The 230,686-nt window shown below is 50.0% G+C and carries 181 protein-coding genes, 1 pseudogene and 1 riboswitch (1 of these 183 running past the window's edge); of the genes and pseudogenes, 115 read left to right on the forward strand and 67 right to left on the reverse strand.

The window, feature by feature from the left end:
* Both OIK42_RS14010 and OIK42_RS14015 read right to left on the reverse strand, forming a co-directional pair.
* Positions 1-1,875, reverse strand: partial view of a TonB-dependent receptor gene (locus OIK42_RS14010; RefSeq protein ID WP_273641649.1) — the 5' portion only. It extends 468 nt beyond the left edge of the window; 1,875 of the gene's 2,343 nt are visible here — the first part of the coding sequence; its start codon is at positions 1,873-1,875; the stop codon falls past the left edge of the window.
* A gap of 556 nt (positions 1,876-2,431) precedes the next feature.
* Positions 2,432-5,122: a glycoside hydrolase family 2 TIM barrel-domain containing protein gene (locus OIK42_RS14015; protein WP_273641650.1), complete on the reverse strand. Its 2,691-nt coding sequence runs from the start codon at positions 5,120-5,122 to the stop codon at positions 2,432-2,434.
* Positions 5,123-6,214: 1,092 nt separating this feature from the next.
* On the opposite strand from OIK42_RS14015, the gene OIK42_RS14020 reads away from it, so the two are divergent.
* The 3 genes from OIK42_RS14020 to OIK42_RS14030 all read left to right on the forward strand — a co-directional run bounded on the left by OIK42_RS14020 (position 6,215) and on the right by OIK42_RS14030 (position 11,500).
* On the forward strand, positions 6,215-8,467 hold the full coding sequence (locus OIK42_RS14020) for a TonB-dependent receptor (RefSeq protein WP_273641651.1): 2,253 nt from the start codon (positions 6,215-6,217) through the stop codon (positions 8,465-8,467).
* Between the two features lie 89 nt (positions 8,468-8,556).
* Entirely contained in the window at positions 8,557-9,762 is a 1,206-nt protein-coding gene (gene uxuA / locus OIK42_RS14025) for a mannonate dehydratase (protein WP_273641652.1), read from the forward strand.
* Between the two features lie 163 nt (positions 9,763-9,925).
* A complete protein-coding gene (locus OIK42_RS14030) occupies positions 9,926-11,500 on the forward strand; it encodes a carboxylesterase/lipase family protein (protein ID WP_273641653.1) in 1,575 nt (524 codons plus the stop codon).
* A gap of 301 nt (positions 11,501-11,801) precedes the next feature.
* On the opposite strand, the gene OIK42_RS14035 is transcribed toward OIK42_RS14030, so the two are convergent.
* Entirely contained in the window at positions 11,802-12,506 is a 705-nt protein-coding gene (locus tag OIK42_RS14035; RefSeq protein ID WP_273641654.1) for a GntR family transcriptional regulator, read from the reverse strand.
* Positions 12,507-12,778: 272 nt separating this feature from the next.
* On the opposite strand from OIK42_RS14035, the gene OIK42_RS14040 reads away from it, so the two are divergent.
* The 7 genes from OIK42_RS14040 to OIK42_RS14070 all read left to right on the forward strand — a co-directional run bounded on the left by OIK42_RS14040 (position 12,779) and on the right by OIK42_RS14070 (position 21,620).
* A complete protein-coding gene (locus OIK42_RS14040; protein ID WP_273641655.1) occupies positions 12,779-13,852 on the forward strand; it encodes a Rieske 2Fe-2S domain-containing protein in 1,074 nt (357 codons plus the stop codon).
* Positions 13,849-14,802 carry a PDR/VanB family oxidoreductase gene (locus tag OIK42_RS14045; RefSeq protein ID WP_273641656.1) on the forward strand — a complete coding sequence of 318 codons (954 nt, stop codon included), beginning with the start codon at positions 13,849-13,851 and terminating at the stop codon, positions 14,800-14,802. The genes OIK42_RS14040 and OIK42_RS14045 overlap by 4 nt, the downstream gene beginning before the upstream one ends.
* Positions 14,803-15,287: 485 nt before the next feature.
* Positions 15,288-16,313, forward strand: a complete 1,026-nt coding sequence (locus OIK42_RS14050) for an AraC family transcriptional regulator (protein ID WP_273641657.1) — start codon at positions 15,288-15,290, stop codon at positions 16,311-16,313.
* Positions 16,314-16,497: 184 nt separating this feature from the next.
* Positions 16,498-17,820, forward strand: a complete 1,323-nt coding sequence (locus tag OIK42_RS14055; protein ID WP_273641658.1) for an MFS transporter — start codon at positions 16,498-16,500, stop codon at positions 17,818-17,820.
* Between the two features lie 37 nt (positions 17,821-17,857).
* Positions 17,858-19,255 carry an aldehyde dehydrogenase gene (locus tag OIK42_RS14060; protein WP_273641659.1) on the forward strand — a complete coding sequence of 466 codons (1,398 nt, stop codon included), beginning with the start codon at positions 17,858-17,860 and terminating at the stop codon, positions 19,253-19,255.
* 36 nt (positions 19,256-19,291) lie between these two features.
* Complete coding sequence (locus OIK42_RS14065) at positions 19,292-20,128, forward strand: p-hydroxycinnamoyl CoA hydratase/lyase (RefSeq protein WP_273641660.1); 837 nt, start codon at positions 19,292-19,294, stop codon at positions 20,126-20,128.
* Between the two features lie 10 nt (positions 20,129-20,138).
* The gene (locus tag OIK42_RS14070) at positions 20,139-21,620 is read left to right on the forward strand and encodes an AMP-binding protein (protein ID WP_273641661.1); all 1,482 of its coding nucleotides are present in this window, start codon (positions 20,139-20,141) and stop codon (positions 21,618-21,620) included.
* A gap of 21 nt (positions 21,621-21,641) precedes the next feature.
* Here the strand turns inward: OIK42_RS14070 and OIK42_RS14075 are convergent, their stop codons facing one another.
* From OIK42_RS14075 to OIK42_RS14115, 9 genes are all read right to left on the reverse strand, one after another.
* Positions 21,642-22,394: a sulfite exporter TauE/SafE family protein gene (locus tag OIK42_RS14075; RefSeq protein ID WP_273641662.1), complete on the reverse strand. Its 753-nt coding sequence runs from the start codon at positions 22,392-22,394 to the stop codon at positions 21,642-21,644.
* A gap of 69 nt (positions 22,395-22,463) precedes the next feature.
* Complete coding sequence (locus tag OIK42_RS14080) at positions 22,464-23,450, reverse strand: aldo/keto reductase (protein ID WP_273641663.1); 987 nt, start codon at positions 23,448-23,450, stop codon at positions 22,464-22,466.
* A gap of 19 nt (positions 23,451-23,469) precedes the next feature.
* Positions 23,470-24,411 carry a Gfo/Idh/MocA family oxidoreductase gene (locus tag OIK42_RS14085; protein WP_273641664.1) on the reverse strand — a complete coding sequence of 314 codons (942 nt, stop codon included), beginning with the start codon at positions 24,409-24,411 and terminating at the stop codon, positions 23,470-23,472.
* 146 nt (positions 24,412-24,557) lie between these two features.
* Entirely contained in the window at positions 24,558-25,412 is an 855-nt protein-coding gene (locus tag OIK42_RS14090; RefSeq protein WP_273641665.1) for a class III extradiol dioxygenase subunit beta, read from the reverse strand.
* Positions 25,405-25,800 carry a protocatechuate 4,5-dioxygenase subunit alpha gene (ligA, locus tag OIK42_RS14095; RefSeq protein WP_273641666.1) on the reverse strand — a complete coding sequence of 132 codons (396 nt, stop codon included), beginning with the start codon at positions 25,798-25,800 and terminating at the stop codon, positions 25,405-25,407. Before ligA ends, OIK42_RS14090 begins: the two co-directional genes overlap by 8 nt.
* A 16-nt stretch (positions 25,801-25,816) precedes the next feature.
* Entirely contained in the window at positions 25,817-26,707 is an 891-nt protein-coding gene (locus tag OIK42_RS14100) for an amidohydrolase family protein (protein ID WP_273641667.1), read from the reverse strand.
* On the reverse strand, positions 26,704-27,723 hold the full coding sequence (locus tag OIK42_RS14105) for an amidohydrolase family protein (RefSeq protein WP_273641668.1): 1,020 nt from the start codon (positions 27,721-27,723) through the stop codon (positions 26,704-26,706). Before OIK42_RS14105 ends, OIK42_RS14100 begins: the two co-directional genes overlap by 4 nt.
* Before the next feature lie 40 nt (positions 27,724-27,763).
* The gene (locus OIK42_RS14110) at positions 27,764-28,846 is read right to left on the reverse strand and encodes a 4-oxalomesaconate tautomerase (protein ID WP_273641669.1); all 1,083 of its coding nucleotides are present in this window, start codon (positions 28,844-28,846) and stop codon (positions 27,764-27,766) included.
* Positions 28,847-29,536 (reverse strand): 4-carboxy-4-hydroxy-2-oxoadipate aldolase/oxaloacetate decarboxylase, encoded by a 690-nt coding sequence (locus OIK42_RS14115; protein WP_273641670.1) that lies wholly within the window; start codon positions 29,534-29,536, stop codon positions 28,847-28,849. It lies immediately after the preceding gene.
* Between the two features lie 129 nt (positions 29,537-29,665).
* On the opposite strand from OIK42_RS14115, the gene OIK42_RS14120 reads away from it, so the two are divergent.
* A complete protein-coding gene (locus tag OIK42_RS14120; RefSeq protein WP_273641671.1) occupies positions 29,666-30,880 on the forward strand; it encodes a LysR family transcriptional regulator in 1,215 nt (404 codons plus the stop codon).
* On the opposite strand, the gene OIK42_RS14125 is transcribed toward OIK42_RS14120, so the two are convergent.
* The gene (locus OIK42_RS14125) at positions 30,868-31,764 is read right to left on the reverse strand and encodes a helix-turn-helix domain-containing protein (protein WP_273641672.1); all 897 of its coding nucleotides are present in this window, start codon (positions 31,762-31,764) and stop codon (positions 30,868-30,870) included. The genes OIK42_RS14120 and OIK42_RS14125 overlap by 13 nt on opposite strands.
* 114 nt (positions 31,765-31,878) lie before the next feature.
* Between OIK42_RS14125 and pobA the strand changes: the two genes are divergently transcribed.
* Complete coding sequence (gene pobA, locus OIK42_RS14130; RefSeq protein ID WP_273641673.1) at positions 31,879-33,090, forward strand: 4-hydroxybenzoate 3-monooxygenase; 1,212 nt, start codon at positions 31,879-31,881, stop codon at positions 33,088-33,090.
* Positions 33,091-33,205: 115 nt separating this feature from the next.
* Here the strand turns inward: pobA and OIK42_RS14135 are convergent, their stop codons facing one another.
* Positions 33,206-33,331 (reverse strand): hypothetical protein, encoded by a 126-nt coding sequence (locus OIK42_RS14135; protein ID WP_273641674.1) that lies wholly within the window; start codon positions 33,329-33,331, stop codon positions 33,206-33,208.
* Positions 33,332-33,615: 284 nt separating this feature from the next.
* Between OIK42_RS14135 and OIK42_RS14140 the strand changes: the two genes are divergently transcribed.
* Positions 33,616-34,824, forward strand: coding sequence for an MFS transporter (locus OIK42_RS14140; RefSeq protein WP_273641675.1), 1,209 nt, complete (start codon positions 33,616-33,618; stop codon positions 34,822-34,824).
* Positions 34,825-35,197: 373 nt separating this feature from the next.
* On the opposite strand, the gene OIK42_RS14145 is transcribed toward OIK42_RS14140, so the two are convergent.
* Complete coding sequence (locus OIK42_RS14145; RefSeq protein ID WP_273641676.1) at positions 35,198-36,196, reverse strand: fatty acid desaturase; 999 nt, start codon at positions 36,194-36,196, stop codon at positions 35,198-35,200.
* Positions 36,197-36,548: 352 nt separating this feature from the next.
* Between OIK42_RS14145 and OIK42_RS14150 the strand changes: the two genes are divergently transcribed.
* A complete protein-coding gene (locus OIK42_RS14150; protein WP_273641677.1) occupies positions 36,549-36,941 on the forward strand; it encodes a hypothetical protein in 393 nt (130 codons plus the stop codon).
* An 85-nt stretch (positions 36,942-37,026) separates the two neighbouring features.
* On the opposite strand, the gene OIK42_RS14155 is transcribed toward OIK42_RS14150, so the two are convergent.
* Both OIK42_RS14155 and OIK42_RS14160 read right to left on the reverse strand, forming a co-directional pair.
* Complete coding sequence (locus OIK42_RS14155; protein ID WP_273641678.1) at positions 37,027-38,016, reverse strand: metal-dependent hydrolase; 990 nt, start codon at positions 38,014-38,016, stop codon at positions 37,027-37,029.
* 211 nt (positions 38,017-38,227) lie between these two features.
* On the reverse strand, positions 38,228-38,950 hold the full coding sequence (locus OIK42_RS14160) for a helix-turn-helix transcriptional regulator (protein ID WP_273641679.1): 723 nt from the start codon (positions 38,948-38,950) through the stop codon (positions 38,228-38,230).
* 326 nt (positions 38,951-39,276) lie between these two features.
* Here OIK42_RS14160 and OIK42_RS14165 point away from each other — a divergent pair, with 326 nt between their 5' ends.
* The 20 genes from OIK42_RS14165 (at position 39,277) to OIK42_RS14260 (ending at position 71,067) form a co-directional block, all read left to right on the forward strand.
* Positions 39,277-41,535, forward strand: a complete 2,259-nt coding sequence (locus OIK42_RS14165; protein WP_273641680.1) for a TonB-dependent receptor — start codon at positions 39,277-39,279, stop codon at positions 41,533-41,535.
* A gap of 72 nt (positions 41,536-41,607) precedes the next feature.
* Positions 41,608-43,263 carry a M61 metallopeptidase family protein gene (locus OIK42_RS14170; RefSeq protein WP_273641681.1) on the forward strand — a complete coding sequence of 552 codons (1,656 nt, stop codon included), beginning with the start codon at positions 41,608-41,610 and terminating at the stop codon, positions 43,261-43,263.
* Positions 43,254-44,696 carry a S10 family serine carboxypeptidase-like protein gene (locus OIK42_RS14175; RefSeq protein WP_273641682.1) on the forward strand — a complete coding sequence of 481 codons (1,443 nt, stop codon included), beginning with the start codon at positions 43,254-43,256 and terminating at the stop codon, positions 44,694-44,696. The genes OIK42_RS14170 and OIK42_RS14175 overlap by 10 nt, the downstream gene beginning before the upstream one ends.
* Positions 44,693-46,738 carry an amidohydrolase family protein gene (locus OIK42_RS14180; protein WP_273641683.1) on the forward strand — a complete coding sequence of 682 codons (2,046 nt, stop codon included), beginning with the start codon at positions 44,693-44,695 and terminating at the stop codon, positions 46,736-46,738. Before OIK42_RS14175 ends, OIK42_RS14180 begins: the two co-directional genes overlap by 4 nt.
* Entirely contained in the window at positions 46,728-47,288 is a 561-nt protein-coding gene (locus tag OIK42_RS14185; RefSeq protein WP_273641684.1) for a RidA family protein, read from the forward strand. Before OIK42_RS14180 ends, OIK42_RS14185 begins: the two co-directional genes overlap by 11 nt.
* On the forward strand, positions 47,285-48,568 hold the full coding sequence (locus tag OIK42_RS14190) for an aminotransferase class V-fold PLP-dependent enzyme (RefSeq protein WP_273641685.1): 1,284 nt from the start codon (positions 47,285-47,287) through the stop codon (positions 48,566-48,568). Before OIK42_RS14185 ends, OIK42_RS14190 begins: the two co-directional genes overlap by 4 nt.
* Entirely contained in the window at positions 48,565-49,011 is a 447-nt protein-coding gene (locus OIK42_RS14195) for a RidA family protein (protein WP_273641686.1), read from the forward strand. The genes OIK42_RS14190 and OIK42_RS14195 overlap by 4 nt, the downstream gene beginning before the upstream one ends.
* Positions 49,011-50,711 carry a M61 metallopeptidase family protein gene (locus OIK42_RS14200; protein WP_273641687.1) on the forward strand — a complete coding sequence of 567 codons (1,701 nt, stop codon included), beginning with the start codon at positions 49,011-49,013 and terminating at the stop codon, positions 50,709-50,711. Before OIK42_RS14195 ends, OIK42_RS14200 begins: the two co-directional genes overlap by 1 nt.
* Positions 50,712-50,714: 3 nt before the next feature.
* A complete protein-coding gene (locus tag OIK42_RS14205) occupies positions 50,715-52,181 on the forward strand; it encodes a S10 family peptidase (protein ID WP_273641688.1) in 1,467 nt (488 codons plus the stop codon).
* 359 nt (positions 52,182-52,540) lie between these two features.
* Entirely contained in the window at positions 52,541-55,225 is a 2,685-nt protein-coding gene (locus OIK42_RS14210) for a TonB-dependent receptor (protein ID WP_273641689.1), read from the forward strand.
* Positions 55,226-55,288: 63 nt separating this feature from the next.
* Complete coding sequence (locus tag OIK42_RS14215; RefSeq protein WP_273641690.1) at positions 55,289-56,767, forward strand: CehA/McbA family metallohydrolase domain-containing protein; 1,479 nt, start codon at positions 55,289-55,291, stop codon at positions 56,765-56,767.
* A gap of 162 nt (positions 56,768-56,929) precedes the next feature.
* Positions 56,930-58,231, forward strand: coding sequence for a jacalin-like lectin (locus tag OIK42_RS14220; RefSeq protein WP_273641691.1), 1,302 nt, complete (start codon positions 56,930-56,932; stop codon positions 58,229-58,231).
* A 212-nt stretch (positions 58,232-58,443) separates the two neighbouring features.
* A complete protein-coding gene (locus OIK42_RS14225; protein WP_273641692.1) occupies positions 58,444-58,935 on the forward strand; it encodes an RNA polymerase sigma factor in 492 nt (163 codons plus the stop codon).
* Positions 58,936-58,952: 17 nt separating this feature from the next.
* A complete protein-coding gene (locus OIK42_RS14230) occupies positions 58,953-59,921 on the forward strand; it encodes a FecR family protein (protein ID WP_273641693.1) in 969 nt (322 codons plus the stop codon).
* A gap of 5 nt (positions 59,922-59,926) precedes the next feature.
* Positions 59,927-62,806 carry a TonB-dependent receptor gene (locus OIK42_RS14235; RefSeq protein WP_273641694.1) on the forward strand — a complete coding sequence of 960 codons (2,880 nt, stop codon included), beginning with the start codon at positions 59,927-59,929 and terminating at the stop codon, positions 62,804-62,806.
* Between the two features lie 141 nt (positions 62,807-62,947).
* Positions 62,948-64,183: an exonuclease subunit SbcD gene (gene sbcD, locus OIK42_RS14240; protein WP_273641695.1), complete on the forward strand. Its 1,236-nt coding sequence runs from the start codon at positions 62,948-62,950 to the stop codon at positions 64,181-64,183.
* Positions 64,180-67,848: an SbcC/MukB-like Walker B domain-containing protein gene (locus OIK42_RS14245; RefSeq protein ID WP_273641696.1), complete on the forward strand. Its 3,669-nt coding sequence runs from the start codon at positions 64,180-64,182 to the stop codon at positions 67,846-67,848. The genes sbcD and OIK42_RS14245 overlap by 4 nt, the downstream gene beginning before the upstream one ends.
* A 249-nt stretch (positions 67,849-68,097) precedes the next feature.
* A complete protein-coding gene (locus OIK42_RS14250) occupies positions 68,098-68,946 on the forward strand; it encodes a PPK2 family polyphosphate kinase (RefSeq protein WP_273641697.1) in 849 nt (282 codons plus the stop codon).
* 215 nt (positions 68,947-69,161) lie between these two features.
* Complete coding sequence (locus OIK42_RS14255; RefSeq protein WP_273641698.1) at positions 69,162-70,265, forward strand: NADH:flavin oxidoreductase; 1,104 nt, start codon at positions 69,162-69,164, stop codon at positions 70,263-70,265.
* 466 nt (positions 70,266-70,731) lie between these two features.
* Complete coding sequence (locus tag OIK42_RS14260; protein WP_273641700.1) at positions 70,732-71,067, forward strand: EAL domain-containing protein; 336 nt, start codon at positions 70,732-70,734, stop codon at positions 71,065-71,067.
* A gap of 168 nt (positions 71,068-71,235) precedes the next feature.
* Here OIK42_RS14260 and gabT read toward each other — a convergent pair whose 3' ends face one another.
* Positions 71,236-72,537, reverse strand: coding sequence for a 4-aminobutyrate--2-oxoglutarate transaminase (gene gabT, locus OIK42_RS14265; protein WP_273641701.1), 1,302 nt, complete (start codon positions 72,535-72,537; stop codon positions 71,236-71,238).
* A gap of 1 nt (position 72,538) precedes the next feature.
* A complete protein-coding gene (locus OIK42_RS14270; RefSeq protein ID WP_273641702.1) occupies positions 72,539-73,981 on the reverse strand; it encodes an NAD-dependent succinate-semialdehyde dehydrogenase in 1,443 nt (480 codons plus the stop codon).
* A 98-nt stretch (positions 73,982-74,079) separates the two neighbouring features.
* Here OIK42_RS14270 and OIK42_RS14275 point away from each other — a divergent pair, with 98 nt between their 5' ends.
* Positions 74,080-75,030, forward strand: coding sequence for a LysR family transcriptional regulator (locus tag OIK42_RS14275; protein WP_273641703.1), 951 nt, complete (start codon positions 74,080-74,082; stop codon positions 75,028-75,030).
* A 56-nt stretch (positions 75,031-75,086) separates the two neighbouring features.
* Here OIK42_RS14275 and OIK42_RS14280 read toward each other — a convergent pair whose 3' ends face one another.
* Both OIK42_RS14280 and OIK42_RS14285 read right to left on the reverse strand, forming a co-directional pair.
* Positions 75,087-75,908 (reverse strand): helix-turn-helix transcriptional regulator, encoded by an 822-nt coding sequence (locus OIK42_RS14280; protein WP_273641704.1) that lies wholly within the window; start codon positions 75,906-75,908, stop codon positions 75,087-75,089.
* Positions 75,908-76,813: a LysR substrate-binding domain-containing protein gene (locus OIK42_RS14285; protein WP_273641705.1), complete on the reverse strand. Its 906-nt coding sequence runs from the start codon at positions 76,811-76,813 to the stop codon at positions 75,908-75,910. Before OIK42_RS14285 ends, OIK42_RS14280 begins: the two co-directional genes overlap by 1 nt.
* A gap of 413 nt (positions 76,814-77,226) precedes the next feature.
* Between OIK42_RS14285 and OIK42_RS14290 the strand changes: the two genes are divergently transcribed.
* The 7 genes from OIK42_RS14290 to OIK42_RS14320 all read left to right on the forward strand — a co-directional run bounded on the left by OIK42_RS14290 (position 77,227) and on the right by OIK42_RS14320 (position 87,101).
* Positions 77,227-79,602 (forward strand): TonB-dependent receptor, encoded by a 2,376-nt coding sequence (locus OIK42_RS14290; RefSeq protein ID WP_273641706.1) that lies wholly within the window; start codon positions 77,227-77,229, stop codon positions 79,600-79,602.
* A gap of 80 nt (positions 79,603-79,682) precedes the next feature.
* Complete coding sequence (locus tag OIK42_RS14295; protein WP_273641707.1) at positions 79,683-81,296, forward strand: tetratricopeptide repeat-containing sulfotransferase family protein; 1,614 nt, start codon at positions 79,683-79,685, stop codon at positions 81,294-81,296.
* Positions 81,290-82,156 carry an IolE/MocC family protein gene (locus OIK42_RS14300; RefSeq protein WP_273641708.1) on the forward strand — a complete coding sequence of 289 codons (867 nt, stop codon included), beginning with the start codon at positions 81,290-81,292 and terminating at the stop codon, positions 82,154-82,156. Before OIK42_RS14295 ends, OIK42_RS14300 begins: the two co-directional genes overlap by 7 nt.
* 255 nt (positions 82,157-82,411) lie before the next feature.
* A complete protein-coding gene (locus OIK42_RS14305; protein WP_273641709.1) occupies positions 82,412-84,022 on the forward strand; it encodes a 5-guanidino-2-oxopentanoate decarboxylase in 1,611 nt (536 codons plus the stop codon).
* A 12-nt stretch (positions 84,023-84,034) separates the two neighbouring features.
* Entirely contained in the window at positions 84,035-85,411 is a 1,377-nt protein-coding gene (locus OIK42_RS14310) for a YjiH family protein (protein WP_273641710.1), read from the forward strand.
* Positions 85,412-85,580: 169 nt separating this feature from the next.
* Entirely contained in the window at positions 85,581-86,720 is a 1,140-nt protein-coding gene (locus OIK42_RS14315) for an aromatic ring-hydroxylating oxygenase subunit alpha (protein ID WP_273641711.1), read from the forward strand.
* A 60-nt stretch (positions 86,721-86,780) separates the two neighbouring features.
* The gene (locus OIK42_RS14320) at positions 86,781-87,101 is read left to right on the forward strand and encodes a 2Fe-2S iron-sulfur cluster-binding protein (RefSeq protein ID WP_273641712.1); all 321 of its coding nucleotides are present in this window, start codon (positions 86,781-86,783) and stop codon (positions 87,099-87,101) included.
* Between the two features lie 67 nt (positions 87,102-87,168).
* Here OIK42_RS14320 and OIK42_RS14325 read toward each other — a convergent pair whose 3' ends face one another.
* From OIK42_RS14325 to OIK42_RS14335, 3 genes are all read right to left on the reverse strand, one after another.
* The gene (locus OIK42_RS14325) at positions 87,169-88,590 is read right to left on the reverse strand and encodes an aldehyde dehydrogenase family protein (RefSeq protein ID WP_273641713.1); all 1,422 of its coding nucleotides are present in this window, start codon (positions 88,588-88,590) and stop codon (positions 87,169-87,171) included.
* A 77-nt stretch (positions 88,591-88,667) separates the two neighbouring features.
* Positions 88,668-89,900 carry a Zn-dependent hydrolase gene (locus OIK42_RS14330; RefSeq protein WP_273641714.1) on the reverse strand — a complete coding sequence of 411 codons (1,233 nt, stop codon included), beginning with the start codon at positions 89,898-89,900 and terminating at the stop codon, positions 88,668-88,670.
* An 11-nt stretch (positions 89,901-89,911) separates the two neighbouring features.
* Positions 89,912-90,823 carry a dimethylarginine dimethylaminohydrolase family protein gene (locus tag OIK42_RS14335; protein ID WP_273641715.1) on the reverse strand — a complete coding sequence of 304 codons (912 nt, stop codon included), beginning with the start codon at positions 90,821-90,823 and terminating at the stop codon, positions 89,912-89,914.
* 92 nt (positions 90,824-90,915) lie between these two features.
* Here OIK42_RS14335 and OIK42_RS14340 point away from each other — a divergent pair, with 92 nt between their 5' ends.
* Both OIK42_RS14340 and OIK42_RS14345 read left to right on the forward strand, forming a co-directional pair.
* A complete protein-coding gene (locus OIK42_RS14340) occupies positions 90,916-91,869 on the forward strand; it encodes a LysR substrate-binding domain-containing protein (RefSeq protein ID WP_273641717.1) in 954 nt (317 codons plus the stop codon).
* Between the two features lie 126 nt (positions 91,870-91,995).
* Entirely contained in the window at positions 91,996-92,895 is a 900-nt protein-coding gene (locus tag OIK42_RS14345) for a lactate/malate family dehydrogenase (protein ID WP_273641718.1), read from the forward strand.
* A 116-nt stretch (positions 92,896-93,011) separates the two neighbouring features.
* On the opposite strand, the gene OIK42_RS14350 is transcribed toward OIK42_RS14345, so the two are convergent.
* Positions 93,012-93,767 carry a class II aldolase/adducin family protein gene (locus OIK42_RS14350; RefSeq protein ID WP_273641719.1) on the reverse strand — a complete coding sequence of 252 codons (756 nt, stop codon included), beginning with the start codon at positions 93,765-93,767 and terminating at the stop codon, positions 93,012-93,014.
* Positions 93,768-93,984: 217 nt separating this feature from the next.
* On the opposite strand from OIK42_RS14350, the gene OIK42_RS14355 reads away from it, so the two are divergent.
* From OIK42_RS14355 to OIK42_RS14385, 7 genes are all read left to right on the forward strand, one after another.
* Positions 93,985-94,527 (forward strand): DUF1285 domain-containing protein, encoded by a 543-nt coding sequence (locus OIK42_RS14355; protein WP_273641720.1) that lies wholly within the window; start codon positions 93,985-93,987, stop codon positions 94,525-94,527.
* A 287-nt stretch (positions 94,528-94,814) separates the two neighbouring features.
* Complete coding sequence (locus OIK42_RS14360; RefSeq protein WP_273641721.1) at positions 94,815-96,203, forward strand: FGGY-family carbohydrate kinase; 1,389 nt, start codon at positions 94,815-94,817, stop codon at positions 96,201-96,203.
* A 123-nt stretch (positions 96,204-96,326) separates the two neighbouring features.
* Positions 96,327-97,112, forward strand: coding sequence for a DeoR/GlpR family DNA-binding transcription regulator (locus OIK42_RS14365; protein WP_273641722.1), 786 nt, complete (start codon positions 96,327-96,329; stop codon positions 97,110-97,112).
* 305 nt (positions 97,113-97,417) lie between these two features.
* On the forward strand, positions 97,418-99,610 hold the full coding sequence (locus tag OIK42_RS14370; RefSeq protein WP_273641723.1) for a bifunctional rhamnulose-1-phosphate aldolase/short-chain dehydrogenase: 2,193 nt from the start codon (positions 97,418-97,420) through the stop codon (positions 99,608-99,610).
* Between the two features lie 9 nt (positions 99,611-99,619).
* A complete protein-coding gene (gene rhaI / locus OIK42_RS14375) occupies positions 99,620-100,915 on the forward strand; it encodes an L-rhamnose catabolism isomerase (RefSeq protein WP_273641724.1) in 1,296 nt (431 codons plus the stop codon).
* A 266-nt stretch (positions 100,916-101,181) separates the two neighbouring features.
* Positions 101,182-102,327 (forward strand): alpha-hydroxy acid oxidase, encoded by a 1,146-nt coding sequence (locus OIK42_RS14380; protein WP_273641725.1) that lies wholly within the window; start codon positions 101,182-101,184, stop codon positions 102,325-102,327.
* A gap of 153 nt (positions 102,328-102,480) precedes the next feature.
* Entirely contained in the window at positions 102,481-103,029 is a 549-nt protein-coding gene (locus OIK42_RS14385; protein ID WP_273641726.1) for a recombinase family protein, read from the forward strand.
* A gap of 7 nt (positions 103,030-103,036) precedes the next feature.
* On the opposite strand, the gene OIK42_RS14390 is transcribed toward OIK42_RS14385, so the two are convergent.
* Complete coding sequence (locus OIK42_RS14390; RefSeq protein ID WP_273641728.1) at positions 103,037-103,399, reverse strand: DUF4870 domain-containing protein; 363 nt, start codon at positions 103,397-103,399, stop codon at positions 103,037-103,039.
* A 265-nt stretch (positions 103,400-103,664) separates the two neighbouring features.
* Between OIK42_RS14390 and OIK42_RS14395 the strand changes: the two genes are divergently transcribed.
* The 7 genes from OIK42_RS14395 to OIK42_RS14425 all read left to right on the forward strand — a co-directional run bounded on the left by OIK42_RS14395 (position 103,665) and on the right by OIK42_RS14425 (position 111,532).
* Positions 103,665-104,774: a hypothetical protein gene (locus tag OIK42_RS14395; RefSeq protein WP_273641729.1), complete on the forward strand. Its 1,110-nt coding sequence runs from the start codon at positions 103,665-103,667 to the stop codon at positions 104,772-104,774.
* Positions 104,775-104,814: 40 nt separating this feature from the next.
* Positions 104,815-105,270, forward strand: a complete 456-nt coding sequence (locus OIK42_RS14400) for an Lrp/AsnC family transcriptional regulator (RefSeq protein WP_273641730.1) — start codon at positions 104,815-104,817, stop codon at positions 105,268-105,270.
* 161 nt (positions 105,271-105,431) lie between these two features.
* A complete protein-coding gene (locus OIK42_RS14405) occupies positions 105,432-106,052 on the forward strand; it encodes a YitT family protein (RefSeq protein ID WP_273641731.1) in 621 nt (206 codons plus the stop codon).
* Between the two features lie 71 nt (positions 106,053-106,123).
* Positions 106,124-107,314 (forward strand): amino acid aminotransferase, encoded by a 1,191-nt coding sequence (locus tag OIK42_RS14410; protein ID WP_273641732.1) that lies wholly within the window; start codon positions 106,124-106,126, stop codon positions 107,312-107,314.
* A gap of 104 nt (positions 107,315-107,418) precedes the next feature.
* A complete protein-coding gene (locus tag OIK42_RS14415) occupies positions 107,419-108,819 on the forward strand; it encodes an ethanolamine ammonia-lyase subunit EutB (protein ID WP_273641733.1) in 1,401 nt (466 codons plus the stop codon).
* On the forward strand, positions 108,812-109,687 hold the full coding sequence (gene eutC, locus OIK42_RS14420; protein ID WP_273641734.1) for an ethanolamine ammonia-lyase subunit EutC: 876 nt from the start codon (positions 108,812-108,814) through the stop codon (positions 109,685-109,687). Before OIK42_RS14415 ends, eutC begins: the two co-directional genes overlap by 8 nt.
* 135 nt (positions 109,688-109,822) lie before the next feature.
* Positions 109,823-111,532, forward strand: a complete 1,710-nt coding sequence (locus OIK42_RS14425; protein ID WP_273641735.1) for a hypothetical protein — start codon at positions 109,823-109,825, stop codon at positions 111,530-111,532.
* 36 nt (positions 111,533-111,568) lie between these two features.
* Here the strand turns inward: OIK42_RS14425 and OIK42_RS14430 are convergent, their stop codons facing one another.
* Positions 111,569-112,309, reverse strand: a complete 741-nt coding sequence (locus OIK42_RS14430) for a hypothetical protein (protein ID WP_273641736.1) — start codon at positions 112,307-112,309, stop codon at positions 111,569-111,571.
* Positions 112,310-112,443: 134 nt separating this feature from the next.
* Between OIK42_RS14430 and OIK42_RS14435 the strand changes: the two genes are divergently transcribed.
* Together OIK42_RS14435 and OIK42_RS14440 are read left to right on the forward strand one after the other, a co-directional pair.
* Positions 112,444-113,583 carry a sensor histidine kinase gene (locus OIK42_RS14435; protein WP_273641737.1) on the forward strand — a complete coding sequence of 380 codons (1,140 nt, stop codon included), beginning with the start codon at positions 112,444-112,446 and terminating at the stop codon, positions 113,581-113,583.
* A complete protein-coding gene (locus OIK42_RS14440) occupies positions 113,580-114,230 on the forward strand; it encodes a response regulator (protein ID WP_273641738.1) in 651 nt (216 codons plus the stop codon). Before OIK42_RS14435 ends, OIK42_RS14440 begins: the two co-directional genes overlap by 4 nt.
* A 17-nt stretch (positions 114,231-114,247) precedes the next feature.
* Here the strand turns inward: OIK42_RS14440 and OIK42_RS14445 are convergent, their stop codons facing one another.
* The gene (locus OIK42_RS14445; RefSeq protein ID WP_273641739.1) at positions 114,248-115,474 is read right to left on the reverse strand and encodes a threonine/serine exporter family protein; all 1,227 of its coding nucleotides are present in this window, start codon (positions 115,472-115,474) and stop codon (positions 114,248-114,250) included.
* 106 nt (positions 115,475-115,580) lie between these two features.
* On the opposite strand from OIK42_RS14445, the gene OIK42_RS14450 reads away from it, so the two are divergent.
* Complete coding sequence (locus tag OIK42_RS14450) at positions 115,581-116,066, forward strand: DUF6491 family protein (RefSeq protein WP_273641740.1); 486 nt, start codon at positions 115,581-115,583, stop codon at positions 116,064-116,066.
* A gap of 149 nt (positions 116,067-116,215) precedes the next feature.
* Here OIK42_RS14450 and OIK42_RS14455 read toward each other — a convergent pair whose 3' ends face one another.
* The 8 genes from OIK42_RS14455 to OIK42_RS14490 all read right to left on the reverse strand — a co-directional run bounded on the left by OIK42_RS14455 (position 116,216) and on the right by OIK42_RS14490 (position 126,700).
* Positions 116,216-117,262, reverse strand: a complete 1,047-nt coding sequence (locus OIK42_RS14455) for a succinylglutamate desuccinylase/aspartoacylase family protein (protein WP_273641741.1) — start codon at positions 117,260-117,262, stop codon at positions 116,216-116,218.
* 96 nt (positions 117,263-117,358) lie between these two features.
* Entirely contained in the window at positions 117,359-119,488 is a 2,130-nt protein-coding gene (locus OIK42_RS14460; protein WP_273641742.1) for a TonB-dependent siderophore receptor, read from the reverse strand.
* Positions 119,489-119,507: 19 nt separating this feature from the next.
* Positions 119,508-120,773, reverse strand: a complete 1,266-nt coding sequence (locus OIK42_RS14465; RefSeq protein ID WP_273641743.1) for a DUF3526 domain-containing protein — start codon at positions 120,771-120,773, stop codon at positions 119,508-119,510.
* Entirely contained in the window at positions 120,770-122,203 is a 1,434-nt protein-coding gene (locus tag OIK42_RS14470; RefSeq protein ID WP_273641744.1) for an ABC transporter permease, read from the reverse strand. Before OIK42_RS14470 ends, OIK42_RS14465 begins: the two co-directional genes overlap by 4 nt.
* Positions 122,200-122,922, reverse strand: coding sequence for an ABC transporter ATP-binding protein (locus tag OIK42_RS14475; RefSeq protein WP_273641745.1), 723 nt, complete (start codon positions 122,920-122,922; stop codon positions 122,200-122,202). Before OIK42_RS14475 ends, OIK42_RS14470 begins: the two co-directional genes overlap by 4 nt.
* Positions 122,923-123,217: 295 nt before the next feature.
* Positions 123,218-124,327: a glycoside hydrolase family 88/105 protein gene (locus tag OIK42_RS14480; RefSeq protein WP_273641746.1), complete on the reverse strand. Its 1,110-nt coding sequence runs from the start codon at positions 124,325-124,327 to the stop codon at positions 123,218-123,220.
* Positions 124,328-124,619: 292 nt separating this feature from the next.
* Positions 124,620-124,862: a hypothetical protein gene (locus OIK42_RS14485; RefSeq protein ID WP_273641747.1), complete on the reverse strand. Its 243-nt coding sequence runs from the start codon at positions 124,860-124,862 to the stop codon at positions 124,620-124,622.
* A gap of 44 nt (positions 124,863-124,906) precedes the next feature.
* Positions 124,907-126,700: a DUF885 domain-containing protein gene (locus OIK42_RS14490; RefSeq protein WP_273641748.1), complete on the reverse strand. Its 1,794-nt coding sequence runs from the start codon at positions 126,698-126,700 to the stop codon at positions 124,907-124,909.
* Positions 126,701-126,930: 230 nt separating this feature from the next.
* On the opposite strand from OIK42_RS14490, the gene OIK42_RS14495 reads away from it, so the two are divergent.
* The 5 genes from OIK42_RS14495 (at position 126,931) to OIK42_RS14515 (ending at position 135,663) form a co-directional block, all read left to right on the forward strand.
* Complete coding sequence (locus tag OIK42_RS14495; RefSeq protein WP_273641749.1) at positions 126,931-128,160, forward strand: M24 family metallopeptidase; 1,230 nt, start codon at positions 126,931-126,933, stop codon at positions 128,158-128,160.
* 116 nt (positions 128,161-128,276) lie between these two features.
* Positions 128,277-129,653 (forward strand): YcjX family protein, encoded by a 1,377-nt coding sequence (locus OIK42_RS14500; RefSeq protein WP_273641750.1) that lies wholly within the window; start codon positions 128,277-128,279, stop codon positions 129,651-129,653.
* Entirely contained in the window at positions 129,654-130,565 is a 912-nt protein-coding gene (locus OIK42_RS14505) for a DUF697 domain-containing protein (protein WP_273641751.1), read from the forward strand.
* A 178-nt stretch (positions 130,566-130,743) separates the two neighbouring features.
* Entirely contained in the window at positions 130,744-132,120 is a 1,377-nt protein-coding gene (locus OIK42_RS14510; protein ID WP_273641752.1) for an alkaline phosphatase PhoX, read from the forward strand.
* Between the two features lie 483 nt (positions 132,121-132,603).
* Positions 132,604-135,663 (forward strand): TonB-dependent receptor, encoded by a 3,060-nt coding sequence (locus tag OIK42_RS14515; protein ID WP_273641753.1) that lies wholly within the window; start codon positions 132,604-132,606, stop codon positions 135,661-135,663.
* 107 nt (positions 135,664-135,770) lie between these two features.
* Here OIK42_RS14515 and OIK42_RS14520 read toward each other — a convergent pair whose 3' ends face one another.
* On the reverse strand, positions 135,771-136,139 hold the full coding sequence (locus OIK42_RS14520) for a VOC family protein (RefSeq protein ID WP_273641754.1): 369 nt from the start codon (positions 136,137-136,139) through the stop codon (positions 135,771-135,773).
* A 205-nt stretch (positions 136,140-136,344) separates the two neighbouring features.
* On the opposite strand from OIK42_RS14520, the gene OIK42_RS14525 reads away from it, so the two are divergent.
* Positions 136,345-136,578: a FeoA family protein gene (locus tag OIK42_RS14525; RefSeq protein ID WP_273641755.1), complete on the forward strand. Its 234-nt coding sequence runs from the start codon at positions 136,345-136,347 to the stop codon at positions 136,576-136,578.
* A 38-nt stretch (positions 136,579-136,616) separates the two neighbouring features.
* Positions 136,617-138,440: a ferrous iron transporter B gene (feoB, locus tag OIK42_RS14530; protein WP_273641756.1), complete on the forward strand. Its 1,824-nt coding sequence runs from the start codon at positions 136,617-136,619 to the stop codon at positions 138,438-138,440.
* A 50-nt stretch (positions 138,441-138,490) separates the two neighbouring features.
* On the opposite strand, the gene OIK42_RS14535 is transcribed toward feoB, so the two are convergent.
* The 5 genes from OIK42_RS14535 to OIK42_RS14555 all read right to left on the reverse strand — a co-directional run bounded on the left by OIK42_RS14535 (position 138,491) and on the right by OIK42_RS14555 (position 143,336).
* Positions 138,491-139,669, reverse strand: coding sequence for a heme biosynthesis HemY N-terminal domain-containing protein (locus tag OIK42_RS14535; protein ID WP_273641757.1), 1,179 nt, complete (start codon positions 139,667-139,669; stop codon positions 138,491-138,493).
* Positions 139,666-140,862 carry a uroporphyrinogen-III C-methyltransferase gene (locus tag OIK42_RS14540; protein ID WP_273641758.1) on the reverse strand — a complete coding sequence of 399 codons (1,197 nt, stop codon included), beginning with the start codon at positions 140,860-140,862 and terminating at the stop codon, positions 139,666-139,668. Before OIK42_RS14540 ends, OIK42_RS14535 begins: the two co-directional genes overlap by 4 nt.
* Positions 140,863-140,865: 3 nt before the next feature.
* Positions 140,866-141,579 (reverse strand): uroporphyrinogen-III synthase, encoded by a 714-nt coding sequence (locus OIK42_RS14545; RefSeq protein WP_273641759.1) that lies wholly within the window; start codon positions 141,577-141,579, stop codon positions 140,866-140,868.
* Between the two features lie 2 nt (positions 141,580-141,581).
* Positions 141,582-142,511, reverse strand: coding sequence for a hydroxymethylbilane synthase (hemC, locus tag OIK42_RS14550; RefSeq protein ID WP_273641760.1), 930 nt, complete (start codon positions 142,509-142,511; stop codon positions 141,582-141,584).
* Positions 142,512-142,667: 156 nt separating this feature from the next.
* On the reverse strand, positions 142,668-143,336 hold the full coding sequence (locus OIK42_RS14555) for an alpha/beta hydrolase (RefSeq protein WP_273641761.1): 669 nt from the start codon (positions 143,334-143,336) through the stop codon (positions 142,668-142,670).
* A 174-nt stretch (positions 143,337-143,510) separates the two neighbouring features.
* On the opposite strand from OIK42_RS14555, the gene gmk reads away from it, so the two are divergent.
* The 5 genes from gmk (at position 143,511) to OIK42_RS14580 (ending at position 147,908) form a co-directional block, all read left to right on the forward strand.
* Positions 143,511-144,152, forward strand: a complete 642-nt coding sequence (gene gmk / locus OIK42_RS14560; protein WP_273641762.1) for a guanylate kinase — start codon at positions 143,511-143,513, stop codon at positions 144,150-144,152.
* An 84-nt stretch (positions 144,153-144,236) separates the two neighbouring features.
* Positions 144,237-144,509, forward strand: a complete 273-nt coding sequence (gene rpoZ / locus OIK42_RS14565) for a DNA-directed RNA polymerase subunit omega (protein ID WP_273641763.1) — start codon at positions 144,237-144,239, stop codon at positions 144,507-144,509.
* Between the two features lie 148 nt (positions 144,510-144,657).
* Complete coding sequence (gene spoT / locus OIK42_RS14570) at positions 144,658-146,766, forward strand: bifunctional GTP diphosphokinase/guanosine-3',5'-bis pyrophosphate 3'-pyrophosphohydrolase (protein WP_273641764.1); 2,109 nt, start codon at positions 144,658-144,660, stop codon at positions 146,764-146,766.
* 26 nt (positions 146,767-146,792) lie between these two features.
* The gene (gene ridA / locus OIK42_RS14575; RefSeq protein ID WP_273641765.1) at positions 146,793-147,179 is read left to right on the forward strand and encodes a deaminase RidA; all 387 of its coding nucleotides are present in this window, start codon (positions 146,793-146,795) and stop codon (positions 147,177-147,179) included.
* 93 nt (positions 147,180-147,272) lie between these two features.
* Positions 147,273-147,908 carry a peroxiredoxin-like family protein gene (locus OIK42_RS14580; protein ID WP_273641766.1) on the forward strand — a complete coding sequence of 212 codons (636 nt, stop codon included), beginning with the start codon at positions 147,273-147,275 and terminating at the stop codon, positions 147,906-147,908.
* Here OIK42_RS14580 and OIK42_RS14585 read toward each other — a convergent pair.
* Positions 147,905-148,531 carry an FMN-binding negative transcriptional regulator gene (locus tag OIK42_RS14585; RefSeq protein ID WP_273641767.1) on the reverse strand — a complete coding sequence of 209 codons (627 nt, stop codon included), beginning with the start codon at positions 148,529-148,531 and terminating at the stop codon, positions 147,905-147,907. The genes OIK42_RS14580 and OIK42_RS14585 overlap by 4 nt on opposite strands.
* A 310-nt stretch (positions 148,532-148,841) precedes the next feature.
* Here OIK42_RS14585 and recG point away from each other — a divergent pair, with 310 nt between their 5' ends.
* From recG to OIK42_RS14615, 6 genes are all read left to right on the forward strand, one after another.
* On the forward strand, positions 148,842-150,923 hold the full coding sequence (gene recG, locus OIK42_RS14590; RefSeq protein ID WP_273641768.1) for an ATP-dependent DNA helicase RecG: 2,082 nt from the start codon (positions 148,842-148,844) through the stop codon (positions 150,921-150,923).
* Positions 150,916-151,686, forward strand: a complete 771-nt coding sequence (locus OIK42_RS14595; RefSeq protein WP_273641769.1) for a class I SAM-dependent methyltransferase — start codon at positions 150,916-150,918, stop codon at positions 151,684-151,686. The genes recG and OIK42_RS14595 overlap by 8 nt, the downstream gene beginning before the upstream one ends.
* 126 nt (positions 151,687-151,812) lie before the next feature.
* Entirely contained in the window at positions 151,813-152,289 is a 477-nt protein-coding gene (locus OIK42_RS14600; protein ID WP_273641770.1) for a peroxiredoxin, read from the forward strand.
* A gap of 88 nt (positions 152,290-152,377) precedes the next feature.
* Positions 152,378-153,994 carry a carboxylesterase/lipase family protein gene (locus OIK42_RS14605; protein ID WP_273641771.1) on the forward strand — a complete coding sequence of 539 codons (1,617 nt, stop codon included), beginning with the start codon at positions 152,378-152,380 and terminating at the stop codon, positions 153,992-153,994.
* Between the two features lie 98 nt (positions 153,995-154,092).
* Positions 154,093-155,277, forward strand: a complete 1,185-nt coding sequence (locus OIK42_RS14610) for a BaiN/RdsA family NAD(P)/FAD-dependent oxidoreductase (protein ID WP_273641772.1) — start codon at positions 154,093-154,095, stop codon at positions 155,275-155,277.
* A gap of 150 nt (positions 155,278-155,427) precedes the next feature.
* Positions 155,428-156,480, forward strand: coding sequence for a glycoside hydrolase family 5 protein (locus OIK42_RS14615; protein ID WP_273641773.1), 1,053 nt, complete (start codon positions 155,428-155,430; stop codon positions 156,478-156,480).
* A gap of 118 nt (positions 156,481-156,598) precedes the next feature.
* On the opposite strand, the gene OIK42_RS14620 is transcribed toward OIK42_RS14615, so the two are convergent.
* Entirely contained in the window at positions 156,599-157,999 is a 1,401-nt protein-coding gene (locus OIK42_RS14620; protein WP_273641774.1) for a S41 family peptidase, read from the reverse strand.
* A gap of 134 nt (positions 158,000-158,133) precedes the next feature.
* Between OIK42_RS14620 and OIK42_RS14625 the strand changes: the two genes are divergently transcribed.
* Positions 158,134-159,438 (forward strand): winged helix-turn-helix domain-containing protein, encoded by a 1,305-nt coding sequence (locus OIK42_RS14625; protein WP_273641775.1) that lies wholly within the window; start codon positions 158,134-158,136, stop codon positions 159,436-159,438.
* A gap of 98 nt (positions 159,439-159,536) precedes the next feature.
* Here the strand turns inward: OIK42_RS14625 and OIK42_RS14630 are convergent, their stop codons facing one another.
* Positions 159,537-160,454, reverse strand: a complete 918-nt coding sequence (locus OIK42_RS14630; protein WP_273641777.1) for a hypothetical protein — start codon at positions 160,452-160,454, stop codon at positions 159,537-159,539.
* A gap of 298 nt (positions 160,455-160,752) precedes the next feature.
* On the opposite strand from OIK42_RS14630, the gene OIK42_RS14635 reads away from it, so the two are divergent.
* Together OIK42_RS14635 and OIK42_RS14640 are read left to right on the forward strand one after the other, a co-directional pair.
* A complete protein-coding gene (locus OIK42_RS14635) occupies positions 160,753-162,063 on the forward strand; it encodes a serine hydrolase domain-containing protein (protein ID WP_273641778.1) in 1,311 nt (436 codons plus the stop codon).
* A 171-nt stretch (positions 162,064-162,234) separates the two neighbouring features.
* A complete protein-coding gene (locus tag OIK42_RS14640; protein ID WP_273641779.1) occupies positions 162,235-162,648 on the forward strand; it encodes a MarR family transcriptional regulator in 414 nt (137 codons plus the stop codon).
* A gap of 275 nt (positions 162,649-162,923) precedes the next feature.
* On the opposite strand, the gene OIK42_RS14645 is transcribed toward OIK42_RS14640, so the two are convergent.
* The 3 genes from OIK42_RS14645 to OIK42_RS14655 all read right to left on the reverse strand — a co-directional run bounded on the left by OIK42_RS14645 (position 162,924) and on the right by OIK42_RS14655 (position 169,225).
* Entirely contained in the window at positions 162,924-166,046 is a 3,123-nt protein-coding gene (locus OIK42_RS14645) for a TonB-dependent receptor domain-containing protein (RefSeq protein WP_273641780.1), read from the reverse strand.
* 236 nt (positions 166,047-166,282) lie between these two features.
* Positions 166,283-168,079 (reverse strand): tetratricopeptide repeat-containing sulfotransferase family protein, encoded by a 1,797-nt coding sequence (locus OIK42_RS14650; protein WP_273641781.1) that lies wholly within the window; start codon positions 168,077-168,079, stop codon positions 166,283-166,285.
* A gap of 144 nt (positions 168,080-168,223) precedes the next feature.
* The gene (locus OIK42_RS14655) at positions 168,224-169,225 is read right to left on the reverse strand and encodes a LacI family DNA-binding transcriptional regulator (RefSeq protein ID WP_273641782.1); all 1,002 of its coding nucleotides are present in this window, start codon (positions 169,223-169,225) and stop codon (positions 168,224-168,226) included.
* Between the two features lie 182 nt (positions 169,226-169,407).
* Between OIK42_RS14655 and OIK42_RS14660 the strand changes: the two genes are divergently transcribed.
* The 4 genes and pseudogenes from OIK42_RS14660 to OIK42_RS14675 all read left to right on the forward strand — a co-directional run bounded on the left by OIK42_RS14660 (position 169,408) and on the right by OIK42_RS14675 (position 172,393).
* Positions 169,408-170,454 carry a UDP-glucose--hexose-1-phosphate uridylyltransferase gene (locus OIK42_RS14660; RefSeq protein WP_273641783.1) on the forward strand — a complete coding sequence of 349 codons (1,047 nt, stop codon included), beginning with the start codon at positions 169,408-169,410 and terminating at the stop codon, positions 170,452-170,454.
* Positions 170,455-171,594 (forward strand): galactokinase, encoded by a 1,140-nt coding sequence (galK, locus tag OIK42_RS14665; RefSeq protein WP_273641784.1) that lies wholly within the window; start codon positions 170,455-170,457, stop codon positions 171,592-171,594. It begins immediately after the preceding gene.
* A gap of 124 nt (positions 171,595-171,718) precedes the next feature.
* A pseudogene (ureG, locus tag OIK42_RS14670) lies at positions 171,719-172,195 on the forward strand (urease accessory protein UreG); the annotation flags it as partial.
* Between the two features lie 9 nt (positions 172,196-172,204).
* The gene (locus OIK42_RS14675) at positions 172,205-172,393 is read left to right on the forward strand and encodes a hypothetical protein (RefSeq protein ID WP_273641785.1); all 189 of its coding nucleotides are present in this window, start codon (positions 172,205-172,207) and stop codon (positions 172,391-172,393) included.
* A gap of 42 nt (positions 172,394-172,435) precedes the next feature.
* On the opposite strand, the gene OIK42_RS14680 is transcribed toward OIK42_RS14675, so the two are convergent.
* Positions 172,436-173,344, reverse strand: a complete 909-nt coding sequence (locus tag OIK42_RS14680) for a dienelactone hydrolase family protein (protein WP_273641786.1) — start codon at positions 173,342-173,344, stop codon at positions 172,436-172,438.
* 435 nt (positions 173,345-173,779) lie between these two features.
* On the opposite strand from OIK42_RS14680, the gene OIK42_RS14685 reads away from it, so the two are divergent.
* Positions 173,780-174,247 (forward strand): DUF3718 domain-containing protein, encoded by a 468-nt coding sequence (locus tag OIK42_RS14685; RefSeq protein WP_273641787.1) that lies wholly within the window; start codon positions 173,780-173,782, stop codon positions 174,245-174,247.
* A 354-nt stretch (positions 174,248-174,601) separates the two neighbouring features.
* Here the strand turns inward: OIK42_RS14685 and OIK42_RS14690 are convergent, their stop codons facing one another.
* Entirely contained in the window at positions 174,602-175,408 is an 807-nt protein-coding gene (locus OIK42_RS14690) for a hypothetical protein (RefSeq protein WP_273641788.1), read from the reverse strand.
* Positions 175,409-175,524: 116 nt separating this feature from the next.
* Positions 175,525-176,502, reverse strand: coding sequence for a GGDEF domain-containing protein (locus OIK42_RS14695; RefSeq protein WP_273641789.1), 978 nt, complete (start codon positions 176,500-176,502; stop codon positions 175,525-175,527).
* Between the two features lie 309 nt (positions 176,503-176,811).
* Here OIK42_RS14695 and OIK42_RS14700 point away from each other — a divergent pair, with 309 nt between their 5' ends.
* Together OIK42_RS14700 and OIK42_RS14705 are read left to right on the forward strand one after the other, a co-directional pair.
* Positions 176,812-177,687: an EamA family transporter gene (locus OIK42_RS14700; protein WP_273641790.1), complete on the forward strand. Its 876-nt coding sequence runs from the start codon at positions 176,812-176,814 to the stop codon at positions 177,685-177,687.
* 59 nt (positions 177,688-177,746) lie between these two features.
* Entirely contained in the window at positions 177,747-178,346 is a 600-nt protein-coding gene (locus OIK42_RS14705) for a DNA-J related domain-containing protein (RefSeq protein WP_273641791.1), read from the forward strand.
* On the opposite strand, the gene OIK42_RS14710 is transcribed toward OIK42_RS14705, so the two are convergent.
* The 4 genes from OIK42_RS14710 to OIK42_RS14725 form a co-directional block, all read right to left on the reverse strand.
* Positions 178,343-179,824: an insulinase family protein gene (locus OIK42_RS14710; protein ID WP_273641792.1), complete on the reverse strand. Its 1,482-nt coding sequence runs from the start codon at positions 179,822-179,824 to the stop codon at positions 178,343-178,345. The two genes, OIK42_RS14705 and OIK42_RS14710, sit on opposite strands and share 4 nt — an antisense overlap.
* Positions 179,825-180,099: 275 nt before the next feature.
* Complete coding sequence (locus OIK42_RS14715; RefSeq protein ID WP_273641793.1) at positions 180,100-181,026, reverse strand: DMT family transporter; 927 nt, start codon at positions 181,024-181,026, stop codon at positions 180,100-180,102.
* A complete protein-coding gene (locus OIK42_RS14720; protein WP_273641794.1) occupies positions 181,023-181,616 on the reverse strand; it encodes a TetR/AcrR family transcriptional regulator in 594 nt (197 codons plus the stop codon). Before OIK42_RS14720 ends, OIK42_RS14715 begins: the two co-directional genes overlap by 4 nt.
* Positions 181,617-181,829: 213 nt before the next feature.
* A complete protein-coding gene (locus tag OIK42_RS14725) occupies positions 181,830-183,032 on the reverse strand; it encodes an MFS transporter (RefSeq protein WP_273641795.1) in 1,203 nt (400 codons plus the stop codon).
* Positions 183,033-183,258: 226 nt separating this feature from the next.
* Between OIK42_RS14725 and OIK42_RS14730 the strand changes: the two genes are divergently transcribed.
* From OIK42_RS14730 to OIK42_RS14750, 5 genes are all read left to right on the forward strand, one after another.
* Positions 183,259-185,811 carry an efflux RND transporter permease subunit gene (locus OIK42_RS14730; RefSeq protein ID WP_273641796.1) on the forward strand — a complete coding sequence of 851 codons (2,553 nt, stop codon included), beginning with the start codon at positions 183,259-183,261 and terminating at the stop codon, positions 185,809-185,811.
* A gap of 8 nt (positions 185,812-185,819) precedes the next feature.
* Entirely contained in the window at positions 185,820-186,617 is a 798-nt protein-coding gene (locus OIK42_RS14735; RefSeq protein ID WP_273641797.1) for an outer membrane lipoprotein-sorting protein, read from the forward strand.
* The gene (locus OIK42_RS14740; RefSeq protein ID WP_273641798.1) at positions 186,617-187,948 is read left to right on the forward strand and encodes a hypothetical protein; all 1,332 of its coding nucleotides are present in this window, start codon (positions 186,617-186,619) and stop codon (positions 187,946-187,948) included. The genes OIK42_RS14735 and OIK42_RS14740 overlap by 1 nt, the downstream gene beginning before the upstream one ends.
* A 9-nt stretch (positions 187,949-187,957) precedes the next feature.
* Complete coding sequence (locus OIK42_RS14745; protein ID WP_273641799.1) at positions 187,958-188,173, forward strand: YgaP family membrane protein; 216 nt, start codon at positions 187,958-187,960, stop codon at positions 188,171-188,173.
* 127 nt (positions 188,174-188,300) lie between these two features.
* On the forward strand, positions 188,301-189,266 hold the full coding sequence (locus OIK42_RS14750) for an alpha/beta hydrolase (protein ID WP_273641800.1): 966 nt from the start codon (positions 188,301-188,303) through the stop codon (positions 189,264-189,266).
* A gap of 9 nt (positions 189,267-189,275) precedes the next feature.
* On the opposite strand, the gene OIK42_RS14755 is transcribed toward OIK42_RS14750, so the two are convergent.
* Together OIK42_RS14755 and OIK42_RS14760 are read right to left on the reverse strand one after the other, a co-directional pair.
* Positions 189,276-190,037: an MBL fold metallo-hydrolase gene (locus OIK42_RS14755; RefSeq protein WP_273642143.1), complete on the reverse strand. Its 762-nt coding sequence runs from the start codon at positions 190,035-190,037 to the stop codon at positions 189,276-189,278.
* A gap of 112 nt (positions 190,038-190,149) precedes the next feature.
* Complete coding sequence (locus OIK42_RS14760; protein ID WP_273641802.1) at positions 190,150-191,256, reverse strand: lysophospholipid acyltransferase family protein; 1,107 nt, start codon at positions 191,254-191,256, stop codon at positions 190,150-190,152.
* Between the two features lie 226 nt (positions 191,257-191,482).
* Positions 191,483-191,601, forward strand: a riboswitch (TPP riboswitch).
* Positions 191,602-191,714: 113 nt separating this feature from the next.
* On the opposite strand from OIK42_RS14760, the gene thiC reads away from it, so the two are divergent.
* The 7 genes from thiC to OIK42_RS14795 all read left to right on the forward strand — a co-directional run bounded on the left by thiC (position 191,715) and on the right by OIK42_RS14795 (position 199,676).
* Positions 191,715-193,652 (forward strand): phosphomethylpyrimidine synthase ThiC, encoded by a 1,938-nt coding sequence (gene thiC, locus OIK42_RS14765; RefSeq protein ID WP_273641803.1) that lies wholly within the window; start codon positions 191,715-191,717, stop codon positions 193,650-193,652.
* The gene (gene thiE, locus OIK42_RS14770; RefSeq protein ID WP_273641804.1) at positions 193,642-195,147 is read left to right on the forward strand and encodes a thiamine phosphate synthase; all 1,506 of its coding nucleotides are present in this window, start codon (positions 193,642-193,644) and stop codon (positions 195,145-195,147) included. The genes thiC and thiE overlap by 11 nt, the downstream gene beginning before the upstream one ends.
* Positions 195,137-195,883 carry a HesA/MoeB/ThiF family protein gene (locus OIK42_RS14775; RefSeq protein WP_273641805.1) on the forward strand — a complete coding sequence of 249 codons (747 nt, stop codon included), beginning with the start codon at positions 195,137-195,139 and terminating at the stop codon, positions 195,881-195,883. The genes thiE and OIK42_RS14775 overlap by 11 nt, the downstream gene beginning before the upstream one ends.
* Positions 195,883-196,083, forward strand: a complete 201-nt coding sequence (gene thiS / locus OIK42_RS14780) for a sulfur carrier protein ThiS (protein WP_273641806.1) — start codon at positions 195,883-195,885, stop codon at positions 196,081-196,083. The genes OIK42_RS14775 and thiS overlap by 1 nt, the downstream gene beginning before the upstream one ends.
* Positions 196,084-196,089: 6 nt before the next feature.
* The gene (locus tag OIK42_RS14785) at positions 196,090-196,857 is read left to right on the forward strand and encodes a thiazole synthase (protein WP_273641808.1); all 768 of its coding nucleotides are present in this window, start codon (positions 196,090-196,092) and stop codon (positions 196,855-196,857) included.
* The gene (gene thiH, locus OIK42_RS14790) at positions 196,854-197,966 is read left to right on the forward strand and encodes a 2-iminoacetate synthase ThiH (RefSeq protein ID WP_273641809.1); all 1,113 of its coding nucleotides are present in this window, start codon (positions 196,854-196,856) and stop codon (positions 197,964-197,966) included. The genes OIK42_RS14785 and thiH overlap by 4 nt, the downstream gene beginning before the upstream one ends.
* 288 nt (positions 197,967-198,254) lie before the next feature.
* Positions 198,255-199,676 (forward strand): sensor domain-containing diguanylate cyclase, encoded by a 1,422-nt coding sequence (locus tag OIK42_RS14795; RefSeq protein ID WP_273641810.1) that lies wholly within the window; start codon positions 198,255-198,257, stop codon positions 199,674-199,676.
* Positions 199,677-199,784: 108 nt separating this feature from the next.
* On the opposite strand, the gene OIK42_RS14800 is transcribed toward OIK42_RS14795, so the two are convergent.
* Both OIK42_RS14800 and OIK42_RS14805 read right to left on the reverse strand, forming a co-directional pair.
* On the reverse strand, positions 199,785-201,959 hold the full coding sequence (locus OIK42_RS14800; RefSeq protein WP_273641811.1) for a S9 family peptidase: 2,175 nt from the start codon (positions 201,957-201,959) through the stop codon (positions 199,785-199,787).
* A gap of 163 nt (positions 201,960-202,122) precedes the next feature.
* Complete coding sequence (locus OIK42_RS14805; protein ID WP_273641812.1) at positions 202,123-202,485, reverse strand: YkgJ family cysteine cluster protein; 363 nt, start codon at positions 202,483-202,485, stop codon at positions 202,123-202,125.
* Positions 202,486-202,864: 379 nt separating this feature from the next.
* On the opposite strand from OIK42_RS14805, the gene OIK42_RS14810 reads away from it, so the two are divergent.
* On the forward strand, positions 202,865-203,803 hold the full coding sequence (locus OIK42_RS14810) for a cation diffusion facilitator family transporter (RefSeq protein WP_273641813.1): 939 nt from the start codon (positions 202,865-202,867) through the stop codon (positions 203,801-203,803).
* A gap of 62 nt (positions 203,804-203,865) precedes the next feature.
* Here OIK42_RS14810 and OIK42_RS14815 read toward each other — a convergent pair whose 3' ends face one another.
* Complete coding sequence (locus OIK42_RS14815) at positions 203,866-206,373, reverse strand: glycoside hydrolase family 3 protein (protein WP_273641814.1); 2,508 nt, start codon at positions 206,371-206,373, stop codon at positions 203,866-203,868.
* Positions 206,374-206,828: 455 nt separating this feature from the next.
* Between OIK42_RS14815 and OIK42_RS14820 the strand changes: the two genes are divergently transcribed.
* The 5 genes from OIK42_RS14820 (at position 206,829) to OIK42_RS14840 (ending at position 212,755) form a co-directional block, all read left to right on the forward strand.
* The gene (locus OIK42_RS14820) at positions 206,829-206,984 is read left to right on the forward strand and encodes a hypothetical protein (RefSeq protein WP_273641815.1); all 156 of its coding nucleotides are present in this window, start codon (positions 206,829-206,831) and stop codon (positions 206,982-206,984) included.
* Positions 206,985-207,158: 174 nt separating this feature from the next.
* Entirely contained in the window at positions 207,159-208,505 is a 1,347-nt protein-coding gene (locus OIK42_RS14825; RefSeq protein WP_273641816.1) for a GH1 family beta-glucosidase, read from the forward strand.
* Positions 208,506-208,513: 8 nt separating this feature from the next.
* Positions 208,514-209,872, forward strand: a complete 1,359-nt coding sequence (locus OIK42_RS14830; RefSeq protein WP_273641817.1) for a glycoside-pentoside-hexuronide (GPH):cation symporter — start codon at positions 208,514-208,516, stop codon at positions 209,870-209,872.
* Positions 209,866-210,867, forward strand: a complete 1,002-nt coding sequence (locus OIK42_RS14835) for a LacI family DNA-binding transcriptional regulator (RefSeq protein ID WP_273641818.1) — start codon at positions 209,866-209,868, stop codon at positions 210,865-210,867. Before OIK42_RS14830 ends, OIK42_RS14835 begins: the two co-directional genes overlap by 7 nt.
* Positions 210,868-211,165: 298 nt before the next feature.
* Positions 211,166-212,755 carry a PAS domain-containing methyl-accepting chemotaxis protein gene (locus tag OIK42_RS14840; RefSeq protein ID WP_273641819.1) on the forward strand — a complete coding sequence of 530 codons (1,590 nt, stop codon included), beginning with the start codon at positions 211,166-211,168 and terminating at the stop codon, positions 212,753-212,755.
* Positions 212,756-212,977: 222 nt separating this feature from the next.
* Here OIK42_RS14840 and OIK42_RS14845 read toward each other — a convergent pair whose 3' ends face one another.
* Positions 212,978-213,379, reverse strand: coding sequence for a hypothetical protein (locus OIK42_RS14845; RefSeq protein WP_273641820.1), 402 nt, complete (start codon positions 213,377-213,379; stop codon positions 212,978-212,980).
* Positions 213,380-213,867: 488 nt separating this feature from the next.
* Positions 213,868-214,155 (reverse strand): YebG family protein, encoded by a 288-nt coding sequence (locus OIK42_RS14850; protein WP_273641821.1) that lies wholly within the window; start codon positions 214,153-214,155, stop codon positions 213,868-213,870.
* A gap of 93 nt (positions 214,156-214,248) precedes the next feature.
* On the opposite strand from OIK42_RS14850, the gene OIK42_RS14855 reads away from it, so the two are divergent.
* The 3 genes from OIK42_RS14855 to OIK42_RS14865 all read left to right on the forward strand — a co-directional run bounded on the left by OIK42_RS14855 (position 214,249) and on the right by OIK42_RS14865 (position 217,482).
* A complete protein-coding gene (locus OIK42_RS14855; protein WP_273641822.1) occupies positions 214,249-214,665 on the forward strand; it encodes a LexA family protein in 417 nt (138 codons plus the stop codon).
* A complete protein-coding gene (locus tag OIK42_RS14860; protein WP_273641823.1) occupies positions 214,653-215,909 on the forward strand; it encodes a Y-family DNA polymerase in 1,257 nt (418 codons plus the stop codon). The genes OIK42_RS14855 and OIK42_RS14860 overlap by 13 nt, the downstream gene beginning before the upstream one ends.
* A gap of 1,426 nt (positions 215,910-217,335) precedes the next feature.
* On the forward strand, positions 217,336-217,482 hold the full coding sequence (locus OIK42_RS14865; RefSeq protein WP_273642144.1) for a DUF4113 domain-containing protein: 147 nt from the start codon (positions 217,336-217,338) through the stop codon (positions 217,480-217,482).
* 213 nt (positions 217,483-217,695) lie between these two features.
* Here the strand turns inward: OIK42_RS14865 and OIK42_RS14870 are convergent, their stop codons facing one another.
* A complete protein-coding gene (locus tag OIK42_RS14870; protein WP_273641824.1) occupies positions 217,696-217,887 on the reverse strand; it encodes a hypothetical protein in 192 nt (63 codons plus the stop codon).
* Between the two features lie 225 nt (positions 217,888-218,112).
* Here OIK42_RS14870 and OIK42_RS14875 point away from each other — a divergent pair, with 225 nt between their 5' ends.
* Positions 218,113-221,952: an ATP-binding protein gene (locus OIK42_RS14875; protein WP_273641825.1), complete on the forward strand. Its 3,840-nt coding sequence runs from the start codon at positions 218,113-218,115 to the stop codon at positions 221,950-221,952.
* Between the two features lie 107 nt (positions 221,953-222,059).
* Positions 222,060-222,722: an SDR family oxidoreductase gene (locus OIK42_RS14880; RefSeq protein ID WP_273641826.1), complete on the forward strand. Its 663-nt coding sequence runs from the start codon at positions 222,060-222,062 to the stop codon at positions 222,720-222,722.
* Between the two features lie 119 nt (positions 222,723-222,841).
* On the opposite strand, the gene OIK42_RS14885 is transcribed toward OIK42_RS14880, so the two are convergent.
* Positions 222,842-223,555 (reverse strand): substrate-binding periplasmic protein, encoded by a 714-nt coding sequence (locus OIK42_RS14885; RefSeq protein WP_273641827.1) that lies wholly within the window; start codon positions 223,553-223,555, stop codon positions 222,842-222,844.
* A 106-nt stretch (positions 223,556-223,661) separates the two neighbouring features.
* Complete coding sequence (locus tag OIK42_RS14890; protein WP_273641828.1) at positions 223,662-224,045, reverse strand: hypothetical protein; 384 nt, start codon at positions 224,043-224,045, stop codon at positions 223,662-223,664.
* Between the two features lie 435 nt (positions 224,046-224,480).
* Here OIK42_RS14890 and OIK42_RS14895 point away from each other — a divergent pair, with 435 nt between their 5' ends.
* From OIK42_RS14895 to OIK42_RS14905, 3 genes are all read left to right on the forward strand, one after another.
* On the forward strand, positions 224,481-224,876 hold the full coding sequence (locus OIK42_RS14895; RefSeq protein WP_273639654.1) for a DUF3718 domain-containing protein: 396 nt from the start codon (positions 224,481-224,483) through the stop codon (positions 224,874-224,876).
* 483 nt (positions 224,877-225,359) lie between these two features.
* On the forward strand, positions 225,360-225,755 hold the full coding sequence (locus tag OIK42_RS14900; RefSeq protein WP_273641829.1) for a DUF3718 domain-containing protein: 396 nt from the start codon (positions 225,360-225,362) through the stop codon (positions 225,753-225,755).
* 259 nt (positions 225,756-226,014) lie between these two features.
* The gene (locus tag OIK42_RS14905) at positions 226,015-226,719 is read left to right on the forward strand and encodes a sugar-binding protein (protein WP_273641830.1); all 705 of its coding nucleotides are present in this window, start codon (positions 226,015-226,017) and stop codon (positions 226,717-226,719) included.
* Here OIK42_RS14905 and OIK42_RS14910 read toward each other — a convergent pair.
* Positions 226,712-228,178 carry a sensor domain-containing diguanylate cyclase gene (locus OIK42_RS14910; protein WP_273641831.1) on the reverse strand — a complete coding sequence of 489 codons (1,467 nt, stop codon included), beginning with the start codon at positions 228,176-228,178 and terminating at the stop codon, positions 226,712-226,714. The genes OIK42_RS14905 and OIK42_RS14910 overlap by 8 nt on opposite strands.
* A gap of 227 nt (positions 228,179-228,405) precedes the next feature.
* Positions 228,406-230,625 (reverse strand): GspE/PulE family protein, encoded by a 2,220-nt coding sequence (locus tag OIK42_RS14915; protein ID WP_273641832.1) that lies wholly within the window; start codon positions 230,623-230,625, stop codon positions 228,406-228,408.
* Positions 230,626-230,686: the final 61 nt, after the last annotated feature.

The raw sequence follows: 230,686 nt of genomic DNA on the forward strand, positions 1-230,686 counted from the left end.
CCAAAAAAGCGTCAGGTTGTCGGATACCAAAGCGCGGGCTGAAATTTCGGCACCACGTGAAGTAACGGTGGCTGCGTTTTGGATAATAAAGGCCTGCGCCTCCAGGTTAAACGACTGCGCCTGATAATTATCAAATTTAGTATTAAACAGTGAAACGTTAAATATCAGTTTGTTATCAAGTAGGGTACTTTTAAAGCCCGCCTCTACCGTTGTTGAAATTTCATCTTCAACCGCAAACGGAATATTCTCATTACCCTGATTATCAGTATTGAAACCCGGGGCTTTATAGCCCTGACCAACCGACGCATAGAGCATCAGCTCACTGCTGGATTGATACTGCATACCCAGTTTCCAGCTGATATTCGTATTATCTACGGATTCGACAAACCGGCCACGTGGTCCGCCAATGCCGATAAAGTAATCTCTTTGCATTTGCAGCACGTCAGTAGAAATTTCGTCCTGGGTAACCCTTGCCCCGGCTGTGGCGGTGAGTTTATCGGTCAGGAAGAAGTCAAACTGGCCGAATGCCGCATAGCTGGTTTGCTCTAATTCGGTAATGGAGTCGTTACCTAAAAAAACGTCGTTGCTGTATGGGCAGCCCGGTGGTGGACCAGAAATTTCTGCGCCTACACAATATGGAAACCCAACGGCAACAAATGGCGGTGGGCCCTGTACCTCGAGTCTGTTGGTCATATCCGACGTAGAATTAAAGTAGAATAAACCGGCCTGACCGCGGTATGAATCGGTTTCAGGGAAAATAAACCGTAATTCATTGGATACCTGTGAGTATTCATTGGTATTCGGGTTATCCACAATATCCCGCTTGGATGAAAAGTCGTTATGTAAATTTGTGTCGCTATCAAAATAGCGCCACGCAGCAATGTTAATAAGTTCTATGCCACTTTCAAACAGGTAACTGACTTCACCTTGCAGGCCGCCAGTTTCGACATCACGGAACATGGCGCCGTCGGAGTTATTAACCATATTTTCAGGACCGGCTACGATATTGTCTGCAGCAAGCAGGTCAACGAGCTCACTATTTGGATCGACGGTTCGGAATGTGCGGCTGTATCGCTCACCGGTACCATCGTTGGTGTTGTAATCCGCCATCAGGTAAACCGTTAGCGGGCCGTCCAGATACAAATACTTGGCTTTAATGCCGCGTTTTTCCTGGCCAAGGTCGGTGCGTACGTCATCGTTAGGATAAACGTTGTCAATCAATGGGTCCTGATCTGAATAGAGTACGTTTACCCGCAGTGCCGAGTGGTCTGACACCGGCATGTTCAGCGTGCCTTTAACTATCTGTCCGGTTGCGTCAGTCGGGGTGGTATCCCGCAGATTGTATTCCAGTGAAGCATGACCTGAGAACTCATCAAGTATCGGACGCTGGGTGGTGATGTTAATCAGACCGGCGGAGGCATTTTTACCAAACAGCAGCCCTTGTGGTCCGTTGAGCACCTCTATCGAGGCGATGTCATTAAATGGCTGTCCTGCCAGTGCATTTCGCCCCAGACTGACACCGTCAATTGCCAGTGCGACACTGGGATCAATCGTCTCGGCAAAAATTTGCGAACCGATACCACGAATTGCAAAGGTGTTGTCCTGGCCAACCTGAAGGGTAGGAGCCAGAGCAGATAGTTGAGTCAGTTCATTGATATTCTGATCATCCAGATCGCTGCCATACAGTACCTGAACGCTGACAGGCACTTCCTGAAGATTCTGGGTGGTTCTCTGTGCTTCTACCAGAATAACCTCAAAACCCTCTGATTTTTTGGTTTGTTCGGTATCTGATTGAGCATTTTCTTGCGCGCCTGCAAAAGAGCATGCAATGGCACTGGCAAGTACCGTGAGTGGTAGTCGTTTTAAGTGTTTCATAGCGGTCCTTACAGTATTCGGTTGTCAAGCCACGATCCGGGGAAACTAAATATCGCTAATGGTTGTTAATAGAAAGAATATTTATTTTACAACTTGGTAACATTTATTAAGTTAAACCAACGGGCAGGATTTTGAAGTTTATAATTTAGATTGTTGGTATAGATAAAAAAGATACTAAACAAATATTGTTTCGTAATATTGATGGTTAATGAGCTAGAAACCGACGGTTTCAGCGGTGAGAAATTTGTGCTCATCAATAATAGAAGTGCGCCAGGCGATGATGATAACGCGCACTAACATGGCCAGACCGAGGTGGACGCGTTTACAGTAATTATCGTGTTGATATTTCTGCCATGCCAATCGCCGCAGCGGCATTCAGTGTCAGGCCTGGCGAGTAATTATCTTGCGCTGACAACCTCGGGGGCAAGTAATGCATTTCCTTTCGATATCGGACAATCCCGAATCGGTGTTTTTAGGTTAACGAACCCTTCAGGTATGATGGAAATCATGCCAGGGCGGGGGCTGGCCCCGCACCTATAAAGCATGATGACAACCTTTAGGGCAAGGGCGTAACCACCACGGCGGAAACAAAGGCCTCGCCTTGTTGCGGCACAAATGACAGTTGCAGTTGACCGTCGGTAACGTCTGCTTCAGCAGTACTGATATCAGCGCTGAATGCGTCTTCTTTGGTGGCGGTAAAGGATTTTTCCATCAATGGCTTACCGTTACTACTCACGGTAAATACCGTGTCTTCGATATCGACCGGCGCGACAAACATCAGTGATACCCGATAGCGGCCGTTTGCCAGCGGCAGCGTATAACTGAACTCACCGGCGCGATAGGTTGCGGCAAGATCGCGATCATCAGTTTGACTGATTTGCGCTTTAACCGGCGGACGGCCCCAGCCAGATGCTTTATCCAACGTTTTGGCGCTTCCTCCGGAGAAAAATGCGTCTGAGCCGTATTGATGCTGTGTTGTTTTAGCGGCCATGATGGCACCAGCATCAATGTAATACGCATTGACCTGGGACTCGGCCAGTTGCCAGGTCACGCTATCACTCGCGTCATCACCGTTGGCATCTTTCGCCACAATCGTGTTGCTGCCTTGTTGCAATGCTACGTCTTCAAACACGCATACCGACTGCGGGCAATCTTGCAGTACGCCAGCAGACTTACCATTCACAACCAGCTCCGTTGCCGCCAGATTAGAATAGACTTTTACCGGTGTTTGCTGATAGGCGCGATCGATGTAGCGGCGAGAGGTAATGTGTACGACGGGCTCTTCACGCCAGTTGGCCTGATAAAAATAGTAGCTGTCTTTTTTGATTTCCCGGTCGTAGCTAATCAGTCCTTTGGTATTAATATCAATAGAATCACCTTCACGACGGGTGGTGGTGGCAAAATCAAAGGCGTTCCAGATCCATGTAGCCCATAAGTAAGGTTTCGCCGCCATGATCTGCCAGTTTTCCTCATGCACATAAGACATATATTCTTCAGGCTGGTGTTTACCGGTTGAAGCGACCGGACCACCAAGGACGTTATCGGTATGCATAGATAAGGCACCACCTGCGCCATACTCACTCACTGAGATAGGCTGCTGCGGGTACATACTTTTTATGGTGTCAAGATGCTCATCAAGGTCGGTGGGTTTTCCATAATACCAGCCGTAATAGCGATTCAGCCCCACGGTATCGGCAATGTCTGTTGTGGCTGGAACCTTTGCGTTAGCCCATCTTTTATTGGCTTCACAGCAGTTTGCCAGCGTTGAATAGCGCTCTGGATCGAGTGCCTTGGTTTGTTCGTGAAGCATCGTTAGCACCGGGGTTGGATCCGGCTCTGAGTCGCTTGGGCTGCCCAAAAAGGCAGGGATGACCGCACCAAAGTCTACTTCGTTGGCAATGCCCCAAACTGCGACCGAGGGATGATTAAAATTTTGCTTTATCATTTCTTCAAGCTGCAGGCTGGCATTTTCAAGTAACGCCTGATTCACGTCCTCGTGCTGTTCGCCATAGCGCCACACTGTTACCAGTGGAATTTCATCCCACAGTATAAGCCCTGTTTCGTTGGCGATTTCATGCACGGGTTGTCCGTGTGGATAGTGGGCTAAACGTATGGTGTTGGCGCCCATTTCAACCAGCATGTTGATGTCTTCAGCAATATCTTCTTCACTGACTGCCCAGCCTCGTCCTTCACGGTCCTGGTGATATGCGACCCCCTGCAAACGCAGTGGTTTACCATTCAGCAGTACACCTTTATCGGCCGTGACAGTAATTTCACGCAGACCGTATTGCTGATCAAGCTGGTCCAAAACAGTGCCATTTGTATCTATCACCTGCACGCGTAATGTATACAGGTGAGGGTTCTCCATGCCTTGCCATAGCTCGGGATTAGTAACCGTTAGTTGCTGTACACGCTCACTGGTTTCACTACCAGATATCGACAACTGCTGCTCACTCTGCGCAACTGTACCACTATCGCCATCGATTAACTGCGCGTTGATTGTGACAGTCTGTTTACTTTCTGTTGAGTTACTCACCCGGCTGGTGACGGTAACTGTAGCCTGATTATCACCCAGCGTGGTGGTTGCATAAACGCCAGGACCACCATAGTCCTGCATATCAAGATGAACATCCGCTGTGGTAATCAGCCTGACCGGCCGGTAGATGCCGCCGTGTACAAAAAAGTCACCGGAGATGGGCAGGGTATCTGCCGTTGATGATTCCGCGGTGGGCTTACTGTTATCGACTTTAACTACCAGTACATTTGACTTATCGGGGCTGACATAGGGAGTGGCATCAAAACGGAAACGATTGAAGCCGCCACGGTGCTCACCAACATACTGACCGTTTAACCACACTTCAGCGGTGCGGCTAACCGCATCAAATTCCAGCCAGAATTGCTTACCAGCGGTTTCTTCTGCGACGCTGAACTCGGTGCGATAGATGCCCACGCCCATCGTCATATCGACATTCGCCTCAGTATGCAAATGAGGAAAGTCGTTTTGATAATAACCCACCCTGTTCCAGCTATGAGGCACACTCACAGTTTGCCATTTCTCAGCGCTGAACTGCGGCTGGTGAATGCTTTCCGGCAGAGAGTCTGTTTGCAAAAACAGCCAGTTATCTTTTAGTTGCTGGCTGTCACGGGACTGAGTAACTGAGCTTTGCTGTTGCGACGGAGTTGAACACCCCGAAATAAGTAGCAACAAAGTCGTTATGAATAAGGCATTGCGGACTGTTAAAAACATACACACTCTCTTTGCTAAAGTAACCTTTTTAAAACTAACAAGCGGCAAGTGCTTACTCCACTTACCGCGATTTAGCCAAGAACCGAAATGGCGACAGGAATAGTCTGCTGAGCTTCAGCGCCTGGTTTCGCTTTTAGTTCGATGATTTCCAGCTCTTGTGCAGTTTGTAATGGTGCTTATTAAGGCAGTTAGTTACTGGATATCTGGTAAGGCCAATATAATGACGAAAGCATAATAAGCAACAACAGTTTAACATTAACGGGCTGCATAATTTAACATTTTAATCACAAATCAATATCTTATGTAAACTATTGTTTTTAACAATGCCTTTTATCAATAAAAGCGATATATGTTCATTAATGCCATTTAATAATACAGGGTAGACCTGTAACGCCGCATTTTCCAAACCGTGGTTATAAGATTCAAGCAGAGACAATGTGAGGTTTGTCAGGCGTTTTGGTGCATCGCATATCTTGCTGGAGTACTAGTAGCATCACTGCATCTGATTTATCAAAGGGAATCGATAAGACCCAGGAATTGCTTCGGCTTGGATAGTGATGCGATTACGACTACGAAAGGAGAACGCATAGTTTGAATACAGGAGGATTGTTCATTAACCCTGCTCAAGAAAAGTAGAGGCGCCGTTATTAAAATCACCGGTTACCTCTGCATGGCTGGTGCGATCGATTTTACGCTGCTATTGACCGTTCCGGACGCTGCTCAATCGAGAAACAAGCTTGTCGGCCTGGTGAAATAAACTCAGGATCATGACCAATCTATACTGCCTTACCAATTACTGTGATTGAAATGTTAACCTATTGTAGTGGGGTATTTTGGGGCGTGTTCTTATTAGTGTATGTAAAATAACAGCTTTTTTCAGTAATCACTTTTAGAGATACCTACTATCACTATAATCAATTTCTTTTATTTACCTTTTTGTTACATATTTTTCACCTAATTGGTCAGGCCGAAGATTGAGGTCCTGGGGCTGTCCTATAATTACTAATTACCAGATAACAGCATGTATCTAATTACTAATTGAGGGTGAACATGAGTCATAAATTAAAACTAAAATTTCTGCCTGGAACACTTATGGCAGCAAGCGCGCTTTTTAACGCATCGGCAATTGCACAAGCAGTTGAAGACGCAATTCAACCAGACGAAAGCGCAGTTCAACTAGAAGTCATTGAGGTGACGGCACAAAAACGTGTTCAGTCGAAAATGGATGTTCCCTTAGCGGTTTCTGTATTAGGTGCCAGTGACCTCGAAAGACTGGATGTAAATAATTTCAATGATGTTACTCGTGTTTCACCGTCGCTGACAATGTCGCAAGGTGATACGCCGGCAGGCAGCGTAATCCGAATGCGTGGTATCGGTACCGCCGCTTTTAGTATTGGCGCCGAGCCTAGCGTGTCGGTAGTGGTTGATGAAGTTCCCCTTATCCGTACTGCCCAGGCTTTCGGTAATTTAGTGGATATTCAGCGGATTGAGGTATTACGTGGTCCTCAGGGTACGTTGTTCGGTAAGAACGCATCTGCCGGTGTGGTCAGTATCACCACTAAAAATCCTGCGTATGAATTTGAAGGTGATGTCCAGGTAGGCATTACTGACGACGATGAGAAAAAAGCACAAATATCACTCTCTGATGCAATTAATGATGATGCGGGTTATCGAATTAATGCTTACGTCAAAGATCGTGATGGTTTTATCGAGAATATCGCCGACGGTTCTGATTTAAATGGTGAAGAAGGATACGGTTTTAGAGGAAAGCTGGTTTGGAATATGACACCGGACTTACAAGCCACCTTTATTGGGGATACTTCTCATAATGAGAGTAGTACCGGTATAACATGGTCAGAAGGTGATGAAGCCGTAACGGGTGAAGGCATCACCGCAAGCGAAGATAACCGAAAAGTTAAGTATGATTCCCCTGTCGGCTTTACTGCGGATCAGGATATGTTTGTGCTTAAGCTTGATTACATGATGCCAAATCACACCCTGACCTCTGTCACGAGTTATCAAAAATATGACTTGCTTGGTGTGGTTGACGTCGACCAATCTGATACGCCCATTGAAGACAACCCTTTCCTTAATCCGCTTGGCCTGACAGGACCACGAGTCGAGTCGATTTCAGGTGAGTCCAGCGATGCTGTGTCACAGGAAATTCGTCTTTCAGCAGACAATGTTGATGGTTTCGAGTATATGGTTGGCCTGTTTTACATGGATGCCAGTACCGACCGTTCTTACGATCGAGGCGCACTCAGATTCTTGTTAGCAGACTGGGATGCTACGGCGTCAACAGAGAGTTTTGCTTTATTTGGTCAGGCAACGTATGAGTTTACCAATAAAACGGCAATCGATATCGGCTTGCGCGCTAACCGAGAGAAAATTTCAGCCAGCTTTACTAATCGGTATGCCAATGGTTGGCAAAATATAATGCCGGAAACTTATTCTGGAGACGATAGTGAAAACGCGGTAACGGGTAAGGTCGCATTGCGTCACAACCTGTCAGATGAGCAAATGGTTTTCGGTTCAGTAAGCACTGGCTACAAAGGGCAAGCCTATGATATTTCAACGGGTTTCAATCAGACTAAAGCCGATAACCCGGTCAATAGTGAAACCTCAGTATCTTACGAATTGGGTATAAAAGGTTTTGCCCTCGATAGAAAGCTAAGTTATGAAGTGATCGGGTTTTTCTCCGACTTTGATGACTATCAGGCCCAGGCCGGTTTGCTTGATGAAAATGACGCGCCAGTGTTTAGGTTAACGAACGTGGGTCAACTCCGTACCAAGGGTATCGAGACCGACCTGTCTTACCAGGCCACCAGAGACTTGCGGTTTAACGCATCAATCGCTTATATCGATGCCACCATTGTGAGTTTTAAAAATGCCGATTGCTATGATTTTCAAACCGCAGAGCAGGGATGTAACATCGGCCAAGGCCCAGGCGGCATTGATGTTCAGGATTTGTCAGGTGAAGATCTAAACAATTCACCGGACTTAAAATATAACCTCGGTGTGGCGTATGAAACGGATGTGAGTAGTCAGAACTTTAGCTTTTTCGCGCAAGCCAACTATCAATGGCAAGACGACATCAACTACGATTTACTTGGAAACCCTGTCAATTTCCAGGAAGCCTACGGCATAGCAAACATGAGTTTAGGCATTATTGGTGCGGAAGATAAGTACAAGCTCACGTTTTATGTCAACAACCTTTTCGATCAGAATTATTCAATGGGCTATTCCGATTATTCCGCTCGATTTGAAGGTGCCACAGCAGTGGGTAAACAATGGAACCGTAATGCCATGCGTTATATGGGCATTAATTTCTCTTACTCTTTCTAATTACTGTTAAAAATCTGCAACGACATCGAATGATGCTCGTTGCGGATTATGTATTTAGCCAAAGTGTACAGAAATTTGAGGAGAACAAAATGAGAGAATCCTGGCGCTGGTTTGGTCCTAATGATCCGGTTAGCTTAAATGACATTCGTCAGACGGGGGCGACTGATATTGTCAGTGCCTTGCACAATATTCCGGCTGGAGAGGTGTGGACTGAAGAAGCGATAGTTGCCCATAAAAATATGATTGAATCCTGTTCGGCAGATGAAAGCCCCTTAGCATGGACAGTGGTGGAAAGCATTCCGGTACATGAATCAATTAAACTCAACTTACCCGGTTGCGATAAATACATTGACGCCTGGATTACATCAATGGAAAACCTGGCGAAACACGGTATCAAAGTTATTTGCTACAACTTTATGCCGGTCATTGACTGGACCCGCACCGATCTGAAGTACAAGCTACCATCAGGGGCCTATACTCTGCGATTCGATCAGCACAAATTTGCCGCTTTCGATTTATTTATTCTGCAGCGCGATAACGCAGAAGCCGATTACTCGGAGCATGAATTACTTGCTGCAAAACAGACTTATGAATCGATGAGTGAACAAGAGAAAGAGACTCTTACCGCCAACATCATCGCTGGTCTGCCCGGTAAAATGACCGACAGTTACAATCTTGACACCTTTAAAGCAATGCTTGCTCAATATCAGGATATTGATGAACAGAGCTTGAGAAACAACTTGTTCCGCTTTTTATCCAGGGTGGTGCCCAAAGCTGAAGCAGTGGGCATGAAACTGGCGATTCATCCTGACGATCCGCCGCGCTCTATGTTCGGTTTGCCGCGTATTATTTGTACCGCTGATGACCTGGATATTCTGTTTGCTGAGATCCCCAGTGAGGCGAATGGTATTACCTTATGTGTTGGTACCTACAGCAGTCGGCCAGACAATAATTTAGTTGAAATGGCCGGAAAGTTCGCCCCACGTATTCATTTCTCGCATTTACGTGGCGTAGCGCGCGATCCAGGTGAGCAGCGCTCATTTCAAGAGGCCAGTCATTTAGACGGCGATGTGGACATGATAGGAGTGGTTGAACAATTGCTGCGTGAAGAAAAGCGCCGGGAGCAGCTCAATACAGGGCAATTAAAAGACATTTTTATTCGCCCGGATCATGGCCATCAGATGCTTGATGACATTAATCGTCAGTCCAATCCGGGCTATTCAGCCATCGGGCGCTTAAAAGGCTTAGCCGAAATTCGTGGGGTGATCAGAACGGTGTCACGATTTATCGACTAGCCAGAAAAACAATGCCCATATTTTAAATACATTGTCCGTGAGCTAATTAGGCCTGGCGTTACCGCCGGGCCAAACCGTTAATTTACCGTTTACAATTGAGGGATATAATATGATTTTCAAACGCCATTTACGTTGCAGGACGCGCGTACTTGTATTTTTTCTGATGGCATTTTCAGTGACGGCTAAACAGCAAGACCTGAATCCAACGAAAGTGGTTACTACCAGTAACGGTGAAATTCAGGGCTCGATGGTTACGCCAGATATCCAGGCATTTTTGGGTATTCCCTATGCTGCGCCACCGGTCAGGGACTTGCGCTGGCGCGATCCACAGCCGGTGTCCAGTTGGCAGGGGGTGTATCATGCTGATCAATTCGGGCCCCAGTGTATGCAGCCTCAGCGCGGTATTATGACCAATCAATACTCTGGTTCTGAAGTCACCAGCGAAGATTGCTTATACTTAAATGTTTGGGCCAAAACCGGCATCGAGAAAGCCCCGGTCATTGTCTTTATTCATGGTGGTGGTTTCTTTATTGGGGCAGGAAGCATGCCTCTGTATGGTGGTGAACAGGTAGCACAACATGGTGCGGTCTTCGTTAACCTCAACTACCGTGTGGGTCCGCTGGGCTTTCTTGCCCATCCTGAGTTAACCAACGAATCATCACACAGTACCTCAGGCAACTATGGCTTTCTTGATCAGGTTGCCGCGCTACGTTGGGTACATGACAATATCGACAAGTTTGGCGGGGATCCTGCCAATGTCACGATAGTTGGTCAGTCTGCCGGCTCGATGTCAGTATTGGCTTTGCAAGCCAGCCCTTTAACAAAAGGCCTGTTTCATCGCGCTGTTGGAATGAGTGGTGCGCTTCTCGCAGCTACCGGGCCGTTTAGTTTGCGCTCGTTGGATGTGGCTGAAAATGACGGGATCAGGCTGCAAGAAATATGGAATGCAAACAACCTGGCAGAATTGCGTGCCCTGCCTGCTGACCGACTGGTAGTGCCAAGAAAACCGAGCTCGCCACCGGTAGGCCCTATTGTTGATGGCTATGTCCTGCCCACCGAAATCAGCAAAATTTTTAGCCGTAAGGCGCAAAACGACGTACCACTGTTGGTGGGTTTTACCCGCGATGAAGCCTTTGGTGGTCTTGGTCCGGTCGACAGTTTAGCTGACTATCAAAAGCGTGCTGCCGCAACGTTTGGTGAGCGTGCATCAGAGTTTTTAGCGCTGTATCCGGCATCGGATGATCGCCAGGCCATCAGTCAGGCGCGAGCCGCCGACCGTGACAATACGATCGCCTTAGGGATGGATTCCTGGGCACGTATGCAGTCCAGTTATGGTGATGCTCCTGTCTACAGTTATATGTTTTCACGGCCACATGTTTACCCGGATGATGTGATAATTACTAACCTCGATCCAGCCAGCGCTGGTGCCTATCACACTTCAGAAGTGCCCTTTTGGCTTGGCACTCTGGAAAGTTTTAACCGCTTTCGGACCTTGCGCGACTGGCGTGAAGCTGACCGGGACTTTAGTCATAAGATGATAGATTCATTGGTGGCGTTTGCCCGTACAGGCTCGCCTACCATTGAGGCATTCAATTGGCCGCAGTATGATCCGTCACAGCCTGTTTTACTTGAACTGGGTGACATCGCAAAGCCTAAACCCTGGCCAGCCGCGAAAAAGTTCGAATTTTTCAGAGCGGCACAACGCCCGCCCAAAGACGTTGAGCAGGTACGTGACTAGGCAGATGCCAGGGCAAGCAACAGTCAATATCCGAGGGAACTGGCCAGGGTAAATACCTGGTCAGTTTTATTTGTGCATGCCGCACTGCAAAGAATATGACGGGTAATGACACGTGTTTGCTAATAAACACGGGGAACACCGCCATAGCAAAGCATCAAAGATGTCATAAAGTCAGGGTGAATTTAAGCCTGGAGCGGTCTGGGGCGCTGTGGGGCATAGCTTTCCTACTACCCTGATACTCACCGGTGACGGTTAACGACTGGCGGCTTACATTGCCGCCCGGTAACAGTGTATAAGTACTCTACTGCGCAATGTTGATCAGCTTGCGGGTGTCGCTGTTATCGTTTAGTTCAACCTGGCTAAGTGTGGCATGAGCATGCTCTTTCATCACCGCTTCAGCTCTGGCTCCCTGGTGGTTTAATAGCGCTTCGAATACCGCATGGTGTTGCATATTGGCATAGCTGAAACGCCTGAACTCACGCTCAAGTTGTTCGGGATTAAAAATCAACGCGTTTACCGATGCAAAGGGTAAGTGCTCATTTAACTGCATCGCTGATTGGATTGCCGGATTGCCGCTGGCCTGAATAATCAACGCATGAAACTCTTTGTTGAGTATGTTGTATTGTTCAAGGTCATCTTCGGTGATGTAACCCTTATCGAAAATGGCATCGCCCTGCGCTAAACATTGTTCAAGTTGCGCCTGAGTCTCTGCCGTTAAGCCTTTTTCTGCGGCTTGCCGTGCAGCCAACCCTTCCAGCACGCCACGAACTTCTACTGCCCCTGATATCTCTTCATTGGTGACTTTCCTTACCTGATAACCACGACGGGGCAACTTAATTAACAAACCTTCCTGAGCCAGGGCTCTGAATGCAATACGAACCGGTGTTCGCGACACGCCCAAGAGCTCGGCGGTGGGAATTTCAGCCAGTCGCTGGCCTGCTGCAAATTCTCCCGAAACAATCTTATCGCGCAATATACTGATGACTGCTTGCCCTTCGCGTGGCATACCGACTCCTGAAAACGATTGAATAGCATTATCGGCGTCACTGCGCCTGTCTTAAATTGGATCCAATAATCCACATTATGCGTGTTAAGGAAACATATTGAAATAGCTTAAGTAACGCCTTTTCCACTGCGGGCAATAGCGTAAAGCTGACCAGGCATTTACAAAAAGACTGTTACCTATCGATAAAAATGGATCCAAAATACTCATTTTCAGTTGTTAAATGTTAAAAATGATCTTAAAGTGGATCCAATAGTTAATGAAAGGTTAAATTTATGGATGCCCAAACTTATCCGCTCAATACCTGGTACGTGGCGGCGACGCCTGACGAAATTGCCGACAAACCGTTTGCTCGCCAAATTTGTGGCGTTAAGCTGGTTTTCTTCCGCAATCAACAGCAACGTGTTGTTGCCGTTGAAGACTTTTGTCCTCACCGCGGCGCACCGTTGTCGTTAGGATTTGTTGAAAACGGCCAATTGGTGTGTGGTTACCATGGCTTGCGCATGGGCGAAGATGGCAAAACCCAATCCATGCCCAACCAGCGGGTAGCACATTTTCCCTGCATTAAACACTTTGCGGTGGTTGAGCGTCATGGGTTTGTGTGGATATGGCCGGGCGATCAAAGCTTAGCCGATGACAGTCTTATCCCTGAATTACATTGGGCCAATAGCCCTGACTGGGGTTACGGCGGCGGGTTGTACCATATTAAGTGTGACTATCGGTTGATGATCGATAACTTAATGGATTTAACCCATGAAACCTATGTACACGCCAGCAGCATTGGCCAAAAAGAAATCGACGAATCACCCGTTGCCACCAAAATGGAAGGCCAAACCGTAGTCACCAGCCGTTATATGGATAATGTCATGGCGCCGCCTTTTTGGCAGGCAGCGTTGCGCGCCAATGACTTAGCCGACGATGTGGCCGTAGACCGTTGGCAAATATGCCGTTTCTCACTACCCAGCCACATTATGATTGAAGTGGGCGTTGCTCACGCCGGAAAAGGTGGCTACGACGCCCCTGATTCGCACAAAGCCAGCAGTATTGTGGTGGACTTTATTACCCCGGAAACAGAGCATTCTATCTGGTATTTCTGGGGTATGGCCCGCGATTTTAAGCCTCAGGATCAGACCTTAACCGACACTATTCAAAAAGGGCAGGGGGCAATTTTTGCCGAAGATCTCGAGGTGTTAGAACGCCAGCAACAGAATTTGTTAGCGTACCCTGAGCGCAGCCTTTTGAAGCTGGATATTGATGCCGGCGGTGTGCAGGCGCGCAGAATGATTGAGCGCGTTATTAAGCAGGAGCAGGCGGCATCAGCACAGGCCAAAGTCGGAGAAAACCAATGATCGAAGTGACGGTTACCGACAAACAACCATTAACGGCATCGATATGCCGTTTGCAACTGGCCGCTGCCGATGGCAGCGCCTTGCCTGCCTGGCAGGCGGGGGCGCACATCGACGTGCATTTACCCAACGGCATTATTCGCCAATACTCATTATGTGGTGCGCTAAATAGTAATAGTTGTTATGAAATCGCCATTCTAAATGAGCCTGATGGCCGGGGCGGATCAAAATACATTCATAACGATCTTCAGCAAGGCGACAGGTTAACCATTAGCGCGCCAAAAAATTTGTTTCCGCTAGTGCCGGGCACCAATAACACCTTGCTGATTGCAGCCGGGATTGGAATTACCCCGATTTTAGCGATGGCCGAGCAACTGCATGCCGATGAGCAGCCTTTTGAGTTACATTTTTGTGCCCGGGATCAGCAACATGCCGCCTACTACGAGCGCATTGCACAATCCGGCTATGCCAGCCACTGTCAGTTTCATTTTAGTTTAGGTAATAGCCAAAACCGGCTCAACCCCCATCAGTTACTGGCTGACTACAACAAAGACACGCAGCTGTATATCTGTGGTCCGAATCCATTTATCCAGGACGTTATCAGTGCCGCTGAGCAACATGGCTGGCCAACTGCAAACATTCATCGGGAATTTTTTGCTGCAGAAGCTATCGACCATAGCCAGGACCAAAGCTTTGAGGTGGTCATTAACAGCACCGGGCAGGTGTTAGAGGTTGGGAAAGACGTGTCCATTCTCAATGTGCTGGAAGACAACGGCATGTTTATACCTGTGGCCTGCGAAGAAGGTGTGTGTGGTACCTGTATCACCGGCTTGCTTGAGGGCGAAGCCGACCATAAAGACGTGTTTTTAAGCGCGGATGAAAAGCAAAAAATGGATCAAATTACCCCTTGCTGTTCCCGTGCTAAAAGCAAGCGGCTGGTGTTGGATTTGTAATTCACCGGGTCGTTGTGTGCAGTAAATCGGCGTTTTGGCTAAATCATTAACGTAAGTAATAGAAAAGCTGGCTTGTTTCCCAGGCCCCCTTTTTGTTGTAACAAGCACTATTGGCAGCTAACGCTGGTGGCCGGTTCTACGTCGCCGTTACTCAAATTAGCCTAATAGCGGGCAACCGTTGGATAAGTGCACGTTGGGCGAGACCGATGCGCAGAATGGACGCGATTACGTCACGAAACTTTTATTGCGTTTAAAACAGGTATCGAGACTAAATTTAACCACTTGAAAAGATGCTTTTTTATGCACGCCGGGATCAATTTTTGCCGCAAGCGGTTACGGCTGGTGGATGGGAGTTCGAGGGTTCACAATACGGCGTGGCTTGATAAATGGTGACACGGAAAATTTTTTTGCAAAGTGGCAAAATCTGCTGCAGTAGGGCTGTCAATGCATTAAGTTAATAGGTTGTTAACTTTGAGGTTGGTTTCATGCCAGGTAAATATGAAGTCGGTACAGCGGCAAATCACTATATCAGTCAGCTTTATCATGAGGCACTGAAAAACAAGCTCGATGTTGCGAGTATGCTAAAGGCCATTGATCTTACCGAAGACGTTTTTGACAAACCCGAGGTGCGGGTAAAAACCGAAAAGCTGGCCACCTTCCAAAACCTCATTTGGCAGGCAATGCAGGACGAAAGCATGGGGCTGGCGGCGTTTCCGTTGCCAGCAGGCTCATATTTTATGATGGGTCGATTAACCGTTAACCAACCCACCCTGTACAAGGCACTGAATTTGGCGGTGCGATTTTATACCATGGTCACCAAAGCGTTTAAAATCAATTTAACGGTAGAGGGTGATAGCGCTTTTCTTGGCTTTAAATTGTATGCCCCGGAGCAGGATCCTCAGCACATGTTTGCCGAACTACTGTTGCTGGCAATGCATCGGTACGCCTCATGGTTAATTGCAGACAATTTACCCTTAATGGTGTGTCACTTTGATTACCCCTCACCATCGCATATCACCGAGTATTCCTATTTGTTTCCGGGCCCCCATACCTTCGACAGTGATAAATTAGGCTTTGCCTTTCCCGCCAAATACTTACAGCGAGCCGTGCAACAAAATGATGCGTCGCTGAAATTGTTTATGAAACGTTGTCCACAAGAAATTTTTCAGCGCTATGAAGCCGACTATAGTTTGGCCACAGAACTTCAACGGTTGCTATGGAAAAACCTCAAAGGTGGGGTTCCGTCGATTGATGCGGCCGCGGCCATGATGAATATGACCAAACGCACCATGATGAGAAAGTTAAAATCGGAAGGGACTTCTTATCAACAACTCAAAGATCAGGTGCGGCTCGATAAAGCCGTTACCCTACTGACAAAATATAACCTGCCTATTAACCAGATATCGGAAAGTGTCGGATTTTCAGAACCCGCAGTGTTTACTCGCGCTTTTTTTAACTGGACAGGCGAGAGCCCGAGTCATTACCGGGAGAAAAATGCAGTGGATAGCTGATGTTGAGCGTTCTTTGCAAAAAATCTACGCTTGTCACTATATGTCAATTAATTAGTCACTTTATGCAATTCAAGCATCAATAACACTTGGTTAACATTCCTCACATATTTGCTACAACCAGATTGTAATGAACGATATTTCGGCTGGTTTAGTGTACTGATAGTCTCGTGAGGTAACGCCAACAATGACCAACAATCCGAAACTGCAGATAGATCAGTCTGAAATGAAGGGCTTTCAGTTGTTCGTGATCCTGATGTGTATTCTGCTGAACGCGCTCGATGGCTTTGATGTGTTGGCAATCAGCTTTGCGTCCCCCGGGATTGCCAGTGAATGGAACGTAAATCGCGGTGCATTAGGCATTGTTCTGTCAATGGAATTGGTGGGTATGGCGATTGGGTCAATCACGTTGGGCAACCTTGCCGATCGCTTTGGCAGACGTCCAACCATACTGACTTGCCTGGTACTGATGACCATTGGTATGAGCGCCAGCGCCACTGCCGATTCCTTAGAGTATCTATTGGTTTTCCGCTTTCTGACCGGGCTGGGTGTGGGTGGCATGCTGGCATCCACCAATGCCCTGGTGGCTGAGTTTGCCAATGCAAAATATCGTAACCTGGCGGTGATATTAATGGCTACCGGCTATCCCATCGGCGCCATTGTCGGTGGCTCGATTTCGACCGAATTACTGGAGCTGTATAACTGGAAGGCTATCTTTGTTTTTGGTGGCGCCGTAACGGGCGGGTTTTTAGTGCTTTGCTGGTTTTTGCTACCCGAGTCAATTGACTTTCTGGCTAGCCAACAGCCCAAAAATGCGCTGCACAGAATCAATACAATATTAAAGAAAATCGGTCATCAAGCCATAGCCAGCTTGCCGGAAAAAACCCGGCAGCAAAAAGCATCGGGTTTTAAAACGCTGATTGCTGACAATCTCAGACTCATCACTATCTTGCTGCTCGTCGCGTATTTTGCCCAAATTATGACCTTTTATTACATCCTCAAATGGATCCCAAAGATCGTCGTAGACATCGGCTTTGAGCCGTCCAGTGCTGGTACGGTTCTGGTTTGGGCGAATGTCGGCGGCGCTGTGGGCTCGTTAATTTTTGGCGTGATAGCCAGTCGCTTCAGGCTGCGACCCTTACTCATCGCTATTATGCTATGTGCCTTTGCAATGGTGATGGTGTTTGGACTGGGGCCACAATCGTTGTTGCAGCTATCCATAGTGTCAGCGGTGACGGGGTTTTTCACCAATTCTGCGGTGGTTGGACTGTATGCATTAATGGCGCAATCCTTCCCCGCTGAAGTGCGCGCCAGCGGCACGGGTGTTGTTATCGGTATTGGTCGCGGTGGCGCAGCATTAGGACCGATTGTCGCGGGCTATTTGTTTCAGGCAGGGCATGGTTTATTTGATGTTTCCGTGGTGATGGGGCTGGGTGCAGTAGTCGCCGCTGTCGCTATTTATCTCCTTGGGCCGGTGCTAAGAAAACACCAACCCTATTCTCAGGTTTAAGTCCATAAACAATTACAAATATGAGTGCGAGGTTAACATGAATTTCGAGCGTAAAAATCCGCTAACCGGGGAGGTTGCCAGTCAATCTATTGCTATGCAGGCTGAAGATATGGCGGCAATTGCCGAACGAGCGCAAGGCGGTTTTGAACAATGGTCAGCGGTGGGTCCTAATGCACGACGAGCGGTGTTAAATAAGGCTGCATCGGCTTTGGAGGCACGTCAGCAGGAGTTTGTTGATGCCATGATGGCAGAAGTCGGTGCAACCGCGGGCTGGGCGATGTTTAATCTGGGTTTAGCGGCTTCAATGCTGCGTGAGGCCGCATCGCTAACCACGCAGATTGGCGGTGAAACTATTCCGTCCGACAAGCCGGGTTGTCTGGCTATGGCCATTCGTCAACCGGTTGGGGTCATTCTGGGTATTGCCCCCTGGAATGCGCCAATAATTTTAGGGGTAAGGGCCGTCTCTACCGCCCTGGCGTGTGGTAACGCAGTCATACTCAAGGCCTCTGAGCTGTGTCCAAGAACGCATAGTCTTATTATTGAAGCACTGGAAGAAGCGGGCTTTCCTGCCGGTACGGTGAATATCGTCACCAATGCGCCTGATGCGGCCGGCGAGGTCGTTGGTGCGTTGATTGATCATCCTCTAGTGAAGCGTATTAATTTTACCGGTTCAACCGAAGTGGGTCGGATTATTGCACAACGTGCGGGGGCTAATCTTAAGCCCGTGCTGCTTGAGTTAGGGGGTAAGGCTCCCATGCTGGTGCTGGATGATGCCGATTTGGATGAAGCGGTAAAGGCTGCTGCGTTCGGCGCATTTATGAATCAGGGGCAAATCTGCATGTCTACAGAACGCCTGATCGTGGATGAATCTGTAGCCGATGCTTTCGCTGCTAAATTTGCTGACAAAGTGCAAGGGATGGCCACCGGCGATCCTCGCCAGGGCAATACACCACTGGGCGCTGTGGTTGATCAAAAAACCGTAAGCAAGGTTAACGCGCTGATTGACGATGCCCTGGCCAAAGGCGCGAAAGTCATCGCCGGGCAGAAAAGTGATTCGGTATTAATGGCCGCTACGGTGATTGACCATGTCACTGCCGACATGAACATCTATCGTGATGAAAGCTTTGGTCCTGTCGTCGCTATTATCAGGGCGAAAGATGAAGCCGATGCCATTCGTATTGCCAATGACAGTGAGTATGGGCTTAGTGCGGCTGTGTTTACCCAAGACAGTGCCCGCGGGTTGCGGGTCGCGCGACACATTCATTCCGGTATCTGTCATGTGAATGGTTCAACGGTACACGACGAAGCGCAAATGCCTTTTGGTGGCGTCGGGGCCTCCGGGTATGGCCGTTTTGGCGGTAAGGCTGGTATCGATCAATTCACCGAATTACGCTGGATCACAATAGAGACCGAGAAAGGTCACTTCCCCATATAAGTTAATGAATAAATTTAATATTAAGAGGTAAGGCTAATGAGTACTGAACGCGAAGAAGATACGGTAGCGGTCAAGGTAGAAAACAACATTGCCTGGGTTAGCTTTAATCGCCCGGAAAAACGCAACTGCATGAGTCCTAAATTAAATCGGCAAATGATGCGGGTACTGGATGATCTTGAATTTCGGGATGATGTAAGCGTACTGGTACTGACCGGAGAAGGCACAGCCTGGTCAGCTGGCATGGATTTAAAAGAATATTTCCGGGAAACCGAAGCCCAGGGCTTAGGGGGAACACGTCAGGCCCAGCGTGAATCTTATGGCTGGTGGCGACGCTTGCGCTGGTATCAAAAAGCCACGATTGCCATGGTTAATGGCTGGTGTTTTGGCGGTGGATACGGGCCACTCTTTGCCTGTGACCTGGCATTTGCGGCTGAAGACGCGCAGTTTGGTTTAAGTGAAATTAACTGGGGGATATTGCCTGGTGGTGGCGCGGCCAAAGTGGTGGCTGACTTAATGCCGTTACGTAAGGCCATGTACCACGCCATGATGGGGGAAAACATCGATGGTAGGACTGCCGTTGAGTGGGGACTCATTAACGAAGCTGTCCCGGCAGAGCAGTTAAAAGCCAGAGTCACAGAGGTTGCAAACGTATTACTACAAAAGAATTTGGTTGCATTGAAAGCCACCAAAGATGCGGTACGTAGGGTGAAGGAAATGACCTACGATAACGCCGAAGACTATTTAGTACGGGCCCAGGAAGCGGCGAATAGCTTTGACGCCCATGGTCGTAAGGAAGGCATCAAGCAATTTATTGATGATAAAACCTATAAGCCTGGTTTAGGCGCTTACGATAAGTCTAAACAAGGAAAATAGTTGTTTGATCATGAACTTTTTGACACTGCAGGCTAAGTTGAGGCCGACTAAAGAAGCGGTTATCGATCTGACCTCCGATCGCTCATGGACTTATCCGGAATGGGAAAGCTTCGTCAATAAAAGCAGCTACTGGTTAACCCGGCAGGGGCTGGCATGTGGTGACAGGCTTGCGTGCCTGGCAAAAAATTGTGCCGAGTTGGTGGCGCTGCATTTTGCCTGTGAACAAATCGGGGTGCTCTTTGTGCCGTTAAACTGGCGTTTATCCGCAGAAGAGTTGCACGCCCTGATTGATGACTGCACGCCCAGGCTGATTGTTGGCGATACGATGGCCAACAAATTAGGCCTGGCTTATTTTGACATCAATACGCTCAGTGACGCGGTTTCGCTACCTGAAGGTCAATTTCAACCGCAAGACCACCGGGCTATGCCGTCACTGATTTTATATACGTCCGGCACCACCGGTCAGCCTAAAGGTATCATGCACTCGCAGGATACTATTATGGAAACCACCTTAAATATGACCTTACTGGGACAGGTGGATGAACACAGTACTTTCTTATGTGAAACGCCCATGTTCCACGTTATTGGGCTGATATCCTGTGTGCGTCCGGCGTTATATCAGGGCGGCAGGATAGTGATTTCTGATGGTTTTCAGCCACCCAGAACGCTCGCGCGGTTGATGGATGAGCAGTTATGTATTAGTCATTATTTTTGTGTACCACAAATGGCCAATGCGCTGCGTCAGGAGCCGGATTTTAACCCTGCGTCACTGCAAAACCTGAAGGCACTGCTAACCGGGGGGGCGCCTCATCCGGCGGTCCAGATCCGCCAATGGCTCAATGACGGTATTCCCATCGTTGATGGCTATGGTATGAGTGAGGCGGGTACGGTATTCGGTATGCCTTTTGATATTGCCACTATTGATACTAAGGCGGGGAGTGTTGGGGTGCCCACCCATCGTATTGAAGTGCGACTCGCTGATGCAAAGGGTCAACCCGTTGCCAATGGCGAGACCGGCGAAGTCCAGCTCAAAGGCAAGAATTTATTTACCGGGATATGGCAACAACCGCAATTGTATGCGCAATGCTTTACCGCGGATGGCTGGTTTAAAACGGGCGATGTAGCGGTTAAGGACGATGATGATTTTTATCGTATTGTCGACAGAATCAAAGATATGTTTATTTCCGGTGGCGAAAATGTGTACCCCACGGAGATTGAAGGGGTAGCAGTAAAGCTGGATGCTATTTTAGAGTGTGCGCTGGTCGGAGTCCCTGACGACCGCTGGGGCGAAGTAGGCTGTTTATTTGTGGTAGCGAAATCGAACCAGGCGCCAATCAAGCCGCAGGATATCCTTGATGCGCTGGAATCGTCATTAGCAAAATACAAATTACCGAAATACATTAAGATGGTCGACTCATTACCCCGCAACGGCGGCGGCAAGGTGATGAAACATCAACTGAAAGCGCTTTTTAGCCTGCGCAGAGATGCCTAAATGGTCGTGGTTAGCGGGCTATTAAACTGACCACAGGGCCTGAAATATTAACTGCGCAGCCAGCAGGCTCAGCATAATTTTAAAGATCCGTTTAAATTTCTCTGCTGGCAATTTATGTAGCAGTTTTAAGCCTAACCACGTGCCGAGGGTACCGCTGACAATCATTGCCATAATCAGTGGCAGCCATTGCCAGAACGCAAAACCAAGTGCGCCATAGAGCAGCGCTTTTAGGCAATGTTGTAGCGTCATGCAGCTGGAGAACGTGGCGATAAAACGCATTTTTTCGTAGTTATAGGTGTGCATTACACTGCCAACCAAGGGGCCACTGGCGCCAACGAACATTGATATAAAAGACGTCAATGCGCCAAATACGATGCGGCCCAGCGCAGACCTTTCACCCATACCAGGGGTAACGCCCCACAGCAAATACAGCACAAAGACGCCAACCAGCACTTTCATTAACTCCAGCGGCATATCTGCCACAATAAAGGACGCGAGTAACGCGCCCACTGAGCCGCCTAGCGTAAAATAAACCAACATGGATTTATCGATGTATCGGCAGGTCATGAGTGCCCGGTTGGCGTTAGAGCCCAGCTGCACCAGGCCGTGAACGGGGATAACAATGGACATCGGCAGAATCGAGGCCATCACGACCAATAATAATAGCCCGCCGCCCGCACCAAAGGCCGCGGTAATGAACGACGTTAACCCAGCCAGTACAATGAGTATACTGCCGTTAACCGCCGAGATTAGGTCGTGAGTTAGCCATTCCAATCTAGCGGATCCTGCTGTGCACAGGTGCCAGTATTACATCTGGCACCTGGTATATCTCGCTACAGGTCATTAATAATCTTCGGTATCAATTTCTGCCTGGGTGGCTGGTGGATAACGATCGCCGCTGATATTTTGGGGGGCAAAAGCGCTATTTAATTCCTGCAGTTGTGCTGCGCTCAGGCGGATTAGCGACGCCGCCATATTTTCCTGTAAATGTGCAACGTTGGTGGTACCAGGGATGGGTAACACATGCTTTCCCTGATGTAATAACCACGCCAGGCTTACTTGCCCTGCGGTGCAATGTAGTTGGCTGGCCATCTCATTCAACACCGCTAATAACCGTTGGTTTTGTTGTACATTATCATGTTGAAAACGTGGCATGCCCTTACGAATATCGCCGTCGACCAGGGTGCTCGCATCGGCGACTTTACCGGTTAAAAAGCCTCGTCCTAAGGGCGAGAAGGCCACAAAGGCGCAGCCCAGCTCTTTACAGGTATCCAGCACTGAAATTTCAGCATTACGCGTCCATAATGAATATTCTGTTTGCAGTGCTGCAATCGGATGTTCCTGATGGGCTTTGCGTAAGGTCGATGCCGACACCTCAGATAAGCCAATTGCTTTGATTTTACCTTCGTCGACCATGCGGGAAAGCTCACCAACACTCTCTTCTATCGGCACGCTTTTATCCCACCGATGCAGGTAATAAAGGTCCAGAACGTCGGTTTGCAGGCTGGTTAATGACTGCTCTATAGTGGCGCGCAGGGTTTGCGGGCGACCATCAATAACCCGTTTGCCATCGACACCTCGCATGCCACATTTGCTGGCGAGAAAAATCTGTTGTCGGTAAGGTTTGAGTACCTTACCGAGCAGCTTTTCATTGGCGCCAAAGCCATAGAGTGCAGCGGTATCAAAATGATCTACACCCACTTCCAGCGCTTGCAGTAGCAAGCGGCTGGCGTCTTTTTCTGAGGGAGGATGACCGTAGGCATGGCTAAGATTCATGCAACCCAGGCCCACTGCATTGACGGCCCGTGAATTAATCAGGCGTTGCAACATCGGTATACTCCTTTTACTGTTATTGCGTTAATTGCTGTTCCAGGTCGTGTAATACCTTATAGCAGCCTAAAACCTGGCTCACACTGGAATTCGGTTCACGCCCTTCTTTAATCGCCGCAAAAAACTCACGATCCTGCAGCTCTATGCCGTTCATTGAGACATCAACATCGGATACATCAATAGGGTTTTCTTTGCCATCCACCAGGTCGTCATAGCGGGCAATGTAAGTGCCATTATCACAGATATAGCGGAAAAACGTGCCCAGCGGACCGTCGTTATTAAAGGATAACGACAAGGTACAAATTGCGCCATTTTCAGCCTGGAGTTGAATCGACATATCCAGCGCAATACCTAATTCAGGATGAACGGGACCTTGAATAGCATTGGCTTTGACTACTTTACTGCCCGCCTGGTAGGCAAACAAATCTACAGTATGGGCAGCATGGTGCCACAATAAATGGTCAGTCCATGAACGCGGCTCACCTTTGGCATTAATGTTTTTACGGCGGAAGAAATACGTTTGTACATCCATTTGCTGGATGTTCAATTCGCCGCCACGCAGACGCTTATTTACCCACTGATGTGACGGATTAAAACGTCGTGTGTGCCCAACCATGCAGATCAGGCCGGTTTCCTGTTGGGTTTTCATCACCGCTTCGGCGTCTGCCCAACTATCCGCTAACGGGATTTCAACCTGTACATGTTTGCCGGCGCGCATGCACTGAATCGACTGCGCCGCATGCTGTTGGGTAGGGGTGCATAAAATAACCGCGTCGGCGTCTATTTTTAATGCTTCTTCCAAATCGGTAAAGACCTGTGGAATATTGTACTCATCGGCTACTTTTTGGGTTTTTTCAGCTGAGCGCCCAACCAGTGCCACAACGTCCACATCATCAATATTCTTAATGCCATCTAAATGTTTAATTCCAAAGGCGCCCGGGCCTACGACGATTACTTTCATGTTCATTTCCTCTATATTTTCGATACCCAAAATCATTGGTGCTACAGCCAGGCGGCAAAGGAACTCAGCCCCATGAGCTTAGCTGTACTAAGTGCCAAGCTAGCTAAAAATCACGGTGAGTGACAGCAGCCAACAACGCTGTAGTGTCAAGGATGCGGGGTATCGTCGTTTTCTAAGATAAGATGACCCACAGCAGTATTGGATGCCGGCACATGGTAAAACCGTTTTTTCAGGTTCACCTTGTCGTTCAGTGCGCCACGCATAATCAGCCACATGACCAGTTCAACGCCTTCAGAACCAGCAAGGTTGAGATAGTCAAAATGCGGCATTTTGGCGAGATTTTCAGGGTCATCCACCAGGCTGTCGAGAAAGTCATTATCAAATTCTTCGTTTATTAAACCGGCACGTGGCCCCTGGAGCTGGTGGCTCATGCCGCCCGTTCCCCAGATTTGCACATTCAAATCTTCATCAAAGCTTTCGACGGCTTTGCGGATGGCCTTACCTAATGCATAGCAGCGTTGGCCCGACGGGGCCGGATATAAAACCACGTTGACCGCTAATGGAATGATTTTGCAAGGCCAGGCCTCAGGCTGGCCAAACATTAGCGACAGGGGCACGGTTAAACCGTGATCAACATCCATTTTATTGATAATGGTTAAATCGAAATCCTGTTGGATGACCGATTGCGCGATGTGCGAGGCCAGTTCCGGATAACCGATAACCGGCGGCACCGGCCGCGGGCCCCAGCCTTCATCCGCTGGTGCAAAAGACGGTGCACAGCCAAGGGCAAAGGTAGGAATAATGTTCATATCAAATGCAGAGGCATGGTCGTTATACACCAGAATAACCACATCTGGTTTTTGTTGCCTGATCCATTCTTTACCAAAGTCGTAACCGGCAAACAGCGGTTGCCAGTAGGGATCCTGGGTTTTACCGTTATCGATGGCGGCACCAATGGCCGGCACGTGAGAGGTCGCCACGCCAGCGTTAATTTTAGCCATTTTTTTCTCCGGGTAAGGTGTTGTTGGCATCGGGTTTACGCCCTCCTGCCAGCATCATTTGTGCGTAATCGGGTTGACTCATGCCAGTCATGGTAGAGGCTGCGTCCTGAAAGCTAATGCCATCACAGGAAAAGATCTTGGCAAGAAAATAGATATTGCCGCCGGTTGCCATCATACGGTTGTAATCGCGATCTATCACTGCCTGCTTCTGCTCTTCGGTCATTTCCCATTCATCTAAATAGGCGCGCTCGTTGGCTTTAAATCGCTTGCGGTTTTCTGCCTTCATCAGTGACATGCAAAACTGATTCAGGTGATAACCCAGCCGCCCCATTTCTGCATCAAAAATAGTGGTGCCCGGGATATGTTTATAAGGTTTATCTAAGGACATAGTTTTTCCTTATTGTTTAAGACCAATACAAACGCATTGGATTATCAATCAACAACTTGCGCTGCAACTCAACCGTTGGGGCAAAAAGAGGGATCATATCCACCAATTGACCATCATCCGGCATATGGGTTTTCATATTCGGGTGCGGCCAGTCAGTACCCCACAGCACGCGATCCGGAAACTGCTCAACCACGGTTCGCGCAAAAGGTATAACATCCTGGTAGTGCTGCGTGGGCCCCGCCAGCGATATCCGCTCCGGGCAGCTGACCTTCGACCAGAAGTGCTCATTGTCGCGCATGAGTTGTAAAAACAACTTAAATTCCGGGCCATCAACTGGTTTAGACACATCCGGACGGCCCATATGATCCACCACGACCGTCGTCGGCAGGGAGGTAAAAAAGTCGTACAGCTCAGGCAGTTCCTGCCCCTCAAAATAAATGACGATATGCCAGTTAAGTTCTTTAATGCGATCGGCAATACGTGTTAAAGCATCAAAGGGCAGGGCATCCACCAAACGTTTTACAAAGTTGAAGCGTACGCCACGCACGCCAGCCTGGTGTAAGGCTTCCAGCTCGGCATCGCTAACGCTTTCTTTTACGGTTGCCACACCGCGCGCCATGCCACTGGAGTGATTGAGCGCATCAACCAGGGCGCGATTATCGGCGCCATGACAGGTTGCCTGCACAATCACATTGCGGCTAAAGCCTAAATAGTCGCGCAGTGCCCACAACTGATCTTTTGAGGCGTCACAGGGGGTGTATTTGCGTTCTGGTGCAAAGGGGAACTGAGCACCGGGGCCAAAGACATGGCAATGGGCATCCACGGCGCCCGCGGGTAGCGTATAGTTGGGCTTAGACGGCGACGGATGCCAGTCGAGCCAGTCAGCGTCTTTGACAAAATTGCTCATAACCCCATTCCTTTTAACTTTTTATCCAAACCCGGATAAACACGGCGCGCATTACCTGAGTATACCTTGAGCCGGTCGGCATCAGATAACTTCAAAGCATCAACATAACGCTTGGTGTCGTCAAAATACTGGCCGGTTTCAGGATCAATACCGCGCACAGCGCCAATCATTTCAGAGCCAAACAAGATGTTGTCGATGTCGATCACTTCAAACAACAGATCAATGCCCGGTTGATGATACACACAGGTATCAAAGTATACATTGCGCATCACATGTTCGCGTAACGGCGGCTGTTTGAGCATATCTGCCAAACCGCGATAACGTCCCCAGTGATAGGGCACGGCACCGCCGCCATGAGGAATAATAAAGCGCAGATCAGGGAAGTCTTTAAACAGATTCCCCTGTAAAAACTGCATAAAGGCGGTGGTGTCGGCATTCATGTAATGGGCCCCGGTAGCATGGAAGTTCGGGTTACAGGAGCCGGAAACATGGATCATGGCCGGCACATCCAGTTCCACCATTTTTTCATAAAAGGGATACCAGCTAGGATCGGTGAGCGGCGCAGACGTCCAGTGACCCCCCGAGGGGTCCGGGTTAAGATTACAGCCAACAAATCCCAGTTCGTTCACGCAGCGCTCCAGTTCGGCAATGGAGTGCGAAATAGGCACGCCGACAGACTGGGGTAACTGGCAAACGCCAATAAATTGCTTTGGATACAGATCCACGACCCGGGCGATTAAATCATTGCAGGCGGACGTCCATTGCTGTGATACGGCTTCGTCACCAATATGGTGGGCCATGGCCGAAGCGCGCGGCGAGAAAATGGTCATATCCGAGCCACGTTCAATGAGCAACCTGAGTTGGTTTTTCTCAATACTGTCGCGAATTTGATCGTCGCTAATATGCGGTACTTCCGGCAGCGCCTTACCCGCTTTATAGGCCTGGATTTGTGCTTCCCTGAACAACTGCAGTGGTTCAGGGGCGGTGGTGTAATGACCGTGACAATCAATGATCATCGGCTTTTCCTCTTAACTGAAATAGGCAAAATACGCGATACTATTCTTCGGCTAGCATGGCATCGCCGCGCATTAATAAACGTGCGGTACGTAACAGCGCCGCACGATGGACCTTAAAATGGTTAAGATCAGCACTGTTGCTGACCTCCATTTCCACCGTAAACTGTCCGGTAGGGTGTTCAACAATGATATCCATTGCACCATCAGCAATGTGCTTAGTTAACATGTCACTGGCGACGGTGCCCTGTAGCACACACGCAGTGGCAACACTGACCGAGCCGAGCACGCCAATGGCTTCATGCACCCGGTGCGGAATAAAAGTTCTGGTGTTCAGTAAGCCGCCCTTTAACGGCGGCGAAATTAAACTCATTTTGGGTACGGTTTTGTTGCTGACATCGCCTAAATTCATCCGCTTGCCGGCCTCGAGACGGATAGCCTCAACCCGGCTGCGCAAGGCCTGATTGTCTTCAAGCTCAGCCGGGCTCTCAGCGCCGGTTAAACCAAAATCCTCGGCGCGTAACAATACGACCGGCATGCCGTTATCAATACAGGTCACTCTGGTATCCTGTATGCAGTCACTGCTATTACCGGTGGGGAACAAACTGCCGCAACTGGAGCCGGCTATATCTAAAAAATCAATCAGTATGGGTGCACTGTTGCCCGGCACACCATCAATCTGTGCATTTCCCTGGTAGGTCACTTTACCTTGTGGTGTTTGCACACGGGCCACGGCAATGGCGGCGGTATTCACCATATGAATACGCACATCGGTGCTCTCTTGCTGAGCGGTAACTAACCCTTGTTCAATCGCAAACGGGCCAACCCCGGCAAGAATGTTGCCGCAGTTTTGCGCATCGCTGACCTCGGCTTTATCTACCACTACCTGCAAAAATAAATAATCAATATCAGCGTCGTCACGGGATGAGGGGCTGACAATGGCCACTTTACTGGTTAACGGATGCGCGCCACCTAAACCGTCGATCTGACGCATATCCGGTGACCCCATGAGTCTTAACAACCACTGATCGCGTAGCTGTGTGTCCCGGGGCAAATCCGAAGCCAGGAAATACAGGCCCTTGGATGTGCCGCCACGCATAATGGAACACGGGATGGCCTGTTGCATTTACCCTTCCTCGCCCTGCTTAACATACACCAGCCCTTTTTCGGCCAGGCGCTCCCGCATATTGTAAATATCCAAACCGAGCTCTCCGTTTTCGAACCGAACACGTTTGGACTCTTCATTGGCAATGCGTTGCTCTACTTTAGTCATGACACTGTCAGCTTCGTCGCGTTTAACCACAACTACGCCGTCATCGTCGGCGACAATAATATCGCCGGGACAAATAGCGGCGCCGGCACACACCACAGGCACATTAACGTTGGCGATGGTCTCTTTAACGCAGCCCTGGGCGAACACCGCTTTAGACCATACCGGGAAGTTCATTTCGGTTAACGTAGCGGTATCTCTTACACCACCTTCGATAATTAACCCTAATACCCCGCGGGCTTTTAATGAGGTAGCAAGTAAGTCGCCAAAAAAGCCGTCAACACTGGGGCTGGTGGGTTTAACGACTAATACGTCGCCAGGCTGGCATTGCTCCACGGCAACATGGATCATCCAGTTATCACCAGGAGCGACCTCACAGGTTACCGCTGGTCCGGCAATTTTAGCGCCACGATAAATTGGGCGCATGTAATGTGCTAACAAGCCTTTGCGGCCCTGCGCTTCATGCACAGTAGCAACTTCAGCTCCCTGGTAGCTGGCAACAGTTTCTGAACTGGGACGGGCAATATCGGTAACACAAACAGCCATAATTCATCTCGATGTGGATTTTGATATTAAGAGTATGCGCCAGTTTGCGTTATTTATATCTTTAGAAAACTGCCATAAGTCATTAGAATTTTCTATAATGTGTAAATTAATGGGCTTGGTGGCAGAGAGATGGAAACTGTAAATCTGAACATTCGACATTTGCTTTGTGCTTTAAAAATTATGGAGTGCGGGGCGTTGAGTCAGGCTGCCCAAGAGATTCATTTAACGCAGTCAGCCCTTACTCAGGGTATTAATAAGTTGGAGTCTCAGCTTCAGTGTTGCTTGTTTGAGCGGTCCCATGCCGGTATGCAGGTTACCGATATTGGGCATGCTTTTTTACATCGCGTAAAGCGTGCTTTTGCGCACTTAGAAGATTTCAGTGGTATTTTATTTGCTCACGACAAACTGCAGCGCAGTGCGTTTATTCGCGCCGTTAGCAGCCGTCAGCTGCGTGCGCTGATCCATATTGTGCAATTGCAAAGTTATACCGCGGCGGCGCAATTTTTGGGGTTGTCGCAACCTACATTGCATAAAACCATTAAGGATCTCGAGCAGCTTTGCCAGCAGAGTCTGTTGTCACGTTCGCCCACTGGCGTAGAGCCAGGCTGGCGGGCAAAACAATTACGTCGTTATGGCAGTTTATTTTTTGCTGAGTTACAGCAAGGCATCGATGAAATCCGCGAGGTTAACGGGCAAATGAACGGTTCGCTGCGGGTGGGGAGTTTGCCCCTGGCCCGCACTGAGATTGTGCCATTGGCCGTTCTTAAGCTAAATGATGAGTTTCCTGATGCCAGCATTTCGATTATCGATGGCCCGTATGGTGAACAATATCATAGCCTGCTGCATGGTCAGCTGGATATGATTGTCGGCGCATTGAGACCCTTGCACACCCAGCAGGATACGCAACAAATTCACCTGTTTGATGATCAGCTCAGTATCGTTGTCAGGGCTGACCATCCGTTAGCCAGTCGCCAAACGATCTCCGCGGCGGAATTACAGCAGCTAGAGTGGGTGGCGCCGGCGAAAAGCACCCCGGCCCGCAATGTCTTTAGCCAGATATTCAGTCGCCGGGGGCTGACTCCCCCCTCGCATGTTATCGAATGCAGTTCGCTGGTGGCGGTAAGGGGTATATTGTTAAATAGTCAGCGCGCCGCTCTGCTACCTGCCCGTCAGGTAGAAGTGGAAGTCCGTGCGGGGTTGCTGGCAGTCTGCCCTATGGCGCTGACCGGTACCGACAGGGTGATTGGTTTAACCCTGAGAAAAAGCTGGCGGCCAACCAAAATGCAAAGCCGCTTCCTGGAGATTCTTCAACAAACTAAAGAAGCAACAAATCAGTTCATTTGACCTTGTTGGCGGAATGCGCCAGCGGTACACCCCACCATTTTTTTAAAGAAGCGACTAAAGTACGCCGGATCGCTAAAACCTAGCACGTCAGCAATCTCCTCGGCACTTTGCTTGGTGTATATCAGCCGGCGTTTTGCTTCGATGACCAGGCGCTGGTGAATAATGGCTTTAGGCGAGTTATTTAATAACGTCTGACACAAGCGGTTTAGCTTGGAGACTGAAATATGCAGTTTATGAGCGTAATCTTTGACCGCCAGATGCTGGCAATAATGTTGCTCTATTAACTTGCGGAAATTAAGCAGAATGTCGGACTCGTGACTCACCTGACTTAGCGTCATCGCATGTAACCGTTGTTGTCGCAAAATGGTCAGTAAAATCATCTGCAGTAAATGGGTTACGGCTACATTTTGCGCTAGTTCGTCAGCGCTCAATTCATGCTTTAACAGGTTAATATACGTGCAGAACTGTTGTATTTGCTGTGGATCTTTGAACTCAACGGTTTGTGCCTGCCAGACTAACTCCGTCAACGGATTAGCCAGGTTGTTATCACCAAGGCTGAGTAACGCTTCATTTATCGACAATACAAAGCCCTGGGTATCAGGCGTAAAATGAAAACCATGCACTACGCCGGCAGGGATTATTACCAGCCAGTTGCCCGCTAAATGGTATTGCTTGTCGTCCAGCTCAACCGACCACTGACTATTAAATACCACCACTACCTGAGATAACCTGTTGTGTCGGTGTGGAGCGATTTCCCAGCCTAAACCGCGGCTTCGGTAGGCAATATCCTCGACATACACCAGATTAGGCTGCTGACGAATAAAGGCTTCACCATACAAATCGTAAAAAGGAATTACCTTATCTTCAGCGCCTGAGCTTTGCATAAAACACCTGACCCGTTGTGACGTAAAAGTACAATAATATAGTTCAGTTTTGAATTATACGCACCAAATTTTGCGGGCATTATGTGTTGGTCTCAAAATAAGGTTGGGTAAAAAATGCAATCAATTAACACAAAAGTTGCAATTGTGGGTGGCGGTCCATCGGGCTTGTTATTAGGTCAGTTACTGGCAAAACAGGGTATCGATAACATCATCATCGAACGGGTTTCCAGTGATTATGTACTGGGTCGAATTCGCGCTGGGATCCTTGAACAAGGATCGGTTGACCTCTTGCATGAAGCCGGCGTCAATGAGCGAATGGATAAAGAAGGCCATGTGCATGAAGGTTTCGATATCGCGTATTACGGTAAACGTTATCGCATCGATATAAATAAACTGACCAATGGCAAAACGGTAATGTGTTACGGCCAGACCGAGGTCACACGGGACCTGATGGAAGCCAGGGCCGCAAAAGGATTAACCACCTATTACCAGTCCAGCGATGTGGAACTGCACGAGCTGAAAACGGATCAGCCCTACGTGACGTTTAAACATAACGACGAGGTGTATAAGCTCAATTGTGACTATATTGCGGGTTGCGATGGGTTCCACGGTGTGTCCCGTAAAAGTATACCCGCAGACCAACGCACCGAATTTGAGCGAGTCTACCCCTTTGGCTGGTTAGGGGTACTCAGTGATACACCGCCGGTCAGTGATGAACTCATTTACGCTAAAACCAAGCGTGGCTTTGCATTGGCCAGTATGCGGTCGGCAACGCGTTCGCGGTATTATTTGCAGGTACCGCTGAGTGACAAAGTGGAAAACTGGAGTGACGAGGCGTTTTGGCAGGAACTAAAAATGCGCTTACCGGCTGATGCGGCAGAGAAGCTCGTTACCGGCCCGAGTATAGAAAAAAGTATCGCACCGCTGCGCAGCTTTGTTTGCGAGCCTATGCAGTATGGCAGATTGTTTTTGGTCGGTGACGCAGCCCATATCGTGCCTCCTACTGGCGCAAAAGGTCTGAATTTAGCGGCGTCGGATGTCTCGACCTTATTCAGATTATTATTGAAGGTGTATAACGAAGACGATCAGGATGCCGTTTCACGATATTCGGAAATAGCATTACGACGCGTATGGCAAACCGAGCGGTTCTCCTGGTGGATGTCGAATATGCTGCACGAATTTAAAGACGATCCGGTAAATATTCAGGATGCAAAAATCTTCGAACGCTTTATGAAATCAGAACTGGACTTTTACCTTAATCATGAGGAAGGTCAGAAAGTTATCGCTATGCAGTATGTGGGTCTGCCTTACGAAGAGGTTTTATAGTGCTAAGTAGTTCAGAACTCCATTGCCCAATGTAACACCCGTCTAAACGTTTTTGGCGGCGCTTGATTTCGGCTTGGGTGTCGCGTAGTTCGTTATGTTTCGTAGCGTTGGGGCCTTACATCTTAACTCTGGCATAAAGACCGTGCGTCATCACGTCGAGATGTTTGGCAACGTTTGCAACACAATGACCACGATCAACAACCACTTTATTGCATTCTTCGGTGGAGTCGTTTTTGCTCATGAGCATCTTTTATAGCGATCCCTGCGGGTAGCGTCCCAGCCCCAGAAACTCAGGGGATTGCCTTGCAAAAATGAGCGCGGTGAGATTCAGCGAAGGTCAGTAAAAACTAGTGCCTATTGCTTAGTCATGGCACATGTTACTGCCAAACCATCAGCTATGTAGATAGGTACTATCAGATTAATTAATTGTATTTTATTTACTATATTGTTACATAGTGCTTACAAAGGTTGGGCGAGATATTGTTCCTTGGCAGGCCATTAGTCAAAGTTACTCGGGAAATTTGTATGAACATCAAAGATTCAGAATCGGGCTTAGGTGCTACACAAAGCAGTGCATCTTTTAAACATGGCGTTATTCTTGTTTTGGCCGCGGTTATGCCTGCTATGGCGATCATTTCACTTGTGCCGGTACTGCCTTTGCTTCTGCAAGAATTTGCGCAGGTTCAAGGTTCAGAGTTTCTGGTGCCCATCGCCCTCACAATCCCTGCTTTGTGCGTCGCCGTTTTTTCTCCTATGGCTGGCTGGGTATCAGACAAGATCGGTAGAAAATCTGTGTTGTTCTTTGCACTTCTGACGTACGCAGTAATCGGATTATTACCTTTTTTTCTGACCGATCTGATTCATATTATCGTTGCACGGGTTGTGTTGGGTATTGCTGAAGCCGCTATCATGACCGTTGCTACAGCGATGATTGGCGACTACTTCGTAGGTAAAACGCGCGAACGATGGGTCGCAATTCAAATTGCCAGCGTTAGTTTAAGTGCAATCATCTTAATAGCGATTGGTGGCGCACTCGGCGAAGTACTTGGCTCACGAGGTCCATTCTTGCTTTATTTGTTAGCATTACCCATTGCGTTTTTTGTTGCCTTTGTATTATTTGAACCGAAAAAGAATGCTCTCAATTCAGCGTTGCAACACGCTCAGCTACCTTGGCTACGCATATTGCCGTTAATGTTTACCACCTTGTTTGTAGGTATTATTTTCTACACGATCATCGTAAAAATGGGCGAGATACTTGCCTTAGCCTCCGCGGTATCACCTGCAGTAATAGGGGGAATTGGCGCGGCTGCAAATATTGGCGTTGCAACAGGTTCATTTGTGTTCAGAGCTTTCAAAGGAGCCTCTGGCCAGACATTGGTTGGGATGGGTTTATTATTAGCGGCGATGGGATACTGTGGTGCCAGCCTTTCCAGCTCGCTAACATTTACCAGTATTGCGTTGGTTATTGCCTGCTTAGGATTCGGTATATTGCTGCCTGCTATGCTGACCTGGATACTTAAGGAATTGCCGGAGAAAGTGCGTGGTCGCGGCACTGGTTTATGGACAGGTGCATTCTTCTTAGGTCAATTTGCTGCACCGATTGTTGTTACTGCACTGCAGAGTCAGCTGGGGGGCTTAAGTACAGTACTACTCCTGATTGCTGGGTTATCTGCGGCCGGATCAGTGCTGGCGCTGGTTAAAGCCAGGGGAGCGCAGGGACTGGTAACTCAATAATTGTCAGTCATGACGGCAAAAACGTTCAACCGTAGTCTTTGTTAAAGTCTTTGTTAAAACCTGGGCTGGCTCACCCGCCGCGTTCCTTGTGGTGAAGGTGACGCGTCAGCGGCGATTTTGTCCCGGCTGTGGCGCCAGACGTATGACTGAGAGTGCAACATTACAGGTCGATGATGTGCTACATACCTAGATGACAGTGTTAGTACAGAAATGGCAGGTATGTTAGCTTTTTTCAGTGCAAGCCCTGGTAACAGACCTGGGTGACTTATGTGATCAAAAAATTGGGTTATAGGCCTTTCCAGTGTGTTGCCGCCAGGCAGACGCCACCGGCGCAAGCTTTGCCATTCCTATGTTTGCAAAAACCAGTGCTTATCTACACCGGATACGCATTGGCGTTTCTTAAACTTTCAAAGTCATTAAACTTGACGCCTTGTTGCTTTAACACCTCATTAATGTTCTTGCTAATCCACTGGCGAATGTAAAAAGGCTGGTTGGGAAAAAAGTGGTGTATGGTGTGTGTTTTGCCAAAGTTGAAACAAAATAACTGAAACGGCAAAAACCATTTGCTGGTAATCACATGTGTTTGCTGATGAACATTGGTCACGCCGCCATAATAGTGCATGGAGGATGTCACAAAATTCAGTGATGATGAGCGCACAATGTTTGGCAAAATCAGCACTACCATTAAAAATTCGAATACCTGCACAACCGGCAACATGGCCGCAGGTATGTGCTCTGCCATGGGCGTGAACAGGTTCAGCGTGTGGTAAATGATCATGCTGTACAGCACCACAAAGTAAGCGGTAGTAACGGGGAACCCGGCGTTAAACACGGTAGCAAAGCTAAAGCCTTTAATTTCCTCTTTATACACTTTGCGAAACAACAGCAGGCCGGCTAAACCATCAACAATCACTAACAGCCTTTTAATGGGGTTTTTAACACCGTTGCCCACCAGTCGCTCTTCGAGATCCTGTGGGGTGCCTGAATGCTGGTGGTGATGCAGGTGAATTTTTCTTCTGTACCAGGGGTTCACGGTATTTGGCCGCATTATCCACACAATTAACATCATCAGGTTGTGCATAAATGGCGAGCTTTTAAAATACTGACGATGAATGAGATCATGCTCCAGCTCATGAGAAATCGAGGCAACCACGGCAATGCTCAGTATCGTTAACCACGCGGGGATAACGGCAAAATAATACAACGCGCCCAGGGCAATCATGCTACTTAAAGACAGCACGAGCACCAGCATGCCTAATGTGTTTTGAAACGCTAAAAAACCATATTTGCTGCGCAGCATTGCCTCTTCGGTTTTAATCGCTTTCACGATAACCTTGATTTGTTCTCTGCTTTTTAATAACTGCTGATTCACTATCTACAAGCCTTTTAACTGCACCGTTTTATAATACCGTGTTTACCGCGCATTTCGAGCAGAAAATGGAATGAGTACGCTGCGCTGACAGCTTAAAAAAGTCACATCTATAAGGGTTAGTCAGGCCTGACCGGTAAAGTTGTGCTACAAAAATGCTGCGGCGTTTGCTTACTTTGCGTGTTTAAAACCCCGATTTCCCGCCCTGAGTACAGCTACATTCTTCGCGTCTTCAAGCTACATTAAATAGTGTAGCAGGAAGGTATTGGTTTCGTTGTTTACCTCCATTAAATAAAATATAACTATCAGGCGAGTTACCTGTATTTAAGCTGGTGCAGGTTGTAAGGAGACGGTCATGAATAACCGCATCATCTATTTAGTATTATTTGTCATCTCTGTATTGGTGTCGTTAACAGTAAAAATGCAGCGCGAAGCGCTTTGGGGTATCGCCGCCAGTCTGGATATTATTCTGGGCTCCATGCTCAGTTATAGCTATGTGATAGGGTTGGTGGCCTGTTACGTCACTTTTGCCAACACTATGACCACGGCAAAGCTCAACAAAGCGGTGCTTGGTATCTCTTGCGGGGCGCTGCTATATGAAGTTAATCAGGCGTTTATCGACACCATGCATTTTGATTGGAACGATGTTATCGCAACCATACTGGCTTATTTAACGCTTACCCTGATTCAGTTTTTAAGGCCTGTAAATGCAGAAGCTGACCAGCCATCGGTAATGCATTCACATTAAGCTGGTTTGCGTTGGCCGCTATCCGGATGATGTCTTAGTTACTGAAAAGGCACAGGCGCTCACATGCCCGTTATGCAGCGTGTATTTATTCAAACAGCATATCCCAGGGCACTATATTGTCGCCCTCGCGCTTGGTATTACGGTACTGAACGTGCTGGTTTGGGCTCGCGGGGTTGAGGGTAATATGCCACAACGAATGGTGTGAATCAGGCGCTATGGCGTAGCGTAAATCGCCGATGGTGTGGGTGGTGCCCGGCTCAACCACCAGCCAGTTATCGGTAAACCAGCGAAACCGCTCTACATCCTGGTATTGCGTGCTATCAGGGCTAATCGACGGAAAGTCGCTGGCGATATCAAGCGGCTTTATTGGCTCGCCAGGGTACACCCGCGGGGCGGAAAACAGCGGCAGTGCAATGGCATTAACGTAATAGTTGCCGTTGTGTTCATACAGCGTTCGCCACACAAACACGTTGCCGAGGGTGGGCATGGCTCTTACCCTTGCTATGGTATGACTGGCATCCCCCGCAATCTGCTCAACCTCGCTGATAGCGCGCTGGTGTTGAAACACCGAAAAACCAAAGTACAGTGCAACCAGTGCACTGGTGCTATACAGCCAGTTTTTACGTTGAGTAATACAGCTTGCAATCACAACAACCAGCAGTGGCAAGGTGATGAGCGGATCAATAATACTGGTAATGTCCCATGCTACCCGGTAATCGCTAAAGGGCCACAGCAACTGAGTGCCGTAAGAGGTACAGGCATCCAGGGCACCGTGCGTGGCGTAACCTGCCGTCGCCAGTAACCATACTTCTTTTAATGACTGCTTGCGGTAAAACAGCAGCCACAAAAACACTGCTACGAGCAATCCGCCAACCGGAATAAACGCCAGAGAATGGGTGAACTGACGGTGCATCTCAAGCGCAAAAAGCGGATCCTCGCTGGAACGAAATACAATGTCTAAGTCAGGGGCCATACCGCCAATAGCACCCATGACTGCGGCGCGCCTGACGCCGGGCTTTTTTGCCACAAACAACGCAGCCGTTGCACCAACTACGCCCTGGGTTACCGGGTCCATGAATTATTCTCGTGTCATTAAGGCTGAAAGTCAGCACGCTTTTTAAGGTCTAACCTCATACGTCTGTGCTGGCGAGCGGTTTAGTCTGGACTGCAATAAAATTAACACCGTACCTGCAATCTAAACTACCGTTGTTCCACAAGTAGTTTGTAATTTATTCCTGATTCTGGCCAATCATTCAATCACTGTTATTGCAGGCCCGCAATACTGACTATTTGTTTGCCGAGCGGTTTTTGAGTTCTTCCAGATAGTTGTAAATGGTAAAACGCGTAACGCCAAGTGCTTTAGCCGCGCGGTTGACGCCGCCCCTTACAATAAACAAACCGCCTTTTTGCATGGCATCCACGGCGTTGAGCTTTTCTTCGCGGTTCATTTTTTCTACCGGTTTACCGTAACGTTGAATGTTAGTTGAAATCACGTCGTCCATTAGGGTTTCGACTTTTTCGGCCGGCTTGGGCGGCGGCGCAGCACGCGGTGTTTTATGCGCAATGGAGTTTAACCAGGTGCGCGCCATGTCGGGGATTGTGGTATCTGAATTAAAGCACAGTCCGGCAAAGGGGATGCCGTCGCTGTCACGAAATACCGCTGTGGCAGATTGTAACTCCACCCCTTCACTGTTTATGGTGCGGTAATCGGTGATAATGTTATTTTGCTTGCCTTTGGCCGCTGCAATTTCTTTAGCGCCTTCAAATCCCTTGTCGTCTTTTGGTCCGGCCAGAATCGAGTCGCCGATAACGCGGTTGGTGACATGGCCATTGGCAATGGCAACCACGGAGCTCTCTGGACGGGTTAAGTCGTGCAGCACTACTTCGATGTTTTCGTACAATACTTCCTGTAATACCGATACCACGGTTTGTAACGTCGACATCACCAGTTGTCGCTCCATTTCACAAAACTGTGAGCGAACCTCGGTCGGGGTACTTTGCTGTTCCATGCCCATTATGTAGAAAGCCTCTGCAATAATTTATCCGGATAACACCAGTGTACTGAGATTTATGATTTAAACAAATTGTTTATTTTGAACATAAAACCTTTGATTAATTCAACATTATGTGTAATTTTAATGGTTCTGAACAAAAATAAATCAACCTGAAAAGCCAATGCCAGTTAACGGGTAAAGGCAAAAAAAAGTTGTTTAGGCTAATAAAAATAACAAATATGGCCGTATTGCCGGTTGGTTTGTTGAACGTAAGATATGCCGGTTTTACGTCAACAATAAATCGTTTTAGAATTCAACATAGTGTTAAATTTGGGGAAAACATGTTTAATCAAAATATTAAAAACGCGCACTTAAATGCCATTACGCGTTCGATGATTGTCGCCGCAGGCGCGATGACCTTTAGCATGGCCGCTACACCGGTGTGGGCGCAAGACGCTGAGCAAAAAGAAGACGAAGCCATTGTCGAAAATATTATCGTTACGGCGCAAAAACGGTCTGAACGGCTGCAGGACGTGCCATTATCCATTGACGTACTGAATGCCTCAAGACTGGCTGAGTCAGGTAAAGCGAAGCTGGCCGACTTTTACACCGAAATTCCGGGCCTGAGTTATGTGCAAAGCCAAATGAGTAGCGCCATTATTATGCGTGGTATTGGCACCGACGCGGGTACCAGCATTCGCCCTACCGCGAGCACAACGATTGATGATGTGCCTTATGGCTCTGCTACCAATACCGGCGTGTCGCCCGATCTGGATCCGTCGGATCTGCAACAAATCGAAGTGCTACGTGGTCCTCAGGGAACACTATACGGCGCTAGTTCAATGGGTGGTTTGTTAAAATATGTTACCCGTGACCCGGATCTTGAATATACCGAAGGCCGCGTTGAGTTAGGTGGCGCCAGCGCTGCCCATGGTAGCGAAGGTTACAGTATTCGTATGTCAGGCAGTACGCCGCTTACCGATAACTTTGCTATTCGCGCCAGCGCATTTAAACGGGAAGATCCGTCGTTTGTAACTAATACCCGTGATGGCGCAGAAAACACGACCACCGCCGAAGGGGCTCGTGTGGCCGCATTATGGCAAATCACCGACAACGTGAGTTTTCGTGGCTCGGCACTGTTCCAGAATAATGCCCAGGGGCAGTCATCTACCATCGACAGCAGCTACGATCTCACGCCTGTTGACGGTCAGTATTCCCATACGCGTATGGTGGGTGCCGACGTATTCGAAGGCGAGACCCGCTTTTATACTGCACGCCTGAATGCCGAGCTGGGCTGGGCCACATTCGACGCAATTACCGGTTACAGCGAACACCGCTCCACCGCTAAGCAGGATGTGGGTTATACCACCATTGGTGATTTAGCCCCGATTTTTGCGGGCATGCTGGGGCTACCGTTTGAAAATCCAGGCGCGCAAATTGACAACCGCTATGATGTCGATAAGCTGAGCCAGGAATTACGCCTGTCTTCACCGGAGCAAGCGTTAATGTGGCAGGTTGGCTTGTTTTATACCAAAGAAGAGGTCGACAGCCTGCAAAACTTCTATTTGGGCGACAACCAAACGGGTGATGTGTTTTTCGACGTACCGCTGCTGATTTCTTTAGGTGATAACGAATACGAAGAGTCTGCTATCTTTGCTAACACAACTTACGCTATCACTGACAAGCTCGACGTTACTGTTGGCGGTCGCTACGCCGAAAACGAGATTTCGGGTAACGGCGAAGCGGGCGGCATGCTGGCCTCTCCATCAACTACGAGCGAAAGCACAACCGATAACGTCTTTACTTATTTATTGTCGACCCGCTACAAGTTTAATGAAGAGATGATGGCATATGCCCGTATTTCTTCGGGGTACCGCGCTGGTGGCACCAACAGTGATCTGCTCACCAATGCGCCGCAAAGCTACAGCTCAGACGAACTGGTAAGTTATGAAATAGGCTTTAAAGGCGCGTTGTTAGACGGAGATTTACGTACCGACGCAGCGCTGTTTTATATCGACTGGACTGACTTGCAGTTAACGCAGTTGGATCTGGAATTTGGCTCTACCTATTCTACCAATGCTGGCGCAGCGGTCAGCCAGGGACTGGAATTCAGCATCGACTACGATATCAATGCAAATTGGGTATTCTCTACCAACTATGCGTTTACCGATGCCACTCTGACCGAAGATATTCCGGGATTTGTTGAAGGGTCAACGGCCTACGGCAAAGATGGCGATCAACTGCCGTTTACCGGTAAACATAGTGGTACTGCGGGTATCAGCCGTTTTGTTGAACTGAGTAACGGGCTTGAGTTGGCCATTAACGCGAAGGTGCGTTATACCGATGATCGTCAAATGCAGTTTACCCAGTCAGCGGCGTTACCACGCATTCAGTTACCGGGCTACACGACAGTTGATTTAAGCGCCACGCTTACCGATCTGGACTGGAAACTGACTGTGTACGCCAACAACGTTACTGATAAGGTCGGTTACGTTAATGCCAACCGTCGCTCTTCGGCAGCGCTGGGTACCGATGTTACCTACGGTCCAACGCTTATTCAGCCGCGCACAATCGGCGCCACAATAGCGTATCAGTTCTAAGCCAATACACGGCCGGTTCGCCGGCCGTGAACTCGTGTTCCTCTCCATACGTTTTTATTTAACAGGTTGATTATGAAAGTCGTAACCTTGTTATTGGCATTGTTGGTGAGCGTGCCTGTGTTAGCACAATCGCCGGCATTGCAAATAACAATGACCCCGCTATTCAGCGACGGGCAGCTTACCGCCGTGAGCATTGAGCAGCACTACAGCGGCCTGCAGGGTAAGCAGCCACTGTGGTCTGTTTCACAAACCGTAGGGCCTCTGCAAAATATCGCAGCGCGTATCCACGGCCTGTCGTTGCGTGACAGTCAGGGTAATGTACCCTTGCTCGATACCCAGCAGACTCCTGTAGTGCTAGAGGTTAGCAACCCGCAAAGCTGGCAGACAGGCCGGGCGATCAATGGCGAGGTCACGCTTCGCTATACCGCAGACGTGTCTGAGGATACCAATACCGGGCCAACCTGGGAGTTGCGCTCACAAGCAACCGGGGTAAGCGGCGCCGGGATTGCTTTTTTAGTCTTGCCCGACCTTGATACCGATCTCAAAGTAACCAGTAACTGGGTACTCTCAGCGTTTCCGTACCCGGCTTCGCAGATCGATAGTTTACCGGCAGCACCAGCAATATCGCTTAACCGCGTGCTGATGAGTTATTTTATGGCGGGCAATCTCGCCACTACGCCCGCATCTGCGGCACCGTTTTACGCCGCGTCTTTGCAATCGTTCAATGCCATATCCAACACCGAGCTACTTAACTGGTCGGCGGCGAGTTACAAACAGCTGAACCGGCTATTTAATACGGCCGGTCAACAACCGTTTACCGTGCTATTTCGCGATAATCCGCTCATTATGCAAAGCGGTACCGCGTTGCCAGACGCCTTAATGGTGGCCGCTAAAGCAGAGAACACCCAGAGCAAGCTAAAACAAATACTCATGCACGAGATGGTGCATGTGTTTTTGCATGGCCTGGCTGACGAAAGCTGGTTTCAGGAAGGCCTGGCCATTTATTACCAGGATCGCGCTGCGTTTTTACTCGGTATGCTAACCGTAACCGAGTACGCCGAGCGGATGAATAACACCTTGCTTAAGTATTACAGCAACGTGCAAAAGCACATGACCATGAGCGATGCCACGGCCGCTTTCTGGACTGATGCCAGGGCTCGTTTGCAGCCGTACAACCGCGGTGCGATGTACTTTATGATTACCGATGGTCGTATTCGCACTGCCACGAACGGCAAGCGCAACCTCGACCATGTGCTAAATCAGTTTCTAACGATGCACCGGCGCGGCGAGTCGGTGACCAAAGACGATTGGTTAACCTTGTTGCAGAGTATTATCGGTGAGCAGGCGTATGCAGATTACAACGCCATGCAACAGGGCGATATGTTAATACCCGACAACAACGCGCTGGGCGAATGCTTTGCCCTTACTAAAACCACGACACCTGTTTTTGAGCTAGGCTTTGATATTGCCAGTTTGATGCAGTCGCCGCGGATCATTCGCGGCTTAAAAGCCGGTTCGCCGGCGGCGAAAGCCGGGCTAAAAGAACACGACGTGGTGCTTAATACCCTGAGCCTTGATGCCCGGCAGGCAACGCCACAAGCACCAATTCAACTTGTCGTTCAACGCGGCAACGCCGAACAAACCATTTCGTTTGTGCCGGCAGGGCCGCAGACCACGTCCTATGCCTGGCAGGTGCGTGGCCACAATGAGGAACAATCATGTCACTAATACGACGCCTGTTATGCCTGGCCGTTGCCAGTTGCGTGTTACCGGTGAATGCGGCCAGCACTAACTGGCATCACATCCAGCAATCTCACGAGTATTCCCTTAACGATACTGATTATTCGTATCAGGCCTATTTCAATGAGCTGATGCTCAGTGAATCGGCGTCTGTTAGCGCGACTTCCTATGTTATCGACAGTGCCGCTAAACGCCCGGTGCTGTTTGCCTTTAACGGCGGGCCTGGCGCCTCCTCCTCGCCGCTGCACTTTAATGGTATCGGGCCCTGGAACAAAGAAAAAAACGCCAGTGGCGAAGAGACCTTTACACGCAATCCGGCTACTGCATTAAAGTATGCTGATCTGGTGTTTATTGACCCACCGGGTACCGGGTTTAGCTTACCCTCAGAAACGCCACGGGACCATGCAAACGTCTGGACCCCTGAGGGCGATGCTCAAACTGTTCATCGCTTTATTACTGCCTGGCTTAAGCAACACAACCGCGAGGATGCGCCGGTTTACTTAGCGGGCGAAAGTTACGGCGGATTTCGTTTGGCCACACTGCTCGGGCAGCCTGTCAGCTACGATTTACGCGGCATACTGCTTATCTCGCCCATGCTCGATGCCAGCGCAACAGAAGTTGCCGGGGGGAATATCCTGCCCTACATCCTGAACCTGCCCTCTTTTGCGGTGGCGGCGGTGCAACATGGGCTGGTTGAAAGTCACGGGTTATCCAGTCGCGAGGTGTTTAACCGCGCCAAAGCGTTTGCGTTGTCCGAGTACGCTCAGGCATTACTTATGGGCGCGGCACTACCCGAAGCGCAGGCCCGGGCGGTCGCCAGCAAAATGGCCGGCTATCTGGGGCTAAGCGCGGCCACCATCGTTGCTCACGATCTTAAAATCGACAGTGAATACTTTCGTCTTAATGCGCTAAAAGCCCAGGGCCAACAGTTTGGCCGGCTTGATGCGCGTGTATTGGCGCCAATACCTAAGAAAGACAATGACAAGCCGTCTGCCTTAAGCGATCCCTCTCTGGGATTAGGCAAGTCGCTGATTATGCGCTCTGACGCGATTACCAACTATATGCAGCAAGCGCTCGGCGTTGAGCGCAGCACCCCCTACGCCGCGCTATCGCTGGAGGTTAACCGCCAGTGGCAATACGGCAAACAGGGCTCGCCCTGGGAGGGGCCAAACTTTTATTTTAATCCCACACCCAATATCGCTGCGCAACTTAGCCAGCGGCCCAACTTCAAAGTAGTGGTACTTACCGGTTACTTCGATTTGGCCGTGCCGGCGTTAGCCCCCTGGTATGCCCTGACGCAAAGCGGCATTGCGCCGCAGCAGGTGCAATACGAAATGATTAACAGCGGTCATTCGGTGTTTGCCGAGCAGGCTGAGCAGGCGCGACTGGAAACGATTATGCAGGAGTTACTTCAACCATGATGATATGGCGTATAAAAGCCCGCCAATACACCAGGGCAACACTGGTTGCTTTGCTCACGGCGCTGGCGGTACAACCGGTCATGGCTGGCACGCAAACCTTATCGGTGCTGGCCAATAGCGAAAAAGTCGGTTTTGTAAACGTGTTGCACGAAGATCACAGAGTGTCGGTTGATTATCACGTCGACAACAATGGGCGCGGACCAAAGCTGCACGCTGACATCGCGCTCAACGACGAGGGCATGCCCGTAGACTGGCAAATTAGCGGCCGTTCTTTAATGGGCGGGCAAATAAGCGAAACCTACGAGTGGCAAAACGGCGTTGCCAACTGGCAGAGTCAGGCTGACAGTGGCAGCACAAAACAACCCGCCCCCACGCTTTATATTACGAATGACAGCACGCCCTGGGAAACCGCGCACTATGTGAAAACCGTATGGGCACAGCCCGGGCATCGCCTGGCGGTAGTGCCCGCCGGTGAACTCTCGGTAGAGCGGTTGCAGACCATTTCGCTCGATGGCGATGTTGCCGCCACCGTGTACCGAATGACAGGGCGCGGGCTTACGCCTGATTACGTGCTGTTTGACAACAACATGATGCTGTTTGCGGTACTTGGCAGCAACCAACTTACTATACGGGAAGGCTTTGAATCTGCGTTGGCACGCTTGTCAGCCCTGTATGGCGAGCTCGAAATGAGCAGGGTACAAACCCTGCAGCAGAGGCTGTCGCATAGCATTGATGGCCGCTACGCAGTAAAAAACGCGTACCTGTTTAATAGCCAGAACGGTACGCGGCAAGGACCGGTTAACGTGGTAGTAGAAAACGGCGTGATTCAGCTTATTGCGCCCGTGAGCAAGTCGGCTGTGATCAGGGATTTACCTTATTTTGATGCGCAAGGCGGCACGCTTATTCCCGGACTGCATGATATGCATTCGCACACCACCCTCGACAGTGGTTTATGGTATCTGGCTGCGGGCGTTACCAATACACGGGATATGGGCAACAATAATGCCTTCCTTGTCGATCTGATTGAGCAGCTTAACCATAAAACCCTGGCCGGGCCGCGCATTGTTAAAAATGGCTTTTTGGAAGGGCGCAGCCCTTATTCGGCGCGCTTAGGCTTTGTGGTAGACAGCGAGGAAGATGCGCTGGAAAAGGTTCGCTGGTATCACGACAACGGTTACTGGCAAATCAAGATTTACAACTCTATGAACCCCGACTGGGTGCCTGCGATTACTCGCGAAGCACATAAACTCGGCATGGGCGTGACCGGCCATATTCCGGCATTCACTAACCCCGATGCCATGATTAACAGCGGCTACGATGAAATCTCACACATTAACCAGCTCATGTTAGGCTGGCTGCTGGAGCCCGGTGAAGACACCCGCACGCCACTGCGCCTCACGGCCATGCAGCGTGCCACCGGGTTGGATCTTAATAGCGACAAGGTGCAACGTACGATTGCTCATATGGCCAATGAGGACATTGCGATTGATCCGACGGCGGTGATTCTGGAACGCCTGATGCTAAGTCGGGCAGGCACTGTCAGCGATGCCGACGCGCCTTATTTAGACCACATGCCCATTAGCTATCAGCGTTACCGTAAGCGCACCTTTGTGCCCAACTTAACGCCTGAGGTGGACACCGCCTACCGGGACAGTTTCAGCAAGTTGCTGGCGGTCATTAAACGCCTGCACGAACAGGGCGTGCAATTGTTGCCCGGCACCGACGATACCAGCGGTTTTACCGTGCATCGTGAAATAGAACTCTATGTAGAAGCAGGGCTGACGCCCGCTGAAGCGCTTATCACCGCGACTTTAGGAAGTGCTGCGTACATGGGCAACGATGAACAGCTCGGCAGCATTGAAGAGGGTAAGAAAGCCGACTTAGTGTTGCTGGCAGGCAATCCGCTCAATGATATCTCCGCCGTGCGCAAACCACGTTTGGTGATCAAAGATGAGCAAGTTTATTTTCCGGCAGAGATATACCGCGCGCTGGGCGTTGTGCCCTTTGCTGAAGAGGTGTCTTTTTCGAGCAATGAAGAGTAACAAAAAGCAGTCCATGGATACCATAGAACAACGTTTAAACGCACTCGGGTATAGCCTGCCGCCAGCCATGAAAGTGCCCGCTGGCATCACTCTCCCGTTTAGTATGGTGAGGGTGATTGGTAATCGCGCCTTAATTTCTGGCCACGGCCCGCAAGCACCGGATGGTGCGCCCACGGCAATCACCGGTACAATAGGCGATAACCTGACGGTGGAAGACGGCTATTACGCCGCGCAGCTTACCGGGTTATCGATTCTGGGCAGTCTCAAACGGACCCTGGGCAGTCTCGACCGCATTGCCTGTTGGGGTAAAATTTTGGGCATGGTGGCCGCGGTGCCAGACTTTGAGCACCATCCCAACGTGATCAACGGCTTTTCAGATCTCATTATACAACTGTTTGGCGAAGAAAAGGGCCAGCACAGCCGTAGTGCTGTCGGCATGGCGTCCTTGCCGTTCGGTATTCCGGTAGAAATAGAAGGCGAGGTTATGCTTTATCCGTCATCTGCCGAACCACATTTAACATCTGCGCATGCAGGGGAGAGTAGCCTATGAAATATGCATCTTTAACCAATCAGCCGGGCATGGGTGTCAATGCCTCGCGACGCAAGTTGTTGTCAGGCTTAGTGGCCGCTGCGCCCGCTGTGGCAGGATTGTCTGCCTTGTCAATGTCGCCCGCCCAGGCTGGCACTGTCAGTGGTGGTTTAAATAACAGCCGGCGCGACTTTGCGTTGCAAACGACCTACATTAACGGCGCCTATACTCACCCCATCAGTACCGGCGCAGGCAAAGCCATAGAGCATTATCTGAGTGGCCGCACCATGGATGCCAACAAAGACAATGTGAGTTTTTCCGGTGACCGTAAAACCGCCATGGACTTATTTGGCGAGTTGTTCAATGCCGATGCCGACGAACTTGCCTGGATCCCCAGTACCATGGTGGGAGAGAATCATGTGGTCGCCGGCCTAGGCTTGCATCAGGGCGGCCGCGTGGTGACCGACGTTTATCACTTTGGCGGGTCATTGTTTATGTACAACGAACTGGCGAAAAAGGGCCTTGATTTACACATTGTTGAGGCCCGCGATAACCGTATTCACCTGGAGGATCTGGACAAAGCCATTACGCCCGGCACTAAACTGGTTGCGCTGACGCTGGTGTCTAATATCGGTGGCTTTGAGCACGATCTTAAAGCGGTTTGCGATATTGCGCATGCCAAAGGCGCCATGGTGTTTGCCGATATTATCCAGTGCGCCGGGGCATCACCCATTGACCTGCATGGCTCGGGCGTCGACTTTGCGTCCTGTTCAACCTACAAGTGGTTGATGGGCGATTTTGGTATCGGCATCATGTACGCCCGCAGAGAAAGTCAGCAACACCTTGAGCGTAGCCAGTATGGTTATCGCCAGGAAGGCAAGTTCGTGTCGCACTATCTGCCCGGTGACACACCCGCCGATGTGCTGCTGGAAACTGAGCCACGGCCTGGTCTGGCCGGATTAGTCGAAGTGGGGACCATGGGGAGCGCTGGTGTTGCCAGTCTGGCGTACTCGCTCAACTACCTTAAAAATCTGGGCATAGCCAACATCGAAGCCTGGCGTCAGCCATTGCTGCAATATTTGCACGAGGAAATTCCCAAGCTAGGTTATAAGTCCATGACCCCAACGGATTCACGTTCACCCATTATCACCTTTGAATGTGTCGGTAAAGGCAACGCTGTCTACGAAAAAATGCAAAAAGCCGGCGTTGAAATCACCGTGTATGGCAACCGGTTCCGCATTGCTCCTTCATTTTATAACACCATGGGGGATGTTGAGACCCTCGTTAAGGCACTCGCATGAAAAACTATATCTGTGTAATTCTGACCACGCTTTGCTGCCTGGTCGGCTCATTTACCGCACAAGCCGGTAATCAACCGGTGTATTACCCGTCCAGCGGTAATGTCCCTTTTTCGAAAGCGGTAAAGGTCGGTGATACTCTTTATTTATCGGGGCTGATTGGTGCTGGTAAGGCCGGCCTGCCAAAAGAGTTTAATGCGCAAATCACCCAGCTAATGGATAACCTGCAAAGCACACTGGCCTCGTTTGATCTGACTACCGATGCTGTCTTTAAATGCACCGTAATGATTGATGACATGGACCGCTGGCCCGACTTTAACAACATTTATATCAAGTACTTTAAGGCCGATCGGTTACCAGCGCGCAGCGCATTTGGTGCTGATGGGCTGGCCATGGGCGCCATTGCAGAACTTGAGTGTATGGCGTATATGCCGGGGGCGCAGTAATGAGCGGGTTAGGCAAAAGCGTGTGGGCTGTGCTCATGATAGGGTGCGTGCTGATAGCGGCTCCGTGCAGTGCACAACAACCAGACTTTCCTGATATGCAAATCACTATTGAGCCTGTTATGCAAAATAACAGTGTCGAACAGGTTAATATGGTTATTAGCTTCGACAGTGACAGCGTCGCCGCAGGCGAGCCCTTGTTGAGCATGCCGGTGGTGTTGGTGTCGACGCCATCTGCCAATTTGCATGCAGCGGATTTACACGTGACCGATGAGCAGGGCGCGCTGACCTTGAGCGAACGCCTCGCTGAACCGGATCCGAGTGGGCAGTACCGGGAGTATATTACTGAGCGTGCTACCCAGGGCAGAATAACCGTCAGCTATGATTTTACACCGCGTGCGGTTGATGAGCTGACCCGCAACGGGCCATTGTTTGACTTTCGTCGGCAAACCGGCGGAGCAATGGGCGCGGGTGTGTACTTTATGGTGCTGCCGACCACAAAAACGCCTTATAACATTAGCCTCAACTGGCAACTCGATAACCTGCCGGCCGCCGTAAAAGGGGTATGGTCGTACGGTGAAGGCAGCCAGCGAAAAATTGGCCCGGTGGATGTTGTGCGTTTTTCTTTTTATGCGGTAGGCGCATTAAAGCAGTACCCACAAACGACAGCGCAGTATACCCAGTACTGGCTTAATCCGCCGCCCTTCGATATGACTAAGCTGGCGCGTAAAACCCAAACCCTGTTTGAGCACATGGCGGCATTTTTTGGTGACACCAATGCGTTTAAGGTGTTTGCCCGCGCTAACCCGTATCCTGCTGGTGGCGGCACCGGCCTGGGGCCATCGTTTATGTTTGGCTATGGCAGGGAGGGTCAAACCACCGATGGCGGCACCGACACCTTATTAAGTCATGAACTGGCGCATACCTGGCCGCGTCTGAATAACGACGAACCCCATGCACTAACGGCGTGGTATACCGAAGGTATGGCCGAGTTCTACTCACTGTTGATGCTCAGACGCTCCGGAGCGATGGAGACTGACGAGTTTGTTCGTCAGCTAAATCAGCGGATGGACAATTACTATGGTAGCCGCTTCCTCACGCTGACCAATGCCGAGGCGGGAGAGTTATTCTGGCAAGAGCACGATGCCCAGCGCGTGCCCTATGGTCGTGGATTAGTGTATCTGCTTAAACTCGACCAGCAGCTCAAGGACGCTTCGCAAGGCGAAGTGTCGCTGGATACGCTGGTGTTGGATGTGTATAACCGCCAACAGGCGGGCGAAACGATTGGCCTAGATGCCTGGCAGGCGATGCTCAGGCAACATCTTGGAGAGCGTGCGGTGGAGGACTTTATCGCTATGACCAACGGCAAGGTGATGACACCTGAGCCGCGTATCTTTGGATGCCTGGTCGCGAGGCCGTATCAGTTTGCACCCTTTGAACTGGGCTTTGATCCCATGCGCTTAGGCGAGGTCAGTGATTTGCGTGCAGACAGCAACGCGGCCAATGCCGGGCTACAAAATGGCGATATCATTACCGCGATTACGCCAGTAGAAGTGCTCAAAAAAAATCCTCAGCAAAAGGTTGAGATGACCGTTACGCGCGGTGATAACACCTTTGATGTGTCCTTTTTGCCCCGGCGTGCCCCCGTATCAGGCTGGCATTGGGTCCGAGATACCACGCAACAATGTGCGTTTAAGGAGTAGCGTATGATTAAACCAATTATGCTGAGCGTCGCGTTACTGACTGGCGTTTTACCATGCGCCACTGTGGTTGCAAAGCAGGGCAACGAAGCGGGTTTTACCACCGTTAAAACCACCCATCAGGGAACATTCGGGGCAACGGCGGTGACGTTCAATTCGGTGGTGGAGGGCTTTGCCCTTGAGCCGTTGGAATCGGGTCGCTTAGAAGTGGTGAGTACCAGCTATCTGCGCCAGCCTGAAAGTGCCAGCCGCCCGGTGTTGTTTGCCTTTAACGGCGGGCCGATTTCGCCTGCTGTGTATTTACATACCCTGGCACTTGGCCCCTGGCGCCTGGCGGTGGATGACAATCTCAGCGCCGATCCGGCCCAGTTCCCGCTGATAAAAAACACTTATGCGCCACTGGATGTGGCCGATGTGGTGTTGTTCGACCCGGCGGGCACGGGTTACAGTCGCTTTGACAGCGATACAACACCGCAGATGTACTTTGGTAACCATAACGACGCGGCTCAATTTGTTGCCTTTATGCAGGCCTGGTTAACCCGCCATGATCGCATGGATTCGCCGGTGTATATTCTTGGCGAGAGCTACGGCACCATGCGTGTAGCAGCGGTTGCCGAGCAGCTCAGTGAACAAAAATCAAAGGTAAACCTGCGCGGCATTTATTTATTTGGTCAGGCGCTTAACCTGCAGGAAACCGCCCAGCGCCACGATAATGTGCTGACCTATCCATTGTCGTTACCCACATTAGCCGCCCTCGGCTGGTATCACCAGCAACTGCCGGATAAGAACACCACTGACTTTGCGGCCCACATGCAGGCTGTTAACGAATTCGCCTATGGCGACTACTTACAGGTATTGCTTAAGGGGAATACCGCCAGCAACGCCGAAAAAACCGCTATTGCTGAGCGCCTTGAGGCGCTGACCGGCCTCAGTGCAGAAACTCATTTGCAGTACGATATTCGCATTACTAAAAACCAGTTTCGCGCTGAGCTACTCAAACACAAAGGCCTGGTACTGGGCGCCAATGACGGCCGGTATGTCCAGGCGCCCAGTGAGGACGCGCCGCTGCCAGATGGCTCAAGCACGATATATCCGGCGGTATTCCGCGCTTTTGACACCATTGCGGCGCAAAAGCTAGGGGTTGATACGCCCCGAGAATATGTGGTGTCTTCACCGGTAAAAGGTTTGGGAGACTGGGATTGGGGCTCAAAAGCCGGTCCGTTCGCTAAGTATCCGTATGCCAACGGCATTGCCGACGCCATGGTGCAGTATCCGCAGCTAACGGTCATGGTTGGCGCCGGACATTACGATACGCTCACCACTACCGGTGCGACCGACTACCTGCTGCGCCACGCTGACTGGCCTAAGGAGCGGGTGATGAAACGGTATTATCCGGGGGGGCACATGGCCTATACCGTAGAGGCCAACCTGGCCCAGTTCAGTGCGGACTTAAAAGCCCTTATCGCGCGCTAATCAACTGGGAAAACCCGCCTTAGATGAGGGAGCTGCCGGTTGGGATTAGCGGCTCCCCATCGCCTTTACTGACTATGTTCACTTGTGCGCTAAGGCGCTTCCCAAAAAATAAGTTCATTTTCCCTCGTTTAGCAACGCCAGACAGCACAGTGCACTGTTGTTTTGCTCATCAGCGTGGCATACGCTCACAAACCGCACTGCGCCGACGTGCTTACTGCACTGGCCGTCTGTCACAAAAACTTCATCAAACTTCGTGTCCGGTTTTAACCGTTATTGCGCTCTTCATCCATGTGACCGCCTGGCACCTAAAGTGGTGCTGCTCAATATAAAAGTTTTTACTTACGATGATGGGACAAACGATGAAACACACGCTCAACAAAACGCGCTTATCCGTGGCAGTGTTTGCTGCGCTATCTGGTATGAGCTTCTCGCCAGTACAAGCACAAACAGTTAATAACGACGACACACTGGAAGTGATTGAAGTCACGTCTTTTCGCGGCTCACTCATTAAAGCCAAAGATCTGAAACGCGAAGCGATCATTTCCCGAGACAGCATCCTGGCTGAAGACATTGCCGATTTCCCGGATCTCAATTTGGCCGACTCATTGCAACGGGTACCGGGTATTACCATCACACGTGAAGCAGGCGAAGGCCGACAGATTTCCCTGCGCGGTTTAGGCCCTGATTTTACCCGTGTGCAGGTAAATGGTATGGAGGCGATGGGGACTTCAGCGTCGCCAATGGATGCCAAAGGCAGTGTAAGTCGTACCCGGGGCTTCGATTTTAACGTGTTTGCGTCGGAGCTGTTTAATCGCATAGATGTCAACAAAACCTATTCTGCTGATCAGGAAGAAGGCGGTATTGGCGGCACAGTGGGGCTGTATACGGCCAAGCCCTTTGACTATTCCGGGTTTAAAAGCGCAGTCTCTTTACGTGGCGGCTACAACGACAACAGCGAAGAAACCGATCCACGCTTTGCTGGCCTGATTAGCAACACCTGGAATAACGTTGGCGCCTTAGTGAGCGTTGCCTACAGCGAACGTAATACCACTGAATTTGGCACCAATACCACGCGCTGGCGCCGCGAAACGGGTAAGTCAGCGGCTGATGAGAGCAACACGGCGTTACAGGCAGAACTGGACTCCGGCGAGTTATGGTTTCCGCGCGGCCATCGCTTTTCGCTGTGGAACAACCAACAACAACGACTGGGGCTAACCGGGGCGCTGCAATTTAAGCCCAGCGATGCATTTAGCCTGACCCTGGATGTCATGTATGCCCAGCTAGAGAACAACCAGAATGAACACCACTCAGCAGTAAAGGATAACAAGGTAGTAAAAGACCTTGAATGGGTAGAAAACGACGGTCAAAAAGAGGTGGTGTACGCCAGCTACGAGGACGCCACCTGGCGCAATGAAAACAGCAGACGGTTTAATGAGTCTACGTTTAACCAGTACACCTTAACTGCACAGTGGCAGCTAACTGATGATCTCAGTATGACGGGGTTGCTGGGGACCAGCTCGTCTGACTTTGAGCAGCCACGGGTTCAAAAATCGAACATACATGCCCGCAAGAAGGTCGATATTATCAGTGACTTCACCGGCGATCGTTTTTATGGCGTAAGCTATTCGCCCGACTTTGATACCACTGGCATTGAGGGTTTTGAAGTTAAGGATATTTACCTGCAGGAAAACTATATCACTAACGATTTCGACACGGCCAAAGTGGATTTTACCTATTTTACGGGTGACACCGGCGTGCTGAGTTTTGGTGCCAACTACAAAAAGTTTGAAAACAGCGAATATCAGTTATCCCAAAGCAATGCGCAAAACATTGCACCGCAAAATACCGGGGATAGCACGCTGACCGCTGATATGACGTCGGTATTTACCCAACATCCTGATGCGCAATGGATTCAGGGCGAACTGCCGGTGCTGTTAGATCATTACGGCTTAACCGACTACAGCATTGACGATAGCAGCATTACCCCTAATCACAAATCACCTGTCAGCGAAGATACCCTGGCATTTTATGTTACTTACGGCTGGGAAATGGTGCTTGGCGATAACCCGCTGAGAGTGCAAACGGGTTTACGTTATTTCGACACTGAAATCACCGCAGCGGGTATTTCCAATGGGGTTAATATAGAAACCTCACGTACCTATTCTGATGTGCTGCCTACGCTGAATATGGTGTATGAGCTAAACGATGACATGTTGCTGCGTCTGGGCGCGAGTCAGAATATTACCCGTCCATCGCTGGGTGCGGTGAGCTATAACGCGTCGGTGTCGCAAACCTCGGGCGAAGCGATTACCAGCGTATCCATGGGTAATCCAACCCTTGAGCCCTTTGAATCAACCAACCTTGATTTAGCGTATGAGTGGTATTTTGATGAAGTCGGATACTTGTCGGCAGCGCTGTTTCACAAGAAAATCGATAACTTTATTGTATCGACCACCACGGAAGTCGTGTATTCGTCGCTGGGGCTGCCAGCAGAGTTATTGCCGGCGGATAAAACCATCGACAGCATCTTTTACCTGGATCGTCCGGAAAACCTCGATTCATCAACCATCAAAGGGATAGAGCTGTCTTTCTCCCGGGATTTGGACTTTTTGCCCGCCCCCTTCGATCACTTAGGGGTTATTGCCAACTACACTTACGCAGATGGCGAAGCGCTTTACCGCAATGTGTATGGCGAAGAGGGCAATGACCAGTACAAAGCGTTCACGGGGTTGTCGAAAAACAGCTATAATTTTACGCTTTATTACGAACAGGATAACTGGGGTGGACGTATTTCAGCGGCACACCGGAGCCCTTATATCGCCAGCGCCTCGTCGACCGGCGACCAGGATGAAAGTGGTTATCACGAAACCACTTACCTCGATTTCTCAGCGTTCTATCAGGTTACTGACAGTTTGCGTTTAAACCTTGAGGGCATTAACCTCACCGATGAACGTGAAGAACTATACAGCGACTCTCACGACCGTCAGTACAATACCACCAGCAGTGGCCGAACCGTCATGGCCGGGGTAACCGTACAGTTTTAACTTACCGTGCTCCCTGCAACAGCAGGGAGCGTTTTTTCAGGTATTCAGTAAATTTGAGAAACTATGCTACATCGTATAATTGTTGGATTACTTGCAACAGCGCTACTCAATGTCTCGGGTTGCCAGTCTGGCAGCCACACTCACTCCCTCTCTTATTCTCATAATCACACACAAGCTGACGCAGAACTTGAGCCACAATGGTTGGCGGGCGATCATCATATTCACAGCCATTACAGTGTTGGCTGGGACCGGTCAGTGAGTCCGCCCAAGCCCATTCTGGCCGGTGATGCCCTTTACTCTACGCCTAAAAATGCGCGTATGGCGTCTATTCATGGTCTGGATTGGATGGTCACTACCGATCATGGCGGACCCAATCACAGCAAAGTCAATCTGGACATGGCTTACCCCGAACTCAAGGCGTCGCGAGAGGCAGTGCCACAGGTCCTGCAATTTTATGGGATGGAGCTCGACACGCCGGGGGCACGCCACAGCAGTTTGATCATTCCCCACAGTGACGAGGAAGCGCACCAGCTATTCCACATCGAAAAACACTATAATCGCCGGGAGGTGCTCGATGAGTCTACCCGTGACGATGAGTCATTTATGCTTGAAGCGCTGAGCGATATGCATAGCCACACACACCGGCCTGTAGTACTGGCCAATCATCCGGGGCGCACGGCAACGGGATTAGGCGAATACACCAAAGTGACGCCGCGGGAGCTGCGCGACTGGCACGACACCGCGCCTGATGTTGCCATTGGCATGGAAGGGGCGCCCGGCCATCAGGCCAATGCGATTAACCCTGATGGCAGCATCGACCCTGCCGGCATTCGTGGAGGTTACGATAACTACCCCACCATGGGCGGGTTTGATCAGATGACCGCCCATCTGGGTGGTTTCTGGGATAGCATGTTAGGCGAGGGCCGCCGCTGGTTTATTACCGCCACATCCGACTCGCACGCTCATTACACCGACGGTCGCACCGATTTTTGGCCCGGTGAGTATTCTAAAACCTATGTTTACGCCAATAAAACCTACGAAAGCGTGCTGGAAAACCTGCGCAATGGCCGGGTGTTTGTCACCACTGGTGATCTAATCGATGCACTCTTTGTAACCGTGACCAACACTCACACTGGCCACACCGCTAACATTGCGGATAACCTCAGCGCCGAGCCTGGTGATGAGTTGTTATTAACCGTTAAGTTCCGCGATCCTGATCGACTTAATTTTAACAACGAAAACCCACAGGTAAATCGACTCGATATTATTGTTGGCGATATCAACGGGCCGGTGGCTGACCGCACCGCAGACCGTAACCTGACTACCCGGGTGCTGCACCGTTTTTATGCCAGTGACTGGAAACGGGACGAAGATGGCTTCGTCACGCTGACGATGCCACTAAGTCAACTCTCTTCAAGTAGCTATGTGCGCATAAGAGGCACTACAAATACCAACGAACTGGAGCCACAAATCGACCCGCCGGGGGAGAACCCATGGCACGACTTATGGTTTTATAGTAATCCCGTTTTTATTCATTTTTAACTGTTGCAGACAGCGTGTCCGGACCGCACGCTGTCATAAAAAGTTCACCTAATTAACTGTCCTGAAAGTTCGTTTTGTTGTTCTACATAGTGAGTGCTTTTTAATCAATCTGACAAATTGAAAAGCATTAAACCTGATGTCATAACCAACAAAGGACATACTATGAACTTTCGTCACCCGTTGCTTTTAGCAACCGTCGCTTTATCGTTTACCAGTTTTAGCCATGCCGAAACGGGTACCTTTACCACGCTCAGTTACAATGTTGCAGGATTGCTGGAACTCTTTTCCAGCGCCGATACCGACCGCCAGCAAGCCATAGAGCAAATCAGTTGTTACGTGAACGGGTTTGACGTGGTCAATGTGCAAGAAGACTTCAACTATCACGCGGCGCTGTACGATACCTGTAATACGCACACCTACCGCACTTCCACAACCGGAGGCATGGGGATTGGGAGTGGCTTAAATACGTTAAGTTACTACGCATTTCCAACGGTTTATCGGGTGTCGTGGGATGCCTGTAATGGCGTTGATTGCCTCACGCCAAAGGGATTTACCCTCACGCAGGTTCAGCTAAGTGAAGGGGTGTATGTCGATGTGTATAACTTGCATACCCAGGCACAGGTTGCAGATGCCGATTTAAGCGCCCGCCGCGCAAATGTTTTGCAACTGGTGGATTATATCAACCAGCACAGCAGTGATAATGCGGTAATTATTGCAGGTGATACCAACACGCGATTTACCCGTGAGGGCGACAATATCCGGGCATTGCTGGATATTGGTTTTAGCGATGTCTGGGTTGATTTGGTGCGTCAGGGCAGTATTCCGCCGTCGGGAGCTGAGGCACTGGTGTGTGACCCTAAAATCACCGATTTTAACTGCGAAATTGTCGACAAGGTGCTATACCGCAGCAATGCCTTTATCGACCTTACGCCAACCGATTATCAGGTACGTGTCGATGACGTAAACAGTGACGGAGAAAAGCTCTCCGATCATCCTCCGGTCGCGGCTAACTGGCAATACAGTACCAATGAAAACATGCAATTATCTGCCTACAGCGGCGGCCATGGCGGTACTTTTTTCAGTGATGTAACCGCGGTGGATGCCAATCCCGGCGTTGCATCGGTGTGGTTACGCGCCGCTGCGCGGGTTGATCAAATAGGCCTGGTGGACGCCAGCGGCAACAGCCGTGGTTACGGTGGTACGGGCGGTAACCTGCAAGCGTTAACCTTACAAACCGGCGAGTATATCAGCGCCGTTGAGGTGTGCTTAGGGGATCGCAACAACAGCCAACGTGTTTTTTACACGGCCATCGAGACGAATCAGCAACGCGTTATCAGTGGCGGCACGGTAACCGGCAACTGCATCGACTACCAGGCGCCAAATGGCTGGCAAATTAGTGGCTTGCATGGCCGCGCGGGCGACGAGCTCGATGCGCTGGGCGTTATTTATACGCCAGTTGAATAAGCTCAGTCCTGTTGGCGTTAGTCTCTGCTGTGGCTAACGCCTTGTCACAAAACCTTCATTAAAAAAACTGTCCGGCTTTACCCGTTTTAACACTCTACCTGTTTGAGCATTGCGCCTAAGCGCGCTGTGCCAGCGCGAGCAGTGAACGACCCGGCTGTCGCAAATTTGTCATAGCAATGACATAAACTCCTATTCATTAAACAGATCTCAATATGCCGAAAGTGAACGTGAGTAGTAACGATATCCATCAGCAGATTGTCGAAGGGGCGCAACTTAATCGCTACCTTAATCGCCATGCTAACAACGCCGACGAAGCCGCTGATATTTACCAGGAGTCGATTGTCCGGGTACTGGAGCAGTCCCGCCGCCACCGCATCGAAAACCCATTGGCGTATGCCATTCGGGTGGCGCGCAATCTGTTGAGCGCCCGCAGCAGCCAAGACCACGACGAAGAAGTCGACAGTATTGCCTGCTCGCGTTATGCCCCGGCAGACCACGTTGAACATGCGCAGACTTGCGCACAGTTATCAGAGGTGTTGGAAAATATGCCGCCACTAAGGAAGAAAGTGTTTATCCTCAGACGGGTGGAGGGGGAAACCCGCCAGCAAATAGCCAAACAGCTGGATATGAGTGTTGATGCCGTTTCCAAACACCTGAGCCGGGCGATGGCAGATGTCCAAATGTACCTCGACCGGCATCAATAAGTAGCAGGATAAACCACGTGAATTCTCAACCTATTTCATCCGACGTGTACCAACAAGCTGGCGAATGGCTGGAGCGTCTCGACAACGGCCCGCTCGACAAACTCAGCAAACGGCGGTTTATAAACTGGGTGGATGCCCACCCAACCCACAAGCAGGCGTTCGAGTCGATGCTGGCTACCTGGTCGTCAGCAGCGCTTGAGCGCGCCCTCATTGATGCACAGCAAAATATTACCCTCAAAGAGCGTATCCGATACACACCACCTGTTCGCTGGTGGCAGGCGGCAGTCCTGTGTACCGCAGTAATCGTGGGCGTTATTACCTGGCAATTCTCGTCACCACAGCCGACGTTAATTATTCATCAATACGCGACAGACAATGGCGAAGTGCGCAGTGTCACCCTGGAAGATAGCAGCGTATTAACGCTGGGGGCTGCCAGTGATGTCTACGTTAGGTTAAGTGACAATCACAGGCTGGTGAATCTCAAACAAGGCGCGGCGTATTTTGATGTCACCAGTAATAAACAACGGCCTTTCGAAGTCAAAGTGGGGAGTGCCAGTGTTGTTGCCGTCGGCACCGAATTTAATATCGACAGAGGACAGTACTTTACCGATGTGGTGGTACACGAGGGCGCGGTTGAAGTCACTGGTGGTCCTGATGAATCGCCACTGTTACTCAAAGCCGGTGAACAAGTGAGAATAACCGGACGAACACTGGGGGATATTCGCCCCTTCGATATTCGCCGCACCCTGGATTGGCGTTCAGGTTGGCTGGAGCTGGATAACGCATCGCTGCATTACTTGGTGGAACGGTTAAATCGCCAATCAGCGAAAGCGATTCGTGTCGATGCCCCGGCGCTCAATGATTTGCGCGTGGCCGGTCGGTTTCGGCTCAATGAACCTCAGCAAGCCTTGAGCTTACTGGCTGAAGCCTATGGTCTCAGTGTGAATGAGACGCCAGAGTACTACACTATCTCGCGGCATCCTTAACCTCTATGCGTCAGCCTTTGGTTCGTAGCGTCCTGTTAATGGCCTTACTGACCCAATATTGCGGTTGTACCATCGCGGGTGAGATGGCGCAAGCAGCCGTTATAACACCATCGCCCGGCGATTCGCTTCATTTACCTGCGCAATCTCTGGATAAAGCGCTGGTGGCGTTTGCCCGCGCAACCAATCAAACACTGGTGTACGACCCCACGGTGGTGAGTCATTACGAGGCGCCGGCACTCACCCGGCCATCGTCAATACGTGCCGGTCTGCAGCAGCTATTGTCGCAGAGCCCGTTACAGGTAAAGGCATTTGCCAACGGCTGGATCATTACCGGAGTAAAGCAGACCACAGCCTCAGTGCAGCCGCAAAAAGTGGCTTCCTCGGCGTCAGTCATGGAAGAAGTCACGGTCACGGCCAGTTACAGCGATAGCCTCACTAAAGCGCGTCAGCAAAAGCGCTTTGCGCCGCAAAGTCAGGAAATTGTGATGGCAACTGACATTGCAGAGTTTCCCGCCCTGAATATTGCCGATGCGCTTAATCGAACGCCCGGTGTATCGGTGGAGCGCGATCGCGGTGAAGCCTTATTTGTGAGTATCCGCGGGCTGCCGACACAGTTTAATACGCTCAGTGTGAACGGTTTGCCCATCGCGGCAAATGAAAACGTGCGCACATCAGAGCAATACGGACGCCGTTTTCACTACGATATATTGCCAGCCGAACTGGTCGCCAGGGTCGAAGTGAATAAAACCTCAATGGCATCTAACTTTGCTGGTGCTATGGGCGGTAGTGTGAATATTTCTACTTACCGGCCACTGACTTTAGGCAAACAGCAATTCGCCTTTAAAGCCATGAGCAGTGAGTCACCGTTGGCGGGATACCGTGACCCGCGCGTTTCAGTATTAGGTAACTGGGTGAATAGCAGTGACAGCCTCGGCGTTATGATTGCTGCGACCTATGCTGAGCGGCATGTGCGTCAGGATCGCGTATTGTCATTCGACTGGGCCACTGAAGACGGTAACAGTATTGGCAAACAGGGAGATATTTATTATACCCCCAATATCCGCCCAACGCAGGAGCAGGAAGCCCGCTACCGGTTTGGCCTAAGCGCTGCGGTGGATTGGCAGCGCTCGCCTAATCAACGTCTATCGCTCTCTTATTTAGGTTTAGGCCAATCGATTGATTACGATGAGTATTCCTACAGTGCTGACTATGACTATACCCAGCTGGACAGCACAGTTTGGGACGGCAATATTCTGACCGGCGGCACCACGCAAGCTGGCGCGGTGCAAATTAGTCGCGAAACAGCCGGATTAAAAGACGAAAGCCAAAGCGTTACAGTGGATCATGTCTGGCGCACGGGAGGTTGGGAGTGGCAATCGCAATTGGGTGTCTCAAGCGCTACCAGTTACAACGATGACCCCATCAAACGCACCCGTCTGCGGCGCACCGGCGATGTCAGCCTGGCATTTGCTTACGACCGGCAACACCCATCAGCAATACCGTCTATTGACTATGGCAATATTGATTTGCTTGCTGCCAGTGATTTTCCTGGCCGGCGCCTGGAATGGCGCGAGAACACCATTAATGACAGTCAGCATTTTGCCAATTTTCATTTTACCAAAGCGCTGGACTGGGCAGGTTTTACCGGCCTTGAAGCCGGTTTGCTGATTCAACGGCACGAGCGAAAATACCGCCGCCGGGACGTGATTTTTACCGCTGGCATTGAGGATCAATACTTTGCGCCGTCAGCGTTTTTTACCAACAACGGTGAGTTCCTTGATAACCTTTCTCATCCCTTGCCCCGCCAATGGCTGGTGCCACATCAGGCGGTGTTCTGGTCGACCATTGATGAGCAGGCGTTACGCCGGATGGCGCCGACCCGAAGCGATCTGTTTAATTCCTATCGGGTGGTTGAAAATACCAACAGCACCTTTGTGCAGCTTAATTTTGATTACCCCTCGGTGTGGGGAAATCTGGGCGCACGCCTGGTGAATACCGCACAAAGCAGTCATGGATACTTTGTTGAAACCAGCGATGCCTCAACGCTTACGCCCGTCTCGTTTACGTCTGACTACTATCATTTTTTACCGGCGGCCAATATAACCGTAGGGGTATCACCGGCATGGCAGCTTCGGGGCAGCATATCCCGGGCCCTCAGCCGTCCCGATCTGCCCGATTTAGCGCCCCGGTTAACCCTTAACTCCGGAGATGATTTAACGGCTAAAGGGGGGAACCCTTATTTACAGCCTATTCAGGCCTGGCAATTTGACCTGGGGGTAGAGCGCTACACCCGGGGTAACGGGCTCATTGCCTTAAGTCTGTTTTACAAAAAACTCGACAGCTTTATTCAGTACGATTTGTCACAGCTTACGGTAAATCAGAAATCCTACTTACTGCAGGGTAAATCAAACGGCGGTAATGCCAGCGTTTATGGTGTTGAGTTAACCTATCAGGACGCGTTTAACCCGTTTTTACAAGCCCGGCATCAGCTTGGCTACAATCTTAACCTAACCCTTACCGGTTCCAATGCCACCTATCAGCAGGACAACCAACAGTGGGAAGACGCACTGGAAGGGGTGGCAAAGCAAACATTTAATGCCGAAATTTATTACGAAACCGCGCAATGGGCGATACGTGCAAACTACAACTGGACCAGCGAGATCCTGCAGCAAACCGCACTCAGGAATATGCCGGCCCGCTATAGCGCGCCCTTTGGCGCGTTGAGTCTGCATGCCTCCTATAAGGTGTCGCCGCAAATCATGGTGTTTGCTGAGGGCATGAATTTACTGGATAAGGCCGAGTCAGATTATGTTCTTAACGGCTACTTTACTAATTATACCTACTATGGCCGCACGCTGTCTGCCGGCGTGCGGATGATGTTCTAGGGTCTTCACATCGGTGCGTATAGCCGATCAGGCGGTTGAGTCTGCCCCGCGCTGCGCTTACACTGGCGGGGTCGGGCGCGTATTTATATTTAACCTCGCCTGAGCACAACGGAGCAACTCTTACACAAGGCCCTCTCAGCAATGAAAATCCTGCATACCTCCGACTGGCATCTCGGTCAGAGCTTTTTTACCCAGAGTCGCAAGTATGAACATCAGTGTTTTATTCAGTGGTTGCTGGCGCTGGTGGAAAAAGAACGCATTGATGCGGTAATTATTGCCGGTGATGTGTTTGATACCGGCACGCCCCCCAGCTATGCACGGGAAATGTATAACCAGTTTGTGGTCGACATGCAGGCACTAGGTTGTGCGCTGGTGGTGCTGGGCGGCAATCATGATTCGGTATCTATGCTCAACGAATCCCGTCAGTTACTGGCGCAGTTAAATACTACCGTGGTGGCCAGTACCGGCCTTAACCAGGATGAGCAGGTGTTTGCGTTAAGAGATCGCAGTGGCAAAGTCGGCGCCATTTTATGTGCGGTGCCCTATATTCGTCCGCGCGACGTGCTGCAAAGCCAGGCCGGCGACTCTGGCACAGAAAAGCGCCAGGCGCTGGGCGAGGCGATTAAACAGCACTATGCCTCGCTTTATGCGCTGGCGGTAGCTAAACGCGACGCCGCTGGTGGTAATCTGCCGATTATCGCCACCGGGCACCTTACCGCGCTTGGCGTGAGTCAGTCAGACAGCGTGCGGGATATCTACATTGGCACGCTGGAAGGCTTTGCTGCCGATGGCTTTCCGCCAGCCGATTACATAGCGCTGGGCCACATTCACCGGCCACAAAAAGTGGCTAAAAGTGAACACATCCGTTACAGCGGCTCGCCCATCCCACTGAGCTTTGATGAGCTAAGTACCGCTAAACAAGTGGTGCTGGTAACGTTTGCCAATGGCCGTGTTGAGTCGGTAACACCCACCGAGGTGTCACGTTTTCAGCCGCTGGCCACTATTCGCGGCGATCTGGGTGATATTGAGCGTGGCATCGCGGCACTCAACGCAGCGCAATACGAACGCCCGGTATGGTTGTGTCTGGAAGTCGACACCCAGGATTATCTCAGTGATTTGCAGCAACGCGTGCAGGCCATCACCGAGGGCCTGAATGTAGAGGTATTACAGCTACGTCGGGTGCGCAATAAACAGCGCCAGTTATTGTCGCAGCAGCAAAAAGAAACCCTGGCCGAACTCTCGCCCACCGAGGTATTTGAAAAGCGCCTGAGCATGGAAAGCTTTGATACCGACGAAGACAAGGCCCGGGCGCAGCGCATTACCGAACGTTTTGCCGGGATCCTCTCTGATGTTCTGCATCAGGAGGGCGAGGCATGAAAATACTGTCTTTACGATTAAAGAATTTAAATTCTTTAAAAGGGGAGTGGAAAATCGACTTCACCCGTCCGCCGTTTATTGACAATGGCTTGTTTGCCATTACCGGCCCGACTGGCGCCGGTAAAACCACCATTTTAGATGCCATTTGTTTAGCGCTGTATCATCAGACGCCGCGCCTGGGCCAGCTATCGACCTCCTCCAATGAAATTATGACTCGCGGTACGGCCGAGTGTTTGGCGGAGGTAGAGTTTGAAGTAAAAAGGGTGGCCTACCGGGCATTCTGGAGTATGCGGCGCGCGCGCAACAACCCTGAGGGCAACTTACAGCAAGCCGAAACTGAACTGGCAGAAGTCGCCAGCGGTAAAGTGCTGGCTACCCAAATTCGCCATAAAAGCGACGAGGTAAAGCGCCTTACAGGGTTGGACTTTGGTCGCTTTACCAAATCGATGATGTTAAGTCAGGGCGATTTTGCCGCCTTTTTGAATGCCGAAGAAGGGCAGCGCGCCGAGCTGCTCGAAGAGCTCACCGGCACTGAAATTTACGGGCTCATTTCCAAACGCGTGCACGAGCATCATGGTGAATGTAAACAAGCGTTAGGCGTGCTACACGCCAAAGCCGGTGGCTATGCGCTGTTGTCTGAAGAGCAAAAAGCAGAGCTCGAAGCCGAAACAAAACAACTGCAAGCCACACAAACTGAGCTGGTTGCCAGCTCAGCGGCGCTGCAGTCGCAACTCTCGTGGCTGGAAAACCTCGCTGCCGCAAAGACCAAAGCACAAGCGGCAAAAAGTAATAAAGACGAGGTCGATGCAGCCGTTGAGTCGGCGCAAAACGCGTTAGTTAAACTGGCCAACAGCGAGCCCGCCGAGCAATTACGGTTGCCCTGGGAAATGCTTAAAAACCTTAACGCTGAGGTTGCCAGGCTCGAAGGTGAAATTGCCTCCAACACCGCCAAAAAGCCCGCGCTGCAGGCCTCATTAACGGCTGCCGAAGAGGCGTTATCTCAGGCAGAAACCGCGCTTTTGGAAACAAAAGAACATAACCGGCAACAAGAGCAATTGATCACCGACAAGGTACAGCCCCTTGATGCCAATATCCTATCGCAGCAGGAAAAGCACGCCAGTCTTGAACAGCAACTGCAACACAACAAAGCTGAAGTGCGTAAGTTTCAGCAGCAGTTAGACAATGCCAATGCCACGCTTAAACAGCGCTATGCCGAGCGCGATGTAGCACAGCAATACTTAACCGCGCATAGTGAGGATGCAACACTCAGTGAGTGCCTTGGCGACTGGTCGTTACAATTGCAAACTATGCAAAATGCCGCGCAGCAGGCAACGGCGCTTAACGGTGAACTCAACCAGTTGCGTGAACAGCAAACAGCGCTTAGCCGCGATACAGCGGCACTTGCCGAAAAACAAAAAACGGCAGAAGAGTCGCTCTGCACGGTGGCAACACACGCTGAAGAAACGCATTCTGCCTGGCAACGGTTGCTGGGCGATACCTCAGAAGAGGCGCTGCAAAACGAATTAGACCAGCGACGCCGGCAACGGCTTGAGGTAGACCGCGCCCAGGATATACAGCAAGCCTATTTGCACCTTTGTGATACCCGGCAAACACTGACTTCTGAGCTTGCCGCGGTGGAACAAAAGGTAAAATCCCTCACGGCAAAGCGAGAGGAGTTAAGAACCGCGTTTAAACAGCAAAAGGAGCGGCTGGACGATATTAGCCGGTTAATTAGCCAGGAAGAAACGCTTATTCAATACCGTGCCCAGCTTAAGCCCGGAGAGGCCTGCCCGCTGTGCGGCGGTGCCGATCACGCTGTTGACGCTCAGGCGCTGGATATCCCCGAGACCATTGAACGTAAGCAACAGGCTGAACAGGCGCTTGCCCGAATAGAGGCATCCGGCACCCAGACAAGACAGGATCTCGATGCCGCAACGCGCCATCAAAAAGAGCTACAAAGTAATCTGGCATCAACCGAACAAAAACTTAATGAGCAGTCAGGCAACTGGCAGGCAAAAATAGCGCTGTTAAACAGTGCACTACCGGTAACTGATAAACCAGGGCTGCAATCCCTTAGCAGCAGCATTTCTCAACAGGCAGAGGCGCTGCAAACCCGGATTAATCAAATCAGGCAGGCGGCCACCGAATATCACAAGGCGAAAGAGCGCCTCGATGCGCAGCAACGTGAGGTCGACCGCATAGTGGCCGATCACCGACTGTTGGTGCAAAAAGAAACTGCCAGTAACGAAGCGCTAACGGCAATACAAGGCAAGTTTCAGGCAGCTGTAACGCTTAAAAGCGACACCTTAAGTACATTGCTCGAGCACATCAAAGCCCAGGGATTTACGCCGGATGAAACGGCGTTAGCACAATGGATAACGTCAAAAAAGGCCGATAACAACGAGTATTTGCGTCAGTCTAAATGTGTTGAGCAGCTTCAGCAGGCCATCATAATAGAAGAAAACAACAAAAAAAGCGTGTCAGAGCGACTCCACGAGCAAACTCAGCGCATGCAGGCGCAGCAAGATGAGTGCAGTGCATTAACCCGCTCAATAGAGGCGTTAACCGAAGAGCGTCAGGCGCTATTTGGCAAGATGAGTATCACAGAGGCTCGCCAGGGGTTAAATGAGCGTCTCGCGGCAAAAGAGCAACAAAAAGAACAATGCCGGGAGGCGTGGAGCCAGGCTGATAAGGCACTGTCGGCACTGCTTTCCTCTATATCCTTGTTGTCGGATAACTTAGCGCAGCAGTCCGCGGCGCAAGCTAACAAGCAAGCACAGTGGGAGGCGGCGTTTAAGTCGAGCCGATTTAACACCCACAGCGAGTTTGAGCAGGCTTTACTGCCACAAGCAGAACGAGCGCAACTCTCAGCCCAAAAAAGCGAGCTGGATAGCCGCTTAGCCAGAGCCACAACGCTCATTGAAGAGTCAACCAACCGGCTCAACGAACTCAATAGTCATGCACAGGCGCCCGAGTGGGCAAAAGCATCAAAAGAGCAGGTATCATCAGAATTAGCTGGCATGCAGGCCCGCCGCGATGAGGTCATTGCACAAAAAGGCCAGATTGAACAACGCCTGCGGGCCGATGCAGAGCAGCGTCAAAAACTGCAGGCGCTCACCACTGAAATAGAACAAAAACAACGGGAGTTTGATGACCTGAGCTACCTGCACGGCCTGATTGGCTCAGCCAGCGGCGATAAATTCCGTAAGTTTGCCCAGGGTCTAACGCTCGATAACCTGGTGTACCTGGCCAATAAGCAGCTCGATAAACTGCATGGCCGCTACCTGCTTAAACGTAAATCCGGTGAGGGCTTAGCGCTCAGTGTGCTCGACACCTGGCAGGGCGATGTGGAGCGCGATACCAAAACCTTATCCGGCGGCGAAAGCTTTTTGGTCAGTCTGGCACTGGCCCTGGCGCTATCGGATTTAGTTAGTCACAAAACCAGTATTGATTCGCTGTTTTTGGATGAGGGCTTTGGTACGCTGGATTCTGAAACTCTGGATATCTCCCTTGATGCGCTGGATAACCTTAATGCCTCCGGCAAAATGATTGGTGTCATCAGCCATATCGAGGCTATGAAAGAACGTATTCCCACCCAGTTAGTGGTGACTAAAAAAAGCGGCCTGGGTACCAGCGAGTTAAGCCAGGCGTTTAAAGTGCAGTGAAGTAGACTCATGCTGGCAGAAAGCATTGTATTGTGAGTTCAGTCGATGGCCGCTACACACTATGCAGATTGTCAGTGAGCCTTACTTGTTTGCGACATGGTATAAACGAATGGGCAAATCTGTATACTCGAAAAACGTGCTAACGATTGGAGATGACTTATCGTTACTCTGATGCATATGGATGGTTAACGGTTGGAGCGCTCATCCTGCCTTTTGTTTGAGTTAATATAAACAACGCAGAAAAAGTGAATGGATTTTTCCCCCTGCAAATTAGCGATGGAGATCGGAGCAATGATTGATGTTGAGCCTTATCGTATTTCACCGGGAAGCGTAGTTGAGCTCCAGGATATTTCCACACGGGAAAAGGGCGGATTAAGCAAAAAACAAGGTAAAAAGGCCGTTAATAAGCTTTCAAAGCGTTTGGTTGAGCTTCAGGAGTTGCTGTACGCAGAAAGCAAACACAGTTTATTAATTATATTTCAGGCTATGGATGCCGGCGGCAAAGATTCCACCACGCGCCGTGTATTCTGGCGCCTTGATCCATCCGGTATAAAAGTAAAAAGCTTTAAAGCGCCCACGCAACGAGAACAGCGTCAGGATTTCTTATGGCGTATTCATCATCATGCCCCTCGCAGTGGGCATATTGCCATTTTCAATCGGTCCCAGTATGAAGATGTCGTGGCTGCGCGCGTGAGAGGGTTAGAGTCTTTAAATATATGTCAAAGCCGATTTGAACACATCAATGCATTCGAACGCTTACTCGTCAGCGAGGGCACCGTTGTATTAAAGTTTTTTCTCCACATTTCTAAAGATTATCAAAGAGAACGCTTGCAACGGCGTTTGGACCGTCCTGACAAACATTGGAAATTTGCGCCCAGCGATTTAAAAGACCGTGAGCATTGGGGTGATTTTATGCAGGCTTACAGTGAAGCAATCGAACATTGCTCAGGCAGCGATACGCCATGGTATGTTGTACCCGCAGAAAGACGCTGGTATCGGGATCTGGTCGTATTACAGGCGACGGTCAATGCGCTTGAATCTTTGAATATGAGTTATCCCCAAGCAGATTTTAATCCGGACGATATTGAAATAGTTTAAGCCAGTTAGCGTTGATTGCACAACAAGCCCAAGCATTGTGATACCAGCGTGAATCGGTAGCGCTCTGATAGTTGTATTGCCTTATAGTGGACTATTCAAAATAGTCAATTGACTGTTCAGCCCCCTCTTTTATTATCTACCGATAGCGTGGTATCGCCGCTGTTACAGCGGCAGGTGCATGTCCTGCGCCTTCGCCCAATACACAAGGAATAACAATGAGTAGCCATCTGAACATACTTTTTAGCCCTTACACCGACGGTAAATTAAGCCTGAAAAACCGTATCGTCATGGCGCCTATGACCCGCCAGTTCTCACCTGATGGCGTTCCCGGTGACGACGTCGCAGCCTATTATGCGCGCAGAGCACAAGGTGGTACGGGCCTGATTATTACAGAAGGCACCACGGTAAACGACAAAGTGGCAACCATGTCGGCAAATATTCCACAGTTTCATGGTAAACGCGCGTTGGCCGGGTGGCAAAAAGTCGTGACTGATGTGCATCAGGCTGGCGGGAAAATCATGCCGCAGCTGTGGCACGTTGGCATGGCACGTGTGGCTGACAAAGCGCCATATTCTGAGCTACCCAGCGCCGGGCCATCAGGCTTGTTTAAGCCCGGTAAGCAGGGTGCTGAACCCATGACGCAGGCGCATATTGAGGCAGTGATACAAGCCTTTGCTAAGGCGGCAGCCGATGCCAAACGTATCGGCATGGACGGGGTTGAAATTCATGGCGCCCACGGTTATTTGATTGATCAATTCTTTTGGGAGGGGACCAATAAGCGTAGTGATGCCTGGGGCGGCACAATGGAAAAACGCGGGCGTTTTGCGGTAGAAATTATTAAGGCTATTCGCGCAGCGACCGGACCTGACTTCCCCATAGTGTTTAGATTTTCTCAATGGAAACAACAAGACTACGCCGCAAAACTTGCTAATACGCCACAAGAGCTGGCGCAGTTTTTACAGCCATTGAGCGATGCCGGCGTAGATATTTTTCATTGCTCACAACGCCGTTACTGGGAAAGCGAGTTTGCTGACAGCGACATGAATCTGGCAGCCTGGACTAAAAAGTTAAGCGGCAAACCAAGTATCACGGTGGGCTCTGTGGGGTTAAACGGTGACTTTTTTGGTGCCTTTAAAGGACAGGGTGCTAACACACGCCCTATCGATGATTTGTTATCGAGGTTAGACGCCGGTGAATTTGATCTGGTGGCCGTTGGTCGCGCGTTACTGCAAGATCCACAATGGGCCAACAAAATTAAACACCAGCGCAATGATGAATTACAACAATATTCCGCCGACGCTTTGAGTACGTTGTCGTAGCCTTCTTACCAACAAACCGGCATGGTTAATTTTTGTTTAAATGCCTCTGCGGGGTGCTGTCACAGCAGCGCCTGATATGCTGTGTACCCTAAACGAGTCGGGCAAAAATGATTGGCGTAGCAAGCAACGTAGAAGTAACAGAAGACGTAATGCTTGCGCGCTCAAAAAATCTCGTGCTCCCAATCCAAGTATTCTACTAAAGATGATGTGTTCATTGAGGTTTTACTGCGGGTATTCGGGGTGCTGAATCTTATCTCCTTATTCTTTGGCTGGTGCCCTGTGTATCAAATTGCCGGTATTAGTACCAAAGAGAGCTAAATTATTGCATCGAAAAGGTCAGCGCAAATGGTAGCTAAGCCGCACTATTGATGACAAAAGCTATCTTTGGTTTCGTGTAAGTAATGACGAGTTTACCACCATCTATATCAAAGAAACTGCGCTACTGGATGCAACACTTCAACTTGTTGTGAAACGCTTGCTGATTACATCGGTAATTGTGTTTTGGATAGCCATTTGGCTGGCACTCACCTTGTCGTCCTTCATACTCAAACGAGCAGAAGAGATTAACAATACACTTGCAGATCTTGATACCAGCAAGGGGCATCGGGCTATTGTTTCTGCTGCACTAACATTGGCTGATTCCTTTGATTGCGACATTAATGCTGAAGGTGTTGAAAAAACGCATCATGCAGAGTTTATTATTTCAATGGGGTGTTTTATCGGGCTGGGGTACTACTTCGCAAAGCCAATGCCAGAAGATCAAATAAAAACGATGATTAAAGCAGGTTCAGTGTTACCGTGAGTGTCGGCTGTCGTTAATAGCGTGATAAAACGATTTGGTGCTATGCAAAGCGGCGTGGGCGGGCAACTGTGAAATTACTGGCACGGCGCAGTATGCATCCAACACTATGCAGGAAGACGGCGCTGCGGAGCAGCGTCTGCCCCGCAAAATGACCATCGGACACCAATGTTAAATTTTGGTTTTGCCTGTTGCAGCCGCCTTTTCAAACAATGCACAAAACGCATTGAGCCCCTCTGCCAGGGTGGCATCATCAATAGTCAGGGGCGGTAAAAAGCGTATTACGTTGCCATAAAAGCCGCAGGCCAACAGTACCAAACCATGATTCATGGCCTCGCCGATGATGGCTTTGGTCAGGTCGACATTAGGCTGATCCGCATCGCCGTCGGTTACCAACTCTATGGCAATCATGGCGCCTTTACCGCGAATATCACCAATTAACTGTGGGTACCGAGATTGAAGCTGACCTAATGTTTCAAAAAACTGGGCTTCAATTGCCCTGGCGCGGTCGATAAGCTGCTCTTCTTCAATGACCTCAAGGACCGCAAGGGCGGCAGCGGTGGCCAGTGGCGAGCCGCCGTAAGTACCGCCCAGACCACCCACCGGTGCTGCATCCATTATATGTTGCTTGCCCACTACTGCAGATAAGGGCACACCCCCGGCAATGCCTTTGGCCATGGTCATGATGTCGGGCTCAATGCCGGCATATTCGGTACAGAACATTTTACCGGTGCGGGCAAAACCCGACTGAATTTCATCGCAAATCATCACAATGCCGTGTTCATCACACAGTGTGCGAAGTGCTTGTAAAAACGCCGGTGAGGCCTCATAAAAGCCGCCTTCGCCCTGTATTGGCTCAATGATCAGTGCGGCCACGTCAGCCGGGGCAATATCCACTTTAAACAGGTTGGTGAGGGCTTTTAGTGCGTCTTTTTCGCTAATACCATGCATGGCGATGGGAAACGGTACATGAAAAATATCCGCCGGGAAGGGGCCGAACTTATCTTTATACGGGGTTATTTTGCCGGTGAGCGCCATGGTCATATTGGTACGGCCATGAAATCCGCCGTTAAAGGCAATAACGCCGCGACGGCCGGTGTAGGCGCGGGCCACTTTGACGGCGTTTTCGACCGCTTCGGCGCCGGTGGTAATAAAAGCCGCTTTTTTAGGCGTATCACCGGGTGCTAATGCTGTGATTTTTTCGGCCAGTAATACCGCCGACTCATAGGGGTTAACCATCACGCAGGTATGGCTGAACCTGGCCATTTGCTCGCTAACGGCTTTTACCAGTTTGGGATGAGCGTGGCCGGTATTACATACCGCGATGCCGGCACCAAAATCGATGTAACGGTTGCCGTCGACATCCCAGATTTCGGCGTTTTTTGCGTGATCGACATACGCCGGATAAAGCGTGCCCTGGCCTGAGGCAATCGCCGCGTTTTTTCTGGCCTGTAGTTGTTGGTTGTTTGACATGTTAAATACCTCCTAAGCAGCGATACTGAATGAACGAATAATCATCCAGACCATATTTTGAACCTTCGCGACCGTAGCCCGATTCTTTAACGCCGCCAAAGGGTGCGGCGGGGTTTGATATAGCCCCTTCGTTAATGCCGACCATACCGAACTGCAGGGCATCGGCAAAGCGATGAATGCGGCTGATATTCTGCGAATAAAAATAGCTGGCTAAGCCATATTCGGTGGCATTGGCCAGCGCTGCGGCCTCGGCGTCGTCAGAAAATGTCATCACGGTGACCACCGGGCCAAAAATTTCCTCACTGACAATGTCCATATCAGGCGTTACATCGGTGAGCAGCGTAGGCGGGTAAAAGTTACCCGTTGTCCACTCGCCGCCGGTGTGGAGCACGGCGCCCTGATGAATAGCGGTGGTAACCAGCTTGTGCACATTTTCAGCCGCAGTATGCGTGATCAACGGGCCAATCGTGGTGTCGGCAAGCAGACCATTGCCCACTTTTAATGCCGCGATTTTTGCCGTTAGCTTGCTGACGAATGCATCTTTAACCTGCTCGTGGATAATAAAGCGGTTAGCGCAAACGCAGGTCTGCCCGGCGTTACGAAACTTAGCCAGCATTGCGCCGTTGACTGCGGCATCGATATCGGCATCTTCAAACACCACAAAAGGGGCATTGCCGCCAAGTTCCATACTCAAGCGCTTCATGGTTCCGGTGCAATCAGCGGCAAGCAGTTTGCCGACCCGCGTTGAGCCGGTGAAAGAGAACTTGGCCACGTCAGACGACGCGGTCAACACCTTACCCAGTGCCCGGGAATTGGTGCCGGTTACTACATTTATTACCCCGTCGGGGATACCCGCCTGTTTGGCCAGGAATGCCAGGGCCAGTGCCGACAGCGGCGTTTCGCTGGCCGGTTTTACCACAAACGTACAGCCTGCCGCCAGGGCAGCCGCGGCTTTGCGGGTGATCATGGCATTCGGAAAATTCCACGGCGTAATGGCGCCCACCACACCCACGGGTTGACGGCTAACGTAGATACGCTGGCTGGCATTGTTAGCGGGCAGAATATCACCGTCAAGGCGGCGCGCTTCTTCGGCAAACCATTCAATGTAGCCGGCGCCGTAGCTGATTTCGCCTTTGGCCTCAGCCAGCGGCTTACCCTGCTCAAGGGTCAGTAATTCTGCCAGTTCATCGCTATGCGCCAGCATTAGGTCATACCATTTGCGTAGCAGTTTTGCACGTTCAATTGCAGGTAATGCCGACCACGCTGCAAATGCTGACTTAGCGACATGCACGGCCTGGGTCATATGCGCTGCGGGCGCATCGGCAACGCTGGCGAGTAATTCACCGCTGGCTTTATTGGTTACCGCAAAGGTTGTGTCGCTGGTTATCCACTCACCTCCAATAAAAGAGGCGGGTTCAAACAGAGCTAAAAGAGCTGGCTTCATTAGTGATACCTGAGTGTTGTACAGAGGGCTATTGAATCAGGCTGCATAACAAGGTTAAATACCAAACATTAAACCTAAAGTTTGATGGTATAAAACTTATGAAGTTGGCCGGACGGGCAGTCACCGAATACGATATTAAATTGCTGCAGGTATTTAAATCAGTTGTAGAAAACGGCGGTTTTGCCGCGGCTGAAAGCGAATTAGGGTTAACCCGTTCAACCATTAGTATTCATATGAACAACCTCGAAACGCGCTTACGGCTGACGCTCTGCCAACGTGGTCGGGGCGGGTTTGTGCTAACGCCGGATGGTCGTCAGGTGTATCAGGCATCGCTGAGAATGTTTGAAGCGCTCAGTGATTTTTCCCATTCGGTAACGCAACTGAGCCAGCAGGTGAGTGGCGGTTTGGTTGTGCTGCATTCGGATATTCTTGATCAAACCCGCAGTCGTTTGCTCGCTGAAGTGGTGGCCTTTATTAACGCCAAAGCGCCGGCGCTGCGCATTACACTCGACGGTGACCGCATTGAAAATATTGAACGGGCGCTGATCAAGGATAAAGCCCACGTGGGGTTATTCCCGGATTACCGGCGTATGGCTGGACTGCGTTATCAAGCGGCTTTCGATGAACAAATCTTTTTATGCTGCAGCCGCGACCACCCGTTATTTTCAATGCAGGAAAGTGACATTAACGACGATGCACTACAGGCGTATCCGGCGGTCGTGCCGGGTGTAGAAATCAGTCAGGCTGGCCGCGCGCAGGTTAAAAAGCTTAACCCCGGGGCAACGGCCTATCAGTTTGATTCGCGCAAAGCACTGATTGCCTCTGGTAAATTTATTGGCTATTTACCCCAAAGCTATATGGCGCAAGAGATCCGCTCTGGCAGTTTTAAAGTGCTGTCGGCTGAGCGTTACGTGTATCACTTTTCGCAATCGGTGGTGCATAAAGAAGTACCGGCAGAGCCCAAAAAAGTGCGGCTGTTTATCGAAGCCCTGACACAATGCGCGCAGGATTACCCGCAAATTACCGATGCGCACCTTCAGCGTGGTTAGATGCTATAGGCCTGGCGGTGTCTGGTCTGTCAAACCGTGCATTTAATTAAGCTACGTTAACCCGACAATGCGGTCAGGTGACGTAAAAACAGCGAGAACAACTCAGAGTTAGAACGCAGGTTAAGCTTGGCGTATACCTTGGCGCGATGAACGCGTTCTGTGCCCGGTGAAATACACAGCTTATCTGCCGCAGCCTGAGAGGAATAGCCGGAGATAATAAGTTTGGCAATGTCTTTTTCACGTTCAGTTAATACGCCTTCACCAAAATTATCCAGCACCTCTTTTACTCGCTGGTTAACATGGCGTGATAAAGCGACTGCATCAGGTGCAACATGGCGACCACTGAGGTGGTAGTGTTTATTGACCAACTCCAGTATTAACGTTTCGAGGGCGTATAAGCTGGCCAGATCGCCGCTGCTGAAGGCCGGGTTAGGTGCGTGGCGCCCCAGGCCTAACTGAATGTGCACTCCCGGTGCCGGCACGCAAAATACATAGGCTAAGTCCTCTATCTGGCTGGGCTGGTAATAAGATTTGTAAAGCGCTGACTGACGAAAGTTATCGGGCATGAGTGCCGACCATAAATAGACGCCGGGCGGTGCGTTATCGATAACACCACGGTAGGACGGACTGGCCACATAAGTGCCATCCATAAAACGAGCAAAAAAGAGTGTCCGTTCGCGCTCTGTGAGGGCTTCGAACAGCAGAGTAGGCGGCCGATCTTGGGCGTAAGCAATAACCGATACGCTATCGACCGCTAAAAAACCACAAACCCACTCGATGAGGGCGGCGTAAAAACCGTTACCATCGAGCTCACGAACTACCCCGGGCAGTTGTTCCAGCGCTTTTTGCAGGGAGGGCTGTGCAGACAGAGTGGCCATTAGCGATCGTCTTTATGGGTGAGTAACCATTTACGAAACTGGCGGATGGCGTAATCTTCCTGGCGCTCTTCGGGGTAAAGCATGTAGAAGCATTCATCTGGCGTGTAAGTTTCGTAACAGGCCAAAATCAGCTCGCCGGAGGCCAGTGCGTCTTTGACTAAATACTCCGGGAATATCGACACGCCCAAATGACTTTTAACAGCCTGCAGCAAATACATGAAGTACTCAAAGTTTTGCCCGCCCATTTGTGAAATTTCTTTGTCGGTTAAGCCCGCTTTTCGCAGCCATTCGTCGGTGGTTGAAATCGCACTGCTTTGATGAATAAAGTTGAACTGGGTTACGTCACCCATGGTGCGTGCAGGCTGCCGGCCTTTCATATAGCGGGGGGTAGAAACCGCCAGGTAAGTATCGCGGCGATAGGGCTCAGCTTTGTAGTGGGGCCAGTCACCGTTGCCCCATAAAATAGCGAAATCGCTTTTGCGGGTGTTACGGGTCACGGTTTCGTAATCGGTGCCAAGGGTAATTTCGATGTCGGGATAGTTTACGTAAAACTCGGTTAAGCGTGGCATTAACCAGGCAATGGCAAAGGTCGGCTCGGTAACGACTTTGAGCTCCACGGCTTGTTTTGATATTTCATTTAACGAAATCTTTTGTGTGATCGTATCCAGGCTCTTGAGTATTTTGTGAACTTCCTGAGCGTATTGCTCCCCCACGGGGGTCAGGCTTAACTGGTTGTCGTAGCGATAAAACAGCGGACGACCAATGAATTCTTCAAGATTTTTCACCTGCCGGCTCACGGCACTTTGGGTCAGATGCAAGGCGTCTCCGGCATAGGTCATATTAAGATGACGGGCGACTTCGTCAAAACACTGTAAAGAAGTAATACTCGGCAGTTTTCGGGCCATTAAAACACCTCTTCTTAACGGTTGGGCGACACCTGAGTGCCGTTGATACCCGGTTAGGCAGTTGAATGCAGACCCGTCTGGCAGGCGCATCAGCATTGGTTGATGATAGTTTGCATGGCAACGGGCAGTGGTAAATACCTACCGCAACCGGCAGCGACCTCCGCTTAAAACGGCGGGCTACTCAACCCATCACCAGGCTTTACAGCATACCACGAACCCTTCTTTTCGCACCTACCATTGTGAGCTGTATTGTCGGCAAAACACGCTCAAGTTGTGGCATTCCATTTTGGAATGATGCTACAAGTTTTGATCGTTTGCTGGTGTCTCGTTGCCCCCCTAGTATGGATTTGCCAAAACGAAAAACTATAAAAATAACCGTCCTCAAACACTAATTCTTTATTGGGAAGCAAGAAATGTTGAAGCTGAGTAAAGTGAATATCGCCATCAGTTGTGCGTTGCTGGGATTACCTTTGTGTTCCCTTGCCCAGACTACGCCAAACGATGCATCAGACACTCCGGAATCAAGCAATCTGGAAGTGATTAGCGTGACCGCTACCCGCCGTGAGACCACGATTCAGGAAGTGCCATACAGTATTTCGGCTTATGGTGGTAAGTCCCTGCAGGAAAATGGAATTACCGATTTTTCTACCCTGGCCCGCAATATTCCCGGCCTTACCTTAAATGACGTAGGTCGCGGTAAAAACGGCATCTCAAACAGTATTTTTATCCGTGGTATTAATGCCAATGCCTCCAATGCTGAGAACTTCGGTTCTAAAACAGACCCTGCGGTGTCGGTCTATTTGGGTGAAACGCCCATGTCGGCCAACCTGGAGTTGCGCGACATCAACCGGGTAGAGGTGTTACGCGGTCCACAGTCGACTTTGTATGGTTCGGGATCATTAAGCGGCACCTTACGTTACATTCCAAACAAGCCGCAGTTCGATACTGTCAGTGGTACAGTCAATGGCAAGCTGGCGAAAAACGCCGAGTCTGACGGCACTGACTTTGATGGCGATGTGGTTATGAACATCCCCCTGTCTGACACCTTTGCCATACGTGGTGTGGTCGCTAAACTGCATAACGCTGGCTACATTGACGCTGACTACCTGGAAGGCCTGGATGACAATAACCAGCCTACCGGCGAGGTCTTTTCCGCGGATGACATAAACGAAGAAGATGTCATGATGGCGCGGATTGCCGCCCGTTGGGTACCGTCTGCACAAACCGATATTCTGCTTAGTCATGCATATCAAAAAGATGATATCAAAGGCTCTACGGCCACCTCTGAAGGGCTCGACGGGTATAACACCGGTGCCAAGTTAATCGGTGACTTTGAACGTGAAGTATCAATCACCTCACTGGTTATTGATCATGAGTTAGGCGACTCAGCGATGCTGACTTCATCTACCTCATTGACCCAAAATGACGCCACTAACATGCACGATCAAAGTTATGGCTATGCTTATCAGAGCTTTTGGGAGTTTTACGCTGGTATTCCCCGCGAAGTTGTCCGCGGCATAAAAAGCTACAAAACTGACACCTTTACCCAGGAAGTGCGGGTAACCGGCTCGCTGGATAATATTGACTGGCTTGCCGGCGGCTATTATGCCGAGCAGGATTACGACGAAACTGCCGAGGACTATATCTACGGCGTGGATACTTTTTATGGTATCACCAACCCTGCTGCGCCCGATCTGGGGTATCGCAACATTCAGGCTACTGAGTTTACTGACCGGGCGGTCTTTGGCGAACTGACCTACTTCATTACCGATGAATGGCAGATCACCGGTGGCTTGCGCTATTTTGATCAGGACTTCTATGCATTTCAGTCAGTGATATTACCGCCCTGTGGGTCGTTCTGCGGTGAAGGAGAGCTGGGGTATAGCTCCGGCGAAGGACAGCGCAGTTTTTCCGATACCCTGTATCGGTTAAATACCTCTTTTGATATTGATGCTGACACTAAAGTGTACCTGAATATTGCTCAAGGGTTCCGCCACGGCGGTGCGAATGGTGCGCCGGTGGATGATTTATCTACTGAGCAGATCGAGGGCGGCGTGTATGCCGAGCATCCGGATTATCTGTACTTTGACCCCGATAAAACCACCAACTATGAACTGGGCGCCAAAGGCCTGCTGCTTAACGGTGAGGTAAACTACTCGCTGGCGGTGTTTTACATAGACTGGCAGGATCCTATTCTTAACTTTAAGACTCCAAATGGTGGCTTTCCGGTTATGTTTAACGCCGACGAGGCCGAGTCACGCGGACTGGAGCTGGAAGTTAATGCAAAGCTGAGTCATTCGGTTAAATTAAATCTGGGCTGGAGTTATACCGAGGCTGAATTGACCGAAGACTTCGTGCAACCCAATGTGGCAGGCGGGGAAGCGTCATTTGCGGTAATCGCCAACGCTGGCGACGTTATGCCCGGTGTACCAAAGAATACGGTTGTAGCGAGCTTAATCCACAGCACTGAGGTGCTCAACGGAGTAGCCATGAATAGCCGTATCGGGCTGTCCTACAAGGGCAGTTTTATTACCGGCTATGACTCGCTCAGCAACGATAAAATCGATAGCTCGACCCTTCTCAACGCCTCAGTGGCAATAAGCAAAGACGATTGGACAATACGTCTGTTTGCCGACAACCTGACAAATCGTGATGATATGACCAGCAGTGCCAGTGACGAGATTTACTCTGGTGAAAAGTTTGGTCTGCAGTATCCCGATCAGCTCGGCGATCCGGCTTATCGCGTTCGTCCGCGTACTATTGGTGTGTCGGCTAGCTATTCGTTCTGATCCAGTGCCCGGTGCACAGCCTGACTGTTGGTCAGCTTGTGCAACGGGTTTGTTCAGCTACCTGTCGTCGGAGTGTATAAATGAATACAGCAAATCGCCTTAGCGCTATCAGTAAACTGCTGGACAAGGGCAACCTTGATACGGCAGCGGCTGACTGTATTCAAGTGGTAAAAGAATACCCGGATGACGCAGCTGCCTGGGTGTTGTTGTCTGAAATCAGTGCTCGCTTAAAACAGCATCGTATGGCGATAAACAGCGCCCTGAAAGCGCTCAGTATTGACCCTGACAACAGCCAGTATCTGCTGCATCTGGCTCGCTTATACAGCGGTTTAAGCGCCTGGCAGGCGAGCCGAAAAGTACTGCGGAAGTTACATGCTTCAATGGCATCGCTTACCGTTGAAGAACGCCTTGAACTGGCTTTGTTGTATTACCAAAGTGGTCAAATCGACGGGGCAATCGAACTTTATCAACAGGTAATTAATAGCGAGCCTGAAAACCATCAGGTGCGCTATAACCTGGCGTCATTACAACGCTATACCGGCGATCTCAACAGCGCCGCGGCTAACCTGGAAACGGTAATAGCGGCGCATCCTGAAGACTATGAAGCCTGCAGCGCGCTGGCTCATGTTAAACCGCACCCAGAGCCGCGAAGTGTGCTGGAACAATTAACCCGCTGCCAGCGTTATTATGAGGATAGCGGGTCAGAAGCGGCTAAGGCCGCTCTGGCATCACTTTACTATGGTAAAGGAAAGGTACTCGAAGATGCCCGGCAGTACCCGGCAGCGTTTGCGGCCTATGCAACGGGCGCGGCCCTTAAACGCGACTTACAGCGTTTTACTGTTAGCGATGAGCTCGCCCGGATTAACGCTATGCAACGTCTGGTCAGTAACGGTGACTTTGCTGCGCCAACCCAAAGCGGTAGTGATGGTCCGGTGTTTATTGTTGGTATGCCTCGCACCGGCACCACAGTTGTTGAGGGGATTTTGGGCAGCCATTCTAAAGTGAAGCGTGGCGGCGAGCTTAACTATCTACCCATGACCATTCTGGAAGCTGCCGGTGGTAGCTGGGCGGACGGGCCTCAGTCGATAACGGCCGGGACCCTCGCCAACATCGCTAACGCAGATATGAACGCTATTGGCCAACGGTATATGGCGCTCAGTGGTGATTACCTCAATTGCCAGGGAGTATTCACCGATAAACTGCCGCTTAACGCGCTATTTGTGCCGATTATTTTAAGTGCCATACCCAACGCGCGGGTAGTACAGGTAGAGCGCAATGCAATGGATACCGCGTTGAGCAATTTTAAAATGCTGTTTAAGCACGGGTATGACTACTCATATTCACTCGATGATATCGGCGCTTATGTGCCGGCTTACCAACGAATGATCAAGCAGTGGCAAGAGACCTATCCACAACGAATATTAACCTTACGCTACGAACACCTTGTGGCCCGACCGGAGGAGGTCGGTCGTCGGCTGACAGAGTTCTGTGAGCTGCCGTGGGAACCTGCTTGTTTGCAATTCCATCAACAACCGGGTGCCACACAAACGGCCAGTGCCAGCCAGGTGACAGAGTCATTGCATAACCGTTACGTGGGGCAATGGCGGCGATTTAAAGAGCCCCTCACAACACTTAAGAAAAAGTGGCAAACACAGCGGCTCAGTGCGTTAACTGAAGAGGATGTAAAATGGTAACACTGGATGTATTTCAGTCTATGTGGGCAATGGAGTTTAAACGCCCGGATGGGTTTGAATGGACCCTGCGGGAAAAGATTGCCAGGATTGCTGGCGCTGGTTTTAAAGGGGTGAGCTTTGATATTGGCTACCACAGCGAAGACACTATTCGTCAGGCAATGCCGCTGTTGCAGGAATTTGGTTTGGATCTTTGCTACAACGCGTTTGTAAAAAGCGTGCCCCATTACCGCGAAATTGTTGATTTTGTGACGTCTCAGGCCGTTAAGCCGCGTTTTATTGCGATCGTGGGGCAAATCGAGCCATGGGACCTGCATGAGGTAGCGCAAACTACCCGGCAATGGCTGAACATTGGTGCCGCAGGCGGTGTAGAAACCCACGTTGAAGTACACCGTAACTGTATGACCAACGATTTACTTTTTACCCTGCAACTGATGGACAAAGTGCCCGACTTGCTAATGGTGGCCGATTTGTCTCATGTACTTGTCAATCAGGAATGGTATTTGCCTCTTCATGAGCAAGCCCGGCAGCGCATATCACAGTTTTTAAGCAAAGCCGAAGCGTTTCATGGACGCGTGGCAACCCGCGAGCAAATTCAAGTACCGATATTGTTCCCGCAACATAAGCCCTGGTTTGAGTTATTTAAGGGCTGGTGGCAGGAAGGGTTCGAAAAATGGATCGACCGTCACGGCGTCGAATCCGACCGGCGTTGTGTGTTCTTAAGTGAACTTGGCCCGCCGGTTTATGCTATAACCGGCGAGGATGGCTACGAACTGAGTGACCGCTGGGACGAAGCGCTACTGTTAAAAAAGACCGCTGAACAATTGTGGCAAGACGCATTAAAGCGCCGCCGCCAGGCGTAACCGCTTGTCATATGGCCAGAAGGACATTGACTGAGAATTCGGTTTCTGTGTGAGTGTTTAACTACGCGTCGTCGCCTCCGGGCACCGAAACTGTTCAGCCGGCTGCATCTACTTGGTGCAATAGCTTCGCCAGCGTTTAAAAAATCCCCAGCATGTTCGTGTTGGTCAGTACAAAGGTGCGACGTAAATGAAACCTGTCGCAGACAACTAATTCGGGGCGTAATGCGCACCCACAGGGAGACATAAGATAATACAATGACAACGACAAAAACCTGTGGACAAGCTCTGGTAGAGCTTTTAAAAAATTACGGTGTCGACACTATTTTTGGTATTCCTGGTGTTCATACCATTGAGCTGTATCGTGGTTTGGAGAACGCCAATCTTAAACATGTAACCCCGCGTCACGAGCAGGGCGCGGGCTTTATGGCTGATGGTTTTGCCCGTGTAACAGGGAAGCCGGGGGTGTGCTTTATTATTACCGGCCCCGGCATGACCAATATTGTTACCGCCATGGGTCAGGCACTGCAAGACTCTGTGCCGATGTTGGTGATTTCATCGGTTAACCGCACGCACCAGTTAGGTATGGGGGAGGGGCGTTTACATGAATTGCCGCACCAACAAGGTCTAACCTCGCAGGTGTGCCGGTTTAGTCATACATTGTTAAGCCCTGATAACCTGCCAAAGGTCATGGCGCAGGCCTTTTCGGTGTTTAGCAGCCAGCGTCCGGGACCTGTGCATATTGAGATCCCTCTGGATGTATTAGCTCAGGATGCCAGTCATCTTGATGTCAGCGCCTGGCCACTGCCGGCGCCACCGGGACCAAACCCAGCCGCAATTACCGACGCTGTTGCTTTGCTCAGCACAGCGCAGCGTCCGTTAATGATATTAGGCGGCGGTGCCCGGCATGCAGGCGCGGCAGCCCAATCCCTGGCAGAGCGCTTAAATATGCCGGTTGTTAATACCTGTAATGCCAAGGGCGTAATGGCTAAAAATCACCCGCTTTGGGTGGGGAGCACGCCCTCGCACCCGGCAATCCGTAACGCCATTGAACAGCAGGCCGATGTGGTCATTGCCGTGGGCACTGAATTAGCCGAAACCGATTACGACTTCTTCTTTTTAGGTGACGTGGCCATGCAGGGGAAGGTCATTCGCGTCGATATCGACCCGGCTCAATTACTGCGTAATCATCGCGCGGATGTGGCGGTGTATGCCGATGCCACGTTGGCCCTTGAGGCCATCTGTGAGCAACTGCCCGAAGCGCTAACCCAGGCGGGTAATAACCGTGTCAGTGCGTTGCGTGAAGCGGTGACCGATCTTAAAAAAGCACAGTACACGGCGTTTTTCGAGGTGATCGATGAGGTGCTTGGCGAGTGCGTTATTGTGGGCGACTCCACCCAACCCGCCTACTATGCCCAGGCCTATTATGAAACCGCTGCACCGGGACGTTATTTTCACTCGACCACCGGCTACGGCACCTTAGGCTATGCGTTTCCGGCCGCTATTGGTGCAGCTATTGGGGCCGGTGAACTGCCGGTGATTGGTCTTACCGGTGATGGCGGCGGGCAGTTCTCACTGAACGAAATTATCACCGCTGTAGAAAATCAGGTGCCGGTGATTTACGTGGTGTGGAATAACACCGGCCACGGTGAAATTCGCCGTTTTATGGACGATGCCAGCGTCGCGCGGGAAGGCGTGAATATAGCGCCACCTCAATATACAGCGTTGGCCGAATCGATGGGCTGCAAGGCATACCAGGCCGATACCCTTGAGCAATTTTCCAGCGCGCTCAAAGCAGCCCGGCTGGCGGGTACCACGGCATTAATAAATGTCAGTGAGAGCGGCCTTAATGCCGGTTATGCGTTTTAAGGAGACAAACTCATGAGTAATAACGAACAGGCTCTCAAAATGCAAAGCGCTTCTAGCACCACGATGACATGGGTTAAATTACTCGGTTGTTCTTTATTTGGAATTTTATTTTTTCTTACGCCGATGTATATCGACGGCGCCTGGACCATTGCTCTGGGGATCCTTACCGGCCAGATTAGTGACTGGCTGGGCGAAAACATGGGCGTATTTACCACCAGTTGCTTTGTTCTGGCTGCGGTGGTGTCAGTCATTTACAACGTGTCGCCCAGGCATATGGCAATGAAGCTACCCATGGCCGACCGGTTGATTGCCTCGCACTGGTTGTGGGTAGTGGTCAATGTGAGTGCCGCGGTTATGGCCTGTATGACATTGTTTCAAATTGGCCCGCAATGGCTGATCTCCGCGCAGACCGGTGTAACGGCCTATATCGACGTCGCCGGTGCCATATTTTTGCTGGTGGGATTGGGCTGTTTGCTGTTGCCCTTTTTAACCGACTACGGCCTGCTGGAATTTGTTGGCACCATGTTGCAGCGCCCGTTTCAGAAACTATTTAACTTACCGGGCAGGGCGTCTATAGATACCGTTGCCTCGTGGGTAGGCTCATCGAGTATTGCGGTGGTGCTGACGAACGCACAGTATGAGAAAGGCTATTACAGTGGCCGCGAATCGTCGGTTATTGCCACCAACTTCTCTGTGGTGTCGGTGCCCTTTGTATTACTGACTGCTAACGTGGCAGGGCTGGGTGATTACTTTTTACAGCTGTACGGCAGTATGTTTGTTATCTGCACTTTGTGCGCGGTGATCACGCCGCGACTGCCACCGCTTTGTTGGGTCAAAAACGACTATTATCCGCCCAATGGCAAAACCCTCAATGAAGACGTCGACCACGGTGAATCCCGCCTTAAGATGGCCATGAGTCGCGCCTATGCAGTGGCCGAAAAGTCGCCGGCGCCAAAGGTGTCGTTGCAGCGCGGCTGGCACTCAATGATGGACATTTATTTGATGATGATGCCAGCAGCAATGACCATTGAGCTGTTTACACTGGCTATCTACTACCATTCATCGCTGTTTCAAACCCTGACTTACCCCCTCAGTGTATTGCTGGAACTGATGCAAATACCTGAGGCCCGGGCCGCCGCACCGGGGTTAATTCTGGGCTTGTTTGATCAGTTTGTACCCACCATTATTGCCAGCGAGCTGACATCGCTCAAAACCAAGTTCGTACTGGCCGGGCTGTCGGTTACTCAGTTAATCTTTTTTGCCGAAAGTGCCATTTTGATTATGCGTTCATCCATTCCGTTATCGGTGCGCCACCTTGTGGCTATTTTTGCCATCAGAACCTGTATAGCGCTGCCGCTGCTGACCCTGATTGCGCATCTGCTATTTTAACGCCACGGCGCGCAAATTTGTGGCCGGGAGCGATGTTCCCGGCGCTGTGCACCGCCCTTAAACACCACCTGTGTGCGTAAAACATAACATTCTGCGTATACCCGCCGGGTGCTGATTATGATTTGATGAACACATGCAAAATAATAAATGAAACAACAGGCAAGTGATAATGACCAGTACAATCCAGTTAACTAACATTCAAAGCGAAACGGTGTCAAAGCGAGGTCTGCCAGGCTTTGTATTTGCCGACAATGACATTTATCAACAAGAGCAGGATAAGATATTCGCCCGCGGCTGGGCGAGTATTGGCTGTGCCCAGCAGCTTAAAAAGCCCGGTGATATTCTACCGGTCACCATTGCCGGAGTATCCTTGATTGCCGTGCGTAATAAAAACGGTGAAGTCGGCGTATTCCATAATGTGTGCCGTCACAAAGCGGCGCCGCTGGTAGATGCCCCCTGTAACAAACGTACCCTGGTGTGTCCGTATCACAAGTGGTCGTTCAAACTGGATGGCGAACTGATGGGTGCGCCGCGATACTACGGTCGTGACAATACTCCCATCTCGGCCCAGGATAAGGCCGATAAAGGGCTTATCCCAGTACGCTTTGCTATCTGGTGGGATATTATCTTTGTGAATGTGTCAGGTGACGCCCAGCCCTTCGAGGACTTTATTAAGCCCCTGGATGAATTGCTGAGTGGCTATCCGCAGCATGATATTCAAATGATCAGTGCGACCGACTACCGGGGTGACGTCAACTGGAAGCTGGCGGTAGATAACTTTCTTGATGGCTACCATGTACCGTTTGTGCATTCTCAGGCGTGTACCGTTGAGTCGGTGTTGGAGCAGGAAGATCTCTTTCTGTCGGAAGACATTGTTGGCCTGCGTTTAGCCAATGGTGCCAGCGATAAGCCCGCTAAAACCGCGAAGCAACTGCCGCATTTTGCCGGGTTACCTGCCGAGCGTCAGGGCACGCAGCAGTGGTTTGGTATTTTCCCCAACACGCTGTTTTTTGTCGATCCTTGCTGGGTGCAAACCATCGTGGTGAAACCCACTGGCGTGACCAGCACCGCAGAAACACTGTCTGTTTACGTGACCAGCGAAGACGCAGCCAGCGATGAGTATACTGAGGAGCAGGCGCGACTTAGCGATGTGCTTAACGAAGTAAATCAGCAGGATATCGAACTGCTCGACAAGCTGCAGCATACCAGAACCTCAAAAGTGGCCGATCAGGGCAATCTGGTGCAAGCCTGGGATCAGGTCAATATGTCGTTTCATCAAATGTGGCTGCGTAAAATGCAGTGCCAATAGCCTGTTGTATCGAGCCTTTTAACCTGTATTGTCGCCCCCATGGGCGAGTTGGAGAACATTATGCCTAATATTACCTTTATACTGCCGGACGAGAGCATCAAAGTAGTGGATGCCATAGACGGTGATTCTATTATGCAAACAGCCGTGGACAATGACATTGAGGAAATCACCGCCGATTGCGGCGGCAGTTGCTCCTGTGCCACCTGTCATTGCATTATCGATGATGCCTGGATTGGTAAAGTCGGCACTGCCGATGAAGCCGAGATCGCGGTGATGGAAAGCGCTATTGAGATGACACCAAACAGTCGACTGTCTTGTCAGATTAAGGTGACCGATGCACTTGAGGGGCTGATTGTGCATGTACCGGAAAGTGAGTGGTAGTCAGTGGTTAGGGTGCGCAGACAACTATTCGCTGCACACCCCCCTGGTTGTTTTATTCAGCACTGTGTCAGATGATCAGTGCTTTGGTTTCGGTATATTCGTGCAAACCTGTTAGCCCCCATTCCCGGCCATTCCCCGACTGTTTGTAACCGCCGAAGGGCGCATCGGTATTAAACAGCGCGCCTTGTATATAACACTGACCCGCGCGAATACGTCGGGCAATCTGTTTGGCTTCGTCGGCATCTTTAGCAAACACGCCGGAGGATAAGCCATATGGCGTGTCGTTGGCGATGGTGATGGCCTCCTCCAGAGTGTCGTAAGGCATAATGCATAACACCGGCCCAAAGATTTCTTCGCGGGCAATGGTCATTGTGTTAGTGACCGCGGAAAAGATGGTCGGTGCCACATAGGCGCCGTCGCTAAGCGCCGCATCAAGTGGCTCGTTGCCACACACAAGCCTGGCTCCTTCGTTTATGCCCAATTCAATATACTGTTGAACCCGGGATTGCTGGGCATGGGAGCTGAGCGGGCCCATCATGGTGTCAGGGTGGCGTGGGTTACCGGGTTGCCATTCGGCGGCGACTTCAGCGGCAATGCGCTCGGCTGCTTCGAGCTGCCCGGCAGGCACCAGCATACGGGTGAGCGCACAACAGGTTTGCCCGGCGTTAATCATGACATCTTCTACACCATAACGAACTGCTGCTGCCAGATCGGCACCAGGGGCAATAATATACGGGGATTTACCGCCCAGCTCCTGACACACTCGTTTTACGCCGGGCGCGGCAGCCTGAGCCACCTTTATACCCGCAACGGTGGAGCCGGTAAACGACACCATATCAACGTCTTTGTGGCTACACAGGTACTCGCCAATATCAGCACCTACAGCGGTAAGTACGTTAACTACGCCTGCCGGTACGCCGGCGTTATGAATGATATCGGCAAGGATCAGATCCTGCACCGGTGTTTGTTCGGCGGGTTTTAATATCACGGTACACCCCGCCGCCAGAGCAGGGCCTAACTTACCCACCAGTTGTGATAGCGGGTAATTCCATGGGTTTATCAATACACAAACGCCCACCGGCTCTTTAACGGTAATGTAGTTGTCAAAGGTCTCGCTGTCATCCATGTGCCCCGCCAGTTCAGCGAAACTGCGAAATGCATCAATGCTACCCTGTACCTGTAGCTCGTCGGCCAGAGCAATGGGGCAACCCATTGAACCAATAACGGCGTCGATGAGTTCGTCTTTTCGGGCTTCCATGCCATCAGCAATGGCATGAATAAGGCCGGCCCGGTATGCCGCTGTGGTTGCTGACCAACTGGCAAAGGCCTCTTTGGCAGCGTGTAAGGCAGCATCAATGTCGTGATGGTCAGCACTGGGGACGGTGGCAAAGAGTTCGCCATTTGCCGGATTAACAACGCGTATTTGGCGGTCAGAATTGGGCGCTGTCCACTGCCCGTTGATGTAGAGGTGCTGATAGGCGGTCGTCATGGTTATTTGTCCTTTCACGTTCGCCAAGCTCCAGGCTCAGCGTTTAATTAATAGTGCGGCGCTGTAAACGGCTTTATTTACCCATTTGCCATGGCAAGTACAGCGCCAAGTAGCACATTACAGCCTGCTTCAATATCTTCCGGCGTTGCGTTCTCGGCTTCATTATGACTAATGCCCTTTTCGCAGGGGATAAATATCATGGAAGTCGGCACCACCCGCGAGGTATACACCGAGTCATGGCCCGCACCGGAGAACATTTCTTCGTAGTCATAACCATAGTGCTCTGTGGCGGCGCGCACCGCATCTACGCAGTCGCTGTTAAATGCTACTGCCGGCGAATGCCACTCATCTTTAATTGAGTAGGACAGGCCGAACTTTTCGCAGCTGCGTTTGGTTATCGCGCGAAACTTTGCATCCATTTCGGCCAGTATTTGCTGGTCCGGGTGACGTAAATCTACCGCCAGTGTGAGGCGAGCGGGCACGGTATTCCGCGAGCCCGGCTCGGCTTTGATATCACCAAAGGTGGCCCGGGCTAAGGGCGCATAGCTGGCAGCCAGCTCATAAAGTTCACTGACTATTGCACATTGTGCCATAAAAGGATCGCGGCGTTGCTCCATGGGCGTTGGACCGGCATGCACAGGCTGGCCATCAATGATGAGATCGTACCAGCGCATTCCCTGCACCCCCTTAACCACCCCAATGGGTTTTTGCTTCGCTTCTAATATCGGGCCTTGCTCTATATGCAACTCAAACGCAGCTTTAACCGCAAATGGCTGACATGGTTCGGTGCCGGCAAAACCGGTTTGTTGCAGGGCTTCACCAATACTCACGCCTTGTTTGTCGGTGCGGCTAAGGCCATAGGCTAAGTCAAACTCACCGCTCCACACACCTGAGCCAATCATGGCGGGTGAAAAGCGCGCACCTTCTTCGTTGGTCCATACTGCCACTTCGATGGGATGCAAAGTAGTAATGCCTGCATCATTGAGGGTACGCAGTACTTCCAGACCGGCCAGTACGCCGTACACGCCATCAAATTTGCCGCCAGTGGGCTGTGTATCGAGGTGACTGCCCATCAGTACCGGGGGGAGAGTGTCATCGCTGCCAGCCTGGTGTAAAAACAGGTTGCCCATTTGATCAACCCGCAAGCGACAACCTATATCTTCACACCAGCCAATAAATAACTCTCGACCGGCTTTATCCAGCTCTGTCAGCGCCTGGCGGTTACAGCCGCCCTTTTCGGTGCCGCCGATGGCGGCCATTTCCATGAGCGTTGACCACAGACGCTGTTTGTTGATTGCTAATGCTGTCATCCGTTGCACTCCTATGCGTCTTTTCTGCTCAGTGGCTGACACATGCAGTGCACGCCGCCACCACCGGAGGTAAACATCGACATATCAGGGCTAAACACTTCCAGACCATGGGCTTTGGCTTTGTCGACTAATTCGGTGCTGCTGCTCGGTACCAGTACCCGGTCGTTACCCAAAGCGACTACATTAACACCTAACTCCAGCACCGAACGATAGGACAAATCGATAATGGTGATGCCGCGTGCGTCAAACCAGTCGAGCAGCTCCTGTTCGACAGCCTGTTTACATACTGCAGCAAGTTTATCTGACAGCATGGCGACCTTAACGTCAAGATGCAAAAAATAGGGGTCGAATTCGTAAGCTCTAAATTCCCAGCCTTCTTTTTCGACCCAACCTCGCATTTGCTCCAGGCCTTCTTTGCTGGTGCGCTCGCCGGTGTAACCGCAGAGAATAACGCCGGGCTCTAACACCATAAAATCGCCGCCCTCAAATGTCCCGGCGGTGATCACATCGTATAATGGAATATCATGTTGCTGGTAAAACTTGACCACTTCGAGCCATTCACCGCGCCGCCAGGGGCTGTACATTTGCGTGACGACTGGCCCCCAGGGAGTCATCACCGATGAGTCACGGGCATAAATTTGATAGGGTAATGCCTGGTCGGCTTTAAGAAAGTGTGTATTCACTCCGCAATGCTGATAGATATCGATCATTTCCTGATACTGCTGCTGCGCCACGCTTTTATCGAATCGACGACCCAACCGCATGGACCGGCGCGACATGGCGTTACCGCTTTGCCAGCTGTAATGGTCCATCGGACCAATGAGAACATCCTGCAGTACGCCGTATTCAGAATTCATCCCCCAGTGTGGCATTCTCTGTGTTTTACCGTTTGGGTTACGGCGCCGGAAAAAATCAGTAGTCATCAGTAATTGCTCCAATAGGATTGATGTTTGTACCAGTTTATGGTGTTAATTAGCACATTCAAGTAACGAATTAATACCACCTTGGTAACTTTATGAGACCAGAAAGAACGCCCTATTTAGATTTAAGGCAAATACCACTCACGGCATTGAAAGCCTTTGAGGCTGCCGGACGGCATAGCCATATACGCCGCGCGGCGCAAGAACTGCACGTGTCGCACTCAGCGCTGAGTCGTCATATTCGTCAGTTAGAAGCGCGCTTAGGCGTAAATCTGTTTCATCGCGAAAGTAACGGTGTGCAATTAACCCCGGCTGGCCGGCGTTTACTGGTCTCGGTGCAGAGCGCTTTTATGGAAATTAACCGCGGCTTGCACTACATGAATCCGGACCAGATTGCCGGTGAATTAATTATTGCCTGTACGGCGACGATTTCAATGAACTGGCTACTGCCGTTGCTCACGCTGGTGCAACAACAATATCCGGAAATTACCTTGCGGGTAAAAACCGTTGAACCGCTGCAGGAAAACCTGTCGCAGGAATTTGATATTGCCCTTACTTTGGGTGCACCAACCGATAAGAGTCGGGTAGTGCGCAAGCTGTACGATGAATATTATGTTCCGGTGTGCAGCCCTAAGCTGGTAAACGGGCAACGCCTGACGTCGCCCTCAGCGTTACTGGCCCATCCCCTGTTGCACGACCGTTTAAACCAGTGGAGTCAGTGGTGTGCGTCGCATGGGCTCGATGCATCGCTGGCCAGGCAGCATACGTATTTTGATTATGCCTATCAGGCGATTGAAGCCGCGCGACTGGGCATGGGACTGGCACTGGCAGACATCATTGAAGTGCGTGATGATATTCAACAGGGCCGTTTAATGCAGATCATCGAAACCGGCCATCAGATTGGCGAGTCTGTGTATCTGGTTACCGAGCCAAAGGAGCGCATGAATCAACGCACATTGCTGGTGTTAAAAACCATCATCAGCAGTCTGGAAAAGGCTGGCGCCAGGCTGGACCGTTCGGTCTATGAGGCGATCACCGATGAAGCGTAGTGGTATTGCCAGTTAATCTGCCAACAGGGTATTCCAAAAGCGCATGCCGCTATTCAAAAACACTGATAGCGCCGGTTGTCTGGTCTACTTACACTGACGCAAAAACATCCATACAAGTAGGGCATTATGACAAGGCATGTTGCAATTGTTGGTTGCGGGAACGTTGGGGGGGCACTGGCGCATTCACTCATTAATAAAGGCATTGTGAATGAACTGACGCTAATCGATAGCGACCTTAACAAGGTCACCAGCCATGCCACGGACTTACGGGACGCGTTGGTAGCCCTGGACGAACACGTGACGATAAGGGTTAACGATACGGCTGCCATGCTAAGCGCCGATGTTATTGTGGTTGCGTTAGGTCCGCGCACCATTAGCACGCTGGACCGACTCGCAGAGTACGCCAGCAACAAAGCCAGTATTATTGAGTTGGCACACACGCTTCACGCGGCCGATTACGATGGTATTGTGCTCAATATCACCAATCCCTGTGATGTGATTACGCAGGTTTTGCAGCAGGAATCGGGCTTACCTGCCAGCCGTGTGTTTGGTACCGGCACCGCGCTGGACACCTTGCGTTTAAAAAGAGTATTGAGTGAATTGTTAGGCGTGAGCCCTGCCGATGTTGCGGGCTATGTTGCCGGCGAACACGGTGATTCGCAGTTTATAGTGTGGTCTTCACTGCGTGTGGCAGGTCAGGCGGTGGAAAACAGCCTGTCCGATGAGTTGAAAGCGCAGTTGGAAAAACAGGTCGCAGACCTTGGCAGCGACATCTATGCCGGTAAGCAATGCACCGAGTTTGGTATTGCCGCGATAGCGACAAACATTTGCACCGCCATTCTCACCGACAGCCGGCGCGTATTTTCGGTGTCTGTCTATGACCGCGAGGCAGGTTGCTACATCAGTCATCCAAGTCAGGTTGGTAGCTTTGGTTTAGGTAAGCGTTTCACACTGCATCTGAATGCCAGCGAACAACGCAAATTTAGGCACTCGGCCGACATTATTGGTCAGCACGCGGTATTGTAATGATTGCTACTAAGAGCATTCATGGTGAACCAAAAGGTGGTTAACCTGCCTTTTTGTTCTTCGTTAGACCCGCCTGTGCGGGTCTTTTTTTGTCTGGTGTAACGGCTATCGAGCGGTTAATGCTGGTAGGAGGGGTCGATACGATCCAGTTTACGGCGCATCGCCTGCCAAATCAGCGCGATACTTTGCGCCTGATAATCAGGATTGGCGGCCTGTTGCGCAACATGTTCGGCAGTCTCGTCAGAGGGAATTAACAATTCGCCACCGGTTTTCAAAGTCTCTATTTGTATTTCGCAGGCCTTATTGAGGTAATACATGCGGTAAAACGCTTCAGCAACGCTGCGTCCTACGGTAAGTAAACCATGGTTGCGCAGGATCATACTATGGTGACTTCCCAGGGCATCGACAATAGCGCTGCGTTCATCACATTCCAGCGGAATGCCCTGGTAGTCGTAATAGGCTATGCGGTTAAAAAACTCCATGCTGGTTTGATTAAGTGGCAGTAAACCCATCGTCAGACCGGCAACTGCCATACCGGCCATAGTATGGGTGTGCATGACGCAATGCGCATCCTCGCGCGCCATGTGCACGGCACTGTGGATGGTAAAACCGGCCGGATTGACCAACGCCTGACCCTGGCCGGCATGATTACCCTGCACATCAACTTCAACCAGGCTGGAGGCGCAAATCTCCTCTGGCAGTAAGCCATAGCGGTTAAGTAAAAAACGGTTGTCGCTATGGGGGCAGCGAGCTGAAATGTGGGTAAAGATAGTGTCACCCCAGCCCTCAAGATCAAGTAAGCGGTAGGCCGCAGCCAGGTCGACGCGTAAGTTGTGTTCGTCATCGGTATTAGTGCTGCTTAGGCCAGCCATACTAAGTTCCTTACTGAATTGTCATTAAGCAGAAGTGATCAGACGGTAAAGCAGTCTGCTTATTCTACCAAATTATTTATTGTAAGAGCGGCATACCAAAAACGCATAGCTGGGGGAGCCTTGTTGAGTTCGGCCGCAAAAAAACTCGCAATAGCCTGTCATTGGGCTGCAAAATTTGCTTATATGATTGCGACCTCACTTACCGGGCGCCATGACCATGGATCTTAAAACACTATCGTCACAAATCGAAAATTTCGACGCGGCACCGCCTTTTGACCAATGGCACCCGCCATTTTGTGGCGATATTGACATGACCATTAAAGCCGATGGCAGCTGGTGGTACATGGGGAGCCCCATAGGACGGGAAAAGCTTGTTAAACTGTTCGCCAACGTGTTACTCAGGGACGGCGATGATTATTATTTAAAAACCCCTGCCGAACTGGTCCGAATTCAGGTTGAAGATGCTCCATATGTCATTACTCAATGGCAACAGCATCACACTGATAACGGCGACGTAATAGAAGTAAGCACAAACTTAGGGCATAAGGTGCTGCTTGGTGAAACCCACCCGTTAAGCTTTGATGACAGCAACCCGGAAAATCCGCGTCTGTATGTGGATATACACCGCGGCCTGAAGGCGCTGGTGCATCGCAATGTGTATTATCAGTGGATAGCTCTGGGTCAACAACAGGTTATTGATGATCAAACCCACCTTATGCTGTTCAGCGGTGGTGCGGCATTTAGTCTCGGGCAGTGCTAGCAGATAGCCGATATGGCATGTTAAACCATGCTTCACAGCGCAGGCCTGTTAACCGCCGGCAATAACCTTATTCAACATTCCCCCAAGCAGGCGCGCATAATACGCCTTGGATCAACTATCACTATTAACGGCTGGTTAACATTATGATTTTTTGTGATTGGTATTGATTGAATGTGATTGCTGGTGTATTTTGTTGGAATCGTGTTAATGAATGGTGGTGATAATTACTGCCGCAAAAAATGGCCAGTCAGCTTTTGCTGGTCTTAGTTAGCTGTTGGAGTTTCGCAATGTTGCAAGCTGTTCTCGATATTGGCAAGACGCATATTAAACTGTTGGTGATCGAAAATGGCCAGCCTGCTGCAAGTTTTAGCAGTAAAAATGCGCCGCTCATGGGGATGTACCCCCAGGCTGATGTGGACGGTATTTGGCGATGGTTAACTGAGACGTTAAAGTCTTACAGTCGAACCGCCGAGATAAGCGCAATCGTTGTTACCACCCATGGTGCTACGGCGGCGCTGATTGACAATAGTGTCGGTGATCGCGACCAAGCGCTGGCGTTAGCGGTACTCGATTATGAGTACGATGGCATAGCGCAGTGTGAGTCAGATTACGCCGCAGTGCGCCCCGATTTTAATGAAACTCTCTCGCCCCAGCTGCCTGCCGGGCTTAATTTAGGTCGCCAGCTGTTCTGGCTGCAAGCTAAGTATCCAAAGGCGTTTTCACGGGTCACCCATATTCTTATGTATCCACAATACTGGGCCTGGCGACTGGGCGCAGAGCTGGCATCCGAAGTCACTTCTTTGGGTTGTCATACCGATCTGTGGCAACCCGCGGTTAAAGACTATTCTACGCTGGTTGAGCGTTGCGGTTGGCGAGACTTATTTCCGCCGCTTAAGAATGCCTGGGATGAGCTGGGTACGGTAAGCCAGGCAGTATCACAACAGACCAGCCTGCCGGCAGATTGTAAGATCTATACCGGCATTCATGATAGTAACGCCAGTTTACTGCGTTATCTCTTGCAGCGCTGTGCTGCGGATGAGAGCTTCACGGTAATCTCAACCGGTACGTGGACAATTGCGATGCAAGCTAATGGTGATGTCAGTCAGTTGGGGGCCCACCGCGACACGCTGGCGAATGTGGATATTTTTAAGCAGCCGGTGAGCTGTGCCCGTTTTATGGGCGGGCGAGAGTACGAAACAATATGTGCACGTCTGGGCGGTAATATCAGTATGGCCGCGCAACCTGCCGACATTCAGCAAGCAATTAATGAACGCTGGCTGGTAACGCCTGACTTCAGTAATGGTAATGGCCCCTTTGGTGGCGCTGAGCCCGTTTTGGCGTGTCCGGCGCAGCCGCCAGCACCGCAGGCGATTGCCACACTCTATTGTGCGTTGATGATCGATCAACGCCTGAATGACCTTAACGCTACCGGCCCTATTTATATTGAAGGCGCGTTTTTAAAAAATACCTTGCTGTGTGAATTGGTAGCGCAACTGCGCCCTGAGCAGACGGTGATGTTGTCACAAGATAATACCGGTACGGTGATGGGGGCTGCAGCGCTCATCGGTTTCGACAGCAATACCGCAATGGCCCTGGAGCTGCAACCGTGCCGGGCGTCAGCGTTCACTGGCCTGGATGAATATCGACAAAACTGGTACCAACGAATAAATCAATAAGCAATCAGTTTCAATTATGAAACATTCACAAGCAATCACAAATCTACGTTTTTGATTGCTTGCGTGAGGATAGGTGATTATATTAACTTCCTACAGTCTAATAATGATTATAAAGGAAGCACTATGCTGGAAAAGCAGCGACACCAGCTTATTTTGGATATTCTTGACGAAACGACCTTTGTTAGCGTCAGAGATCTGTGTACCCAGCTAGATTCTTCCGAAGCGACCATTCGGCGCGATCTGAACAAACTGGCCGATGCCAATAAGTTGAAAAAGATCCGTGGTGGCGCCCAGGTGCTTGAAGACCGCTCTGTTGCCAGCTTTAAGTTATCCGGCAACGCGTTTTTGGTTGATCGGGAGCGTAATGTCGACACCAAAAGAATGATTGCAAAAGCCGCGACCGAACTGTGTGAAGATGGCGAGTCGATCATCATCAACGGCGGCTCGTCAACCTTTATGATGTCTGAATTTCTTACCGAACGGCGGATGAACATTCTTACCAATTCGTTTGTGCTGGCCCATGAGTTACTGGAAAACAGTCAAAATCAGGTCACTTTACCCGGCGGTGAAGTGTATCGTAAGCAAAGTATTATTCTGAGTTCATTCGAAAACGACACTACGCAAAACTACCGTGGCAGCAAAATGTTTATGGGCACGCCCGGGATCAGCGAGTTTGGCGTTATGGAGAGTGACCCACTGTTGATTCTGGCTGAACAAAAGCTGCGTAAGCGGGCTGACAAACTCATCGTGCTGGCCGACAGCACTAAGATTGGTGTAAAAGGAAATCTAATATTCTGCGGGCTGGACGAAGTGGATACCATCATTACCGACAGCAATGCAGCGCCGGAAGCCCTCGATAAAATTCGTCAGCGCGGCATTAATGTTGTGGTGGTAGAAGCCTGCGGTTAGTTTCCTTTGTGGCCGGCGGCAACGTCGGTACCTGCCTCGTTTTATTCAAAGTTCTGCACTTTTTTTCCTGCCAATTATCCGTGTGTTGTTAAACGGGCGATTGCACTGCCTGACTGCCGTTCAATTTTTAGTCAGTTTCCCGGTTATATTTCAGTAAGTTTCACAGATAAAACAATTGTAAAAATGTTGTTATATATTGATTGATTATGATTGACAAAGATTGGTTGAGATGTATATTGAATTTAAATGAACGGTAATTTTCAATAACCGCCAAAATCGATTACTTGAATTCACAGGACTCCGCTATGCCTTACAAACCCGATGAATATAAACACGTCAATTATTTGTGGGAAGACCACATTGCTGATGAACTCAGTCCCGTTGATAACCTCGTGTATCGCTCTAATAAGTTGGGTGAGGATCAGCGCATAACCAATACTGGTGGGGGCAATACCTCAGCCAAGCTGACAGAAAAGGATCCGCTCACCGGTGAAGAAGTGGAAGTCCTATGGGTGAAAGGCTCTGGGGGGGATTTACGCACCTCCAAACACGAAAACTTTTCGTCGCTGTATCAGGATAAACTCAATGCGCTGGATGACGTGTATCAGGCTTATTCCGATAAAGGTTACAAGTCGGCAGGCGAAGACCGCATGGTCGGCATGTTTAAGCACTGTAATTTTTGTCTGAACCCGCGAGCTTCGTCTATTGATACCCCGCTGCATTCAATGATCGATGAGAAGCACGTTGATCACCTGCACCCTAACGCGGTGATTTCGGTTGCCTCATGTAAAGATCAGGAAGCGTTAACCGAAGTGATATGGGGTGGCAAGCTCGCCTACGTGCCGTGGATGCGCCCAGGCTGGGAAGCCGCCAAACTGTGTGAAGACACCTATGCAAAGAAGCCTGATATATGGGGCATTCTGCTTGGCCAGCATGGTCATACCAACTGGTCATCAGAGAGTAAAAGCTGTTACGAAACATCACTGTGGGTAATAGAAACCGCAGCCCGTTATATTGAAGAACATGACAAGGGCGACCTGACCTTCGGCGGTCAGAAGTATGCGGCACTCAGTGAAGCAGAGCGCACCGAACTGCTCACCGGATTTTTACCGGTTGCCCGCGGTCTGGTTTCAAACAAGGTTAAATTTATTGGTACAGTACAAACCGACGACGCCACCCTGCGGTTTGTAAACAGCGTCGATGCCAAGCGTCTTGCGGCATTGGGTACGTCATGCCCGGATCATTTTTTGCGCACCAAAATTAAGCCACTGTTTGTTGATTTTGACCCGCAAAATGATGATTTGGCAACGCTTATAGAAAAATTTAAGCAGGGTCTGGAGCAATATCGCGAAGACTACACCGCTTATTATAATGCCTGTAAACGGGACGATTCACCGGCAATGCGTGATCCGAGCCCAACCGTCATTTTAATTCCGGGGGTCGGCATGATTGCCTGGGGTAAAAATAAGAGTGAGTCGCGGGTAACTGCCGAGTTTTACAATTGTGCCATTGAAGTGATGCGCGGTGCTGAAGCCATCTCTGAATATACGGCGTTGCCAGCGCAGGAAGCCTTTGATATTGAATACTGGGCACTTGAAGAAGCCAAGTTGCAACGTATGCCAGCCGAAAAAACACTGGCACGCGATGTGGTAGTGGTAATTGGTGCCGGTGATGGCATTGGTAAAGCAACGGCACACCGGGTGGCTAAAGAAGGCGCTCACGTGGTGTGCGCCGACCTTAAGCTGGAGAATGCTGAACAAACTGCTGCCGAATTGACCGCCATTTATGGTCAGGGCATTGGCGTAGCCGGCACCGGCCTTTCTGCTTGTGGACCTGCCATTGCGCTGGCGGTAGACATTACCAAACGCGACACGGTAGAGGCGATGTTTAAGCAGGTACTGCTGGCTTACGGTGGTATTGATAAAGTTGTTGTTACCGCGGGTGTATTCATCGCCGAAGGCGCTGATCTGGCTAAAAATGACGACGTGTTTGACCTAAGCTTTGGCGTTAATGTGAAAGGCGGTTATGTGGTGGCCTCGGAGGCAAATAAAATCTGGCAGCAACAGGCGCTTAAAGGTGCAATGGTGTTAACCACCAGTGTTAATGCCGCGGTATCGAAGAAGGGCTCGCTGGCTTATGACACCAGTAAAGCGGCAGCCAATCACCTGATGCGCGAGTTAGCCGTCACTCTGGCCCCCTTAGTTAACGTTAATGCGTTGGCTCCGGCGACGGTAGTGCAGGGCAGTAACATGTTTCCCCGTGACCGCGTAATTTCATCGCTTAGCAAATACAATATTGAATTTTCAGAAAGCGAATCAACCGAAACATTACGCAATAAACTGGCAGGGTTCTATGCACAGCGTACCCTGACCAAGCAACCCATTACACCGGATGACCAGGCAGAAGCTGCTTATTTATTAATATCGGGTCAACTGAGTAAAACGACAGGACAGGTTGTCAGTGTAGACGGTGGTCTGCATGAAGCCTTCTTGCGCTAGGAGTTCATTATGTTAAGAAGAATAGATTCAGCCATCATCAGCGCTGAAAACAGCAAGTTGCAAAGCGACTTAGACACTGATTATGCCGCACTGGGCGACAAACTGGCCCGTCAGGATATCGATATTGAAACCCTCACCAAAGCGGCGGGGGAGTTTCAGATTGCCGTGCCTTCATGGGGAACCGGCACCGGTGGTACCCGTTTCGCCCGATTCCCGGGTACCGGCGAGCCGCGTAACATTTACGAAAAACTCGAAGACTGCGCGGTTATCAATGAGCTCTCAGGTTGTACTGACTCGGTGTCGCCTCACTTCCCCTGGGACAAGGTTGACGACTTCAGCGAACTCAAACAGCAAGCGGACGAGTATGGTATCAAGTGGGTGTCGGTTAACTCTAACACCTTTCAGGATCAGCCCGGTCAGGCAGTTTCTTATAAATACGGCAGTTTAAGTAATACCCAGGCGGCATCCCGTGAGCTTGCCATTCAACACAACCTCGATTGCATTGAGTATGGCAAGCAACTGGGTGCAAAAAGCCTTACCGTGTGGGTAGGCGATGGCTCTAATCATCCTGGTCAGCAGCATTTTCAGCGTGCTTTTGAGCGTTACCTTGCCAGTATGGAAAAGATTTATCAGGGATTGCCTGATGACTGGGAAATGCACATTGAGCACAAAATGTTTGAGCCGGCTTTTTATTCGACCATTATTCAGGATTGGGGATCGAATATTCTGGCGGCCATGCAACTGGGGCCAAAGTGTAAGTCGCTGGTCGATCTTGGCCACCATGCGCCTAACACTAACATCGAAATGATCGTATCGCGCCTCATCCAGTTTAAAAAGCTCGGCGGCTTTCACTTTAACGACAGTAAGTACGGCGATGACGACCTTGACAGCGGTTCGTTGCACCCGTATCAGCAGTTCCTTATTTTCAACGAACTGGTGGATGCTGAGTATCGCCAGCAAAGCGAGTTTAACCCGGCCTATATGCTCGACCAGTCACACAATGTGACCGACCCGGCAGAGAGTCTGATTAACTCAGCGATTGAAGTGCAACGCTCGTATGTTAAAGCGCTGTTAGTTAACCGCGAAAAACTCTATGGCTACCAGGATGACAATGACGCGTTAATGGCATCGCTCGAGCTTAAAAACGCGTTTAATCTGGATGTCTCGCCAATTCTGGCCATGGCACGATTGCGCAAAGGGGCGGCTATCGATCCTCTTAGCGTTTACCGCAGTGTTGGTTATCGCGCCAGTATGGCTGAGGCCCGTCCACGGGATCCGAATGCCACCGGTTCAGGTATCGTATAACCACGAGACCATCTTACCGGCTCGCGTTTGTGAGCCGGTTTAGCAAAGAGTGTGCTTGATCAGCTTACTTCGTTTTTTTACCTCCCAGTTTAGAAACGAAGATAGCTGGTCATTTTTTCGCTTGGGTTTTGGCCGCTGCTGGTGTTTTTATTGTATCGTTGCAGAGCAATTATCATTAACACAGTACATAGCTGAATATCCGGGCGCACATGCCATATGCTTAACCTTTCCTGTAGTATTTCAGCCACTAATTACGGACAATCAGCATGCGATTAAGTCAGTGTTACAATTTTCATGATTTCCGCAAACTCGCTCAAAAGCGCCTGCCGGGACCGATCTTTAACTATATCGACGGCGGTGCAGACGATGAGACGACACTACGTCGTAACTCAGCAGCTTTCGACGAATGTGACCTGATCCCACGGGTGCTGACCGGGGTTAAAGAGATCGACCTGAGCGTTGAGGTCATGGGCCAAAAACTGGACTTGCCGGTTTACCTGTCACCCACTGCCTTACAGCGATTGTTCCACCACCAGGGGGAACGGGCGGTCGCCGGCGCAGCAGAAAAGTTTGGTACCATGTTCGGCGTGTCTTCGCTGGGCACGGTCAGCATGGAAGAGATTGCCAGGCAATACGATACGCCTCAGGTATATCAGTTTTATTTTCATAAGGACCGTGGCCTTAATCGTGCCATGATGGAACGGGCCAAAGAATCAAACATTGAAGTTATGATGCTGACCGTGGATTCGATCACCGGTGGTAACCGTGAACGTGACTTGCGAACCGGCTTTTCTATTCCGTTCCGGCTCAATTTAGCCGGACTGTGGCAGTTTGCCAGTAAACCCATGTGGGGAATCAACTACATCACGCACGAAAAATTCTCCTTGCCACAATTAGATGCACACATCGATATGGGCGGTGGCAGCAGCTCTATTGGCGATTACTTTACCAATATGCTCGACCCGTCCATGAACTGGCAGGACGTCGAAGAAATGGTGAAGTTCTGGGACGGCCAGTTTTGTTTAAAAGGCATAATGAGTGCCGATGATGCGAGGCGCGCCGTCGATATTGGCTGCACCGGTGTGATTATTTCTAATCATGGCGGTCGCCAGCTCGATGGTTCGCGAAGCTCCTTTGATCACCTGGCTGAAATTGTTGATGCGGTAGGTGATAAAATCGATGTGATCTTCGACAGCGGCATTCAGCGGGGGACGCATGTGCTTAAAGCACTCGCGCTGGGCGCCAAAGCGGTCGGTCTCGGCCGTTACTATTTGTATGCATTAGCGGCAGCGGGACAACCCGGCGTAGAACGGGCCATGCAGCTCCTTGTTGCCGAAATTGAACGCGACATGCGCTTAATGGGGTGCAGTAAGATAAGCGATCTCAATCGTGACCATATTCGCTTTAGATAGCCCCATTATAAAGGTCTCTGCGGCATAGCGTATGCCGCAGGGTTATAGAGCTTGCTTGAGCGCGGGTTGACCTGAAATTAGCGATTACTGCTTGTATTAAGTGCCGTATTCACTATCATTTTATGTAGTGTTTGAATCTATGCAGAGTCTTTCGTGACCACCTACTTATACGTTGGCAGCAGCACCGACAGGCAGGACATTGGTGAACAGGCACAGGCCCTCGTCAACAAGTATCCTTACGACATTGTCGTGCGTGAACCCAACGCTGATCCCGGCGAAAAGCCCAAGCTGAATCGATTGTTAAAACGCTTAAAAAGTGGCGACAGGCTGATTGTGCATGATATTTCCCGCCTCGGACGAAGTATTAGCGCGGCGGCAAAGATCAGCGGCCAGTTGGCTGCGCAGGGGGTCATGCTGGTGGTTGATAACCTGGAATTTGCCTGTAATCCGGCGGTGGATATTTACACCCTGATTGCCAGCGCCGCACAGATGGACAAAGACTTACTCACCGACCGTCAGGCCATCGGCATTGCTAAAGCGAAGGCCAAAGGTAAATACAAGGGCCGCAAGGCCATTTCGCCTTCAGTCGTCAAAAAAGCCAGGGCGCTCATTGCCAAAGGCATAAAGAAAAAAGACGTCGCCAGACAGCTTAATATTGGCGAGTCGACCCTTTACAAGTACCTCGCTGCCCGGCGTGACTAAGTAAAACTTAGTATTTTAAAAATTTGATGCTTAATGGATAAGCCCACAGCTGGCCGTTATTAGCTTTTACCGCGGCAATCACGGCAAACAGAAAGTTGAGTACTACCAGCACCAAAATGCCCAGCGAGCCAATAAATATTAAAAACAGTATGACGCTAACAATGGCATAAATAACAAAACTGATTATCCAGTTAACGGTGACCTTACCGTGCCGGTCAATATCGGGGTGTTGGTCTTTGTTGGCGACCCACAAGATAATGGGCATAATAAACCCCAGTCCGGGGGCGACGATGCTAGTAAGTTGACTGAGGTGAATGAGCATGCAGTATGACCTGAGTGACATTCCCCAGTATTGATCCTGTTGTTCCATGTAGCTCTCCTTGGCTGTTTTCACGAGTATATCGCTTTTTGCTGGCAGATCACACGCCGCTAAAATGAATAATCCAGCATACGGATGTCGCGCGCAATATGACATCTTTAGTACACACTGCTGGTAAGCCGAGCGAATAACGCGGGGCATCATGCTATTTATTGTCTCTGCATGACTTGTGACTATCTGTGTGTTAACTACTTAACCTGTCAGCATAATTCTGGCAGACTGGACACCAGATTATGGCTTTTTAGATGTTGGGTAAATGCAGCGACCACTGTTAAAACACATTCGCGACCATAAAGCGTTGTTTTTGGACATTTCCAGGCTGCGGGATAACGCAATAGCGCAACTGGGTTTTACTGACTATGAATTTTGGAAAACCCCAAAATTTGTCAGCGACACCGGTGAGCGATTCACTATAGAGCCGGAGCGCAGCATTATTTTGCCCGATTTTCGCACGTTTAAAGGGCTGAAGCGGGCGTTGGTTGAGGCCGTTCCCGGGCTCAGGCTGGTTGAGCAAAGCGACTGCGGCTATCGCTACCCCACAGCCGCGCTGGCTGGTTTGGATGCGCCTTTCATAAAACGTTTGCGCTCAGAGTATTTTCACCGGGTGGGTGAAGACCGCAGTATCTGCCGACCGGTAAATTTGTCGTACGGGATTAAGAGCCGGGGTAAAGCCGATAACCGGCTTGAGTACGAAGTGTGGGTACCCGACAACCAACTGGAAGCCAACCCAATGCCGTTATTGGTAGAAAAATACGGTGAAGATCTGCCCGACGACATTCGTCATTTCGCTCAGCAAAAACCGCTTATTCATGGCTGGATGGGAGTTAAGCGTGCGGCATTTGAGGCGCTTTATTATAACCCTGCGGTGATGGGCGAACTGGTGATTTGTATTGGCATGTCTGTGGATGCGTACAACATTGGTGCGCGGCCGGATTTGTCATTTTCACCGGTAGCGGAAAGTTCTATTGCGGCCAGTAATGCCGAGTTTGAATGGGAAGTCATGGGTTACTATGCCCCGGCCGGCGTACATTACGAACACGACGCACTGTGGGCGGCCATTAATCACTCACTGGAAGCCATTGGCGAGCCTGTGAGCGACATTTATGCCAACGACATTATGCCCATCATGGAAAGTAAAACGGAGCGAATTCTGAGCACGGTGCATAGTCATGGCGTGACTACTGACGAAATCAGGGATCTGGATTTGCAGCCATGGGAATTTTTACAGACTACCAGTGAGCGGCGGGTGAAGCCTCACGATCCCAGCCGTAAAGTTAACTTTTTGGGACGCTTAAACCGCTTGTTTTATCAGCCCGAACGCCAGTTGCCGTCGATAGAGTCACTACACGATCTCATTGCCGGGTGACCGTCATCAGCCGCTACAAACCGGAACAACCTGAACTATTATGCATGACATCGACGATTACGATAAGCACATCCTTAAGCTGCTGCGGGACAACGGCCGTCTTACCAATCAGGAGCTGGGCGAGTTGGTGGGCCTGTCGGCGTCGCAAATATCCCGCCGCCGTATTCAGCTTGAACAGCACAACTATATTATTGGCTACAGCGCCAGAATTTCGCCGGCGGCCCTCAATTTAGAGATCTGCTCCATACTGGAGATCACCCTCGCCGAAGCCTGGCCGGAGGCGGTGAGCGCCTTTTACGAACTGGTTAAGGCGACACCGGCGGTTTTGGACATGTATAAAACCACCGGTAATGCCGACTTTATCTTAAAGGTGGCAGTAGCCCAATTGAGTGATTTGTCTGCACTCATCAGCGACCTGGCCGCGCACAAATTTGTGGGTCATATTCGTACCGCCGTGGTACTTGAACGGCTTAAAGAAGATGGTGTTTGGTTGTAGTTTTCATTTTTAAACCTGTTTTCGCACATAGCGTGCAATAATTTATTTATATTGCATGATGTGCGTTATTTTGTGTTATATTTCTCATGTTTTAATAACTCCCTTCGAATGCTTGTGCTGGTGAGCCGATACAAGCGGGCGGAACAACAGGGCGCATAATCATGAGCGAAGCAACCATCATCGGGCCGAAACCGGTTCATCACAGCTGGATCGAAGATGTATTGGCGTTACTGACCGGTACGTTACTGGTGTCTTTTGGCGCTATTCTGCTGGGCGAAGTGGGGGCACTCACCGGCAGTACTGCAGGTATGGCTTTTTTAATTAATTACCTTACGCCGATGTCATTTGGGTTGGCGTTCTTCCTGATTAATATACCCTTTTATATACTGGCCCTGAAAAAAATGGGCGTGGTATTTACCCTCAAAACCTTTGCAACCGTGACCCTGGTTTCACTGTTTACCCACGTTCATCCGTCGTTTATTCAACTGGGCGAACTCGATCTGTTTTACGCAACCTTGTTTGGCAACTTGCTGATGGGAACGGGTTTTGTGGTGCTGTTTCGCCACGGCGCGAGTCTTGGCGGCGTGACGATTTTAGCTTTGTATGTGCAGGACAAAACCGGCTTTCGTGCCGGCTACCTGCAAATGGGCGTGGACGTGCTGGTAGTCTGTGCGGCCTTCTTTGTGGTGAGTATTCCGGCGCTGATAGCGTCGGTACTCGGGGCGGTATTGCTGAATATTCTGATTGCGTTTAACCACCGTAAAGACCGCTATTTAGCCTGACTGGCGTCGGCGTGCCCGGGTGATAACCAGGCGTGTTATGACCCGCCAAATAGTAATGATAAGGAAACACTATGTTTGAACATGTCGACGCGTATGCCGGCGATCCTATTTTTTCGCTGATGGAGAAATTTGTCAGCGACCAACGTCCGCACAAAGTGAACCTGACAATTGGCTATTACTTTGACGATAACGGCCAGGTCCCCGATTTTGGTTGTGTTAATGCGGCAAAAGCCTGGCTGGCTGATAACCCACCGGCGAGTCCGGTGTATTTGCCTATGGACGGTATGCCAGATTATCGCGCGAAGGTACAGTCACTGGCGTTTGGCGAGTCGTTACCGCTGGTGCAGGAGCGGCTAAGCTCAATACAAAGCCTTGGCGGCTCCGGTGCCCTGAAAGTGGGTGCTGACTTACTTAAACGCTATTTTCCTGATTCACAGGTCTGGGTGAGTAACCCGACATGGGATAATCACCATTCTATTTTTAAAGGGGCGGGCCTGACGACCAACACGTATCGTTATTATGACCCGCAAACCAGAAAACTTGATTTTACCGGTATGCTGGAAGACTTAAGCAAGCTGCCAGCACAATCGATAGTGCTGTTACACCCTTGCTGTCATAACCCGACGGGTATCGATCTTACTACCGAGCAGTGGCAACAGGTGATTGCTATTATTACCGAGCGTCAGTTGCTGGCTTTCTTTGATATGGCCTATCAGGGCTTTAGTGAAGGCTTAGCCGAAGATACCCGAGCAATCCAACTGATGGCTGAGTCGGGCCAGCCGTTCTTACTGGCACAGTCCTTTTCAAAGATTTTCTCTCTTTACAGTGAACGCATTGGCGCGCTCTATGTAGTGTGTGAAACGCCCGCGATAGCCCAAACCATACAGGGTCAGCTAAAGTTTACCGTACGTACTAATTACTCTACGCCGCCATCTTACGGCGCCAGGCTGGTCAGCCACGTGCTTAGCAATGAGGCGCTGACGGACTTGTGGCACCAGGAACTCGCGCAAATGCGCCAGCGTATGCATGACATGCGCCAGCAACTGGTAAGTCAGTTAACTGCGCTGCGTCCGGACTATGACTTTAGCTACCTGGCAGCGCAGCGAGGTATGTTTAGTTATACCGGGTTTAGTCCGGCGCAGGTAGCGCGTTTAAAAGATGAGTTTGGTGTTTACCTTATCGATAGCGGCCGTATGTGTATTGCAGGGTTAAACAGCAACAACCTGGAAGCCACAGCAAAAGCCTTTGCCGCGGTATGCTGATTACCTGAGCCCATGCGTTAAGTGCCCCTGCATTGCAAAATAACAGCGTCGGGGGCATGATGGAGAAGGATTTACATCCCTTCACCGTCTCAGGGAGGCGCGCTATGGCAGGATATCGTTATCAACTGGGTCAGCGTACCTTTCGGTTTAAAGATTTAGCCGGGGTAATGGCCAAAGCATCGCCGCTGCGCTCCGGCGATCAGCTGGCAGGGCTCGCTGCTACCAGCGCAGAAGAGCGAGTGGTTGCACAAATGGTGCTGGCTGATTTACCGCTCACTACCTTTCTTAATGAAGCGCTCATCCCCTACGAGCACGACGATATTACCCGGCTTATTATAGATACCCACGACAGTGAGGCCTTTGCACCGGTCGCGCATTTTACGGTGGGAGAGTTGCGCAACTGGCTGTTACTGGAATCCACTGATGCACAGGTACTGCAGGATGTGAGTCCCGGTTTAACGCCAGAAATGGTAGCGGCGGTGAGCAAAATTATGCGTAATCAGGATCTGATTTTAGTGGCGCGTAAATGTGAGGTCATCACTGCCTTTCGAAATACGATTGGCGTGCCCGGGCATTTCTCCACTCGTCTGCAGCCTAATCACCCCACGGATGATCTCAATGGCATTGCCGCGTCTATTTTTGACGGGCTCATGTACGGTAGCGGCGATGCCGTTATCGGTATTAATCCGGCGACCGATAACGTGGCGCAAACCATCAGGTTGTTACATATGCTTGATGAACTGATTAACCACTATGACATTCCTACTCAATCCTGTGTACTGACTCATGTTACCAACACCATTGAAGCAATAGAGCGCGGCGCGCCGGTAGATTTAGTGTTTCAGTCGATTGGCGGCACGCAAAAAACCAATGACAGCTTTGGCGTGTCGCTGGCCATGCTGCAGGACGCCCGCGAAGCAGCGCTGTCGCTGAAACGCGGTTCGGTGGGTCATAACCTAATGTATTTCGAAACGGGCCAGGGCAGTGCGCTGTCGGCGAACGGCCATCATGGTGTGGATCAGCAAACCTGTGAGGCGCGTGCTTATGGTCTGGCGCGGGTGCTCGACCCGTTGCTGGTAAATACCGTGGTAGGTTTTATTGGCCCTGAGTACCTCTATGACGGCAAGCAGATTATCCGCGCGGGACTGGAGGATCATTTTTGTGGCAAGCTGCTGGGCTTACCTATGGGCTGCGATGTGTGCTACACCAACCACGCACAAGCCGATCAAAACGATATGGACAACTTACTGACCCTGCTGGGCAGTGCCCGTTGTCAGTTCATTATGGGCATTCCGGGGGCCGACGACATCATGCTGAACTACCAGGCGACCTCGTTCCACGATGCGTTGTATATTCGTCAGTTGTTTGGTGCCCGACCCGCACCTGAGTTTGACGCCTGGCTACAAGAGCAGAAAATTTTTGCCAGAGGTGGCAAAGCATGGTTAACCGACGAACTATCGCAACGCTTTGCCGCCATGCTGCCCGGAGGAAATGCCAATGTCTGACCATCAGAATAAAAAACCGGCGCGCCACAACGAGCAGCACCTGCATGAAGACCGCTGGCAGCAACTGCGCCAGTTTACCGCGGCGCGCATTGGTTTAGGCCGCGCTGGCACCAGCCTGGCAACCAGCGAATTACTCAAGTTTCAGCTTGCACATGCGCAAGCCATTGATGCCGTGCATGCCCCGCTCGATAGCGCCGGTATTAAGCAAAGTATGCAGGCACTTACTTACCATGCTAAGCCGCTTGAAATAATCACTCTGCAAAGTGAAGCGGCGGATCGCTTAACTTATTTACAACGCCCGGATTTGGGCCGCAAGCTGAGAGAAGCAGGCGCTTATCAATTACAGCAATATCGCTGTGATGTGCCCGTTGATGTGGCGGTAGTGGTGGCTGATGGTCTTTCTGCAACGGCAGTACACCAACAAGCCCCCCGCTTTTTACCGGCATTGCTTAAGCAGTTAGAGCAGGCTGACAGGCCATGGCGAATTGGCCCGCTTTGTATTGTAGAGCAAGGCCGGGTAGCCATAGGCGATGATATTGCACAACAACTCAATGCTCAAATGGTGGTGGTACTGATTGGCGAACGGCCCGGATTAAGCTCGCCCGACAGCTTGGGTATTTACCTCACCTGGGCGCCCAGGCGCGGTTTTGACGACGCTAAACGAAACTGTATCTCAAATGTACGACCAGCCGGACTCGCCCCCGATAAAGCGGCCCATCGCTGTGCCTATTTAATGGCGAGTGCCCGCGATAAGCAGCTTAGCGGGGTGGCATTAAAAGATCGCTCAGATGATGCCATCAACGATCACTTACCGGTTAATCGGGTGTTTATGCTGCCGGTGCAACGCGACGATGAAAATTCGCAATAAACTGAATTATCCGGATTAGCTTACGGCCTCCGGCTATTTTGGTTTATATTAGCGCAACACGGAGAGATCATTAAAAGGTACGCTATTTAAGCTGGCAAAAATGAGCGCGTGGCTTGAACATCGGAGAGCAGGTAAATGAGTAAACGGCGAGGCGGGATTTTGCTAATACTGACACTTATCGTGGGTGTCGGTCTTTTTTTGGCCATTAACAAGTCAAATCCTCCCCCGGAAAAAAAGCCTCTGGCGTTTGTTCATGACTATCTGGAGGGGCAACTGGCGCATGCCGGGCAGGTTACGTTTTTACAGATATATGCCCGACAGGATGGCGCGATGGTGGGTCAGGTCGCGCTTAAAAGTGAGGAGGGCTGGCAGGCACTGCTTAACAGCGGTCTCATGGCGCTGCAGGAATTTGACTATAACCAGTTAACACTGTGCTTCGGTTATAATTTTGAGCCAGCAGCAACACCGCTTCAGTCAGTCGATAGTTATCAAACCTTAACCGGTGTAAAAGGTATTGAGTTTGAATATAACGGCAGATTTATTAACTATTGCGGATTAATTGCCATCGCCACAAACCGCACACCCTGGTTAATTCTCGAAGATTTCGCTACACAAATGGGCGTCGATATGGAAACGCTTAATTCAGCGCAACTAACGATGCAAACCTATGAGAACGAGCAGTTCTACGTTGATCTGACAAATCAAAATGTCTCTGCGTTGTATCGTGGCAATACCCTTATCCCACTAAGCGATGTGACGCAGGAAAATGTCACCGCAATGAGCGAGCGGTTAGCGGGGTGGCTGGTTAACAACACCAACAAAATAACCGGCCAGACGCAGTATAAATACTGGCCCAGCTTAAATGCATCCTCAACGTCGAATAATATGATTCGGCAATTTATGGCGAGCTACGCGTTGCAAGTATGGGCTAACCGGCAGCAGGATGAGGCATTGCTTGGGCTGGCACAGCAAAATTTACGCTATAACCTGGACACGTTTTACCAAAGTGAAGACGATATTGGCTATATCGAATACAGCGGTAAACGCAAACTCGGCGCTGCCGCCCTGGCTGCGCTGGCAATACACACCTCCCCGGACAGTGCTGATTTTGAGCGCTATTACGACGGTCTGGCGAAGGCGATCACCGAGCAGTGGCAAGCAGACGGTATGTTCAGAACCTTCATTCGTCAGGAGCGTAATGATCAACACAACTTTTACCCAGGTGAAGCATTATATTACTGGGCCCACGTTATTGAGCAGCAAGGACCATCATCGCCACTGTTAGATGAATTCATGGCCAGCGCCCGCACGTACATGGCCTGGCATAGAAATGCCAAAAACCCGGCGTTTATTCCCTGGCATACCCAGGCGTACTTTAAAGTATGGCAAATCACGCAGGACCCTTTTTTAGCAGACGCGATCAAAGAAATGAACGACTGGCTGGTGATCGTTATGCAAGGCTACGAAGAGCATTTAGGCTATGAGTATCCGGATTTTCAAGGCCGCTTTTATTTTCCTGATGGGGGCCTGGGGCCGCCTCATGCCTCAGCCACAGGCGTTTACCTTGAAGGGCTTATTGATGCCTGGTTGCTGGCCAAACAAACGGGTGACGAGACCAGGCAAGAACTCTATCGACTGGTTATTGTAAAAGGCATTCGTCATGCAATGCAGCTGGAGTTCGTCGACGATGCGGAAATGTACTACGTTAAAGACAAGCAAGCGGTGAGGGGCGGACTGCGATCGCGAGTGTATGACAACGAAATACGGGTCGATAATGTGCAACACAACTTACTGGCATTGCTTAAAATCCTCGACCGCTTCACTGCCGAGGATTTCAAGCCATAGTTGCGCTGTTGCTTAAGGACTAGCGGTTTATACCCGTTAACAGTGGTTAACCTTGGCGACGGGCGCGGCTGAATCAACGCGGTACTGGCGCGATAGGCGGCTAATTGCGATGCCACCAATTAATCCGGGTAGTACCCAAAAGGTGTATTGCCAGGCGCCAATATCACTGAAAAGGGTGCGTCCGCCGAAGGCGATAAACGCAGTGTACGCACCAATGCCAGAGCCAATATAACCGGCAAGGTGTTCAATGAGCCAGGCTTTAGCCGCTACCTGACGGGCAAAAATAAACCGCAACTGACCAATACTAATAGACAGTCCCAGTGGTGCAAAAACCAGCATCAGCACGTGTTGGTGCATTATCCCGATGACACCAATCAGAATGCTAGTTACGCCCAGCAGTGCAGACGGCGCAATACGTGATACCCGGCGCAGCGACTGACGACTCTGTTTGGCTTCAAGTGCCCACTGCCCCATCATGACAGATGCATACATTTGTACCGCTAAATGCAGCAAAAACAGCGCAAAGCGTTGTAAGTTGGCAATGGCCTCAGGATGACCCGCTAATTGCGGATTAACCGAGGCCGGTGAGTAAAACCATACCGTCGCCATGATGGCGCCACTGGCTATGGTAACAAGCATAATACGGCGATAATGGGCGCCAAACCTGCGGTGATTTAACCCGCCTTTACGCGTTGTAATGGGCACCCAAAAAAGCGCCAGGCTAATCGCACCGGCAATAATGTGGCTCAGTAACAGGGTTTGGTACAGGTAACTCATCGCTATCTCCTTAACAATCTGACGTAAACAAGGTTAGCGATAAGCCTGGTTGCCCTGTAGTGGTAAAAGTCATCTTGTAAAAGATGACTTTTGGCCTATTCCAAAACCCGCCGATTTAACTAATACTGGCTAGCATGAAATTATCCCGAATACCTATCACCCCTGAACAAGTTGGTGCCGTTGTTACCATCATTGTGGTGGCCCTGGCTAACGCCTGGGTGCTGGCTGGCTCAGAGCGTTATGACTTAACTGATATCCTCAGGGTGCTATCGTGCTTTGGGCTATTTACGGCGATGTTCCTGCTGGCAACGCGCGAGCAACCCTTTCAACACGATTTACCTGTGCGCTATACCCTGATAGTCGCCCAATACCTACTGGTGCTAACACTTTTTAGTATTAGCCCACTGAGTTTTAACGCCATTTTGCTGGTGATTTGGTCGGCGTTGTTACCGTATTACATGCCGTTTAAAAAAGCCGTGTGGTTATCGCCATTGTGGTCGGTTGGGCCGTGGTTGGTATACGCTTACGCATGGCAGCAAAATGGTGGTCTGTGGATCACCGCCATTTTGTTCTGGACATTTAATTTGTTTGCGTTGGTTATGATGGAAAGTCGCAACCAGGCTGAACAGGAGAAACAGCGGGCAGAGCAGGCAAACCGTGAATTGCGGGCGCTGCAGGATCTCATGCAGCAGGCAGGCCGCAAGGAAGAGCGTACCCGCATTGCGCGGGATATTCACGATCTGGTGGGTCATCACCTAACCGGATTATCGTTGCATTTACAGGTGGCATCACGCACCGTTCCGGCCGCGCAAAAGCCAGTCATTGATCAATGTTTAAGTATTGCCCGGTTATTGTTGTCCGATGTGCGCGAGGCAGTATCAGATATGCGTGAATTTGGTCAGCTCGACTTGCTGCAGGCGCTGCAAGCCCTGATTGACCCACTGCGCGATAAAATACAGGTCAATATTGCCTGCAATACCGATATTAGTGGTTTAAGTCTGTTGCAGGCCACCAATTTGTTACGTTGTATTCAGGAAAGCCTGACTAACAGTTTGCGTCACGGCAGAGCCGATACACTGGACATACATATTTACCGTGCCAGTGACGCATTAATCATTGATATCACCGACAACGGCTCAGGCAGTACCCGTTTTACGCCGGGTAACGGGCTCAAGGGCATGCAAGAGCGGATGGCAGAGCTAAATGGTAGCGCTACCTTTACTTGCAGCGAAACGGGCTTTCATGCCTATTTAAGTTTGCCGGAGCCGCGATGATACGGGTATTGGTGGTCGACGATCAGCAGCTTTTGCGCCAGGGGCTGTGCAGTTTGCTGGCGCTGTCAGACGAGATAGAGGTCGTCGGACAGGCCAACGATGGTGTAGAAGCGCAGCAATGGCTGCAACGTCACCCCGACGCCGTGGATGTGATGCTGTTAGACATTCGGATGCCGCGTATGACGGGGATCGAGCTACTCAATACGCTCAAGCAGGCCAACGCTCTCATTGCCACTATTATGCTGACCACCTTTGATGATCACGAAAGCCTGATGGGGGCCTTAAGCGCCGGTGCCAGGGGGTATCTGTTAAAAGATGTGTCGCTGGAAACGCTGGTGGCAGGCATTCAGGCGGTACATGCCGGCGAATCGCTAATTCAGCCAGCCATTACCACCACATTGCTCAACAGCTTACAGGGCCTGGCAACTGCCTCAGATGAACCTGACTTAACAGAGCCGTTATCCGAAAAAGAGAAAGAGATCCTGCGTCTTATGGCATCGGGTTGCAGCAACAAAGAAATTGCCGCGGCCTTGTATAAGTCTGAGGGCACAGTAAAAAATCAGGTGTCTAATATCCTCGCTAAGCTGGGCGCCCGCGATCGCACCAGAGCGGTATTGCGGGCGGTGGAACTGGGGATTCTGGGTTAGGCGTTGAGCGACCGCCGTTACAACGCCTTCTTCGTGGGAAACACCACATTGGCAAAAATAAGCCCGGCCACTAACGACATAAAAATTAAAAATACATCCTGGCCGATGTGCTCAGCATTAACAAAATCCTGCCCCGAGACAAAGGAATTTAAACCGATGTAGGTTTTGGAGCCCGGAACCAGCACAATCAAACCATGCATGGCAACAATGGTGGCGGGCTGGTTGGCAATGCGGGTAAAGGCATTGGCAAACACCCCCAGGGTAAATGCGCCCATAAAACTGCCGATATTTTGCGGCAAAAAGTCAGAACTCAGGGCCGTGGCACTATAGCCAATCAGCGCGGCGGCCAGGCCCCAGGGAATATGTTTAGCGCGGGTTTTGAAAATAGCGACCAGGCCAAATCCCAGCAGTACAACAGCCACAAAAGTCGACCAGTAGGGCAGTGATTCAGCCGGCGCGTAGGTGTTTTCGCCAAATAAGCTAAACCCGGTTGCGACGCCTAGAAACGCGCCAAAATAGAGTTTAAATAACTGCATCATGGCGTCCATAATGCGCGCTGTGCCCGACACCATGTTGCGCGATGACAACTCGGCCAGGCCCATAGTAAGCGCCAGGCCGGGCACAAAAATAATCACCGACGATAAAATGATGAGCGGTATATTAATGCCCGGATCAACATAGCGGCTGGCGGCGCAGGCTAAAAAAGCGATTACATACGCTGAGACCGGTTCCATCATCATTGCCACCCGCTTGGAACGCTCTGACCACAGCACCCAAAAATAGGCAACGAAACCAAATAAGCCCGACCACAACACTTCAGACCAGCTGCCACCCATCAACATACCGAAGGCGCCGGTAGAGAGCCCGTAAGAGCAACCCGTTACCAGCTTGCCATAGGGGCTGGGCATGATATCTATTTCGTCGAGGCGTTGGTCGGCCTCGGCTAATGTAACCTGACCCGACAGCAATAAGTTGGCCAGTTCATCGGTGAGCGACAGTGAGTTTAAGTCAAGCTCACCGGGCGCCAGACGGGCGTTATGGCTGTACTCTTCTTCGTGACGATCGCTCCAGATGACCACCGATAACGAGGTTGGAGTAGAAATAAACGACGCATGCACGCCCAGGTAATGCGCAACTTCGGTCAGGTAAGCCTCCAACCGAAACGCCGGAGTACCGTATTTATGCAACATTTTGCCGAGTTTTAATATAAACCGGCGAACCTGAATAAACTCTTTAATATCCAATTTTTAACTCAGTAAATAAGGCTACATTGAGCGAATGTTTATAAATGGAACCATTTTTGGCAGCGCTTGCCCAATGAGTATAACAAGCTTGTGTAGGAGCGTATTGATGAAAAAGATGTTTATTTTGTTCGTCGGGATATTTTTACTTACCAGTTGTGCGTCGCCACAGCTGAGCAATAAAGAAATGGTATCTCTGATTGAAAATTTTGTTGAGGAACAACAATTAGAGCGGGATCATACCGTGAGTGCCTTCAGGCTGGACAGTTATGGTCAGCTAAGTGACGAATACCTGATCTTCAGAAGTTCGCCGTCGCGGCATTTCCTGATTAAACTTGTGCCCCGCTGTGATGCAATTGGCTTCTCGGCCGCTCTGTTGTTGCATCGTCGTTTTGGTAATACCCTGAGTGAAGGCTCGGACTTTGTGTATGTGCCGGACTCGCTGCCATTCAGATGTTATATCAACCGTATTTACCCGCTTAGCCGCGAACAGCACGATTTATTGCGGGAAACTATTCAGACCGAAATTAAGGAGCTGGAGCTTAAAGAGCAGCGGCTTGAAGAAGCCGAAGCCAAAGCCGAAGTTGAGAGCTAGTGGCCTCTACCCGGCGTTACACGCCTTGTTCCAGCCAGGCGTGTAACGCGGAGCCCCGGTCAAGCCGACTTCGGGCCGATGACTATAACGGGTAGCTGCCCCAATCCGGGCAGGTTAATTCCGCGCAAGCTAAACGCGCAAGCGCTAACCTACTGTCTGATACCAATAGCCACCGCTGATTCGCCACTTCGAATGGGCGGCGTTTCATTAATCATCATCACAATGCCAGCATCCGGCGCAGTGATGTCTTCTACTTTGTTGCCAAAATAATCACTGACCTCGCCGAGCACTGTTCCGGGCTGCACAACATCACCAATGGTAACCAGCGGCGTAAAAAAGCCGTCATTGTGACTGTCCAGATACTTTACCTTTTGGTAAATCGCTGGCTCAGGGTGGGGTGTGGCATCGCCTGCAATCATATCGAGAAAGCGCAGGGCATTTTTTGCCACCGTCAGCGCTTGTTCTACAAACACATCGTCACGCTGACCGAGGTGGCCAATTTCGGTGGTTAATCCCGGCTTACCACGGGTCATAGCGGTATTGGGATACGAAATAGAGTTTTGCGGATCCCGTGGTCGCTCGCCGTACATCACTATATGCTGCATGCCGGTCGCCTTGGCGAACTCAAAGGTCAGGGCATCTAATTTCGCATCTCCCACAAACGGCGAATAAACATGATTGAGCAGTTTTTGATTGGCGCTGCCTGAGTGCATGTCGACTAAAAAGTCGCATCTGGCAATAAATTCCCGGGTCAGAAACTCGGAAATTTGCTCAGTTGACGTGCCAGCTTTGTCGCCCGGAAATTCGCGGTTAAGGTTTTTTTCATCCCGCGGGTTCAGTGCCAGACGGTGCTCATGAAAACCATCTAGGTTTGCCAGGTGCACTATCACCACGGTGCCTTTTAAGGTATCGGCCCTGAGTTCCTTACCGAGCTTTTGCAAGGCCAGCATCGAGGGGAATTCATCACCGTGAATGCCCGCAGTGAGCAATAGCACCGGGCCGGGCTTATTGCCATGCACTACGGTAACCGGTAATGCAATGTCGCCTTCGGTGGCGAAAAAGGTGTTTTTTTCACCCACTGGGGTGCTTACACCCGCGAGCTCAAAAGCGCCGTCGGCAAAGGCGCTGACACTGCAAAGGCTAAGGGCGGCGAACAATACTACCGCTAACGAGTGAGATAACTTTTTATAAAACATGGTGTGTAACATCCTGTGCTCAGGGTAATTAATCAACAATTTAAGTGATGACGACAACGTATGGCCTGCATCAGAGCAGGTCATACGAAGTGGAGGTTAAAACAGGTACCGTAAACTGGCTCTGGCATTAAGGGGCTTGCCAGGCTGCGTCCAGAGCGCCGAATAAGAGTTATCATAATATTCCTTATCAAAGAGGTTATCGATGACCAGTCGGGCGGTAAGCTGCGGCGTTAATTCAACCACGCCGGAGACGTTCACAATAGTATAACCAGGCAGTTTATAATCAGGCGCTACGGCATCCCCAACGCGTTCATCCACAAAGGTGAGACCGGCAGAGACGGTTGTGGGATACCCGCCAAGGCTAAAGTCGTGTCTTGCATTTAACGTGAAGGTATGTTCGGGAATATTGACCAGCGGCGTGCCTGCAGTAATTTCGACGCCCCAATCCGGGTTGGTAACAGTGTTGCTGTTGCTGGCATCCACATAGGCATAGGACATGATCACAACCGTATCGTCATACACGGTGGCTGTAATGTCGAGTTCTACGCCTGAACTTTCTACTTCGCCCATGGCGATGGTGCCGCCATTGACCGGATCAGCCGCTAAGATATTGGATTTTTCAGCGCGGAAAACAGCCAGCGTGCCGGTAACGGAGTCGTTGTCGGTATTAAATTTTACGCCGCCTTCATAAGACTTACTTTCTTCTGGTTCAAAAGCATTGCCGTTATTATCAACCCCGCTATTAGGGCTAAAGCCCTCAGAGTAGCTTAAGTACAGAGACCAGTTATTACCCGGCAGATAAACTGCCCCCAGTCTCGGACTGATCGCCGTTTGTGCCTGCGAGGTGACAACGCCATTGCTGAGGTTAGTGACGTGCTGTTCAAAATCGTCAAAGCGCAAACCTATAAGCATTTTCAGGGAAGTAGCGAGGTCAATTTGATCCTGTGCATACACGCCGTAGGCCTGTTGCTCTTCCTTGGTGTTGATGACGATGCCCATCGCCGGCGCTTCGGCGCCGTACTGAGGGTTTAGCAAATCAACCGAATAGGTTGGATCGCCGCCGCCCCAGTTGGTTCGCCAGCGCTGCATTAACTCTTTATAGTCATAGTCATAGGCGTCAGCGCCAATAAGTAGATGGTGCGCCATGCCAGCGGTTTTAATCTCACCGCTTAATTCAAAGCGCGCAGAGAGGTCGGTGGTATCGTAATCACGATAGCGACGCTGTCGGGAGAGGGTTTCGCCATCTACCAGTAATAGCTGTCTACCGGCTGACAGCTCAGGCTCAGTTGAATAGCCTTCAAAGGACGAACCTCGTAAGCTGATTCCGCTATTGATACTCCAGTTAGCATTCAGGTTAGTTTGTATTGTGAGTTGATGCGCGAGTCCTTCTATGGACATCGGGCCATCACCCGGTTCACCGTAAAACGTGTCGATGGGCACCACACCAAACTGCATGTCAGGAATAGCGATGCCGCGGTCAAAATCGGCTTCCTGATCAATGTATTCGAGTTCGTAAAAAACACTGGTATCCGGGTTCAGGGCATACACCAGCGAAGGCGTTAAAAAGGTTTTTTTGCTATCTACAGTGTCTCTGAAGCTGCCGGCATTTTCATAGGCACCGTTAACTCTGAATGCAAAGTCTGAGTTAATGGCATTGGTATAATCCCCTTCAAGCCGGTAGAGGTCGAAACTGCCTGCGGTTGCCTCAAGATAACCTTCTTGCTCGAACTGCGGCTTTTTGGTCACAATATTAATGGTACCACCGGGTTCGCCACGGCCATACAATGCAGAGCCTGGGCCTTTGAGGATTTCAATAGCCTGAATACTTGAAACATCCCGTTTACCGGTAAAGCCTCGGCCGGTATTAAAACCATTAACCAGATAACCGGAGGGCTTGTTGCCATCCCCGGCAAACCCGCGAATAGCAAAGCTGTCCCACAGTCCGCCAAAATTATTCTGACTCGCGATGCCGCTGGAAAATCTGAGGGCACTTTGTAAATCCATCACACCCATATTATCTAATAGCTCTTCAGTAACGATGCTTACCGATTGTGGCAGCTCTTTTACCGGTACATCTCCGCGATAAGCCTGACGGTGTTTGACTATCGATATGCGCTCTACATCCTTATCGGATGCGGTACTATCCTGTGCCAGTGCCTGAGGTGCCAGCGCCACTGCTATGGCCAGGGCAATGCCGTGTTTTATAAGTCGAACGTGTTGTTTCATAATTGTGCTAGCTTCCAGCTTATTTCATTGAAGGTTGTTCAGGGGTAAATTCAGGCCTGGTGTCCAAAATCTGCATTTTAAATTGCTGATTATTAAACAGCAGTGGGTAGTAAAAGTGTCTTAACTCGCTGTGAAAGCGACGTACCTGCTGCTCATACTGCCATGCCGCAACGGCATCTGTTTCGGCCCAATGAGTCAGGGTGCGTTGCAATAGGGTTGCTGGCGACAACCAGGCTATCCAACCGGCAATTCGATACTTTTGTTCGGCGCTTTGCTGATACGCAAGCGCGAGCGGTGCTGCTTGTTGATCGCCCACTTGTTGAAACGCGTAATACCATTTCCATTCAAACAAGCTGCTAATCTCAGTTTTACCTGCCCATTGTGGGTGAGTGGCAACAAAGGCGTCCATCGTGGTGTGAACCGGCAGATCCCAGGCGTCGTTAACGGCTTCCCGCTGGGTCATTAAAATTTCACCGCCCTGCGGGCCATGCACGGTTTTCTCAATCATTACATTACCCACCGCAGGGATAATAAAAGTAGTGAGTAACCAAAAACCGAGTAGAAAAGACGCCAGTACTGGGGCCGGGTAGGTCATTCTGGAAACTCCGTAGCACAGTGCGCTCCAACCCGCCAGATAGACTAGCACCACAAGGGCCACTGCCAGTATCATCGCTGCCGAAACGCCATTGAGCAGCGCTGCGATGGCAAATGGCAGGAGCAAGGACAGCCATAAGGCAAGCATCAGAATGAGCGTTCTTAGCGGCCATAAACTCATACCCGAGCGCGCTGTCACCGTTAGAAAATCGAGTCTGCCAGACGCGCGTTCAGCAGCCCGCATGTCATGCAGCAACAAAATGAGCAGCAGAGGAGCAAGTACGGCAACCACAAAGGCAAAATCGATTCGCCCGGTCATAGCCAACTCCGGGTTTTGGGTGTCTGACTCGTGAATTTGCCCTTCCAGCGCAAGCATTCTGATGCGGTGCTTCCATGGGTAGACATCCCGAACCCCCAGCGCTGCAAAGGCCAGAGGCGACGGTGACGAATACGTGAGGTGAAAGCTGTAATAGGCAACATAACCATAGTCATGATGACTGGCGGTCACTTCCTCACGGTCTGTTTTGTCAGCCGCGAGCAGGCGCTCAATGGTGGCATGCTGCTGAGCGACTTCGGCACTGCCGGTCCATACCGAAAACAGGGCAATCAGTAAGCTTGCAAGCAGTACAAATTGCGTTGATTTTCTACCTAATACGAATCGCGATTCACGACGGATATCCAGCCAGTTCATACTCTTTTACCTGCAAATAAAATGGTCCCAACGACGACTATCAGTGACAACAAAAGTTGCAGTAGCGAGGCAAGACTCTGTGCCACACGCTGCTTAGCAGCGAGTCCGGTGAAACGAAAATCATTGAGAATGTGCCAGTTTTCGGCGCTCACAGTCGCCTTCTTTTTAGCTTCGTGGCTGCTATATTTATTGCTGTCTGCGGCGTAACTTAGTCCTTCAGCATGCAGTTTGTTGAGGGATTGTACGAAATCAAAACGCACAGCCTCTGCCTCGCGTAAAAAACGGTGATAATTTTCTAAATCTGTACCAGCCAGTTTCATTGAGGCAGTTTGAATCGCGAGCACAGGTGAAAGCCAGCCAAAGCGTCGGGCTATATCGGACTGGGCTTTCTCGCGCTGCATTTGTTGTTCGGCAAACTCATTAAGCACCTGGGTTAATTGCGCTTCTGATTGCTGAGCGACAATGCCTTTAAAATTAACCGGCAGATCTTCAACCTTGTCGACGTCGTATTTGGCCAGCAGGTTATCTTTAAGAGCTTTAAACGCAGGATCACCGGCGTTGTGACCATCGCCCATCTGCCGTAATTTGTGCAATACGGCAAAGTCGGTTTCCAGCTTGCCGGGAGAGTTAACCATGACACTTGCGGTATTGGCGGCAATACGAGGAACCATTAAACACAACAGGATCCACAGCGCGATTAATGTACTAAAACTGCTGCTGTTAGACGGCGACAGGGTCGAGGCGAGCAAAACCACACCACACCAAATGCTCAGGTACAGCAGGTAACTAACAATAAACACGGCGGCGGGTAAGAGTGCTGCGCCATTGAGTACGGCAAAGACAGCGCCGATGATGAGAGGCGATAGCACCAGCACCACCGCCCCCGCCAAGGCAAGTCCTTTGCCCGCAATGAGTGTCAGTGGTGATACGCCCTGTACTTTTAAAAAATCAAGCGTGCCGGCCTCGCGCTCGCGGGTCATTACGCCAAAACCCAGTATGATAACTAATAGTGGAGCCAACACCTGCATAATGTATGACGGTGTCAGTCGTCCCAGCCAGGTCAGGCCACTACTTTGTTTTTGGTCGGCAAACGTGGCGCCGTTCTGACGATGGCCTTCCAGAAAAATAGCCGTGCCGGTAAACGGGTCGATGCCTGGGTCCAAACTGGAAAGCGGCAGCGGCGCACGAAATAAATAATGCCCATAATGCACCATTCTGTGAGGGTGTCTGTCGGGCTGATCAACAAAGGTATCTTCCGAGCTTGCCTGCATGTGCTGGCGTTGCTCTGCCGCCAATTGCACTGCGGAATAGGTGACCCATACGGATGCGGCCATCAGTAAAAATGTAATTATGACCACCGTTTGCGCCAGTTTAGAGCGCCGCCAGTAGCGCCATTCGTCACGGGCAATGGTTAATAGCGTATCGCTCATACTTGCGCCCCTTCGGTAAAGGCGCGATGTACGGCTTCGGAGTCAATATTGCCGTTTTCCGGCGCATCAAACATGCCGACAATTTCGCCGTTGCGCAGTAAACCAATACGATTTGCTACATGACAGGCGCCGTATACATCGTGGGTTACCATTAAAATGGTGACACCCTGACTGGCTAATTGTTTAACCAGGCGGTTAAATTCGTCAATTGCAACCGGATCAAGCCCTGATGTCGGTTCATCTAAAAACAGCACAGGCGTTTCACGTAATAAAGCTAAGGCAATGGCTGTTTTTTGTCGCATGCCCTTGGAGTAACTGCTCAGCGGTGTTTGCCAGGCTTGTTGCTGCAAAGCGACACGGCCTAACGACGCGGAAATATCGGCATCCGTTTGCGGTTTACCTGCGAGCGATAAGAAATAGCGTATGTTCTCGAGAGCATTTAAATGGCCGTAGAGCATCACTGATTCAGGTAAATAAGCGACTTTTTGGCGCACAATATCCGGCTGTGTCTGAACACTAATACCGGCAATTGACACAGAGCCCGAGGTGGGCGTCATCAGGCCCAATAATGTTTTAATGGTTGTTGATTTACCGGCACCGTTGCCGCCCAACAATGCCAGTACTTCACCCGCTCTGACATCAAATGTAACGTTGTTTAAAATTTGTTTGGAACCAACCGAAACACAAAGCTTTTCGGCACTGATTACAGCGTCTGACATTCTTACCTAATCCGTTCTTATTGTTGATATGTTATAATATAACATTTGATGGTCGCAATAATGCCAGAGCTGACGGCTTATTGTCTACGAAATTTGTTTGCTTATCGCAAACTGATTTGCCAGCAGTAATGGCCAGCAACAATAGGATAGGCTTCGGGAACGCCTTGGTCGTTTATACAGATAACCTCAGCGAGCTGGTTAAAAAAGCGTATTGCAAGCGGGTATTAACCCCGTTGCCCGCAGCAGTGTTAACATGATAGTGACGCCGTGTAACCAGGTTACGCGCCGTGCCAGCTTAGTCCTGCGCTAATTTATACAGTTCACTACCGGCCGAAAGAAATGCGCCCACACCATATACTTCGGTTTTATCCGGCCAGGCGTCACCGGGGCCAGCGCCCACGGGTTGAACATAACCAAGCATGCCGTCGCTGGTGATATGGCTGGTTAAACTTTGCCAGCCGCGCTCGATGGTAGGGAGATAGGTGTTTTTATCCAGATAGCCATTATTAACTCCCCACGCTAAGCCATAGGTAAAAAATGCCGTACCTGAGGTTTCGGGAGTCGGGTACAGCGCGGCTGCTTTCAGGCTCATTGCCCAGTGACCCTCTTGTGTTTGCAACGCAATAAGGCTGGCAGCCATATCTTTATAAAGGCGTGTGAAGTAAGCTTTTTGTGGTCCTTGTGGTAACTCTTCGAGGATTAGCGTCAGGCCGCCAAATACCCAGCCATTGCCGCGCGACCAAAATATTTTATGGCCATTGTCTCGCTCATGAATAAAGTGCTCGTCGCGGTAAAAGAGGTTTTCCTGCTTATCATAAAGGTGATTTACCGTGGCAACATATTCGGCAAACATCCAGTCACGAAAATCATCGTTGTTGGTAATGTTAGCCAGTTTGGCCCACACTGGTGGCGCCATAAACAGCGCATCGCACCAGGTCCAGCGCTCGGTATATTTATAATGATTTAAGCGCATGGGCTGGGTGCTGGGGTTATTCATAATCCAGTTGGTACGGTCGAGGGTTTTCGCCAACATGTGCGGCTTTTTGTATTTGCGATAAAGCTCAATGTACAGCTGGCCTACTGCCTGATCATCAGCGTGGTATTTGCCCGGACCCAAATCCCAGTTGTTTTGGGCAGCCACATCAAGCAAAAACTCGTAGTATTTGTTGGTGGGAGCCATTTTTGCCCACTTTTCCATGCCGATGTAAAGGGCTCCGTAAGTCCAGGCGTTAAATCGGTTTTCCCATTCATTTTCACGTTCCATGTCGTCATGGAAGTGCTCTATTTGCCAGTCGGCCACCCGTTGCATATCTGTCATTATCTGACTTTTGTCAGGCAGTTTTGCCTGCGCCACAAAAACCAGCTGTAAGATGACAGCGGTTAATGTGCAGATAAAAAGCTTCATTGGTGTCAATCCTTAAACTCTGTTGCCAGACCTGCCAGGTCAATTTCTGCCAAGTCATTGAGATATATAAGAGCGATACAAACGCGAAACATTGCGGCCAGTGGCTTACGCTATTTGCAGTACCAATAGCATGCCTGACTGGAAAAAAATAATGAAAGTGCCTGGATTTATTTTATTTTTCAGTAAAGTTCAGGATATGAACTCCCAGGCTGGTTGCTGAGTTCAACAGTGAGGTGATAGGTTGCCTACCGTTTTCAAGGGAGTATCAGAAATTGCGACATGCAACTGTTCGTTATTGAGCATCTTGTGCCATCGAGTACAAGCGGGCGAGTTCATCATTCAGACTGGTGGCGGGCATACTTTGCCCTGCTCGCTGATACCAGTAGCGGGCGTTAAATTCATCGCCTTCTTCACGGTGCAGGTAACCATGAATAAGGCAGGATAGCGTGTCGTTGCGATCCTGCACAAGGTCATGGGCGGCATCCCAATTGCCCTGCTCAGCATGTTTGAGTGCCTCAATATGTAGTGCTGTCATTTTTTCTGCCTCGCTGCTTTCGACGATTGTGCGTATATCTCACATTACTCTTGGTATGGCGAGGGGCCGCCTTCGGCAATAAAGCGTTCTACTCTTTGTTCCAGCACGGCCAGGGGCACGGAGCCCATTTGCAGGATCATGTCATGGAAATGGCGAATGTCGAAGTCGGCACCGAGTGCTTTTTCAGCGGCTGCGCGGTGTTCAACAATTGCCATCTGACCAAGATAGTAAGACAGTGCCTGACCGGGCCAGGCAATGTAGCGGTCAACCTCGGTGGTGATTTCATGCACCGACAGCGCAGTATTGGCCTTCATAAAATCCTGCGCTTGTTGGCGACTCCAGCCTTTGGCATGAATACCCGTGTCTACCACTAAGCGAGCGGCCCGCCACATTTGATAACTGAGCATACCAAATATTTCATAAGGGGTATGATAAAGCCCCATTTCTTCACCGAGCAATTCTGAATACAACGCCCAGCCTTCGCCGAAGGCCGAAATATAACTTTGGCGGCGGAATTCCGGGATAGCGTTGTTTTCCAGTGACAGTGGCATTTGAAAGGCGTGGCCCGGTGCTGACTCATGTAAGGTGAGTGCCGGCAACGAATAAAGCGGCCGCGACGGCAGATCGTAGGTATTTACCAGATACACCCCCGGACCACCGCGCCCGGCGGTGTAAAAGGGAGCGATATCATCGGGCACGGGAATAATGGCAAATCGTTTGCGCGGCAGATGACCAAACCAATCATCGGCGACCCCGTCAAACTCTTTGGCAGTCCAGGCGGCGCGGTCGAGCAGCGCCTGAGGTGTATCGACGTAAAACTGTTCATCGGTGCGTAAAAAGGTTAAAAAATCCTGCAGATTGCCGTCGAAGCTGACCTCTTTCATGACGTCGTGCATGCGTTGACGAATTTTCGCGACTTCGGCTAAGCCAATCTGGTGGATCTCCTCGGCAGTCAGCGCCAGTGTGGTATATTTTTTAATTTGCGCCTGGTAATACGCCTTCCCATCGGGCAAATCATAGCCGGCTATCGAAGGCTGCGCATTGGGTATGTATTGTTCCTGCAGAAAAGTTAATAATCTTTGATGGGCCGGGATCACGTATTCGGCAATAACCGCCTGTGCTCTGGCTTTCAGCTCAGCGTGTTTAGCACTGCTTATACTGGCCGGGATTTTAGTAAACGGCTGAAAATAGAGGTTGTCTTTGCCTTTGGCGTTAACCACTGAAATGACCGACGCATCACGTCCTTGCAGCGAAATTTCAGGCAGCGTGAACTGACGCGCCAGGCCGAGCCGCATATTGGCAATTTGTTGGTCAAAGTAGCGTGGCATATCCTGCAACCAGGCCAGGTAATTGTCGAAATCCTGCTCGTGGCGGAAGGTTTTACGCGCCTGATACGCCAGATTACTCCAGAATGCTGTATCACCCAGCAGGGGCTTTTCGTAGGTTTTAAACTGCTGATCAGCAATCAGTGTCTCAATTTGCAGGCGGTAAACCGCATAATTCACCTGATTGGCCTCTGATAAGGCGCTGACATCAATGCTATCGAGGGTGTCCAGGGTAGACTGCCAGCGAGCTAAACGTTGTTGCTGCGCGGCAATGCTGACATCAGGCAGACTGGATGAGGCGTAATTGTCATCGGTGTTTTCGTCGCTGGTGCTTTTATTTTGTCGCCAGGCCCATTCCGCCTGGTATAAGGTTTCGAAGCGACTGTTTGCGTTGGTCGCGCTACTATCACCGTGTGCGACGGTCGCTGACGAACAGCTGGTGATCGTTAAACCCGACGCTGCCAACAGGGCTGACAGTGTCATGATTCGTGCAAGGTGGTTGAGTCTGTTCATGCGCTTCTCTTTTATTGCGTCGCTGCTAGTGCTTATGGTTTAACACCTGTATTCGGGCAGTCAGATACGTAATACATTGGTCTTTATACTGCCGTAACACAGCGTGTGGTGCGAGTTAAAACCGTTAACTTGTGCCTAAAAGCAGATCAATAAACGCCCATGCAGGTCTTATCATGGCGTCGAATACGTTATCATAGCGCGCAAGAGTCGCAGATAGACGTGGAGATAGTATGCAACAAGGTATCGGTGGAAAGACCCAGGCACAGGCGCTGGCCACACTGACTGACATGACACAGGGCGCGCTGGCTATTGAGCCTGGCGAGTTTGCCGCGCGTATCGCCCTGGCGCAACGCTTTATGCGTAACAACAACATTGCCGCCATTTACCTGAATGCCGGGACTAACCTGAGTTACTTTACCGGCCTTGACTGGTATGCCAGCGAGCGCCTGGTGGGTGCTATTTTACCCGCCAATGGTGAGGTGGTGTTTATTGCGCCAACATTCGAGATTGCTTCTTTGCAGGAGCGCCAGGTGATCGGTGGCGAGATAGCAGGCTGGCAGGAACACGAAAGCCCCTACGTTCTGGTGGCTGACGTATTGCAAAATATGGGAGTGAAGTCGGGGGATATCGTTGGTGTCGATGAGTCCACGGCGTTCTTTATTGTCGATGGCTTTAATCAGGTATTCCATGACATCAGTATTGTTAACGCCAGCCAGGTCACGGCCCACTGCCGTATGCATAAGAGTCCGGCTGAGCTTGCGCTTATTCAGCGTGCCATGGACATGACCCTGGCGGTACATAAAGCCACGGCCAGCATCTTATATGAAGGTATTACTACCACCGACGTCGAGCAGTTTATTAACGATGCGCACAAAAAAGTAGGCGCCAGCGGCTCGTATTTTTGTATTGTGCTATTTGGTAAAGCCACATCCTTTCCTCATGGTGTTAAGGATCCCCAGGTACTTAAACAAGGTGACCTGGTGCTGATCGATACCGGTTGTAAGCTACACGGTTATTTGTCGGATATTACCCGTACCTATAGTTTTGGCGGCGCTACCGATAAGCAGCGGCGCTTATGGCAGGCCGAAAAAGAAGCGCAGATAGCGGCCTTTAATGCGGCTAAACTTAATGCCCCTTGTGGCGATGTGGATGCCGCCGCCAGGGCTAGCCTTGCCACTGCTGGCCTGGGGCCGGATTATAACCTGCCGGGCCTGCCACACCGAACCGGTCACGGCATTGGCATGGATATCCACGAATGGCCTTATTTGGTCAAAGACAACCCTCAGCCTTTGTCTGCGGGAATGTGTTTTAGTAATGAGCCGATGATTGTGGTGCCCGGTGAGTTTGGTATCCGGCTGGAAGACCATTTTTACATGACCGACAACGGGCCGCGCTGGTTCACCGCGCCGGCACACAGTATTGATAATCCTTTCAGCGTGGCTGCGGTGGACGATCAATAAGCTGTAACAAAATGTGGCTAAGACTTGAACCACGGTGCATCGTCGCCACTGAGTAGCTATAGTAGGTCGATAGCCAACTGAGCCTGTTGGCCCGGCAGCAGAAAAGGAAAAGACCCATGCGTCAACTAATGAGGAGCGTAATGAACCCGGTCAGGCGAGCCACTGACGCGGGCTCGGCACAGTTTGCGCAATGGTTTATGCAGTCGACGCATCGCTTTACCATTACCGGCCTGTCACGCAGCGGCAAGTCTATGCTGTTTACCAGTTTGATGACCATTTTAAAATATCGCAGCGAACAGCATTACCAGTGCTTGCCACTGCTGCGTTATTTACCCATGGATCTGGTCGAAAAACTGTGGATTGAGCCATTAGGTGATTTGCCTGAGTTTCCGGTCGATGCCCACTTACAAGCACTGGAAAATGGCCAGTGGCCGCCTGCAACCGAATCGGTGGCAGGCTTTCAGTTAATCGTACGGCTGCGCCAAACCCACCAGGTTAAAAAGTATCTGTTGCCTTTTACGGATGTGGTGTTTGAGTTTATTGACTACCCGGGGGAATGGCTCACTGATTTACCGATGCTGGATAAAACCTATACCCAATGGTCTGATTCAGCCTGGGCCCAGCAAATGAACGAGCCGCAAAGTCAGTTTGCCGGGACCTGGCATAAATGGGTCAATGCCTTTGACTTTGAGCAGCCACCCACGCCCGATAATATTGCCGGACTCGTAAATGCTTACCGTGAGTATCTGCTCACCGCAAAAGCCGCCGGGATTTCTATGCTCCAACCGGGCAGCTTTTTAATCCCCGGCTCTGGTTTTGACTGGCAGGAGTTCGGATTTACGCCGCTGCCCTCGCGAATTAGCAGCGATCAGTCGAGCCCCTGGACGCAGCGCTTCGCTCATCATTTTGGCCTGTTTCAAACCCAGTGGTTGCAAACATTAAAACAAAACACGTTCAGAGAAACCGATAAACAAATCATCCTGGTGGACTTGTTTGAGGGGCTGAACCATAGCAAGAGCCATCTCTATCAGCTGCGCGAAACGCTGAGTAATTTGTCACACACCTTTGTATACGGCAATCCCGGATGGCTGCAGCGGCATCTGCTTAAACAGCGTAAAATAGCCAAGGTCGCGTTTGTTGCAACCAAAAGCGATCTGTTACCCGCCTCTGAGCACGACAACCTGCTGGCGCTGCTTAAAGACGTTACCCGCGGCGCCACAGCGCAGTTAAACGATGATGTTCAGTTTGAACACTTTTTAGTGTCGGCAATTCAGGCCACCGATGCTGGCAGCACGGCACAGGCGCTGCGCTACGTGAATCAGCAGGGGCGCTATATCGAAGCCACTTTCGAGCCTTTACCTGATTCACTAAAAGCCATGCCGGCGGATGAACATTACCCGGCTTTGCCTGCGGGCGTGCCCAATGATTATCTGGCCAGAATGTTAAATGGCAATGGTCTCGATCGCTTGTTGCAGTACTTGCTGGAGGAATAAATGATGAGTGAAACCACCGATAAACCCTATCGCTCCAAAGTGACCCAAACCGAAATAGACCAGCAGCCGCCGGATCATGCCATGCCGGCTAAACGTGATACCGTTGCTGAGGTGGTGGTTGAGCCTGCCAGGGGGCTCTCGGCTAAGTGGCTTGCGCTGCTGTCAGGTACAGGCTGCTTGTTGGGCTTTAGCCTGTTTGAGGCAGTTGCGTTTATTGAGGCAAACTTTGCCTCGTCGCCCATCGCCACATCAATACTGGCAATAATACTGAGTGTCTTTGTGTTAAGTGTGACGATCCTCACACTAGGCGAAGTGCGCGGCTATCGCAAGGTGACTAAGTTTATACACCGGCGCCCTAAACTGGCTGAATTGGCGGCCAACGATTCCCGCCAGGCAACGTTGCAGGCGCTTAGCTTACATGCCGGGCAGTTTGCTCCCCATAGCTATGCCCGGCAATGCTACAAACGCTTTACCGGATTACTCAAAGCCGATCACAACAGCGCCGAAATCGTGGCTATGTACCGCCAGTTCGTGGCCGAACCGGTAAAAGTAAAAGCCGGTGAAGTAGTAAAAAAAGAATCCATGGCCAGCGGCAGCATGGCGTTTATCAGCCCCAACCATCTTATTCAGTCGTTGGTGATAGTGTGGATCAGCATGCGTACTATCAAACGCGTGGCGCGGGTATATGGCTTACGACCGGCAACGGCGGGCAATTGGAAGTTAATGAAAATTTTAGCCCAGAACCTGGCGGCGCAAAGTATTTTTGACCTGGCAACGGATGAAATGACCAATCAGTTAAGCGGCTCGCTGGCGGCTAAATTAATGGAGAACTCAGCCGAAGCTGTTGCCGCCGGGGCGCTGAACGTGCGTTTGGGCAAAACCCTGATGCGCTTGCTCGAAGAGGAAAAATAGTAAGCCGGCGCAGTGCCTGCTCGGTAAAGATTGCGGTTTATCCGGTTAAATCGCAAATTGACCGTGTTAAGACTTGTGTGCATGGAACCTCGCGCCATTTTATCGTTCATAGGTGCGACACATCAGATTTGCCACAGAGCGCAGCGAGTGTCGACATTAATGCATCGCAGGAAGAACTATGATTACACGACGACAGTTTACAGCCGCGCTCGGTACATTGGGTGCTATCGGGGTGACCGGCAGTCTATTCAGGCACCCTGCCGCTGAGGGCGCCACACCAGGGCCTATGAAAACGGCCGCCGGTTATGGCCCGCTAAAAGAAGATCCCAACGGCTTGCTGGATTTACCTGACGGTTTTTCCTATACCGTGCTGTCGTCATTTGGCGATAAAATGGATGATGGTTTTAGCGTGCCGGATGCGGCCGATGGTATGGGTTGTATAGCCATTAGCCAAGATGTGGTGGCCCTAATCCGTAATCATGAATTACAGCCTAAGCACCTTGAAAAATATGGCCCGGGTCAACCGCAGCCTCTCAAATCAGAACGCGCTTACGATACCAACAACAAGGGCGAAGCCTTTCCCGGTGGCACAACTACCATCTACTACAACACTAAAACACGGCAAAAAGAGCGCGAGTTTTTGAGTTTGACCGGTACTATCCGTAATTGTTCTGGTGGTGTCACTCCCTGGGGGAGCTGGCTTACCTGCGAAGAAAGCGTCGATACGCCTAGCGATGAGGGCTCGCAATATCACGGTTATGTGTTTGAAGTACCGGCAGCAGCCACGGGACTGGTTGAGCCAAAGCCACTTAAAGCGCTGGGGCGATTCAATCATGAGGCGGCCTGCGTCGACCCGGATTCAGGCATTGTGTATTTAACCGAAGATCGTGGCGACAGTTTACTCTATCGCATGGTGCCTAACGAATATGGCAATCTGGCGGCCGGCGGTAAGCTGCAGGCGCTGGCTGTAAAAGGCTACCCTAGGTTTGACACCCGTAACTGGGATAAGCGTGAAATGCCGGTCGGCGAATGGCTTAATGCGCAATGGGTTGATATAGCCAATCCGGATAGTGCAGAGGATGATCTGCGGCGCCAGGGTTATGCTAAAGGTGCTGCGTTATTTGCGCGGGGAGAAGGTATTCACTGGGGCAAGGGCAAGTTGTATTTTTGCTGTACCAACGGCGGCCATAAAAAACTCGGCCAGGTCATGGCCTATCATCCCTCTGCCTACGAAGGGACACCGGCCGAGCACGATAGCCCCGGTCAGCTGCAGTTATTTGTTGAAAGCGCTAACAGCGACATTCTCAATTTCGGCGACAACCTGACGGTATCACCCGGTGGTCACCTCATTATTTGTGAAGATCAGTACTCAGCCATCGTCGATAATCACCTGCGGGGCGTTACGCCTGATGGCGAAGTTTATCCCTTTGGTAAGCTGAATATGCAAACAGAGCTGGCCGGTGCCTGCTTCTCACCCGATGGCACGCAGCTGTTTGTTAATTTGTACTCCCCGACCAGGACACTGGCTATTTCCGGCCCCTGGCAACACCTCTGAAATGCCAATCACCGCGGCTGCAACAAAGCCGCGGTGATATTCCACCTCTCCTGGCTATTATTCCTGTTTTTATGCGGAATAATTAATATAAATTATTCCTGCGAATAAAAAATTATTGCGTAATAAATACACATAAAAGTGTATAAAAAGTCTACTATCTATACTCGTTAGGCATATAGGTAAAGATGCCTATCTTACTTTTCGTTTAATTCTAACTGCATGTTTTTTATTCATATATGCAATGCCTTCCCTGGTTGAAAAGTTGATTTTTATGATCTTAAGGGGTAGTCATACGCTGGCCTTTTATTAAAGAGGAATAAATATACTAAATGCAGTAAAATTACACTTGTTTTGATATAAAATATTTCAAAAAAAAGGAATATTGAGAAAAAATTATTCTTGACGTGTGCGTGCCCAGTGGGTTAAATGTTGAACATAAGTGGTAATTTAGCCACATTAATAACAGCAACAGGGGTCACACTCATGAATAAGGAACTCACGTCATTAAAAGCGTGTTTTGCCGGTCGCTATCTCGCCGGAGAAGTGCGCCGGGCAATACGCCAATCCTGGCAAAATCGTTCAACTTCCACCGCGGCCGTGATGTTCGCCGGTGCCGTTGCAGCCGGCATCTGTGCGCCAGTGCAAGCGCAACAAATTACCGGCTCTATTAAAGGGCAGGTGACAGCACCGGATGGCAGTGTTGTGATAAGTGGCGTGGAAGTGGTAGCCACCAGTGATGTTATGCCAAAGCCAAGACGGGCCACCACGCGTGCCGATGGTACCTTTACGCTAAACTTCCTGCTTCCGGGTGACTATGATGTGGTCTTTACCTTTGCTGATGGTTCAGTGCGTAAAACCACTACAAGGGTAATGCTGGAGCAATCATCGGTGGTGAATCTGGCCTATGAAGCCTCTAACCAAGAAGTCATCGAAATTTACGGCTCGGCCATTGTTACCGAAGGCGACTCGTCACTGACTAACTCTTTCGGTGAAGACGTGATCGCTAATATGCCGATCGGGCAGTCATACCGTGATATGCTTAAAATTCTGCCCGGCGTGGAATACAGTGAGAATAGTACACTAGGCCCGTCAGCCGGTGGTTCTGGTGTTGATAACAGCTATGCCCTTGATGGTGTGGACTTATCCTTACCCATGTTTGGTAACTTATCGTCTGAGCCGGCTACCCACGATATCGCGTATGTGTCGGTGGATCGTGGTGGTGCCAAAGCCGTTGGCTTTAATCGCTCTGGTGGCTTTGTGGTAAACTCTGCCAGTAAATCCGGTACCAACGAATTACATGCCAGCGTTGAATATCGTCTGCAAAACGCTAATTTTACTGCCACGCCAGTGGATGGCGTGATCAGTGATGTCGACAGAAGCTGGACTACCCTTTCCGTAAGTGGTCCAATCTTAAAAGACCAGCTATTCTTTTATGGCTCATATTTCCGCCCGGAAGTGACGGGCGAAAACAAAGTGACAGCCTATGGCCCGGCAAAAGCCTTCAAGAGCGTGCGGGATGAGTTTTTCGGTAAGGTAACCTGGGCACCTACTGACGATATTTTGTTAAATGTCAGTCAACGCGTATCAGACCGCGAAGTAGATGGCAGTTCCATCGGAGAATTTGAAACTGATAGTGTTTCTCTTGGGGCAGAAAACAAAACCCGAATCACCAGTATAGATGGTTCCTGGCTATTAGGTGATGTATCGAGTCTGAGTTTTAAATACGCCAAATATTCCGAGGATGGTAGCTCAGCACCGGATGTTGCGCTGGATGTTGTACCTTTACTGGGCGGTTCACTGGATATCAATAATTTAGATCAAATGGGTTACTTTGGTGTGCCCAGTATCCGTGATTACCCCGATGACGCAACACCAGAGGAAATCGCCGCTATCGATGCCTTTAATGCTGGCGCTGCCCCGTTGATCGCGCAGTTAGGCTATATCGGTGAGGATGGTGAACGACGTGGCGGCGGTGGTGTAGGCGCTTATCAAACTATCAACAACCAGGACTTTGCTCGCGAGTCATTCCAGGTAGAATTCGACACCGAGATTTATTCTGGAGATATGACCCACTTCCTTCATTTCGGGGCAAAATGGTCTGAACTTAGAGAAGATGTTTCCCGTTTATCCAATGGCTGGGGCTCAATCAGCTACGTTGGTGGTTTGGGTGCCGATGGTGGCGAAACGGATTTGACCAATGTGTTCTATGAAGCGTCTATTCAGCAAATGAGCTTCGTACAAGATGGTGAGACGGTGCCACCGATTACGTCATTTGCAGAATCGATAGATATTGAGATCAACGATGAAATTGAGCACGGCGACTTTACCTACAACATTGGCGTGGTTATCAGTCGGGATACGATGTACGGACAGGGCCTGCGTGAAAACAGCAGCAATGTGTCTGGCTATGAACTGGCGCCCGGTGAAAAGTACGAAATGTACAAAACCGATTGGAAAGACATGGTACAGCCGCGCTTAGGTGTTACCTGGGAATATGAACAGTCCTCTACCGTATTTGCCAACTATGCCAGCTATAATCCCAATGCCAGTTCACTGGCGCGGGCCGCATCCTGGGATCGTAATACCCAACGCGAATTACTCGTTCGTTTTGATCAAAATGGAGATTTTGTGGATGCCGACGGTGCACCGGGTTCTTCGGGTAAATTCTTTGCTGATAACATGCGTCCGCGCCGTATCGATGAATACACCATCGGAACAACTAAGTTCGTGACAAACGAGCTATTTTTGCGCTCGCACTTACGTTATCGCTATGCCAGCCATTTCTGGGAAGATATGCCTAATGGAGCACGCTTATATGGTGACTACGGTGACTTTGGCGGTGTGCCGGACAACATTGCAGCCTTAGGTGAATACATTCCTAATCTAGGCGCCATGCGCGACGAAGTTGGCGGTTCTTCTTATGTTATTGCCGAAGTTGACGGCGGCCAGACCAAATACTGGGAATGGAGTATGGAAGCGGAGTACCAGGCAGATAGATGGTACGTCAACGCCTCTTATGTATGGAGTCATTACTACGGTAACTTCGACCAGGACAACACCACAGCCGGTAACGATGCCAATACCTTTATCGGCTCATCTTTCTATGGTGACGGAAGAGGCCGCATGGTATGGGATAACCGCTACGGTAAAATGATTGGTGATAAGCCGCATAAGCTTAAAGTGATCAGCACCTACACCGCCGATTGGGATGGGGTGTTTGGTGCCTACTTTGTGTTCCAGTCGGGCGAAGCCTGGACTGCCTGGGATGGCACGCCGTATGGTTACTCGTCGGGTACCAGCCGCTTTGCTGAGCCTGCGGGGAGCCGCCGTGGCGCCAGTCACTGGCAGGTGGATTTAAGCTATACGCAAAACTGGGAGTTTATGGAAGGGTATACCGCGCGCTTCCGTGCTGACATCTTCAATGCCTTCAATAAACAAACCGGTTATAACTACAACCCTTATGTAGTGTCTGAGTTGTTCGGTCAGGCGCGAGACTTTTATAACCCACGCCGGGTTCAACTGGCGGTGGGTGTGAAATTCTAAGTTCCGTATAAACCTCGTTGACTCACGATGGTTGAGCCACCTCATTTGAGGTGGCTTTTTTTATGGCTGCATGAAAACTCTATGCGAATAGGGTGAGGCCGAGAAGATTAAGCCATGCAGAAGCAATTTATCTTATTGCCGTCTAAATCACGAAAATAAGCGCAATAGTAAGCCTCCATACGCACGCCGGGTTCGCCCTCATCAGTGGCCCCTAACTCAATGGCCTTGGCATACAGTGCCTTGACCTGATCGGGGTTGGCGGCCGCCAGCGCAATCATAGTGCCGTTACCTGCGGTAGCGGGTTTTTCATCATAGGGTGTGGCAATGGCAAACATGGGTGCCTGGGGGTTATTACCCCACGACACCATGCGCGGAAAATCGAGTATGCGCCGGGCGTCCATTATGCTGAACAGTGCGTCATAAAATGCACCGGCCTTTGCAATGTCGTTGGTTCCCACAGTGGTATAAGCGAGCATAAACAGTCCTTAAGATCGTTGGTTGGAAAGATAAAAACACAATCACCTTTCTTATATCACTTATGTATGAGGGCTTAAAAGCTTTGTTGCTGGTTTGGCAGGCTATTTTCTGTTAGTCTAAATAGGAATGATTGTTATTTAGTGGTGCGTTGTAACACAGTGCACCGTTGTTTGCTGGCAGTTGCCACTATTGGGTGTGTTTATTATGACATTATGGGAATTAGGCAAAGCAAAAACTGCCGCTGTCGATAGCATTGACACCTCGCTGAATCAACAGATAGTTGCCCGCCTGTGTGAGATGGGTATTGCGTCAGGCCGATTAATCCAGTGTGTCCGACGCGGACCCTTAGGCGGCCCGATGGTGGTCCAACTCGGCGGCAGCGTATTTGCGATGGAGCAGGACTTAGCCGCTCGCATCAGGATTTCTCCAACCGACTAGCCGCTCAGCGCTGGTTTAATTTCAGGATAGCTGTATTCATGCAACGCATTTTAATGGTAGGTAAACCCAACTGTGGTAAGAGTTTACTGTTCAACCAACTCACTGGTCTTCGCCAAAAGGTCGCTAATTACCCAGGCATCACGGTGGAAGTTACCCGTGGCCAATGTGATCAATACGAACTGGTTGATTTACCCGGCACGTATTCACTAAACGGCCTGACCAGCGACGAAACCATTGCCGTTGACGAGATAAAACGTTCAGTGCAGGAGGAGTCTACCTCCATGGTGCTGGTGGTGCTTGATGCCACCCGGCTCGCCCAGAGTCTGGTCATGGGATTGCAGGTGCAGCGTCTGGCTTTCGAAAACAATAAGCCAGTGATGTTTGCCCTGAACTTTATCGACGAAGTAAAACGCGTGGGTGAAACCATCGACACCGACGGCTTGTCGGCAGCGTTAGGCAGCCCGGTATTACCTTTGTCGGCGCGCTCGCTGGATGGGCTTCATGAATTTAAGCAAGCCTTACTGAGTATGGCTGGCGAGCCGCAGCAGCCGGATCTGGCACACTCCACCCCCAACGATAAGGCTGCAGAGCGCAGTCAGCAACTGGCAAAAGACTTCGGTATTCAGCACGACATTGTGCTGAGAAACCAAAATACCATTGATAGCTTTATGCTCAATAACTGGACTGGCGGACTGATTTTCATTGCCGTTATGTTTGTGTTATTTCAGAGTATTTTTACCCTGGCCACGCCGCTTATGGATGGCGTTGAAAGCTTTATTGAAACCCTTGCCGGTGGTGTCAGTGCAGTGACCGCAGAGGGCGTTGTTCACGACTTTCTGCACGATGCTATTTTTGGTGGCTTCGGTTCGTTTTTGGTGTTTGTACCGCAAATAATGGTACTTACCCTGATCATCGGATTACTAGAAGACTCAGGCTATCTTGCCCGTGCCGCCTTGATGTGTCACCGGCCGCTGAGCTTTTTTGGCTTGTCGGGGCGCAGTTTTATTCCCTACCTTTCTGGCCATGCCTGCGCTATTCCGGCCATTATGGCGGCGCGCACCATTGAGTCGCCGCACAAGCGTTTGATCACCATGCTGACGATTCCGCTCATGTCATGTTCGGCGCGCTTGCCGGTTTATGCCTTATTGGTTGCTGTGCTGGTGCCCGCCGATGGTACCTTTTTAGGTATCTTTAATTTGCAGGGCGCGGCGTTCTTTGGCTTGTATTTTTTCGGTATTTTTATGGCCCTGGTGGTCAGTCAGATTTTAAACCGGTTTTTACCGCGCGATCTCGAGTCTACCGATATGCCTTTTATACTCGAGCTGCCGACCTATCGTCTGCCTCACTGGAAACCGCTGTTTCAGCGCGTTATAAAAAGTGGTGTGCAGTTTATTAAACGCGCCGGGCCAATCATATTTATGGTGTCTGTGGGCATTTGGGTACTGGGTTACTTCCCGCTCAACTCAACACTGCAAACTTCCTGGTTAGGCCAGCTAGGTCATATCATAGAGCCTGTTTTTGCGCCCATGGGGCTGGACTGGCGTTATGGAGTGGCTATTTTAATGTCGTTCCTGGCTCGTGAGGTCTTTGTGGGCGCGCTCGGAACCTTATTTGGTATGGATGGCGCCGATGAAGATGTCGCCGGGCTCGCTGAGCGCGTACAGGCAGATGGCCTGGCACCAGAGGCAGGTATTGGCCTGATGTTGTTTTACGTGGTGGCCCTGCAGTGCGTGGCAACGGTAGCCATGCTCAAGGGCGAAAGTGGCAGCGCTAAGCTGTCCTGGGGGCTTTATGTTGCATACGGCGTGCTGGCCTACGTGATAGCCGTAATAGCGAATCAAACCCTGGGTGGGTTTTTCTGACCGTAGCTGACACTGAGCCAGCCAGCCTGGCGGCTGGCTGACTGTACCTGTTACGCCTGGGTGTCGTCAGTAAGGCCCTGCTTGTAATAGGCCATGGCCGACTCATGCTTGTTGGCCTTTTCGTTAAGCTCAGCCAGCAGCAACCAGCCTTCCTGTGTGGGGTGCAGTTTCATTGCCTTTTGCAGCGCTTTATCGGCCAGAGTTAAATCGCCGGCATGGTAGGCAACATACCCTAATACGCTATACAGCTCGGCGTTTTGTTCATCGGCTTTAATCCACTTCTCCAGCGCTTGTACCGTAGGAGCTGGATTCGGTAAGCGCAATGATTTAAACAACGGCAATAACTCTGCTACCGGCCCGCGTTTTTGCCAGTTGAGCAATACAGTTTGTGCTTCCTGGTGCATGCCCTGAGCCAGCAGTTGCTCAGCATAGGCCGCCTGATAGCCAACATCATTGCGTTGCTTACGCGGTAACTCATCCCAAAACAGTTTAAGTTGAATGGCCCCCTGTTTGCTGGCCACTTCGGCCAACCGCCCTTGCGCTATTTGCTTAGACCAAATGGCGTAATCGCTACCCAGCGCTTTTTTATAACCACCAAGTTCTTGCTCCAGCTGTGCCCATTGGCCGCTTTCTGCCAGTGCCTGTACGCGTAGCTTTATTGCCGGCACCGATTTACGTTGTTTTTCGTCGAGGTTGCTCAGTTCTTTTAATGCTTTGTCCGGCTCATTGCCGGCCAGCGCCATGCGTGCCAGCGTGACCCTCGCAGCCAGCGCTGAATGGGGAAATTCGGCCGCTTCGTTGAGCTTGCGCTCAGCGGTATCCTGGCGCTCCCGCGCCACGGCTGCCTGCGCAGCTACTAAAAAATTTACCCCATCAAAGTCGCCGCTTTCTGTTTGCTCCGCGGCTTTGGTTGCGCCATCCCAATCGCCTTCGGCCAAAGCCTGTATGCTGCGATAAAAAGCGCGTTGCTGCTTACGCCGTGAGCGGCTGCCAAACCAGCTGCCAGAACGTCGGGTGAACTTAACGGTTCGGCCCACCAGTGTGCTGATAATGAACCAGGCGCAGGCTGCGACAAACAGCATGATACCCAATGCCACCACACTGGTTTCGATAACAAAATTGCCCATCTGAATGAGCACATAGCCTTTGTCACCCACCAGGGAGGGCGCGGCAATCATGGCTATCAGGCAAACGGCAACCAGTACCAGCAAATAAATCAGTTTTTTCATAGCGCGCTAGCTCCTTCACCAAATACGCGCTTCACCCGACTGCCAAGCAATGCCTCAAGGGCTGCCTGCGAACTTAACTCAGTGGGGACTTCTTTGCTGATGTCGGTATTTTGTAACTGCTCCAGGCCCTTAAGAAAACCTGTCACGGTACTGGCATTCTGCACGTAGTCATTGATAACTACGGTTCTGGCCCGTTCAATAGCTGCTAAATACAGCGTTTGCTGGCTGGCCAGGGCTGCGCTCTGGGCTTGTTGCAGAGCCAGTTTAATTTGCTCGCGGGAAAGCCATTGTTGCTGGGCAGTCATTAGTGGTTCAACCGGGGTGTCGCGGTATTCGACGCGGATAAAATCGTCCACAATTGCGTGCCACACATTGAGCAGGTTTTGTTGCCAGTCACTGGCCGAATCGCTGACTTCCTGGCGGCTTAATTGGTTTTCTTCCTTAGGCGTAATAATAGCCAGATTATCAACCTGCTTTACCAGCCCGTCTAATGCCAATGCCACCGATACCTGTGATACCGGGTTAACTTGCTGTAGCCGTTGAATATCTTCGGCAATTAAGGCACGAACCGGCAGCACTGACGGGTCGGCCAGAGATTGGAGCCGCGCGTCAGCGTTCCCGAGCAGCATAATGGCGGTACGAACGTCCTGTTCAAGCCAGATCTTACGTCCTGCCATGCGCACCAGATAATCGGCTTCGGCAATTAACCAGTCGGTGGGGCGGCGGCCATCTAATTCCTGAATTTGTGCCAGTGCGCCTTGCAGTTGGTTGTCGAGCTGTTGCAGAGTTTGTTGCTGCTGTTGTTCGTTACCCGCGAGTTGTTCGGTGGTTGCGGCCTGCTGAGTAACCTGCTGTTCAAAGGATTGGAGCTGGCGATTGAACTGACTTTCTTTTTGCGCCAGCTGGCTGGTCATGTCGGTGCGCAACGTATCTAGTTTACTCTGGGTTACGCTGTGTTGATTAAAATACCAGTAGCCGCCATAGGCACCGACACCCAATAACGCTAAATTACATAGCGTTACCAGCCATAACAAGCCGGTTTTACCGCCACCGCCGGGTTTGCCGGGCTCTTTAGGTTTTGCGCCATGAGTGGGGGCAGTATCACGCTTGCTGGCACTGCTGTGCGGTTCAGCTTTGGTGTTGCTGGGCAATGATTTGGATTGCTCAGATTGTGGTTGTTGCTGGTCGGCCATTCGTTACTCCCAATTCTGCTGTATCCATTCAATGAGCGCTTCATTACTCGCTTTGGGGCAAATGTAAACGTGCCTGATGCCTTGCTCGTGAAGCTGTTGCGCTATGCGCTCACTGACCGTTAACCATCGGTATGTTGCTAACGGTTGGGTGTTAAATTCATTTATTAATGCTTGGGCCTGCTCGCCACTCGTGGCAATAATGCCGTGTATTTCAGACCAACGGGGTGCCTGACTAAATACTGGTGCATTTAACGGTACACGTTGGTAGAGATCAATCACACTGAGCCGGGCGCCTCGGTTTTGTAGTTCGTGGTTAATAGCATGGCGTCCGCCTTTACCCTTTAATAACAAAATGCGCTGATCGGCGCAATCTTTCAGGGATGGCAAAGCTAATACGCCCTCTGAATTTTCTTGTTCTGGTACCACGGTGGACAACCCTGCCTGCGCAAACAGATGAGCTGTACTTTGCCCCACAGTAATCAACTGACAGCGGGATAGTAATGGCAAACAGTGCGTTAATAATGGCTGGGCGGCGGCGGTACTGGTAACGATTAATGTGCTGTGTGGATTCGCCGTCAGCCATTGGGTTAATGTAAGTATAGCATGGTCGATGACCTGAATATCCTGCAGCGCCACAACACTTGCGCAAAGGCCGTGATTAGCAAACGCATCTGAGGTTGCTGCTAATTTAGGTAACGGCCGGGTTATCAGATACATAGTTACTGGTGTAACGCCTGCAAAATTTCGCCGGCGCCCTGCGCTAACAGGGATTCGGCTACCTCTGTGCCGATGGCCACAGCGTCGTCGCGTTGACCCTGCACGGTCCCATATAACAAGGTTTTACCGTCGGCGGACCCCACCATGCCGGTGAGCGAGAGCATGTCACCCTGCAGCGTAGCAAAACTGCCGATGGGGACCTGACAGCCACCGTCGAGGCGTTCGTTCATGGCCCGTTCGGCAATCACCCGGGTGGCGGTATCGGTGTGGTTAAGGGCTGCCAGTAAGTGTATGAGTTCGGCATCGTCGTTGCGGCATTCAATGCCGACAGCACCCTGTCCAACCGCTGGCAGCGATTGCGTATGGGGAATTTGCGACGTTATACGTTCACCCATACCTAAGCGGATAAGCCCGGCGCAGGCTAAAATAATCGCATCGTAGTGGTTGGCATCAAGCTTTGCCAGCCGGGTATTTACGTTACCGCGCAGATCCTTAATGACCAAATCCGGCCGCATATGCTTTAACTGACACTGACGGCGCAGACTGCTGGTACCCACTACTGCGCCCTCGGGGAGTTGCTCAATGCTGGCATAACGGTTCGACACAAAGGCATCGAAGGGGTTTTCCCGCGGGCAAATGGCATGCAAACCAAATTCAGCCGGAAACGCCACCGGTACGTCTTTCATTGAGTGAACGGCAATGTCGGCACGCCCTTCCAGCATGGCAATTTCAAGCTCTTTAATAAACAAGCCTTTGCCGCCAATTTTTGCCAGTGGCGTGTCTAAAATACGGTCGCCCTGGGTCGACATTGGCACCAGTTCAACCGTCACTTGCGGATGGTGTTTTATGAGTTGTGCCTGAACATACTCGGCTTGCCACATTGCCAGGGCACTTTTGCGCGTGGCTATTCGGATAGTGCGGGAAGACTTCACTGCAATATTCGCCTTTAATTTGTTTCATCACCATTGAGGCGACATTAAAAGCTAAATTGTAAACGATTTTTTAGCCCGTGTTGATCTTTGTCGGTGCAGCGGCGGCTAAATTTGCCGCCGCCGGGTGGTTTGTGTGTTAGTTGCCAGCGGCGACGTTTAACCCAGTCTTTCCTGTAACCACTGGCTGATGGCTTTGAGCTCGGCCATACAGACGTTGTGTTGCATAGGATAGGTGTGCCAACTGACGTCATAGTTGTTGGCCTGCAAGGTTTGGTATGCAGCTTGCCCCATGGCGACAGGCACCACATTATCCTGCTCTCCATGGGCCATAAAAATGGGCGTTTTGGCGTTGGCGGAATCGGCCTGTTCGGCCAGTAAAGACGGCTCAGACATATAGGTAGACAGCCCCATAATACCGCCCAGAGTCTTATTAAAGCGTGGCCCGAGGTGCAAAGCAATAACGCCGCCCTGGGAGAACCCTGCCAGTAGAATTTTGCTGGCAGGTACGCCATTGGCGATTTCGGCCTCGATTAACTGCGTGACCAGCCCGGCCGATTCGTGCACACCCGCTGAGTCGGCGCGTTTATCGAAGTCCATCGACTTTATGTCGTACCACGCGCGCATGCGCATGCCACCGTTAATGGTCACCGCGCGTTCCGGGGCGTGGGGAAACACAAAGCGTATACCCAGTTCTTCGGGTAATTTTAACTCCGGTACAATGGGCGCAAATCCATGGCCAGAATCGCCCAGACCATGCAACCAGATAACCGTTGATTTAATTTCGCCGGGGGGATTAGATTCGATATACGTTAGTGCACTGCTCATTGAACGAAAGTTTCCTTGATGTTATTCAGCACGAATAATAATAAACCTACCACTGTGTTACACCGCCGACAACTACAAGCGGCACGCTTTATGAATCTTTATGTCGGCACCATCTATGCTAAACTTGCGCAAAATATATAAAAATAATTCAACGCAACACTAAAGAGCCACCGTATGACATCGAAATTAGGAAATCTGTTTATTTTGGCTGCCCCTTCTGGTGCGGGTAAGTCGAGCCTTATCAAAGCACTGCTATCCCGCGAGCCTGATGCACAGTCAAACCCCAAACAGGTTTCGGTATCGCATACTACCCGCGCGCCACGTCCGGGCGAAGTCGACGGTGAACATTATCATTTTGTCAGTCGTGAGGCCTTCGAAGCGTTGATAGAACAACAGGCGTTTTTTGAATACGCAGAGGTGTTTGGCAATTATTATGGCACCTCACGTATTACCATTGAGCAAACCCTGCACCGCGGGATAGACGTCTTCTTGGATATCGACTGGCAAGGCGCCAGGCAGGTAAAGGCGTTAATGCCGGATACCTGCGGCATTTTTATTTTGCCGCCGTCGAAACCCTGCTTGCAGGAACGCCTGGAAAAACGCGGCCAGGATGAGCAAAGTGTTATTGCCAAACGGATGGCCGAAGCGGTGTCCGAAATGTCGCACTACAGCGAATTTGATTATGTGTTGGTAAACGATGAGTTTTCGGCGACCTTGCAGGACCTCAACAGCATTGTTGAGGCACAGCGCCTGCGCACCGCTAAGCAGCAAGCGCGCCACCAGTTGCTGATCGACAGTTTATTGTCGGCAGAGTAAATTTAGTACTACACAATTGATAGTGGCTTGTTGTATACTACGCGGCCATTTTTTTAAATATTATTGTTCAATTCGGAGATTTTCATGGCTCGCGTAACAGTCGAAGATGCAGTAGATAAAATTGGTAACCGTTTTGACCTGGTGTTGGTTGCTGCACGTCGTGCCCGCCAAATCGCCACTGAAGGCAAAGATCCTATGGTTGATGTGGGCAATGATAAGCCTACCGTTACCGCGCTGCGTGAAATTGAACAAGGCCTGGTAACGCTTGAAACATTAGAGCAGGACGAATTACGTGATCAGCAAGATGCCGAACATGCAGAGTTTGCATCGGTCGCCAATATCCTGTCTGACCAGTAATTGCGAAAACATCGATTAGCCTGCGTAAGCGCTAATTGACGACGCCAGTGTATCTTTGATCAGAAACACTGGCGTTTTTCGTTGGAAACCTGCTCATTTCACCGTATCCTTAAAAAATGCTTGAAATTATTGGAAATACGCAGCAAACGTGTATCTGTTTGAAGGGTTAAAACATAAGATTAGCGAATACTTGCCGCCTGAACGGGTTCAACTCGTGCAGGACGCTTTTGTATTGGCCCATGAAGCTCACGACGGGCAAATGCGCTCCAGTGGCGACCCCTACATAACCCACCCGGTGGCGGTCACCAGTATTCTGGCCGACATGCACCTTGACCACGAAACCCTCATGGCAGCCTTGCTGCATGACGTGATAGAAGACACCCACTATAGTCAGGAAGATCTGGCCGATGCCTTTGGCAAAACCGTGGCTGATCTGGTGGAAGGGGTGAGCAAACTCGATAAAATTGCCTTTAGCAGCAAGCAGGAAGCCCAGGCCGAGAACTTCCGCAAGATGATGATGGCGATGGTGCAGGATATTCGGGTGATTCTCATCAAATTGGCCGACCGAACTCACAATATGCGCACCCTCGGGTCATTGCGGCCTGACAAACGCCGCCGTATTGCCCTTGAAACCCTGGAAATCTATTCGCCAATCGCCCATCGACTGGGTATCCATGAAATCAAAAATGAACTTGAGGATCTGGGTTTTCAGGCCATGTACCCAATGCGCCACCGTGCCCTTAAGTCGGCGGTTAAACAGGCGCGGGGAAATCGTAAGGAAATTATCGAGAATATCCGTCAGGAACTGGCGACCCGTTTAGCAGAATACGCTATCGAATCGACCGTGGTAGGGCGCGAAAAGCATTTGTACTCCATTTACCGCAAAATGAAGAACAAAGAAAAGATGTTCAACGAAGTGATGGATATCTATGCGTTTCGTATTGTGGTGAATTCGGTGGACGATTGTTATCGCTCGTTAGGTGCCATGCATGGTTTATTTAAACCTATTGAAACGCGGTTTAAAGACTACATTGCCATACCGCGCACCAACGGCTATCAGTCGCTGCACACCTCGTTGGTGGGCCCCCATGGTATTCCGGTTGAGGTGCAAATTCGCACCCATGCCATGGACCAGATGGCCGATAAAGGCGTGGCAGCACACTGGCTGTATAAGGAGTCCAGTGATGACACCACGGCCCAGTTGCGTGCCCGCAAGTGGATGCAATCGTTACTCGAGCTGCAGCAAAGTGCCAGTTCATCATTTGAATTTATTGAGAGCGTAAAAACCGATTTATTCCCTGACGAAATTTACGTGTTTACGCCGGATGGCCGTATTATTGAATTACCAGCCGGTGCCACCGCGGTTGACTTTGCCTACGCGGTGCATTCTGATATTGGCAATACCTGTGTTGGGGTGCGCGTGGAGCGGCGTAACTTTAGTCTGAGTAAACCGCTGCAAAACGGTCAGACGGTGGAAATTATCACCTCGCCACGGGCAAAACCCAATGCCAACTGGTTGAACTTTGTAGTGAGTGCCAGAGCGCGCACACGTATTCGCCAATACTTACGTAAACAGCGCTCCAAAGAAGCGCTGAATATGGGTAACCGCTTACTTCGCCATGCCTTAGGCGTGGTAAAGCTGGACGATATCAGCCAGCAGGACGTGGATCGCGTCGTAACCGAAACCAAACACGACTCTTTCGACGACTTGCTCATTGATATTGGCTTAGGCAACGAACTCAGCGCCATTGTTGCACGGCGTCTGCTCGGTGATACAGAAGACTTACCGGAAAGAAAAGGCAATGTGGCCATTCGCGGCACTGAAGGTTTGCTGGTCACCTATGCTCGCTGTTGCCACCCTATCCCCGACGATGAGATAGTGTCGGTATTGAGCCCGGGTAAAGGCATGACAATTCACCAAACCGGCTGCCCGAATATTCGTAAGCTGGCTAAAGAAGAGCCACATCGGGTGCTCAGCATGACCTGGGACAGCGAACCGCAGGGCGAATTTAAAGCGTCATTGCGCATTGAGTTAATTAATCACCAGGGAACGCTGGCCAATTTAACCAACAATATTTCAGCGTGTGACTCAAATATTATTGGCCTGCAAACCGAAGAAAAAGAAAGCAACATCTACTTTGTAGACATTGAGTTAACTACTTATAACCGGGTACATCTGGCCAATGTGATGCGTAAGATCCGCACCATGCCAGAGGTACAGCGCGTGTCACGACACAGTCAGTCGCGCCATCATTAATTTATTTTTTTCAAACAGGATTCAACATGGCAAAGTCAATTATTCAAACAGATAAAGCGCCAGCGGCAATTGGCACTTACAGCCAGGCAGTAAAAGCCGGTACTACGGTCTATTTATCGGGCCAGATCCCACTGGTACCTGAAACCATGGAACTGGTATCACAGGATTTTGCTGAGCAGGCGACCCAGGTGTTTGAAAACCTCAGTGCGGTATGTGAAGCAGCTGGCGGTAAGGTTAACGACCTGGTAAAAGTGAATATCTATTTGCTTGATCTGGGCCATTTTGCAACGGTCAACGAGATCATGGCGAAGTATTTCTCTAAGCCTTATCCGGCTCGCGCTGCCATTGGTATTAAAGAATTACCTAAAGGCGCGCAAATCGAAATCGATGGTGTGATGGAATTACCAGAGTAAGCTACGCCGTTTTTCGATAGCTGTAGTGAAAGAAAAAGACCCCACGCCGGGTCTTTTTTTATTACGTTCATTTTTATTAACCTGAGACAATTTATGCGATTTGCGTTTAAGCTTTTGTGTATTGCGCTATTTTTTACCCTGCAATCAACCAGTGCTCTGTCGAAAACCATCGCCACGGAGGCCGGTGCAGTAACGCCTTTGCTCAATGGTGTGCAAATACCCGCAGTGACCCTGCATTACCCTGACGGCTCACCCGTCAGTCTGGCTGCGCTGACGATGCAAAAGCCAACCATTATTATGTTCTATCGTGGTGGCTGGTGTCCGTACTGCAACCAACAATTTGCCGAGCTAGGAAGGGTTGAAAAAGACCTCATCGCACTGGGATATCAGATTCTGGCTGTCTCACCACAAACACCCGATGCATTGCAATCACAAGCGCTCGACACTGAAATGATGGTAACCCAACTGTCAGATGTGGACTTATCGGCAATCCGCGAATTTGGCGTTGGGTTTTACGTGGATAACACCACAGCCGAACGTTATAAAACGTACAATATTGACTTAACAAAAGATGAGACCGGTACGCCAGTGCTGCCCGCTCCGGCGGTATTCATTGTCGATAAAAAAGGCCTGGTACAATTCAGTTATGTTAACCCCGATTTTAAAGTACGTCCCTCGGCGGCGCTGATAAAGACAGTGGCCACCGTACTGGCCGGCGAAATGGACTAATCAATTTCTTCGTTGGCATAACCAATATCGTGGCGCTGCATGTAATTGAGCAGCGCTAACGATTCATAATTATCTGTACTGCGCAGCCCTTTACTCACACCGGCCTGATCGGCCTGGCTTTTGTGTTGGCCTAACTTGCGTACGCCCTTAAGATGTTCCACGTGCAAGGTAATACCGACAATTCCCTTTAGCAGCTTTTGTCTGTAGACATCATAAGCCTCCCCTGCCTCCTGTTGGGCAAAGTCAGGTTCAAAGGTGGCCATGAGCTCATCTATTGCGGCCAGTAACTCGCTGTCAGTCATAATTTGTAAGGTGCCTTTGGCATGCACCGCAACATAATTCCAGGTAGGTACGTTTGGTTCACTGGCATACCATTTAGGTGAAATATACGCATGGGGACCACTGAACACGGCCAGTGCCGGGGTGTTATCGAGTGCGCGCCAATGCGGATTGCCCCGTGCAACATGGCCGAGCAGCGTCACTGAATTGCCCTGCAAATTTACCAGCATTGGTAAGTGTGTTGCCTGGAGATCGCCGGTGGTGAGCACGGCAAAGGGGTATTGTTCAATAAAGGCGAGCTGTTGCGCTTGCCCGGTAAAAGCAAAGGCGGCGGGTACAAACATAGTTTATCAAGAGTATATAACCAGGACTTTGATAGTACGCGAATTACCCGGCCCCACAAAGGCATTATCGCTATTTGGCTGCGCTCTTTATGTAGTAGTGGGTGCGATGGTGCCGGGCCAGAGTTCAGTTGTTACCGGCCACTTACTCCGCTACCGTGGGTGATTTTAACACTGTGGCAAGTGCTAACCAGGTTAAAGTATGAACGACGCACAACCGCGGTGTGAGCTGGCTTGTGCTTTGGTACTCGCTTTGGCTAAGCGGTTGATTTACACTGCATAGCGACTTAATAAAGAAGGAAGTCTGCTGATTATGCGGTCTGAAACGTCGCTGGCGACCATGCCAATTACCCAGCTAAAGGGCGTTGGGGCAAAAGTGGCCGAGAAGCTGGCAAAAATTAACCTGGCAACTGTGCAGGACATACTGTTTCATTTGCCCGCCCGTTATGAAGACCGCACCCGTATATATGCGATTGGTGATTGTTTGCCTTTTACCCATGTCAGTGTTGTGGGGGAGGTAAAGTCGGCGGATATTCAGTACGGTAAAAAACGCATGTTGGTGGTAAAGCTCAGTGACGGCACGGGCACCATTTCGCTGCGCTTTTTTCACTTTGGCGCGGTGCAACGCACAATGATGACGCCGGGTAATCGTATTCGCTGCTTCGGTGAAGTGCGTACCGGTAAATGGGGGCTGGAAATGATGCACCCGGAATTTTCATTGATTGACGAAGACGCCCCGCCCGTAGAAGACACCCTCACCCCGGTGTACCCCACCACCGAAGGTATTAAGCAGCTCACCTTACGAAACCTCACGGAGCAGGCCCTGGGCTTACTGGCCAAAGGCGGGCTGGCAGATCTGCTCCCGGAAGGCATGTACCAGCAACAAGTGAGTCTGCTGGACGCGCTGAAACTGGTTCACCGCCCGCCACCCGATGTGGCGCTGCAGGAACTCGAAAACGGCGAGCATCCGGCGCAAATGCGTTTGATACTGGAAGAATTACTGGCGCAACATCTAAGTGTACTCAAAATTCGCCAGCAAAGTGATAAACAGCCCGGTATTGCCATCGATGTGAATCATGAGCTGGTTGGCAAATTACTCGACCAATTGCCCTTTTCACCCACCGGCGCGCAGCAACGGGTCACAGCGGATATTCAACGCGATATGACCTTAGGTAAGCCCATGATGCGTCTGGTGCAGGGCGATGTGGGGTCAGGTAAAACCCTGGTGGCGGCGCTGGCGGCGCTGTCAGCCATTGGCGCTGGCTATCAGGTCGCGTTAATGGCGCCGACTGAGTTGCTGGCCGAGCAACACGCCAATAATTTTCGTGACTGGCTGGCGCCGTTGGGGATCGAAGTTGGCTGGCTGGCCGGCAAACTTAAAGGCAAGGCCAGAGCCGAGACCCTTGAGCGCCTGGCGCAGGGTGAAATACAAATGCTGGTGGGCACCCATGCCATTTTTCAGGAGCAGGTGACCTATCATCAACTGGCACTGGTCATTGTTGACGAGCAGCACCGTTTTGGTGTGCACCAACGCCTGGCGTTACGCGAAAAAGGCGAACAACAGGGGCGCTTTCCGCATCAGTTAATTATGACAGCAACCCCCATTCCACGAACGCTAGCCATGACCGCCTACGCCGACCTCGACACATCTGTAATTGACGAGTTACCGCCGGGGCGAACACCGGTTAAAACCGTTGCACTGCCGGATACCCGTCGCGGTGACGTAATCGAGCGGGTACGTGAAGCCTGCCAGCAGCAGTCCCGTCAGGCCTATTGGGTGTGTACCTTAATTGATGAATCAGAAGTACTGCAATGTCAGGCGGCCGAGGATACCGCCGTGATCCTGCAAACCGCTCTGCCGGATTTACGTATAGGACTGGTGCATGGCCGGCTTAAAGCGGTCGAAAAGCAGGCAATCATGACCGCGTTTAAAGCCGGAGAGCTGGACTTGCTGGTGGCGACAACGGTGATCGAAGTCGGCGTAGACGTACCCAATGCCAGTTTAATGATTATCGAAAACCCGGAGCGGCTTGGTCTGGCTCAGCTTCACCAGTTGCGCGGCCGGGTGGGGCGTGGTGCGGTCGAGAGTCATTGTGTATTAATGTACCAAAGTCCACTGTCTAAAACGGCAACAAAACGCCTGGCGGTGTTGCGTGAGTCGAATGATGGGTTTTATATTGCCCAACAGGATTTGGAAATTCGCGGGCCGGGAGAGCTGATGGGAACCCGACAAACGGGCATTGCCGAGCTGAGAATTGCCGATATTGTGCGTGATGCGGCGTTAATTCCGCAGGTGCAGGACATTGCTGAGCGCTTATGGCAGGAATACCCCTCGCGGGCACAGGCAATTATTAATCGCTGGATAGGCGCCAGGGAGCACTACGGTCATGCTTAGTTTACCACCGTTATTATTGTCAGCCGGTCAGGCAAGTGCGCCTTCGCCCGTGGAGCAAACGCTGATTGAGCAGGCCCGCAGCGTAGGGCTTAGCTGCACATCGAGCACCGACGCTGAGCTTGCTTTGCAAATATGCGACGGTGCACTGCAACTCTACGATCTTAATGAGCCCCAGGGCAAAGGTGTAATTGTTGACTTTTTGTCGGGGCAGAGTGCTTATCGCCGCGCCAAAGGCGGCGGCAGTAAAGAGCCTATCGCCAGGTCTTTGGGAATAAAGACCGGACAGCCCTTAACCATACTGGATGCAACACCCGGTTTAGGCCGTGACGCCTTTGTGCTGGTGGCATTAGGGGCCAGCGTTACCCTGGTTGAGCGTTCGCCGGTAGCCTATATGTTATTAGCTGATGGTTTGAGACGGTTGGCGCTGAGTGAGCCCGAACTGGCCGCCCGGTTTACCTTACTCCACGCCAATAGCACTGACTATATGCAGCAGCAAAGTGCGAAAAGCGTCGATGCCGTGTATCTGGATCCTATGTTTCCCCACCGTAAAAAGTCGGCGCTGGTTAAAAAGGAAATGCGCTTGTTTCAGGCAATGCTGGGCACCGATGAAGACGCCGACCTTTTACTTCCTGCGGCCCTGCACGTTGCGGCTAAACGCGTGGCCGTAAAGCGGCCCAATAATGCGCCGTTTCTGGCCGGCCAAAAACCGTCGATGGCCATTACCAGTAAAAAGCATCGATTTGATGTGTATATTAATAACTAAACCGTGCACAGCAAGCTACTATTACACCAGTGGCTTGCACAATGCGCAGGCTTTTATTTCTTCAATATTGGCATTAAGCTGTTATAGTCAATTGTTATAAAAAGATTAATTCCCCAGGAGAACAACATGATTCAAGTAGGTAGCACTTTGCCTGAAGTCACCTTTGGTTATATCGATGCGAAGGGTAAAACAACTAACCCGCACACTAACGATTTGTTCAATAACAAACGCGTGGTGGTGTTTGCCGTGCCCGGCGCCTTTACGCCTACCTGCTCCGAAGTTCACCTGCCTGGTTATGTGGCATTGGCCGACAAAATCAAAGCCAAGGGCATTGATACCATCATTTGTTTGAGCGTTAACGATGCGTATGTAATGGATGCCTGGGGCAAGGCGCACAATGCCGAAGAAATTATGATGCTGGCCGATGGCAACGGTTATTTCACTAAGAGCATTGGCCTGGATATGAATACCGGTGACTTTGGCGGTATTCGCTCAGTACGCTATTCCATGCTGGTGGAAGATGGCGAAGTCACTAAATTAAACGTTGAAGATCCGGGGCGCTTTGATGTAAGCGACGCCGAAACCATGCTGAAAAGTCTGTAATAACAAATTTTTGCCAGCCTCATAACGGGTTTATGATCAACTGATCGCGTAAGCCCGTTTTTTGTTGGCTGTGAGTTGATGAACCGGGATGTTTAAGATGTTAAATCAGATGTTGAATCGCACGTTGCAAAGGGTTTCCTTATTCTTACTGAGTGTAATATTAATGGCCTGTGCCGGAACGCAATCACCTAATCAGGTAACCGTGACTGGCGGTACTATTGAGGGCTCGCTGACCCCTCAGCTTGCCGTATTTAAGGGCATTCCATTTGCTGCCCCGCCGGTTGGTGACCTTCGCTGGCGTCCACCGCAGCCGGTAACCCCCTGGCAGGGCGTAAAACAGACCACTGATTATGGCAACGATTGTATGCAGTTGCCTTTCCCAAGCGATGCTGCGCCATTGGGTAAAACACCGGCAGAAGACTGCTTGTACGCGAACGTCTGGGCGCCCAAAGATGCCGATGGCACAACCCCGGTGCTGGTATGGATTTATGGTGGCGGTTTTGTGAATGGCGGATCATCCCCTGAGGTTTACGATGGCAGTAAATTTGCCCAACAAGGCGTGGTCTTTGTGAGCTTTAATTATCGCCTGGGGCGGTTTGGCTTTTTTGCTCACCCGGCACTGACTGATGAAGCGCAGGAAAATGGTGACATGCTCGGCAACTATGCTTACATGGATCAAATTGCGGCGCTTAAATGGGTGCATAATAACATCTCGTCGTTTGGCGGCGATCCCGATAATGTCACTATTATGGGCGAATCAGCGGGTGGCGGCTCGGTACTGGCTATGATGCAGGCCGAACAGGCACGCGGGTTATTCGATCGGGCAATTATTATGTCTGGCGGTGGCCGTTCGTTATTTGGCGACCGCAAGGTTAGCGAAGCTACTCAGGAATCCTTATCCGGCGAACAATACGGCCTCAACTATGCCGAAAAGCACGGTATTACAGGTACCGATGCCGAAGCGCTTGCCGCACTGCGGGCGCTTGATGCCGAAACAGTGGTAGACGGGCTTAACCTGGCAGCGATGTTTAACCCCGCGCAGACCAATAAACCCACCTGGGCTGGGGGCCCTATGCAGGATGGCGAACTCATTACACAGACAATCAGCGATGCATTGCAACAAGGAAACCTTGCCGATGTGGATGTGATGGTGGGGGCAACCAGTATGGATATTGGTGGTAATCCTTTTAAGGATAAAGACGCCCTGTTTGCATCGTTTGGCGAGTACGCGGAGCAGGCGCGGAAGGTTTACGATCCCAGCGGCCAGGCGCCATTTCAGGTAGTTGGTTACGCTGTAGGTCAGGATCGCACTATGCAGGAGCCGGCTCGTTACATTGCCGAGCAAATGACCAGCCACGGGCAGCAAGCGTACTACTATCGGTTTGGTACGGTAGCGCAAAGCAGTGACAACCCAGGCGCGCCCCATGCGTCGGACATTCCGTTCTTCTTTGATACCGTTGCCGAAAAGTATGGTGATGCGCTCACGCAGCAGGATCAGGCCGCGGCCTCTGCTATTCATCAGTATATTGTGAGCTTTGCTAAAACGGGTAAACCTGTCAGTGACAACGCGGCGCAGTGGCAGGTCTTTGCGCCTGAGCAATCCAATATGTTGAATATGACCCGCAACGGCGATATGCAACATGGTACTGATCCCTGGAAAGCACGACTGGATGTGGTGAAAGCCGCCGTAGAAAGCAGCAATTAAATCACGCAAACCGTATTAACCATGCTCTGCCTGACCTATAATACGCCGCTCTGCAGGGGCAGAGCGGGTTTTAAAGAGCTTGGTTTGGAGAGCGTGGTTTGGTAAACAAGTTTGATGTGATTGTGATCGGCGCCGGCGCCGCCGGGCTATTCTGTGCTGCCGAGGCAGGCAAGCGCGGACGCCGTGTGGCAGTGCTCGAACACGCCAAAAAAATTGGCCGTAAAATTTTAATGTCTGGTGGCGGGCGCTGTAATTTTACCAACATGTACGCCAGCCATGAAAACTTCCTCTGTACTAACCCCCATTTTTGCAAATCGGCGCTAAGCCGTTATACCCAGTGGGATTTTATCTCTCTGGTGGCTGAGCATGGTATTGCCTATCACGAGAAAACCTTAGGGCAGCTCTTCTGCGACGACTCAGCTAAAGACATTGTTGATATGCTCTTAAGCGAATGTAACAAGCACAATGTAACCATAACCACCCGTTGTGAAATTCAAACGGTGACTAAAAACGATGATGGTTTTGCGTTGTCTACTTCGACGGGCGACTATGCCTGCGAATCGCTGGTGGTCGCCACGGGTGGCTTAAGTCTGCCCAAGCTGGGCGCGACCCCCTTTGGCTATCAAATTGCCGAACAGTTTGGCCTTAACGTGCTGCCAACCCGAGCGGGATTAGTGCCCTTTACCCTACACGAAAAAGACAAAAACATCCTGGCAGAGCTTAGCGGCGTGGCCATAGATACCTATGCGAGTTGCAACGACACAACATTTCGGGAAAATACGTTATTTACCCATCGCGGCTTAAGTGGTCCGGCGATGCTGCAGATCTCCAGCTATTGGCAGCCCGGCGATACCTTGCATATTAATGCTGCACCCACTTTCGATGTGGCCGAAAGTTTAGCCGACGCACAATTAAAGAATCCTGATTCTTTAATAACAACCTGGCTGACCCGGCATTTTCCAAAGCGCGTGGCAGCGACCTTTTGCGAGCTCAATCAGTGGGAAAATAAGCCAGTAAAACAACTCAATAGCAAACAAGTTGAGGCCATCGCTGACTTTTTTGCCGACTGGCAAATTAAGCCCAATGGTACCGAAGGCTATCGCACTGCCGAAGTCACCCTGGGCGGTGTGGATACCGATGAGCTCTCGTCCAAAACCATGATGAGCAAAAAAGTAGAACAATTGTTCTTTATTGGAGAGGTGGTGGATGTGACCGGCTGGCTGGGCGGCTATAACTTTCAGTGGGCCTGGAGCAGCGGGTGGGCCGCAGCCCAGTATGTGTAATTACTCGCAACCGGCACAAGTCAAACGCCCTGTGATGTGGGGTTTGTCTTAACAAGCCATGCGTTTATCGTGAGTTACAGGCAAAATCATTGCGCCATGAATGGTCAGGTTCTATGCTGCTTAAACATCATTGAGCGGATAAGGCGTGGAATGAAAACAAAGTTTTTGCTGTTCGGGTTTGTCTGTGCCCTGCTAATTGCCTGTACTGATAGCAGCACTACCTCAGGAGAGGGCGCTACCAATGCTATCACCGCTGTGGTCGATCCCTTTGAACAAAATGCCAGGCTTGGTCGAGGTATCAACCTTGGCAATTCACTGGAAGCGCCGAGTGAAGGCGACTGGAGTGTCACGCTCCACGAGGAGTATTTTCGCCTTATAAAAGAAAAAGGATTTGATAGCGTTAGGATCCCCGTGCGCTGGTCTGCTCATACTAGCGACACAGCGCCTTTTACCATTGATGAGCACTTTTTTGAGCGCGTAGACTGGGCCATTGAGCAGAGTCTTAAAAACGATTTAATGGTAATCATTAATGTGCATCATTATATGGAGATATTTGACGATCCGGCCGCCGAAGAAGCTAAGTTTTTGTCTCTGTGGCAACAAATTGCGAGTCGTTACGCCAACCAGTCGTCGGATTTGATATTCGAAGTGTTAAACGAGCCGCACCATGAACTCACCGCCGCGCGCTGGAATAAATTACTGCCCAAAGCGATTAATGTAATTCGCGCGACAAACCCGCATCGAACCTTATTTATCGGTGCTGCCGAATGGGGCGGCGTACCGGGGTTACTTAAATTAGCCATTCCTGACGATGACAATCTTATTGTTACCGTGCATTACTATGAACCATTTAAGTTTACCCACCAGGGCGCAGGGTGGGTAGAAGATGCCGATGAATGGCTTGGCACCGAGTGGACCGGCACGCCTGAGCAGGTAGACGCCATAAGGGAGCATTTTCAGACGATTGTGGACTGGGCTGAAGCTCGTAATTTACCTGTTAACATTGGTGAGTTTGGTGCATACAGCAAAGCTGACTCAGCCTCGCGGGCTAAGTGGAGCAGTGAGGTGGTACGCTTTGCTTTGGAAAACGAGATGAGCTATCACTACTGGGAGTTCGCATCCGGATTTGGTATTTACAATCCACGCACTGAACAGTGGGATACCCAGCTACTTAACGCGCTGGTGAATACTCAGGCCAACTAACCCGGGACTGCCCGAATCTGCTTTGTGACTGCCGACAAACAGGCTACCCTTCAGTGCGCGCTGAAGGGCAGGCAAACCGTGCTTAATCACCTCGTAACCACGCTTGTTTAGCGTTGATTCAAGGGCTTGGGTTGGCTGATAACTGCGTCAGTAAACCGCTGAGGATTTCATCGGTATCATCGAGCAGATAATCTTTAATCGCAATATCGGGTATAACGCCCTGCTCGGCGGTACTGCCGTTCACCCGCACGATGTGTCCTTTAGCAATTTTCACCACAATGGCCGTGTGCGGCAGCGTAAATTGAAATTGCGAGGCGTACAAACTCGGATAGTCGCCGGTTTCCTCACCCACAATAGTCGCCCAGCCATAATCTTGTATTTGTGCGGCGGTTACGCTTGCCTGTGAGTGGGACTGTCGGTTAACCAGCACATAGACATCCCCGCTAAAGCGTTGGTTCTCGGGGGCCGGCGCATGGGGCTTGAAATCGAATTCATAACGTTCGCCATCTTCATGTTCTATGATTGAGCGCCAGTATGGCTGACTTAAGTCGCGGTGACGATGGGTATCTGCTTTTAACAGTGCACTGGTACGCAGCGTAAATTCCTTGTGCCATTTAAAGGGCTTGTCGGCAATGTAGGACACAAGATAATCACTGAAGGCATCATTGCCGCCACTATTATTGCGTAAATCGATGATCAGGTTTGGTTTGGCTGCTTTGTTGATGCGTGTAAAGGCGTTATCAATAAAATCCTTATAGGCTTGCTGATCACCTGAGAAGCTGCCCGGATTTAAGTACGCTGCCTGGGCAAAAAAACTAAGCTCCATTTGTGCATCCAGAATTTCGTCTTTTTTGGTTTCAAATCCCTCGATCACGGCAATCGAAGACACTGAATGACGAGTGATTTTATCTGCCGTTTGCAAGCGAATATCAAACTGTGATTGTTCTCCGAAGGCATACCAGTAATAGCGCGGAAACGAATACACCTCCAGCTTGGTATTTTTAAAATAGGCACGCTCAGCCGATATCAAAGGGTGAATGTCTGCCAGAATGGCAGACATGTTGCGACCGTTTATGGATAGCACTTCGGCACCTATCCTGATGCTTTTGTCATTGGAATAATTAGCCCTTACCCGCGCTGTGCCGTTCTCAAAAGCAATATCAATGGGGAATAAACGGCCCCCCGCCTGTGCGTATTGAATGTAGGCGGCCGCCGGAAAGTCTATTTCGGTATGGCCATTGTTTAGCGTCGCGACTAATTGCTGAAAATGGCGGGTGGTGTCTAGCAGCGAATACGAGGTGTCGTTAAGGTTGCGCCTTATTGCAGTGTATTTAGACTCGAAGACCTGCGGTGAGACATAGGCAAAGGGCTTGTAGTGAGTGTCTATCAGGGCGTGATACAGCGTATCCAAATCCTCAATAACCTGTTGCCGGGTAAAGGTTGCGGTAGCGGTAAATCCTGAAACCGGCACGAGCAAACAGGTGCAGAGCATAAATAAAGGTAAAGTCAGGGTTTTCATAGACGGCTCATTAAAGGTCTTTAAAGCCATAATCGTAAAGAGACGGCGGTGAAGAATCCTGACAAAAGCCTCGTATTTTTCGCCACTTCACAAAATGATATACTGCAAATGGTAGAGTTTATCCTGTAAATGCAATGACAACGGAAATTATTCGAATAAATGAATGGAACATCGATCTGCTGACGGGTGAGATGTATCGTGCGGGTGCTGGAGCCGGGCAGGTTGAAGCGGCCAGATTGGATCCGCTGTGCGTTCAATTATTACGCGTGTTGGCAGAACATGAAGGCGAACTTGTTAGCAAGGCATTTTTAATAGAAGCATTATGGCCAGAGACTTACGTGAACGAAGATGCATTGGCGCGATATGTCTCAAGACTCAGAAAGGCGATTGGCGATACGCCAAAAAATCCGCTGTTTATCGAAACTCTGCCCAAGCGAGGTTATCGCTTAGTGGCAAATTCGGTGAGCCGGGTTGCTCCTGATTCTGAGCCTGCGCCTGCGTCTGGTTCTGAGTCCGAACCTGAACCTGAGGCGTCTGAACCACCGACACCTTCCGCTTCGCGTACCTCTCCCGTTTCGTTCTATGTCTTTGGGATCATCGCATTGATAACCGCGCTCATCATTGGTGTGTATGCCGTTAATGATGAGATGTCACAAGGCTCACCGGATCAGGTTGACGGGTTGTTAGCGCAGGCGGACGTGTATTATCACCAGGTAACCCGCAAAGACAACGAAATGGCGCTATCGCTTTATCAGCAAACCCTCGCGCTTAACCCTGATTCGGCCAGCGCATTATCTGGCATGGCCAACGCGCTGGTGCAAAAAGCCATACGTTACTCGCCCGACAACGACCCGGCACAGTGGCGCGCCATGAGCCTGAAACAAGCGCTGCAGGATAACCGCTTGAGTCGCGACCAAGCCAGACAGTTTCTCTCAAGAGCATTAGTGTTTGCCGAAAAAGCGGTAGCTATGGCGCCCGACAATGCCCGCACCCATAAAGCGAAAGGCTTTGTATTATCGGCGCGGGGCAACCTCAACGACGCTTTGACAAGCTATAAAACTGCGCTGTCCATCAATCCGGGTGCATGGGATGTGTTGGTGAACATGGGCGAGCTTCACGAGCTGTTAAATTTACCTCTGGATGCTATCGCCTACTATAAACAAGCATTTGCGGCAATGGGCCAGTTTCCCTTTGAGCAGGCCAGTCACGGCAGGGCATGGCGGGCTGAAATGGGCGTCAATATTGGCAACAAATACCTCGAATTAAATAATCTTAATGACGCTGAAATCTGGTTCAGACATGTGCTGTCGTTTGCGCCTTTTCACACCAGGGCCACGCAGCAGCTCGCAAACATACTGGTTACCACAAACCGCGAAAATGAGTCACAGCGTTTATGCTCGGCCTATACAGAGCGTATCGGCGAACCCGCGTGTATTTAAGGCTCGCACCGGGAGCCGTCAGCGATCAATACGCCCTCGACGATAGTGCAGCGATGCAGGGATTCGCGCTGCGCCTGGCGAAATCAACCCATTGCTTATTACTGATTGTTATCAATAAATTGGTTGAACTGACGATTAACCGCAGGCCAGCTGCCATCAGCGGTGTTACTCAGTATAACCTGGTCAAGGCTGTCGCCATCGGCCAGGTGCCCGACCAGATCCTTAAAAATATCGTTACCCCGGGTGGCCAGTAAAAAGCGCTTAAACCAGGCTGATTGCTTGTAAAAGCTCACGTAGTCGTGGTCGCCGGATTTCATGGTGATAGTGGTTGTCTGGCCCGCTTTTTTTTGTTTCATTACGGCCATTATTTTTTCTTTCATGGCAGCAAACACCGGGTGCTCCTGCACAATAAAGTCTTCAATCAGTGCTCGTTTAAAATCACCGGTTAAGCGACTTGCTGCCACGTCGCCGGATTCACAGTGGATAGCTACCGCCTCGTCAAGCCAGTCAGGTGCCGCAATATGCCCGTAAACAGGCATGCCCATCACGTCTTTTGTTTGTTTTAACCCGTTACTTTCCAGTGTGCCAATAAACCACGAGTGGCAGAGCTCATGGGCTATCACGGCATATTCAGAACCGAGTGTTGCTGTTTTCGACTGGATTTGATCCAGTGACAGGGTCAGCGAACGATTAGCAGAGCGTGGCAATGCAACGTTCGCCGCTTCTGCCTGGGTTGCCACCAGGGTAACGTCTACCGGCGACGGAGCTCCAATCAGCTCAGTATAGCGGACCAGGGCGCGGTTGAGGTGCTCGCCCCAGGCGCTTGAATAAATCTCCGGGGTAGAGAAAAACCGCACGCCGGTATTTTGGTACTGAAGACCAAAACCGACTTTATCATCTTTAGGCGCTTGTGGCTCACCCGGCTCACCCGGCTCACCTGTCAATGAAACCGAATGAGCTCCCCATGTCAGGGCCAGTAATAATACCGTGCTGATAATGATTTTTGTGCTGCACATAAGGTTATTCACTCTCCATAATAATAGTTAGCATAATAATTAGCGGCCATGGCCACTTTGGACGTGGCCCGGTTCTCAGCGGCTGATTTACATTAAGCCGCACTTATCAGTAAGCGCTAAGACTGAGCAAAAATCCTGACAAAATAATCCTATTTTTTTGCTGATTTTACGTTATTATTTTAATATCTTTATGTAAAGACAAAATTAATGCGACCAGCAAAATTCACCAGGAGTCAGTACCTTGCGATTCACATTTGTTTTTAACACTTCATTACTATTACTCGTGCCACTAATAGCTGTGAGCGCTTTCGCTGGCAGCAGCGGCGCTCAAACTGCGTATTCTGAGCAGGTTAACCATATTGCCACGGCGTATCATGACGTCTTTGGTTTTGCTGGCACTGTGAAGGTGGTTAAAGGCGGAGAAGAGATTTACAAAGCCAGCTTTGGCGATGCTAACCGCGAATTTGACGTGCCCAACTCGCCGTCGCACAGAGTGTCGATTAATTCGGTGTCGAAAGTCTTTACCGCCGCTGCGGTACTGAAATTAGCGGAAGCCGGCAAGGTCAGTTTGCATACGCCCATTGCGCAATATTTACCGGAACTTAAGGCAAGCTGGCGCGATGAAGTTACCCTGCATCATTTGCTGACCCACACCAGCGGTTTGCCGAGAGAGTCCGGCATTGCATCGCACCAGTCGCTGACATTTGAACAACAAATCGCCATGCTGATAGAGCAACAATCACTGTTGTTTACGCCCGGGGAGCGTTATGAATACTCTAACGCGGGGATTACGCTGCTCGGGCGCATTGTTGAAAATGTCAGTAAAGTGCCCTTTAGTGAATTTATAGCCCAACAGATCCTCGAGCCTCTTAAGCTGCCAAATACCGGCGTCTACACCGGTAATACAGTGGTTGAACGACAGGTGACCCCCTACCATATGACACCCGATGGGGTGTCAACAGCGCAAAGAACCAAACACCTGGGTGACAACGCAGGCGGCGGAATGTATTCAACGGTCGATGATCTGTATCGTTTTGTGGTGGCGCTGGAAAGTTACCAGCTATTAAATGAAGCCATAACCAATGCCATGTTTGCTGCGCATATTCAATCACAGGATGGAGATTCTCACGGTTATGGCTGGACATTAAAACCCTTTGGTGACGGCATGCTAAGGTTCGCGGCAGGGAGCGGCTATGGCACCAAAAGCGTGATGGTTCGCTCGCCTGACACCGAGGATTTTATTGCGATTACGTCCAATTGGGGAAACACGCCTATTCTGCCCCTGATGGGTGATATTTTTATGGCAATTAACGATCTGCAATATGCCATTCCCGATACCAATATGTTGCCTTCTGCAGATAGATACCAGCCATTTCTGGGCCGGTATGTCTTTAAAGCGGATGAACTTCAGCGTCATTTAATGATGGATAGCAACATCGTCACCTTGCAAAGTGTGGACGGAAAACTGTTTCTGAATGACGAGCTGTTAGCTAAAAAGCCCGATGATAAACTGGGCCTGACATATACCAACGAACTTACAATCGCGTTTAAGGACCAGCAAATCATCATTGAGATTAACGGCAACACCCTTGTGGGTACCAGGCGTTAAACCATCGCTGCGGCGCTTAGGTTTGTTGTATAATTTACCGATTCAAATGTTGCCGGGTAGTTTACCATTAATAAAATAAATCAGGTTCCGGCCCTTTTAGCGCGGGCAGAACAACAGTGGAAAAACCTGCATCCGGAGTTACCGGTTGATGAAGCTGCGCTAATCGGGTGTTTGATTGGCATCGGCGCAAACGCGGACGAAGTGGGCATGCGGGTGCTGCGCAAGTTTAAATTAACCCAAACTGAGCATGATGTTCTGGCCTGTGCACGCCGACAAGGTGCTCCCCACATTGTTACCCCTTCGCTGTTACTGGAAGAGGTTCGCATTACGTCTGGTGCGCTAACCACATGCCTTAACCGACTCACAGCCAGGGCGTTAGTCACGCGCCCGAGCAATACCCGGGATTTGCGCGTAAAGCCGGTTCAGTTAACCTCCGAGGGGCTTGAGCTTATTGAGCAAATTACGCAACTGAGATTCAAAATGGCCGGGGAGGTACTGGCGCACTTTTCACCGCAAAAGAAACAACAGCTTAAACAACTGTTACTGGATTTTAATGAAGGTCTCAAAAACGTTAATCCGGATTGATATCAGCGCTGCGCACTAACCTCAAGGTTACACTGACAACCGCCTCGCAACCTGCGGGGCTTTCATCAGCCATTGTAAGTGTTAATAATAACAGGCTTTGCCAATAGCTGAGGTGATGGTCTTTTCCTGCCATTTTCACTGCTGAAAATCATGGGCTACAGGCATAAAAAAACGGTTGGTCACCTGATGGGACCAACCGTTTTTTAACGGTGTAATTTACCTTTAACAGGCGCTGGTTGCTATGCTAAGCATGCAGGCCAGCGACCTGTTGGGTTTTATTGCATAGTAAAGTTAACACCGAAGAAGAATGTCCGTCCGCGAGGACCTGTTGGCCAGGCTTCCTGGGTGGCAAACGGTGTTTCGTTAGTGATGTTGTTCACACCACCAAATACCGACAGACTCTCATCGACGCGATAATTTACGTTATAGTCATGCATAATGGTGCTACCAAAGAAGCCACTGGCATCGCCGTAGATCTTACTGGCATCACCTAACCCAAGAGAGCTTTCTACCTCACCATAAGCCTGACGGCTTTGATATGTGGTTTGGAATGCCATGTTCAAATCACCAAGGGTCCAGCTCAACTCAACATTACCAGCCGTTTTAGGAGACTGAATTTCTTCCAGACCCACATCGTTATCTGTTGGATCGGTAGGATTGAAGAAACGGTTGAGTTCTTTCTGCCGGGTACCGACTACACTAATACCAAAGTCACTTGCACCTATACTAAAGACATAGTTTGCAGAGAAATCGATACCTTCAGCTTCAACACGGGCGAAGTTGATTTCACCAGTTGTTAAGTCATTTAAGCCGCCATCGGAACGACGAGCAAACTGGTTACAAAAACCAAGTGCCGGATAGTTTACTGAGTCGAAACAACCGTTGAGTATATCCGCTGCATCTACCGCAGAGATAGCATCTTCAATTTCAACACTCCAGTAATCGGCGGTCAGGGTTAACCCTTCAATAAAGCTGGGTCTGAATACAGCACCGAATGTCACGGTTTCAGCGGTTTCTACATCCAACTCAGGGTTACCACCTGATGTACCAGAGAAGCGGGCAGTCAGTGGGTTCAGCCAGATATAGTTACCGTCCGCATCCAGTATGTCAGATAAGGGTACACCTGCTGCCTGTAAGTCGGTTACACAGTTCGCCTGGCGAGATGAAGTACCTGCGCTGATATTAGCCGGGTCACAGGGATCAGTATCTAAATTAACAGTGATAGGCAACTGCGGATCAAACAATTCGGTGATGTTTGGCGCACGTACTGCCTCAGACACGGTACCGCGTAAGTTTAATTCTTCTACCGGGCTGTATGACACACCTACCTTCCAGGTAGTTGTTTGCCCAAGGGTAGAATAGTCAGCAACTCGCACAGCACCGTCTACGGTAAATTCGTAAGCGAAGGATCTGTCCATAAAGATTGGCAGGCGCACTTCTAAAAAGGCGTCGACAACGTCGTATTCACCAGCGGTATTAAATTGTTGCACGTTGTCTATACCGGTCAGGAAGTTCAACCAGGGCGATACCGTGCTAACCAGCTGACCTGCTGTGTATGGCGTACCTTCTGGTAAAATACCACGCTCCAGCGGATCGAGTCGGTTGTCACTTGATTCTTCGCGGTACTCAAGGCCGGTTGCGTAACCCAGTGAACCGTCTAATACGCTGTCTAAGAAGTTGAACTGACCAACGCCGGTAAGGCTAACGACAGTTTGCTCAACGGTTAGCTTATCCTGCTTTCTGGCAGTAATAAAATCCTGGGCTTCTTCACTGGCTGCAAACAAACCAAATGGGTTGAGCGGCGCACACTGGCCATCGCCTGGCGTAAAGGTATAGTAGCGGTCACTCGAGAACGCGCCATCAGCGTAATTTTCGTTGTAAGCGAAATAATCAATTTCATAAGCCGCTGTTGGGTCGATATCAGAACGACATACCGGGTTGCCATCCGGGCCCGTGGTCACATCCATGGCTGCAAACACCCGGTCAGTAATTTGATCAGAGTAATTGGTTGTGTTGGTAAAGCTACCGTGGTTAATGGAAAATTCCAGTGAGTGATCGTAAGAATAATCCCAGGTAAAGCCACCAACAAAGCGTTTGGTTTCACGAATATACTGGGTTTCATCGTCATCCCAACCAATGGCATCCTGCGTCAGCAGCAGACCGCCCGTCTGGGCAACCACAGGCTGCATTTGCTCAGGAATAAACGGGTTATCAGCCTGGATAAACAATGTATCGTAATAGCTGTCATATTCGGCATAGAAGTTGGTTTCGGCGCGAACGTATTTGGCTTCAAAGAATCCATTGATTTCGTCAGTGATTTGATAGTTACCGTTCAGGTTAAGAATTAACTTATCGGTATTCGGCATCAGGGTATCGTTATCAAAGTTAAATCTGGCGCCATTACCGCCACTACTCAATAAGCCGTTATATATCGGACCATCCTGATTCACGCTGATTGAGCCATCCGGGTTGGTAATCCAGCAGCCGGCAAGATAATCGTCTCGACCCGCGCGAGATTCCTGACAGTCTGGCACACCATTACCGTTGATATCGACATAGTTAATGTCACGGCCACCGAAGGAGGGGGCAATAGAGCCTTCATTAGAGGTTAACCAGTAGCGTACGTCACTGGCCAGTATTCTGGTAGGGTCGTCCGGGCTGGTGGGCACAACTGAAGATATGCCGTTGTTGCGTGACCAGCTGCGATCGCCGTGTAGAAGCTCTTCTTCTCGTTCCAATGAGGCGGTGAATACGATGTTACCTTTATCGTCGTCAAAGTTTTTACCAAAAGCGGTATCTAACGCAAAAGAACTACCACCGGATGACTCAGGCACAGCGCCTGTGGCATTAATTTGCACACCTTCAAAATCGTCTTTTAAGATGAAGTTTACAACACCGGTTACGGCGTCAGCACCGTATACCGCCGATGCACCACCAGTGGTGACTTCAACACGCTCAACCAGGGCGCGAGGGATAGTACCCACATCCACCGCTTGAGAACCACGGAAACCGGCCACATGGCGGCGACCGTTAACCAGGGTCAGGGTTCTGTCAGCCCCTAATCCGCGTAAGTTAAGCGAGTTTGAGCCGGTATCGGTGTTTTCGGCAGTGACCGATGAAATCAAGGCCGGAATGTCGTTTACGATGTCAGCCAGGTTAAGCTCACCTGACATGGCAATGTCTTTGGCATTTAATGATTGTACCGGTACCGATGAAATAACGTTGGGATCGGTTGGAATGCGTGAACCGGTAATATCAATAACTTCGACCGCTTTTAATTCCTCTTCCTGAGATTCCTGTGCCATCGAATTGGCTGCGTAACTCATTCCGAGCGCAGTCGCGATGCATAACGAAACGGCTGACCGTTTTACGTTAAGTTGATGCTTGTGTGTACCCATAGTGGTTTCCTCAACGACTTTTTATTATGTTTTATACGAATAAACAATTTATGCAGCATACTCTGTGCCATTATTAACAGGGCTTGAAGGTGCTGGCCTTGCGCACAGGCGCAGACACAAAAGGTGCGGCATCGATCAATTATAGAGCAATATTATGCACTGCAATAGTGCGTGGTGTGCAATTGCATGGCAACGCATCGTATTACTGAGAAGTTATTCGCTCGATGTGGTCAGCCTTAAAAGCGGCGCTGTGCTAACACTGCAGGTGACAGGCTTCCTTCAAGTTCACTGAGTTCGGCAGCTACAGACTCCCAGGCCCCTATTCCTCTGGCATTAATTGGCTCTCGTACCTGTTCACTGCTGGCGGTGTGAATCGCCCGCTCGGTGTTATGAAAATCCAGACAGTTCTGTTCATAACTTAAGCCAATATGGTGCAATATGTGTTCGATTTGTTGCTGCGGCGACCGGACCAGAGCTTCATACTGCACGGTTAATACCTTGCCGGGTAATGCGTTTGACCAGTATTCCATCAGGTTAACATAGGCATTGTAGGCGGCACCGATATGACTAAGGTTATAGCTGAAATCCACGCCCGAATGAAAATACTGTTTATACAGGCTTAGTCCGCAGTCCATGGGGTTGCGCCGCACGTCAATAATCACGGCATGAGGGAGAATTTTATGGATCAGACCTATCAGCCGAAAATTGAAGGGTTGCTTGTCGGTAAAATAGCGACAGTTTGCAGAGCGGAACAATGCGCCATCATCAAGATAAGCCTGGCCAAACGCCGACAGTTCTGCGGCGCTGAACTTGCCGATAGCGTCTGACAGGCCTGCATTATATTGTTCGCGTGCATGTTGATGAGCGCGTCGTTCAATGCTGGGTAACGTGGGCTGCTCAATGGTGCCTTCTATCTTACTGTGACTGGCCAGCATTTGCTCAATGAGGGTAGAGCCAGAGCGCGGTAAACCGACAATGAATATAGGGATGCATGTTTGATCTATTTGGTTGGCCTGCACAGCGAGCACATCCTGACTATAGGATTTCATGCGCGCTGCAAATTCGTTTTGCATAACCGCCGGTTGATAATGAGCGCAATTGACGAGCCGGTTTGCCTCTTTATAGAGCGCCATCGTCTGCGCGGCAGAACTCTCCGCTTCACTGAGTTTTGCATAGGCAAATGCAGCGACGGGGTTTTTCTGGTCAGCCCCTCCGGCCTGCAGTAACGATTCGAGTTTTAGTCTATCTTCGGCACTAAAGTCGTAATTTTTAAAATCGGCGAGAGCCCACCAGGCCTCTGCATTGCGCGGGTTAGCCTGCAAACTCGACTGCAGGCAGTCAATGCTTTCGTTACGTCGGCCCATAATCCGTAATGTCTGGCCACGTCTTAAATCCAACAGGCTTTGCTTTTGTTTATCGTTCCCTGTATGGGCGCCAGCCCGCTGGCAATATTCGAGAAGCTCGCCGTACTGGCCATATTTAAACAACAGATCGATAAGGGCTGACAAGGTATCAAAACATTCATCCAATTCAGCTAATACCTTTGCGTTGGCAATGGCCCGGGCAAAATAGCCGGCTTTGACATAGCTGTCAGTTAACAGCTTACGCAGCGTGACATTAGCCGGCAAATGCGCCACAGCCTGCTCCAGTAAGTCAATGCTTTGCAGGGGGGTATTCTTGGTCAGAGCGATGCTTGCCAGGGTAAAAATTGCTTTGGGGTGGTGCGCTTGCTGGTGCAACATTTGACGGGCAATGCTGGCGGCGTCATCGAGCTGATTGTGTTGCATGCATTGCTGTATGCGCTGAAAATCTTGTTTTAATGGATCGACGCTGTCGGCATGCTGAGCAATCTGCACAGACTCTTTTTTATGTCCGACTTCAAACAAACATTTGCTGAATAACAACCAGCCCTGATAAAAGTGTGGGTATTGCTGTACCGCCTGATACAAAAGCTTTATTGCGTCGGTAAGGTCACCTGCTGAGATTAGCAAGTTCGCCTGCGTTAATACTGACTGTGTGGGTTGTTGCGACATAGATTGATTAACCACGCAATAAAGGCTTCTGCACTGATAAGGCAAAAAAGGCTACCAGCTATTATTTTGCTCTGCAACAAAGCTGTCAGGTAATCCACAAACCGTTGGAATAACCTGGTAAAACAGCAATGCCCGTTGCGGCGCCTAGCGCCTGACTAAAGAATCTCGTTTCACGATAGTCGGGGTGTACTTAAAGGTGACATTATCTTGTGGTTGATTACCCGCGGCATAATGTATGGCTAATTCAGCCGCTTTTGCTGCCATGGCTTCGATAGGATAACGCAGTGTTGTGAGCTTGGGGCGGCAGTATTGGGCCAGTATGACGTCGTCATAGCCTATCACTGACACTTGCTTAGGAACGTCAATGCACCGATCCTGCAGCAGGGTCATTGCGCCGGCTGCCATGGCATCATTGTAGGCCAGCACCGCTGAAAAATCGGTACTGGCTGAAAGTACGTTGCGCATAGCCTGCATGCCGCCTTCCTGGTCCGGCGATGCGTACCCAATCATACACTCATCCAATTTAAGCCCCGCCGCGTCAATGGCTTGCCTTATGCCCTCGAGCCGCTCGTTGGGATCATCAATATGGTAATCACTACTGATAACAGCAAGCTGCCTATGGCCTTGTGATAGGGCGTATTCGGCCATCAACCGACCGCCGGTAACGTTGTCCAGCCACACACAGCGATTGGCTATTTGCGCAATGTAACGATTAATTAGCACAAAGCCTGGAATTTGCGCAGCAAAGTTAATCAGGGTGGTATCGTCGAGGGTTTTGCTGTGTACGACCATGGCATCAACCCGATATTCCATGAGGGTTTCAATTGCTTTAAGCTCGGTACGTTCTTCGATAGAACCAGCGCTTAGCAGTATCTGCACATTATTGTTGCGCGCGACGGTTTCCACTCCATGTGCGAGCATGGCAAAAAAAGGATCGCGAAGCTCAGCAACTACCACACCAAGCGCGGCGTTTTTTTGCGTTACCAGCGCTCTGGCATTAGCATTGGGGCGGTATCCCAACTCCTGCATCACCTTTTTGACATGCTGACGGGTTTTCTCGCCAACTTTAGGACCATTGTTTACGACCCGTGAAACCGTAGCTAAAGACACCCCGGCTGATATTGCGACATCTTTTATTGTAGCCATGACACTGTTATTTTTTCCGATGGTTTGTATCTGTATGTGCGCTGCGCATTCACCCTTTCTATAAAGTGCACGGGGTTCTTGCTGCAAATATTGCAAACACTACGCTAAAACGTATAAGCTTACTATAAAATTAAGGGTAAACGTTTACCCTTTCCCTGAAAATACAATTATGCGAGTGTTTTATGAGCAATCCTTTTGACCCAACTAACGATCCCCATCGTCGTTACAATCCGATGACCGGGGATTGGGTATTGGTATCACCACACCGCGCAAAGCGGCCGTGGCAGGGCCAATCTGACGAGCCATCCAACGAACCAAAGCCAGCTTATGATCCGAATTGCTATTTATGTCCGGGCAATACCCGGGTCAATGGTGAACGCAATGAACGTTACTCAGGTACCTTTATTTTTGAAAATGATTTTGCGGCGCTAAAGAAAGATACCGTTGCCGCGTCAGACCACGATGAGCTATTCACATTTGAAACCGAGCAGGGCTGCAGCCGGGTGATTTGTTTTTCACCTGATCACAGTAAAACCTTGCCAGAGCTTACCCATGAGGAACGGTTGCAGGTGGTTGAGTGTTGGAAAGCACAAACGGCAGAGCTGGGCAAAACCTATGGCTGGGTGCAGGTGTTCGAAAACAAAGGTGCAATGATGGGGTGCTCTAATCCACATCCTCATGGGCAGGTCTGGGCACAACAACATCTCCCTACTGAACCGGCTAAAAAGTGTCGGCAATTCGGTGACTATTTTGCCAGGCATGGTCGCAGCATGTTGTTTGACTACGCACAGCGAGAAGTAGAAAAGCAGGAGCGTGTGGTGTGCAGCAATGACGACTGGCTGGTGGTAGTGCCTTACTGGGCGGCCTGGCCATTTGAAACGCTCCTTTTACCCCTTTTTAAGGTTCAGTCACTCGCCGTCCTGACGGCCAGTCAGTCCGCCTCGTTAGCACAGATTATTGGCGATATAACGGTGCGCTACGACAATCTGTTCGAAACGTCTTTTCCTTATTCGATGGGCTGGCATAGTGCACCCTTTGATGGCAAACCACATGATGAATGGCAACTGCATGCACACTTTTATCCACCGCTACTGCGTTCAGCGAGCGTCAGGAAATTTATGGTGGGCTATGAGTTAATGGCTGAAACGCAGCGCGACCTAACCCCTGAGCAAGCTGCGCAGCGGCTTAAAGCACTACCCGATACACATTATAAAAAGGTGAATGCGTAAATGAATAATCAGGTCCTCACAACCAAGTTCGACGCTTTCTATGGTATTGCGCCGCAATGCATTGTACAGGCGCCAGGTCGTGTCAATTTGATTGGCGAGCATACCGACTACAATGAAGGTTTTGTTTTCCCCGCTGCAATAAATTTTGGCACCTGGATAGCTGCCTCAACACGTGATGATAAGCAGGTTGTGGTCACGGCGCTGGATTACAACAATCAGCAAAATACCTTTGCCATCGATGATATCGCGTTTGATGAGTCTCAGGGCTGGGCAAACTATGTGCGTGGGGTGGTCAAAGTACTCCGTGCGGATTTTCCTCACATCGGTGGGGCTAACTTATTGGTAACGGGCGATGTGCCGCAAGGCGCGGGCTTAAGTTCATCGGCATCCTTTGAGGTGGCAACAGTAAAAGCCTTTGCACAGTTATATGATTTACCTATAGAGGGAGTTCAGGCGGCATTGGCAGGACAGAAAGCCGAAAACACTTTCGTCGGGTGCTCCTGTGGCATTATGGATCAGCTTATTTCAGCCATGGGGCAGGCCGGTCATGCAATGCTATTAGACTGCCAGTCTCTGACTATGCAGCACTGTCCACTGCCAGATTCCCTGCAGATAGTGATTATTAATTCCAACGTCAAGCGTGGTTTGGTCGACAGCGAATATAATTTGCGTCGCCAGCAATGCGAGGAAGGGGCTGCCGTTATGGGCGTATCATCATTACGGGGAGCAAGCCTTGGCCTGTTGGAGGATAACAGAAGTGCTATGTCCGATGTTGTATATCGACGCTGTTTGCATATCATCACCGAAAATTCCCGCACAATCACAGCAAGTAAAGCCTTGTCTTGCGGCGATATTGCGGTGTTAAGCAGAGCAATGGCTGAGTCTCACGTATCAATGCGTGACGACTTTGAAATTACCGTAAAACCCATCGATTATCTGGTCGACATAGTCGGCCAGCTGCTTGGCGAACATGGCGGCGTACGCATGACCGGCGGCGGCTTTGGTGGGTGTGTCGTGGCACTGGCGCCGGTCGACAAAGTGCCGGCTATTAAGCAGGTCGTTGCCGAAAAATACCCAAAAGCCACAGGGTATCAGGCGGATATCTATGTGTGTACTGCCGGCCAGGGCGCATTCGCTTAAACGCTGAATGCGCTCTGGGCTATCTGTATCACCACGGATAATCGGCAGGCAACACAATATTTTTGGCGGCCAGTCGTTGCTCTATTTTATGGCGTAAATTGACTAAATCGTCGGGCACTTTTGTGCCCAGTTTTTAACCCGGCACGGCGCCCTGGAAGAAGACCGCATCATTGGGGTGGAAACCGGCGGTTGTCCGCACACTGCAATTCGCGAAGATGCGTCGATGAATCTGGCGGCGATTGACGAGCTGCAGTCGCGCCATGCCGAACTCGATTTTGTGCTGGTGGAAAGTGGCGGCGATAACTTAAGTGCCACTTTTAGCCCGGAGTTATCAGATTTAACCCTGTATGTTATTGATGTTTCTGCTGGAGATAAAATCCCCCGTAAGGGCGGCCCGGGTATTACCAAATCAGATCTGCTGATCATTAATAAAACAGATATTGCTGACATGGTCGGTGCCTCACTGGAGGTAATGGACCGGGATTCGCGCAAGATGCGCGGCGACAGACCTTTTGTTTTTACTAATTTAAAAGCCGGCGAGGGCCTCGATGACATCATTAAATTCATCGAGGTAGAAGGCATGCTCACAAAACCAGAATAAGGACTCAATATGAAATTACTACTTACGGTATTAAGCTTGCTGCTTTGTTCAGCAGCACAGGCCCACGACGATCACGCTTTAAATGCAACGTTTCATGAGTTTTATCATTTCGCGTTTTATAGCTTGTTGGCGCTAGTGGTACTGAAAGGTATTCAGTGGGGCGTTAAACGCCTGCAAAAGCAAAGTAAAGAAGGGTAAAGTTGTGCGCCGGGTGACGTGACTCACCCGGCAAAAGTGGTGTTAAGCCAGGTGTTCGTTGAAAAAACCTAAGGTACGTTGCCAGGCTAATTCAGCCGCGTCGCGATCGTAACGGCCGGTGGAGTCATTATGGAACCCGTGATTAGCCCCGGCATACATGTGCATGGTGTAATCGACGTTATTGCCTTTTAAATCCTCTTCGTACTCAGGCCAGGTGGCATTCACCCGCTGGTCGAGCTCCGCTAACTGAATAAGCAGGGGCGCTGTGATGTTGCTGCGCAATTCTTTTGCCGCAGGTGTGCCATAAAAGGGCACGCCTGCCACTACTACATTTGGCACTGCAGCGACCAGCATGTTTACAATATAGCCGCCAAAACAAAATCCCACCGCGCCGAGCTTGCCGTTACCGGCTGAATGAGCTTTGAGAAATTGTGCCGCGGCAATAAAGTCCTGCTCGATTTTGGCTCTGTCCAGAGAGCGCTGCATGCTCCGGCCTTCGTCGTCATTGCCCGGATAGCCACCGAGTGGATGCAAAGCATCAGGCGCAAAAGCAATAAAACCGGCCTTTGCTGCTCGCCGGGCGACATCTTTGATGTACGGATTTAAACCTCTGTTCTCATGAACCACTAACACAAGAGGTGCTTTGGTGGTGAGGCGACTTGGTGTAACCAGGTATCCCCGGCCTTCACCGTGGCCTTTCTCTGAGGGGAAGTTTTCGTAGGTAGCAATAATGTCCGGATCGTTAAAGGACACCTGTTCGGCCAACGCGTAGTTGGGCAACAGCGCTGAAGAGAGCATGGTCATACTAAAGCCCAGTGCAGCCAGTGAGCCGAGCTTGGCCATAAAGGTGCGCCTGTCAATGATGCCATGGGCATATTGATCGTACCAATCGAACGCTTCCTGGGGAATGACTGGTGATGACTCCTGATGTTGCTGCACTGGCTTGTTCATAGCGGTTTACCCGTAGTGTGATGGTTGGTTATTTTTTATCTATTAACTATATGTGTTAATCGTTGCGCCCGATCACAAAATAATCAAAACCGCTGCAATATTCTTTTTTGCGGCTTCAGGACGCGGCGCTTGTTTTACTGTCATTCAGTATTTAGCAGATGCCATCGCCCTGGATGAGTCAATGCCTACTGATTGCCACCGCTTCATTTACAGTATTTGACTGCGCTCGTTATCAACAATCTGTTGCGATTGAAAAAAACTTTCAACATAAAGATAATTAAATGTAAAAAAACTACATATAAAAGGTGATCATGACAAGAAATACTCAAAATATGTAATTTAATTACGTAAACTACTTTCAAAATAATTTTAATCGTGCATAATACAACCATCGAGAGACAAAACTGTTGTTTAATTACACATTGAGGATTCACTATGAAACTTTCTACATTAGCTATTACTTTTACCCTGGCACTGACTTCTGCTCAGGCCTTTGCACAAAAAGTAGTTTTCAAACCAGTATCAGACAACCTTGAAACACAAGCCTGTCTGACTGCTGCTAACGACGGTTATTTTGCGGCACGTAAATTAATTCGTAAGAGTGGTCTGGATTTTGTTACTTTTTCAGCGACCGTGTCGTGTAACGGTGTAAGTTTGAAAAAGTTCGCAAACCTGTATGCTGACAATTCTGACGCTGTTGCCTCGTCGTTTGCGTTAGTTGCAAAAGACCAGGACGTTGCTACTCAAGCCTGTTTAGACGCGTTATCTATCGGCGAAACGCAAGCCCTTGCTAAGTATAACCTTGAAGGCGAAACAATTTTCTGTAACAGCAAGTCTATGACTAACTTTGTACGTCGTTACAACGCGCAAAACGTTGTGGTAAAAGCGAACTCAGCAGAGTAATCCTACCCTCGGGTATATGGAAACAAAGCTAATGGAAAGTTTGCCGGCCGCTGTTGCAGCGGCCGACATAGCACTGGATTTATTAGTTTACGTCGTCTGAAAAAAGCCCTTTAGCAGCGACTATCATAAGCTCCCAAACCCCTTGCCAACACATCGCGAAACCTTTCGCATTCAGCGCTTCTCGCGCCTGTTAAAGCACTATCATTATTATCACACTGCAAACCGAACCCAAACGCGGCAATCATTCGTCATTGCAATAACGGATAAATCTTTGGTCTTCGCCAGCGCTCCAATCCAGAATGATGTTGGGCTAACCGGCCCTGCGACGTTTGAAACCGTAAAAGTTATCGTTTGTTAAGCAAACTGCAAGGTAAAATACAACCAGTAGCTATGGTCGGGTTTACTAAAAAAAGTCGGTTGAGATGCGCTATTTATACCGTTTGGTTTTTGGGTGGCTAACTGCATGAACAGTCGGATTCCGGCGGCTTGATTTGCGCCTGTTATGGTGACTTCACATTGCTTTTGTATACAGCTTACGCCCTGTAATTTAAAATCCGGGTCGGTATTTGCTGCATAGAGTAAGTCGCTGAGTGCTTGTTCTGTGCGTTGGCGCCAGGCCAGATCTGTTTCCAGTGGAGTGTTCGCAACGGGGTTGGTCAGCAGAGAATTGTCTTCAGACACCTCTTTGAACATCCAGTCAGCATCTTCACCCAATGCTTCGCGCATGCGTTCTTTTAATTCCCGTAAATGGTTTTCGTGCCAGTATTCAAATTCCTGTTGTGCCATGGGGTATTTTTCTGCGGCCAATTGCTGTTCAGCTTGAGCAAGGGTAGCAGTTACCTTATCTGACTGTGCAGCTTGCAAAGGGGGCTCGGACGTTGCGTTATTTCCTGTATGAACAGAGTCCGTGTTACCAGATTCAGTATCGGTAAGTTGAGCAGATCTCATCGTCTGTGATATTACTTCAGGCGCATTATCTTCGGAAGTTGAGTCTGATGCAGTGCTTGAGTCAGGTTGCAAGCCAGGGCCCGGTTGCTTGTCTGTGTGGGTGGCATTAAGCGCTGTGAATTGTGAGGCCGTTGTTAACGGATAACGTTGACTCGTAAAGAATCCCGCTATAAAAAACAGTGTTACCAATATTGCGATAAATCCATACTTCATTTGTGCATCCTGCAAGTATTACGTTATGGGTGTGATTTTTTAATCTAATGTATACCTCTCATATTTGCACTACAAATGTTCAGATGACAGGTGATTGTCACGGCGGTCAGGTGTGGCTAAGTCAGGTTGGGTAAATCTTCGTGGTAGGCTATAACACCGTTACGGCCCAGCTTCTTGGCCGCATAGAGGGCTTTATCAGCCTGGCTGATTAATACGTCGCAACTGATACCCTCGGTAATGGTTGATACGCCCACACTGGCGGTAACATGAATATCATTAACCATGTGTAGTTGCTCTATCTCAGAACGGATCCGTTCAGCCAGCTCGAGTGATTTAGCGGCGTTAGACTCCGGTAGTAGTACTAAAAATTCTTCGCCACCGTAGCGCCCCACCGTATCTGAACCGCGTATGTTATTAAAAATACACTGCGCCAATTCATGGAGCACGTCATCGCCTACCTGATGGCCATGGGTGTCATTGACCTGTTTAAAATGATCGATATCGACCATCAATATTGAGAATGGACGGCGGTAACGCTCAAACGAAGAGTAGCACTGTTGGAGGCGCTCTATTATGGCGTAGCGACTGGCAATACCGGTTACCGTATCGGTATTGGCCTGCCGTTCGAGTTCAAGCGTACGTTGCTTTACTTTCTCTTCGAGGGTTTTATTCACTTCTTCAAGCTCGCTGCGCACCGCTTCGAGTTGGGCATTACGCTCTTGCAGCATTTCGATACTTGGTATGCGAATGAATGAGGGCATGAGACGCCATAAAAAAATGGCTGTCACAATAGATATGATACCCGTGAGAAGTTTAATCACCCCTTCGATAAAATAATACCCATGCCAGATATTGAGGATGCCAATAAGGTGAGATGCCCCACAAAACGCAATGAAGCAGGCAAATAATAACGCGAGCCAGCTGAACTCGATATCTTTACGCTTATGTATAAAGTAAAAAATACCAACGGGTATCAGTGCATAGGCCAATACCGTTGAGATATCGCCAGCAAGGTGCAGAAACAACAAATCGCCACGCCATAACAGGCAATGGCCATGGGGCATCAGGCTGCCGTCAAATATTCTGTCAAACAAATCAACCACCGTCCAAGCTCTCGCGCAAAAAAAACCAGAGGAATGTATGCCCCAGATACCATTGATTATAGGTCGGGTTTAACGTAATCGTTATTTTATATTAGTGCCTAAATATCATTGCGACCATTTTTAGGTTAATTAATGCCTATATTTATGTGTTGGTTTTTATTATTGACGTGCTGTCGCTGCATGTGAGCTGTGCTAAGACGAATAATAGTCGCCATAATTTGACATGCATGGGTTAGCATTGGGATAAAATAATCGGTAACCTAGTGCCATTCTCTCCTTGTTAAGCTGCTAAATACTCTTGTGACCTGGATCTTATTTACATTCATGGCGGTGTTGTTTCAGACATTTCGCAATGCCATACAAAGCAAGTTGAGCGGCACCGTGCCTACCATAGGGGTAACACTGTCGCGATTTTTATTCGCACCGCCCCTTGCTGCAATATACGTTACCGCCACATCGGTGTTTTTTAATGTTGGGGTACCGACATTTAATGCCACCTTCTGGTGGTTTGTGACACTGGCTGCAATATTGCAAATTGCGGCCACCTCGCTGATGGTCATCCTGTTTAAACAAAAGAATTTTGCGGTGGGGGCCGGACTGGCTAAAAGTGAAGCTCTTGCTGCCGGCGTTTTAGGACTGTTGTTCTTCGGCAGTGAGCTAAGTGCACTGGGCTGGCTGGGGATCCTGATTGGTGCTGTCGCGGTATTTGTATTGAGCGGCTGGCGCCGGGGCGGCGAGCTGTCGACTAAAACCGTGCTTGTTGGACTATGCTGTGGTACCTGTTTTGCGCTTACATCACTGTTTGTCAGAGAAGCCAGTCATGAATTGCCTATCCCCTTTATTCAGGCGGCGGGCTGGGTGTTGTTCTGGGTGTTAACCTTCCAGACAGTTGCATTAGTTGCTTTTATCGCCAGCCATCAGCCCGACACTTTCAAAAAGCTCGCGGCACAGCCGGGTAAAGTGCTGGCGGCCAGTGTTACCAGCTGTTTAGGATCCATAGGCTGGTTCACGGCGATGGCGCTTCAGCATGTCGCCTACGTTAAAACAGTGGGGCAGCTTGAAGTGTTAACCACTATGCTTATTTCAGTGATTTGGCTCAAACAGCCGGTAAAACAACACGAAATAACCGGTTTGTTGCTTATAGGGATTGCCGCGCTGTTAGTGATCTGGACTTAGGCTGCGGCGCAGCCGGGGCGAGTAGTAGAATGTTTAATTACCATTAATAAGGAAACGTATTGTCTTATTATCGCGATCCGGTGCTTTGTGAAGCACTGCATGCGCTGAGGCCGCAGTTAATGGAGGGCTTATCAGAGTATGCGCTAATCAAACTGTTACAACAGCCGCCCTGGTGCGTGTTTGAAAATGTTGATTTAGCTGATTCGCTGGTGATGTTCCGCTGCCATTTCGTTTTGTTCAATGCGCTCTACACGCTCAGTGATGCATGGCGGGAGCAGGGGATTGGCGAACTGCATATTCATACCCTGAAAATCAGGCTGCTGCCAGCCACGCATAGCCAGGCTGGGATTACTGAGAGCGACAGTCTTAAAGCTTACTATCTTAACTGGGATAATTTTACCACCACCACAAGCAGCGATGTGGATGCTTTACTTAACGATTTCTGGCAACGTATAACCACCGGTAACCCTGCTGAGGGCGATGTACAAGAAGCTCGCCAGGCTCTGGGTTTTGATACCCAGGAGCAGTTGTCTGCGCCTGTCATTAAAAAGCGTTATCGACAGTTGCTGCAGCGTCACCATCCGGATAAGGGCGGCAGTACCGAAGTTACACAGAAAATCAGCCACGCTTACCGGGTGTTATGTAATACGCTGAGTTAATCAGTTGAATTGTTGTGCGCTGTGTTTTTGGTCTGTTCTCGATAAAGTGTAAAAAGCTGCTCGATGAGTTTGTTACGCTGTTGCGGCTCATCATCCATCACGCCGTAAATGCGGATACCATCCGCGGTACCTTGCACACCCATGGCATAGCACTGGCCGCTGGTTCGTGGTAACCAAAGTCGTTCATCGCACAATACGCCAATAAGCAGCTCTGCTTGCTGCGCCCCCGTTTGGTCGCTGAGCGGTACATGCATGATCCAATCCTGCTGATTAAACACAAAGTGTTTAGCGTTACTCAGTGACTGTGCAAGCGTGTCGAGGCGGGCCGGTAAATCGCCCGGCAACGCAGGCGCCTGGGGCAGCAGAACATCATTGACCAACGGGCAGGTAGTCGTAAAGTCTGCTTTATTGCCGGGTAACCTGACGACGGGTTTGAGCAACGGGCGCTTACCCGTAATGGCGGGTGTGGAGGCCAGCGCCTGCGATAAGGCCACTACCTTTCGATTGAGTGGCTGCTGGCCGTGATACCAGGCCAATAAGGCATTAATGGTGTCAGGGTAAGACGATTCTAGAAAAATATGTTGTTTGGGCACTATGTGCAGACGGCGAACTTCGTCAATCAGTGTTTGCTGGGCCTCCATAAGCTTACCAGGCCGGCCAATGAGTCGCATGGCAAACTTGCGTTGGTGATTAGCGGAGCTTTCGATGTAAACCTTCATGTCATGTTTTTGCATCGCCTGGCTAAGGCGTTCCTGCGACGACAGCAGTCCATCGATATAACATTCGGGCAGCCACCAGCTAAAAATATAATCGTCCTTTAGTGTTGTGCTAACGAATTTATGTTGTTTGGGTTGGTAATCTGGCGCCGCTGAGTCAACCGGGCTGGTACAAAGTAGCGGCAGTTCATCGGCCGCCACGCCGCCGAGCAGCAAGGTAATGTTGTCAGGCTGGTAGTACTGTGTTTTGTACTGCGTTACATCACTGCCGGTGATTTGCGCCAACGTATCGCCATATCCAGCCCAGTGGTGGTAGCAGTCCGGAGTTCGGTCGCCACGCCAAATGCTCATTTTTAGCTGATATTCAGCCGTAGCCTGATACATTGCTAATTCGCGGGCTAACACCCCGTCACGCTCACGTTTAATATCGTCATCGTGGTAGGAGTGCTGAGTAATGCCTGCAAATAAATACCCTACTACTTTCAATAGTACCGATTTGCTGGATGACACAGCGTAAAAATAACTAAAACCCTGATGGCTGCTAGCGTCAATTTTGATGGGAAGCAAGCTATTGGCGGCAAAGAAGGTGTGCCTGTGCGGATAGCGCTCTGAGTATCGGAACACCAGATGTTCTATAAGGTGGGCAACGCCAGAACTGTCTAACGTTGGCGTTGGCACAACAAACACTGCGCCATATTCCTGCGCCGGTTGGTTAAAACTGACGACGTTGAGTCCGTTAGTCAGACGTGTCTGTTGAGCCATGTTTCACCTGGGTTGATGTTCTTTTAGGTTGCTTAATTAAGCATCACAATACACTAATAATAGTCCAGGTTGGCGAGAAGTTTGTGACAAGCAGCGTTAAATTCGTTGTCAGAAGTACCAATAAAACATGTTAGTGTTTGCTTACTTACCCTTTATGTTTGCGTTGCCGTCAAACTTAAATTGTAAGTGCTTACACACCATAATGTACCATTATTATATGGATTGGCTATTTTTTTGGTGGCGTGTTGAGTGCTGATAGTAGGTGGTGAGGCAGATCAAGCGTTGCTACGAATTGGCTTTCGCACGGTGGCAATAACCAGGCAGATACCAATAAGGCCAACGCCAAGCCATCCGGCGAGGGACAGTTGCTCACCCACGATGATTACCGCTAACAAGGTTGCAACCACGGGTTCCAGCAATGTAATAGTTGTTGCCAGACTTGCTCTGATTTGCGCCAGGCCTTTACCAAATAAAAAGTAGCCCAGAAACATAGGCACGACCGCCATATACAGACCAACGCCTGAATTAACTGTAGTGTGCAGTAGTGGCGCGCCGGTGATCAGTAATACGGGCATCAACAGTATTCCGCCACCACCAAACATGCTGCCCATGGTGGCTTGCGAGGAAATCCCTGAGCTGATTAAACGGTGTGCGACCCAGGTATACATCGCGTAGGTAAAGGCCGCAACAAGACCAAGAAAAACACCCAGTAAGTTATTCCAGTCAACGCTGGCATCGCTAAATGCGCCCGTTGGCTTTGCGTTCAACAGGCAAATAACACCGGTGACGCCGACAATCATGCTCAGCAACCAGCGCCCGGTGATTGGTTGCCTATCGATACACTTTTCTATAAGGGTTGCCGCTATGGGGGCCATACCTATTGAAACCACATTGCCAACCGCTACTCCCGACAACCTCATTGCGCTGTAAAATGCCAGGGGATAGACCGCAACATTGATTGCACCAATTAATAGTAATGTCTTAGAGCGGCGCAACGCATCACCGCTTCGTTGGATATGGCGCCAGGCCATTAAGGCCTGCAAAAGCCCGCCAACTCCCATCGATACAGCAGCTATCGCCAGCGGACTCACCTGCGGGGCAAAGGTCGCGGCTGTGCCGGTAGTGCCCCATAGTATCGCAGCGGTCACCACCGAAAAAATACCCAGTATATATGAGCGCTGCCCAGTAAAACCGCGGCTCAAAGGGCTTGCTCAATAAGTTTGTCGGCCATATTTCGCGCTCTTGTTATGGCCGCTGTATCGTTCGCCAACCCGGCTAACGAAACAGCGCCTTCCAGTAAAAAACAGATGTGTTCGGCTAATTCCCCGGTCGTCATTTGATGATCTTCTGTTAAAGGCAGCGTGTTTAGGTGTTCAAGAATGATGCTTCTGATCTGCTGTTTATGCCGATTAACGGCGTTTCGCTCAACACTGCCACACGGCATTTCCGCCGCAGCGTTGAGCAACCCACACCCTCTGAAGCCATCTTCATAGTCAAACTCCGCGTGATCGCAATAGGCATCGAAAACGGCCAGTATCAACTCCCAGCCGTTCGCGAGAGATGCGGCGCGCTTGGTATAAAGGGTTAACCATTCGTCGTGGCGGGCGTCAATGTAAGCCGCTACCAACTCAGACTTAGAGGCGAAATTGTTGTACAGCGACATCTTTGCGACACCCGCTCGCGTAATCACGGCGTCAATACCTGTGGCTGTTATACCTTGCGCATAAAACAGTTCACTGGCAGCGCGCAGTAGCTTATCGCGAGCGCTCAGATTTCCTGTAGGTGTATCCATTAATTATCTACTTTGCAACCACTATACAGACTAGTCTATATAGTGGTTGCAAAAGATCAAGTCAGATATTTAACCTGGCCGTTTTTTTGTTGTCCGCGCAACGCACCTAGACTGATCGGTATATATTCGTCAATGGGTGTACATAGGCAGCGGTTTAGGCGACTAAGTGCGCTTGCTAATAAGCTGTAATAACGCGTGATAAACGTTTAACGCTTATCGTGCATCGAGTGGGTTGGGTTTAGACCGCAGATGGACAAGTGCTATTGTTGCAACAAATGCGAGTAACACAGCCGCCGCAATAAATGGCATTCTGTGACCAATCCCATAGAGCAGCGCGGCGAACGGAGGGCCAATAATATAACCCATAGCGGGAGAGGCGGTAATGAGTCCGGTAACCGTGGCCTGATTCTGCGGCTTGCAGCTGGAGGTCGCCAATGCAGCAATCGCCGGATAACTGATGCCGAGCCCCGAACCTAAAAACACCATAGCAAGATAAAGCTGTACCTGCTGTTGGTGTAGATAGATGATCAGGTAACCTACCGCCAGCAAGGGAAAGGCAAATTTAATCAGGTTGCCGGGATGCATACTGGTTCGTTGCACCACGGTAACCTGAATGGTCAGCGCGCATACAGCACTGATCATCATGGCCAGACCAACCCCTTGCGCGGCTTCAGTAGTGGTAAGACCGTGGTGGTCGATAAGAAAAAACGCTAATGATTGCTGCATCATGGCAATGGCGAAAAATACGCTGGCATTCATAGCAATCAGCAGTGGTACAAAGGGCTGAATACTATGGGTACCGGTTGCCGCTGTCGCCGTTTGATTAGAGGTCTGCGGAACAGACTGTTCGCGGGGCAGATAACGCCAAATTAATATAACGGCGGTAAAGGTCATCAGCGTAATAGCATACAGGGGCGCCAGCAGGTGAATGCTTACCAGCAAACCGGCAAAAGTAGGGCCAAGAATTTGTCCGAGGCTGTGCGCCGAAGACACTTTGCTGATCGCCTTTACTCGCTCGTCTTCTGCGCTAACCGCAATCGCCAGGCCTACCACTGAAGGCGGCGTTGCTGACATAATAGTAGCTTGTCCGGTGCGAGCTACCAGTAATGCAATAAACAAGGCACTGCCAGCCAGCCAGCCCTGAAAACTGGCAAACCAAACCGTCGCAAAAACCAGGGTGCCGAGCGTATAGCCAGACAGACCGGTGATTAAGATCCGCCGATAGCCCTTACGTTTCCCAACCCGTGACCAAAACGCATTGCCTAAGGCATACATTAACGCCGAACTGGACATTAAAAATGCCACATTAAATTCACTCAGCCCGGCTTCACGGCCCAGCGGAGGCAATGTAGTCATCACTACCGACTGGCCCATGGCTGTGGCAAGCAGTGAGAAGAACAGCAAACGAAATGTCATAGGCGCAGTTGTGACCCAGGTTCAACCAGTGAAAACGTTCATAGTAACACGGGAATGCGTCGGCGACGTCCTTTGCTATGACTGTCTTTGCGCCGGTGTTATATGCCATTGCTAGCCAGTTGCTGCACACGCATGCGGCAGACCAATATATAAAAAACTTGATATATAAGAAAAGTCGCATATATAATGAATCATCTGTTAGGTATTATGTCCGGGCAATCAGTATATGAACCGCATCGCAAACAAACTTGTTGAGATAAGCTCCCGTAAACCCCGTTGGGTGTATGCTGCTTTGCTCTTGCTGACGCTAGGGGTTGGCAGCCAGATTCCACGGATCACCATCGATACCGACCCCGAAAATATGCTGGCTGAGAGCCATCCGGCGCGGACTTTTCACAACGCCACCAAAACACAGTTTGCTATGCATGATGCCATCGTTGTGGGAGTTGTTAACGATGAGCACAGTCAGGGTATTTACAATCGCTCGTCGCTGACTGACATCTACAATTTAACCCGGTCTATTCAGGCCATTGACGGCGTGATTAACGCTGATCTGATGTCGGTGTCGACCGTGGATAATATTACCCAGGCCGCGCCAGGAACGCTTCGTTTTGAATGGATGATGCCGCAGGCACCCCAGTCAGAGACCGCCGCGCAGCAGATTCAAACCGACATAGAACGCCTGCCACTGCTCTACGACACGTTGGTATCGCAAAACGGTAAAGCCGCTGCGATCTACGTGCCGATTGAAGACAAAAATGAAAGTTATCGCATTGCTGAGCAGATAAGAGCAGCGATGGATAAGTATGACGGTACCGAACAGTGGTATATCACGGGTCTGCCGGTTGCCGAAGACCAGTTTGGTGTGGAAATGTTTGTCCAGATGGGAGTTTCAGCACCATTGGCGGGATTGACGATTTTTATATTGTTGTTCGTCTTTTTCCGCAATATACCGCTGATAATTGCCCCCATGGTGGTCGCGATGGCCACGGTGATTGTTACCATGGGGCTGCTCATCGGATTTGGTTTTACCGTGCACATCATGTCATCGATGATTGCCATTTTCCTGATGCCCATTGCGGTCGTTGATTCGGTGCATATCCTGTCGGAATTCGCCGACCGCTATAAGCCGGGCGAAGATCTCAACGTCGTTGTAAAAGACGTGGTTGGTCAGCTTTTTACCCCAATGTTGTACACATCAATTACGTCTTCGGTTGGCTTTTTCTCGTTGATGCTAACGCCCATTCCACCGGTACAAATCTTTGGTGCGTTTGTTGGATTTGGTATTTTGTTTGCGTTTATTGTGACGATTGTTTTTATGCCGGCGTACCTTACACGCATGAGTGATCAGGCCCTTGCTAATTTACAGCAGGCCATGCACCAGGGCGTATCGGCCAGGGGAACGCGGATTGGCCGTGTTGCCAGAAGCATTGGCAATATTGCAACGGGCTACCCGCGTACTTTATTAGTCGGATTTGGTGTCATATTTGCCCTGTCGATATGGGGTATCACACAAATTCAGATCAACGATAATCCGGTGCGCTGGTTTAAGTCAGACCATGAAATTCGTGTTGCCGACCGCGTGTTAAACCACCATTTTGCCGGCACTTATAACGCCTACCTGGTACTGACCGACAAGCGCGAACAGCAAACACCGGCGAATCTGTTAGCCGTTGATGCTATGCCAGAGTCGTTGCGCGACTGGCGTCAGCAAACGTTAGCAGACATAAGTGCAGGCAACCACGCGGAGCAGCTGCAAAACCTTATCTTTGCCATTGATGATAAGCTGTTTGGCGATGTTACCGCCAGCGAAACCGCCTATCTTGAAGCGGTAATGGCAATGACCGAAACTGCCGACAGCCAGGGTAAAACGTTCCAAAACCCACAGGTACTGGCGTATATAGCCGGGCTGCAATCGCACTTAGGTGCCTCGGGTTTGGTGGGCAAATCCAATGCGCTGCCCGATGTTGTGAAGGTGGTAAACCGGGAATTACACTCGGGTAAAGCCAACGATTATGAATTGCCGGATACAGCCAGCGGTGTGGCTCAAACCTTACTGCAATATCAGTCTTCGCACCGGCCCAACGACCTGTGGCATTTTGTGACTCCGGACTACCGGTCGTCGCTTATTTGGCTGCAACTCACTAGCGGTGACAATCAGGATATGAGCGCCGTTGTCAGCTTAGTCAGAGATTATATAAGCGCCAATCCCTTACCAGAAGGTTTAACCGCTGACTGGGCGGGTAAGGCTTACCTCAATGTGGTGTGGCAGGACAATATGGTGGCAGGCATGATAGACAGCCTGATCGGCGCCTTTATTATTGTATTCGTTATGATGATTATACTGTTCCGTTCGCTGGTTTACGGTGTACTGGCCATGCTGCCACTGACCCTCACGATTACCTTTATTTACGGCCTGATAGGCCTGGTGGGTAAGGATTACGATATGCCCATCGCAGTATTGTCCGCCCTGACGCTGGGCTTGTCGGTAGACTTTGCCATTCATTTTCTGGAGCGGGCCCGCGCCACTTATCAGCAAACCAACAGTGTTAAGCAAACGATGGCGATGATGTTTGCCGGCCCGGCCAGTGCAATAACACGCAATGCACTGGTCATTGCGCTGGGCTTTACGCCACTGCTATTTGCGCCACTGGTGCCCTACATAACCGTGGGCGTATTTCTGGCCAGCATCATGGCAATCTCAGCCCTGGTGACATTACTGATGTTACCGGCTGCCATGAGTGCTATTCGTTCCATCGTGTTTAAACCGGCTAATTAGGAGTTGTTATGACCTTTACACAACTGATTACACGCAGTCTGCTAGTACTTAGTGCATTGCTGCCGACCGCGCAAGCCGCTGTCGACGTTAACCAGCTCATCAGGCAGGCAGAGAAAACGGCGTATTACGCCGGTGACGATGGCCGTTCTGATGCGCGCATGATGATCGTAGACAGTCAGGGGCGCAAACAGCTGCGTCAATTCACAATTTTACGTAAAGATGTGAAAGATAATGGCGACCAGAAGATGATGGTGTTTTTCTCGCGTCCAACCGATGTAAAAGACACGGTGTTCAGGGTCGAAAAACATGCCGCGACCAATGAAGACGATGATCGCTGGTTATACCTGCCAGCGCTTGATTTGGTGAAACGAATCTCCGCGGGCGATAAGCGTACATCCTTCGTAGGATCGCACTTCTTTTACGAAGATGTGTCAGGCCGGGCTGTATCACAGGATGACTTTTCAATGCTCAGTGAAACCGCCGAACGTTATATATTAAAGGCGGTCCCTAAACAGCCGGACACGGTGGAATTTGCCTATTATATCGTCGAAATTGATAAAGCCACATCACTACCGGTGCTGATTAACTTTTTTAAAAGCGACGATACAAACTACCGGCGGGTAGAGTCTGTTGAGATCGAAGAAGTGCAGGGATTTCCCACTGTGCTGCGCTCAAAAGTGTCTGATTTGACTAACGGCGGTTATACCTTAATGGAGTTTCGCGGTTCCGAATATAACGTGGGCTTGCCGGATGAGGTGTTTTCTGAGCGTAGTCTGCGCAACCCGCCTGTACAGTGGATAAAATAATGCGCCGCTTTCTGTTAACGCTTGCCATCACGTCAGTGACGCTACTTTACCTGAGCCAAACGGTCGCCCAGGAAACGCAAACTAGCGGGGATGAGTGGGATGCCTGGGAGGAGTTTGACGAGTTCGAACAAAGCGAAGAAGTCTCGCCGTTCACCTGGGCGGGTTTTGCTGAGGTAGCGGCCGGCCAGCGTGTACAAACAGACCCGGCACTGCCCGGCGCCACCACACTGCGTGACCTGCGGCTGCAGTTGCAGGCCGACTATACCCTCGATACCTCCACCCTGGCGTTTCGCGGTGATATTTATTACGACGGTGTTGTGGATAGCCTTGAAGTGCAAATCCGTGAGGCTCTGTGGCAGGGCAATCTGGCCTTTCTGGGCCAGTGGGGAGCTGCATTTGATGCCAAAATAGGCCAGCAGGTGCTTACCTGGGGTAAGGGGGATTATCTCTTTCTTAACGATATGTTTCCTAAAGATTATCAGTCCTTTTTTGCCGGCCGCGATGATGAATACCTCAAAGCGCCTGGCCTGTCGGCCAGGCTATCCGGATATTTTGACTGGGTCAGTGTCGATCTGGTACTTACACCGCAATTTGAACCCGACAATGGTATTACCGGCGAGTATTTTTCGTTTTTCAATCCGCAGTTGGCTGGCAATATCGCTCCGGCCTTTGAAGTCACCGCTGACAATCAGCCTGATAACCCGGAATGGGCGGCGCGCGCCTACCATACAATTGGTCAGACCGAAGTGGCGTTGTACGGGTATCACGGTTACAACAAGACACCTGAGGCGGTGGATGAAAGCGGTTTGCCCCGCTACAGCCGGTTAAATGTGTGGGGCGCCAGTGTGGAAACACCCTTGTGGCAGGGCCTGGCCAAGGCTGAATATGCATATCATGATGCGCGGGAAGAGGCGGATGGCAGCAACCCGTTAGTGCCCAACAGCCAGCACCGGTTGTTACTGGGATATGAGCAGGAACTGGTGGCGAATCTAACCGGTAGCGTGCAGTGGTATACCGAACAAATCAGCAACTATGACAAGCTGCTAACCACCTCATTGTGGCCGCAGTTTGCACCGCAACGCCGTCGCCATGTTATTACAACACAGCTGGTATACCGTACGCTGCGGCAAAGTTTAACACTCAACTGGTTTAATTTTCACTCCACCACTGACCGCGATGGTTACATGCGGTTCAGAGCGTCCTACTCACCAGTCGATCAGTGGCAGCTGAACAGCGGCTTTAACTGGTTTTACGGCGATGAGGCGCATACGTTTTATTCACAGTTTCGGGACGCCAGCAATGTCTATGCGTCTTTTCGTTATTTTTATTAGGAGTCAGTTATGTCAGCAGAAAGGGCCTTAACAGCATTTGCAGGGTTAATGATACTCGTATCGGTTGCACTCACCGTGTACGTAAATGAACACTTTATCTGGTTGACGGTATTTATCGGCGCCAACCTTTTTCAGCAAAGTTTTACCGGCTTTTGCCCGGCGACCATTGTGCTGCGCAAGGTGTTTGGCTTTAAAACCGAAAAAGAGCTGGCACTTAGCAAATAATCACGTTTAACCCCTTTAAAATATATAGGTGTAAGTACTTACTAATAAAGTGAAGTGCTATTGCAGGCTTTTATTTGGGGGTGGTTAAGCTACTATAAAGACCGTATTTTGCTACCGTAACCAAGCCATGATGAATGAATCTGATGAAAGCGTTGCACCCGAGCTGCGGCCGTCACTCAATGCCTTATTGCAAGCCAGCAGGCAATTTCCGCCATTAAGCGGCGCCAATTTAGGCTTTTATCGCAAGCGCGCTAAGTTTGGTGGTATGACGCCCCTTGCCGATATCCCTTACTCCGTCGTCAATGTGCCAGCGCAGCCCGCGTACCGTGCGTTCAGGCTATGGATAATTAATGCCTCGCCGGACGGCGCTGTAAAACCGGTATTGCTGCATTTTCATGGTGGTGGTTTTGTCATGGGAGATTGTCAAAATTCACTGCCCCGTCTGCAACAACTGGCGCTGGAAACCGATACTGTCATTGTATCGGTGGAGTATGGTTTGGCTCCGGAAGTGCGCGCTGATGAAGCCCGGGCGCAACATTATGCTGCTCTGGAATGGACCATTGCGCAGGCGAATACGCTGGGTATCGATAAAGGTAAAATTGGTTTATTGGGCGTAAGCGCCGGTGGTGGTCATGCCGCGCTAATGGCGCAACAGGTGGTGCAAAAGCAGCAGTATCAACTGGCCTGTCAGCTATTGTTATATCCTATGCTGGATGACCGCACCGGTAGTAGCATAGTGCCGCCGGCACATCACGGCCGGTATTTGTGGACAGCCGAACAAAACCAGTACGGCTGGCAGGCTTTTCTGAATAAAACGCCCGGCAGTTCTAGAGTACCCGCTCATCATGTTGCAGCGCGGGCCGCATCATTAGCGGGTTTGCCGCCGACCTACATTGGTGTTGGCGAGTTGGATTTGTTCGTTAATGAAAATATCAACTACGCCCAGCGCCTGATAAATGATGGTGTTTCCACCCGGTTAAATGTAGTCGCCGGCGCCTTTCATGCCTTTGAGTCGGTGGCACCACAAACTGACCTGGCCAGGCGCTTTAATGAGACGCTGGTTGGTGCTATCAACGAATTTATGTCGCAGTAAGGTTAGGCATTAATGTTGAGTGCTGCGTCGTCCAAATACGCGGCCAATACGGTTTTTAGCAGAGTGCCAGTGATTTTTAGGTAACGCCGGCGCCTGCGACATCAGCGCGTCATAGTCAATATAGCGACCATCGAGTGGCCGTACATGGGCACTGTACACCCTGGAGGGGCTGATTTGTTTGATCCGCGCGAGTGAGCGTTTGTATTGATTAGGATGACACACCGGGTAGGGGGCGGTGAGCTGTTTTTTTACCGATACAATCAGATCGGCAATGTACAACTGCTGCGTTGGCCGGTGCAATAGCGACAGGTCATGGTTGGTGTGGCCCGGCGTATACAGCACCTGCCAGTCGGCGAATCCCGGTAAGCGCTGTTTGTCCTGCAATGTAATATCAGGTACTAACACCGGGTGATACCAGATATGTGCCCTGGGTTTACCCAGCCGTGCTGCTACCCACCAGGTCAGTGCCACATCAATAAGGTGAGCCGTGCGACCTGCCAGACCTTTATACCAGTGTTGAGCCATGGGATGGCTGGCAATCTGAGCGCCGGTTTTGCGCTGCAACAACACGGCACCCCCGGCATGATCAGGATGCATATGCGTAACCACGATAAGCGTTAAATCGGATAAGGGGCGGCGCAGTGTCCGGGTAATGTAAGTGCACACTTTATCAACATCAGCGCGACTACAGCCATCCAGCAACAATAAACCGGTTGGCTCCTCTACCAGATAAATATTTTCGATGTAGCCTTTTAACTCATGGACCCGCATAAACGCCACGGCTTCGCTTTTTACGTGGGCAATGATAGTAGCAAAGCTTTTGTGGTCGTACCACTTGCACAATATGCAAACCGGCTAAGCGGTAAGTCGCCAGCAGTAAACACTAGCGTGCATTGTTAACCGGGTTGGCATAATTCGCCAGCAAATACGGATGTGCCTCGGCCGGCAGTTGGCTCAGCTTATCGTCAAGACGCGCGCGGCACTCAGCAGTAATTTCGCCGTGCTGCTGGTTAGCCGCAAGGTAGTTGATAGGATAAAGCTGATAATTGCGATGAATTTGCGCATCAATTTGGCTGGCCAGTTCAGCAGGCGTTGTAAAATCATCGTCGATGACACTGCCGAAAGTCACCGTCAGGCGGCCTTTGTGGCCAACAATGCCTTTGACAATACTGTCGATATCTTCAAATTCGGTTTTATTGTACTGACCGTGGTGGTTTACCTGATAAAGCTCATTGGCTTTGGCGATATCACAGGGATCGTTTTCGTAGGCGATGGCAACCGGCACAATGTTAAGAGACTTCATATAGTCCGCAAACTCAAGTTTTTGCTGTTTACCCGCCATGTAAAACATCTTTAATATGGCCGGATCGGTAAAGTCCATGCCGTCTTTGGCGCGGCCTTCCCGCTGAGCTATCCAGACAGACTGATTGCTCTGCAATGCATCTTTAATAAAGTTAGACAGTTGGGTGAGGGCTTTGAGCAGTTCACGGGGCTTTTTGGCTGAGCGCTTTACCACAAACCCTTTATTGAGTTTCATAAGTTCGGTGGCGCTGGGCTTTTTGAGCAGGTTATCACCAAAGGCAATGAGCGCAGTATTATGGCCGGCGCTGTGCAAAGCAAAGTTTACCAGCGCCGGATCCATCGCGATATCGCGGTGATTGGAAATAAAAATATAGGCCTTTGTGGGGTCGAGTTTATCCAGGCCTTTTACCGTGACGCCGTCGCTGGTGCGCTGCAACAGTGTTTCCATAAACCGGCCCACTTCGTCCTGAATATGCGCTACGGATTTAAACTTACGCCACTTAATACGCAACAGTATTTTCACAAAAGGACCGAGCAGTGACGACAGCCATTTTGGGCTACGCTCAAAACGATGACTGACAATGGCATCGATAAACGCCTGATCGTTGATCAGACGCTCAATAGCGGCAGGTACTTCGCTGTCGTTATAGGGGCGAATATCGTGATAACTATCAGAATTGGTTAACATAATTCCATCGTCGATGTGGCAAAGCGCTCATTGTACGCACATTCAGCTATTTGGGTAGTGTTGCCGTTATGATTCCATCGAAAAGTGACGATTTGGTGAATTCCCGTTGCCGCAAAGCGAAACCTGAACCTTTAACCTGGTGTCCGGCGATGGGTTGATGAATGGCGAACAATCTCCTATACTCGGTGGCAGTTACGTACTCGGCAACAGCCATGTTGTTGCCGATTTTCACTTGTCGGAGTGCTTCGCATTACCCAGATGTAATGCAAGCTGAGACCGCATAAAGCGGGATCCGTTGAACCTGATCAGGCTAATACCTGCGAAGGGAACAAGGCAACATCACTATTATTTATTGCGCACTGACACCGACGTGTCAGCCAGCTTTATCAGCATTTTGTGATGGTCTTTTTAAACACTCCTGACAAGCATTTTCCACCTTCACAACAAGGATTAATGCTATGTCAACGCGACGTCAACAGCGCGAACAAGCGCAACAGTTCATTCAACATTTAAGCGGCCAGTGTTACCCCGGCTCACAGCGGGTGTACTTATCTGGTAGTCGGCCTGATATTCAGGTACCAATGCGCATGATTATGCAAACCGATAGCTTGATTGGCGGCGACCGCCAGCAACCGGTGTATCAGCCTAACGAGCCTATTCCTATTTACGATACCTCAGGCCCCTATGGCGATCCGGATCAAACCATTGACGTGCACAAAGGCCTGTCTCCCATACGTAATGAGTGGATTGATGAACGTGAAGACTCACTTACGGTAGATATACCGTCATCGGATTTTACCCGCCAGCGTGACGATGACGAGCAGTCCAGAGCACTGCGCATGGCGGTAAATCGTAAAATTCGTCAGGCCAGAGCCGGGCAGTGCGTTACCCAACTGCACTACGCGCGGCGCGGTATTATTACCCCTGAAATGGAATTTATAGCGATCCGTGAAAACATGGGCCGTGCTGAGGTAAAAGACGACGTACTGCGCCAGCAGCACCGCGGTGAAACCTTTGGCGCTCAATTGCCTGAACAAATTACCGCTGAATTTGTTCGTCAGGAAGTGGCCGCCGGGCGTGCCATTATTCCGGCCAATATCAACCACCCTGAATCTGAGCCAATGATCATTGGCCGCAACTTTCTGGTCAAAATCAACGCCAACATTGGTAATTCGGCGGTGACCTCATCGATTGAGGAAGAAGTCGAAAAGCTGGTGTGGTCAACCCGTTGGGGAGCTGACACCATTATGGATCTGTCTACCGGCCGCAATATTCATGAAACCCGTGAGTGGTTGCTGCGTAACAGTCCGGTGCCGCTGGGTACGGTGCCTATCTATCAGGCACTGGAAAAGGTCAATGGGGTGGCAGAAGATCTCAACTGGCAGGTGTTTCGCGACACGCTGATCGAACAAGCCGAGCAGGGCGTGGACTATTTCACCATTCACGCGGGCGTGTTGCTGCGCTATGTACCGATGACGGCCAAGCGGGTCACGGGCATTGTGTCGCGGGGCGGCTCTATTATGGCCAAGTGGTGTTTGAGCCATCATAAAGAAAGCTTTTTGTATGAGCATTTTCGTGAGATTTGTGAAATCTGCGCGGCTTATGATGTGTCGTTGAGTCTTGGCGATGGCCTGCGCCCTGGCTCTGTGGCCGATGCCAATGACGAAGCACAGTTTGCCGAGTTGCATACCCTCGGGGAACTTACCAAGATCGCCTGGGAATACGACGTGCAGGTAATGATTGAAGGCCCCGGTCATGTGCCAATGCATATGATTAAAGCCAACATGGAGGAACAACTTGAGCATTGCCACGGTGCGCCGTTTTATACGCTTGGGCCGCTAACAACCGACATTGCACCAGGTTATGATCACTTTACCTCCGGGATCGGCGCCGCCATGATTGGTTGGTTTGGTTGCGCCATGCTGTGTTATGTGACGCCTAAAGAACACCTGGGTTTGCCTAATAAAGACGATGTTAAGCAAGGGCTTATCACATACAAAATCGCCGCCCATGCGGCCGATCTGGCAAAAGGCCACCCCGGTGCGCAAATTCGCGATAATGCCATGTCGAAGGCGCGTTTTGAGTTTCGTTGGGAAGATCAGTTTAATTTGGCGCTCGATCCGGATACCGCGCGGGCCTATCACGATGAAACCTTACCCCAGGCGTCGGGCAAAGTGGCGCATTTTTGCTCTATGTGCGGGCCTAAGTTCTGCTCGATGAAAATCTCTCACGAAGTACGGGAAGTCGCGGCCAAAAATGAAGCGATGGCAGTGACTGTGGCAGATGCTGAGGAGGGCATGCAGGCCATGTCGCAAAAGTTTAAAGCGCGCGGCGCCCAACTTTATCATCCGCAAACCAGTGCACAGTTGCGGGGAGACGACAGCGATGGTCACTAAGCACCGTCCGGCGGTGTGGTGCATAGGAGGCTCAGACAGTGGTGGCGGTGCAGGTGTACAGGCTGACTTGCTCACTCTGTACGACCTCGGTGTTCATGGCTGCACTATAGTGACTGCGGTGACCGCCCAAAACTCGCTGCGGGTGAATACGGTTGATACGGTAAGCAGTGAGACCATTGTTGATCAGGGCCAAACACTACTGGCTGATATTGCTCCGCAGGCCATTAAAATAGGCCTGCTGTGCGATGACGAACAGGTTGATGCCGTGGTAGCGGTGATTCAGCAGGTCAGGCGTCAACATGCCAGCGTAAAGGTGATATGGGATCCGGTACAGGTAGCCAGTACCGGCGATGCCCTGGGCTGGATTTCGCCCCGGGGCATCGTGTCGCTATTAAGCGTTGTTGACGTGTGTACCCCCAATCATGGCGAACTGGCCGCGCTGGCCGATGCGGTGAGCGTGGTGTTAACGCTCAACAGTTCGCAGCACGCTGAACAACGGGTGTTAGCGGCGATGCACGGCCACGCCCCGGCTTTGCTGGTTACCGGTGGCAACCAGCAAGCTCATTGCGCGAGCGACAAGCTGGTGAGAGCGGATGACTGCTGGGTATTTTCCAGTAGCTACCTTGATGTAGCGCACACCCACGGTACCGGTTGTACGCTAGCCAGTGCCATTGGTGCATCCATGGCACTGGGCTATCAAATACAGGATGCGGTGTGTATTGCAAAAGCCTATGTCAATGCCGGGCTTGAGGAGGGCTACGCGGCAGGCCGCGGCTCCGGGCCTCTGGCGCGCACGGGCTGGCCTGCTCATGAGGAGTATTTCCCGATGGCATCCTTTGGTGATGAAGACAATTGCTCGCACTATACCGGCCCGGCTTTTGCGCCGCTTGCGTGCGAGCAACTGGGAATATATCCGGTGGTCGATAGCCTCAGTTGGTTAGAACGGTTATTACCCCTGGGATTTGCCATCATCCAACTGCGTATTAAAACACCGGGCGCGGATTTAGCCACACAAATTCAACGCGCTGTCGCGCTGGCCAGTAGTTATAAAACCCGCCTTTTTATTAACGACTACTGGCAACTTGCCATTGAGTATGGGGCCTATGGCGTGCATTTGGGACAGGAAGATCTTGCCACGGCTGACCTAACCGCTATCGCACAAGCCGGACTGCGACTGGGAGTGTCTACCCATGGCTATGCAGAAATTCAGCGTGTACGACGGCTGAATCCTTCCTATATCGCGCTGGGGCATATTTTTGCAACGCAAACCAAAGTGATGCCGTCTAATCCCCAGGGGCTGTCGAATCTGGCTAAATACGTGGCATTGCTCGGTGGTATTCCCACGGTAGCGATTGGCGGTATCAACCAGGCGCGTATTCAGCCGGTTGCGAACACCGGTGTGAGTGGCATTGCGGTGGTGACAGCCATCAGCGCCGCAGGCGAACCGCTTGGCGCAGCGCGGGCGTTGCAGGAGGCACACCCTTATGTTGACTAACAATGAATACACACGCTACAGCCGGCAATTGCTGGTTGAAGGGATGGACGACAGCAAGCAAGCCGATCTCGGGTTGCGCCATGTGGTTATTATTGGTCTTGGGGGGTTAGGGTGTGCCAGCGCTGCGTATCTGGCCGGCGCCGGCGTGGGTACCTTGCGTTTGGTCGATGATGATGAGGTAGCGCTGAGTAACCTACCGCGTCAGCAGCTCTATACCGAGCAGGATGTGGGCCTTTTTAAAGTGGAGGCAGCGGCTGCGATGCTCAGGCAACGCAACTCTGCGATTAACCTTGAGCCTCACGTCAGCCGTTTTACTGACACTAACGGCAAAGCGCTTATTCGCGACGCCGATATCGTGCTCGATTGCAGCGATAACATGCAAACCCGCCAGCACATTAATGCGGCCTGCTACGCCACAGGTACCCCACTGATAGTCGCAGCGGCCAGCGGCGTAGCGGGGCAGCTGCTCATGCTGCACCCTAAACACGGGCACGGCTGTTACCAATGTTTGTACACACCAGAGCAAGGCCCGGTTAACAACTGCCTTGAGCAGGGAATTCTTGGCCCGGTAGTGGGTGTGTTAGGGGTTATGCAAGCCCTTAACGCATTGTTATTTTTACTTAAGATGGGCAACACCCAATGGGGAATGCTGATGTTATACAACGCCTTAACCGCCGACTGGCGTACCTTTAGCGTGCCAGCGTTGGCTGGCTGTTCTGTCTGTGGAGAAGCCTGATGCAAGTAATTGTCAATGACGAGCCCGTAACAGTATCGCCGCACACACACCTGGCCGACCTCATTACGCAACTTGAGCTGCCGAGCCAGGGGATTGCTGCGGCGGTTAACCAACAGGTGGTTAATCGCCAGCGCTGGGATGACTACGCACTGCAGGCGAACGACTCTATCACCCTATTCAGTGTCGTAGCAGGAGGATAATAGTAAATGCTTACTATAGCGGATAAGACTTTTTCATCGCGGCTATTTACCGGTACGGGTAAATTCGCCAGTGCCAGTGTCATGCAAAACGCGATAGCCGCCAGCGGCAGTCAGCTAGCGACGCTGGCCATGAAGCGTATTGATGTACACAGACGCCAGGATCAGTTGCTGGAGCCTTTACAAGCACTTGGTGTGCAGCTGCTGCCTAACACCTCAGGGGCACGTAATGCTGAAGAGGCGGTATTTGCCGCCGAACTCGCCCGGGAAGCGCTGCAAACAAACTGGCTGAAGCTGGAAATTCACCCTGATCAGCGCTACTTATTGCCCGATCCGGTAGAAACTTTACATGCTGCGGAGGTCCTGGTTAAAAAAGGCTTCGTAGTACTACCTTACTGCCCGGCAGATCCGGTGTTATGTAAGCGGTTAGAAGAGGTGGGGTGTGCAGCGGTGATGCCCTTAGGCGCACCGATTGGCTCTAACCAGGGGCTGCAAACGGCGGCGTTTTTACGCATTATTGTTGAGCAGTCATCGGTGCCTGTGGTGGTGGATGCCGGTATTGGTGCGCCAAGTCATGCCGCTGCAGCAATGGAGTTAGGGGTGGATGCGGTACTGGTGAATACCGCCATGGCAGCGGCTAAGGATCCGGTTGCTATGGCGACCGCTTTTGCCAATGCGGTTGCCGCCGGCCGCCAGGCATATACCGCTGGCCTGGCTGCAACCCAGCAATACGCAGTAGCCTCAAGCCCTATCGAATCGCTGCTGGAGGGACTGTGAGTTTTAACCATATCTTAGCGGCCTACGACTGGGATGACATTGGTATGCGCATTCGCAGCAGCAGCGCAGCCCAGGTTAAAAAAGCGCTGTCGGTATCGGCGCCTTCCTTAGATGACATGATGGCCTTGCTGTCACCGGCGGCCGAGCCGTTTTTAGCGGTAATGGCGCGGCGCGCTGAAGAAATAACCCGTTGCCGGTTTGGCCATACCATGCAGTTTTTCGCGCCGCTTTACTTGTCGAATCTGTGTGCCAATGAGTGTACTTACTGTGGTTTTTCAATGAGTAATGCACTAAAGCGCAAAACCCTGTCAGAAACTGAACTACTGGCTGAAATAAGCGTGCTTAAAGGCATGGGGCTGGACAGTGTGCTGGTGGTGACCGGCGAGCATGAACGTAAGGTGGGTATCGATTACTTTAAGCGTATGTTGCCACTTATCAAAAAGCACTTCAGCTACCTCGCGCTGGAAGTGCAGCCGTTGTCCACGGCGGATTATCAAACCGTCAAAGGCCTTGGCGTGGATGCGGTGCTGGTGTATCAGGAAACCTATCATCGCCGTGAATATGCGCACTATCACCGCAGAGGCAATAAACAGGACTTTGACTGGCGTCTGGCAACCCCCGAACGTCTGGGCGCAAGCGGCATCGATAAAATTGGCGTGGGCGCTTTACTGGGACTGAGTGATTGGCGCGTCGACAGTTTTTTTACCGCCTTACATCTCGATTACCTGCAAAAACACTATTGGCGCAGTCGTTACAGCTTGTCGTTTCCACGTTTACGGCCATGCGTTGGTCAGCCCTCACATCCGGGCGAAATCAGTAACCGACAATTACTGCAACTCATTTGCGCCCACCGGCTGCTCAACCCGGGTGTCGAAATCAGCTTATCTACCCGCGAGTCGGCGGCTTTACGCGACCGTATTATACCCTTTGGCGTTACCAGTATGAGTGCCGCGTCGAGTACCGAGCCCGGAGGCTACAGCAATCCGGCCGCCGCTCTCGAACAATTCAGTACCGATGACAAGCGCAGCGTGCCACTGGTGGCGGATGCGGTGAGAGCCAAAGGCTTGGAGCCGGTTTGGACTGATTGGTGCCAGGCATACTCAGGCTAACACGGCGCACGCTGTTAGCGGGCTAACATATTTATCGGGAAGTTCATACTTAAGAAGGATTGCGATTTTCTGAATATTGTCTCACACTTAAGATACAGGTTGTGCATTGCGAAGTGGTTAATCGGGCTCGTTGTCGTTTAACTGCTATCGATGTAGTTACAGCATGTCGTATTTTTTATCCAGTGTTGTTGAATAGCAAGGCGCGAGAAGCAGGAAAGCTGAGAGCGTATATAAAATACACGCTCACTGGTGGTAAATCTGTGTACTGCTGTATGTTATGGATGTTTTGTGGGAAATACGACAATCTCTGCATTAATTAGACATATACTGCTGGTCGTCATCTGGCTGGCACTCTGGCGACTGTCAGTTTTTAATGAGTACGCACCTCATGCCAGTATCTGGTTTCCGCCTGCCGGTTTCACGTTTGCCTGTTTTCTGTTGCTCCGTTGGTATGCTGCACCGGCAATGCTTTTATCATGTCTGCTCTCGACGGTGTGGGAAAGCTTCCTGTTTAACGATGGCCGTTCGACCCAGGAACTCATTCAGGCTGGTACTCTCTTTGCCATAATGCACTGTGGTGTGTACGGAGTAAGTGCTAACTATCTTCGTTCCTTCATTGACCGGATCAGTCATCAGAATCTTTACCAACCCGTCATGCGCTTTTTGTTAGTGGCAGCGAGTTCAAGCTTAGTCATGTCTTCCGTGGGCATTATGGTGCTTTACGACGGCGTGCATCTTCCTACGTTAGTGCAATCCTGGTTAGCCTGGTGGATTGGCGATATGTCGGGTTTGTTGGTCCTGGTTCCGGTGTTTATTGGCCTGGTTAACCGAATTTATCCCCGCCAGGGCCTGTTGTTCGCATTGCGCTATGAACCCTCTGGCCGTTCGGATTATTTGCTGTTTGCCGCTAAACTGGCAATTACCAGTACGCTGCTGATTGCGGTTGCATTGGCGACCAATTATTCTGGTTCTGCCGAAGTCGCCAGTCTGGTGTTTTTTATTGCACTGCCACAAATGTGGATTGTGCATACCGAATCGCCTATGCGTGTTGCCGTGAGTGTGGCGCTGTTTAGTTTTCTTGCAGCGTTACTGGTGAGTCTGCTGCAAATGGGCGAGCAGGCCTATATTTTTCAGGTGGCGATTAGCGTGGTTGCCAGTGCCGCGTATTTTACCATGGCAGTACCGGCACTGGTTTCCCATAATCAGGCTCTATATAAAGAGGTCAGAACCGACTATCTTAGCCAAACTGTCATGCGCCAGCATTTTATAAAGCTCGCCGAGCAAAATTTAAAACATGCTTCCAGGTATAATTTTGAAACCGCCCTGCTGCTGTTTGATATCGACAATTTTAAGCAGATTAATGATCAGTACGGGCATTTGATTGGCGATGAGGTGCTGCAAAAGTTTGCCCGCATGGTAAAAAGCAAAATTCGGGAGAGCGATATTATCGGCCGGTTTGGTGGTGATGAGTTTATGCTGTTACTACCGCAAACATCATTGCAAAGTGCCTATAAGGTTGCCGAGTCCATTCGTTGCGGCATGCTGGAGCTAAAAATATCAAACCCTGATGTGAAACCGTCCTGCAGTGTTGGTGCCGCGGCTATGACCAGAGAAAGTGGTTTTAAAGGGGCTTTCGAGGAAGCCGATCAGGCATTATTGCAAGCCAAACGCGGCGGTAGAAACCGCACCACGCTAAATTCTACGGGTTAATCTGCCAGTGGCAGGGCACGTCGCTATTAAAAAAGCCGCAGGCAAGACCAGCGGCTTTTGTTGTATTACTCACAAACCTGGCTGGTAGACACCAACCAGTGGTTTAAATTACAGTTCGATACCTGCCAAATGGAAGAAAAACGCATATTCCTTGGCACGTTGCTCGTAGCGCTTAAATCTACCCGAGGCACCGCCATGGCCTGCTTCCATGTCGGTCATAAACAGCAGCAGGTTATCGTCGGTTTTGTAATCACGTAGCTTGGCTACCCATTTCATTGGCTCAAAGTATTGTACTTGTGAGTCATGCAGACCAGTGGTGACAAACATATGAGGGTAATCTTGTTTTTTCACCTGATCATAGGGCGAGTAAGTCAGGATATACTCATATTCCTGTTTGTTGGCCGGATTACCCCACTCAGAATATTCACCGGTTGTCAGAGGGATACTGGCGTCACTCATTGTCGTAACAACGTCAACAAATGGCACGTGAGCGGCAATGGCGGTATAAAGCTCAGGCGCCATATTGGCAATTGCACCCATTAACAGACCTCCGGCGCTACCGCCTTCGGCAAAGATGCGCGCCGGGTCGGCATAACCCTGTTCGATTAGCCCTTTGGTGACATCGATAAAGTCGGTAAAGGTATTCTTTTTATTGCCCATTTTACCGTCTTCGTACCATTGGGTACCGAGCATTTTACTGCCGCGCACATGCGCAATCGCTACCACGAAGCCGCGGTCTAACATCGACAGCCATGATGTGCTGAAGGTTGGGTCGATGGTCGAACCATAAGAACCATAGCCATACTGAAACAGCGGGTTCGACCCATCTTTGGTAAACAACGATTTACGATAAACCAGTGAAACGGGTACCTGTTTGCCGTCACGGGCGGTGATCATCAGGCGTTCTGACTGATAGTTATCTGAATCGAAATCATCGCCCACCTTGGTTTGCTTTTTCAGCTCACTTTGCAGCGTCTCCAGGTTAATGTCGAAGAAGCTGGGGGGCGTGGTGAGTGACGCATAATAAATACGTACCGTGTTGGTGTCGGGCTGAGTGTTACCAGTGAAGCTGGCGGTATAGATAGGATCTTCGGTCGGAATTGTGCGCTGCTCACCGTCTTTTAACGATAAGGCTTCCAGACGCAGGTAACCATTTTCTTTGGCTTTGTACACCACGTAGTCGCTGAGTAATTCCATACTAGCGATATAAATGTCAGGATCGTGTGCGACCACTTCCTGCCATTTGGAACGATCCTGGGTGTTACCCGCATCCACTTTCATAATGCGATAGTTATCGGCCTGCCAGTTGGTCAGAATAAAATACTCGTTACCACGTTTTGCCACAGAGTATTCGTGGCCATCTTCAAGCGGATAGAAAGGCACCGGGGTGGCATCATTGCTGCTATTGTCGATTAACGTTACGCCTGTCTGCTCGGTGTTGTCGTGATAAATATAAATCACTTTACCGTCTTTGCTTTTCCCCAGTGAGGTATAAAAAGTTGGGTCGGTTTGCTCATACACCAGTTCATCGTCAGCCTGATCGGTGCCCAGGGTATGACGGTAAACCTGCGAGCCTAACAGGGTTTGTTTGTCGCGCTTAATGTAATAAAGGGTGGTGTTGTCTTTACCCCAATAAACCTGACCGTTAGTGTCTGTTAGTGTGTCGCTGAGTATTTCACCGCTCTCGATGTTTTTAACCCGCAGCGTATATAAACGGCGGCTGACGGTATCGACGGTGTACGCAAGTAGCGTATTGTCAGGGCTTGCAGCATAGCTGCCAATGTTAAAGTAGCTTTCGCCTTCCGCCATTTTGTTGCCATCAAGCAGAACCGTCTCTTCACCGTCAAGGCTGGGTTTTCTGACATAGATAGGGTATTCGCCATCACCCTGGTAATGGGTCACATACCAATAATCGTTTTGTTTAACCGGGACCGAGGAGTCGTCTTTTGGAATTCTTGCGGTCATTTCCTCGTAGAGTGCCTCTTGCTGGCTCTCTAATGGTGCCAGCACTTTCTCGGCGTAGCTGTTTTCTTTTTCGAGATGGCTTAATACCGCTTCATCAGTGCGGCTATCATCGCGCATCCAATAATAATTATCGACCCGGGTTTCACCGTGTGCGGTGAGTTCGTAAGCAACCTTCTTGGCGACCGGGGCCGCAACAGAGGTCGAGAGGTTAAGTGGCGTTTCCGGTTCGGGTTGTTGTTGTTGCGTCATCTTGTCGTCACTGCATGCTGCCAACATGGCAATTGCGATGGATAAGGGAAGAAGAAGTGTTTTGTTCATGGTCGGTCCCTGCGAAAGGCTCCTGTCGGTTGTTAGAATTATTAGGTATTAACTTAGCAGCCTTATTGCGGGTGGGGAACCCTCCTAATGCATATAGATCAATAATTTGTTTGTCAGGTTATGGTTGATACCCCGGTAATGTAAATTCCTCAGCAGGGCTGGGTTAAGCGACCTGTATCGGGATCATTACCTCGTCGTGTTGGCCGGCTGTACTAAGGCCATGCCGTAATCGTGCTTTGAGGCAATCAGAGGAGCCGGCGGCAAATTCCCGGCAAGTTGATGAACGCTGCGGATAAATGCCGCATCCTACCTGTTTGCCGATCTCCCCTTGCAGCGCCACACAACGGGGCTTGGGTTGGTTGGTGCCTTGCATTGCGACCAGGCTGGGCGAGATTTTAGTGACCATTTCGGCAGGCACGCTGCCGCCTGTGAAAGGATCAGCTTCTGACCAATAAAAAGAGACGCGAAACGTCGCGCAGCAAGCACCGCAATCCGTACAGGAAAACACTGTCAATACACTCCACATATTGCGCAAACAACCCGATAAGACACCGGTTTTGCATGATTAAGATTAGCAGCAACGGGGCGTCACGAGGTGTGACTCTGGCGCGAGCGTTGCACGCCATTATGCCACTAAAATGAAAATGCAATAACAAATATAAATATATAAAACACAATTGCTTGAGGAATATTTTGAACGGATTTTCAGGGTGCTGCGCACTGGCTGGGTTACCTGAGCCGACGACATTTACAAGGCGCCTTACGGCAATGAGAGTAACCGCAGAATGTTGCTATGACGCTAATGAACCTGCCATGACATTCACACTGGTCTGAAAGACGTAAAGCCGATATCCTTATCAGCTAGAAATGCCTGACAGCTTATTTATAAAAAAGGAACACGCGCTATGCACGATCACGGTCACAGCCATGATCACGCCCATAATCATTCCCATGGTCATGGCCATCATCACCACCACCACCATCATCATCAAATTGATGAGCAACGGATAAGCTGGGCATTTTGGTTAAACTTTTGTTTTACCATTATTGAGTTTATCGGCGGTTGGTTAACCAACAGCGTTGCCATTATGGCTGACGCGGTTCATGACTTAGGCGACTCGCTGTCGATTGGTTTGGCCTGGTACTTAAGTAAGGTGGGGAAGCGGGATGCCACAGAGCATTATTCGTATGGCTTTAAGCGTTTAAGTCTGCTTGGTGCTTTGATTAACGGCGTGATTTTGATCATCGGCTCTGCCTGGGTGTTATTTGAAGCCATTCCGCGTTTGTGGTCACCAGAAATGCCGGTTACCGAAGGCATGATGGCGCTGGCGGTCTTAGGTGTTGCAGTGAATGGGTTCGCGGCTTTCAAACTGCACGGTGGCGATACGTTAAATGAAAAGGTGCTCAACTGGCATTTGCTGGAAGATATGTTCGGCTGGGTGGCGGTACTTATTGTGGCAATCGTGCTGCAATTTGTCGACTGGCCGATACTCGACCCGTTGTTGTCGGTGGCGTTTACGCTGTTTATCCTGTTTAACGTGGTAAAGCACGTCATTTATACTGTAAAACTGTTTTTGCAGGTAAATCCGGACGCAGCCCAGCGACAGGCTATCCGCCAGGCTTTGCTGGATATTGAGCATGTCAAAGAACTACACCACATGCATTTTTGGTCGCTCGATGGTGCCAGCCATGTGCTCACTGCTCATTTAGTCTTAGATCACACCATTGACGGTGACAAAGCCTGCCACTTAAAGCGGCGGGTGGCTGAATCATTGGAACCCTTTGCGCTGGCACATACGACAATAGAATTTGAGATGCCCGGCGAGCATTGCCGTGACGACTAGCCGGGGCCAGGCTTTGGCGTGGTGTACTCACCACGCCAAACACAGAACAGATTTACATTAGCTTAGTATGTCGGACAGTCGGGTAGCGTCGCCATTTGGGTCAGACGAATATTGGAGATCCTCACTGACACAGCCTGTTTGCTGGTAAGCGCCATCGGCGAGTAAACTTCTTTCAGGTTAACGCCAGCTTGCGCAAAACAGGCTGTCGGAACCACAACAGTTTGCCACTCAGTGCTTTGTTGACTAAAGCTGTCGAGGGCCAGTTCGCCTTTGCAGTTACCACCGCATTCCATGGCTATATTCAGATTACCTAAGATTTCTTTTTGTAAGTCAAAAACCAACGCGCTTTTTGCTGAAGCAAAATCCAGTAAGTCTTCGGGGAAGGGCGAAAAGAACTGAATACTGTCATCCTTGTCGCCAAACTGAATGTGCAGGGTATCTTCCTGAACCAGACGGTCAGCGGTTCTCACTGACACAGAACCCACACTCAATACGTTGCTGTTCATGGTATCGCGGTCATCACCGCTGCTAGCGACCAGTTGCCATGGCTGCTGTACACTTTGCTGAAAAATCACATGATCAGTCATTGTCGCTGTCAGATCGCCTACCGATTCATCAAACATCGCCAGGTTAACGCTATCGTTATACGTGAGACCATAATCATATTCGAACAGTGGCGTTTTACCGTCGCCCTTATTCACCGGGTTCTGCAAGGGCGTAGCCGGCCAGCTGAATGATAATTTGCCCCGCATAGGAAAGTTAACGCTACCGTCATTGTTAGCAAACAGCACATCTGCAACCCCCTGACCCTCTGATCCGGGCAACCAGGCCACAACAAACGCATCGGAGGCATTAATTTCTGGGGTTACCCATAATGGGCGGCCGGTAATAAACACCGACACTACCGGAATGCCTTTGGCCTTGAGGGATTTAAGTAAGGCCAGGTCGCGTTTTTCCTCGCGCTGATATTCAACATTGGCAATGTCGCCGTTACCTTCGGCATAGGGTGTTTCACCAAAGACCACAATAGCAACATCGGGCTTGGCGGTATAATTGCCCTCCACGCTAAGTTCAGCGCTGCCACCGGCTGCTGTCACCGCTGCTTCGATACCGCTGTAAATTGAGGTGGCGCCCGGAAAGTCACTGTTTTCGTTACCGGTACCCTGCCAGGTTATGGTCCAGCCACCCGATTGTTGTCCGATGTTGTGGGCGGCGTCGCCGGCCACCAGGACCCGACTGGTGGGCTTGAGAGGCAGTAGTTGCTGGTTGTTTTTGAGCATTACCAGTGACTTACGTACCGCTTCGCGAGCTATTGCGCGGTGTTCGGCGGCGCCGATCACCGACTTTTTACCCGACAGACTACGATTGGCCGGCGACGGCAAATCAAACAAGCCAACACGCAGTTTTACCCGTAACACGCGGCGTACCGCATCATCAAGACGCGCCATAGGGATCTCACCGCTTTCCACTTGGGCAACCAAATTATGAAACAGTGGTTTCCAGGTGGGGGTCGGCGCCATATAAACATCGAGTCCGGCCAATAACGCTTGCGGGCAGTTATCGTTGCTACAGCCGGGTATCTGACCATGACCGTTCCAGTCGCCCACCACAAAACCGTCAAAGCCCATTTTGTTTTTCAATACATCAGTAAGTAAGTATTTACTACCATGAATTTTTTCTCCCTGCCAGCTATTGAATGACGCCATCACTGACTGGGAGCCGGCATTTAAACCTTCAACATAGCCCTGCGCGTGGATGTCGAAGAGTTCTTTTTCGGTCGCCAGGTTGTTTCCTTGATCGTCCCCTTTATCTGTACCGCCGTCACCTACGAAGTGTTTAACGGTGGAAATAACATGTTGGTCATCGATGTTGCCGTCGCTGATATCACCCTGTAAACCCGTAACAATCGCGCGCGCATAGACGCCAACTATCTGAGGATCCTCAGAGTAACTCTCATAGGTACGGCCCCAGCGATCATCACGAACAACCGCGACGGTAGGGGCGAAAATCCAATCAATACCGGTTGCTCTGACTTCTTTTGCCGTGGCTGTTGCTATTTTTTCGACCAGAGCAGGGTCGCGCATAGCGCCCAAACCGATATTATGCGGAAACAAGGTTGCGCCGATCACATTGTTATGACCATGAACCGCATCGGTTCCCCACATGGTGGGAATACTGCTGCCATCAACAGAATCATCCACCGATGCCTGATACATGGCTTCGGCAAGCGCTATCCACTCTTCAGGTGTGGCGTGCTTATTGGCGCCGGGAAACGAGCCGCCACCGTTAAGGTAAGAACCAAAGCCGTACTCGCGCATATCCTCAACGGTGATATCACGGATTTCAGGTTGCACTAACTGAGCGACTTTCTGTTTTACTGTCATGCCGGCAATGAGTGCATCGACTTTTTCTTCTACGGCATCACCATTTGTAATGGGCGACTGAATCTTTGGCCAAAAGTCGGGTACCGATGCGCTGTTTGTGGCATTTTTATCGGTGTTGCTGCTACAGCCGGCCAGGCCAGTAACGCTAAACGCCAAAACGGCAAGTGAAAGGGGCAGAGTCTTCATTGCTATTCTCCGGGATATAAAGGGGCAATGTCAGGCATTGCAGTCGTTGTTATGCTTGCCAAGGCGCGATTTAATGCTGACTACAGGCAGTTGTTAACATTTTGTTGTGTGAGTATAAAGGCAAAACACAAAAATGCAAGCGCTTACATTTTTGGCCGTTGAATGTGCCTTTTTACGTTTTCTGAACATGCTTTTATCGTTTTTATTGTCTTTTTAAGGTATTGAATGGACGGTTTAGCAATATTTTTTGGAACTAATTTGAATGCGGTTACATTTTTTGAGTTTGGCTGTGTCCTTTAAAGACTTGCTGCTGAGCGTTGTTACAAGTTTATTTGCTGGGGAGGCAACCTCAGCGGATGGCACCTGGCAGCATATTCCGTTACATATTCGAACAGATTGTTACAGTGATTATCAGCACAATAACAGCCTATATTCTTTACGACAGGCCCTTATTGATGAGACGTTGGATACTGCTGTTGGTTTGCCTGATTGGTGCGGTCATTTGTTACCTCATTGGCTTTGGTCGTGGCATTTTTGTGATTGCAGCCTTTGGCATCGTGCTCGAACTAGCGTTTTGGTTAAATGTGATAAAGGGTAGACCTAAAACCTAGGGTCTGTAATCCTGCAATCATAGCTATATTTTAAACGATGTAAAAAACTTGTATAAAAAATGAAAGCGCTTACAATTGGGGTGGTTTTCCGTTTTATCGGGTAATTCGTGGTAGTTCACCAGCGCATTAAACCGGTGCTTTAGTGTTACCACCCTAATAGTAAGTAACGTGATCATGGCGAATGGGTTTAAAGTAAGTAGTCTGCTCAGCCAGCCTGACTTTGTTGTGGGCGTGGCGACCTCATCATTTCAGATAGAAGGCGGAGCCGAATTTCGTGAACCGTGCATTTGGGATACCTTTTGTAAGGTGCCCGGCGCAATTAAAGATGCGTCAGATGGTCACCTGGCCTGCGATCACTACAGTCGCTGGCGGGAAGACATTGCAATGGTTGCAGACTTAGGTTTTGATGCATATCGGTTTTCCGTATGCTGGCCGCGAATTATTTGTGCTGATGGCTCAGTCAACCAAAGCGGTTTAGATTTCTATATATCAATACTCGACGAACTTAAACGCCGAAACCTCAAAGCGTTTGTCACCCTGTATCATTGGGAGCTGCCACAGTATCTCGAAGATCAGGGGGGCTGGTTGAATCGAAACACAGCACACGCTTTTGCGACATACACTGATGTCGTGTCGCAAGCTTTTGGTCAGCGCGTTGATACCTATACGACACTCAACGAGCCCTTCTGCAGCGCATATTTAGGCTATGAAGCAGGTATTCATGCGCCAGGTAAAAAGGGCGCTGAATACGGTAAAAAAGCGGCTCATAATCTGTTGTTAGCGCATGGCTTGTCTATGCAGGTACTGGCGCGCAACGTTCCGCATATCCGTCGTGGTATTGTGCTGAATTTCACGCCTTTTTATGCCGCATCTGCAAGCCCTGATGACGAGCGTGCTGTGCAGCTGGCACACGACCATTTTAATGACTGGTATTTACGTCCATTGTTATGCGGCGAGTACCCTGATTTGCTTAACCAGTTGCCGCACAATCAACGGCCGGACATTCAGCCTGGTGACATGAACGTTATAGCCCAGCCGCTAGATTACCTCGGCGTAAACTATTATACGCGCTCCTTCGTTGCATGGGATGACCAGACCCAATTCAAAATTTTACCGCCCCCTGACCAGGCACCGGTTAGTGCGATGAATTGGGAAATCTTCCCCGATGCGCTACGTGAGCTTTTGTTGAAGCTGGATAACGATTACACTTTACCTCCACTTTATGTGACCGAAAATGGCATGGCCAGTGACGATCAGGTGGTCCGTGGTGAAGTGAAGGATGAAACTAGGGTCAACTATTTACGTGACCACATGCAAGCGCTAGCACAGGCAATGGACGCAGGCGTGGACATTCGCGGTTATTTTGTGTGGAGTTTAATGGACAACTTTGAGTGGGCCGAAGGCTATCTCAAACGATTCGGTATTGTTCACGTTGATTTTACTACGCAGCAGCGTTTGCCCAAACAGAGCGCATTGTTACTCAGTAAGTGGCTGTTACAGCGAAGCAATGAAACTAGGTAAGCGAACATATGAAGATCAGCGCGAAAGAAAAAGTTGCTTACGGCTTGGGAGATACCGCCAGTAACTTTGTTTTTCAAACGGTGATGCTGTTTTTAACATTTTACTACACCGACGTGGTGGGGCTTAACCCGGCAACAGTGGGAAGTATCTTTTTACTGGTGCGGTTGATTGATGCTGTAACCGATCCGTTGATGGGCTCGCTGGCCGATAAAACCCGTACGCGCTGGGGCGCTTACCGGCCGTATCTGCTGTGGCTGGCTGTGCCTTTTGCCATAATTAGCGTACTCGCTTTTACCACGCCAGATACTGACTATCAGGGCAAATTAACCTACGCCGTGGTTAGCTATATATTACTGATGCTGATGTATACGGCTATCAACATTCCGTATTCTGCACTGGGCGGAGTAATAACCGCTGACGCCACCGAACGCGTCTCGGTGCAATCTTACCGTTTTGTTTTTGCCATGATAGGCGGGCTCATTGTGACGTCTTTTACCCTGCCAATGGTTGAGTGGTTTGGTAATGGTGATGATACGAAAGGGTATCAGCTCACCATGATGGTCATGGGTGTGTTCGGCATGCTGCTATTCCTGCTGTGTTTCATTGGCACCAAAGAACGGGTGCTGCCCACAGAAGGCCCGCCGTTACCGGTGCGCGAGCAATTGCGGGCGGTGTGGAAAAATGACCAGTGCCGGATACTCTGTTTGGTTAGTATGGTGCTGCTGACCGGCATAGTGCTGCGTAATTCATTGGCCATCTATTATGTTAAATACGTATTACAGCGCCCTGACGATGTTACGCTGTTTGTTACGGTGGCCATGTTAGGCGGCATATTGGGAGCGGCGTTAGCGTATCCCCTGGCCAAACGCATGGATAAGGTGCGTGTCTATACGGTTTTGCAATTTGCCTGCGCAGGCATATGTGTAGCTAATTACTACTTGCCTGCTGAGTGGTGGCTGACGGCACTCAGCTTACATTTTCTGTGGGGCTTTGTATTGCAAATGGCGTCGCCTCTGCTGTGGGCTAAAATGGGTGATGTTACCGATTATGGTGAGTTGCAATCAGGCACGCGCCTTACTGCAATGACGTTTTCAACTATTGTGTTTTTTATCAAACTTGGTATTGCACTTGGCAGTGCAATGGCGGGTTGGTTGCTGGCATTTTATAATTATCAGCCCACCGTTATAGATGCTGAGGTCAGCCAGGGTATTGTACAGTCGTTTTGTTTAATTCCGGCGGCCACGTCGATACTTGTTATCGTATTGATGCACTGGTATAAATTAGATGCCCGCAGCGTCAACCACACGCAACATATACTGCTCAAAACGAGAACATCCACAATGAATGTAGCGAAGTCCCCATGGTAACAATTAAACAGGTGAGTGAAAAAGCGGGTGTGTCGTCGGCCACGGTGTCGCGGGTAATTAATAATACCGGTACAGTTAAAGAGAAAACCCGCGATGCGGTCATGGCTGCCATGGCAGAACTGGGTTATCGTCACAACGTTGTTGCCGCGTCACTGGCGTCCAATAAAACTCACACAATTGGCTATGTTGTTCCTGAGTTACACGGCTCCTTTTTTGGTGCCATGATGGGGGGCACTGAACAGGCATTACGGCAAGCTAAAAAGCACATGCTCATCGCGACCGGGCACTCCGATGCCAACATCGAAAAGGAGCAAATAGACGCGCTGCTGAGTCGTCGTTGCGACGCATTAATACTGCATGTGGAAGCGGTGAGTAATGACTATCTGGTCAGTCTTGTGCATCAGGGCGTGGAGCTCGTCGTGGTGAACCGCTATATCGAAGAAATTGGTGAAAACTGCATTAGTCTGGACAATACCCTGGGCGGCTATCTTGCAACCCGGCATTTGCTGGAAATTGGCCATACCCAAATTGCTTACATCGCCGGTTCACTCTTTAAAGACGACGCTATTAATCGTTTAAACGGGCACCGCAAAGCCCTTGCCGAAGCGAACGTGGCTTACCAGGAAGGGCTTACCTACGAAGGTAACTTTCAGGCCCGTTCAGGTACTGATGGCATTCGGGCGTTACTTGCCAAAGGCGCAAAATTTACGGCCGTTGCGTGTGGTAACGACGAAATGGCATCCGGTGCGATGATCGCATTACGAGAGGCCGGGCGGCGTATTCCGGAAGATGTATCGGTAATTGGTTACGACAACATCGATTTCGCCAGCTACCTTTCGCCGGGCTTAACTACCATGGATTACCCGGTGCAAAAAATTGGCAGTATGGCAGCGCACTGGGTACTTGAACGCGTGTATGGCCACAATCGCTACGACTACGAACATATTTTAAACCCGCGGCTGATATTAAGGGGCACCACCTGTAGCCCGGAGTGACCCTGGTAAATGACGACCAAATAACACATTAGTACATGTTATTTAACCGTGTAATCAGGCAGTGGCGGCCGCGCAGTCATCGCCTTCCGACTTTCGTTATCAAAACTCGTATATGTAGCCATCTACCTGTTAAACTTACCTTCTTTTTAAAGTTTTAGTTTTGTATAAATAAATAAGTTGAACTACTTTTAAACCTATAATTGAGTTTAACAACCTTAACCGTGCACTGCTAACAACCTGGTTTTAGCAGTTAGCTACAGCGACACCCCTACTTTATGTGTCACGGAGTAATGACAGGATGCGCAACAACCAGCCCGTAACCCAACGAGAGTATAAATTTTCAGATAAATACCGGCTTATTTCTGCTACCGACCAGCGCGGTATCATTACGCATTGTAACGATGCGTTCATTGAAGTAAGTGGCTATTCTAAAGAAGAGCTCATTGGTAAGAATCACAATTTAGTTCGTCATCCTGATATGCCGCCCAGCGTGTTTAAAGAGATGTGGCAAACGCTGCAAGCGGGCCGAATTTGGATGGGCCTGGTAAAAAACCGGCGTAAAAATGGCGATCATTATTGGGTGTCTGCGTTTGTAACGCCAGTGTACGAAAATAACAGTGTGGTGGGTTACGAGTCAGTGCGGGTACCGGCGTTGGATCACGAAGTGGCCCGTGCTGAATTCCGCTACAGTCGCATCCGGGAGGGCAAATCGGCGGCGTCGTCAGGTGAACGTTACGCCTATTTCCTGAAAAAGTTCGCGCCTTTTTGGTTGCCGGCCATTCCAATGCTGGCATTTTTAGCCTTTAATGGTGGCTTGCTGCCAGTGGCTGTTTCAGCCGTACTGCTGATTATTATGGCAATCTGGCAGTGGCAGCAAACGCAAAGCGACTGGGAATCATTGATTGCATTAAGCCCTGACTCTTATGATAACGCCGTGGTCGCACAAACCTATTTTAGTGATTTAGGTGCGGTGGCCCGGGCGAAGCTGGTACTGGGCTGCGAGTTGGCTCGCAGCCGCACCGCGTTAACCCGCATTAAGGATGCTGCAGGCGGTCTTGAAGAGATAGCCAATACAACACACACCCAGGCTGAGATGACCTCCTCTGCGGTAGTGCAGCAAAATCAGGCTACTCAGCAAATTGCGTCGGCGGTTACGCAAATGTCACAATCGATTCAGGAAGTGGCCGAGCGCGTAGAGCAAAACGCCGAAACCGCGCGTTCTGCTGCGAGCAATGTAGAAACGGGCAACCAAAAAGCAGAGTCTGCGGCAGTGGCCATTAATGAGCTGGAAAGTGTTGTTCAGTCTATTTCATCGACAGTAACCGAACTGGCACAAAGCACCAGCGATATTGGTGAGGCGGCGAGTATTATTTCGTCTATCGCTGAGCAAACCAACCTGTTGGCACTTAACGCCGCTATTGAAGCCGCGCGTGCCGGTGAGCAAGGGCGTGGATTTGCCGTGGTGGCCGACGAGGTCAGAGCGCTGGCATCGAAAACCCGCGAATCAACCGATCGTATTCATAACATCATCAAAGAGCTTGCCAGCCGCAGTGAACGTGCCGTTAAAGTCTCAGCAAACGGGCTGGAATCGGCTAAGTTGGGCGCTTCTATAGTACAGGAAACCAAGCAGGCCTTGTCTGAAATCAACACCGCCGTGCATGGCATTACGCAGATGACCATCGAAATGTCGGCAGCCGTTGAACAGCAAAGCTCAGTAGCGGAACATATCAACCAACAAGTGGTTGAAATTGCCGATGGCGCCGCTGATACCCAGAAAAGCTCAGAAGAATCACTGGAGGCCAGCAAACGTTTACATGGCACCATTGCAGAGGTTAACGGTGTGATTAAACGCTTTAATACCGACACCCAGGTGGGTGCAAAGCGTTAGCGACACGCTAAGCTTATTTTCAGCGGCCCAGGTGTTGCTGCCGGGGCAAGCAAATTGCCCGGCAAGCGCGGAAGCGCTTCATGCCGGCGGCTTTAAAGAGCTAATGAAGGCTTGGTCACCACCAGCCCACCAACTGCTAATCAGGCGCCAGTCAAGGCATTGACTGGCAGACGCCCTGGCCAACACCTACATAACCGTAAACAGCTCATCCGAGTCTTCTGCTTAAATCAGATATTTTCGTTGTATAACAACAAATATGGCAAACAAAATGGTAACGATATAAATAAACCCAGTAGCAAACTGATTAAAGAAAAAACTTAATACCGCAGAGCTTTTAATAGCATCAATGCCGATCACAACAGCTAATCCCGGCCACAGGGTTAAAAATAAAATCAGAGCGGCCTGAATATTATCTCTCAGGCACAACTTAAACCTGTTTAGATATTGCGCTGAGCAAAGCAGTACGTAACTTATCAACAGCATTAAATAGGAGGCTTCAGCACTACCTGATGCTATGTTAAAACCTGCGTTAATGGCGAGCGCAACTACCATCCACACCATTAACACGCCATTGTGTTTCAATATGTTCATAGGCACTTCGTAAAAATGTGGCTTCGAATCCATGGTGATGAGTCTTCCTTATGCACGGCGATGATTTGCCAACATCTGCTCTCTGAAGGAACAGATCAGGCATCTGATGAGGATTGGCTGAATACTAATATAGCCGTGATACGGCATTAATATGCATTTGAGTTGCTAACAAATACCTGACTGGAAAGATGCACCTGCAGTAGCAGGGCAACACACCATACCGCCTGCTAACAAACAGGTTGTTGTTTGAATAAAAGTGGGGGGAGTGCTTGTGTCATAATCAGTCCGTTGAATATTTAACCAACTTCTACCATAGCACCATGGTATTTTCGCGCAACTTAATTATGGCCGCGACTATGTCTGGTGTGGCGATTGTATTAGCTAACGACTGTCACTAGTTGGGGAAATCTGCAGAGGAGCCGGGTTGGCGAAAATAAATCACGACAAGCGCCCAATTATGTAAGCCGCTGGCTGGTTATTACCCAGCGGCTAATATGCTGCTAATGGATAGCGTAAGTTGCTTAGCCGTTGGCTTTAAGCTTTACCACATCAGCGCCTTCGCTCGACAAAATGGTGTCGGCCGCCGTGCCTTTGAGTAACTTGGCCACGTTGTCTTTATTTTTGGCCAGCATCACTGATAGCTCTTCTGCCAAGGACTCTTCCAGCTTAATGCCTTTTGCTTCCAGATATATCGCCAGATTGTCGGCCACATCGAGCATTTTATCGTACTGATCGGCAGCTTTTTTATCGGTAGTAACCAACTTCTCTACCCCTTTGTGTGAAACCACGTACTGTGTTGTGATTGCCATGGTGTAACTCCGTTGTTTGTGAAATACCTTGCTACTGTAGCGTACTATACTGTATAAATAAACAGTAATTTTAAAACAGTGGTACCGTTTCTCATGCTTCAAATTATTCCCGTAGCCGCACAGGCTGGTATTACCGGGTTTGAATCGCCAGCCGCCGAATATAAACAACTCGAACTGGATCTCGATGAACTGCTTATTGAACACCCCACTGCCACCTTTATTGGTCAGGCGCAGGGCGATTCTATGACCGGTGTGGGAATTTTTGATGGCGATCTGCTTATTGTGGACCGCGCCGCACATCCCACCTCTCTCGACGTAATAGTGGCAAACTTAAATGGCGCATTTGTGTGCAAGCTCTACGATCGCAAGGCGCAGGTATTGTTGTCGCCGGGCCTTGATCATCAGCCCTATGTGTTGGGCGAAGGCGATACATTCGAAGTAGAAGGCATCGTTGTGCGCTCAGTGCGTATGCACCGCTATGTTCGGTGGTTAAGCCAATGTATGCGCTAATTGATGCCAACAGCTTTTACGCATCGGCTGAAAAGGTGTTCGACCCTGCCATACGCCAGCGCCCGGTTGTTGTACTAACCAATAACGATGGCTGCATTTGTGCGCTGTGCGAGTATGCAAAGCAGCTTGGGGTAAAAAAATTTGGCCCCTATTACAAAGTAAAAAAACTGCTGGCGCGGCATAATGCTGTAATTCGTTCCTCCAATTATGAACTCTATGACTACCTGTCGAATAAAATGATGCAGGTGGTGGCAAGCTACGCGCCCGAGCAACACATTTATTCTATCGACGAGTGCTTTTTACACTTTGACAACTGGCGACCGGCGTTGCCATGGCATGATTACGCCAGGCAAATCCAGCAGGATGTATGGCAACAGGTTCGTTTACCGGTAGGCGTGGGGATTGGCACTACCCCCACATTGGCAAAAGTAGCCAGTTTTGCGGGCAAAAAGCTGGGCAATAAAACAGGTATCGCAGTGCTCGACACGCCGCAGGAAAGGCAGGCCGTGCTAAGCCAAATGGATGTTCAGGATGTGTGGGGCATTGGCAAACGTATAGCCTTAAAATTGCGCAGCCTGGGCATTGCAACGGCCTGGCAACTTGCCACCTTCGACGCTAAAACATTACGCAAACAATTCTCCGTAGAGATTGAACGCACAGTGCGCGAACTTAACGGCATTACGTGTATTAAGTGGGAGCAGGAGCGCGCCAAAAAGCAGCAAATTTACTCGACCCGCGCCTTTGGGCAACCGGTAACGAGTCATCAGGCGCTGCGTGAAAGCCTGTGCTGGCATGCCGAGAAAGTGGCCGATAAACTGCGCAGGCAACACAGTAAAGCCCTGTTACTCACGCTGTTTACGCACGCGAACCCATTTGCCGATACTGAGCAGTACCACAAAGCGGTGCAACACCGTTTTGCCCAACCCACTAACGACACACGGGCGCTGGTGCAGGCCGCGAGTAACGCCAGTAACGCGCTTTATAAAGCCAATATAAAGCTCCACAAGTGCGGCGTGGGCGCCATCGAAATTATCGACACTGATCATGAACAAGGCGATATGTTTGCCGAGCTGCAACACAACCCCAAACTCATGCAATGCATGGACGCCATTAACCACCGCTATGGCAGTCAGACCATCGGCGCCGCCGCCAAAGGCATTAATCCGCAATGGAAGATGAAGCGGGAATACCTGTCGCCTCAATACACCACCAACTGGCGGCATATACCCAAGGTGGGGTGTTGATAGACTAGCAGTAGCGTATTTACGATTGGGATTACTGGACGCTCAATTCTATCCAAACATACACTCCTGTCTTGCAAGAGTTGCAATATGCATCAAAAAATTTAGCTATTACATGTCATACGTGTTAACTGTATTAATGGGGCTTGTGAAATATCACAAGTGAAGGAATATCCATATAATTCAAGGAAATTAAATGAGACTGTATGTCTCAGTGGCGATAGCCATGTTGCTCATTAATGCGTTTACATTAAGTAGCGCAGCCGTAGCTGATAATATAACTGTTATATGTAACTCGTGTTAAGAAAATCAAAATGATGGTTCACTCGCAATATTGAAAGTTTCGGGGGTCAGAAATTCTCTCACTAACATTCAATATGAAGTTGTTGATGCTGATGGCAATGAAGCTCCACTTGAAAAAATTATCAACGGCCGGGTCACGTTTAGATTTGAGACGGCAGCAAACTTTCAAGAAGAGTGGCTTGGTTTCATGCAGGAAACGTATAACATGGAAGCCTCTGAAATTACCATTAAGTGAGTGGAAAGGCTTTCTATTCCAGTTCACAAGGCCAAATATATTATTACTGATATTGAAAATGGAGAGGCTTCACCACCTCCTGAAGATGACATGGAAGAACCACAATGAAGAAATATATATTTCCATATTCGAGTAGAGGGACGACAGAATCTGGTGTCGTCGCAGCTGTATGTAATGCTTTTTACTTGTTTGGAATGAGCATTTTCACTTATGTTTTACTGAGCACTATATTCGCGTTCGCTATTATTTTGGCTGGTTTAGAATACAATGGGTCGTACCATACTATATTCACCAGTCAGCTGACGTTCGTGATATTAGGAGCGTTGTCTATTTTGAGTGCTGTGATATTAAATTGGTTGAATATTCTTTTAAGCGCGCTTCGAGCTTATATCAATTCTTTATCATCCAAAAGCAATTCAAGAACTTAACAGATAAACAATAACTGGGTGTGTGAATCTCTGGGATTATGTCAATCTGGCATGGTCGAGCAAATTCACACAACCCTGTTAAGCTACTTCTCCTAAGTTAATCATTTGAGCCTCATATTGATTTGGGCTTTGGTAGTGAAGGTAAGAATGCATTTACGGCGGAACATGTCAGATAAGCCCTGTTTCTTCAATGAGTAAGTAACCTACGAATACAACGTGGGCACGAAATTGAATATCCAAAATCCAAGTTAGATACATATAAAGTTGCTAAGTTCGTACAGCCAATATAATACCTCTCACAGCTTTACTGAATTAGTTAGCTTTTGAAGAACACATATCGCTGCAAAAGCAGCAAATTTACTCTACCCGCGCGCGCCTTCGGGCAACCGGTAACCAGCCATCAGGCGCTGCGTGAAAGTCTGTGCTGGCATGCCGAGCTACAGCACAACCCCAAACTTATGCGGTGTATGGATGCATTAACCAACGTTACGGCAGCCAAACCATTGGTGCTGCTGCTAAAGGCATTAACCCGCAGTGGAGCATGAAACGCGAATACCTGGCACCGCAGTACACCACTAACTGGCGGCATATACCAAAGGTGGGGTGTTAGTCACAGGACGAGCTCAATGCAGCCGTAAGGGGCGCGGACAACAATGTATCGTAATTCTACCTAGCGCTAACCAAGGGCAACATGTAGCGACCAAATTGCTCCTGGTTGGCTTTCTAGACTTGGTAATGGACATCAGTATTACTCTAAGGCCAAGAATAGCCTCACAATAGTGTTTGTCTGTAACTTGAACAATATTCTCCGCTTCGCGAAGCGTTAGTCAGATGACGAGCTGCCGGTTTTTGGCTTTTCGATTTTGTCACTGAAAGCAGAGCTTATATCAGCAACCAACTGAGTTGAAACGAGCTGCTGCGGAATCTCACTTGGTGGAACGTTGCGGCCGCCTTGCACCAACAAGCAATCTTGAGCAGAAATCTCGTTTTTGGTTAAAAAATGTACTATATTCATTTGGGGTCCTCGTTTAATTTCAATTGCAGTGTGAGTATCAAAGTGTAATTAAATAAATTTGGAGACTAGCTCATGGTCAAGACAAGGATGTGTAATATTGGGACTATTGCTGCCTTTGTCCTTTTATGGACGCTAGGTCTAGACAAAGTGCATTCGGTTGAGCCGTCATGGTTAGGGAAGACAAGGTTCAATGGTGAGTCAAGTGGCATTATTAGAGCTGTCTTAGTGAAGGGGGAACATGTTTACCTTGGCGCTGAGAATGGTTTTTTCGATATTGTCGGCGAAAGCGCAACCATTTATAACCAGGATAATTCGGTACTTGGAGACGGCTATATTTCGAATTTGGCAGTTGATAGCAAAGGCTACATATGGCTCACACAATATGGTTCAGGCACCTATAGATATTCTCCTTATTCAAAAGAATTTAGTAAGCTGGAATTGCCAGATGAGTTCGCTCAATTCTCATGGGCTATAAAGATAAGCCAGGGAAAAGCAGCAATTAGCTTGATAGATAGCTTATTAGTTTACGATTTGATAAACCATAATTGGGAAGTGGTAAATAAAGATAGCACTGGCGTGCCTTTAAAGAGGATTTACAGTGTTGACTCATTCAGGGATGGTGCGTTTGTTTTTACGTCGCAAAATAATGTCGCAATACTGGATTCTGTATCTTTAGAAACCAAATTTTACAATCGGCAGGATTATTTCCCGGGACTTTCGCAGATAACCGCAATCGAAGCTCACGAGAATAAATTGTTAATTGGAGGTCGAGGCGGCCTGTATATTTGGGATATGAAAACCGAGCCAGTTTTCTTTCCGATGAGCGATGAGCGCAGCAAAGAGAGTGACGTAGAAAGAATATTTACCGACTCTTCTGGCAGAATCTGGGTGGCAGCTGTTGGCTTGTATTACGTCAATACCATTTCTAAAACGCTTAAGGCAATCAAAGTCGGGCAGCCCAAATATAGCTACGAACAGATCAAAAGTGTTGGCGATGTAAAAGAAACTACAGATGGACAAATAATAGTAGCGTCAAGCCAACTAGGGATACTCAATATTAGTCCTTCAGACGAGGCCATAAACTACATCCACCAAACAGAGTTTCCTTACCGTAAAGACATTTATTCTGTCACGTCGTTGGGGCAAAACCACTACCTGGCTAAAACCGCAGGCAGTTGGCTGGAATTAAATGCTGATACCGGCAAGCTGACCGTCCTGAAAGGCAATCATTTCGACAGTGAGCCCATTCCTCTGCCAGAGAATAGGGTGTTTTCGCCACAAACGTGTAGCGTATACTCGCTTGATATTACCGGCTTAGTGCGTCAGTCGGCGGTAGCGGATGCGGATAACTTTTGCCCTTATATACGCCCCCTTCACTACACCAAAGATGATGCGCAATTTCTCTTTTATCAAGCGCCTACGCATGCCGGGCTTGTTCGCTACGCGGCTAATACCATTTCACATTTTGCCAATGCGCCAAAAAATGTCCGGTTTATGGCAAGTCGCGAAGGCATGCCCGTGGTGATTATGGATAGCAGTAATGTGATGTATACCATGGAGGGGCATGGAGTATGGATAAAGCACGATACGCAGGCAATGAAGAGTGTTTATGTTTATTGTATGTATGCCGATCCAGATGAACGTGCCGTTTACTTTTGCACATCGGGCAAGGGCATAAAACGCTACAGTTTGCAGTCCAAAAAATTGTCCGACGCTTTTGCCAATAATAATACAGTACCAAGGTTTATTCGTGATGGTTACCTCGACAGCGCAGGTAATCACTGGCTGGCTACCAATAAGGGTTTGGTGCTTGTAAAGGGAGATTTTGTCTTCGCATTTGAGCAAAGTGACGGCATCGTTGATACAGACTTTAACTATCAGGGCATACTGCCAATGGGGCCTGATCAGTTTTTACTGGCAGGCGACCAATTAAGCTATGTAGTGAACACCCCGAAACTCGCCGCCTATGTTGAGCGGCGCCGTCAACATACGGCGTATGCCAGTATCCTTAACGTGCGAAGCAGAAGCGATAGTGAAGCGTCAATACCGGTAAGTAATAAGGGCGAGCAATATCTGTTTGCCGATCAGCCTGACGAAGTGACATTCGAGTTTGCATCGGCTGACTTTATTTATCCCCACCTGCAACATCTTGAATACAGGCTGGCGGGTTTTAACCAGGCATGGCAGGCGCTGCCTGCCAATATTGGTACCGTGGCCTATTCAGGGTTGGGCGTTGGTGAGTTTGATTTTCAGGTGCGGGTAATTGATAGTAAAAGCGTGAATACGCAGCCGATTTCCCATTATCGCTTTGCGATCCCAACGCCGCTATGGCAATCGAGACAGGCTTATTTTGCTTACCTGTGCCTGTTGGGTGTCGCGATATGGTTAGCTATCAAAGGTTATCGTTGGCATCTTAGTGAAAAAGGTCGAATGCTTGAGCAGATCATTGAGAACAAGCAATCGGCGTTGTTAGACAGTAACCGGTCTATCACTGAGTTATTAGCGAAAAAAGAACGAATTTTCTCTAATTTGGCCAAAGAAATCAGGACGCCGGTAATGCGTATACTGATTCCGCTCACTGAGTTAAGGCAGCAGAATCAAACAACTAGTGCGCGTCGGTCACTGGATTTGATCTATGAAAATGCGGGCCGCTTAAAAGCCCTGGTGGAACAGCTGAATGTAGTGCAGCGTATTGATCATATCAGTAAGCAATTAAAACAAACCTATGATGTAGACAAAACACTCCGCTATATTATTGAGACACACCGCCCTGCTGCACATAAAAAGCACCTCTCCATTACTTTCGATAATCAGATAAAAGAGCCGGTATTAGCTGTTCAGGATTCACTGGAAACCATGATCAGCAACCTGCTGGTGAATGCTATTCGTTTTACTCAGGAAGGCGGTCATATTAAGGTCAAAGCGAAGCAACTTGGCGAGCAAGTTACCTTTTCGGTGATCGATAACGGCGCAGGGATGTCGGCGAAAGATGTCGATCTGCTGGTATCGCGATTTGCACGCGGTACAAATTACACCGGCAAGCCCGAAATGGGGATTGGGCTTAATTTGGTTAATCAACTGGCGCTGGCTAACGATGGCTGGATAGAAATCCATAGCGAACCAGAGGTAGGCACAACAGTTTGCATTCATTTGCCCTGTTACGCCAAGGCGCCAGTTACTCATCTACAGGGCAGTCAGGATAAGAGGGCATCCAGTCTTATGGTTGCGGAGCAACGGGCCAGCTATAGTAATCTCGATTTGCCGGTTATTCTCATTGTCGATAATAGTCAGGATGCGTGTGATTATCTGACCGACATTCTCCGTGAAAAATACAATTGCTATTCCATACAGCAAGGTTGGAAAGCGCTGGAGTTGATACCGGTTATATTGCCCGAACTGGTTATCTCCGAACTCAATATTCAGGATATGTCCGGCGCTGAGCTCACTCAAAAGATCCGCGCGCTGGAAGACTTTGCCGATTTGCCTGTGATGATATTAACGGCACAATCAGAACACAGCGCTAAAATTACCAGTTTTAAAGCAACGGTTAGCGACTACCTTATAAAGCCTGTGGAAAGGGAAGAGCTCATATCCCGAATTGAGAGTAATTTAGCTATATCGAGATTATCCCACCAAAGTCAGCGTCGCCATGAGCAAGACGAACAGGCAGCGGAAAACCTGACGTATGTTCAGTCGATACTTCCACAATGCAAAACCGATAAGGAGCGAAAATTTATTGTCAATTTACTCGACGTGGTTGAGCGTAATTATGCTCAGGAAACGTTTAATCGCAGCCAGGCTGCCAGCGAGTTGGCGATGAGTGAAAGAACCTTAAACCGGACAATGGCGGACTTACTGCCCGATAACTTTGCTTTGTTTCTCAAAAAATACCGACTCGAAAAAAGCCTGCCGTTACTCGCCGCCGGGCATTCTATTACCAGTATTGCATTAGAAGTGGGTTTCGGCTCTGCCGCTTACTACAGCCGATGCTTTAAACAAGAATATGGCTACCTGCCCAAAGACGTCGATCCGGTAAGTGGCGTAAGCGGAATGCCTGACAGGTAATGGGTGTGCCTACCTCGCTATATTGCCAGTACAGCCTTTAAAACTCAGCGTATCGCCCCATGTCTTAAAGCATACAAATAAATTATGTGTACTCATGGAGGTTTATTATGTCAACCATACTCATTACCGGTGCCAATCGTGGTATTGGCCTGTCGCTGGTTAAACTGTATCTGGAGCGTGGTGATACGGTCATTGGCGTGTGCCGCAGTGCGTCAGATGAACTTAACCAAAGTGGCGCAGAGGTGATCACCGGCGTTGATGTGAGTCAGGGGGCCGACATAGAGCAGCTCAAGGCCGAACTGGGTGACCGCACCATCGACGTGCTCATTAATAACGCCGGCATACTGCGCAAGTCGAGTTTAGACCAACCCGATTATGCGCAAATACGCGCGCAGTTTGAAGTGAACGCCATCGGGCCTTTGCGCGTTGTTGCAGCGTTACGCCAAAATTTAAAACGGGGCAGTAAAATAGGCCTCATTACCAGCCGTATGGGATCAATAGAAGACAACGATTCGGGCAGCAGCTACGGCTATCGCATGTCAAAAAGTGCGCTTAACGCTGCTGGTAAGTCGCTGTCGGTTGATCTCAAAGATGATGGCATTGCGGTAGCGTTATTGCACCCGGGCTGGGTTAATACCGAAATGGTTAATTACAACGGCTTGATTGAGCCAGAAGAGGCCGCTGCAGGCTTAGCAGCCCGTATCGATGCCTTGAGCATGGAGAATACCGGCGGCTTTTGGCATAGCAATGGTGATCGCCTGCCGTGGTAAATTAACGCTTATAAAGGTAATGCGCGCCACCCAAGGCGGTTAGCTGGTGGCTTAGTGGCAGCGCAATTCAGTGCTACCGCAAAGCGGGCAGTAATAGCGCGCGAAGCAGATTAAATACCTTAGACGCCAGCGCCGGCATAATAGCGTTGGCGAATTTTGGCAAAGTCACCGCAGGCGATCCCCGCTTTAATAATGTCCTCAAGGCGGCTTTTGTGTTGCCATAGCCAGGAGTCTTTATTAATTACCACGTGCTGCGCAAAGACTTGATCAATCTGGTAATTTGCCAGGGTAATTGCGTGTTGCAACCCAAGTTCATCAAGTTTTACCTCGGTGCTTTGCTGAATATGGGTAAAACCGTCGATACGGCCTTTCATCAACATTTCGATTTTTTGCTCAATAGAAGGCAGCATCACGGTTTTGTCGACCGGGATCTCGGTAAACAAACTTTGAATATTAGAGCGCATTGTAACGCCAATACTAAGCTGCCGGAGATCTGCCTGTGAAGTCAGTTGGTCGGCCTTGTCAGCTCGCACAAACAGTGCAACTTTGAGTGATTCATAGGGTGGTTCAATGCGTTGTATGTGCTCGCCAATGGGCACGTCCATTGATACGCCCACCATTAAATCAATACTGCCATCATTAACTTCTATCAGGCGTCGTGCGTATGGCATTAATACGATGTCAGCGGGCACATCGAGCTTTTCGGCAAAGTAGTGGATGAGTTCGTAGTGCAAGCCGGTCGGAAACTCAGGCGATACCGCTGAGCGCAGCTTAGGCCCGGCCAGTACGCTGCTACTCACTATCGCCAATAACACTAACCAGCGAAAACTCATAACGTCAGGATGCCCGTATTATTGTCGTTACTGTGGTATACGCTCTTGCAGAGTACACACACCTTTGAATTCCTTGCCATGTTTGATTCCCTAGCCATCTTTTGTGTTACTTGCAGAGCGGTTTTCCCCACCACTGCGCATCTTTAACATACTTAACCACCAGCCCGTCGCGAATCAACAACGCGTGAGTATTAAAGCCGGTATCTTTGCCTACCATATTACGGTAATTCAGGGTTGCACATACAAGGTAGCCGTAATACACATCATCCAGCTCATTGCCAAGCCAGTAGCGTTTAGGCTTATCTATTTTGGCGAACTCGACAGAATCCGGGTGAGTGAGATGATAACCATAATAAGTCTCTACAATTTTGACATAATCATCCGGATAGTCACCATAGTTCGCTTCGTTGATTTCTTTTTCAGACGGCAAAGATGTACATCCGGCTACACATAATGTACCCACCAGCAATGCCCTGAGTAAAACCTTCATCGCAACCTCCTAATTAGCCAACAACGCCTTTATATAACGTCACATAACGTCGAATTACATTACGGGCAAGTTAGCTTACCCTACTGCGGATCCACACTCTGTATGTGTGTCTTTACCATGCGCGCGCAGGTTACTATTTCAATCCTGGGAGTTCAATTAGCCCGTTATTAACACACTGCGCCAACGCCGTTTAAGCCTGCATCAACCGAAAGAGTCAACCCAGGTATGCCTAGTGAGTGATCATAAAGGCACAATAAGTTCCGTCAGCGATGATGTTGTGAAGCTATGCGCCTGCCTGTCCACTAATATTTGGTATGGATTGGCATACCTATGTATCAGCCCTGCTGTTTAATCATTCAGCAGCCCGGTGTGTAATACACCCAACAAAACGAAACAAACAAAACCATTAACTGCTGAAACAAATAGGAAATAACCATGTTGAAATTTGCTAAAACTGCTGCCCTTGTATTAACTGCTTCTTTCGGAATTAACGCGACAGCAACGGCTGGCGTGGAAGACTCACTGGCTAACATCTGCACTATCGTTGCTGCCGATGACAAAGGTGAGCTGCGCAAAAAAATGCGTTCTGTAGAATCAGATTACCGTTTAAAGCTGCGTGACTACTACGCGGGTATTTCTTGTAACGGCCAGAGCCTGATTAAAACTGCGATTACTAACAACGCGGTAGAAGTAGGTACCCTGCTGGTTAAGAAAATGCCTAGCAGCGACTTAAGCGCGCCAGAAACTGACGGCAAAACGCTGCAAGCCTGGATCAACGAAAACGGTCACCAGGACCACGCTGTAGCACAAGAATTACAGAGCCGCTTATAATCGGACTCGACCCGGATTCATGTTCGCCATGTACTCATTCAACATGGTTGCAGGGACTTAGCAGTTCCCTGCGTTAAGAAGACGCCGCAAGGCGTCTTTTTTCCCTTCTGCTACAAAGAAATTGCCAGTTAAACCCTTGTACCGTTAGCACTCAATCCTGTATTGGTTCGCTGTTTTCCCGCTTTGTCTAGTTTGCCCGGCTCCCGGGATCAGCTGCTTGTTCACGTTAAGTGACTGTAATAGCTGGCCATAAAAACGTAGTGCGTGCATTACCCGGTAACACCTTGAATGATTCAGGCATCTAACCCGATGCAGTATTACTGTCGCTGCCATTTTGGTTCAACGCCTCCTGTCGTTTGAGTATAACCTGGTATACCCATGTATCAGCCCTGCTGTTTAATCGTTGCTCAGGTCGGTGTGTAATACACCCAACAAAACGAAACAAACAAAACCATTAACTGCTGAAACAAATAGGAAATAACCATGTTGAAATTTGCTAAAACTGCTGCCCTTGTATTAACTGCTTCTTTCGGAATTAACGCGACAGCAACGGCTGGCGTGGAAGACTCACTGGCTAACATCTGCACTATCGTTGCTGCCGATGACAAAGGTGAGCTGCGCAAAAAAATGCGTTCTGTAGAATCAGATTACCGTTTAAAGCTGCGTGACTACTACGCGGGTATTTCTTGTAACGGCCAGAGCCTGATTAAAACTGCGATTACTAACAACGCGGTAGAAGTAGGTACCCTGCTGGTTAAGAAAATGCCTAGCAGCGACTTAAGTGCGCCAGAAACAGACGGCAAAACGCTGCAAGCCTGGATTAACGAAAACGGTCACCAGGGCCACGCTGTAGCACAAGAATTACAGAGCCGCTTATAATCGAACTCGACCCGGATTCATGTTCGCCATGTACTTATTCAACATGGTTGCAGGGACGTAGCAGTCCCCTGCATTAAGAAGGCGCCTCACGGCGCCTTTTTTCCTTTCTGCGTCTCGATAAAGCAACTGGGAATAAATACGTGCAGTTGTTGTAAACTTATTGTTAAACTGCGTTTTTAATATTCGCTTTTCAGTTGGAAATTATATGCAGGCAGGTTTCAGGACATTGGCGCTAATCAGTTGTTTAAGTGTAACAGGGATGGCGCATAGCGCGGCGGCGCCTACTGGCGTACAACAAGCCAGTTCGCCAATCGTCATCGATGGTGTGGCGAATGAGTCAGCGTGGGACGCAGCGCAGTGGCATCCGCTTGATCAACTAATGGTGGGCGAGATGCCCACGCCGGCCGATTTTAGTGGTCGCTTTAAAATGCTGTGGGACAACGACCAGCTGTATTTGCAGGTAGAAATTATTGATGATGTATTAATCGATACCCATCCAAACCCATTACGCGCGTATTGGGATGATGATTGTCTGGAAATTTTTATCGACGCCGACGCGTCTGGCGGCGATCACCTCAACAGCTATAACGCATTTGCTTATCATATTGCCCTCGATGGCAACGTGGTAGATATTGGCCCGGCCGATAATGGCGCGCAAGAGTTTGTATTACTCAACGATCACGCTACCAGCCGGTGGACGCGCGAGGATAGTGCACCCTATCAAATGACCTGGGAAGTGAGCTTTCGTGTGTTTCCTGACACCTTCCATCATAATAAGCCGGTGGCACCACTACAGTTAAGCGCCGGGCAGGTGCTCGGATTTATGCTGGCATATTGTGATAACGACGGCAGCGAAGAGCGCGAGCACTTTGTAGGCTCACATGCCATTACGCCGGTCGATGGTGATAAAAATCGTGGCTTTATTGATGCCTCAGTCTTCGGGCAAATTAAATTGCTTAAGTAGTGGCAGAAGACTTTTGCTGATACATAAGCATATCCACTTCATGCAGCAACGTCTGCAGATTATCGTGGGGAGCATCAAATATTTGGGCCCCCACACTGGCTGATAAAGGAATGTGTTGATCGTTTATTTTCAAAGCCAGGTGTTTCATGTGTTCACGAATGCGTTTAATTAACCGCTCGGCAATAGTGCGATTGTGACAATGACTCATGATCACAAATTCGTCGCCGCCCAGACGACCAACAATGTCTTGGGCCCGCGACTGGCGGTTTAAAATTTTGGCCACAATAATCAGTGCTTCATCGCCTACCTGATGGCCAAAATTGTCGTTAATCCCTTTAAAATCGTTTAAATCAATAAACATCAATACCAGCACCCCGCCTTTATCGGCGTGTGCTGCCAGCATCCCGTTGGCTGCTTCATCCCAGCCCCGCCGGTTAAGCACCGGGCATAACGGGTCGCTGGACGCAGCCAAAAATGCTTTCATTTTATCTTTTTGCAAACGTTTTACGCGTTCTGACGCGGCCAGCGCCAGCAGCAAGGCTTCCAGCGTGACGGCCAAAATGAGTGCGTAACGTTGCATAAACTCGCTCACGTAGGGCAAAAATATTCGGAAGGTCATGGCTGCAAGCAGCACAAAGAGCGCCATCAGCACCAGGCCAGCTCCGTGTACCTTACGGACATAGGCATAGCAGGCTGCGATAGTGATTGCGGTCATGCCTATTATAGTGAGAGGGCCCATAACAGCAGCTGTTACATTATGTAATGTGGTATCGGTGATCGCACTAACTATACCCAGTGTCAGCACGCCAAGCGCGCTAAGCCAGATTAGCTTATATTCCCAGCGCTTTAATATGAGTTTGAGATCCAGCAGCAGGCAAATAAACCGCATGGCGGTGAATACAGTGAGGCCGGCAAAAACACTTTTTAACTCGTGGCTGTGTAACCAATGCGAGTCGACGAACACAATCCTTAACATGCCCTCTTGTAAAATAAAGTACGCACCAGCACATAAGATATAAGCGCTGTAGGCGTAAAAGCCTGCGTTACGCAGGCTTCTGCCAATGAACCCGACGTAAATACACAGTGCAAGACAAAAGCCGCCGAAAGTACTGATGGTGAGAATGTGCAGATTATTGATGCGTTGAAAATCGCTGATGCTGCGCAGCGTTATGTTGACTGCACTGGGGTGGGCTGACCTGACGGTAAGCGCAAACTCAAACATTCCGTTTGGCAGCAGGTAAGCGGCGCGGGCACTGGATAGTGGCGTGAGACGCAGCTCATTTTTGGTGTGTAGTTCGACGCTGCTGATCGCGTCCAGCGGAAAACTCAGTACCTGCGATTGTGAAAGTTCGCACCGAAACCGAATGTTGGTGAATTCAGGGTTAACCTCTACAGGCGCATCAAGCCATTGAGACTGGGGTGATACCACGCGACAGTCTGCCATACAGAGCGTCGACAAAAGCAGTCCTGTAAGAGCTATTAACCAACGATAACCGGCATTGCGCATACAAATATAACTCGTCATCAACACAGCGCTGAAAGTCACTTATTCAGTCGCTGTGTTTTGCCAGAAAGATACAGATAGCATTAAAGGAACTACCCAGTAGAACAATTAGTGTATCGTTGCGCCGTTAACTTGTGAACAATAAACCGCTCAGCTCGGTGCGAGTCCTGCCAGGCTTACCATTAATCGCCACTCACGATTTGCACCTGAGCGATGTCAGTGTCACCTTTTATAACCTTATAAATGGCATCCTGAACCAGGGTGCGCATACCGTCCTGCATGGCCTGCTCTTTCATGGCTCCGACAGCCGCCTCTTTATACACCAGTGAGCGCAGTTCCGGCGTCATCCCGAGTAGTTCGTGAACACCGGTGCGGCCCCGGTAGCCGGTATCACCGCAGTCGTCACAGCCCTTGGCGCGGTAGAGTTCAAGCGGGGTGGTCAGATTGAGTTCATCAATGTAGGCCTCGCCGTACTGACGTCTTATAAACGCCATATCGGTGTCAGTGGCCTGATATTTTTCTTTGCAGTTGCCACACAGCGTTCTGATCAGTCGTTGGGCGAGAATACCCACACAGGCGTCCGAAAAGTTAACCGGGTCGAGCCCCAAATCTAATAAGCGGGTGATAGTTTCGGGGGCTGAGTTAGTATGCAGCGTCGATAATACCATGTGACCGGTGAGCGACGCTTCGATGCCGGCATGAGCGGTTTCTTTATCACGCATTTCACCAATCAAAATAATGTCTGGATCGGCACGCAAAAACGCCCGCAGCGCATTGGCAAAGGTAAAGCCAATTTTGGGGCTTACCTGCACTTGCTGCAAGCCCGGCTGGGTAATTTCAACCGGATCTTCGGCGGTCCAGATTTTTTTCTCCGGGGTGTTCAGGTAGCCTAATATGGCATGCAGTGTGGTGGTTTTACCGGATCCGGTTGGCCCCACGACCAATAGTATGCCATGGGGTTTTTTAATCATTTCTTCGAGACGGGCCATATTGGCCGGTGCCACGTTCATTTTTTCGATGGGCATGGCGCCACCGGAGGCCAGTATCCGCATCACCACGCCTTCGCCGGCCACCGTGGGGATGGTTGCAACACGCACTTCCACAAGCTGGCCGGTCATTTTAAAAGCCAGCTTGCCATCCTGAGGCACACGCTTTTCGGCAATATTAAGGTGCGACATTATTTTGATCCTGGCAATAACGGCGCTGTGGTGCGACGCTGGTACCTGGGTAATATCTCTGCAAATGCCGTCGATGCGCATTCTGACCCGGGTGGGGCCGCTTTTCTCGGGGTCGATATGGATATCCGAGGCATTCAGTCGTTTGGCGTCGTGCAAAATGCGGCTCACCAGCCTGACAACCGCTGGCGCGTCATCGGAGAGTTCGTCGGTGGACTCATCTGACTCCTCTACTGAGGTGCCGATTTCATCGAGAATTTCGCTCATTTCGCCGGGGCCGCTGCCACCTACCGAATCACCCAGGTATTGCAGTATGTGGTTTGGCAGGCCTACCGCAATATCGTAACTGTCGATGCCCAGCGCGCTCTCTATTTCCATCAGCAGTGACGCATTATTGGGCTCTGCCATCAGTACAATGGGCTTATCATGCGCGTCGGCGATCACCGCCACAAAATTGCGTTTTAAATAAGACGAGTTAAGGCGGCTTTCACTGTGATACAAGTGAAACTTTTCGGGGTCAAAACTAATGTAAGGCACCTGATAATGGATCGACAATGATGTGCCCAGCTTGGCTTCATTAATACGATACTCAGACATTAGCCGTTGCACCAGCTGTCGCATATCACTGCTGTTTTCCTGGAGCTCGTTTAACGCTTTCTCGGCAATCAGGTTTTCGTGGAGCAGTAAGTCGAAGGGGTTTTGTGTACCGCCTAACTCGTAACGAAATTTCTTGCCCAGAATGTCGTTAAGCTCGCGCGCAATGGTGAGATCCCGTTCGGTAAAAGCACCATTGTTTTTATTAATAATTTGCATAACCCCCATCATTACGCCGGCATTTAATATCGGGACGCAGAGGATGTTACGGGTTCTGAAGTCGCTGCTTTTATCAAATTTATCAGCAAAACGCAGGCGCGGATGAATGGCAGCCAGTTCTTCTTTATTGTAGGGGTCAGAAATTACCAGCGGCCGTTGTGACAATGCCACATAACCTGCGATAGAAAGCGGACTGATAGGCACCTTAATTTCGAGGGTTTCCTTACCGGTTTTAAAGCGTGCAACCAAATCCTGATGCTGCCGGCGGCGTTGAAATATACTCATACGCTGGGCATCAAAAAGGCTGAGTATCAAAGGCTCAAGCTCTTTATAGGCATCCAGTAATGTGGTGTGACTGTCCAGGACAGTATTCACGTTATCGAACACCAGCTGATTTTCGTTTATGTCTGACATACTCTACAACTAAATTAATAAGGCGCTTTACCAGTAATTATTCAGGATATCACTTCTCGTT

It is taken from the genome of Alteromonas gilva (genome assembly GCF_028595265.1).
Taxonomy (GTDB): Bacteria; Pseudomonadota; Gammaproteobacteria; order Enterobacterales; family Alteromonadaceae; genus Alteromonas; species Alteromonas gilva.

What these genes read in the sequence shown, in the direction of transcription:
- OIK42_RS14015 (WP_273641650.1), bottom strand. Translation starts at nt 5,122, where the DNA reads ATGTTTTTAACAGTCCGCAATGCCTTATTCATAACGACTTTGTTGCTA.
- OIK42_RS14020 (WP_273641651.1), top strand. Translation starts at nt 6,215, where the DNA reads ATGGCAGCAAGCGCGCTTTTTAACGCATCGGCAATTGCACAAGCAGTT.
- uxuA (WP_273641652.1), top strand. Translation starts at nt 8,557, where the DNA reads ATGAGAGAATCCTGGCGCTGGTTTGGTCCTAATGATCCGGTTAGCTTA.
- OIK42_RS14030 (WP_273641653.1), top strand. Translation starts at nt 9,926, where the DNA reads ATGGCATTTTCAGTGACGGCTAAACAGCAAGACCTGAATCCAACGAAA.
- OIK42_RS14035 (WP_273641654.1), bottom strand. Translation starts at nt 12,506, where the DNA reads ATGCCACGCGAAGGGCAAGCAGTCATCAGTATATTGCGCGATAAGATT.
- OIK42_RS14040 (WP_273641655.1), top strand. Translation starts at nt 12,779, where the DNA reads ATGGATGCCCAAACTTATCCGCTCAATACCTGGTACGTGGCGGCGACG.
- OIK42_RS14045 (WP_273641656.1), top strand. Translation starts at nt 13,849, where the DNA reads ATGATCGAAGTGACGGTTACCGACAAACAACCATTAACGGCATCGATA.
- OIK42_RS14050 (WP_273641657.1), top strand. Translation starts at nt 15,288, where the DNA reads ATGCCAGGTAAATATGAAGTCGGTACAGCGGCAAATCACTATATCAGT.
- OIK42_RS14055 (WP_273641658.1), top strand. Translation starts at nt 16,498, where the DNA reads ATGACCAACAATCCGAAACTGCAGATAGATCAGTCTGAAATGAAGGGC.
- OIK42_RS14060 (WP_273641659.1), top strand. Translation starts at nt 17,858, where the DNA reads ATGAATTTCGAGCGTAAAAATCCGCTAACCGGGGAGGTTGCCAGTCAA.
- OIK42_RS14065 (WP_273641660.1), top strand. Translation starts at nt 19,292, where the DNA reads ATGAGTACTGAACGCGAAGAAGATACGGTAGCGGTCAAGGTAGAAAAC.
- OIK42_RS14070 (WP_273641661.1), top strand. Translation starts at nt 20,139, where the DNA reads ATGAACTTTTTGACACTGCAGGCTAAGTTGAGGCCGACTAAAGAAGCG.
- OIK42_RS14080 (WP_273641663.1), bottom strand. Translation starts at nt 23,450, where the DNA reads ATGTTGCAACGCCTGATTAATTCACGGGCCGTCAATGCAGTGGGCCTG.
- OIK42_RS14085 (WP_273641664.1), bottom strand. Translation starts at nt 24,411, where the DNA reads ATGAAAGTAATCGTCGTAGGCCCGGGCGCCTTTGGAATTAAACATTTA.
- OIK42_RS14090 (WP_273641665.1), bottom strand. Translation starts at nt 25,412, where the DNA reads ATGGCTAAAATTAACGCTGGCGTGGCGACCTCTCACGTGCCGGCCATT.
- ligA (WP_273641666.1), bottom strand. Translation starts at nt 25,800, where the DNA reads ATGTCCTTAGATAAACCTTATAAACATATCCCGGGCACCACTATTTTT.
- OIK42_RS14100 (WP_273641667.1), bottom strand. Translation starts at nt 26,707, where the DNA reads ATGAGCAATTTTGTCAAAGACGCTGACTGGCTCGACTGGCATCCGTCG.
- OIK42_RS14105 (WP_273641668.1), bottom strand. Translation starts at nt 27,723, where the DNA reads ATGATCATTGATTGTCACGGTCATTACACCACCGCCCCTGAACCACTG.
- OIK42_RS14110 (WP_273641669.1), bottom strand. Translation starts at nt 28,846, where the DNA reads ATGCAACAGGCCATCCCGTGTTCCATTATGCGTGGCGGCACATCCAAG.
- OIK42_RS14115 (WP_273641670.1), bottom strand. Translation starts at nt 29,536, where the DNA reads ATGGCTGTTTGTGTTACCGATATTGCCCGTCCCAGTTCAGAAACTGTT.
- OIK42_RS14120 (WP_273641671.1), top strand. Translation starts at nt 29,666, where the DNA reads ATGGAAACTGTAAATCTGAACATTCGACATTTGCTTTGTGCTTTAAAA.
- OIK42_RS14125 (WP_273641672.1), bottom strand. Translation starts at nt 31,764, where the DNA reads ATGCAAAGCTCAGGCGCTGAAGATAAGGTAATTCCTTTTTACGATTTG.
- pobA (WP_273641673.1), top strand. Translation starts at nt 31,879, where the DNA reads ATGCAATCAATTAACACAAAAGTTGCAATTGTGGGTGGCGGTCCATCG.
- OIK42_RS14135 (WP_273641674.1), bottom strand. Translation starts at nt 33,331, where the DNA reads ATGAGCAAAAACGACTCCACCGAAGAATGCAATAAAGTGGTTGTTGAT.
- OIK42_RS14140 (WP_273641675.1), top strand. Translation starts at nt 33,616, where the DNA reads ATGAACATCAAAGATTCAGAATCGGGCTTAGGTGCTACACAAAGCAGT.
- OIK42_RS14150 (WP_273641677.1), top strand. Translation starts at nt 36,549, where the DNA reads ATGAATAACCGCATCATCTATTTAGTATTATTTGTCATCTCTGTATTG.
- OIK42_RS14155 (WP_273641678.1), bottom strand. Translation starts at nt 38,016, where the DNA reads ATGGACCCGGTAACCCAGGGCGTAGTTGGTGCAACGGCTGCGTTGTTT.
- OIK42_RS14160 (WP_273641679.1), bottom strand. Translation starts at nt 38,950, where the DNA reads ATGGAACAGCAAAGTACCCCGACCGAGGTTCGCTCACAGTTTTGTGAA.
- OIK42_RS14165 (WP_273641680.1), top strand. Translation starts at nt 39,277, where the DNA reads ATGTTTAATCAAAATATTAAAAACGCGCACTTAAATGCCATTACGCGT.
- OIK42_RS14170 (WP_273641681.1), top strand. Translation starts at nt 41,608, where the DNA reads ATGAAAGTCGTAACCTTGTTATTGGCATTGTTGGTGAGCGTGCCTGTG.
- OIK42_RS14175 (WP_273641682.1), top strand. Translation starts at nt 43,254, where the DNA reads ATGTCACTAATACGACGCCTGTTATGCCTGGCCGTTGCCAGTTGCGTG.
- OIK42_RS14180 (WP_273641683.1), top strand. Translation starts at nt 44,693, where the DNA reads ATGATGATATGGCGTATAAAAGCCCGCCAATACACCAGGGCAACACTG.
- OIK42_RS14185 (WP_273641684.1), top strand. Translation starts at nt 46,728, where the DNA reads ATGAAGAGTAACAAAAAGCAGTCCATGGATACCATAGAACAACGTTTA.
- OIK42_RS14190 (WP_273641685.1), top strand. Translation starts at nt 47,285, where the DNA reads ATGAAATATGCATCTTTAACCAATCAGCCGGGCATGGGTGTCAATGCC.
- OIK42_RS14195 (WP_273641686.1), top strand. Translation starts at nt 48,565, where the DNA reads ATGAAAAACTATATCTGTGTAATTCTGACCACGCTTTGCTGCCTGGTC.
- OIK42_RS14200 (WP_273641687.1), top strand. Translation starts at nt 49,011, where the DNA reads ATGAGCGGGTTAGGCAAAAGCGTGTGGGCTGTGCTCATGATAGGGTGC.
- OIK42_RS14205 (WP_273641688.1), top strand. Translation starts at nt 50,715, where the DNA reads ATGATTAAACCAATTATGCTGAGCGTCGCGTTACTGACTGGCGTTTTA.
- OIK42_RS14210 (WP_273641689.1), top strand. Translation starts at nt 52,541, where the DNA reads ATGAAACACACGCTCAACAAAACGCGCTTATCCGTGGCAGTGTTTGCT.
- OIK42_RS14215 (WP_273641690.1), top strand. Translation starts at nt 55,289, where the DNA reads ATGCTACATCGTATAATTGTTGGATTACTTGCAACAGCGCTACTCAAT.
- OIK42_RS14220 (WP_273641691.1), top strand. Translation starts at nt 56,930, where the DNA reads ATGAACTTTCGTCACCCGTTGCTTTTAGCAACCGTCGCTTTATCGTTT.
- OIK42_RS14225 (WP_273641692.1), top strand. Translation starts at nt 58,444, where the DNA reads ATGCCGAAAGTGAACGTGAGTAGTAACGATATCCATCAGCAGATTGTC.
- OIK42_RS14235 (WP_273641694.1), top strand. Translation starts at nt 59,927, where the DNA reads ATGCGTCAGCCTTTGGTTCGTAGCGTCCTGTTAATGGCCTTACTGACC.
- sbcD (WP_273641695.1), top strand. Translation starts at nt 62,948, where the DNA reads ATGAAAATCCTGCATACCTCCGACTGGCATCTCGGTCAGAGCTTTTTT.
- OIK42_RS14245 (WP_273641696.1), top strand. Translation starts at nt 64,180, where the DNA reads ATGAAAATACTGTCTTTACGATTAAAGAATTTAAATTCTTTAAAAGGG.
- OIK42_RS14250 (WP_273641697.1), top strand. Translation starts at nt 68,098, where the DNA reads ATGGATTTTTCCCCCTGCAAATTAGCGATGGAGATCGGAGCAATGATT.
- OIK42_RS14255 (WP_273641698.1), top strand. Translation starts at nt 69,162, where the DNA reads ATGAGTAGCCATCTGAACATACTTTTTAGCCCTTACACCGACGGTAAA.
- gabT (WP_273641701.1), bottom strand. Translation starts at nt 72,537, where the DNA reads ATGTCAAACAACCAACAACTACAGGCCAGAAAAAACGCGGCGATTGCC.
- OIK42_RS14270 (WP_273641702.1), bottom strand. Translation starts at nt 73,981, where the DNA reads ATGAAGCCAGCTCTTTTAGCTCTGTTTGAACCCGCCTCTTTTATTGGA.
- OIK42_RS14275 (WP_273641703.1), top strand. Translation starts at nt 74,080, where the DNA reads ATGAAGTTGGCCGGACGGGCAGTCACCGAATACGATATTAAATTGCTG.
- OIK42_RS14280 (WP_273641704.1), bottom strand. Translation starts at nt 75,908, where the DNA reads ATGGCCACTCTGTCTGCACAGCCCTCCCTGCAAAAAGCGCTGGAACAA.
- OIK42_RS14285 (WP_273641705.1), bottom strand. Translation starts at nt 76,813, where the DNA reads ATGGCCCGAAAACTGCCGAGTATTACTTCTTTACAGTGTTTTGACGAA.
- OIK42_RS14290 (WP_273641706.1), top strand. Translation starts at nt 77,227, where the DNA reads ATGTTGAAGCTGAGTAAAGTGAATATCGCCATCAGTTGTGCGTTGCTG.
- OIK42_RS14295 (WP_273641707.1), top strand. Translation starts at nt 79,683, where the DNA reads ATGAATACAGCAAATCGCCTTAGCGCTATCAGTAAACTGCTGGACAAG.
- OIK42_RS14300 (WP_273641708.1), top strand. Translation starts at nt 81,290, where the DNA reads ATGGTAACACTGGATGTATTTCAGTCTATGTGGGCAATGGAGTTTAAA.
- OIK42_RS14305 (WP_273641709.1), top strand. Translation starts at nt 82,412, where the DNA reads ATGACAACGACAAAAACCTGTGGACAAGCTCTGGTAGAGCTTTTAAAA.
- OIK42_RS14310 (WP_273641710.1), top strand. Translation starts at nt 84,035, where the DNA reads ATGAGTAATAACGAACAGGCTCTCAAAATGCAAAGCGCTTCTAGCACC.
- OIK42_RS14315 (WP_273641711.1), top strand. Translation starts at nt 85,581, where the DNA reads ATGACCAGTACAATCCAGTTAACTAACATTCAAAGCGAAACGGTGTCA.
- OIK42_RS14320 (WP_273641712.1), top strand. Translation starts at nt 86,781, where the DNA reads ATGCCTAATATTACCTTTATACTGCCGGACGAGAGCATCAAAGTAGTG.
- OIK42_RS14325 (WP_273641713.1), bottom strand. Translation starts at nt 88,590, where the DNA reads ATGACGACCGCCTATCAGCACCTCTACATCAACGGGCAGTGGACAGCG.
- OIK42_RS14330 (WP_273641714.1), bottom strand. Translation starts at nt 89,900, where the DNA reads ATGACAGCATTAGCAATCAACAAACAGCGTCTGTGGTCAACGCTCATG.
- OIK42_RS14335 (WP_273641715.1), bottom strand. Translation starts at nt 90,823, where the DNA reads ATGACTACTGATTTTTTCCGGCGCCGTAACCCAAACGGTAAAACACAG.
- OIK42_RS14340 (WP_273641717.1), top strand. Translation starts at nt 90,916, where the DNA reads ATGAGACCAGAAAGAACGCCCTATTTAGATTTAAGGCAAATACCACTC.
- OIK42_RS14345 (WP_273641718.1), top strand. Translation starts at nt 91,996, where the DNA reads ATGACAAGGCATGTTGCAATTGTTGGTTGCGGGAACGTTGGGGGGGCA.
- OIK42_RS14350 (WP_273641719.1), bottom strand. Translation starts at nt 93,767, where the DNA reads ATGGCTGGCCTAAGCAGCACTAATACCGATGACGAACACAACTTACGC.
- OIK42_RS14355 (WP_273641720.1), top strand. Translation starts at nt 93,985, where the DNA reads ATGGATCTTAAAACACTATCGTCACAAATCGAAAATTTCGACGCGGCA.
- OIK42_RS14360 (WP_273641721.1), top strand. Translation starts at nt 94,815, where the DNA reads ATGTTGCAAGCTGTTCTCGATATTGGCAAGACGCATATTAAACTGTTG.
- OIK42_RS14365 (WP_273641722.1), top strand. Translation starts at nt 96,327, where the DNA reads ATGCTGGAAAAGCAGCGACACCAGCTTATTTTGGATATTCTTGACGAA.
- OIK42_RS14370 (WP_273641723.1), top strand. Translation starts at nt 97,418, where the DNA reads ATGCCTTACAAACCCGATGAATATAAACACGTCAATTATTTGTGGGAA.
- rhaI (WP_273641724.1), top strand. Translation starts at nt 99,620, where the DNA reads ATGTTAAGAAGAATAGATTCAGCCATCATCAGCGCTGAAAACAGCAAG.
- OIK42_RS14380 (WP_273641725.1), top strand. Translation starts at nt 101,182, where the DNA reads ATGCGATTAAGTCAGTGTTACAATTTTCATGATTTCCGCAAACTCGCT.
- OIK42_RS14390 (WP_273641728.1), bottom strand. Translation starts at nt 103,399, where the DNA reads ATGGAACAACAGGATCAATACTGGGGAATGTCACTCAGGTCATACTGC.
- OIK42_RS14395 (WP_273641729.1), top strand. Translation starts at nt 103,665, where the DNA reads ATGCAGCGACCACTGTTAAAACACATTCGCGACCATAAAGCGTTGTTT.
- OIK42_RS14400 (WP_273641730.1), top strand. Translation starts at nt 104,815, where the DNA reads ATGCATGACATCGACGATTACGATAAGCACATCCTTAAGCTGCTGCGG.
- OIK42_RS14405 (WP_273641731.1), top strand. Translation starts at nt 105,432, where the DNA reads ATGAGCGAAGCAACCATCATCGGGCCGAAACCGGTTCATCACAGCTGG.
- OIK42_RS14410 (WP_273641732.1), top strand. Translation starts at nt 106,124, where the DNA reads ATGTTTGAACATGTCGACGCGTATGCCGGCGATCCTATTTTTTCGCTG.
- OIK42_RS14415 (WP_273641733.1), top strand. Translation starts at nt 107,419, where the DNA reads ATGGCAGGATATCGTTATCAACTGGGTCAGCGTACCTTTCGGTTTAAA.
- eutC (WP_273641734.1), top strand. Translation starts at nt 108,812, where the DNA reads ATGTCTGACCATCAGAATAAAAAACCGGCGCGCCACAACGAGCAGCAC.
- OIK42_RS14425 (WP_273641735.1), top strand. Translation starts at nt 109,823, where the DNA reads ATGAGTAAACGGCGAGGCGGGATTTTGCTAATACTGACACTTATCGTG.
- OIK42_RS14430 (WP_273641736.1), bottom strand. Translation starts at nt 112,309, where the DNA reads ATGAGTTACCTGTACCAAACCCTGTTACTGAGCCACATTATTGCCGGT.
- OIK42_RS14435 (WP_273641737.1), top strand. Translation starts at nt 112,444, where the DNA reads ATGAAATTATCCCGAATACCTATCACCCCTGAACAAGTTGGTGCCGTT.
- OIK42_RS14440 (WP_273641738.1), top strand. Translation starts at nt 113,580, where the DNA reads ATGATACGGGTATTGGTGGTCGACGATCAGCAGCTTTTGCGCCAGGGG.
- OIK42_RS14450 (WP_273641740.1), top strand. Translation starts at nt 115,581, where the DNA reads ATGAAAAAGATGTTTATTTTGTTCGTCGGGATATTTTTACTTACCAGT.
- OIK42_RS14455 (WP_273641741.1), bottom strand. Translation starts at nt 117,262, where the DNA reads ATGTTTTATAAAAAGTTATCTCACTCGTTAGCGGTAGTATTGTTCGCC.
- OIK42_RS14460 (WP_273641742.1), bottom strand. Translation starts at nt 119,488, where the DNA reads ATGAAACAACACGTTCGACTTATAAAACACGGCATTGCCCTGGCCATA.
- OIK42_RS14465 (WP_273641743.1), bottom strand. Translation starts at nt 120,773, where the DNA reads ATGAACTGGCTGGATATCCGTCGTGAATCGCGATTCGTATTAGGTAGA.
- OIK42_RS14470 (WP_273641744.1), bottom strand. Translation starts at nt 122,203, where the DNA reads ATGAGCGATACGCTATTAACCATTGCCCGTGACGAATGGCGCTACTGG.
- OIK42_RS14475 (WP_273641745.1), bottom strand. Translation starts at nt 122,922, where the DNA reads ATGTCAGACGCTGTAATCAGTGCCGAAAAGCTTTGTGTTTCGGTTGGT.
- OIK42_RS14480 (WP_273641746.1), bottom strand. Translation starts at nt 124,327, where the DNA reads ATGAAGCTTTTTATCTGCACATTAACCGCTGTCATCTTACAGCTGGTT.
- OIK42_RS14485 (WP_273641747.1), bottom strand. Translation starts at nt 124,862, where the DNA reads ATGACAGCACTACATATTGAGGCACTCAAACATGCTGAGCAGGGCAAT.
- OIK42_RS14490 (WP_273641748.1), bottom strand. Translation starts at nt 126,700, where the DNA reads ATGAACAGACTCAACCACCTTGCACGAATCATGACACTGTCAGCCCTG.
- OIK42_RS14495 (WP_273641749.1), top strand. Translation starts at nt 126,931, where the DNA reads ATGCAACAAGGTATCGGTGGAAAGACCCAGGCACAGGCGCTGGCCACA.
- OIK42_RS14500 (WP_273641750.1), top strand. Translation starts at nt 128,277, where the DNA reads ATGCGTCAACTAATGAGGAGCGTAATGAACCCGGTCAGGCGAGCCACT.
- OIK42_RS14505 (WP_273641751.1), top strand. Translation starts at nt 129,654, where the DNA reads ATGATGAGTGAAACCACCGATAAACCCTATCGCTCCAAAGTGACCCAA.
- OIK42_RS14510 (WP_273641752.1), top strand. Translation starts at nt 130,744, where the DNA reads ATGATTACACGACGACAGTTTACAGCCGCGCTCGGTACATTGGGTGCT.
- OIK42_RS14515 (WP_273641753.1), top strand. Translation starts at nt 132,604, where the DNA reads ATGAATAAGGAACTCACGTCATTAAAAGCGTGTTTTGCCGGTCGCTAT.
- OIK42_RS14520 (WP_273641754.1), bottom strand. Translation starts at nt 136,139, where the DNA reads ATGCTCGCTTATACCACTGTGGGAACCAACGACATTGCAAAGGCCGGT.
- OIK42_RS14525 (WP_273641755.1), top strand. Translation starts at nt 136,345, where the DNA reads ATGACATTATGGGAATTAGGCAAAGCAAAAACTGCCGCTGTCGATAGC.
- feoB (WP_273641756.1), top strand. Translation starts at nt 136,617, where the DNA reads ATGCAACGCATTTTAATGGTAGGTAAACCCAACTGTGGTAAGAGTTTA.
- OIK42_RS14535 (WP_273641757.1), bottom strand. Translation starts at nt 139,669, where the DNA reads ATGAAAAAACTGATTTATTTGCTGGTACTGGTTGCCGTTTGCCTGATA.
- OIK42_RS14540 (WP_273641758.1), bottom strand. Translation starts at nt 140,862, where the DNA reads ATGGCCGACCAGCAACAACCACAATCTGAGCAATCCAAATCATTGCCC.
- OIK42_RS14545 (WP_273641759.1), bottom strand. Translation starts at nt 141,579, where the DNA reads ATGTATCTGATAACCCGGCCGTTACCTAAATTAGCAGCAACCTCAGAT.
- OIK42_RS14555 (WP_273641761.1), bottom strand. Translation starts at nt 143,336, where the DNA reads ATGAGCAGTGCACTAACGTATATCGAATCTAATCCCCCCGGCGAAATT.
- gmk (WP_273641762.1), top strand. Translation starts at nt 143,511, where the DNA reads ATGACATCGAAATTAGGAAATCTGTTTATTTTGGCTGCCCCTTCTGGT.
- rpoZ (WP_273641763.1), top strand. Translation starts at nt 144,237, where the DNA reads ATGGCTCGCGTAACAGTCGAAGATGCAGTAGATAAAATTGGTAACCGT.
- ridA (WP_273641765.1), top strand. Translation starts at nt 146,793, where the DNA reads ATGGCAAAGTCAATTATTCAAACAGATAAAGCGCCAGCGGCAATTGGC.
- OIK42_RS14580 (WP_273641766.1), top strand. Translation starts at nt 147,273, where the DNA reads ATGCGATTTGCGTTTAAGCTTTTGTGTATTGCGCTATTTTTTACCCTG.
- OIK42_RS14585 (WP_273641767.1), bottom strand. Translation starts at nt 148,531, where the DNA reads ATGTTTGTACCCGCCGCCTTTGCTTTTACCGGGCAAGCGCAACAGCTC.
- recG (WP_273641768.1), top strand. Translation starts at nt 148,842, where the DNA reads ATGCGGTCTGAAACGTCGCTGGCGACCATGCCAATTACCCAGCTAAAG.
- OIK42_RS14595 (WP_273641769.1), top strand. Translation starts at nt 150,916, where the DNA reads ATGCTTAGTTTACCACCGTTATTATTGTCAGCCGGTCAGGCAAGTGCG.
- OIK42_RS14600 (WP_273641770.1), top strand. Translation starts at nt 151,813, where the DNA reads ATGATTCAAGTAGGTAGCACTTTGCCTGAAGTCACCTTTGGTTATATC.
- OIK42_RS14605 (WP_273641771.1), top strand. Translation starts at nt 152,378, where the DNA reads ATGTTTAAGATGTTAAATCAGATGTTGAATCGCACGTTGCAAAGGGTT.
- OIK42_RS14615 (WP_273641773.1), top strand. Translation starts at nt 155,428, where the DNA reads ATGAAAACAAAGTTTTTGCTGTTCGGGTTTGTCTGTGCCCTGCTAATT.
- OIK42_RS14620 (WP_273641774.1), bottom strand. Translation starts at nt 157,999, where the DNA reads ATGAAAACCCTGACTTTACCTTTATTTATGCTCTGCACCTGTTTGCTC.
- OIK42_RS14625 (WP_273641775.1), top strand. Translation starts at nt 158,134, where the DNA reads ATGACAACGGAAATTATTCGAATAAATGAATGGAACATCGATCTGCTG.
- OIK42_RS14630 (WP_273641777.1), bottom strand. Translation starts at nt 160,454, where the DNA reads ATGTGCAGCACAAAAATCATTATCAGCACGGTATTATTACTGGCCCTG.
- OIK42_RS14645 (WP_273641780.1), bottom strand. Translation starts at nt 166,046, where the DNA reads ATGGGTACACACAAGCATCAACTTAACGTAAAACGGTCAGCCGTTTCG.
- OIK42_RS14650 (WP_273641781.1), bottom strand. Translation starts at nt 168,079, where the DNA reads ATGTCGCAACAACCCACACAGTCAGTATTAACGCAGGCGAACTTGCTA.
- OIK42_RS14655 (WP_273641782.1), bottom strand. Translation starts at nt 169,225, where the DNA reads ATGGCTACAATAAAAGATGTCGCAATATCAGCCGGGGTGTCTTTAGCT.
- OIK42_RS14660 (WP_273641783.1), top strand. Translation starts at nt 169,408, where the DNA reads ATGAGCAATCCTTTTGACCCAACTAACGATCCCCATCGTCGTTACAAT.
- galK (WP_273641784.1), top strand. Translation starts at nt 170,455, where the DNA reads ATGAATAATCAGGTCCTCACAACCAAGTTCGACGCTTTCTATGGTATT.
- OIK42_RS14675 (WP_273641785.1), top strand. Translation starts at nt 172,205, where the DNA reads ATGAAATTACTACTTACGGTATTAAGCTTGCTGCTTTGTTCAGCAGCA.
- OIK42_RS14680 (WP_273641786.1), bottom strand. Translation starts at nt 173,344, where the DNA reads ATGAACAAGCCAGTGCAGCAACATCAGGAGTCATCACCAGTCATTCCC.
- OIK42_RS14685 (WP_273641787.1), top strand. Translation starts at nt 173,780, where the DNA reads ATGAAACTTTCTACATTAGCTATTACTTTTACCCTGGCACTGACTTCT.
- OIK42_RS14690 (WP_273641788.1), bottom strand. Translation starts at nt 175,408, where the DNA reads ATGAAGTATGGATTTATCGCAATATTGGTAACACTGTTTTTTATAGCG.
- OIK42_RS14710 (WP_273641792.1), bottom strand. Translation starts at nt 179,824, where the DNA reads ATGGCTCAACAGACACGTCTGACTAACGGACTCAACGTCGTCAGTTTT.
- OIK42_RS14720 (WP_273641794.1), bottom strand. Translation starts at nt 181,616, where the DNA reads ATGGATACACCTACAGGAAATCTGAGCGCTCGCGATAAGCTACTGCGC.
- OIK42_RS14725 (WP_273641795.1), bottom strand. Translation starts at nt 183,032, where the DNA reads ATGACATTTCGTTTGCTGTTCTTCTCACTGCTTGCCACAGCCATGGGC.
- OIK42_RS14730 (WP_273641796.1), top strand. Translation starts at nt 183,259, where the DNA reads ATGAACCGCATCGCAAACAAACTTGTTGAGATAAGCTCCCGTAAACCC.
- OIK42_RS14735 (WP_273641797.1), top strand. Translation starts at nt 185,820, where the DNA reads ATGACCTTTACACAACTGATTACACGCAGTCTGCTAGTACTTAGTGCA.
- OIK42_RS14740 (WP_273641798.1), top strand. Translation starts at nt 186,617, where the DNA reads ATGCGCCGCTTTCTGTTAACGCTTGCCATCACGTCAGTGACGCTACTT.
- OIK42_RS14745 (WP_273641799.1), top strand. Translation starts at nt 187,958, where the DNA reads ATGTCAGCAGAAAGGGCCTTAACAGCATTTGCAGGGTTAATGATACTC.
- OIK42_RS14750 (WP_273641800.1), top strand. Translation starts at nt 188,301, where the DNA reads ATGATGAATGAATCTGATGAAAGCGTTGCACCCGAGCTGCGGCCGTCA.
- OIK42_RS14755 (WP_273642143.1), bottom strand. Translation starts at nt 190,037, where the DNA reads ATGCGGGTCCATGAGTTAAAAGGCTACATCGAAAATATTTATCTGGTA.
- OIK42_RS14760 (WP_273641802.1), bottom strand. Translation starts at nt 191,256, where the DNA reads ATGTTAACCAATTCTGATAGTTATCACGATATTCGCCCCTATAACGAC.
- thiC (WP_273641803.1), top strand. Translation starts at nt 191,715, where the DNA reads ATGTCAACGCGACGTCAACAGCGCGAACAAGCGCAACAGTTCATTCAA.
- thiE (WP_273641804.1), top strand. Translation starts at nt 193,642, where the DNA reads ATGGTCACTAAGCACCGTCCGGCGGTGTGGTGCATAGGAGGCTCAGAC.
- OIK42_RS14775 (WP_273641805.1), top strand. Translation starts at nt 195,137, where the DNA reads ATGTTGACTAACAATGAATACACACGCTACAGCCGGCAATTGCTGGTT.
- thiS (WP_273641806.1), top strand. Translation starts at nt 195,883, where the DNA reads ATGCAAGTAATTGTCAATGACGAGCCCGTAACAGTATCGCCGCACACA.
- OIK42_RS14785 (WP_273641808.1), top strand. Translation starts at nt 196,090, where the DNA reads ATGCTTACTATAGCGGATAAGACTTTTTCATCGCGGCTATTTACCGGT.
- OIK42_RS14800 (WP_273641811.1), bottom strand. Translation starts at nt 201,959, where the DNA reads ATGAACAAAACACTTCTTCTTCCCTTATCCATCGCAATTGCCATGTTG.
- OIK42_RS14805 (WP_273641812.1), bottom strand. Translation starts at nt 202,485, where the DNA reads ATGTGGAGTGTATTGACAGTGTTTTCCTGTACGGATTGCGGTGCTTGC.
- OIK42_RS14810 (WP_273641813.1), top strand. Translation starts at nt 202,865, where the DNA reads ATGCACGATCACGGTCACAGCCATGATCACGCCCATAATCATTCCCAT.
- OIK42_RS14815 (WP_273641814.1), bottom strand. Translation starts at nt 206,373, where the DNA reads ATGAAGACTCTGCCCCTTTCACTTGCCGTTTTGGCGTTTAGCGTTACT.
- OIK42_RS14820 (WP_273641815.1), top strand. Translation starts at nt 206,829, where the DNA reads ATGAGACGTTGGATACTGCTGTTGGTTTGCCTGATTGGTGCGGTCATT.
- OIK42_RS14825 (WP_273641816.1), top strand. Translation starts at nt 207,159, where the DNA reads ATGGCGAATGGGTTTAAAGTAAGTAGTCTGCTCAGCCAGCCTGACTTT.
- OIK42_RS14830 (WP_273641817.1), top strand. Translation starts at nt 208,514, where the DNA reads ATGAAGATCAGCGCGAAAGAAAAAGTTGCTTACGGCTTGGGAGATACC.
- OIK42_RS14835 (WP_273641818.1), top strand. Translation starts at nt 209,866, where the DNA reads ATGGTAACAATTAAACAGGTGAGTGAAAAAGCGGGTGTGTCGTCGGCC.
- OIK42_RS14840 (WP_273641819.1), top strand. Translation starts at nt 211,166, where the DNA reads ATGCGCAACAACCAGCCCGTAACCCAACGAGAGTATAAATTTTCAGAT.
- OIK42_RS14845 (WP_273641820.1), bottom strand. Translation starts at nt 213,379, where the DNA reads ATGGATTCGAAGCCACATTTTTACGAAGTGCCTATGAACATATTGAAA.
- OIK42_RS14850 (WP_273641821.1), bottom strand. Translation starts at nt 214,155, where the DNA reads ATGGCAATCACAACACAGTACGTGGTTTCACACAAAGGGGTAGAGAAG.
- OIK42_RS14855 (WP_273641822.1), top strand. Translation starts at nt 214,249, where the DNA reads ATGCTTCAAATTATTCCCGTAGCCGCACAGGCTGGTATTACCGGGTTT.
- OIK42_RS14860 (WP_273641823.1), top strand. Translation starts at nt 214,653, where the DNA reads ATGTATGCGCTAATTGATGCCAACAGCTTTTACGCATCGGCTGAAAAG.
- OIK42_RS14870 (WP_273641824.1), bottom strand. Translation starts at nt 217,887, where the DNA reads ATGAATATAGTACATTTTTTAACCAAAAACGAGATTTCTGCTCAAGAT.
- OIK42_RS14880 (WP_273641826.1), top strand. Translation starts at nt 222,060, where the DNA reads ATGTCAACCATACTCATTACCGGTGCCAATCGTGGTATTGGCCTGTCG.
- OIK42_RS14885 (WP_273641827.1), bottom strand. Translation starts at nt 223,555, where the DNA reads ATGAGTTTTCGCTGGTTAGTGTTATTGGCGATAGTGAGTAGCAGCGTA.
- OIK42_RS14890 (WP_273641828.1), bottom strand. Translation starts at nt 224,045, where the DNA reads ATGAAGGTTTTACTCAGGGCATTGCTGGTGGGTACATTATGTGTAGCC.
- OIK42_RS14895 (WP_273639654.1), top strand. Translation starts at nt 224,481, where the DNA reads ATGTTGAAATTTGCTAAAACTGCTGCCCTTGTATTAACTGCTTCTTTC.
- OIK42_RS14900 (WP_273641829.1), top strand. Translation starts at nt 225,360, where the DNA reads ATGTTGAAATTTGCTAAAACTGCTGCCCTTGTATTAACTGCTTCTTTC.
- OIK42_RS14905 (WP_273641830.1), top strand. Translation starts at nt 226,015, where the DNA reads ATGGCGCATAGCGCGGCGGCGCCTACTGGCGTACAACAAGCCAGTTCG.
- OIK42_RS14915 (WP_273641832.1), bottom strand. Translation starts at nt 230,625, where the DNA reads ATGTCAGACATAAACGAAAATCAGCTGGTGTTCGATAACGTGAATACT.